This window comes from Streptomyces sp. NPDC002463 (assembly GCF_042889835.1).
Lineage (GTDB): Bacteria > Actinomycetota > Actinomycetes > Streptomycetales > Streptomycetaceae > Streptomyces > Streptomyces nymphaeiformis.
The window spans coordinates 56,882-236,510 of record NZ_JBIARL010000015.1; the positions used below are offsets into that span (position 1 = coordinate 56,882).

Annotated in this window: 171 protein-coding genes, 2 tRNA genes, 2 pseudogenes and 1 riboswitch (1 of these 176 only partly in view); of the genes and pseudogenes, 95 read left to right on the forward strand and 80 right to left on the reverse strand. The window is 72.3% G+C overall.

The window, feature by feature from the left end; translation table 11 throughout:
- The 11 genes from ACFYX3_RS28050 to ACFYX3_RS28100 form a co-directional block, all read right to left on the reverse strand.
- Positions 1-732 carry the 5' portion of an aspartyl/asparaginyl beta-hydroxylase domain-containing protein gene (locus ACFYX3_RS28050; protein ID WP_382659897.1) on the reverse strand. 75 nt of this gene lie to the left of the window's left edge, so only the first 732 of its 807 coding nucleotides appear in the window; its start codon is at positions 730-732; its stop codon lies off the left edge, out of view.
- Positions 733-786: 54 nt separating this feature from the next.
- Complete coding sequence (locus ACFYX3_RS28055; protein ID WP_389018814.1) at positions 787-1,512, reverse strand: 2OG-Fe(II) oxygenase; 726 nt, start codon at positions 1,510-1,512, stop codon at positions 787-789.
- Positions 1,513-1,540: 28 nt separating this feature from the next.
- The gene (locus ACFYX3_RS28060) at positions 1,541-1,858 is read right to left on the reverse strand and encodes an acyl carrier protein (RefSeq protein WP_181924611.1); all 318 of its coding nucleotides are present in this window, start codon (positions 1,856-1,858) and stop codon (positions 1,541-1,543) included.
- Positions 1,855-3,162: an AMP-binding protein gene (locus ACFYX3_RS28065; protein WP_389018818.1), complete on the reverse strand. Its 1,308-nt coding sequence runs from the start codon at positions 3,160-3,162 to the stop codon at positions 1,855-1,857. Before ACFYX3_RS28065 ends, ACFYX3_RS28060 begins: the two co-directional genes overlap by 4 nt.
- Positions 3,155-4,438, reverse strand: a complete 1,284-nt coding sequence (locus ACFYX3_RS28070) for an MFS transporter (protein ID WP_389018821.1) — start codon at positions 4,436-4,438, stop codon at positions 3,155-3,157. The genes ACFYX3_RS28065 and ACFYX3_RS28070 overlap by 8 nt, the downstream gene beginning before the upstream one ends.
- Positions 4,438-5,439, reverse strand: coding sequence for a radical SAM protein (locus ACFYX3_RS28075; protein WP_389018825.1), 1,002 nt, complete (start codon positions 5,437-5,439; stop codon positions 4,438-4,440). The genes ACFYX3_RS28070 and ACFYX3_RS28075 overlap by 1 nt, the downstream gene beginning before the upstream one ends.
- Positions 5,433-6,668, reverse strand: coding sequence for a hypothetical protein (locus ACFYX3_RS28080; protein ID WP_389018828.1), 1,236 nt, complete (start codon positions 6,666-6,668; stop codon positions 5,433-5,435). The genes ACFYX3_RS28075 and ACFYX3_RS28080 overlap by 7 nt, the downstream gene beginning before the upstream one ends.
- Positions 6,665-7,546, reverse strand: coding sequence for a hypothetical protein (locus ACFYX3_RS28085; RefSeq protein ID WP_389018831.1), 882 nt, complete (start codon positions 7,544-7,546; stop codon positions 6,665-6,667). The genes ACFYX3_RS28080 and ACFYX3_RS28085 overlap by 4 nt, the downstream gene beginning before the upstream one ends.
- Positions 7,530-8,915: a B12-binding domain-containing radical SAM protein gene (locus ACFYX3_RS28090; protein ID WP_389018834.1), complete on the reverse strand. Its 1,386-nt coding sequence runs from the start codon at positions 8,913-8,915 to the stop codon at positions 7,530-7,532. The genes ACFYX3_RS28085 and ACFYX3_RS28090 overlap by 17 nt, the downstream gene beginning before the upstream one ends.
- A 138-nt stretch (positions 8,916-9,053) precedes the next feature.
- Complete coding sequence (locus ACFYX3_RS28095) at positions 9,054-9,347, reverse strand: hypothetical protein (RefSeq protein WP_376582291.1); 294 nt, start codon at positions 9,345-9,347, stop codon at positions 9,054-9,056.
- 270 nt (positions 9,348-9,617) lie between these two features.
- Positions 9,618-10,097, reverse strand: coding sequence for a GNAT family N-acetyltransferase (locus ACFYX3_RS28100; RefSeq protein WP_389018838.1), 480 nt, complete (start codon positions 10,095-10,097; stop codon positions 9,618-9,620).
- A 49-nt stretch (positions 10,098-10,146) separates the two neighbouring features.
- On the opposite strand from ACFYX3_RS28100, the gene ACFYX3_RS28105 reads away from it, so the two are divergent.
- Positions 10,147-10,950: an exodeoxyribonuclease III gene (locus ACFYX3_RS28105; RefSeq protein WP_389018841.1), complete on the forward strand. Its 804-nt coding sequence runs from the start codon at positions 10,147-10,149 to the stop codon at positions 10,948-10,950.
- Between the two features lie 111 nt (positions 10,951-11,061).
- Positions 11,062-11,390: pseudogene (locus ACFYX3_RS28110) on the forward strand (response regulator); the annotation flags it as partial.
- Between the two features lie 80 nt (positions 11,391-11,470).
- On the opposite strand, the gene ACFYX3_RS28115 reads toward ACFYX3_RS28110, so the two are convergent.
- Positions 11,471-12,100, reverse strand: coding sequence for a MerR family transcriptional regulator (locus ACFYX3_RS28115; protein WP_352026101.1), 630 nt, complete (start codon positions 12,098-12,100; stop codon positions 11,471-11,473).
- A 205-nt stretch (positions 12,101-12,305) separates the two neighbouring features.
- On the opposite strand from ACFYX3_RS28115, the gene ACFYX3_RS28120 reads away from it, so the two are divergent.
- The 5 genes from ACFYX3_RS28120 to ACFYX3_RS28140 all read left to right on the forward strand — a co-directional run bounded on the left by ACFYX3_RS28120 (position 12,306) and on the right by ACFYX3_RS28140 (position 16,600).
- On the forward strand, positions 12,306-13,817 hold the full coding sequence (locus ACFYX3_RS28120) for a flavin-containing monooxygenase (RefSeq protein ID WP_389018848.1): 1,512 nt from the start codon (positions 12,306-12,308) through the stop codon (positions 13,815-13,817).
- On the forward strand, positions 13,814-14,731 hold the full coding sequence (locus tag ACFYX3_RS28125; protein WP_389018851.1) for an alpha/beta fold hydrolase: 918 nt from the start codon (positions 13,814-13,816) through the stop codon (positions 14,729-14,731). Before ACFYX3_RS28120 ends, ACFYX3_RS28125 begins: the two co-directional genes overlap by 4 nt.
- Positions 14,728-15,618, forward strand: a complete 891-nt coding sequence (locus ACFYX3_RS28130; protein ID WP_389018853.1) for an SDR family oxidoreductase — start codon at positions 14,728-14,730, stop codon at positions 15,616-15,618. Before ACFYX3_RS28125 ends, ACFYX3_RS28130 begins: the two co-directional genes overlap by 4 nt.
- A 152-nt stretch (positions 15,619-15,770) precedes the next feature.
- Positions 15,771-15,962 (forward strand): hypothetical protein, encoded by a 192-nt coding sequence (locus ACFYX3_RS28135; RefSeq protein ID WP_389018856.1) that lies wholly within the window; start codon positions 15,771-15,773, stop codon positions 15,960-15,962.
- A gap of 131 nt (positions 15,963-16,093) precedes the next feature.
- The gene (locus ACFYX3_RS28140) at positions 16,094-16,600 is read left to right on the forward strand and encodes a GNAT family N-acetyltransferase (RefSeq protein WP_389018859.1); all 507 of its coding nucleotides are present in this window, start codon (positions 16,094-16,096) and stop codon (positions 16,598-16,600) included.
- A 75-nt stretch (positions 16,601-16,675) separates the two neighbouring features.
- Here the strand turns inward: ACFYX3_RS28140 and ACFYX3_RS28145 are convergent, their stop codons facing one another.
- Positions 16,676-19,990 carry a S41 family peptidase gene (locus ACFYX3_RS28145; protein WP_389018864.1) on the reverse strand — a complete coding sequence of 1,105 codons (3,315 nt, stop codon included), beginning with the start codon at positions 19,988-19,990 and terminating at the stop codon, positions 16,676-16,678.
- 172 nt (positions 19,991-20,162) lie between these two features.
- On the opposite strand from ACFYX3_RS28145, the gene ACFYX3_RS28150 reads away from it, so the two are divergent.
- Positions 20,163-20,735, forward strand: a complete 573-nt coding sequence (locus tag ACFYX3_RS28150) for a TetR/AcrR family transcriptional regulator (protein ID WP_389018867.1) — start codon at positions 20,163-20,165, stop codon at positions 20,733-20,735.
- Between the two features lie 98 nt (positions 20,736-20,833).
- Entirely contained in the window at positions 20,834-23,002 is a 2,169-nt protein-coding gene (locus ACFYX3_RS28155; protein ID WP_389018870.1) for an MMPL family transporter, read from the forward strand.
- Between the two features lie 26 nt (positions 23,003-23,028).
- Here ACFYX3_RS28155 and ACFYX3_RS28160 read toward each other — a convergent pair whose 3' ends face one another.
- The gene (locus ACFYX3_RS28160; RefSeq protein WP_389018873.1) at positions 23,029-23,391 is read right to left on the reverse strand and encodes an SsgA family sporulation/cell division regulator; all 363 of its coding nucleotides are present in this window, start codon (positions 23,389-23,391) and stop codon (positions 23,029-23,031) included.
- Positions 23,392-23,581: 190 nt separating this feature from the next.
- Here ACFYX3_RS28160 and ACFYX3_RS28165 point away from each other — a divergent pair, with 190 nt between their 5' ends.
- Genes ACFYX3_RS28165 through ACFYX3_RS28180 form a run of 4 tightly spaced genes read left to right on the forward strand, consistent with a single transcriptional unit; the run spans position 23,582 to position 27,344 of the window.
- On the forward strand, positions 23,582-24,601 hold the full coding sequence (locus ACFYX3_RS28165; protein ID WP_389018875.1) for an energy-coupling factor ABC transporter permease: 1,020 nt from the start codon (positions 23,582-23,584) through the stop codon (positions 24,599-24,601).
- A 1-nt stretch (position 24,602) separates the two neighbouring features.
- Positions 24,603-25,364, forward strand: coding sequence for a cobalt ECF transporter T component CbiQ (cbiQ, locus tag ACFYX3_RS28170; RefSeq protein ID WP_389018878.1), 762 nt, complete (start codon positions 24,603-24,605; stop codon positions 25,362-25,364).
- Complete coding sequence (locus ACFYX3_RS28175) at positions 25,352-26,101, forward strand: energy-coupling factor ABC transporter ATP-binding protein (RefSeq protein ID WP_376582268.1); 750 nt, start codon at positions 25,352-25,354, stop codon at positions 26,099-26,101. The genes cbiQ and ACFYX3_RS28175 overlap by 13 nt, the downstream gene beginning before the upstream one ends.
- Positions 26,102-26,138: 37 nt before the next feature.
- On the forward strand, positions 26,139-27,344 hold the full coding sequence (locus ACFYX3_RS28180) for a serine hydrolase domain-containing protein (protein ID WP_389018882.1): 1,206 nt from the start codon (positions 26,139-26,141) through the stop codon (positions 27,342-27,344).
- Between the two features lie 4 nt (positions 27,345-27,348).
- Here the strand turns inward: ACFYX3_RS28180 and ACFYX3_RS28185 are convergent, their stop codons facing one another.
- Positions 27,349-27,969 (reverse strand): LysE family translocator, encoded by a 621-nt coding sequence (locus ACFYX3_RS28185; RefSeq protein WP_389018885.1) that lies wholly within the window; start codon positions 27,967-27,969, stop codon positions 27,349-27,351.
- A gap of 134 nt (positions 27,970-28,103) precedes the next feature.
- Between ACFYX3_RS28185 and ACFYX3_RS28190 the strand changes: the two genes are divergently transcribed.
- A complete protein-coding gene (locus tag ACFYX3_RS28190; RefSeq protein ID WP_389018888.1) occupies positions 28,104-28,886 on the forward strand; it encodes an SDR family NAD(P)-dependent oxidoreductase in 783 nt (260 codons plus the stop codon).
- A gap of 96 nt (positions 28,887-28,982) precedes the next feature.
- Positions 28,983-29,855 carry a GyrI-like domain-containing protein gene (locus tag ACFYX3_RS28195; RefSeq protein WP_389018891.1) on the forward strand — a complete coding sequence of 291 codons (873 nt, stop codon included), beginning with the start codon at positions 28,983-28,985 and terminating at the stop codon, positions 29,853-29,855.
- Positions 29,856-29,862: 7 nt separating this feature from the next.
- Here ACFYX3_RS28195 and ACFYX3_RS28200 read toward each other — a convergent pair whose 3' ends face one another.
- Entirely contained in the window at positions 29,863-30,312 is a 450-nt protein-coding gene (locus tag ACFYX3_RS28200; protein WP_389018894.1) for a MarR family winged helix-turn-helix transcriptional regulator, read from the reverse strand.
- Positions 30,313-30,361: 49 nt separating this feature from the next.
- Here ACFYX3_RS28200 and ACFYX3_RS28205 point away from each other — a divergent pair, with 49 nt between their 5' ends.
- Positions 30,362-30,835, forward strand: a complete 474-nt coding sequence (locus tag ACFYX3_RS28205) for a MarR family winged helix-turn-helix transcriptional regulator (RefSeq protein WP_389018897.1) — start codon at positions 30,362-30,364, stop codon at positions 30,833-30,835.
- Positions 30,836-30,860: 25 nt separating this feature from the next.
- On the opposite strand, the gene ACFYX3_RS28210 is transcribed toward ACFYX3_RS28205, so the two are convergent.
- The 3 genes from ACFYX3_RS28210 to ACFYX3_RS28220 form a co-directional block, all read right to left on the reverse strand.
- Positions 30,861-31,712, reverse strand: coding sequence for an EamA family transporter (locus ACFYX3_RS28210; protein ID WP_389018901.1), 852 nt, complete (start codon positions 31,710-31,712; stop codon positions 30,861-30,863).
- Positions 31,709-32,206: a YbaK/EbsC family protein gene (locus ACFYX3_RS28215; protein ID WP_382659846.1), complete on the reverse strand. Its 498-nt coding sequence runs from the start codon at positions 32,204-32,206 to the stop codon at positions 31,709-31,711. The genes ACFYX3_RS28210 and ACFYX3_RS28215 overlap by 4 nt, the downstream gene beginning before the upstream one ends.
- 168 nt (positions 32,207-32,374) lie before the next feature.
- Positions 32,375-34,012: a penicillin-binding transpeptidase domain-containing protein gene (locus ACFYX3_RS28220; protein WP_389018906.1), complete on the reverse strand. Its 1,638-nt coding sequence runs from the start codon at positions 34,010-34,012 to the stop codon at positions 32,375-32,377.
- A 135-nt stretch (positions 34,013-34,147) separates the two neighbouring features.
- Between ACFYX3_RS28220 and ACFYX3_RS28225 the strand changes: the two genes are divergently transcribed.
- Positions 34,148-34,582: a hypothetical protein gene (locus ACFYX3_RS28225; protein ID WP_389018909.1), complete on the forward strand. Its 435-nt coding sequence runs from the start codon at positions 34,148-34,150 to the stop codon at positions 34,580-34,582.
- 60 nt (positions 34,583-34,642) lie between these two features.
- On the opposite strand, the gene ACFYX3_RS28230 is transcribed toward ACFYX3_RS28225, so the two are convergent.
- Positions 34,643-36,391, reverse strand: coding sequence for a dolichyl-phosphate-mannose--protein mannosyltransferase (locus ACFYX3_RS28230; protein WP_389018912.1), 1,749 nt, complete (start codon positions 36,389-36,391; stop codon positions 34,643-34,645).
- A 52-nt stretch (positions 36,392-36,443) separates the two neighbouring features.
- Between ACFYX3_RS28230 and rsmI the strand changes: the two genes are divergently transcribed.
- From rsmI to ACFYX3_RS28265, 7 genes are all read left to right on the forward strand, one after another.
- Positions 36,444-37,331, forward strand: coding sequence for a 16S rRNA (cytidine(1402)-2'-O)-methyltransferase (gene rsmI / locus ACFYX3_RS28235; protein ID WP_376582246.1), 888 nt, complete (start codon positions 36,444-36,446; stop codon positions 37,329-37,331).
- A 138-nt stretch (positions 37,332-37,469) separates the two neighbouring features.
- Positions 37,470-37,898: a hypothetical protein gene (locus tag ACFYX3_RS28240; protein WP_382659839.1), complete on the forward strand. Its 429-nt coding sequence runs from the start codon at positions 37,470-37,472 to the stop codon at positions 37,896-37,898.
- A 40-nt stretch (positions 37,899-37,938) separates the two neighbouring features.
- Complete coding sequence (locus tag ACFYX3_RS28245; RefSeq protein WP_389018917.1) at positions 37,939-38,808, forward strand: TatD family hydrolase; 870 nt, start codon at positions 37,939-37,941, stop codon at positions 38,806-38,808.
- 73 nt (positions 38,809-38,881) lie between these two features.
- Positions 38,882-40,186 carry a ubiquitin-like domain-containing protein gene (locus tag ACFYX3_RS28250; protein ID WP_389018920.1) on the forward strand — a complete coding sequence of 435 codons (1,305 nt, stop codon included), beginning with the start codon at positions 38,882-38,884 and terminating at the stop codon, positions 40,184-40,186.
- Positions 40,187-40,244: 58 nt separating this feature from the next.
- A complete protein-coding gene (rsmA, locus tag ACFYX3_RS28255; RefSeq protein WP_382659835.1) occupies positions 40,245-41,129 on the forward strand; it encodes a 16S rRNA (adenine(1518)-N(6)/adenine(1519)-N(6))-dimethyltransferase RsmA in 885 nt (294 codons plus the stop codon).
- Positions 41,126-42,028 (forward strand): 4-(cytidine 5'-diphospho)-2-C-methyl-D-erythritol kinase, encoded by a 903-nt coding sequence (locus tag ACFYX3_RS28260; protein WP_389018923.1) that lies wholly within the window; start codon positions 41,126-41,128, stop codon positions 42,026-42,028. Before rsmA ends, ACFYX3_RS28260 begins: the two co-directional genes overlap by 4 nt.
- Before the next feature lie 48 nt (positions 42,029-42,076).
- Positions 42,077-42,307 carry a hypothetical protein gene (locus ACFYX3_RS28265; RefSeq protein WP_389018926.1) on the forward strand — a complete coding sequence of 77 codons (231 nt, stop codon included), beginning with the start codon at positions 42,077-42,079 and terminating at the stop codon, positions 42,305-42,307.
- A gap of 22 nt (positions 42,308-42,329) precedes the next feature.
- Here ACFYX3_RS28265 and ACFYX3_RS28270 read toward each other — a convergent pair whose 3' ends face one another.
- The 3 genes from ACFYX3_RS28270 to ACFYX3_RS28280 form a co-directional block, all read right to left on the reverse strand.
- Positions 42,330-43,304, reverse strand: coding sequence for a hypothetical protein (locus ACFYX3_RS28270; protein WP_389018929.1), 975 nt, complete (start codon positions 43,302-43,304; stop codon positions 42,330-42,332).
- Between the two features lie 152 nt (positions 43,305-43,456).
- Complete coding sequence (locus tag ACFYX3_RS28275; protein ID WP_389018932.1) at positions 43,457-43,849, reverse strand: hypothetical protein; 393 nt, start codon at positions 43,847-43,849, stop codon at positions 43,457-43,459.
- On the reverse strand, positions 43,846-44,133 hold the full coding sequence (locus ACFYX3_RS28280; RefSeq protein WP_123459143.1) for a hypothetical protein: 288 nt from the start codon (positions 44,131-44,133) through the stop codon (positions 43,846-43,848). Before ACFYX3_RS28280 ends, ACFYX3_RS28275 begins: the two co-directional genes overlap by 4 nt.
- Before the next feature lie 93 nt (positions 44,134-44,226).
- Here ACFYX3_RS28280 and ACFYX3_RS28285 point away from each other — a divergent pair, with 93 nt between their 5' ends.
- The 8 genes from ACFYX3_RS28285 (at position 44,227) to ACFYX3_RS28320 (ending at position 54,965) form a co-directional block, all read left to right on the forward strand.
- Complete coding sequence (locus ACFYX3_RS28285) at positions 44,227-46,032, forward strand: ABC-F family ATP-binding cassette domain-containing protein (RefSeq protein WP_389018936.1); 1,806 nt, start codon at positions 44,227-44,229, stop codon at positions 46,030-46,032.
- Positions 46,033-46,168: 136 nt separating this feature from the next.
- Positions 46,169-48,016 carry a hypothetical protein gene (locus tag ACFYX3_RS28290; RefSeq protein WP_389018939.1) on the forward strand — a complete coding sequence of 616 codons (1,848 nt, stop codon included), beginning with the start codon at positions 46,169-46,171 and terminating at the stop codon, positions 48,014-48,016.
- 13 nt (positions 48,017-48,029) lie between these two features.
- Entirely contained in the window at positions 48,030-49,838 is a 1,809-nt protein-coding gene (locus ACFYX3_RS28295) for a PQQ-binding-like beta-propeller repeat protein (protein ID WP_389018942.1), read from the forward strand.
- Between the two features lie 153 nt (positions 49,839-49,991).
- Positions 49,992-50,675 carry a LuxR C-terminal-related transcriptional regulator gene (locus ACFYX3_RS28300; protein WP_116165486.1) on the forward strand — a complete coding sequence of 228 codons (684 nt, stop codon included), beginning with the start codon at positions 49,992-49,994 and terminating at the stop codon, positions 50,673-50,675.
- Between the two features lie 121 nt (positions 50,676-50,796).
- The gene (galT, locus tag ACFYX3_RS28305) at positions 50,797-51,840 is read left to right on the forward strand and encodes a galactose-1-phosphate uridylyltransferase (protein ID WP_389018945.1); all 1,044 of its coding nucleotides are present in this window, start codon (positions 50,797-50,799) and stop codon (positions 51,838-51,840) included.
- Positions 51,837-52,805 (forward strand): UDP-glucose 4-epimerase GalE, encoded by a 969-nt coding sequence (gene galE / locus ACFYX3_RS28310; protein WP_389018948.1) that lies wholly within the window; start codon positions 51,837-51,839, stop codon positions 52,803-52,805. Before galT ends, galE begins: the two co-directional genes overlap by 4 nt.
- A complete protein-coding gene (gene galK, locus ACFYX3_RS28315; RefSeq protein WP_376582216.1) occupies positions 52,802-53,941 on the forward strand; it encodes a galactokinase in 1,140 nt (379 codons plus the stop codon). Before galE ends, galK begins: the two co-directional genes overlap by 4 nt.
- 241 nt (positions 53,942-54,182) lie before the next feature.
- The gene (locus tag ACFYX3_RS28320) at positions 54,183-54,965 is read left to right on the forward strand and encodes a LuxR C-terminal-related transcriptional regulator (protein WP_382659818.1); all 783 of its coding nucleotides are present in this window, start codon (positions 54,183-54,185) and stop codon (positions 54,963-54,965) included.
- On the opposite strand, the gene ACFYX3_RS28325 is transcribed toward ACFYX3_RS28320, so the two are convergent.
- A complete protein-coding gene (locus ACFYX3_RS28325) occupies positions 54,924-55,421 on the reverse strand; it encodes a MarR family winged helix-turn-helix transcriptional regulator (RefSeq protein WP_024754861.1) in 498 nt (165 codons plus the stop codon). The two genes, ACFYX3_RS28320 and ACFYX3_RS28325, sit on opposite strands and share 42 nt — an antisense overlap.
- Before the next feature lie 163 nt (positions 55,422-55,584).
- Between ACFYX3_RS28325 and ACFYX3_RS28330 the strand changes: the two genes are divergently transcribed.
- Positions 55,585-56,418, forward strand: coding sequence for a trans-aconitate 2-methyltransferase (locus ACFYX3_RS28330; RefSeq protein ID WP_389018954.1), 834 nt, complete (start codon positions 55,585-55,587; stop codon positions 56,416-56,418).
- Positions 56,419-56,486: 68 nt separating this feature from the next.
- Here ACFYX3_RS28330 and ACFYX3_RS28335 read toward each other — a convergent pair whose 3' ends face one another.
- From ACFYX3_RS28335 to ACFYX3_RS28355, 5 genes are all read right to left on the reverse strand, one after another.
- Positions 56,487-58,196, reverse strand: a complete 1,710-nt coding sequence (locus ACFYX3_RS28335; RefSeq protein WP_389018957.1) for an FG-GAP repeat domain-containing protein — start codon at positions 58,194-58,196, stop codon at positions 56,487-56,489.
- Positions 58,197-58,440: 244 nt separating this feature from the next.
- Positions 58,441-60,150, reverse strand: a complete 1,710-nt coding sequence (locus ACFYX3_RS28340; protein WP_389018960.1) for an FG-GAP repeat domain-containing protein — start codon at positions 60,148-60,150, stop codon at positions 58,441-58,443.
- Positions 60,151-60,357: 207 nt separating this feature from the next.
- Positions 60,358-62,067 (reverse strand): FG-GAP repeat domain-containing protein, encoded by a 1,710-nt coding sequence (locus ACFYX3_RS28345; RefSeq protein ID WP_389018963.1) that lies wholly within the window; start codon positions 62,065-62,067, stop codon positions 60,358-60,360.
- A gap of 253 nt (positions 62,068-62,320) precedes the next feature.
- Complete coding sequence (locus tag ACFYX3_RS28350; protein WP_116160544.1) at positions 62,321-63,013, reverse strand: TetR/AcrR family transcriptional regulator; 693 nt, start codon at positions 63,011-63,013, stop codon at positions 62,321-62,323.
- Positions 63,010-63,996, reverse strand: a complete 987-nt coding sequence (locus ACFYX3_RS28355) for an acyl-CoA desaturase (protein ID WP_389018968.1) — start codon at positions 63,994-63,996, stop codon at positions 63,010-63,012. Before ACFYX3_RS28355 ends, ACFYX3_RS28350 begins: the two co-directional genes overlap by 4 nt.
- Before the next feature lie 238 nt (positions 63,997-64,234).
- Here ACFYX3_RS28355 and ppc point away from each other — a divergent pair, with 238 nt between their 5' ends.
- On the forward strand, positions 64,235-66,964 hold the full coding sequence (ppc, locus tag ACFYX3_RS28360; RefSeq protein ID WP_389018971.1) for a phosphoenolpyruvate carboxylase: 2,730 nt from the start codon (positions 64,235-64,237) through the stop codon (positions 66,962-66,964).
- Between the two features lie 69 nt (positions 66,965-67,033).
- Here the strand turns inward: ppc and ACFYX3_RS28365 are convergent, their stop codons facing one another.
- The 5 genes from ACFYX3_RS28365 to ACFYX3_RS28385 form a co-directional block, all read right to left on the reverse strand.
- A complete protein-coding gene (locus ACFYX3_RS28365) occupies positions 67,034-67,867 on the reverse strand; it encodes an LPXTG cell wall anchor domain-containing protein (RefSeq protein WP_389018974.1) in 834 nt (277 codons plus the stop codon).
- A gap of 170 nt (positions 67,868-68,037) precedes the next feature.
- Positions 68,038-68,481 (reverse strand): hypothetical protein, encoded by a 444-nt coding sequence (locus ACFYX3_RS28370; protein ID WP_389018976.1) that lies wholly within the window; start codon positions 68,479-68,481, stop codon positions 68,038-68,040.
- Positions 68,482-68,521: 40 nt separating this feature from the next.
- Positions 68,522-69,118 carry an aminoacyl-tRNA hydrolase gene (gene pth, locus ACFYX3_RS28375; RefSeq protein ID WP_116160548.1) on the reverse strand — a complete coding sequence of 199 codons (597 nt, stop codon included), beginning with the start codon at positions 69,116-69,118 and terminating at the stop codon, positions 68,522-68,524.
- A gap of 106 nt (positions 69,119-69,224) precedes the next feature.
- Positions 69,225-69,812, reverse strand: coding sequence for a 50S ribosomal protein L25/general stress protein Ctc (locus ACFYX3_RS28380; RefSeq protein WP_389018978.1), 588 nt, complete (start codon positions 69,810-69,812; stop codon positions 69,225-69,227).
- Positions 69,813-70,233: 421 nt separating this feature from the next.
- Complete coding sequence (locus ACFYX3_RS28385; RefSeq protein WP_389018981.1) at positions 70,234-71,844, reverse strand: penicillin-binding transpeptidase domain-containing protein; 1,611 nt, start codon at positions 71,842-71,844, stop codon at positions 70,234-70,236.
- Positions 71,845-71,931: 87 nt separating this feature from the next.
- On the opposite strand from ACFYX3_RS28385, the gene ACFYX3_RS28390 reads away from it, so the two are divergent.
- Together ACFYX3_RS28390 and ACFYX3_RS28395 are read left to right on the forward strand one after the other, a co-directional pair.
- Entirely contained in the window at positions 71,932-72,879 is a 948-nt protein-coding gene (locus ACFYX3_RS28390; protein ID WP_389018984.1) for a LysR family transcriptional regulator, read from the forward strand.
- Positions 72,876-73,757, forward strand: a complete 882-nt coding sequence (locus ACFYX3_RS28395; RefSeq protein WP_389018987.1) for a serine hydrolase — start codon at positions 72,876-72,878, stop codon at positions 73,755-73,757. The genes ACFYX3_RS28390 and ACFYX3_RS28395 overlap by 4 nt, the downstream gene beginning before the upstream one ends.
- Before the next feature lie 58 nt (positions 73,758-73,815).
- Here the strand turns inward: ACFYX3_RS28395 and ACFYX3_RS28400 are convergent, their stop codons facing one another.
- The 4 genes from ACFYX3_RS28400 to ACFYX3_RS28415 all read right to left on the reverse strand — a co-directional run bounded on the left by ACFYX3_RS28400 (position 73,816) and on the right by ACFYX3_RS28415 (position 77,421).
- A complete protein-coding gene (locus tag ACFYX3_RS28400) occupies positions 73,816-74,790 on the reverse strand; it encodes a ribose-phosphate diphosphokinase (RefSeq protein ID WP_352026009.1) in 975 nt (324 codons plus the stop codon).
- A gap of 121 nt (positions 74,791-74,911) precedes the next feature.
- Complete coding sequence (gene glmU, locus ACFYX3_RS28405) at positions 74,912-76,357, reverse strand: bifunctional UDP-N-acetylglucosamine diphosphorylase/glucosamine-1-phosphate N-acetyltransferase GlmU (RefSeq protein ID WP_389018994.1); 1,446 nt, start codon at positions 76,355-76,357, stop codon at positions 74,912-74,914.
- A 106-nt stretch (positions 76,358-76,463) separates the two neighbouring features.
- A tRNA-Gln gene (locus ACFYX3_RS28410) sits at positions 76,464-76,537 on the reverse strand.
- An 11-nt stretch (positions 76,538-76,548) separates the two neighbouring features.
- On the reverse strand, positions 76,549-77,421 hold the full coding sequence (locus tag ACFYX3_RS28415; protein ID WP_389018997.1) for a hypothetical protein: 873 nt from the start codon (positions 77,419-77,421) through the stop codon (positions 76,549-76,551).
- 115 nt (positions 77,422-77,536) lie between these two features.
- On the opposite strand from ACFYX3_RS28415, the gene ACFYX3_RS28420 reads away from it, so the two are divergent.
- Entirely contained in the window at positions 77,537-78,847 is a 1,311-nt protein-coding gene (locus ACFYX3_RS28420; RefSeq protein WP_382659786.1) for a sensor histidine kinase, read from the forward strand.
- Positions 78,848-78,931: 84 nt separating this feature from the next.
- Here ACFYX3_RS28420 and ACFYX3_RS28425 read toward each other — a convergent pair whose 3' ends face one another.
- Positions 78,932-79,423, reverse strand: a complete 492-nt coding sequence (locus tag ACFYX3_RS28425) for an SUKH-3 domain-containing protein (RefSeq protein ID WP_376582185.1) — start codon at positions 79,421-79,423, stop codon at positions 78,932-78,934.
- A 9-nt stretch (positions 79,424-79,432) separates the two neighbouring features.
- On the reverse strand, positions 79,433-79,945 hold the full coding sequence (locus ACFYX3_RS28430; protein ID WP_389019001.1) for a YwqJ-related putative deaminase: 513 nt from the start codon (positions 79,943-79,945) through the stop codon (positions 79,433-79,435).
- 278 nt (positions 79,946-80,223) lie between these two features.
- Here ACFYX3_RS28430 and ACFYX3_RS28435 point away from each other — a divergent pair, with 278 nt between their 5' ends.
- The 4 genes from ACFYX3_RS28435 to ACFYX3_RS28450 all read left to right on the forward strand — a co-directional run bounded on the left by ACFYX3_RS28435 (position 80,224) and on the right by ACFYX3_RS28450 (position 85,334).
- Complete coding sequence (locus tag ACFYX3_RS28435; protein WP_376582181.1) at positions 80,224-81,222, forward strand: SMI1/KNR4 family protein; 999 nt, start codon at positions 80,224-80,226, stop codon at positions 81,220-81,222.
- 7 nt (positions 81,223-81,229) lie between these two features.
- A complete protein-coding gene (locus tag ACFYX3_RS28440) occupies positions 81,230-83,881 on the forward strand; it encodes an SUKH-4 family immunity protein (RefSeq protein WP_389019004.1) in 2,652 nt (883 codons plus the stop codon).
- Between the two features lie 131 nt (positions 83,882-84,012).
- Positions 84,013-84,948: a cellulose-binding protein gene (locus ACFYX3_RS28445; protein ID WP_389019006.1), complete on the forward strand. Its 936-nt coding sequence runs from the start codon at positions 84,013-84,015 to the stop codon at positions 84,946-84,948.
- 11 nt (positions 84,949-84,959) lie between these two features.
- Positions 84,960-85,334 carry a VOC family protein gene (locus ACFYX3_RS28450; protein ID WP_376582176.1) on the forward strand — a complete coding sequence of 125 codons (375 nt, stop codon included), beginning with the start codon at positions 84,960-84,962 and terminating at the stop codon, positions 85,332-85,334.
- Here ACFYX3_RS28450 and ACFYX3_RS28455 read toward each other — a convergent pair.
- The gene (locus ACFYX3_RS28455) at positions 85,331-86,080 is read right to left on the reverse strand and encodes an ArsR family transcriptional regulator (protein ID WP_389019010.1); all 750 of its coding nucleotides are present in this window, start codon (positions 86,078-86,080) and stop codon (positions 85,331-85,333) included. The genes ACFYX3_RS28450 and ACFYX3_RS28455 overlap by 4 nt on opposite strands.
- Positions 86,081-86,222: 142 nt before the next feature.
- Here ACFYX3_RS28455 and ACFYX3_RS28460 point away from each other — a divergent pair, with 142 nt between their 5' ends.
- A complete protein-coding gene (locus ACFYX3_RS28460; protein WP_389019014.1) occupies positions 86,223-86,603 on the forward strand; it encodes a MarR family transcriptional regulator in 381 nt (126 codons plus the stop codon).
- Here the strand turns inward: ACFYX3_RS28460 and ACFYX3_RS28465 are convergent.
- Both ACFYX3_RS28465 and ACFYX3_RS28470 read right to left on the reverse strand, forming a co-directional pair.
- Positions 86,600-86,938, reverse strand: coding sequence for a hypothetical protein (locus tag ACFYX3_RS28465; protein WP_389019017.1), 339 nt, complete (start codon positions 86,936-86,938; stop codon positions 86,600-86,602). The two genes, ACFYX3_RS28460 and ACFYX3_RS28465, sit on opposite strands and share 4 nt — an antisense overlap.
- Positions 86,939-87,030: 92 nt before the next feature.
- A complete protein-coding gene (locus ACFYX3_RS28470) occupies positions 87,031-88,536 on the reverse strand; it encodes an MFS transporter (RefSeq protein WP_389019020.1) in 1,506 nt (501 codons plus the stop codon).
- A 199-nt stretch (positions 88,537-88,735) separates the two neighbouring features.
- Here ACFYX3_RS28470 and ACFYX3_RS28475 point away from each other — a divergent pair, with 199 nt between their 5' ends.
- On the forward strand, positions 88,736-89,524 hold the full coding sequence (locus ACFYX3_RS28475; RefSeq protein WP_389019023.1) for an ABC transporter ATP-binding protein: 789 nt from the start codon (positions 88,736-88,738) through the stop codon (positions 89,522-89,524).
- Entirely contained in the window at positions 89,521-92,094 is a 2,574-nt protein-coding gene (locus tag ACFYX3_RS28480; protein ID WP_389019028.1) for an ABC transporter permease, read from the forward strand. The genes ACFYX3_RS28475 and ACFYX3_RS28480 overlap by 4 nt, the downstream gene beginning before the upstream one ends.
- Positions 92,095-92,194: 100 nt before the next feature.
- Here the strand turns inward: ACFYX3_RS28480 and ACFYX3_RS28485 are convergent, their stop codons facing one another.
- On the reverse strand, positions 92,195-92,440 hold the full coding sequence (locus ACFYX3_RS28485; RefSeq protein WP_376582165.1) for a type II toxin-antitoxin system Phd/YefM family antitoxin: 246 nt from the start codon (positions 92,438-92,440) through the stop codon (positions 92,195-92,197).
- A 263-nt stretch (positions 92,441-92,703) separates the two neighbouring features.
- Here ACFYX3_RS28485 and mfd point away from each other — a divergent pair, with 263 nt between their 5' ends.
- The gene (mfd, locus tag ACFYX3_RS28490) at positions 92,704-96,234 is read left to right on the forward strand and encodes a transcription-repair coupling factor (protein WP_389019032.1); all 3,531 of its coding nucleotides are present in this window, start codon (positions 92,704-92,706) and stop codon (positions 96,232-96,234) included.
- A 40-nt stretch (positions 96,235-96,274) separates the two neighbouring features.
- Here the strand turns inward: mfd and ACFYX3_RS28495 are convergent, their stop codons facing one another.
- The gene (locus tag ACFYX3_RS28495) at positions 96,275-97,534 is read right to left on the reverse strand and encodes an SGNH/GDSL hydrolase family protein (RefSeq protein WP_382659761.1); all 1,260 of its coding nucleotides are present in this window, start codon (positions 97,532-97,534) and stop codon (positions 96,275-96,277) included.
- A gap of 28 nt (positions 97,535-97,562) precedes the next feature.
- Positions 97,563-98,141 (reverse strand): TetR/AcrR family transcriptional regulator, encoded by a 579-nt coding sequence (locus ACFYX3_RS28500; protein WP_389019036.1) that lies wholly within the window; start codon positions 98,139-98,141, stop codon positions 97,563-97,565.
- Between the two features lie 121 nt (positions 98,142-98,262).
- On the opposite strand from ACFYX3_RS28500, the gene ACFYX3_RS28505 reads away from it, so the two are divergent.
- The 3 genes from ACFYX3_RS28505 to ACFYX3_RS28515 all read left to right on the forward strand — a co-directional run bounded on the left by ACFYX3_RS28505 (position 98,263) and on the right by ACFYX3_RS28515 (position 100,657).
- Positions 98,263-99,102, forward strand: a complete 840-nt coding sequence (locus tag ACFYX3_RS28505) for a hypothetical protein (protein ID WP_389019235.1) — start codon at positions 98,263-98,265, stop codon at positions 99,100-99,102.
- Positions 99,103-99,176: 74 nt separating this feature from the next.
- Positions 99,177-99,854 carry an HNH endonuclease family protein gene (locus tag ACFYX3_RS28510; RefSeq protein ID WP_389019039.1) on the forward strand — a complete coding sequence of 226 codons (678 nt, stop codon included), beginning with the start codon at positions 99,177-99,179 and terminating at the stop codon, positions 99,852-99,854.
- A 56-nt stretch (positions 99,855-99,910) separates the two neighbouring features.
- Positions 99,911-100,657, forward strand: a complete 747-nt coding sequence (locus ACFYX3_RS28515; protein ID WP_376582156.1) for an N-acetyltransferase — start codon at positions 99,911-99,913, stop codon at positions 100,655-100,657.
- A 65-nt stretch (positions 100,658-100,722) separates the two neighbouring features.
- Here ACFYX3_RS28515 and ACFYX3_RS28520 read toward each other — a convergent pair whose 3' ends face one another.
- The gene (locus ACFYX3_RS28520; RefSeq protein WP_389019043.1) at positions 100,723-101,469 is read right to left on the reverse strand and encodes a hypothetical protein; all 747 of its coding nucleotides are present in this window, start codon (positions 101,467-101,469) and stop codon (positions 100,723-100,725) included.
- A 109-nt stretch (positions 101,470-101,578) separates the two neighbouring features.
- Complete coding sequence (locus ACFYX3_RS28525) at positions 101,579-102,382, reverse strand: DUF4190 domain-containing protein (protein WP_382659752.1); 804 nt, start codon at positions 102,380-102,382, stop codon at positions 101,579-101,581.
- Between the two features lie 251 nt (positions 102,383-102,633).
- Between ACFYX3_RS28525 and ACFYX3_RS28530 the strand changes: the two genes are divergently transcribed.
- From ACFYX3_RS28530 to ACFYX3_RS28545, 4 genes are all read left to right on the forward strand, one after another.
- Positions 102,634-104,691 carry an N-6 DNA methylase gene (locus ACFYX3_RS28530; RefSeq protein WP_389019239.1) on the forward strand — a complete coding sequence of 686 codons (2,058 nt, stop codon included), beginning with the start codon at positions 102,634-102,636 and terminating at the stop codon, positions 104,689-104,691.
- A 127-nt stretch (positions 104,692-104,818) separates the two neighbouring features.
- The gene (locus ACFYX3_RS28535) at positions 104,819-105,394 is read left to right on the forward strand and encodes a hypothetical protein (protein ID WP_382659750.1); all 576 of its coding nucleotides are present in this window, start codon (positions 104,819-104,821) and stop codon (positions 105,392-105,394) included.
- Positions 105,391-106,971 (forward strand): protein kinase, encoded by a 1,581-nt coding sequence (locus tag ACFYX3_RS28540; RefSeq protein WP_389019048.1) that lies wholly within the window; start codon positions 105,391-105,393, stop codon positions 106,969-106,971. Before ACFYX3_RS28535 ends, ACFYX3_RS28540 begins: the two co-directional genes overlap by 4 nt.
- 168 nt (positions 106,972-107,139) lie before the next feature.
- Positions 107,140-107,526 (forward strand): hypothetical protein, encoded by a 387-nt coding sequence (locus tag ACFYX3_RS28545; protein WP_389019051.1) that lies wholly within the window; start codon positions 107,140-107,142, stop codon positions 107,524-107,526.
- A gap of 55 nt (positions 107,527-107,581) precedes the next feature.
- Here ACFYX3_RS28545 and ACFYX3_RS28550 read toward each other — a convergent pair whose 3' ends face one another.
- The 3 genes from ACFYX3_RS28550 to ACFYX3_RS28560 form a co-directional block, all read right to left on the reverse strand.
- Positions 107,582-107,926, reverse strand: coding sequence for a hypothetical protein (locus ACFYX3_RS28550; RefSeq protein WP_376582144.1), 345 nt, complete (start codon positions 107,924-107,926; stop codon positions 107,582-107,584).
- Positions 107,923-108,576 carry an RNA polymerase sigma factor gene (locus tag ACFYX3_RS28555; RefSeq protein WP_389019054.1) on the reverse strand — a complete coding sequence of 218 codons (654 nt, stop codon included), beginning with the start codon at positions 108,574-108,576 and terminating at the stop codon, positions 107,923-107,925. The genes ACFYX3_RS28550 and ACFYX3_RS28555 overlap by 4 nt, the downstream gene beginning before the upstream one ends.
- Before the next feature lie 86 nt (positions 108,577-108,662).
- On the reverse strand, positions 108,663-109,040 hold the full coding sequence (locus tag ACFYX3_RS28560; RefSeq protein ID WP_389019057.1) for a hypothetical protein: 378 nt from the start codon (positions 109,038-109,040) through the stop codon (positions 108,663-108,665).
- 303 nt (positions 109,041-109,343) lie between these two features.
- Between ACFYX3_RS28560 and helR the strand changes: the two genes are divergently transcribed.
- The 3 genes from helR to ACFYX3_RS28575 all read left to right on the forward strand — a co-directional run bounded on the left by helR (position 109,344) and on the right by ACFYX3_RS28575 (position 113,269).
- Positions 109,344-111,548 (forward strand): RNA polymerase recycling motor ATPase HelR, encoded by a 2,205-nt coding sequence (gene helR, locus ACFYX3_RS28565; protein ID WP_389019060.1) that lies wholly within the window; start codon positions 109,344-109,346, stop codon positions 111,546-111,548.
- A gap of 43 nt (positions 111,549-111,591) precedes the next feature.
- Positions 111,592-112,026 (forward strand): VOC family protein, encoded by a 435-nt coding sequence (locus ACFYX3_RS28570; RefSeq protein ID WP_389019063.1) that lies wholly within the window; start codon positions 111,592-111,594, stop codon positions 112,024-112,026.
- A 379-nt stretch (positions 112,027-112,405) separates the two neighbouring features.
- Positions 112,406-113,269 (forward strand): helix-turn-helix domain-containing protein, encoded by an 864-nt coding sequence (locus tag ACFYX3_RS28575; protein WP_389019066.1) that lies wholly within the window; start codon positions 112,406-112,408, stop codon positions 113,267-113,269.
- 156 nt (positions 113,270-113,425) lie between these two features.
- Here the strand turns inward: ACFYX3_RS28575 and ACFYX3_RS28580 are convergent, their stop codons facing one another.
- The 4 genes and pseudogenes from ACFYX3_RS28580 to ACFYX3_RS28595 all read right to left on the reverse strand — a co-directional run bounded on the left by ACFYX3_RS28580 (position 113,426) and on the right by ACFYX3_RS28595 (position 115,272).
- Positions 113,426-113,740 carry a multiprotein-bridging factor 1 family protein gene (locus ACFYX3_RS28580; RefSeq protein ID WP_376582132.1) on the reverse strand — a complete coding sequence of 105 codons (315 nt, stop codon included), beginning with the start codon at positions 113,738-113,740 and terminating at the stop codon, positions 113,426-113,428.
- Positions 113,737-114,123 (reverse strand): annotated as a pseudogene (locus ACFYX3_RS28585) (type II toxin-antitoxin system RelE/ParE family toxin). The gene ACFYX3_RS28580 and the pseudogene ACFYX3_RS28585 overlap by 4 nt, the downstream one beginning before the upstream one ends.
- 118 nt (positions 114,124-114,241) lie before the next feature.
- Positions 114,242-114,448, reverse strand: coding sequence for a DUF397 domain-containing protein (locus ACFYX3_RS28590; RefSeq protein ID WP_389019070.1), 207 nt, complete (start codon positions 114,446-114,448; stop codon positions 114,242-114,244).
- Complete coding sequence (locus ACFYX3_RS28595) at positions 114,430-115,272, reverse strand: helix-turn-helix domain-containing protein (protein WP_389019243.1); 843 nt, start codon at positions 115,270-115,272, stop codon at positions 114,430-114,432. The genes ACFYX3_RS28590 and ACFYX3_RS28595 overlap by 19 nt, the downstream gene beginning before the upstream one ends.
- A gap of 154 nt (positions 115,273-115,426) precedes the next feature.
- Here ACFYX3_RS28595 and ACFYX3_RS28600 point away from each other — a divergent pair, with 154 nt between their 5' ends.
- The gene (locus ACFYX3_RS28600; RefSeq protein ID WP_389019073.1) at positions 115,427-115,798 is read left to right on the forward strand and encodes a hypothetical protein; all 372 of its coding nucleotides are present in this window, start codon (positions 115,427-115,429) and stop codon (positions 115,796-115,798) included.
- A 5-nt stretch (positions 115,799-115,803) separates the two neighbouring features.
- Here the strand turns inward: ACFYX3_RS28600 and ACFYX3_RS28605 are convergent, their stop codons facing one another.
- The 3 genes from ACFYX3_RS28605 to ACFYX3_RS28615 all read right to left on the reverse strand — a co-directional run bounded on the left by ACFYX3_RS28605 (position 115,804) and on the right by ACFYX3_RS28615 (position 117,483).
- The gene (locus tag ACFYX3_RS28605; protein ID WP_389019076.1) at positions 115,804-116,412 is read right to left on the reverse strand and encodes a GNAT family N-acetyltransferase; all 609 of its coding nucleotides are present in this window, start codon (positions 116,410-116,412) and stop codon (positions 115,804-115,806) included.
- Between the two features lie 130 nt (positions 116,413-116,542).
- Entirely contained in the window at positions 116,543-117,115 is a 573-nt protein-coding gene (locus ACFYX3_RS28610; protein WP_389019079.1) for an HAAS signaling domain-containing protein, read from the reverse strand.
- Complete coding sequence (locus ACFYX3_RS28615; protein WP_116160597.1) at positions 117,112-117,483, reverse strand: PadR family transcriptional regulator; 372 nt, start codon at positions 117,481-117,483, stop codon at positions 117,112-117,114. The genes ACFYX3_RS28610 and ACFYX3_RS28615 overlap by 4 nt, the downstream gene beginning before the upstream one ends.
- A gap of 63 nt (positions 117,484-117,546) precedes the next feature.
- On the opposite strand from ACFYX3_RS28615, the gene ACFYX3_RS28620 reads away from it, so the two are divergent.
- From ACFYX3_RS28620 to ACFYX3_RS28630, 3 genes are all read left to right on the forward strand, one after another.
- On the forward strand, positions 117,547-118,275 hold the full coding sequence (locus tag ACFYX3_RS28620) for a DUF2625 domain-containing protein (RefSeq protein WP_389019084.1): 729 nt from the start codon (positions 117,547-117,549) through the stop codon (positions 118,273-118,275).
- 100 nt (positions 118,276-118,375) lie between these two features.
- Positions 118,376-119,380: a helix-turn-helix domain-containing protein gene (locus tag ACFYX3_RS28625; RefSeq protein WP_389019087.1), complete on the forward strand. Its 1,005-nt coding sequence runs from the start codon at positions 118,376-118,378 to the stop codon at positions 119,378-119,380.
- A gap of 81 nt (positions 119,381-119,461) precedes the next feature.
- Complete coding sequence (locus tag ACFYX3_RS28630) at positions 119,462-119,959, forward strand: GNAT family N-acetyltransferase (RefSeq protein ID WP_389019091.1); 498 nt, start codon at positions 119,462-119,464, stop codon at positions 119,957-119,959.
- A 9-nt stretch (positions 119,960-119,968) separates the two neighbouring features.
- Here the strand turns inward: ACFYX3_RS28630 and ACFYX3_RS28635 are convergent, their stop codons facing one another.
- Positions 119,969-122,320 (reverse strand): YfhO family protein, encoded by a 2,352-nt coding sequence (locus ACFYX3_RS28635; protein ID WP_389019095.1) that lies wholly within the window; start codon positions 122,318-122,320, stop codon positions 119,969-119,971.
- A gap of 126 nt (positions 122,321-122,446) precedes the next feature.
- On the opposite strand from ACFYX3_RS28635, the gene ACFYX3_RS28640 reads away from it, so the two are divergent.
- From ACFYX3_RS28640 to ACFYX3_RS28655, 4 genes are all read left to right on the forward strand, one after another.
- Entirely contained in the window at positions 122,447-123,430 is a 984-nt protein-coding gene (locus tag ACFYX3_RS28640) for a glycosyltransferase family 2 protein (protein WP_389019100.1), read from the forward strand.
- Between the two features lie 81 nt (positions 123,431-123,511).
- Positions 123,512-124,156, forward strand: a complete 645-nt coding sequence (locus ACFYX3_RS28645; protein WP_116160602.1) for a SurA N-terminal domain-containing protein — start codon at positions 123,512-123,514, stop codon at positions 124,154-124,156.
- A 19-nt stretch (positions 124,157-124,175) separates the two neighbouring features.
- Complete coding sequence (locus tag ACFYX3_RS28650) at positions 124,176-125,138, forward strand: nucleoside triphosphate pyrophosphohydrolase (protein WP_389019105.1); 963 nt, start codon at positions 124,176-124,178, stop codon at positions 125,136-125,138.
- Positions 125,135-125,440 carry a hypothetical protein gene (locus ACFYX3_RS28655; RefSeq protein WP_389019109.1) on the forward strand — a complete coding sequence of 102 codons (306 nt, stop codon included), beginning with the start codon at positions 125,135-125,137 and terminating at the stop codon, positions 125,438-125,440. Before ACFYX3_RS28650 ends, ACFYX3_RS28655 begins: the two co-directional genes overlap by 4 nt.
- A gap of 9 nt (positions 125,441-125,449) precedes the next feature.
- Here the strand turns inward: ACFYX3_RS28655 and ACFYX3_RS28660 are convergent, their stop codons facing one another.
- On the reverse strand, positions 125,450-126,661 hold the full coding sequence (locus ACFYX3_RS28660; RefSeq protein ID WP_389019112.1) for a globin domain-containing protein: 1,212 nt from the start codon (positions 126,659-126,661) through the stop codon (positions 125,450-125,452).
- Between the two features lie 113 nt (positions 126,662-126,774).
- Between ACFYX3_RS28660 and ACFYX3_RS28665 the strand changes: the two genes are divergently transcribed.
- From ACFYX3_RS28665 to ACFYX3_RS28705, 9 genes are all read left to right on the forward strand, one after another.
- Positions 126,775-128,043 (forward strand): cytochrome P450, encoded by a 1,269-nt coding sequence (locus tag ACFYX3_RS28665; RefSeq protein WP_389019246.1) that lies wholly within the window; start codon positions 126,775-126,777, stop codon positions 128,041-128,043.
- 94 nt (positions 128,044-128,137) lie between these two features.
- Positions 128,138-129,163, forward strand: a complete 1,026-nt coding sequence (locus ACFYX3_RS28670; protein WP_389019115.1) for a transglycosylase family protein — start codon at positions 128,138-128,140, stop codon at positions 129,161-129,163.
- 258 nt (positions 129,164-129,421) lie between these two features.
- Positions 129,422-129,595, forward strand: a riboswitch (cyclic di-AMP (ydaO/yuaA leader).
- Positions 129,596-129,598: 3 nt separating this feature from the next.
- Positions 129,599-130,330, forward strand: coding sequence for a transglycosylase family protein (locus ACFYX3_RS28675; protein WP_389019118.1), 732 nt, complete (start codon positions 129,599-129,601; stop codon positions 130,328-130,330).
- A 330-nt stretch (positions 130,331-130,660) separates the two neighbouring features.
- Complete coding sequence (gene eno / locus ACFYX3_RS28680; protein WP_389019121.1) at positions 130,661-131,947, forward strand: phosphopyruvate hydratase; 1,287 nt, start codon at positions 130,661-130,663, stop codon at positions 131,945-131,947.
- Between the two features lie 87 nt (positions 131,948-132,034).
- Entirely contained in the window at positions 132,035-132,505 is a 471-nt protein-coding gene (locus ACFYX3_RS28685) for a septum formation initiator family protein (RefSeq protein ID WP_382659706.1), read from the forward strand.
- A gap of 18 nt (positions 132,506-132,523) precedes the next feature.
- A complete protein-coding gene (locus ACFYX3_RS28690; protein WP_116160610.1) occupies positions 132,524-133,063 on the forward strand; it encodes a DUF501 domain-containing protein in 540 nt (179 codons plus the stop codon).
- Positions 133,060-133,974: an exopolyphosphatase gene (locus ACFYX3_RS28695; RefSeq protein ID WP_389019128.1), complete on the forward strand. Its 915-nt coding sequence runs from the start codon at positions 133,060-133,062 to the stop codon at positions 133,972-133,974. The genes ACFYX3_RS28690 and ACFYX3_RS28695 overlap by 4 nt, the downstream gene beginning before the upstream one ends.
- Positions 133,975-134,344: 370 nt before the next feature.
- Positions 134,345-135,727: an NAD(P)/FAD-dependent oxidoreductase gene (locus tag ACFYX3_RS28700; protein ID WP_376582094.1), complete on the forward strand. Its 1,383-nt coding sequence runs from the start codon at positions 134,345-134,347 to the stop codon at positions 135,725-135,727.
- Between the two features lie 206 nt (positions 135,728-135,933).
- Positions 135,934-137,226 carry a class I SAM-dependent methyltransferase gene (locus ACFYX3_RS28705; RefSeq protein ID WP_389019133.1) on the forward strand — a complete coding sequence of 431 codons (1,293 nt, stop codon included), beginning with the start codon at positions 135,934-135,936 and terminating at the stop codon, positions 137,224-137,226.
- 56 nt (positions 137,227-137,282) lie between these two features.
- On the opposite strand, the gene ACFYX3_RS28710 is transcribed toward ACFYX3_RS28705, so the two are convergent.
- The gene (locus ACFYX3_RS28710; protein WP_389019137.1) at positions 137,283-139,814 is read right to left on the reverse strand and encodes an ABC transporter permease; all 2,532 of its coding nucleotides are present in this window, start codon (positions 139,812-139,814) and stop codon (positions 137,283-137,285) included.
- Positions 139,815-139,867: 53 nt separating this feature from the next.
- On the reverse strand, positions 139,868-140,638 hold the full coding sequence (locus ACFYX3_RS28715) for an ABC transporter ATP-binding protein (RefSeq protein WP_041129567.1): 771 nt from the start codon (positions 140,636-140,638) through the stop codon (positions 139,868-139,870).
- A 379-nt stretch (positions 140,639-141,017) separates the two neighbouring features.
- On the opposite strand from ACFYX3_RS28715, the gene ACFYX3_RS28720 reads away from it, so the two are divergent.
- Positions 141,018-141,101 (forward strand) — tRNA-Leu (locus ACFYX3_RS28720).
- 8 nt (positions 141,102-141,109) lie between these two features.
- Here ACFYX3_RS28720 and ACFYX3_RS28725 read toward each other — a convergent pair.
- Positions 141,110-141,727 (reverse strand): hypothetical protein, encoded by a 618-nt coding sequence (locus tag ACFYX3_RS28725; RefSeq protein ID WP_389019142.1) that lies wholly within the window; start codon positions 141,725-141,727, stop codon positions 141,110-141,112.
- A 184-nt stretch (positions 141,728-141,911) separates the two neighbouring features.
- Here ACFYX3_RS28725 and ACFYX3_RS28730 point away from each other — a divergent pair, with 184 nt between their 5' ends.
- Positions 141,912-142,814 (forward strand): Bax inhibitor-1/YccA family protein, encoded by a 903-nt coding sequence (locus ACFYX3_RS28730; RefSeq protein WP_376594399.1) that lies wholly within the window; start codon positions 141,912-141,914, stop codon positions 142,812-142,814.
- 63 nt (positions 142,815-142,877) lie between these two features.
- Here the strand turns inward: ACFYX3_RS28730 and ACFYX3_RS28735 are convergent, their stop codons facing one another.
- Positions 142,878-143,432 (reverse strand): TetR/AcrR family transcriptional regulator, encoded by a 555-nt coding sequence (locus ACFYX3_RS28735; protein WP_389019147.1) that lies wholly within the window; start codon positions 143,430-143,432, stop codon positions 142,878-142,880.
- A gap of 104 nt (positions 143,433-143,536) precedes the next feature.
- On the opposite strand from ACFYX3_RS28735, the gene ACFYX3_RS28740 reads away from it, so the two are divergent.
- The gene (locus tag ACFYX3_RS28740; protein WP_382659686.1) at positions 143,537-144,409 is read left to right on the forward strand and encodes an alpha/beta fold hydrolase; all 873 of its coding nucleotides are present in this window, start codon (positions 143,537-143,539) and stop codon (positions 144,407-144,409) included.
- Positions 144,410-144,436: 27 nt separating this feature from the next.
- Here the strand turns inward: ACFYX3_RS28740 and ACFYX3_RS28745 are convergent, their stop codons facing one another.
- A complete protein-coding gene (locus ACFYX3_RS28745) occupies positions 144,437-144,667 on the reverse strand; it encodes a DUF4287 domain-containing protein (protein WP_382659684.1) in 231 nt (76 codons plus the stop codon).
- Between the two features lie 112 nt (positions 144,668-144,779).
- On the opposite strand from ACFYX3_RS28745, the gene ACFYX3_RS28750 reads away from it, so the two are divergent.
- Positions 144,780-145,109, forward strand: coding sequence for a hypothetical protein (locus ACFYX3_RS28750; RefSeq protein WP_389019152.1), 330 nt, complete (start codon positions 144,780-144,782; stop codon positions 145,107-145,109).
- A 7-nt stretch (positions 145,110-145,116) separates the two neighbouring features.
- Here ACFYX3_RS28750 and ACFYX3_RS28755 read toward each other — a convergent pair whose 3' ends face one another.
- The 3 genes from ACFYX3_RS28755 to ACFYX3_RS28765 form a co-directional block, all read right to left on the reverse strand.
- On the reverse strand, positions 145,117-145,950 hold the full coding sequence (locus ACFYX3_RS28755; protein ID WP_389019156.1) for a hypothetical protein: 834 nt from the start codon (positions 145,948-145,950) through the stop codon (positions 145,117-145,119).
- 259 nt (positions 145,951-146,209) lie between these two features.
- A complete protein-coding gene (locus ACFYX3_RS28760) occupies positions 146,210-147,430 on the reverse strand; it encodes an acetyl-CoA C-acetyltransferase (RefSeq protein WP_382659680.1) in 1,221 nt (406 codons plus the stop codon).
- A gap of 365 nt (positions 147,431-147,795) precedes the next feature.
- Complete coding sequence (locus tag ACFYX3_RS28765) at positions 147,796-148,800, reverse strand: SGNH/GDSL hydrolase family protein (RefSeq protein WP_389019161.1); 1,005 nt, start codon at positions 148,798-148,800, stop codon at positions 147,796-147,798.
- A 104-nt stretch (positions 148,801-148,904) separates the two neighbouring features.
- Between ACFYX3_RS28765 and ACFYX3_RS28770 the strand changes: the two genes are divergently transcribed.
- Positions 148,905-150,293: a cystathionine beta-synthase gene (locus ACFYX3_RS28770; RefSeq protein ID WP_382659677.1), complete on the forward strand. Its 1,389-nt coding sequence runs from the start codon at positions 148,905-148,907 to the stop codon at positions 150,291-150,293.
- Between the two features lie 320 nt (positions 150,294-150,613).
- Positions 150,614-151,447: a MurR/RpiR family transcriptional regulator gene (locus ACFYX3_RS28775; protein WP_352026072.1), complete on the forward strand. Its 834-nt coding sequence runs from the start codon at positions 150,614-150,616 to the stop codon at positions 151,445-151,447.
- A gap of 13 nt (positions 151,448-151,460) precedes the next feature.
- Here ACFYX3_RS28775 and ACFYX3_RS28780 read toward each other — a convergent pair whose 3' ends face one another.
- From ACFYX3_RS28780 to ACFYX3_RS28805, 6 genes are all read right to left on the reverse strand, one after another.
- The gene (locus ACFYX3_RS28780; protein WP_382659674.1) at positions 151,461-151,832 is read right to left on the reverse strand and encodes a hypothetical protein; all 372 of its coding nucleotides are present in this window, start codon (positions 151,830-151,832) and stop codon (positions 151,461-151,463) included.
- 38 nt (positions 151,833-151,870) lie between these two features.
- Positions 151,871-152,305: a roadblock/LC7 domain-containing protein gene (locus ACFYX3_RS28785; protein ID WP_389019165.1), complete on the reverse strand. Its 435-nt coding sequence runs from the start codon at positions 152,303-152,305 to the stop codon at positions 151,871-151,873.
- Positions 152,305-153,066 carry a transcriptional regulator gene (locus ACFYX3_RS28790; protein ID WP_389019168.1) on the reverse strand — a complete coding sequence of 254 codons (762 nt, stop codon included), beginning with the start codon at positions 153,064-153,066 and terminating at the stop codon, positions 152,305-152,307. The genes ACFYX3_RS28785 and ACFYX3_RS28790 overlap by 1 nt, the downstream gene beginning before the upstream one ends.
- Positions 153,063-153,464, reverse strand: coding sequence for a hypothetical protein (locus ACFYX3_RS28795; RefSeq protein WP_389019171.1), 402 nt, complete (start codon positions 153,462-153,464; stop codon positions 153,063-153,065). Before ACFYX3_RS28795 ends, ACFYX3_RS28790 begins: the two co-directional genes overlap by 4 nt.
- A gap of 142 nt (positions 153,465-153,606) precedes the next feature.
- Positions 153,607-154,086: an SRPBCC family protein gene (locus tag ACFYX3_RS28800; RefSeq protein ID WP_389019174.1), complete on the reverse strand. Its 480-nt coding sequence runs from the start codon at positions 154,084-154,086 to the stop codon at positions 153,607-153,609.
- Between the two features lie 32 nt (positions 154,087-154,118).
- On the reverse strand, positions 154,119-155,444 hold the full coding sequence (locus ACFYX3_RS28805; RefSeq protein WP_389019177.1) for a diaminopimelate decarboxylase: 1,326 nt from the start codon (positions 155,442-155,444) through the stop codon (positions 154,119-154,121).
- 95 nt (positions 155,445-155,539) lie between these two features.
- Between ACFYX3_RS28805 and hutU the strand changes: the two genes are divergently transcribed.
- From hutU to ACFYX3_RS28830, 5 genes are all read left to right on the forward strand, one after another.
- Complete coding sequence (gene hutU, locus ACFYX3_RS28810) at positions 155,540-157,204, forward strand: urocanate hydratase (RefSeq protein ID WP_389019181.1); 1,665 nt, start codon at positions 155,540-155,542, stop codon at positions 157,202-157,204.
- Positions 157,205-157,290: 86 nt separating this feature from the next.
- Positions 157,291-158,487: an allantoate amidohydrolase gene (locus ACFYX3_RS28815; protein WP_116165497.1), complete on the forward strand. Its 1,197-nt coding sequence runs from the start codon at positions 157,291-157,293 to the stop codon at positions 158,485-158,487.
- A complete protein-coding gene (locus ACFYX3_RS28820; protein ID WP_389019184.1) occupies positions 158,478-159,818 on the forward strand; it encodes a formimidoylglutamate deiminase in 1,341 nt (446 codons plus the stop codon). Before ACFYX3_RS28815 ends, ACFYX3_RS28820 begins: the two co-directional genes overlap by 10 nt.
- Positions 159,819-159,876: 58 nt before the next feature.
- Positions 159,877-161,046 carry an imidazolonepropionase gene (gene hutI / locus ACFYX3_RS28825; protein ID WP_389019187.1) on the forward strand — a complete coding sequence of 390 codons (1,170 nt, stop codon included), beginning with the start codon at positions 159,877-159,879 and terminating at the stop codon, positions 161,044-161,046.
- Positions 161,047-161,093: 47 nt separating this feature from the next.
- Positions 161,094-161,687 (forward strand): HD domain-containing protein, encoded by a 594-nt coding sequence (locus tag ACFYX3_RS28830; protein WP_389019190.1) that lies wholly within the window; start codon positions 161,094-161,096, stop codon positions 161,685-161,687.
- A gap of 6 nt (positions 161,688-161,693) precedes the next feature.
- Here the strand turns inward: ACFYX3_RS28830 and ACFYX3_RS28835 are convergent, their stop codons facing one another.
- From ACFYX3_RS28835 to ACFYX3_RS28845, 3 genes are all read right to left on the reverse strand, one after another.
- Entirely contained in the window at positions 161,694-162,050 is a 357-nt protein-coding gene (locus ACFYX3_RS28835; RefSeq protein WP_389019192.1) for a hypothetical protein, read from the reverse strand.
- 83 nt (positions 162,051-162,133) lie between these two features.
- On the reverse strand, positions 162,134-162,775 hold the full coding sequence (locus tag ACFYX3_RS28840) for a phosphotransferase (RefSeq protein ID WP_389019195.1): 642 nt from the start codon (positions 162,773-162,775) through the stop codon (positions 162,134-162,136).
- Between the two features lie 94 nt (positions 162,776-162,869).
- On the reverse strand, positions 162,870-163,757 hold the full coding sequence (locus ACFYX3_RS28845) for an RNA polymerase sigma factor SigF (RefSeq protein ID WP_382659656.1): 888 nt from the start codon (positions 163,755-163,757) through the stop codon (positions 162,870-162,872).
- 222 nt (positions 163,758-163,979) lie between these two features.
- Here ACFYX3_RS28845 and ACFYX3_RS28850 point away from each other — a divergent pair, with 222 nt between their 5' ends.
- The 6 genes from ACFYX3_RS28850 (at position 163,980) to ACFYX3_RS28875 (ending at position 169,067) form a co-directional block, all read left to right on the forward strand.
- Positions 163,980-164,348: an STAS domain-containing protein gene (locus ACFYX3_RS28850; protein ID WP_376594380.1), complete on the forward strand. Its 369-nt coding sequence runs from the start codon at positions 163,980-163,982 to the stop codon at positions 164,346-164,348.
- Positions 164,349-164,442: 94 nt separating this feature from the next.
- Positions 164,443-164,862 carry an ATP-binding protein gene (locus ACFYX3_RS28855; protein ID WP_116160640.1) on the forward strand — a complete coding sequence of 140 codons (420 nt, stop codon included), beginning with the start codon at positions 164,443-164,445 and terminating at the stop codon, positions 164,860-164,862.
- Positions 164,863-164,981: 119 nt separating this feature from the next.
- Positions 164,982-165,668 carry a peptidase gene (locus tag ACFYX3_RS28860; protein WP_389019250.1) on the forward strand — a complete coding sequence of 229 codons (687 nt, stop codon included), beginning with the start codon at positions 164,982-164,984 and terminating at the stop codon, positions 165,666-165,668.
- Positions 165,668-166,510, forward strand: coding sequence for a hypothetical protein (locus ACFYX3_RS28865; protein ID WP_389019201.1), 843 nt, complete (start codon positions 165,668-165,670; stop codon positions 166,508-166,510). Before ACFYX3_RS28860 ends, ACFYX3_RS28865 begins: the two co-directional genes overlap by 1 nt.
- Positions 166,507-167,568: a hypothetical protein gene (locus tag ACFYX3_RS28870; RefSeq protein WP_389019204.1), complete on the forward strand. Its 1,062-nt coding sequence runs from the start codon at positions 166,507-166,509 to the stop codon at positions 167,566-167,568. The genes ACFYX3_RS28865 and ACFYX3_RS28870 overlap by 4 nt, the downstream gene beginning before the upstream one ends.
- Positions 167,569-167,582: 14 nt before the next feature.
- Complete coding sequence (locus tag ACFYX3_RS28875; protein ID WP_389019207.1) at positions 167,583-169,067, forward strand: hypothetical protein; 1,485 nt, start codon at positions 167,583-167,585, stop codon at positions 169,065-169,067.
- Positions 169,068-169,131: 64 nt separating this feature from the next.
- On the opposite strand, the gene ACFYX3_RS28880 is transcribed toward ACFYX3_RS28875, so the two are convergent.
- Positions 169,132-170,649, reverse strand: a complete 1,518-nt coding sequence (locus tag ACFYX3_RS28880; RefSeq protein ID WP_389019210.1) for a peptide MFS transporter — start codon at positions 170,647-170,649, stop codon at positions 169,132-169,134.
- A 426-nt stretch (positions 170,650-171,075) separates the two neighbouring features.
- Here ACFYX3_RS28880 and ACFYX3_RS28885 point away from each other — a divergent pair, with 426 nt between their 5' ends.
- Together ACFYX3_RS28885 and ACFYX3_RS28890 are read left to right on the forward strand one after the other, a co-directional pair.
- The gene (locus ACFYX3_RS28885) at positions 171,076-171,753 is read left to right on the forward strand and encodes a response regulator transcription factor (protein ID WP_041129540.1); all 678 of its coding nucleotides are present in this window, start codon (positions 171,076-171,078) and stop codon (positions 171,751-171,753) included.
- Positions 171,754-172,053: 300 nt separating this feature from the next.
- On the forward strand, positions 172,054-173,325 hold the full coding sequence (locus tag ACFYX3_RS28890; protein ID WP_376594917.1) for an ATP-binding protein: 1,272 nt from the start codon (positions 172,054-172,056) through the stop codon (positions 173,323-173,325).
- Between the two features lie 18 nt (positions 173,326-173,343).
- On the opposite strand, the gene ACFYX3_RS28895 is transcribed toward ACFYX3_RS28890, so the two are convergent.
- Positions 173,344-173,859: a GtrA family protein gene (locus ACFYX3_RS28895; protein ID WP_376594918.1), complete on the reverse strand. Its 516-nt coding sequence runs from the start codon at positions 173,857-173,859 to the stop codon at positions 173,344-173,346.
- Between the two features lie 188 nt (positions 173,860-174,047).
- Here ACFYX3_RS28895 and ACFYX3_RS28900 point away from each other — a divergent pair, with 188 nt between their 5' ends.
- The 4 genes from ACFYX3_RS28900 to ACFYX3_RS28915 all read left to right on the forward strand — a co-directional run bounded on the left by ACFYX3_RS28900 (position 174,048) and on the right by ACFYX3_RS28915 (position 177,979).
- Complete coding sequence (locus tag ACFYX3_RS28900; RefSeq protein ID WP_359507880.1) at positions 174,048-175,187, forward strand: 5-(carboxyamino)imidazole ribonucleotide synthase; 1,140 nt, start codon at positions 174,048-174,050, stop codon at positions 175,185-175,187.
- Between the two features lie 19 nt (positions 175,188-175,206).
- Positions 175,207-175,704 (forward strand): 5-(carboxyamino)imidazole ribonucleotide mutase, encoded by a 498-nt coding sequence (purE, locus tag ACFYX3_RS28905; RefSeq protein WP_086824477.1) that lies wholly within the window; start codon positions 175,207-175,209, stop codon positions 175,702-175,704.
- Positions 175,701-176,897 carry a dipeptidase gene (locus tag ACFYX3_RS28910; protein WP_389019218.1) on the forward strand — a complete coding sequence of 399 codons (1,197 nt, stop codon included), beginning with the start codon at positions 175,701-175,703 and terminating at the stop codon, positions 176,895-176,897. The genes purE and ACFYX3_RS28910 overlap by 4 nt, the downstream gene beginning before the upstream one ends.
- A gap of 173 nt (positions 176,898-177,070) precedes the next feature.
- On the forward strand, positions 177,071-177,979 hold the full coding sequence (locus ACFYX3_RS28915) for a membrane dipeptidase (protein ID WP_382659643.1): 909 nt from the start codon (positions 177,071-177,073) through the stop codon (positions 177,977-177,979).
- A gap of 61 nt (positions 177,980-178,040) precedes the next feature.
- Here ACFYX3_RS28915 and ACFYX3_RS28920 read toward each other — a convergent pair whose 3' ends face one another.
- Positions 178,041-179,366, reverse strand: a complete 1,326-nt coding sequence (locus ACFYX3_RS28920; RefSeq protein WP_389019222.1) for a UDP-glucose dehydrogenase family protein — start codon at positions 179,364-179,366, stop codon at positions 178,041-178,043.
- Positions 179,367-179,629: the final 263 nt, after the last annotated feature.

Genomic DNA, 179,629 nt, shown 5'->3' on the forward strand with positions numbered 1-179,629 from the left:
CCGCCAGACGCCCATCATGTGCGTGAGGGCCTCGATCTCCGGCGGGGTGAGATCCGGGTGCCAGAAGTCGAAGAGCAGCACCGTCCGGCGCTCCTCGCCCTCGTTCCACACCTCGTGGTCGTAGGAGTCGTCGAAGACGAACGCCTTGCCCTGCCGCCAGGCGCGCGCCTCCGAGGCGACCCGGATGCGGGAGCCCTCGGTCGCCACCAGGGAGAGGTGGCAGCGCAGGTGGGCATTGCTGAAGCCGGAGTGCGGGCGGATGTGCGTACCTCCCAAGATGGTCGAGAAGTACGTCATGCCGCTGTCGGTGGCGCCGTGGATGGCCGAGAGCGTCTTCAGCGTGTTCGGGAACGCGGAGACGTTCTTGGCGTACGGCCGGCCGATGCACGACAGGTACAGCGCGCGCCACTTGCCGTCCTCGGCCAGCCCCGTGGGATGCGACACGGCGCCGTCGAGGTTGACGCCCAGGGCCTGCAGCTCCGCGAGGATCGCGGGAGCGGCGGCCTCCAGCTCGTCGAGCCAGGGGAAGTCCTCACGGCTCCACCACGGTCGGGCCGTGAGACCGGGGAAGTAGATCTCCGGTGTCTGCAGACCGCCCACCTCGGCGACCCGCCCCTCGGCGGTGATCTCCAGTCCCTCTCTGATGCGCTCGACCTGCGCGGGGTCGACCTTCCCCTGTGCGAGCCACCGGTCGAACTCCCGGGGGCCTTCGGTGATCCACAGTTCTTCCATGTTCCTCTTTCCAATCCGGCGAGAGAAGCCAGCACGCTTGAGTGCTCGGGGGTCCTAGTCGGAACCGAGCAAGGACGTCAGCCGGTCCACGGACCGCTTTCCGGGCTCGGGAGCGGCGCCGGCGACGAAGCCGGTCATCGTCTGCCGCAGGGTCGTCCCCGCCGTCGGGTCCACCCGGTTGATGCAGTGGATGGTGCCCTCCTGGACGAGGACCAGTCGGTTCGGCTTGGGCACGATGGCCGTCAGGGCGTGGGAGGCCTGGCTCGCCTTCGCTTCGACGGCCTCCATCGCGGACATGCCGGTCGTGTCGACGTCGACGGTGTCGGGATCGGCGTCCAGGATGACCAGTTCGCCGGCCCAGGACGCCTTCCACTCCTCGTGGAGGAAGAAGACGAACTCCCCCAGCCGGCCGGTCGCCACATCGTTGTGCCAGCCCAGTCGGCTTCCCGCGGGGTACCGCCAGAAGCTGAAGCCGACCGCGGACCAGTCCTCCCCGGGCGCGCCGAACATGTCCGGATGCGCGCCGAGTTCCCCGAGGATCGTCCGGAAGGCGGCGGGCTGCGCGTCCTGCTCCCGCGACTCGGCCGTCGGCGTCCCGGTGTCCTGCCGGAGCACGGCCCCACGGGAGCGGAAGGCGCGCCCGTCCGTCTCCGGATAGATGACGCTGGCGACTTCTTCGAACTGTCTGCGCTGCATCACCGAACGGATCTCGGCGAGTTCGTCCGGCGGCAGGAAGTCATCGATGACCCGGTACCGTGCGCCACTGGCGACGATGTTCATGAATACTCGTCCTTTCTCTCTGTCCGACTCAGCGCCCTGCGCGCCGACAGTCCGCGAGTGCACGTGCCAGACCGAGGACCGTGCGCGATTCGGGAGACACGGCCACCGCGTCGGGCAGGAGGACGTCGAAGCGCTCTTCGAGCACCGTGAGCACCTCCAGCCAGGTCAGGGAGTCGAGACCGAGCTCCGCGGGCGATCTCAGCAGCGTGTCCTCGTCCGCCGTGTGCAGGCACCGCAGCCGGGCCAGTACGGCATCGTCGACCCCGGCGTTCCCGGCCGCGGAGACGATCGCGTCCATCACCGCCGTCAACCCGTCACGGGAATCCGACAGCAGCTGTTCAGTCATTTCGCCCTGATCCATTCCGTGAGCGCAGTACGGTCCAGCTTTCCGATGGCGGTCCGCGGGAATTCTGCGAAGATCCTCAACCGTGGTGCGAAACCGGGCGGAACGCTCGCGTACAGCGCGTTCTCCACGGTCTCTCGCGAGGGCGGCCGTCCGGACACCACCGCGTAGACGTCCTCGAACTCCGCGTCGCCGGCCCGGGGGAGGACCAGGAACTCGACCTCCTCCACGCCCTCCACCTCGCCGACGGCGGTCCGGACCGAGGAGACGTCCACGAACTTCCCGTTGGCGCGTACGGCTCCGGGCTCGCGCCCGACGAACCACACCTGACCCGAGGCGTCGCGCTCGACGACGTCCCCGGTCCGCCACAGGAGCGAGTCGCGTACGGGCTCGTGCGCGTAACCCCAGACGGGAGTCGCCGTGCGCACGAGCAGCTCGCCGCGGGATCCCGGATCCGGGCCGACGATCCCGACGGCGGGGATCGGCTGCCCGAGCCCGCGGGACCCGATGAACATCCCTCCGGTCTCGCTCGACCCGTACCCGCGGGTGATCGGGACTCCGAAGCGGGCCACGCAGGCGGCGTCCAGCTCGTCCGAGACGGTGCCGGCACCGACCAGGACCGCCCGCGGCCGGGAGTCACCCGTGCGCCGGGTCTTCGTCAGCAGCCGCAGCAGGGCGGGAGTGATGGCCAGCTTGCCGCTCGCGCCCCCGTCCAGGTCGCGGGCCACGGCCGAGGCCGTCGTGAACGGACGGGCGTCGACCCGGCATCCGGACAGGAGCGCGGAGAGCGCCACCCCGGAACCGAAGGAGTGCGCCACCGGTACCGGGATCCTCACCGTGTCCTCGGCGCCCAGTCCCATGCCTCCGCGGTAGCCGACGTGCTCGGCGCGGAGGCTCTCGACACTGCGCCTCGCGAGTCTGGGCTCGCCGGTGGACCCGGACGTCTCGTGCAGCAGACCGAGACCGGCGGGGACCGGCAGGGTCGCGCCGGCGAGCCGTTCCACCGTGATCTCCTCGGCGGACCCGGGAGTGACGGTGAAGGACGCGCCGTGCGCCGTGAACGTCTCCGGCGCGCGGGGTGTCACCCACGCGGCGGCGCCGGTGCTCCAGCACGCGACCACGGCTGCCAGGAGCGTCTCCGGCGCGAGACCGGAGAACACGAGCAGGTCGCCGTCCGTGACACCTGCCTTCCGGTACTGCTCGGCGCACCGCGTGACGCGGCTCGCGGTGGCCTCGGGGAGCGCCTCGCCGATCCGTCCTCCGGACGAGAGGACGGCTTCGGCCAGTCCGCGCCGGGCCTCAGACACCGGAATCGGGGGCCGGCGTCGAGGAACGGATCAGCCGGTCCATCCCGATGATGGGAAGAGCCGTCAGGAAGGCACCCACCACACCGATCCACAGGCAGGGCACGACGCCGATGCGCGAGCCGAGCCAGCCGGCGAGGATCGACGCCACGGGCATGCTTCCCCACACCACGAAGCGGATCGACGCGGTCATCCGGGCCAGCATGTCCTTGGGGCAGACCCGCTGCCGCACACTCACCTGCGCGATGTTGAAGGTCACCGCACCCCAGGTCATTCCGAACTGGCCGAGGACGAGCAGGACGACCGGGACCACGAAGGCGGACCCGTCCAGGGATCCGGCCACGGGGAACGCCGCCATGGAGACACCCGCGAGGAGGAGGCCGACCGCCATGACCCTGCCCGCCTCGAAGCGGGCACGGACCTTCGGGAGGGTGAACGCGGCCAGCAGACCACCGAGCGTGCCGACGCCGAGGACGACCCCCATGACCGTGGAGCCGAGGCCCAGCGTCCTCAGGACGAGCAGGGGCGTCAGCGTCATGGCGATGGTGGCGAAGAAGTTCGACACCCCCACCGAGACCAGCAGCCGCCGCAGTACCGCGTTGCCCACGACGAACCGGACGCCGGCCAGGATGTCCTGCGTCAGCCGGGACTCCTCTCCCGCCTTCTCGCGGCGGGACGGTTCGGAGTCCTTGACCGTCGCCAGGAGACCGGCGCACACCACGTAGGCCACCGCGTCGACGGCGATCACCACGGGCGCGCTCACGGCCTTGAGGAGGAGTCCCGCCGCGGCCGGCCCGCCGGCCGCGGAGATCTGGGCCGACGACTCCAGCCTGGCGTTCGCCCGTTCGATGTCCTTGTCGGAGACGATGAACGGCACGTACGACTGGTACGCGACGTCGAAGAAGACCGAGGCGACACCGACGATCACCGCGACCGCGTACAGCCACCCGAGCGAGAGCCGGTCGAAGGCCCACAGCGCGGGGATGGCGGCCAGCACGACGGCTCGCACCACGGCCGCCCTGATCATGGTGGTCCGCTTCGGTCGGCGGTCGACCCACGCACCGGCCGGCAGACCGATCAGCAGATAGCACACGGTGAGCGCGGCGGTCAGGTATCCGACCTCCTCCGCCCCGGCGTGGAGGGTCTCGATCGCGACCACGGGCAGGGCCAGCAACCCGAAGCGCTGACCGGCCTGCGACGCGGTCTGCGCGGTCCAGAACCGCAGGAACCGGCCGGTGCTCACGTCCGACACGGCGGCGTCGGACACGGAGACGCTCATCAGGCCGCCACCCCGCTCGTCAGGGGCTGCTCGATGAACCTCGATCCGCCCAGCTCGAGCCCGGAGGACCGGACGAGCCCCCGCACGTGATCGAGAGTGACGACGAAGCGGTCCTTCCCGTAGATCAGGTAGCGCTTCTGGTCGGCGGCGCTGGAGAAGTTGACGGTCATCACGTTGGCGCCGGCGTCCAGGCCGCGTGACTGACCGCCGCTTCCGACCCGCTCCAGGGCGCTGACCGACGGGATCAGCAACTGCGGGTAGCACAGCCGGAGAAGGGCGATGACGTTGAGCGCCAGCTCGTTGTCCCCGATCGGCGCGATGCTCATCGGCGTGTTCGGAGCCGGGATGAAGGGGCTCACGCTGCACATGTCCACACCGAGCTCACCCGCCAGCTCGATGTCGTCGATGATGCTGTCCAGCGACTGGCCCGGCAGGCTGGAGATCAGCCCCGTGCCGACCTTGAAGCCCACCTCCTGGAGGTCCCGCATGCACCGCAGGCGTGACTCCAGGGTCTCGTGCCGAAGGCTGAGGTGGAGTTCGGGGTCGCTCGTCTCGTGCTTGAGGATGTAGCTCGTCGCGCCCACGGCCTTCAGCCGCTCGTACTGGGCCCGCTTGAGGTTGCCGACGTTCAGCAGGATCTCGACCCGGTCGTCGTACAGCGCCCGGATCCGCGGTATCACCTCCTCCAGGAGCGGCATCAGCGCCGGCGTCTCGCCGCCCTGGAGCAGGATGACGTCGATCCCGTTGTCCCGGATCAGTCCGGCCAGCTCGACGATCTTGTCCGCGGCCAGGAAGTAGGTGTCGTTCTCGCGTACGTTGTCACGACGCATCGGGCAGTAGTCGCAGTTCACCCGGCAGACGTTGGTCAGCTCGATGACACCGCGCAGCACGACGGCCGCACCGAAGTGCTCGTTCCGTGCCCGCCGGCTCTCCGCGAACAGCTGCTCCTGCTCAGGGCCGCGTGCCAGCAGCAGACGGCGCATTTCATCACGGCTCAGCAAGACGAACCTTCTTCCTCACGAATCTCGGGCACTGCCATGTCGACGACCATCTGCGCCATGCGGCCGGGGTCGGCATCCGCCTCTCCGTACGTGGAGATCGCATCGACCAGGGACGGGCGGAAATCTATTTCTCGGGACCTGTCGTTGACCGTCACCAGCACCCGGCCGTGATCCACCAGCCGGTCACTGAGGAGGAGACGCAGCCGCGAGCAGCCGGACGCACGGACGACCAGGTGCGTACGGTCCACCGCACGGGCGTCCACGGTCGCCGTGCTCCCGGGGTGGAGATCGTCCATCTCCACCCAGTGGGCCCGGCCGTGCGCCCTCTCACGGGCACGGTGCCGGACCTGTCCGGGCCACGGCGTTCTCCTCGCGGCGCCGAAGCACCGGACGATCTCGTCGAACTGCGGATTCCCCGGCTCGATCCCCATCGTGCTCAGCTTGTGTTCTCCGTCCGGCACTTCGACGAACGAGATGCCCTGATGGCCTCGGCCCCGCAGATGCGTCACGGCATCACGGGCGAGGACGAGGGGGATCTGCTGATCCCGCACTCCGTGCACCACCGCCAGCGGCACGCCCAGGACATTGGGCAGCAGCTCACGCATCGTGTTGTCGGGCCCGAACATCTCCCAGATCGAGGGTGCGCCGTTGACGGACGCGGCCATGGCGAGGCAGTCCCAGCGGCGTGACGCCATGCCCCAGGTCGCGATGCCCCCCATGGAGGCCCCCACCAGAGCGCAGCGGTTCACGTCCACGGCCAGGTGTTCACGGGCCCAGCGCAGTGCCCGCACCGGGAAGTCGCCCGGCTCCGTCGTCCACCGGGCCTCCTTGAACCGGCTTCCGAAGATCCCGGCCACGTCGAAGTTGCTGCTCGCCCCGAACGGTTGAAGCGCGGTCGGGCACAGCAGGACCGCGCCGCAGGCGTCGGCGAGCGGCCGGAGGTGGTCCCGGAGCGCCGCCCCGGAACTCCCGACGCCGTGCAGGCCCACGATCAGGCCCGGGGGGCGCCCGTCCCGACGCGACGGCACGTACAGCTCGGCCTCGGTCGGCCGCCCCCAGGCGTCCAGCAGCTCCACGGTCTCCGACCGGGCGGCCTCACCCGCGTCGGCGGTCGAGAACAGCAGCCGCTCGAGACCTCGCGGGTCGAGTCCTTGCCGCCGGAACAGCTCCGCCGCCGCCTCGGGGCTCTCGTCCAGGCAGGCGCGCCGGGCTTCCTGTGCTCCGATCACGGCGTCCTCGGCTCGGTCGCCGCCGGGCGGACCGGCGTACCCGAGGGTTCCGCGCCCGCGAAGGACACCAGGCCCAGAGCGACCGGGGAACGGCTCAGCCGCCGCGCCCCCAGGCCGGCCATCGCCAGCGCGGCCGGGATGTCCGCCGCCTCGACCACCACCTCGGCGGCGGTCGCGCCGACCGACACCGCGGTGCCCTCGACGGCTGCCAGGAATCCGCCCAGGTCGGCCATGGAGCGGCACGGGTTGCCGCTCAGGACGAGTCGTGAGCGGTCGAGGACCCAGGCGAGCCGGGTGCCGGCGGAGGGACCCCGCGGGACACCGAGCAGTTCCCGGACCATGGGAGCCGCTTCGTCCCCGCCCGGAACGACGAGCGTGCCGGACGCGCGCGGGGGCGTCCCGGTCGGACGCTCCGCGCCGGAGGCGTACGGCAGCCGGACGAGATAGCGGTGCAGGAGCGGGCCGACGGGACGCAGCCGCAGCCTGCCGGCCAGACGCGCCTCGGGCTTGTTCGGCTCCACCCAGGCGGCGACACCCTCGTATCCGGCCTCCCGGGCCCAGTCCCGGATGGCGAACGCCGCGCCGAGCGCGGCCCCCGACCCTCGGAACCCGTCGTCGACGAAGACGCCCTTCAGCAGCAGGTGCCGGTGCCAGCGCATGGCCCGGTGCACCGCCGCCAGGGTTCCGTCCGGGGTGAACAGGCCCATCCAGCAGTAGTCCGCCCCGGCCGCCAGCTCCCGGCGGATGACGTCGGCGTCGACGTCGTCGAACGGGCAGAGCCGCAGAGCCGCGTCGACCTCTCCGTCGTGCAGGCGGCGGGCCGTCAGTCCTCCCGTACGCGGGATCGGGAGGGGCGCGACATCAGTCTCCGCAGCCACTGCCACCGCCTCCTCCCACCGAGGCCAGGGCGAGGTAGGTCCTTCCCGGGGGCGCGACCGCGGGCATCGCCTCTGTTCTCGCCATCTTGCGCGCGGCCGCACGGCCGGCCATCAGGTTCATCATGAGTTGGGGGGTGATGAATCGGGAGTCCAGGTCCTGGATGATCCAGTTGAACACGTCGAGATCGAAGGGATAGAAGACGGGGTAGAGCAATTGGTCGTCGTCCGCTTCGAGTTGCTTCGCGAGGTTGGTCTCGGGCAGGACCCGATAGCCGACGTGCATCACGAGTTCGTCGTCGCGGAGGTTCTCGTTGATGAATCGGGCGCTGTTCCGGACCGACTCCCTGTTCTCGCCGGGGCCGCCGAACACGACGTTCACCTTCACCGGAAGGTCGTTCTTGCGGCTGCGTTCCAGGAATCGGGAAACATGCCGGGTCGAGAAGGACTTGCCCAGGTTGCGCATCATGGTGTCGTCGAGGCTGTCGGGTGACACCACGACGGCTTCCACTCCGCTGTCCTGGAGCATTTCGCCGAATTCGTCGTCGAAGGGCTTCGGCGTGAAGTACGCCGACCAGGTCAGGCCGTCCAGGGCGAGATCCTTGACGAGCTGGACGACTTCCTTGGCGAACCGCAGTTCGCTGTTGAAGATGCCGTCCGTGAAGAAGATGCGCCGGAATCCCGCACGGTGGATTCCGCGGATCTCGTCCGCCAGGACGTCCAGCGGCTTGAGGTCTCCGGCGTTGTCTCCTTCGATGTACGCGTACGGGCAGTACCCGCAGGTCTGGTAACAGGTCTTCCGTCGGGTCTCCACGCCGATCATCGCCTGGTGCGCGTTCGTGTACGCCGCCATGAGCGAGGCCGGGTGGCTCAGGGTGTCGGTGAGGAATCCGCAGTGCCGCCGTCCCTGGAGGACGCCGCCTCTCCCCTTGAAGGACCGCGGGTCCGTCGCGATGTCGAGCATGACCTGCTCACCCGGGCCGATGACGCCCACGTCGAGCCCGAGCCTGTCGACGAGCGTGTCGCCGAACAGGCTGAAGCCCGGCCCGCCCCCGACCAGCACCGGGTCGAGCCCACGCCGGCCGAGCTCGGCCCGCACGCGCTTCGCGAAGGAGACGTACTCGTCGACATGGGTGCTGCAGGTGATGTCGATGGGGTCGATGTTCCGGATGGTGAACCCGATGACGTCCCATGCGTCACCGAGCCACTCGAGGTCGGTCAGACCGGCCGGCTCGGCGACGAAGTCCATGAGTCGCGTCACGTGGCCCGCGCGGTCCAGGGCGTCCTGGACGCACCGGACACCGATGGGGAATATGGGTTGATTCCCGTCCATGGGAAGGCTGGCCAGGTTGACCAGCAGCACGCGTGACATACAAAACCTCTTCACCCAGAGAGAAGACCGGGGGCGCAAGGAGCGGAGACACCGGCTCTTGCGCCCCGGCCGAGGGGGCGAGTAGCGGCTCGGTTCCTACGGAGAATCACGGAGCCGCAGCGCGCCGGGATTTCTGATTCAGCCGCAGGACGGCGTGGACATCGTGATGAGGAAGTCCGAGTCGACCAGGTCGAAGAGAAGCTCACACGCCCGGTCGAAGCGCTCGGCGTCGACGAGCATGAGCGACTCCATGGACTCCTTCTCGATGACGATGCCGGCGTCGGCGAGCGTCTTGCGGGGCTTGTCCTTCAGGGCCGCGGCGAACGACTCGTCGGAACCGAGGCGCGCGACGAGGGCCTCCAGGGTCTGCGCAGCCTTCTCGGCTTCGGCGACCTGCTGGGCGGTGAACGAGGTTACGGCGGTCTGCGTCATTCCATTGCTCCTTATCGACGATTTCTCACAGTCGGATATCAGCCAAGGCGTCCTCGTGTTCGACAACCGTGGCCGTCTCTTCCGATGCCTCGATCCTTGCCGACGGAGAAGCACCGGACCAGAAGTCCGGCCTGGCACATTCCGCCTCTGACCGGTTCATGCAGGGGCCGGAAGCCGGAGGCCGAGAAACGGAAATCCCGCCCGATCCGAAGATCGGGCGGGATTTCCGTCCGGGTGCGGCGCGCGGACCCGCGGGGGTCGGCGGCGGCGTCAGACCAGGAGCTTCGCGAAGCAGCGGCTGGTGGGGTAGTCGCGGTAGTGGCCGAACTTGGCGCAGGGCTCGTAGCCGCTGGAGGCGTAGAGGGCGATGGCCTCCGGCTGGCGGACGCCCGTCTCCAGGACCATGCGGGTGCGGCCGGCGTCGCGGGCGTCGGCTTCGAGGGCCGCGAGGATGCGCCGGGCCAGGCCCAGGCCGCGGGCCTCGGGTATCACGTACATGCGCTTGAGCTCGGCGTCGCCGTCCGAGTAGCCCTCGTCGTTCTCGTCCTGGGTGCGCCAGCCGCCCGTGGCGACCGGCCGGCCCTCGGGGTCGTACGCGAGGAGGTAGAGGCCGCGGGGCGGGATGAACATGCCGGCGTCCAGCGGTGTGGCGTCGCCCTCGTCGCCGTAGCGGACGGCGTACTCCGCCTGGACCGCGTCGTTGAGTTTGACGGCGTCGGGGTGGTCGTAAGGCGTGGGCTGGATGTTCATACGGTGGATCGTACATCTATGCGGAGCTGGGTGTCTGTATTCTCCCGGGATGCTCACTGTCACGACCGCGAATGTCAATGGTCTCCGTGCCGCCGCCAAGAAGGGCTTCGTCGAGTGGCTGGCCGGCACCTCCGCCGACGCCGTCTGCCTCCAGGAGGTCCGCGCCGAGGAGGCGCAGCTGCCCGAGGACGTACGGGCCCCCGAGGGCTGGTTCACCGTCCACGCGCCCGCCGCCGCCAAGGGCCGCGCCGGAGTCTCCCTCTACACGCGCCGCGAGCCCGACGCCGTACGGATCGGCTTCGGGTCCGCCGAGTTCGACTCCAGCGGCCGCTACGTCGAGGCCGAGCTGCCCGGCGTGACCGTCGCCAGCCTCTACCTGCCCTCCGGCGAGGTCGGCACCGAGCGCCAGGACGAGAAGTACCGGTTCATGGGCGAGTTCCTGCCATACCTCAAGGAGCTCAGGACCCGCGCCGCCGCCGACGGCCGCGAGGTCGTGGTCTGCGGCGACTGGAACATCGCCCACCAGGAGGCCGACCTCAAGAACTGGAAGTCCAACAAGAAGAACGCCGGCTTCCTGCCCGAGGAGCGGGAGTGGCTCTCGCGCGTGCTCGACGAGGAGGACGGGGGGTACGTCGACGTCGTGCGCGCGCTCCATCCCGAGCAGGAGGGGCCCTACTCCTGGTGGTCCTACCGCGGGCGCGCCTTCGACAACGACAGCGGCTGGCGCATCGACTACCAGATCGCCACCCCCGGACTCGCCGCCAAGGCCGTCAAGGCCCACGTCGAGCGGGCCGCCAGCCACGGTGAGCGGTGGAGCGATCACGCGCCCGTCACCGCCGTCTACGACGTGTAGGACGTCCCCGTCGGACCGCGCGGTACCGTGCTGTGAAACAGCCGGTCCGGGTGGGGGATTCGGTGGGCGCGCATTCTCGTCGCCGAGGACGACGAAAAGCAGTCACGGCTGATTCGGCTCTGTCCGGAGCGGGAGGGAATGGCGTCCGGGTCGTCGCCGACGGGCGTTCCGTACGGCCCGATCTCGTCGTGCTCGACGTGATGCTGCCCTTCGTCGACGGGCTCGACGTGTGCCGCATTCTGCGGTCTGAAGGCTCCGACGTGCCGATCCTGCTGCTCACCGCCCGGGTCCGCGCCCTGCTGCGGCGGTCCCGGGCGACCGGCGCAGCCGCACGGGACGAGCTGCTGCGGGTCGGTGCGGTCGGACTCGACACCGCACGCTTCGAGGTGCGGGTCGCCGGCCGGCCGGTGGCCCGCACGTCGAAGGAGTCCTCCCTCCTCATCGGTTCTCCCGTCCCTCGGTTGGTGCGGCGACCGTAGGGCGGAGGTCGTGAAGAACCGTCGAAGAACCCGTCAGGCGGTCATGAGGCCGGTTCCCCGGGGCGCAGCCGCCGGTCGAGGGCCAGCGACAGCTCGGCCTCCACCACGCTCTTGGCGAGCGGGCGCAGCCGCTCCAGGTCGCCCTCGGAGGCGTAGGCGCCCAGGAGTTCGGCGAAGAGCCCGGCGAGGGCCTCGGCGTGCTCGCGGACGCGGGCGCCCGCCTTGAGGACCTCGGCGAGCGGGACGCCCTCCCGGACCAGGGCGGCGGAGACGTCGAGCAGCCGGCGGCTGACGTGGACGATCTCCTCGCCGTCGGTGACGAGGTAGCCGAGGTCGAGCGCGGCGGCGAGGTTCTCGGCGGTGACCTCGCCGGCGAAGCGGTCGGCGAGCTCCTCGGGGGTCAGCCGGACCGGCTCCTCCTCGGAGGGTGCGGGGAGGGCGAGGACCTCGCGGACGTTGCGGCCGCTCTCGAAGGCGGTGGTGAGGTCGGCGATGCCGTTGAGGGTGTGGCCGCGCTCCAGGAGGGCGGCGATGGTGCGCAGTCGGGCCAGGTGGTTGTCGTCGTACCAGGCGATCCGGCCCTCGCGGCGGGGCGGCGGGATCAGCCCGCGCTCCCGGTAGAACCGCAGGGTGCGCACGGTGATCCCGGCGGCGGCGGCCAGCTCGTCCATGCGGTACTCGCGGTGCTCGCCGTGCTCGCGCCCGCCGTTGCCCGCGGTGCCGTTCGCCGTCTCTTCTGTCACGCCCGCCAGCCTAAGTTGTACCGCCGGTAACTTTCCCCCGTCGTACCCCTACCGCTCGGTATGGAGCTGCTCTACAGTCCCCACTGTGCCAGTGATTGCTGGCGGAATCTTGGCCGGGCGCACGGGAGGCGGCATGGCGAAGCACGAGCACGTACGGGTGGCGGTGATCGGGTCGGGATTCGGCGGCATCGGGGCCGCCGTCCGGCTGCGCCGCGAGGGGATCACCGACTTCGTCGTCCTGGAGCGGGCCGACTCCGTGGGCGGCGCCTGGCGCGACAACAGTTACCCCGGCTGCGCCTGCGACGTCCCCTCCCACCTCTACTCCTTCTCCTTCGCGCCCAACCCGGACTGGCCCCGCACCTTCTCCGGGCAGCGCCACATCCGGGCCTACCTGGAGCACGTCACCGACACCTTCGGGATCCGCCCGCACCTCCGCCTCGGCCACGAGGTGCTGAAGGCGACGTGGGACGCCGAGGCGCTGCGCTGGGAGATCGAGACCAGCGGCGGCGGCTTCAGCGCCGAGGTCCTCGTCTCCGCCGGCGGGCCGCTCTCCGACCCGAAGATCCCCGACGTCCCGGGCCTCGCCGACTTCCCCGGCAAGGTCTTCCACTCCGCCCGGTGGGACCACGACTACGACCTCCGCGGCAAGCGCGTCGCCATGGTCGGCACCGGCGCCTCCGCCATCCAGATCGTGCCCGAGATCCAGCGCGAGGTCGGGCGGCTCACGCTCTTCCAGCGGACGCCCCCGTGGGTCATGCCCCGCATGGACCGCGCCATCAGCGGTGCCGAGCGCTGGCTGCACCGCGCGCTCCCGGCCACGGCGACCCTGCGCCGGGGCATCCTCTGGGGCATCCGCGAGCTCCAGGTCGGCGCCTTCACCAAGCACCCGAACGAGCTGGGCCTGGTCGAGAAGCTCGCCAAGGCCAACATCGCCCGGTCGATCAAGGACCCCGTGCTGCGGGCCAAGCTGACGCCCTCGTACCGCATCGGCTGCAAGCGCATCCTGCTGTCGAACGCGTACTACCCGGCGCTCGCCCGGCCCAACGTCGACGTCGTCGCCTCCGGCCTCCGCGAGGTCCGCGGCTCGACCGTGGTCGCCGCCGACGGCACCGAGACCGAGGTCGACGCGATCGTGTTCGGCACGGGCTTCCACGTCACCGAGATCCCGATCGCCGAGCGGATCGTCGGAGCCGAGGGGCACACGCTCGCCGAGTCCTGGAAGGACGGCGTCCAGGTGCTGCGCGGGGCCACCTCCGGCGGCTTCCCCAACCTCATGATGATCATCGGGCCGAACACCGGCCTCGGGAACTCCTCCATGATCCTCATGATCGAGTCCCAGCTGAACTACATGGCCGACTACCTCCGCCAGCTCGACGTCCTCGGCGGGCGCGCCGCCCTCGCCGTCCGCCCCTCCGCCGTCAACGCCTGGAACCGCAAGGTCCAGACCCGGATGGAGCGCACCGTGTGGAAGTCCGGCGGCTGCAACAGCTGGTACCTCGACGCCAGCGGCCGCAACACCACCCTGTGGCCGGGCACCACGGCCGAGTTCCGGCGCGAGACCCGGCAGGTCGACCTCTCCGAGTACGAGGTGATCCGCGCCCCCAAGCCCGCCCGTACGTCCCGGAAGAAGGAGACCGCCAAGTGACGCTCCAGAGCCTTCCCGCCCCCCGCGCCCTCACGGCCGTCTCCGCCGACGGCACCCCGATCCACGTCGAGGTGTACGGCCCCGAGGACGCGCCCGCCGTCGTCCTCTCCCACGGCTGGACCTGCTCGATCGCCTTCTGGGCCGAGCAGATACGGTCCCTCGCCGCCGACCACCGGGTCATCGCCTACGACCAGCGCGGCCACGGCCGGTCCCCCGCGCCCGCCGCGACCGGTGGCGCCGGCTACTCCACGACGGCGCTCGCCGACGACCTGGAGGCCGTGCTCGCGGCCACCCTCGGCCCCGGCGAACGGGCCGTCCTGGCCGGCCACTCCATGGGCGGCATGACGATGATGGCGGCCGCCGGCCGGCCCGGCTTCCGGCAGCACGCCGCCGCCGTCCTGCTCTGCTCCACCGGCCCCTCCCGGCTGATCGCCGAGGCCACCGTCGTACCGCTCGGGCCCGGCGGCCTGCGCAGCCGCCTCACCAAGGCCGTCCTCGGCGCGAAGGCGCCGCTCGGCCCGGTCAACGCCGTCTCGAAGAAGGTCCTGAAGTACGCGACGATGGGACCGGGTTCCGCGCCCGAGCGGGTCGAGGCCTGCGCCCGGATCGTGCACGCCTGCCCGCGCGGCGCCCGGTACGGCTGGTCGCAGGTCCTGGCCGGCCTCGACCTCGAACAGGGCCTGCGGGAGCTCCGGCTGCCGGTGGCCGTGCTCGTCGGCACCGCCGACCGGCTCACGCCGTCCGTCCACTCCCGTGCGATGGCGGAGGTGCTGCCGCACTGCACGGGCCTCGTCCAGCTGGCCGGCATGGGCCACATGACACCGGTGGAGGCCCCGGAGGCCGTCACCGCGCAGATCCGCGAGCTGACCCTCACGTACCTGGGCGTGAAGGAGAACGAGGAGGCAGGGGCATGAGCAGGGTGAGCCTGGAAGGACAGGTCGCGGTCGTCACCGGCGGGGCCCGCGGGGTCGGCGAGCTCCTCGCCCGCAAGCTCTCCGCCCGCGGCGCGAAGATCGCGCTCGTCGGCCTGGAGCCGGAGCAGCTCAAGGAGGTCGCCGGGCGGCTGCACACCGAGGCCGACTGGTGGCACGCCGACGTCACCGACCACGAGGCGATGGCCCGGGTCGCGGCCGAGGTGAAGGAGCGCTTCGGGAAGGTCGACATCGTCGTCGCCAACGCCGGCGTCGCGGCGGGCGGTCCGTTCGTCGACTCCGACCCGGCCGCCTGGCGGCGGGTCATCGAGGTCAACCTGATCGGCGGCGCGGTGACCGGCCGGGCGTTCCTGCCGGTCCTCATGGAGTCCCGGGGGTACTTCCTCCAGATCGCCTCGCTCGCGGCCATCACGCCCGCGCCGATGATGACGGCGTACTGCGCGTCGAAGTCGGGCGTCGAGGCCTTCGCGCACAGCCTGCGCGCCGAGGTCGCGTACAAGGGCGTGAAGGTCGGCGTCGGTTACCTGTCGTGGACCGACACGGACATGGTGCGGGGCGCGGACCAGGACGACGTGATGAAGGAGCTGCGGCAGCGGCTGCCGTGGCCGTCGAACCGCACGTACCCCCTCGGCCCGGCCGTCGACCGGATCGTGGCGGGCATCGAGCGGCGCTCGGCCCATGTGTACGCGCAGTGGTGGCTGCGCGGGATGCAGTCGGTCCGCGGCTACCTGCCGAGCCTGATCGCCACGGTCGGACAGCGCGAGATGCGGCGCTTCGAGCCGCGCCTGGGCTCGGTCTCCAAGGGCCTGGTGGGCGCGGGCGGCGCGGCGGACGAGCAGGCGCGGGCGGAGGGCTCGGCGGCGCGGTGACGGCGTCCGGGCCGGTGGCGGGCGGGGATCCCTCCGCTCGGTAGCCGTCCGTAACCGATCGAAATGCGTGGAATGTTCTCCCGTGCAAGGCTGGTCGAGGCCCGAGGGGCGCATCGCCCCCGGCCCCCACACCCGTCTAGGAGTGAACTTCCATGGGCATGCAGGACCAGATGAAGAACAAGGGCAAGCAGGCTTCGGACAAGGCCCGGCAGGCCGCCGGCAAGGCGAAGGACCAGGCCTCCCAGCGCGCCTCCCAGGGCCGCGAGCGGTCCGAGGAGGAGATGCGCCGGACCCAGCAGGAGGCCCAGGACCGCATGGACATGGACATGGACCGCGACGCCTGACGGCGGCCCGTCCTTGACGAAGGCGCACCCGGGATTCCGGGTGCGCCTTCGCGCGCGTGTCAGGCGATGGAGCCGTCGGGGAACCGAAAAGTCTTACGCACCGGGCGGCGGATCTTCGTACCGTGGCGGCCATGGCCGTACTTGAGCGACTCCGACCCGACCACGCGCCCGCGCTGCTCGCCTTCGAGCGGGAGAACCGGGAGTACTTCGCCGCACGCGTGCCCGACCGGGGGGACGCCTATTTCGAGGAGTTCGACGACAGGCACCGGGAGCTGATCGAGGCGCAGGAGGCGGGCGAGATCCACTTCCATGTGCTCGTCGCCGAGGGCGGGGAGATCGTGGGACGGGTCAACCTCGTCGACGTGGACGCCGGAGCGGGCAGCGCCGAGCTCGGCTACCGGCTCGCCGAGAAGGCGACCGGGCGGGGGCTCGCCACCCGAGGGGTGCGGGAGGTGTGCCGGCTGGCCGTCGAGGAGTACGGGCTCAGCCGGCTGATCGCCGTCGTGGCCCTGGGCAACACCGCGTCGAGCGCGGTGCTCGCCCGGGCCGGCTTCGGCGCCGTGGGCGGTGTGACCTTCGACGACGGGGAGCCGGGCACCGCGTACGAGCTGGACCTCGGCGAGCTGATCCCGGCGTAGGGCCGGGGTCACGGGCCGGGCGCCCGGTCCGCGCCGGGATCGGCGCCCGGTCCGCGTGCTGTCCTCCCGGCCCGGCTAGGGCGCTCTCGGCGGGAGTTTCGGGCGGGAGCGGTCCGGGAGGGACTCGTAGCCCGGGGGACTCGCCGCAGGGGTCTCGTCCAGGAGGGCGAGGGCGACGTGGACGGCGTCGTCGAGCTGGGCGTGCCGGCCCTCGGCCCAGTCGAGGGGGGTGCGGAGGACCGCGAGGTCGGGTTCGACGCCGTGGTTCTCCAGGGACCAGCCGTACTCGGGGAACCAGGCCGCGTTCATCGGCACCGTGATCTGGGTGCCGTCGCCGAGCCGGTGGCGGCCGGTCATGCCGACGACCCCGCCCCAGGTGCGCTGCCCGACGACCGGGCCGAGGCCGAGGAGCTTGAACGCGGCGGTGATCATGTCGCCGTCGGACGAGGTGGCCTCGTCGGCGAGGGCGACGACGGGGCCCCGCGGGGCGTTGGACGCGTACGACACCGGCTGGGCGTTCCTCGTGAGGTCCCAGCCCAGGATCCGGCGGGTGAGTTTCTCTATGACGAGCTCGCTGATGTTGCCGCCGGCGTTGCCGCGCACGTCGACGATGAGGGCCGGCCGGGAGACCTCCATGCGCAGGTCGCGGTTGAACTGGGCCCAGCCGGAGCCGCCCATGTCGGGGATGTGGAGGTAGCCGCAGCGGCCGCCGCTGATCTCCCGTACGACCGCACGGCGCTTGGCGACCCAGTCCTGGTAGCGCAGGGGCCGTTCGTCGATGAGGGGGACGACGGCGACGCGGCGGGCGGGGCCCTCGCCCTCGGCGGGGGTGAAGGTGAGCTCGACGGTGGTGCCGCCGGTGCCGGAGAGCAGCGGGTAGGGGCCGGTGACCGGGTCGACGGGCCGGCCGTCGACGTGGGTGAGGACGGCGCCCTCGCGGATGCCGGTGCCGGCGAGCGGGGAGCGGGCCTTGGAGTCGGAGGACTCGCCGGGCAGGATCCGCCGCACGGTCCAGCCGGCCTCGCGGGGCACGAGGTTGGCCCCGAGGAGGCCCATGGGCCGCTGGTAGTGCGGGGGTCCCTCGTTGCGGCGGGCGGGGGTGACGTAGGCGTGCGAGGTGCCGAGTTCGCCCATCACCTCGCGGAGCAGGTCGGCGAACTCGTCGGGGGACGCGACCCGTTCGACGAGGGGCCGGTACTGGTCGAGGACGGCGGTCCAGTCGACGCCGCCCATGCCGGGCTCCCAGAAGTAGGCGCGGACGATCCGGCCGGCCTCGTCGAAGGCCTGCCGCCATTCGGCGCCGGGGTCGATCTCGTGCAGGATGCGCCGCAGGTCCAGGTAGACGGTGGAGTCGCCGTCCCCGGACTCGGTGGCGGGCACGGCCCGCAGTTCGCCCTCGTCGGCGACGACGAGCCGGGTGCCGTCGCCGCTGACCGCGAACCAGTCGAGGTCCTTGGCGAGTTCGCTCTTGCGGGCCTTGGTGATGGAGAAGTGCTCCAGGGTGGGCTTGCCCGAGGTGTCGGCCGGATTGGCGAAGGTCTCGCCGAGCGCGCCGGAGATGGGCCAGCGCAGCCAGACCAGGCCGCCGCCGCTGACCGGGTGCAGGGCCGAGTACTTGGAGGCGGCGACCGGGAAGGGCGTGACCCGCTCGGGGAGCCCCTCGATCTCGACGGTGACCGTGCCGTCGGCGCTCTCGGTGTCGTCGTCGGCGGGGTCGAGGCCGCCGGCCGCCGGGCGCCCGTCGGGGAGCAGCGCGAAGGGGGAGGGCGTGGCGGAGGAGAGCGGGACGAGGTAGGGGCGGCAGCCGAGCGGGAACGAGAGGTCGCCGGTGTGGACGTCGTACACCGGGTCGAAGCCGCGCCAGGAGAGGAAGGCGAGGTAGCGGCCGTCGCGGGTGAAGACCGGGTTCTCGTCCTCGAAGCGGCCGTTGGTGACGTCGACGACGGTGCGGGCGCCGGGGCCCGAGATCCGGGCCATCTTGATGGAGCGCAGGGAGCGGCCGATGCCGGGGTGGGACCAGGTCAGCCAGTCGCCGTCGGGGGAGAAGGCGAGGTCGCGGACGGGCCCGTTGAGGGACCGGATGAGTTCGGTGACCTCGCCGCTGGAGTCCTCGCCGTCGGACTCCTCGGTCGCGTCGAGGAGGAGGAGCCGGCCGTCGTGGGAGGCGATCGCGAGCCGCTCGCCGTCCGGGTCGGCGACCATCTCCTCGACCCGGCCGAGGTCGCCGGAGGCGAGGCGGCGGGGCGGCCGGTCGCCGCTGGCGCGCGGAAGGTAGGCGACCTCGACGGCGTCCTCGCCGTCGGCGTCGGTGACGTACGCGACCTGGCCGCTGCTGCCGAGCATCTCCGGGAGCCGGACGCGGACGCCGGGGGTGTCGATGATGGTGCGGGCGGGGCCGTCACGGTGGGTGAGCCAGTAGAGGCTGCCGCGTACGGAGACGGCGGAGGCGCGGCCGGTCTCGTCGACGGAGACGGAGTCGACGTGGTGGGCGGCCGGCACCTGGTAGGAGCGTCGGCCGACGCGCTGGCCGCCGAGCCGCACCTCCAGCTTGCGGGGGCGGGCGTCGGCGGTGAGGGAGTCGACGATCCACAGGTCGCCGGCGCACTGGTAGACGATCCGGCGTCCGTCGCTGGAGGCGTGCCGGGCGTAGAAGTCGTCGTGGTCGGTGTGGCGGCGCAGGTCGGTGCCGTCGGGCAGGCAGGAGTAGACGTTGCCGATGCCCTCGTGGTCGGAGAGGAAGGCGATCCGGCCGCCGACGGTCATGGGGGCGTCGAGGTGGCCGCCGATGTCGGGAAGGAGCCGTTCGCCGTGGAGCCAGAGGCGGCCGGTGGCGCCGCCGAGGTACCGCTTCCAGGAGGCCGGTTCGTGCGGCGGCTTGCCGGTGAGGAGGAGGGAGCGGCGTTCGCCGCCGGCCCCGCAGATCGCGGGGTCGCCGGTGACGGCGATGTCCGAGACCGGGCCCCAGGGCAGGCGGAGGCCGGGGGAGCCGTCGGTGGGGACGGTGTAGGCCCAGGAGTAGTACGAGAAGGGCTGCCCGTGCGAGGAGACGGCGAGGATGTCGGAGCGGCCGTCCCTGTCGGGGGGCGTCCAGCCGCAGACCCGGGTGTCGGTGGAGCCCCAGTAGGTCAGCCGCCGGGCGGGGCCGCCGTCGATGGGGACGAGATGGATCTCGGGGTCGAGGCTGCGCCAGTTCGTGTACGCGATGTGCATGCCGTCCGGCGAGAAGCGCGGGTGGCCCACCCGCGTCCGGTCGACGGTGAGGCGCCAGGCCCGGCCGGGGCGGTGGCCCTCGGGGACGAGCGGGGCGATCCACAGGTCGTCCTCGGCGGCGAAGCACAGCAGGTCGTCGTGGAGATGCGGAAAACGGAGATACGCGACGTCGTCACTCACCTCCTCATGCTTTCCGCGCGGACGGGGTGAGGCAACTCGTACGTGTATGCGGGCGTCCTGTGGGATGTCGGCGCCCGTGTGGGCCAGGACACGTACGAAACGGTTTCGTTTCGTTGGCGGCGGGGGTATCTTCGTACTGTACGAAACCGTTTCGTTCGGTCCGGAGGTTCGCATGGCTCGCAGCAGGCTCACTCCCGAGCGGGAGTCCGAGCTGTACGGAGCCGTGCTCGACCTCCTGCGCGAGGTCGGCTACGACGCCCTCACCATGGACGCCGTCGCCGCCCGCACCCATTCCAGCAAGGCCACCCTCTACCGCCAGTGGGGGAGCAAGCCGGAGCTGGTCGCCAGGGCGCTGCGCGGGAACAAGCCGGTCGACGTCACCGAGATCGACACCGGCTCGCTGCGGGGTGACATCGAGGAGATGCTCGCCCAGACCGACGACTGCCAGATGGACAAGGACGCCGCGCTGATGCGGGGTCTGGCCCATGCCGTCCACAGCCACCCCGAACTGCACCGGGCGCTGCGCGAGCTGCTCATCGAACCCGAGATGAACAGCCTCGACGAGGTGCTGCGCCGAGCGGTCCGCAGGGGCGAGATCGACGCCGGGAACCCGGCGCTGAAGCTCGTCCCGCACATGCTGATCGGTGCGTTCATCGCCCGCCCGCTGATCGAGGATCAGCCGGTCGACCGCGCCTTCCTCAGTGCCTACTTCGACGCCGTGGTGCTCCCCTCACTCGGCGCCTGACACCCCGCACCACCCTTTCTCCACCTGACGTCGCACCGCTCACGCCGTCGGGCCGGCTCCCCATGCCCTGTCCCACCCCACACCGGGAGTACGCCCCCGTGGCCACGTTCCTCTACAAGCTGGGCCGCACCGCCTTCCGGCGCCGCCGGCTCGTCGCCCTCCTCTGGGTGGCGCTGCTCGCGATCGCCGGCGTCGGTGCCGCCACCGCGCCCACGCCCACCTCCAGTTCCTTCTCGATCCCCGGCACCGAGGCCCAGCGCGCCTTCGACCTGCTCGAAGAGCGCTTCCCGGGTGCCGGAGCCGACGGGGCCACCGCCCGCGTCGTCTTCAAGGCCCCCGCGGGCGAGAAGATGACCGACCCGGCGCACAAGGCCGTCGTCGAGGAGACCGTCGCCGCGCTCAAGTCCGGCTCGGACCAGATCGTCCAGGTCACCGACCCGTACACCGCGCACGCCGTCTCGCAGAACGGCTCCACCGCCTACGTCTCGGTCTCCTACAAGGTCAACGGGATGGAGCTGACCGACGAGACCCGTGACGCACTCAAGGACGCCGGTCACGACGCCCAGGGCAAGGGCCTGACCGTCGAGATCGGCGGCGACGCCCTCCAGACCATGCCCGAGCAGGGCGCGAGCGAGGCCATCGGCATCGTCCTCGCCGGCATCGTGCTCGTCATCACCTTCGGCTCGCTCGTCGCGGCGGGGCTCCCGCTGCTCACCGCCGTCATCGGTGTCGGCATCGGCGTCTCGTCGATCACGGCGCTGGCGAACGTCCTGGACCTCGGCACCACCACCTCCACGCTCGCGTCGATGATCGGCCTCGCCGTCGGCATCGACTACGCCCTCTTCATCGTCTCCCGCTACCGCGCGGAGCTCGCCGACGGCCGGGACCACGAGGACGCCGCGGGCCGCGCGGCCGGCACGGCCGGCTCCGCCGTCGTCTTCGCCGGACTCACCGTCGTCATCGCCCTGGTCGGCCTGGCCGTCGTCAACATCCCGATGCTGACGAAGATGGGCTTCGCCGCCGCCGGCACGGTCGTGATCGCCGTACTGATCGCGCTCACCCTGATCCCCGCGCTGCTCGGCTTCGCCGGGAACAAGGTCGTCGGCCGCAAGCAGCGCAAGGGCGTCGCGAAGGCGGATGCCAAGAGCGACAAGCCCAACGGCGGCACCCGCTGGGCCCGTTTCGTCATCCGCCGCCCGCTGATGGTGCTGATCGTCGGCGTCCTCGGCCTCGGTGCGATCGCCGTGCCCGCCGCATCGCTGGAGATGGGCCTGCCGGACGACGGCGTCAAGCCGACCTCCACCTCCGAGCGCCGGGCGTACGACGCGCTGTCCGAGGGTTTCGGCCCCGGCTTCAACGGCCCGCTGCTCGTCGTCGTGGACGGAGACAAGGCGACCGCCGACCGGACGGTCTCCACGATCAAGGGCCTCGACGGCTGGGCCGCGGTCACCCCGGCCACCCCGAACAAGGCCGGCGACGCCGCCATGATCACGGTGATCCCGAAGGACCGCCCGTCCTCGACCGCCACCGAGGGTCTGGTCCACGACATCCGCGACGCCACCGGCGACGACGTCCTCGTCACCGGCGCCACCGCGATGAACATCGACTTCTCGCAGAAGATGAACGACGCGCTCGTGCCGTACCTGGCGCTCGTCGTCGGCCTCGCCTTCGTGCTCCTGACCCTGGTCTTCCGCTCGGTCCTCGTCCCGCTGAAGGCGGCCCTCGGCTTCCTGTTCTCGGTGGTCGCCGCCCTCGGCGCGGTCGTCGCGGTCTTCCAGTGGGGCTGGCTCGGCAGCCTCTTCGGGGTCGAGCAGACCGGCCCGATCATGTCGATGATGCCGATCTTCATGGTCGGCGTGGTCTTCGGTCTCGCGATGGACTACGAGGTCTTCCTCGTGACCCGGATGCGCGAGGCGTACGTGCACGGCGAGCGGCCCGGCGAGGCGATCGTGACCGGCTTCCGGCACAGCGCCCGGGTCGTCACCGCCGCCGCGGTGATCATGATCGCGGTCTTCTCCGGCTTCATCGGCATGGACGACCAGATGGTCAAGATGATCGGCTTCGGTCTGGCCGCCGCCGTCCTCTTCGACGCCTTCGTGGTCCGCATGGCGATCGTCCCGGCCGTGCTCGCGCTCCTGGGCCACAAGGCCTGGTGGCTGCCGAAGTGGCTCGACCGGATCCTGCCGAACGTGGACGTGGAGGGCGAGAGCCTCGCCGCGCCGACGGGTGAGCCGGGTGCCGCCAGGCCGGACCTCGTGAAGGTCTGACCCGCGGCCGATCCGTACGGACGCCGTCAGTGTGTCGTCATCGACGACGTGCTGGCGGCGTACGTGTGTTTCAGGAAGCGCAGCAGGGCCGTCGTGTCGAACTGCACGACCGTGACGCCGTCGTCCTGGTGGAGCTCGACGACCGTCTGCACCCGGCCGCAGGGCCAGACGCCTATGTCGCCGCGGCGGGTCGGGGTGCGCATGCCCGTCTCCAGGACGGCGCGCGGGAAGGACCACTCGACGGCGTCGGGGAAGACGAAGCGGACGGTGGTGGGGGAGCGGCCGGGGTCGTAGCGGAGGGCCACGGGGACCGGGCGGGAGAGGGGGGCGTCGCTGATGATGCGTCCCTTGGCATGGTCGTCGACTGCGTGATCCTCTACGGCAACCATGGTGACTCCTCACCTTTTGTCCTCTATCTACCAATGTCCCACTCCTTCCCGGCGGCGGCGCGGCGCATGCGTGTGGGGCGGGAGGTGTGGGCGGGCTCACGCGCGCGGGGTCGTGCGCGCTCGTGCGCCGGGGTTCTGTGAGTGATGCGCTCTTGCAAGTCATTCGCAGGAGCGTCTTAGAATTCCGGACGTGCATGTACCTGACGGATTCATCAACGCCCCCGTATCGGCCGCCGCCGGTGTCGTCGCCGCCGGCGCCGTCGCCGCCGGCCTGCGCGGAGCCCGCCGCGAGCTGGACGAGCGCACCGCGCCCCTCGCCGGGCTCGTCGCGGCGTTCATCTTCGCCGTGCAGATGCTGAACTTCCCGGTCGCCGCCGGGACCAGCGGGCACCTCCTCGGCGGTGCGCTCGCCGCGATCCTCGTCGGGCCCTGGACCGGCGTCCTGTGCATCGCCGTCGTCCTGCTCATGCAGGGCATCCTCTTCGCCGACGGCGGCCTCACCGCCCTCGGGGTGAACATCACCGTCATGGGCGTCGTCACCGTCGTCGTCGCCTACGCGCTCTTCCGCGGCCTGATCCTCGTCCTGCCGCGCACCCGCCGCTCGGTGACCGTGGCCTCGTTCGTCGCCGCGCTCGTCTCCGTACCGGCCGCGGCCACCGCGTTCACCCTCATCTACGCGATCGGCGGCACCACCGACGTCCCCGTCTCCAAGGTCCTCACGGCCATGGTCGGCGTCCACGTCCTCATCGGCATCGGCGAGGCCGTCATCACCATGCTGACCGTCGGCGCCGTCGTCGCCGTCCGCCCCGACCTCGTGTACGGCGCCCGCGGCCTGACCGCGCCGCTCAAGCTCCGCGTCGACGGCGAGCTGGTCGACGCGGCTCCGGCCCCCGTCGAGAAGGGCTCCCCCAAGAAGCTGTGGATCGGCGGCGTCGTCACCGCCCTCGTCCTCGCCGGCTTCGTCTCCTTCTACGCCTCCGCCAGCCCCGACGGCCTGGAGAAGGTCGCCGCCGACCAGGGCATCGACAAGAACGTCGAGGAGCACGCCTCCGCGGACTCCCCGCTCGCCGACTACGGCGTCAAGGGCGTCGAGGCCCCCCGGCTCTCCGGCGGCCTCGCCGGGATGATCGGCGTCGGCGCGACCCTCGCCGTCGGCTCGGGCGCCTTCTGGGTGGTCCGCCGCCGCAAGACCGCCTCCCTGGAGGCCTGACATGGGAGCGGGGCACGCCCACAAGCTCTACCGGCAGGGGCACTCGCCGGTCCACGAGCTGCCCCCGCACACCAAGCTCGCCGCCGTCCTCGGCTTCGTCGTGGTCGTGGTCTCGACGCCCCGCGAGGCCGTCTGGGCCTTCGCCCTCTACGCCGTCCTCCTCGGGGCCGTCGCGGCGAAGGCCCGGATCCCGGCCGGCTTCCTGCTGAAGCGGCTGCTCATCGAGATCCCGTTCGTCGCGTTCGCGCTGCTCATGCCCTTCGTGGTCCCCGGCGAGCAGACGACGGTCCTCGGGGTGTCGCTGAGCGTCCCCGGCCTGTGGGGCGCCTGGAACGTCCTCGCCAAGGGCACCCTCGGCGTCGCCGCCTCCGTGCTCCTCGCCTCCACCACCGAACTGCGGGCCCTGGTCCTCGGCCTCCAGCGCCTCAGACTGCCGCCCCTGCTGGTCCAGATCGCCTCGTTCATGATCCGGTACGGCGACGTCATCACCGACGAGATGCGCCGCATGTCCGTCGCCCGCCGCTCGCGCGGCTTCGAGGCGAAGGGCGTCCGCCACTGGGGCGTCCTCGCCAAGTCCGCCGGCGCGCTCTTCATCCGCTCGTACGAGCGCGGCGAACGCGTCCACCTCGCCATGGTCAGCCGCGGCTACACCGGCACCATGCCGGTCATCGACGAGGTGACCGCCACCCGCGCCCAGTGGACGTACGCCGCCGCCCTGCCGCTCACCGCACTCCTGATCTGCCTCCTGGGATGGACCCTGTGACACCTTCTCTCGAGGTCTCCGGCCTCGCCTACGCGTACCCCGACGGCCACCAGGCCCTCTTCGGCGTGGACCTGACCGTCGGCCGCGGCGAACGGGTCGCGCTCCTCGGCCCCAACGGCGCCGGCAAGACCACCCTCGTCCTCCACCTCAACGGCATCCTCACCGGCGGCGCGGGCACCGTCACCGTCGCCGGGCTGCCCGTCGGCAAGAAGCACATGGCCGAGATCCGCCGCAAGGTCGGCATCGTCTTCCAGGACCCCGACGACCAGCTGTTCATGCCGACCGTCCGCGAGGACGTGGCCTTCGGCCCGGCGGCGGCGGGCGTCCGCGGCGCGGAGCTCGACGCGGTCGTCCTGCGCGCCCTGGAGAAGGTCGGGATGGCCGGGTTCGCCGACCGGCCCCCGCACCACCTCTCCTTCGGGCAGCGCCGCCGGGTCGCCGTCGCGACCGTCCTCGCCATGGAGCCGGAGATCCTCGTCCTCGACGAGCCGTCCTCCAACCTGGACCCGGCCTCGCGCCGCGAGCTCGCCGACATCCTCCGGACGCTGGACGTCACCGTCCTCATGGTCACCCACGACCTGCCGTACGCCCTGGAGCTCTGCCCGCGCTCGGTGATCCTCAGCGAGGGCGTCATCGCCGCCGACGGCCCCACCGGCGGGATCCTCGCCGACGAGGAGCTGATGGCCCGGCACCGCCTGGAGCTGCCGTTCGGCTTCGTGCCGCAGTCGGTGGCCTGACACCCCGGAATCGGACCCCGGCCGTCCACGTTGCACCATGGGAAGCCGGAAACACGAGCAGGGAGTGGTGGCACAGGTGGACGTCCAGGGCACGGTGGCGGCGGGCTGGGAGCCCGTCAGGGACGCGTTCCTGCGCAACTTCGAGCAGCGGGGCGAGCGCGGCGCGGCCGTCGCCGTCCACCGCGACGGCGTGAAGGTCGTCGACCTGTGGGCGGGAAGCCGTGACGCCGACGGCACGGACCCGTGGACGGCCGACACCGCGCAGGTCGTCCGCTCGGCCACCAAGGGCGTCGCCGCCGCCGTACCCCTCCTCCTGCACCAGCGCGGACTGCTCGACCTGGACGCCCCCGTCGCCTCGTACTGGCCCGACTTCAAGGCCCACGGCAAGGACCGGGTGACCGTACGGCAGCTCCTCGCGCACCGGGCGGGCGTCCCGGTCCTCGACCGGCCGCTCACCCTCGCCGAGGCGGTCGACCTCCCGACGGCGACGGGCGCGATAGCCGCCCAGGCCCCCGTCTGGGAGCCCGGCACCGCCCACGGCTACCACGCCCACACCTTCAGCTGGCTGCTCTCCGGCCTGGTCCACCACGTCACCGGCCGCACCATCGGCCGCTGGGTCGCCGACGAGATCACCGGCCCCCTCGACCTCGACCTGTGGATCGGGCTGCCCGACACCGAGGCCCACCGCGTCGGCCGGCTCGGCCCCGTCGAGGAGACCGCCCCGCCGGGCAGCGGGGAGCTCAAGCTCCGCCCCAAGCGCTCCGTCACCGAGGCCTACCAGAACCCGGACTCCCTCACCCGGCGCGCCTTCGAGGTCATCGACCCCAGGCCCGACGAGAACGACCCCGTCTACCGGGCCGCCGAACTGCCCGGCTCGGCGGGCGTCGCCACCGCCCGCGCACTCGCCCGCTTCTACGCCGCGACGCTGGGCCCGGTGGACGGCGGGCACCGCCTCTTCGCCCCGGCGACCCTCACCCTGGCCCGTACCGAGGAGTCCGCGGGCACGGACCAGGTGCTGCTCGTCGGCACGCGCTTCGGCCTGGGCCACATGCTGCACGGCCCGGCCTCCCCGCTCCTCGGCCCGTCCTCCTTCGGCCACCCCGGCCGCGGCGGCTCGCTCGGCTTCGCCGACCCGGACGCCGGGATCGCCTTCGGGTACGTCACCAACGGCATGCGCAAGACGGTCACGGCGGACCCGCGCGCCCAGGCGCTGGTGCGCGCGGTGCGGTCGGTGACCGGCTGACCCGTCAGGCCACGGCGGGCGTGAGCGCGAGCACCATCCCGAGCCCGACGAGCACGCTCCCGATGACCTTGTTCAGCACGGCCTGCTTCCGCAACAGCCGGGGCCGCAGGCTGTTGTTGGAGAAGAACACCGCGGCGAGACCGAACCACACCAGGTGCGCGAACGACATGAACAGGCCGTAGCCGACCTGCTGGACGAGGGGCGTGTCGGCGCTGACGACCTGGGTGTAGGTGCTGAGCACGAAGAGCATGGTCTTCGGGTTGAGCGCGTTGGTCAGGAACCCGGTGCGCAAGGCCCCGGCCTTCGACAGGCCGGTCTCGCCCGCCTGGTCCATGTCGACCCGGGTGGCCTTGGCGACGAACGTCTTGTACCCGATGTACACCAGGTACGCGGCGCCGATCAGCTTCATCGCGGTGAACAGCATCGGCGTCCGCGACACCAGCAGGCCCACGCCGAGCATGGTGTACGTGACGTGGACGAGCACGCCCGCCGCGATCCCGACGGCCGCGAGGACGCCGGCGGTCCGCCCGTACAGGTAGCTGTTCCGGACGGTCATCGCGAAGTCCGCGCCGGGGCTGATGACGGCCAGGACGGTGATGACCGCCACGGCGATGAGCTGACCCATGTCCCCGATCCCTCCCGTACCCGCGCATCAGGGCGGGCCCGGTGACGCTAGCCGATCACCCCCGGACGGCGCGAGGGCGAGGTGACGGATTCGGCGCACTGGTGTGCCGAAGGGTTCGGTGCTGAGATCGCCGCATGGAACTCACCCGGCGGTTCGAGGGATACGCGGTACTGATCACCGGCGCGGCGCGCGGCATCGGCGCGGCCACCGCCAGGCGGCTCACGGCGGAGGGCGCGCGGGTCCTCGTCACGGACATCGACGGGGCGGCGGCCGCCCGCACCGCCGGGGAGCTCCCCGGGGCGGAGGCCCTGCGCTGCGACGTCGGCGACCGGGCGTCGGTCGACGCGGCGGTCGCGTACGCGGTCGAGGCGTTCGACCGCCTGGACGTCCTGGTCAACAACGCCCTCGCCCCCGTCGCCGCCGACCGGGACCGCTTCGAGGACGAGCCCGACGCGAACTGGACGGGCCAGCTGGACGTCACGCTCATGGGCGCCGTCCGCTGCTCCCGGGCGGCGATGCCGCACCTCGCGGAGGCCGGCGGGCGCGGGGCGATCGTCACGATCGGCTCGGTCAACGCGGAGGCGGACTTCGGCAACCACGCGTACAGCGCGGCCAAGGCGGGCCTCGCGTCCCTCACCCGCACCCTGGCGGGGGACGCGGCGCCGCGCGGGGTACGGGTCAACCAGATCAACCCGGGCACGATCGCGACGAGGGCGTGGGCGGGCAAGGAGTCGGAACTCGAGGCCCTGGCCACGCGCGTCTACCCCCTGGGCCGCGTGGGCACCCCGGAGGACGTGGCGGCGGCGGTGGCCTTCCTGGCCTCGACGGACGCGTCCTGGATCACCGGCACGACCCTCCGCGTGGACGGCGGCCTGCTGGCGGTGAACACGCACTTCGCGGAGGTACTGGCCGACTAGGGCCTGTCCGGACCCGACCGGAGCGGGCAGGGAATGTCGGGTCCGGAAGGCATGCTCCTCCCTAACGTCGGTGAGCGAAAGGGAAGGAGGCCCGGGTTGCTGGACAGGCTGAACCAGGCCATGGAGCACATCGAGGACCGTCTCGCCCAGCCCCTCGACGTGTCCGAGCTGGCCCGGATCACGCTCACGTCGGAGTACCACTTCCGGCGGCTGTTCTCGTCGCTGGCGGGGATGCCGCTGTCGGAGTACGTCCGGCGCAGGCGGCTCACCGTCGCGGGGGCCGAAGTCCTCGCCGGGGAGCCGACCCTGCTGGAGATCGCGGTCCGCTACGGCTACACCTCGGGCGAGGCCTTCGCCCGGGCGTTCCGCGCCGTGCACGGCGTCGGTCCGGGCGAGGCCAGGCGCACCGGCGCGGCTCTGAACGCGCAGCCCCGGCTCTCCTTCCGCCTCACCGTCGAAGGGAACAGCACCATGCGGTACCGCATCGTGGAGAAGGAAGCATTCCGGGTCGTCGGCAAGAAGGCCCGCGTCCCGCTGATCTACCAGGGGGTCAACCCGCACATCGCCGACCACATCCGCGGCATCCCGCCGGAGACGATGCTGCGGATCGCCGGCCTGTCGGACCAGGACCCGGAGGGCGTGGTGTCGGCGACGGTCCGCCTCTCGGACGGCTTCGAGGAGGGCAGCGAACTCGACTACTACCACGCGGTGGTGACGGGCACCGCCGAGCTCCCCGAGGACCTCGACGCCCTGGACTGCCCGGCCGGCACCTGGGCGGTGTTCGAGAACACGGGCCCGTTCCCGCAGGCCCTGCAGCAGATGTGGGGCGACGTGGCGGCCCAGTGGATCCCGTCCAACCCGTACGAGTACCGCCCGGGCCCGGAGATCCTCCGCACCCGCCCGTCCCGGGAGGACCCGGCCCACTCCGACGCCCAGCTGTGGATCCCGGTGACCCGCACCACGGGCTGAGGGGCGCTCAGACGGCCAGGGCGTCGAGGTGGGTGGCGAGTCGCCGGAGGAGTTCCATCAGGACCGTGTGCTCCTCCGGCGACAGGCACTCCATCAGGCGAAGCCTCAGGGTTCCGACCCGCTCGGAGATCCGCCGGTGCGCGGTCCGGCCCTCGTCGGTCAGGGTCAGCACGTCGTCGCCGTTCCTCCGTGCCCAGCCGTGCTCGACGAAGCGGTCGGCGTGCGGGCGCAGCGTCGGTTCGTCGGCCGACAGGAACGCGGCCATGGTTCCGTCGAGTCCGGCGGTGGTGATCGGGCCGCAGGCGAGGGTGTTCAGCACCTGCCAGGCCCGCCGGTCCAGGCCGTCCGCGGCGAGCAGGCGGCCCAGGCTCTCCTCGATGGCGCCGTCGATGTGCTTCAGCCAGTAACCGAGCGGGCGTTGTTCGCGGACGTCGGGCTGCCGGGTCGGGTCGGTCATGGCGAACCCCCAAAGCATGCGTTGTGACAATTATTGTAATCTAGCATGCATGTCGAAGAGAGAGCCGGGCGACGCGATCGCCGACATCGAACGGGCCATGGTCGCCATCCGCCGCAGCCAGACCCGCCGGTCACTGGGGCGGCTGGCGCCGCCCGACGGCGGCAAGCCGATCGACCCCACGCTGTTCGGCGTCCTCGACGCCGTCGAGGGCCGCGACGCGCCGTGCTCCGTCTCCGACGTCGCCGCCGCGCTCGGTGTCGATCAGCCGAGGGCGAGCCGGCTGGTGCTCCGTACCGTCGAGGAAGGATGGCTGGTCCGCAGGACCGACCCGGCCGACGCCCGGCGCGCACTGCTCGCCCTCACCGACTCCGGGCGGGCGCAGCTCGACCGCACCCATCGCTTCCGGCAGGAGGTCTTCGCGCGGGTGATGGCGGACTGGACGGACGCCGACCGGTCCGAGTTCGCCCGGCTCGTCACCGCGTTCGTGACCTCGTTCGCCGAGGTGGTCCCCGAGGCCGAATGAGCGTCCCGGCGTCCCCGCGCGAGGCTCACCCCGCGTGCAGCATCAGGCCGATCCCCACCACCATCAGGCCCGCCGCCGCGACCCTCGGGGCGCCGAAGCGTTCCTTGAAGAAGACCGCGCCGATGGCCGCGCCCACGATGATCGAGGACTCGCGCAGCGCGGCGATCGGAGCCAGCGGGGCCTTCGTCTGGGCCCACAGGACCAGGGCGTACGCCGCGACCGACAGGGCCGCGCCGAGGAGGCCGCGGGCCGCGTACGGGCGGAGCTGGGGGAGCAGGGCCGAGCGCCGCTTCCACAGGGCGTACGCCGGGATCGCCAGGCCCTCCAGGATCATCAGCCACCCGATGTAGCCCAGCGGCGTGCCCGAGGCGCGGACGCCGACGCCGTCCACGACCGTGTACAGGGCGATCGAAAGCCCCGTCGCGCCCGCCGCGAGCAGCGCCGGCCAGTGCGGGCGGCTCCCGCCGCCCCGGATGCCCCACAGCGCGAGGCCCGTCAGGCCCGCGCAGGCCACCGCCACCCCGAGCAACTGCCAGCCGTCCGGCAGCTCGTGGACGAAGACCGCCGCGAGGACGGTCACGACCAGCGGGGCCGTACCGCGCGCGATCGGGTACACCTGGCCGAAGTCGCCGAGCGAGAACGAGCGCATCAGCAGCACGTAGTAGGCGATGTGGAGGACCGCCGAGGCGATCAGGTACGGCCACGCCCCCGCCGCCGGCAGCGGTGCGAAGCAGGCCACGATCGCGCCGATCAGCGCCCCGCCGCCGGCGATCAGCGTGAAGGAGATCAGCTGGTCCTCGACGCTCTTCGCCATCGCGTTCCAGCCGGCGTGCGTGACCGCCGCGACGAGGACCGCGAGCGTGACCAGCGGCGTCACGCCGAGAGCTCGCGGACGTCCACCAGCGCGCCGCCGGCATGCGCGACCAGCGTCTTCGGGTCCATCGCGAAGACCGTGTGCGGATTGCCCGCCGCCGCCCACACCACCGTGTGGTCGAGGATCCCCCGGTCGGCGAGGACCCGCGTCCTCGTCCGGTGCCCGAACGGCGGCACGCCCCCGATCGCGTACCCCGTCGTCTCCCGGACCACCTTCGCGTCCGCCCGGGTCACCTTCTCCGCGCCCAGCTCCTGCCGCACCCGCTCGACGTCCACCCGCGACGCGCCGTCCATCAGGACGAGGACCGGCACCCCGTCGGCCGCGAAGATCAGCGACTTCACGATCTCGGCGACCTCGCAGCCGATGGCCTCGGCGGCCTGCCGGGCGGTCCGCGTCTCGTCCGGGAAGCGCCGGATCTCGACGTCGAGCCCCAACTCCTGGAGGGCGGCGGCGAACTGGGGGTGGGCGGCGGAGGCGGTGTCCTCGTCGGTCGTCATGGCCCGCACGCTAGCGGTCGGTGTACGGGACACGCGACCGGGTTCCGGGGAGGGGCGACGGGCCGAGGCCGCCCGACGGCCGACCGGCCGGGACCACCGGGCGGTCACCGGGCCTGCGGTCCGGCGGTCACCGGGCCTGCGGTCACCCCGCCTGCGGCCCCGCCGCCCTCATCCCGCCTTCAGGACCTGCGCCACCACCGGGCCCGCCGCGTCGCCCCCGTGGCCGCCAGCCTGGACGACCGCCGCGGCCGCCAGGTCGCCGGAGTAGCCGGTGAACCAGCTGTTGGAGGCGGACTGGCCGTCGAGCTCGGCCGAGCCCGTCTTCGCGCCCTTGGGGGAGGGGACCCCCGCCATCGCCTCGGCCGCGGTGCCGTTCGTCGCCGCCGCGTTCATCATCCGGCGCAGGCCGGAGGCGATCTGGGACGGGAGGCGGTCGGCGGTGGCGAAGGGGCGGTCGTCGAGCTTCTGCGCCACGAGGTACGGCTGGAGGAAGCCGCCGTTCTTCGCGGTCGCGGAGAGCGAGGCGACGTTCAGGGCGCTCATCGTGATCTTGCCCTGACCGATGTACGAGGCGGGGGTCTCGGCCCCGGCGGACTCGGGCACGGAGCCGTCCGCGGCCTGGACGCCGATGTTCCACTCCTGGCCGATGCCGAAGGAGTCGCGGGCGGTCGCGCCGAGGGCGGTGTCCGCGATGTTCTTGTCGCTGAGCTTGGTGATCGCCTTGATGAAGGCGGTGTTGCAGGAGCGGCGGAAGGCGTCGGTGAGGGTGCCGTTCGGGATGCTGAAGTCCTTGAGGTTGTGGAAGGTCCTGCCCCTCGACAGGACGTCCGGAGGACACTCGACCCGGGTGCCGGGCGTCGCCAGACCGTTCTGCATCATCATCGTCGCCGTGACGATCTTCATCGTCGAGCCGGGGGCCTGCTGCCCCATGAGCGCGGTGTTGAACTCGGTGGCGGGATGGTTGGCGACCGCCCGTATCGCCCCCGTCGACGGCTCGATCGCGGCCACCGAGGCCTGACCGAAGCCCTTGACCGCCTTCTCGGCCGCCGCCTGGACGCCCGCGTCGATGGTGGTCTCCAGGGTGCCGGGCTTCCCCTTCGACAGGACGAGGAGGGGAGTGTCGGCGGCGCCCTCGCTGCCCGAGTCGATCCAGGTCTCGACGCCACCGGTGCCGCCCGCCTTCGACCCGTACCGCCTGCGCAGTTCGGTCAGGACCGGCCCGAGCGAGGGGTACTTCTCCGCCGTCAGCTCGACCCCGTTGCGGTCGACGGCCTTGATGGCGGGGGTCTTCGCCTCGCCCGTCCGCAGCGTCCCGGCGGCGGTGAGCTTCGGGTGGATCACGGTCGGCTGCCACTTCACGAGCGCCCGGCCGGTGGTCTGTCCGCGTACCACGGTGAGTTCGGAGGCGTACGACAGGTCCTTCGACACGCCCCCGTACGTGATGGTCGCCTTCACCGTGAACGGCACCGTCGCCCCGACCGCCGTCCCCGGCGTGATGACCGCCTTCGAGACGCTCGCGCCCTCCCGGTAGGCGGCGACCGCAGGCCCCGCCGTGACCGGGTCGTTGGTCAGCTGGGCCGCCTTGTCCGACTCCCCGGCGGCCCAGGCCGCCAGGAAGTCCTTCGCGGTGGCCGTGACCTCGTCGGGGGTGACGGGCCCCGACTTCGGCGCGTCACCGGCGTTGACACCCACGGAGGTCTCGCCGCCCGTGATCCCGTTCCAGAGGTTGTAGCCCCCGTACCCGACGCCGCTCGCCACGACGACGAACACGCCCCCGACGATCGCGACCTTCGCCCCACTGCGCATGACTGCGCCTCCCCTCCCCAGGTGGACCGACGAGTCAAGCAGTCACGGCGTCCGGGTGTCGAGCGACTTCCGCCACATCCGTCAAACCCGTCCCGTCGAACCGGTGTTGCACCGACCGCAGCGGACTACGGTAGTTTGAACGCGTTCAACTCATCGGGATCGGGGGCGGACATGCAGGCGACTGTGCGACGGGACGACATCCACCCATGGCAGTTCGGCCTCGTGCTGCTCGCCGCGATGACCCCCCTGGGCCCCTTGGCCGTATGGGTGGACCGGGGCTACATCAGCTTTCCTCCGGTCCTCGTGACCGCCGCCGTGGCCGCCGTGCCGCTGTTGTTCCATGCCCGCCCGTCGGGCTTCGGCTGGGTCGCCGGCATCGTCTCGGTGCTGTTGCTGTGGTGGTCCTTCGTGGCTGCGATGGCCGGGATGTTCTTCTTCCTCCCTTCGGTGCTGCAGCTCTGGCTGGCCTCCGGAGCGGACCCACGGCGACGGCCGGTGACGGCCAAGGCGATGGTGGGCGCGGGCCTCGTGCTGTCGGCGTTGACGGTGGTGCACCTCCTGGGCGCATGAGCCGCGACGACGAGGAGAGGGCGCGACCGCCGGTCGCGCCCTCTCGCTGCAATTCCCCCGCTAGACCCAGGTGTCGAGCCAGATCCTGTTCCGCCACTGGTCCAGCGGAATGGGAGTCCCGGTGTACAGGGGCCAGAAGTAGATGAAATTCCAGACGATGAGCAGGACGAGACATCCCGCCGCCACCGCGCCGAATGTGCGGCGTCTTTCCGATGAACCGCGGGGGCCGATGAGTGCGCCCAGCATCATGGCCACCGCCAGGCACAGGAAAGGCACGAAGACGACCGCGTAGAAAAGGAAGATGGTGCGTTCCTGATAAAGGAACCAGGGGAGCCAGCCGGCCGCGATGCCGCAGGCGATCGCGCCCGCGCGCCAGTCGCGGCGGAAGGCCCAGCGCCACAGGACGTACAGGATCGCGAAGCAGGCGGCCCACCACAGGAGCGGGGTGCCGAGGGCCAGGACCTCCTGGGCGCACTTCTCGGTCGCGGTGGCCGGGCAGCCGTTCGTGCCGGGGGCGGGGGACTCGTAGAAGTACGAGACGGGGCGGCCGAGGACGATCCAGGACCAGGGGTTCGACTGGTAGGTGTGCGGCGAGGTGAGGCCGACGTGGAAGGTGTACACCTCGGACTCGTAGTGCCAGAGGCTGCGCAGCCAGTCGGGGAGCCAGCCCCAGGTGCCGCCGCCGACCGCCTTGTCGTGGTCCTCGGCCCAGTGCCGGAAGTAGCCCTTGTCGCTGACCAGCCATCCGGTCCAGGTCGCCAGGTACGTCGCGATCGCCACCGGCACGACCGACACGAACGCCGGGACCAGGTCCTTCTTGATCACCGAGAGGTACGGGTGGACCGCGCCGGCCGTACGGCGGGCGCCGACGTCCCACAGGACGGTGAGGAGACCGAAGCCGACCATGATGTACAGGCCGTTCCACTTGGTCGCCGCCGCGAGGCCGAGGGACACGCCGGCCGCGATCCGCCACGGCCGCCAGCCCAGGCGCAGGGTCTCCGCGACGTCCGCGTCGGGGCGAAGGACCCCCTCCTCGTCCTCCGGAAGCGCCGCCGCGAGCCGCGCCCGCGTCCGGTCCCGGTCGAGGAGCAGGCAGCCGAACGCGGCGAGCACGAAGAACATCAGCACCTGGTCGAGCAGCGCGGTGCGGCTCATCACGAAGTGCAGTCCGTCGACGGCCAGCAGCAGACCGGCGAGGCAGCCGAGGAACGTCGAGCGGAAGAGACGGCGGCCGATCCGGCACAGCATCAGCACGGAGAGCGTGCCGAGCAGCGCGACCATGAAGCGCCAGCCGAAGGGCTCGAAGCCGAAGAGCTTCTCGCCGACGCCGATCACCCATTTGCCCATCGGCGGGTGCACGACGTAGCCCGGGTCGGTCGGGATCAGGACCGAGCCGGGGTCGGTGAGGATCGTCTTGTCGATGTCCTTCGGCCAGGCCCCCTCGTACCCCTGGTTGATCAGGGCCCAGGCGTCCTTGGCGTAGTACGTCTCGTCGAATATCACCGCGTGCGGCTTGCCCAGGTTCCAGAACCGCAGCACGCCCGCGACCGCCGTGACCAGGAGCGGACCGCCCCAGGCGAGGAGCCGCCACAGCCGCTCGGCGGGGCCGGGGCCGATGCCGAGGAGCGACCACGTCCGCGCGGAGGGCCGGGTGTACGGGGGGACGAGCCGCTCCCGCAGCCCGATCTGGTCTCCGGCGGGCGGCGCGTAGCCGAAGCGCCGCAGCCTGAGCTGCCACGAAGAGGACTCTGCCACGGGCGCCGCCACGGGGTGCTGGCCCTCCAGGGCCTCGGGTGCGGTACTGGTCACCGCGCCATCGTAGGGACTGCGCCTGTGCGCGTCGCCTGTCCGGGCTGGGAGGATGGTCCGTGTGACAGGAACGCTGGTACTCGCAGGGACCCCCATCGGTGACATCGCGGACGCGCCGCCCCGGCTCGCCACCGAACTGGAGAGCGCGGACATCGTGGCCGCCGAGGACACCCGGAGGCTGCGCGGCCTCACCCGGGCGCTCGGCATCCACACCACGGGCCGGGTCGTCTCGTACTTCGAGGGCAACGAGTCCGCCCGTACGCCCGAACTGGTCGAGGCGCTGGTCGGCGGCGCGCGCGTGCTCCTGGTGACCGACGCGGGCATGCCGTCCGTGTCGGACCCCGGCTACCGGCTCGTCGCCGCCGCCGTCGAGCAGGACATCAAGGTGACGGCCGTCCCCGGCCCGTCCGCCGTGCTCACCGCGCTCGCCCTCTCCGGCCTCCCCGTGGACCGCTTCTGCTTCGAGGGCTTCCTGCCGAGGAAGGCCGGCGAGCGCCTGGGCCGTCTGCGCGAGGTCGCGGACGAGCGACGGACCCTCGTCTACTTCGAGGCCCCGCACCGGCTCGACGACACCCTCGCCGCGATGGCCGAGGTCTTCGGCGCCGAGCGCCGGGCCGCCGTCTGCCGCGAGCTGACCAAGACGTACGAGGAGGTCAAGCGCGGCCCGCTGGCCGAGCTCGCCGCCTGGGCCGCCGAGGGCGTACGGGGCGAGATCACCGTCGTCGTCGAGGGCGCCCCGGAGACAGGCCCCGCGGAACTCGACGCGGAGGAGCTGGTGCGCAGGGTGCGCGTGCGCGAGGAGGCGGGCGAGCGCCGCAAGGAGGCGATCGCCGCCGTCGCGGCGGAGGCGGGACTTCCCAAGCGGGAGGTGTTCGATGCGGTGGTCGCGGCAAAGAATGCGGACGCGTCGGGCCCTGGAAACGGTAAAGGACTAATCTGAAAGGCAAAGCCGAACCCGGCGCCGGGACCGTTCCCAGGGCGCTTGGCAAGGGAACGCCAAAGAGCCTTCCATGGTTCTTCCCCCGCTGATGCGCTCCGGCCCGAAAAGGCGTCCACTGATCAGTGGAGAGGAGCTGGCATGAGCGAGATCACCGGCACCGGCATATCCGTCGCCCATGAGGCGTACGCCTTCGCCTGCATGCGCTGCGGATACGGCTGGGAGCAGGCGTACGACATCGAGCACCACGTCGACGCCGCCGGCCAGGAACACGTCGTCTACAAGGCCGGGGGAGAGCGGGTTCCGTCCCCGCTTTCCAGCCCCACCTGCATGAACTGCGGCGGGCACGTCGTCCGGATCATGCGTGCAGGGCAGATATCGTCGGTGGTCGACATGATCGCCGTGACCGAGGGGCATCATCGGGGGGCGCGGGCGACGAGGCCGATCTCCACGACCGGGCCCATCGGCCAGGAGCTGACCGAGGACGTTCCCGAGGAGCCGCCGGTGCCGCCGGTGCCGCACCACTGGCACCTGTCGGACCTCCTGCACCCGTTCCGGCGTCACCAGTAGTCCACGCGATGGCACTCGTGGTCCTCGTACGATCGGGGCCATGAGTGCCAAGGACGCCCCGCCGCCGCTGCCCGAACCCCTCCTCGTGGAGGTCGCGGACTCGCACACCCATATGGACCTGCAGTCCGGGACCGTCGAGGAGGCCCTCGTCAAGGCCGCCGCCGTCGGCGTGACCACGGTCGTCCAGGTCGGCTGCGACGTGAAGGGCTCGCAGTGGGCCGCCGAGACGGCCGCCGCCCACGAGAACGTGCACGCCGTTGTGGCGCTGCACCCGAACGAGGCTCCGAGGATCGTGCTCGGGGACCCCGACGGCTGGTCCCGGCAAGGGGCCCGCCAGGGGGGTGGGGACTCCGCCCTCGACGACGCCCTCAGCGAGATCGACCGGCTCGCCGCCCTGCCGCACGTGCGCGGCGTCGGCGAGACCGGCCTCGACTTCTTCCGTACGGGCCCCGAGGGCATCGCCGCGCAGGAGCGTTCCTTCCGCGCCCACATCGAGATCGCCAAGCGCCACGGCAAGACGCTCGTCATCCACGACCGCGAGGCCCACGCCGACGTGCTGCGCGTCCTCGACGAGGAGGGAGCCCCCGAGCGGACCGTCTTCCACTGCTACTCCGGCGACGCCGCCATGGCCGAGATCTGCGCCGCCAAGGGCTACTACATGTCCTTCGCCGGCAACGTCACCTTCAAGAACGCCCAGCCGCTGCGCGACGCCCTCGCGATCGCCCCGCTGGAGCTCGTCCTCGTCGAGACCGACGCCCCCTTCCTCACCCCCGCGCCCTTCCGCGGCCGCCCGAACGCCCCGTACCTGATCCCGGTCACCGTCCGGGCGATGGCGGAGGTCCGCGGCATCGGGGAGAACGAGCTGGCCGGGGCGATCGCCGTGAACACGGCCCGCGCCTTCGATTACTGATCCATAACGGTTACGCCATGCAGTCGGGTCGCTCGGGAGCGTGACCGGGGCCGGGGCTTAGGGTCCCGGCCTCGTGAGCACTTCCCAGGGCAGTCACCGAGCCGGACGGCGAGCGGCGGGCGCGACCCTGCCCCTGCACGAGCAGCCGACGATGGCGGCGCCCCTCGTCGTACCCGACACCGCCCCCGGCGCCGCCCCCGGCACCGTCCCCGGCCAGGGCTCCCGTGCCGGGGACCGCCGCGCCGCCCGCCGCCGCAAGGCCTCAGCGGGCCCCGGGGCCGCCGCGGAAGGGCTCCGGAAGCTCGTCCCGCAGGCCCTCGTCGTCGCCTTCCTGGCCGGCGGCACCAGCGCCTTCGTCGCCGACGACAAGGCCGTCGAGCTCACCGTCGACGGCGTCCCGCGCACCCTCCACACCTTCGCCGACGACGTCGGCGAGCTCCTGGCCGACGAGGGCGTCGCCGTCGGCGAGCACGACATCGTCGCCCCCGGCCCCGCCGAGGCCCTCGCCAGCGGCGACGAGATCGTCGTCCGGTACGGGCGGCCGGTCTCCCTCACCGTCGACGGGCAGCGCCACCGGATCTGGACCACCGCCGAGACCGTCGAGGGCGCCCTGCGCCAGCTCGGGGTCCGCGCGGAGGGCGCCTACCTGTCGGTCTCCCGCGGCGCCGCGATCTCCCGTCAGGGCCTCTCCCTCGACGTCCGCACCGAGCGGGCCGTCACCTTCCTCGCCGACGGACGCGAGCGGACGATCCGGACGAACGCCGCCACCGTCCGCGAGGCCCTCGCCGAGGCCGGGATCACCCTCTCCGGGCAGGACACCACCTCCGTCCCGTCCGGCTCCTTCCCCCGCGACGGCCAGACCGTGAACGTCATGCGGATCACCGGCTCCCGGCAGGTGCGGGAGGAGTCCGTCCCGTACGCCGTCGAGCGGGTCCGCGACCCCGCGCTGTTCGCCGGCACCGAGGTCGTCGAACGGCAGGGCGCCCCGGGCGTCCGCCGCGTCACGTACAGCCTGCGCACGGTCAACGGCGTCAGGCAGCGGCCGCGCCGCACCGGCGAGGAGATCGTCCGCGAACCCGTCAGCCGCAAGGTGCGGGTCGGCACCCGGCCGCTGCCCGCCTCCGTCTCCGGCGCCGACGGCCTCGACTGGGGCGCGCTCGCCGCCTGCGAGTCCGGCGGCCGCCCGAACGCGGTCGACCCCTCGGGGACGTACGGCGGGCTCTACCAGTTCGACCCCGGTACGTGGCACGCCCTCGGCGGCAGCGGCACCGCCCAGAACGCGCCCGCCGCCGAGCAGACCTTCCGCGCGAAGAAGCTGTACGTGCAGCGGGGGGCGAGCCCGTGGCCCCACTGCGGGCGCCGGCTCACGCACGGGTAGCCGTCGCGGTACCGGTGAGCCGTAGGTCGGCCCCACCGGCGCCCCGTACGCTGTACCGGTGAGCACCACCACCGGCCCCGAAAGCCCCGACGCCCTCCTCGGCCCCGCCGACATCCGTGAGCTGGCCGCCGCCCTCGGCGTGCGCCCCACGAAGCAGAAGGGCCAGAACTTCGTCATCGACGCCAACACCGTCCGGCGGATCGTCCGCACGGCCGAGGTCCGGCCCGAGGACGTCGTCGTGGAGGTGGGTCCCGGACTCGGCTCCCTCACCCTGGCCCTCCTGGAGGCCGCCGACCGCGTGACGGCCGTCGAGATCGACGACGTGCTCGCCGCCGCGCTGCCGTCGACGATCGCCGCCCGGATGCCCGGGAAGAAGGACCGCTTCGCGCTCGTCCACTCCGACGCGATGCACGTCGAGGAGCTGCCGGGCCCGCCGCCGACCGCGCTCGTCGCGAACCTGCCGTACAACGTGGCCGTGCCCGTCCTGCTGCACATGCTGGAGCGGTTCCCGACCATCGAGCGGACCCTCGTCATGGTCCAGGCCGAGGTCGCCGACCGGCTCGCCGCGAAGCCGGGGAACAAGGTGTACGGGGTCCCCTCGGTCAAGGCCAACTGGTACGCGGAGGTCAAGCGCGCCGGAGCCATCGGCCGCAACGTCTTCTGGCCCGCGCCGAACGTCGACTCCGGCCTCGTCTCCCTCGTCCGCCGCACCGAGCCGCTCCCGACCACCGCGAGCCGGCAGGAGGTCTTCGCGGTCGTCGACGCGGCCTTCGCGCAGCGCCGCAAGACCCTGCGCGCGGCCCTCGCCACGTGGGCGGGCTCGCCCGCGGCGGCCGAGGAGGCCCTGGTGAAGGCCGGGATCTCGCCGCAGGCGCGCGGCGAGTCGCTGACGGTCGAGGAGTTCGCGCGGATCGCGGAGAACAAGCCGGAGGCGAAGGCATGAGCGGCGTGACCGTACGCGTCCCCGCCAAGGTCAACGTGCAGCTCGCGGTCGGCGCCGCCCGGCCCGACGGCTTCCACGACCTGGCGAACGTCTTCCTCGCCGTCTCCCTGTACGACGAGGTGACCGCCACCCCCGCCGCCGAGCTCACGATCACCTGCGAGGGCCCGGACGCCGACAAGGTGCCGCTGGACCGCACCAACCTGGCCGCGCGCGCCGCCGAGCTGCTCGCCGCCCGGCACGGCATCTCGCCCGACGTGCACCTGCACATCGAGAAGGACATCCCGGTCGCGGGCGGCATGGCCGGCGGCAGCGCGGACGGCGCGGGCGCGCTGCTCGCCTGCGACGCGCTCTGGGGCCTGGACTCGCCGCGCGAGATGCTCCTGGAGATCTGCGCGGAACTCGGCTCGGACGTGCCGTTCAGCCTCGTCGGCGGGGCGGCGCTCGGCACCGGGCGCGGCGAGAAGCTGACGGAGCTGCCGGTCGGCGGCACGTTCCACTGGGTGTTCGCCGTCGCGGACGGCGGTCTGTCGACCCCGGCGGTGTACGGCGAGTTCGACCGTCTCGCCGAGGGCGTCGACGTCCCGGAGCCGGCCGCCTCCCCGGCCCTTCTGGAGGCCCTGGCGACCGGCGACACCACCGCCCTCGCCGCCACCCTCGCCAACGACCTCCAGGCCCCGGCGCTCTCCCTGCGCCCGTCGCTCGCCGCGACCCTGGCGGCGGGCACGGAGGCGGGCGCGCTCGCGGCCCTGGTCTCCGGTTCGGGCCCGACGACGGCCTTCCTGGTGAAGGACGCGGAGACGGCCACCACGGTCGCCGCCGCCCTCACCGCCTCGGGCACCTGCCGCACGGCCCGCGTGGCGACGTCCCCGGCCCCGGGCGCGGCGGTCCTTCCGGCCTGACGTGTCATCCTTGGGCCCGTCCGATCGGACGGGCCTGGGGGGCGTCGTATGAAACTGGTCAAGCCGGAGTTCCACCCGCTGTCGAAGCTGCTGGGCAACGCGGCCCTGTTCGTCCTCTTCGCCGCGGGCGGCTACGTGTACGCCCGTGACGAAGGCTCGTTCCACGGGATCTGGCGCTGGATCTCCCTCGCCGCCGCCGTCTTCATGCTGCTCGGCGCCTACCGGGGCATGTCGCTCGCCTGGCGCGAGTGGCGGGGACGACGGTCCGCGCGGGCCTAGGGCCCGTCTTCCGGGTCAGGCCCTAGAGCTTGTTCCTGGAGATGCGGGCGAGCAGCAGGTTCGGGTCCGGGTTCGTGGTGTCGAAGAAGGCCGCGCTGTTCACGTAGACCGTCTTGGCGCGGACCGCCACCGAGGTCGGGTTGTCGAGGCCGTCCGCCGCCGTGAGGACGGTCTTGTGGGTGCCGTCCGCGCGGACGAGTTCCAGTTCGTTCACCGAGTTCAGTGCCGCGAGGACCGTGTCGCCGTGGCCCGTGAAGGCGAAGTCGTCGATGCCGGTCAGCCCGACGGCCCTCGTCTCGATCGGGCCGGCGGTCCGGTCCGGGCCGAACGGGATGCGGAGCAGGGTGCCCTGGGCCGTGTTGGAGACCCAGACGGCGTCGTCGTGGATCTTGAGGCCGTTGGCGCCGAAGGGGAGCTGCGGGGAGGGCGCGAGTGCTGCCCCCGAGGCCCAGACCGTCGGGTCGCCGCCGTTCAGCGGGATGCTCCACACCTCGCCCCGGTTCGAGTCGGCGGCGTAGAGGGTGTCGCAGTGCTCGTCGAGGGCGATGCCGTTGGGGAAGGCGTCGGCCGGCAGCTGGGCGATCTGCTCGGGGGTGCCGCCGCCGGGGGCGATCCGCCAGATGCCGGTCTCGGCGGTGCCGGTGGCGTAGGCGGCGTAGAGGGTGCCGTCGTGGGCGCGGGCGATGCCGAGGGCGATGGCGGCGCCGATGTTCGGGGTCTGCGGGTTCGCGACGTCGGGGAGCGTGGCGATGGTCTTCCAGGCGCCCTGCCTGTTCACGCGGGCGATGGCGTGGGCGAAGGCGAAGGTGATGTCCGCGGAGCCGTCGGGTTCGAGGGCGATGTTCTCCGGGGTCTGGCCCTCGGCGAAGTCGAAGTGGGCGATGACGCGGGGATCGGTCACGGTCGGGTCGACGGCCGACGCGGGGCCCCCGGCGAGCAGGGTGAGGGCGGTGGTGGCCAGGGCGACGGCGGCCAGGCGGGGGTGTCTCGACGACATGGGCTTCTCCTCGTGGGGGGTGTAGAGACCTGAGGAGAGGCTGTCGGGTGGCCGGCCGGGGAGTGCGGCAGCCGTGGCCGGGAGGTCGCCCGCGTGGCCGAGGGCTTGGGGCCGGTTGGCAGCGCGGGGCACCGCCGGCCGGCGGCCGGGGGTCAGTCGTCGAGGCGCTCGTCGTCGATGTCCACGGTCACGGTCCCGGGCGGGTAGAGGTCCGCCCGGTCCGTCAGGATCAGGTCCATGGTGGGGCGATGAGGTGCGGGCAGCGCGGTGTAGAGCGCATGGCAGACGTCGGGTCCGCCGAAACCGCCGCGCACCATCCGCGCGACGGTCACGGACGCGACCGTGTCGAGCGGGACGACGTCGATGCCGGGCAGTGCAAGGGCCGCGTCGCCCGCGCCCTCGCCCTCGGTCTCGGCCTGGAGGAGGCAGAGGGCGGGCACCTGGAGGTGGCGGAACGGCGACGCGGCCGCGTTGTCGGCGACGCGCTGGAGTTTGCGGTGGCCGCGCGCGAGGGCGAGTACGGCGGAGGTGTCGAGGATGATCACGCCGCCGTGTCTCCGAGGGCCTTGCGGGCGTTCGCGGCGGCGATCTCGTAGACCTTGTCCAGCGCGTTCGGGGTCGCGTCGAACTCCTCGTCGGTGAGGGTGGAGTGCATCCGCTCGCGCATGATCCGCCGGCTCTCGGCCACCTTCTCCCGCGCCTGCGCGGCGGTGAGCTGGGTCGCGGCCAGTTCGGTGACGAGCGCTCCTATCGTGGTGCCCCGCTCCCGGGCCAGCGAGGCGAGATGGTCGCGGGTGGTGTCCGGCACCTTGATGGTGGAGTCAGCCATGCGGCGATGGTACACCGCTGGTGTACCGGAGGTGTACCGGCGGTGGCGCGACGTACCCTAGGACGTCGATCGATCCCCCGTACAGGAGTCAACGTGGCCGTCAACCTGGTCAATGTCGAGGCCGTCAGCAAGGTGTACGGCACCCGTGCCCTGCTCGACGGGGTCTCGCTCGGCGTCTCCGAAGGGGACCGGATCGGCGTCGTCGGGCGCAACGGCGACGGCAAGACCACCCTCATCCGGATGCTCGCCAAGCTGGAGGAGGCCGACAGCGGCCGGGTCACCCACAGTGGCGGGCTGCGCCTCGGGGTGCTCACCCAGCACGACTCCCTCGACCCGAAGGCCACCATCCGGCACGAGGTCATCGGCGTCATGGCCGACCACGAGTGGGCGGGCAGCGCCAAGATCCGCGACGTGCTCACCGGCCTCTTCGGCGGTCTCGACCTGCCGGGCTTCGAGAAGGGCCTCGACACGGTCATCGGCCCGCTCTCCGGCGGCGAGCGGCGGCGCATCGCGCTCGCCAAGCTCCTCATCGACGACCAGGACCTGATCGTCCTCGACGAGCCCACCAACCACCTCGACGTCGAGGGCATCGCCTGGCTCGCCGGCCACCTGCAGAACCGCCGCTCGGCACTCGTCTGCGTCACCCACGACCGCTGGTTCCTCGACCAGGTCTGCACCCGCATGTGGGACGTGCAGCGCGGTGCCGTGCACGAGTACGAGGGCGGCTACTCCGACTACGTCTTCGCCCGTGCCGAGCGCGAGCGGATCGCCGCCACGGAGGAGGCCAAGCGGCAGAACCTGATGCGCAAGGAGCTGGCCTGGCTGCGGCGCGGCGCCCCCGCCCGTACCTCCAAGCCGCGCTACCGCATCGAGGCCGCGAACGAGCTGATCGCCGACGTGCCGCCGCCGCGCGACACCAGCGAGCTGATGAAGTTCGCCAACGCCCGCCTCGGCAAGACCGTCTTCGACCTGGAGGACGTGAGCATCACCGCCGGCCCGAAGGAGCTGCTCAAGCACCTCACCTGGCAGCTCGGCCCCGGCGACCGCATCGGCCTCGTCGGCGTCAACGGCGCGGGCAAGACCTCACTCCTGCGGGCGCTCGCCGAAGCGGCCGTCAGCCAGGGCGAGAAGCAGCCCGCCGCCGGCCGGATCGTCGTCGGCAAGACCGTCCGCCTCGCCTACCTCTCGCAGGACGTCACCGAACTCCCGGCCACGCTGCGCGTCCTGGAGGCCGTGCAGCAGATCCGCGACCGGGTCGACCTCGGCAAGGGCCGCGAGATGACGGCCGGCCAGCTCTGCGAGCAGTTCGGCTTCTCCAAGGAGAAGCAGTGGACGCCCGTCGGCGACCTGTCCGGTGGTGAGCGCCGCCGCCTCCAGCTGCTCCGCCTGCTGATGGACGAGCCGAACGTCCTCTTCCTCGACGAGCCCACCAACGACCTCGACATCGAGACCCTGACGCAGCTGGAGGACCTCCTCGACGGCTGGCCGGGCTCCATGGTGGTCATCTCCCACGACCGCTTCTTCATCGAGCGCACCACCGACCGGACGTTCGCGCTGCTCGGCGACCGGACTCTGCGGATGCTGCCGCGCGGCATCGACGAGTACCTGGAGCGCCGCCGGGCGATGATCGAGGCGTCGGTCCCGGCGCCCGCCGCCGCGCCCGCGCAGCAGAAGCCGGGCGTCTCCGCCGCCGACGCCCGCGCCGCCAAGAAGGAGCTGCAGAAGGTCGAGCGGCAGCTCGACAAGCTCTCCGACAAGGAGGCGAAGCTGCACGCCCAGATCGCGGACAACGCCACCGATTTCGAGAAGGTGGCCAAGCTCGACGCGGAGCTCCGGGAACTCGCGGGGGAGCGGGAGGAATTGGAGATGCGCTGGCTGGAACTGGCCGAGGACGCCTAGGCCCGGCCCGCCGGGGCGCATAACGAGGGCATCACAGGCCGGTCCTCCCTTGGGTACAAGGGGCGGACCGGTCGCTTTTGCGCCAGCGCGTGAGTGGTAGAAAGAAAACCCGTTCACGTCAAGGGGGAAACCGCAGATGACCCAGCCGCCCAGCAACCAGCCGCCGGGGGGCTTCGGAGCCCCCCAGGACCCGAACCAGGGTGCCGGCCAGGGCATGCCGCCCGTGCCGCCGGTCCCGCCGCAGGCTCCGCAGACGCCGCCCGCGCCGCAGACCCCGCCGGCGGCCGCGCCGGGGCCGTACGGGCAGGCGCCGCAGCCCGGTTACGGATACCCGCAGCAGGGCCAGCCGGGCCCGTACGGTCAGCCGGGGCAGCAGGGCCAGCCGGGTCCCTACGGCCAGCCGGGTCAGCCCGGTCCGTACGGCCAGCAGCAGCCCTACGGCTACCCGCAGCAGGGCCAGCCCGGCCCGTACGGCCAGCAGCAGAACCCCTACGGCGGCTACCCCGCCCCGACCCCGCCGCCGGCTCCCGGCGGCGGCGGTCCGTTCAAGGGCCGGACCGGAATCGTCGCGGGCGTGGCCGCCGCGGCCGTCCTGGTCGCCGCCGTCACGACCTGGGCCGTCGTCGGCGGGGACGACGACGAGGACCCGGTCGCGAAGCCCACCTCCACCGCGACCGCCACCGGCGCGCCCAAGCCCACCGAGTCGGTGGACCAGGGCGACGGCTCCGGCGACGGCGCCAAGGACGGCGACGAGGACCTCAACGCGGGCCGCCAGGCCGGCGAGGCGAAGGTCGACTGGCTGCTGAAGAACGACGTCGACCTGCCCCGCAACGGCTCCGACGTCTTCGGCCCGTGGATCGTCGGCGACACCGTCGTGAAGGCGATGTACAAGGGCATCGACGGCTTCGGCCTGAGCGACGGCAAGCGCAAGTGGCACGTGGACGTGCCGTTCGAGCTGTGCGCCGTCCCGCCGGAGCCCGCCGCCGACGGCTCCATGGTCTTCGGGTACGCCGAGAGCGCCAAGGACGGCGCCAAGTGCACCAACCTGCAGAAGATCGACCTCAAGACCGGCAAGGCCGGCTGGAAGAAGGCCGTCCCGAAGGCCACGGGCCTGTTCGCCTTCGACGACAACACCCTGGCCATCAGCGGCAACACGGTCACCGCCGCCGGTTCCAGCAGCGCGTACGGCTTCTCGCTCGCCGACGGCCACCAGCTCTTCAAGGGCGCCGACACCGGCTGCAAGCCCTTCGCGTACGCGGGCGGCAGCAAGCTGATCGCCGCCATGAACTGCCCGTCGGGCAGCACGACCAAGAAGATCCAGGCGGTCGGCCAGGTCGACCCCAACACGGGCAAGCCGAAGTTCACCTTCCAGCTGGAGGCGAACTGGGAGGTCGACAAGGTCTACTCGGTCGACCCGCTGGTCGTCTCGGCCACCCAGCGCGAGCAGAAGAAGTGGACGATCTTCTCGCTCGACGCCAACGGCCGGCTCCGCTCCACGATCCAGGGCGGCAACGACAAGTTCGCGCCCTCGTGCGGCGGCAGCTTCGTCATCTTCGGCAAGAACCTCCAGGGCTGCACGGGTGTCGCGGCCGACGCGAACACCTTCTACATGTCGACCGAGACCGACTACGGCAAGACGAACGAGGTCGTCGCCTACGACCTGAAGACCGGCAAGGCCAAGTGGCGCGCCAAGGCGCCCGAGGGGCGGAAGGTGACCCCGCTGCGCATGGAGGGCCCCGACGTCCTGCTGTACATGCAGACCACGTACGACAAGGGCGGTGCCGTCGCGACCCTCGCCCCGACCGGTGGCGCGCCGAAGATCCTGCTCCAGCACCCGGCCTCGACCTCCGAGATCGAGTCGAGCTTCTACAGCCCGGGTTACGCCTACGGCAGCGGCACCTTCGTGGTGGCGGCCGGGCGTGTGTCGGCGTCCAACGACAAGGAAGAGATGCAGGTCAAGACGATGATGGCCTTCAGCAAGTGAGGTACGCGGACCGATGACGCAGCCACCCCCGCCCCCGCCGAACCAGCCCCCGGACCCGAGGGGCGGCTTCGGCGCGCCGACGCCCCCGCCGCCGCAGCAGCCGGGCTACGGCTACCCGCAGCAGCCGCCGGCCGCCCCCCAGCCCGAGCCGGGGTACGGCTACCCGCAGCAGGCGCCGCAGCAGCCGTACGGCTACCCGACCGCGCCCCAGCAGCCGCAGCAGCCCCAGCAGTACGGCTACCCGGCCCAGCCGCAGCAGCCGGGCCAGCCCCCGTACGGCTACCCGGCCCAGCCGCAGCAGCCCTACGGCCACCCGCAGCAGACCGTCGCGGCTCCGGCCGTGTCCGGCGGCAAGAAGCTGTCGGCGCAGATGCAGATCGTCATCGCGGCGGTCGTCGCCGTCGTCCTGATCGTCGGCGTCGGCATCTGGTACGCCAACTCCGGTGACGGGGGCGACGAGGCCAAGGGCTCTGGCGGCACCTCGCAGGGCTCCACCGGCGGCGACACCGGCGGCAAGGGCATCGGCGGCGGTGGCAAGGAGAAGCCGGGGGCCAGCACCAAGGCGAAGGTGTCCTTCCTGGTCGGGGAACCGAAGGTCGCGGACGTCACGGACGTCTCCGGTTCCTTCGTCACCGACAAGGCGTTCGTGAAGCCGGGCGTGAACTCCCTCGTCGCCTACGACCTGGACAAGGGCAACGTCCTGTGGACGCTGCCGCTGACCGGTCAGATCTGCGGCACCTCGCGGCACGTCACCGCGGACAACAAGGCCCCGATCCTCTTCGAGGCCGCCAAGCGCGTCGCGCCGCGCTACTACCAGCAGTGCACCGAGGTCGGCGTCGTCGACCTGAACACCGGCAAGCTGCTCTGGTCGACCTCCGTCACCGGCGGCTCCGCGGGTGACGCGAAGGCCCGGTTCGGCGAGGTCACGCTCAGCGGGACGACCGTCGCGGCCGGCGGCACCGACGGCGGCGCCGCCTTCGACCTCGCCAACGGCAACCCGCGCTGGAAGCCGCAGGCCAACGACCAGAACTGCTACGACATGGGGTACGGCGGCGGCGAGGGCCTCGTCGCGGTCCGCAAGTGCGGTCAGTACGACAACCCGAACGTGCTGATCCAGAACCTCAACCCGACGACGGGCGCCCCGCTCTCGCAGTTCAAGATGCCGCCCGGCGTGAAGTACGCCTCGGTCGTCTCCACGAAGCCGCTGGTCGTCGCGACCGACATCGGCGACAGCTCCGGCGACGGCAGCGGCATCACGGACTTCTTCTCGATCGACGAGAAGACCGGCAAGCTGAAGGCGAAGATCACGGCGGACCCGGAGCAGTACGCGGCCCGCTGCCGCCCGACCGAGGTCGAGTCCTGCCAGCAGGCGCTCGTCGGCAACGGCCGGCTGTACCTGCCGACCGAGGAGCACGAGGGCAGCACCGGCGAGTACGGCGACGAGACGAACGAGATCATCGGCTTCGACCTGACCACCGGGCGCACGGTGCCGGAGAAGGCCGACGCGGGCGACAAGTACACGTTCGTCCCGCTGCGGATGGACGGCGGCAACCTCATCGTCTACAAGGAGCCCCCCTACAACCAGGGCGGCCGGATCGTCTCGGTCGACGGCGGCACGATGAAGGAGACGCTCCTCCTGGAGAACCCGGCGAACAAGTCGCTCAACAACCCCGAGTCGAGCTTCAGCCTGAACGGCGCCGAACTCCTCTACCAGAACGGGCGGTTCTTCATCTCGGAGAACATGGTCAGCAAGCCGCGGGAGAACCCCGGGCCCAACGACATCAAGGAGTACCTGATCGCCTCCTGGTCCGTCGGGCACTGACGACGCGCTGACGACCCGCACGACCCCGTGGGCCCCTCCGGTGATCCGGAGGGGCCCACGCGCATGTCGGCGGCCGGGGCGGGGGAGCGTGTAGCTTGCCGGTTTCAGGCCGCCGGGGCGTCCGGCCGGCCAGGAGGAGGGGGGATGACCGGGATGGGCGTACGCCTCGTGGTGGTGGACGACCACCGCCTGCTCGCGGAGGCGCTCGCCTCGGCGCTGAAGCTGCGCGGGCACCGGGTGCTCGCGGCGGCCGCGCCGGTGGCGGGGGCCGCGGAGCTGGTGGTGAGCCGGGCGCCGGAGGTCTGCCTCCTGGGCACCGCGGCGCCGGACGCGCCGGGGACCTTCGACCCGGTCGTACGGATCAAACGGGAGCGGCCGCAGGTGGCCGTCGTGGTGCTCGGCCCGGTGCCGTCGCCGCGCGGGATCGCGGCCGCGTTCGCGGCCGGGGCCTCGGGGTACGTCCGGCACGACGAGCGCATCGAGGGCGTCGAGCGCGCCCTGGTGAAGGCGCGGGCGGGGGAGCCGGCGGTGGCGCCGCAGCTGCTCCAGGGGGCCTTCGCGGAGCTGCTGCACCCCTCGGCGCAGCCGGACGACGAGGCGCAGCGCCTGCTCCGGCTCCTCACGCAGCGGGAGGTGGAGGTCCTCGTGCGGGTCGCGGAGGGCGAGGACACCCGGCTGATCGCGGCCGGGATGGGGATCGCGCCGAGCACGGCGCGGACGCACGTGCAGCGGGTCCTGATGAAGCTGGGGGTCGGTTCGCGCCTGGAGGCGGCGGCGCTCGCCGCGCGTACGGGGCTGCTCGACCGGGCGCTGCCGGGACCCCGCGGCCCGCACTGAGGATGCTCGTTCCGCCGGCCCCGTCCGTGTGAGGGGGCCGGCTTCGCCATTGACGGTGATGTTCGAATGTGGTTTTTTATGCGTGGTTCTGTTTGGTTGGTCCTGCCCGGAGGGCACCCCCGTGAAGAAGACCGTCACCACGCTCGCCGACGGGCGCGAGCTGATCTACTACGACACGCGCGACGACCTGGTCCGCGCCGCCGTCGACCCGCGCCCCCTCGCCCCCGTCGTCTCCCGCTCCGAGATCCGGTACGACGAGCTCACCGGCGACCGCGTCGCCGTGGCCTCGCACCGGCAGGCCCGCACCTACCACCCGCCGGCCGACGCCTGCCCGCTCTGCCCCGCCCGGGACGGCCGCGAGAGCGAGATCCCCGAGGAGAGCTACGAGGTCGTCGTCTTCGAGAACCGCTTCCCCTCCCTCTCCGGCGGTGTCGGCCGCTGCGAGGTCGTCTGCTTCACCGACGACCACACCGACTCCTTCGCCGACCTCACCGAGGAGCGCGCCGCGCTCGTCCTCGACGCCTGGACCGACCGGACCGCCGCGCTCGCCGCCCTGCCCGGAGTCGAACAGGTCTACTGCTTCGAGAACCGCGGCGCGGAGATCGGCGTCACGCTGCCCCACGCGCACGGCCAGATCTACGCCTTCCCGTACGTCACGCCCCGCACGGCCGCCATGCGCCGCCGCGCCGACGAGCACCGTGCGGCGACCGGCCGGAACCTCTTCGACGACGTCGTCGCCCGCGAACGCGCCGACGGCGAGCGGGTGGTCCTGGAGACCGAGCGCTGGATCGCCTTCGTGCCGTACGCCGCCCACTGGCCGTACGAGGTCCACCTCCACCCGAAGCGGCGGGTGCCCGACCTGCTCGCCCTCGACGCCGCCGCGCGCACAGAGTGCGCACAGGTCTACCTGGAACTCTTGAGGCGCTTCGACCGGATCTTCGGCCCGGACGAGCCGCCGACGCCCTACATCGCCGCCTGGCACCAGGCGCCGTTCACGGACGAGCGGCGCGAGGACTTCGGACTGCATCTGGAGCTTTTCACCGTCCGACGGGCCTCTGGCAAGCTGAAGTTCCTCGCGGGCACCGAGTCCGGCATGGGCGCGTTCATGAACGACATCCGGCCGGAGGACGCGGCCCGACGACTCCGAGAGGTGGCAAGCGCATGACACGGAAGTATCTGGTGACGGGGGGCGCCGGGTACGTGGGCAGCGTCGTCGCCGCCCACCTCCTGGAGCGGGGCCACCGGGTCACCGTCCTCGACGACCTCTCCACCGGCTTCGCCGAAGCCGTCCCCGAGGGCGCCGAGTTCGTCGAGGGCCGCATCCAGGACGCGGCGAACCTGCTCGACGACTCCTACGACGGCGTCCTGCACTTCGCCGCCTTCTCCCAGGTCGGCGAGTCCGTCGCCCGGCCCGAGAAGTACTGGGAGAACAACGTCGGCGGCACCATGGCCCTGCTCGCCGCCATGCGGTCGGCCGGCGTCCGCAAGCTGGTCTTCTCGTCCACCGCCGCCACCTACGGCGAGCCGGAGACCGTGCCGATCACCGAGACCGCGCCGACCGCGCCCACCAGCCCGTACGGGGCGAGCAAGCTGGCCGTCGACCACATGATCGGCGGGGAGTGCGCCGCCCACGGCCTGGCCGCCGTCTCGCTGCGCTACTTCAACGTGGCCGGGGCGTACGGCTCCCTCGGCGAGCGCCACGCGCCCGAGTCCCACCTGATCCCGCTCGTCCTCCAGGTCGCCCTCGGCCGGCGCGAGGCGATCTCCGTGTACGGCGAGGACTACCCGACCCCGGACGGCACCTGCGTCCGCGACTACATCCACGTCGCCGACCTCGCCGAGGCCCACCTCCTCGCGCTCGACGCCATGACGGCCGGCGAGCACCTCATCTGCAACCTCGGCAACGGCAACGGCTTCTCCGTCCGCGAGGTCGTCGAGACCGTCCGCAAGGTCACCGGCCACCCGATCCCGGAGATCACCGCCCCGCGCCGCCCGGGCGACCCCGCCGTCCTGGTCGCCTCCGCCGAGGCCGCCCGCGAGCGGCTCGGCTGGACGCCGTCCCGCCCGGACCTCGCGGACGTCGTCGCCGACGCCTGGGCGTTCGCCCGTCTCCGGGAGGAGGGCGCATGAGCCTCGCCGCCGACTTCGAGGCGCTGTACGGCGCCGCGCCCGACGGCCTCTGGGCCGCCCCCGGGCGGGTCAACCTCATCGGGGAGTACACCGACTTCAACGACGGCTTCGTGCTGCCGCTCGCCCTGCCGCACACCACCGTCGCCGCCGTCTCCCGCCGTGACGACGGCGTCCTGCGCCTGCACTCCGCCGACACCGACGGCGGGATCGTCCAGCTGGACGTCGACGGCCTGGAGCCGCTCTCGGGCGGCGGCTGGGCCGCCTATCCGGCCGGTGTCGTCTGGGCGCTGCGGGAGGCCGGGCACCCGGTCGCCGGGGCCGACGTCCACCTCGCCTCGACCGTGCCCACCGGCGCCGGGCTGTCCTCCTCGGCGGCCCTCGAGGTCGTCATCGCGCTCGCCCTGAACGACCTGTTCGGGCTGGGGCTCTCCCGCCCCGAGCTCGCCCGGCTCGCCCAGCGCGCCGAGAACGCCTTCGTCGGCGTGCCCTGCGGGGTCATGGACCAGATGGCCTCCGCCTGCGCCGAGGAGGGCCACGCCCTCCACCTGGACACCCGGGACCTCTCGTACCGTCAGGTCCCCTTCGACCTCGCGGGGGAGGGGCTGCGGCTGCTCGTCGTCGACACCCGCGTGAAGCACGCGCTCGGGGACGGCGCGTACGCCGAGCGGCGCGCCGGGTGTGAAGCGGGTGCGCGGGCGCTCGGGGTGCGCACCCTGCGCGAAGTCAGCGCCGCGCATCTGCCGGAATCACTCGCACGACTGAGCGACGAGACGATTCTGCGGTACGTGCGGCACGTCGTCTCCGACAACGCGCGCGTGGAGCGGACCATCGCCCTGCTCGACGCCGGCGCCACCCGGGAGGTCGGCCCGGTCCTCACCGAGGGCCACGCCTCCCTCCGGGACGATCTGCGGGTCTCCTGCCCGGAGCTCGACCTCGTCGTCGAGGCGGCGAACGCGGCCGGGGCGCTCGGCGCCCGGATGACCGGCGGCGGCTTCGGCGGCTCCGCCGTCGTCCTGGTCGAGACGGAGCGGGCGGAGGAGGTGTCCGCCGCCGTGGGGAAGGCCTTCGCCGCGGCCGGATACGCGCCCCCGGGGATCTTCCCGGCCGTGCCGTCGGCGGGCGCGCGCCGCCTTTAGAACAGCGTCCCCGACCACCGCTCGCGTTCCCACGACTTCGGACAGTTCCGCGAAACGGCCCCCACCGCGGCGCCCCGCCCCTACTCTGAGGGGCAGCGCCGGTGGGGGCCGGTGCTGTTCAGGGGGCGAGACCCGTCGGGTACGGCGCCAGAAGCGGGGTAGCAGTCAACGCACGGCGGCGGCCGTGCCGTCGACGGACCCGCCTCCGGCGCCGTACCCGCGTCGGTCCGTTCCTCGACACTTGGGAGTGTCCGTGGCACGCATCCGCGTCCTGGTGGTGGACGACCACCGCATCTTCGCCGAATCGCTGGCCGCCGCCCTCGCGGCGGAGCCCGATGTCGACGTCGCCGCCGCCGGCAGCGGCCCGGCGGCCCTGCGCTGCCTGGAGCGCGGCGCGGCGGAGGGCCGCAGGTTCGACGTGCTGCTCGTCGACGCCGAGTTGGGCGCCGGACCCGCCGGGGCGGCCGTGGCGCGCGCGGTGCCCGACGACGCCGAGGGCACGGTCGACGGGATCTCGCTGGTCACGGGCGTACGACGGGTACAGCCCGCGCTCCGTACGGTCGTCCTCGCGGAGAGGGACGACCCGCGCCGCGCCGCCCTCGCGCTCCAGGCGGGGGCCTCCGGCTGGGTCGCGAAGGACTGCTCGCTCCAACGGCTGCTCGCGGTGGTCCGGGGCGTGCTGCGGGACGAGACGCATCTGCCTCCCGCGCTGCTCACGGGCGTCCTGCGGGAGCTGACGGAGGCGCGCAGGCACCGGACGGACAGCGAGCGGCTCGTGGAGTCGCTGACCCCGCGCGAGCGGGAGGTGCTGCGCTGCATGGTGGCGGGTCTGGGCCGCAAGGCGGTCGCCGAGCGCCTCTTCCTCTCCCCGCACACCGTCCGCACGCACATGCAGAACGTGCTGGGGAAGCTGGGCGTGCACTCGACGCTCGCGGCGGTGGCGCTCGCCCGCCGGGCGGGCGTGGGTCCCGCGGAGCCGGTGCTACCCGGGGACGTTGTCGAACGGGGCGGTCAGCCGGCGTAGCAGCGCGGCCAGTTCGCCGCGCTGGGCGCGGGAGAGCTGGGCCAGGATGGCCCGCTCCTGGGCGAGGAGCCCGGCGAGCGCCTCGTCGGCGCGGTCGCGGCCCTCGGGGGTGAGCCGGACCAGGACCCCGCGCCGGTCGCTGGGGTCGGGGAGCCGCTCGACGAGGCCCTTCTTGGTGAGCCGGTCGATGCGGTTGGTCATGGTGCCCGAGGTGACCAGCGTCTGGGTGAGGAGCTGGCCGGGGGAGAGCTGGTAGGGCGCTCCGGCGCGGCGCAGCGAGGTCAGGACGTCGAACTCCCAGGGCTCCAGCTGGTGCTCGGAGAAGGCGAGCCGACGGGCGCGGTCGAGGTGACGGGCGAGCCGCGAGACGCGGCTGAGCACCTCGAGCGGTTCCACGTCGAGGTCGGGGCGCTCGCGGCGCCATGCTGCGACCAGTCGGTCGACCTCGTCCTCCATGACGATCAGTGTAGAGGGTCTGTTGACATAAAGTCTCTTGTGTTCGAGTTTCTCGACATCGAGTATCTTGGAATCAAGATATATTTTCCTGGACTATGGGGAAGGGACCCCGCCGGAACTCCGTTCCGCTTCGGCAACACGTGCCAGCAAGGGGGCTTCGAACATGCATTCCGTGGACACCGCCGCACCGACCTGGGATCCACAGCAGTACCTCCGACACTCCGGACACCGCACCCGCCCGTTCCTCGATCTCCTCGCCCGAATACCGCAGCTGCCCGCCCGGCAGCGTCCCGCCCGCATCGCCGACCTCGGCTGCGGTCCCGGCAATGTGACGGTCCTCCTCGCCGACCGGTGGACCGACGCACACATCACCGGGTTCGACCTGTCGCCGGAGATGCTGGAGCGCGCGGAGAAGGACTGGTCGGGCACCACCCGGGGCGGCGGCTGGCTCGACTTCCGGACCGCCGACGCCGCCCACTGGACCCCCGACGAGCCGTACGACCTGATCGTCTCCAACGCGGCCCTCCAGTGGGTGCCCAACCACCCCGAGTCCTTCGCCGCCTGGATCGAGGGGCTCCGCCCCGGCGGCACCCTGGCCTTCCAGGTCCCCGGCAACTTCACCTCGCCCAGCCACGCCCTGCTCGGCGAGCTCTGCGAGACCCCGGAGTGGCGGGCCCGCCTCGGCGACCAGGGCCGCCGCTACGTCCACATCCTCGACACCGCCGAGTACCTCACCCGCCTCACCGACCTCGGCTGCGAGGCGGACGTCTGGGAGACCACGTACTGCCAGCTGCTCCAGGGGGAGGACCCCGTCCTGGACTGGGTCAAGGGCACCGCGCTGCGGCCCGTCCTCACGACCCTGGGCGACGACCGGGAGGCGGTCGACGCCTTCCTCGACCAGTACCGCCGGCTCCTGCGCGAGGCCTACCCGCCGGGCCCGCACGGTACGGTCTTCCCCTTCCGCCGGATCTTCGCCGTCGCCCGCAAGAAGCCCTGAGGGGCGTGAACGCGCGGACGCCCCGCACCGGAGATCCGGTGCGGGGCGCCCGTGAGGCACTCGGTCCGTTACTGGACGGAGTTGTAGACCCCCCAGCCGCCGCCGAGCTTGACGCGCGCGGTGAACTTGCCCGAGGTCGTGTTCAGGTAGCGGTAGAGGTCGCCGCCGGAGGTGACGCCGAGGAGGTCGCCCTTGCCGTCGGCGTTGAGGTCGCCGGGGGCGACGATCTTGGAGTACGTGTTCCAGCCGGTGCCGATCTTCAGACGGCTCTTGAACGGCGTGGTGGCGTTGCCGGTGCCGGCGTACAGGTACAGGTCGCCGCCGGAGGTGCGGGCCACGATGTCCGTGCGGCCGTCGCCCGTGTAGTCACCCGCGCCGACGATCTTGTTGTAGACGCCCCAGCCGGTGCCGACCTTGACGCGGGCGGCGAGGGCGGTGCCGGCGCCGTTGCCCTTGTAGAGGTAGAGGTCGCCGCCGGACGTGCGGGCCAGCAGGTCGCCCTTGCCGTCGCCGGACAGGTCACCGGGGGCGACCAGGGTGTTGTAGGCGCCCCAGCCGCCGCCGAGGTCGGCGTCGTCGACCCAGAGGTGGCCGTCGACCACCGCGGCGAAGTCGGATACGCCGTCCGCGTTCATCGAGGAGAAGTGGAGCGGGGCCGGGCCGCCCGTCAGACCGCCGGCGGGCAGGATCTCCATGCGCGGGTCCAGCTTGCCGGTGGTGCTGTTGTAGTACCAGTACAGGGCCCCGCCGGGCGTGGTGGCGAAGACGCCCTCCTTGCCCGTGTACGCGTTGTTGCCGGCGCCGGCGAACTGCTGGACGCCCGCCCACGCGCCCGCGTCGCTGCTCTGCTGGCGTGCGGCCAGGGTGCCGTTGCCGTTGGCCGGGTAGTAGAACAGGGTGCCCGCGTTGTCCCGGGCGAGGAGGTCGCCGTCGCCGGCGGGCAGGATCTGGTTGTAGATGTTCCAGCCGCCGCCGACGGACTGGCGGGCGGCGAACGGCTGGGTCGTGCTGCCCGTACCGGCGTAGAAGTACAGGGTGCCGCTGGCGGTGTCGCGGGCGTACAGGTCGCCCTTGCCGTCGCCGTTGGCGTCGCCGAGGCCCACGAGCTGGTCGTAGGCGCCCCAGCCGCCGCCGACGAGGACGCGGGCGCCGAACGGCGCGTCCAGGTTGCCGGTGGCCAGGTACAGGTACAGCTGGCCGTCCTTGGTGCGGGCGACCACGTCGGCGCGGCCGTCGCCGTTCACGTCGCCGGGCGAGGTGACCTTGTTGTAGACCTGCCAGCCGCCGCCGACCACGTGCTCGTACGGCGTGCCGGTCGGGTCGGCGTCCGCGTACAGCTTGAGCGTGCCGTTCTCGGAGAGGACGAGCACCTCGGGCTCGGTGGTGTCACCGCCCTGCTGGCCGATCGGGACGATGTCCTTGGCGACGTCCGTGTAGTCGCGGAAGAGGTCGAAGACGTCACCGGCGCCGGTGGACGTGCTCGTGTAGAGCTCGCCCTCCACGCCCCGGAGGATGAGGTCGTCGATGCCGTCGCCGTCCAGGTCGGACAGCGGCTGCGAGGCGGCCTCGCCGGCGGCGGCGACGCCGGCGCGGGCGGCGCCCTTCTTCGGGAGCGTCAGCTTCGGCGGGGTGAAGGAGGGCGCCTCCTTCTTGACGGACGGAAGCGGCGCCGGGGTGTCGGCGGCGGAGGCCGTGCCGGCGAGGAGCATGCCGGCGGAGAGGGCGAGAGCGGTGCAGGCCGCGACGCGGCGAGCGTGCTTGGAGTGCTGGAACAGCAAGAGATCCCCCCCAGGGACCTAGAGGTTCGACAGAACCAAACAGGGGGGCTCGTACGGCATCGAACGGCGTCAGCGCAGGCCTGTGGGCATGCGGAGACGACCTCGTTCGAAGGTCGGAACACCCCCCCGGATGTTGAACACGAGTCTACTCACGCTCACGCCTTACGCCAGCGATCTACGGATGAACAACAGGCGCCCCGCACCCGGGCCCGGGTGCGGGGCGCCTTCGGGCCCTGGCGGATCGTCAGGACATGCTGTTGTAGATGCCGTAGCCGTTGCCGATCCTGGCGCGCGCGGCGAACTTGCCCGGGGTGGTGTTCAGGTAGCTGTAGAGGTCGCCGCCCGAGGTGATGCCGAGGAGGTCGCCCTTGCCGTCGGCGTTGAGGTCGCCGGGGGCGACGATCTTGGAGTACGTGTTCCAGCCGGTGCCGATGTTCACGCGGGCCTTGAACGGCGTGGTGGCGTTGCCGGTGCCGGCGTAGAGGTACAGGTCGCCGGCGGAGGTGCGGGCGACGATGTCCGTGCGGCCGTCGCCGGTGTAGTCACCCGCGCCGACGATCTTGTTGTACGCGCCCCAGCCGGTGCCCACCTTGATGCGGGCGGCGAGGGAGGTGCCGGCGCCGTTGCCCTTGTACAGGTAGAGGATTCCGGAGGCGTCGCGGGCGAGCAGGTCGCCCTTGCCGTCGCCGGACAGGTCGCCGGGGCCGACGATCGTGTTGTAGACGCCCCAGCCGCCGCCGAGGTCGGTGCCGTCGATGGCGAGGCGGCCCTGGTAGATCTCCGCGATGTCCGACGAGCCGTCCGCGTCCATCGTGGACAGGTGGGTGAAGTTGGCGCCGTTCCAGCCGCCGACGTCACCCGCCTGGATCCGGGCGTTGAGACCGCCGCCGGTCGAGGCGCGGTACCAGAACAGCGTGCCGCGGGTGTCCCGCGCGAGGACGCCCTCCTTCTCGCCGGTGACCGGGTTGTTGCCCGCCCCGGCGAACTGCGGGATGCCGTCCCAGCCGGCCGTGTCGCTGAGCTGCTGACGGGCCGAGAGGGTGCCGTCGCCCTTGCCGGTGTAGTACCAGAGCGTGCCCTTCAGGTCGCGGGCGATCAGCTCGCCGTTGCCGTCGCCGTTGTCGTCGCCGACGGGCAGGACCTGGTTGTAGACGCCCCAGCCGGTGCCGATCTGCCTGCGCGCGGCGAACGGGCTGGCCTTGTCGCCCGTACCGGCGTAGAACCACAGCTTCCCGGCGGTGTCGCGGCCGATCAGGTCCGCCCAGCCGTCGCCGTTGTTGTCGCCGATGCCGAAGAGCTGGTCGTAGGTGTTGTAGCCGGTGCCGATCTTCACGCGCGACGCGAACGGCGCGGTGCGGACGCCGGTGGCGTAGTACAGGTACAGGTTGCCGTCGAGGTCGCGGGCGACCAGGTCGGCACGGCCGTCGTCGTTGACGTCGCCGGGCGCGACGACCTTGTTGTAGATGTTCCAGCCGTTGCCCTGCCAGACGTAGCTCGCGCCGGTGGGCGTCGCGTCGGCGTACAGGCGGAGGGCGCCCTGCGAGGACAGCGTCAGGAGCTCGGGGCCGCTGGCGTTCGCGTCCTGGTTGCCGATCGGGATGATGTCCTTCGTCGGCGTGGTGATGGACGTGAACTCGCCGCCCTGGCCGGAGGTCGTGGACGTGTAGACCTTGCCGTCCCAGCCGCGGTAGATCAGGTCGCCGCCGCCGTCGCCGTCGAGGTCCGACAGCTGGGGCGAGGCGCCGACGCCGGAGGCCGCCGTGACGCCCTGGCGGAGCGCGCCGAGCGTCGGCCGCGTCGGGGACGGCTGGGTGAAGCCGGCCGCCGGCTTCTCGACGGCCGGGTGCGGCCCGGGCTGGCCGGCCGAGGCCGGGGTCGCGAGCAGCATGCCCGCGGAGAGGACGAGCGCGGTGCACGCGCCGAGGCGTGCGCGGGAGAAGGGAACAGAACGCAAGAGATCCCCCCCAGGGATCAGGATGTCTTCGGTCCGGGCACGGGTCCGCGGCGCCTCGCTACGGAGGAAACGCGTACGAAGGGCGAACCCCCCGGGTGTGGGGGGAGCATACCTCCCGGTCATGACAGCTCTCCGACGGCGGGAGGCGGACGCGGGGACGCCCCGCACCGGGGAACCGGTGCGGGGCGTCCTGGGAGTGCGCTGCGACTAGTACAGGCCGTTGTAGATCTGGTAGCCGGTGCCGATGGAGGCGCGCGGCTTGAAGGGGACGCCCTTCACGCCGGTGCCGCTGTAGCGGAACAGTTCGCCGCCCGAGTTCACCGCGAGCAGGTCGGCCTTGCCGTCACCGGTGATGTCACCGGGCGCCACGATCTTCGCGTACGCGTTCCAGCCGCCGCCGATCTTCACGCGGGACTCGAACGCGTAGCCCGCCTGGCCGGTGCCCGGGTACAGGTACAGGTTTCCGTCCTTGGCGCGGGCGATCAGGTCGTTGAGGCCGTCGCCGGTGTAGTCGCCCGAGCCGACGATCCGGTCGTACGCGTTCCAGCCGCCGCCGATCTTGACGCGGGCGTGCAGGGCGTTGCCGTCGTAGTTGCTCCGGTACAGCCACAGGACGCCGTCGCGGTCACGGGCGACGAAGTCGCCGGTGCCGTCGCCGTTCAGGTCGCCCGGGCCGGCGATCTGGTTGATCGCGCCCCAGCCGCCGCCGAAGTCCACGCCGTTGCCGTAGAGGTGGCCCTGGTAGATCTCCAGCGTGTCGGAGATCGCGTCCCGGCCGAGCGAGTTGACCTCGAACAGCGTCGCGCCGTACCAGCCGTTGTCGTCGCTGATCTGGGCGCGGGGCGCGAGCCGGCCGTTGTTCATCGAGTCGTACCAGAAGAGCGTGCCGCCCTTGGTGCGGGCGACCGTGCCCTCCTTGCCGTGCGCCGGGACGTTGCCCGCGCCGGAGAACTGGTCCACGCCGTCCCAGGCACCGACGGAACCGACCTGCTTGCGGGAGGTGTAGTAGCCGCTGCCGGTGCCGAAGTACTCGTACAGCGTGCCGTCGACGCCGCGCGCGAGGACGTCGGGGATCCCGTTGGCGTTGTCGTCGTCGATGCCGATGATCTGGTTGTACTGCTGCCAGCCCCGGCCGACCTCCTTGCGCGGCTTCAGCGTGTACGGGCTGTCGGAGCTCCCGTAGTAGAAGAGCACGCCGGAGGGCGTACGGGCGAGGAAGTCGCCCTTGCCGTCGCCGTCGCTGTCGCCGAGGCCGATCAGCTGGTCGTAGACGTCCCAGCCCTTGCCGACCAGCTTGCGCGCGTGGAACGGGGCGTTCGGGGTGCCGGTGGAGACGTACACGTACAGCTCGCCCGAGGGCGTGCGGGCCAGCACGTCGGCGCGGCCGTCGCCGCTGATGTCGCCGGGCGAGAAGACCTTGTTGTAGATCTGCCAGCCCGGGCCGGACCAGCGGTAGTTGCCGTAGGACGAGGTGGAGTCGCCGTACAGGCTCAGCCAGCCGAACTTCGAGAGCGTCAGGATCTCGGGACCGCTGCCGTTCTTGTCCTGGTCGCCGATCGGGATGACGTCCTTGATGAAGGAGGTGTCACCGTCGTTGCGGTAGAACTCGGCGCCCTCGGAGTTCGTGGTCGCCGTGTGCAGCTCGCCGCCGATGCGCATGATGATGTCGCTCTGGCCGTCGCCGTCCAGGTCCGAGCGCGACGGCGGACGCTCCGCCGTGACGCCGGCGAGCCCGGCACGGGCGCCGTCCGTCTGCGGGACGGTCCGCAGCGACGGGGCGGCCGGAGACTGCGCGGGCTTCTCGGTGGCCGCGTGCGGCGCCGGCGCGTCGGCCGACGCGGGGCTCGCGAGGAGCATGCCCGCCGAGAGGGCGAGAGCGGTGCAGCCCGCGAGACGGCGGGCACGCTGGGAACGCATGAAGAACAAAAAGATCCCCCCCAGGGATCAGAGGTTCGACGGAACCAAACAGGGGGGTTCGACGGGCGTCGAACGGCATCAGCGCATGACGGAAAGCACGCGGAGACGACCTCGTAGGACGGTCGGAACACCCCCCCGGATGTTGAACACGAGTCTACTCACAGCGCCGCCGATTACCAGATGTTTACCTCACCGAATCCGACCGTCCGGTCGTTTCTCGCCTCCCGGCCCCCCGCCGGGCCCGGCGCCGGGGTCAGTTCTTCCGGTGCCCTATCAGCCGCGGCTTCTGCTCCAGACCGTCCAGACCGTGCCACGCCAGGTTCACCAGATGCGCCGCGACCTCAGACTTCTCCGGCTTGCGGACGTCCAGCCACCACTGCCCCGTCAGCGCCACACTGCCCACCAGCGCCTGCGCGTACAGCGGCGCCAGCTTCGGGTCGAAGCCCCGCGCCTTGAATTCCAGGCCCAGGATGTCCTCCACCTGCGTGGCGATGTCGCTGATCAGCGACGCGAACGTGCCCGTCGACTGCGCCACCGGCGAATCCCGTACGAGGATCCGGAACCCGTCCGTGTAGTTCTCGATGTAGTCGAGCAGCGCGAACGCCGCCTGCTCCAGGAGCTCCCGCGGATGCCCCGCCGTCAGCGCCCCCGTCACCCCGTCCAGGAGCTGCCGCATCTCCCGGTCGACGACGACCGCGTACAGCCCCTCCTTGCCGCCGAAGTGCTCGTACACCACCGGCTTGGAGACCCCGGCCTTCGCCGCGATCTCCTCCACCGACGTGCCCTCGAAGCCCTTCTCCGCGAAGAGCGTGCGACCGATGTCGAGCAGCTGCTCCCGGCGCTCCGCGCCCGTCATCCGCACCCGGCGCCCCCGCCGGGGCTTCTGCTCTCCGCCGCTGCTGCCGGTACCGCCGGTCCTGCCCTCGATCGCCACGTCTTCCATCATGCCGCGTCTGCGGACGCGGTCCGGCGGCGGGCTTCGATGCGGGACTCCGCCGGCCAGCGCACATCGCTCGCCCAGCCCAGCTGCTCGAACCAGCGGATCAGCCGCGCGCTGGAGTCGACCTGCCCGCGCAGCACCCCGTGCCGCGCCGACGTCGGGTCCGCGTGGTGCAGGTTGTGCCAGGACTCGCCGCAGGACAGCACCGCCAGCCACCACACGTTCCCCGAACGGTCACGCGACTTGAACGGACGCTTGCCCACCGCGTGACAGATCGAGTTGATCGACCACGTGACGTGGTGCAGCAGCGCCACCCGCACCAGCGAGCCCCAGAAGAACGCCGTGAACGCGCCCCACCACGACATCGTCACCAGACCGCCCACCACCGGCGGGATCGCGAGCGACACGATCGTCCACAGCACGAACTGGCGCGAGATCGCCCGGATCGTCGGATCCTTGATCAGATCGGGCGCGTACTTGTGCTGCGGCGTCTGCTCCTCGTCGAACATCCAGCCGATGTGCGCCCACCACAGGCCCTTCATCAGCGCCGGAACCGTCTCGCCGAACCGCCACGGCGAGTGCGGGTCACCCTCCGCGTCCGAGAACTTGTGGTGCTTGCGGTGATCAGCCACCCACCGCACCAGCGGACCCTCCACCGCAAGCGACCCCATGATCGCCAGCGCGATCCGCAGCGGCCGCTTCGCCTTGAAGGAACCGTGCGTGAAGTACCGGTGGAAACCGATCGTGATCCCGTGGCAGCCGATGTAGTACATCGCCGTCATCAGCCCCAGATCCAGCCAGCTCACCCCCCAGCCCCACGCCAGCGGTACCGCCGCGAGCAGCGCCAGGAACGGCACCGTGATGAACAGCAGCAGGGTGATCTGCTCGATCGAACGCTTGCTGTCCCCGCCCAGCGTGGCGGAGGGCAGCGGCGCCTCGGCGGCGTCCGGCGCCTCGGACGCCGACGTCATCTCGGGGCTCATGGTCATGACTGTCCCTGGGGGGTGAGTGGAGGGAAACGCGTCGAAGGACGAATCCGTGGCTACGCATCCGTAACCTACGGCGTCGTAAGTATGGCAGCGCCGTGGCGCGCGGCAAGAGGGCGCAAAGAAGGGGCCTGCCCGCCGCCCACCATGTGGACACCTATCCTGGGGGCGTCGGACAGCGCGGTCCGCAAGCCTCCAGAACCCCTCCAGACGTGCTCAAACACTGCAAGGAGCCGCACCTGTGAGCAGTGCCGACCAGACCCCCACCGCCAGCACCGAGCTGCGCGCCGACATCCGCCGACTGGGCGACCTCCTCGGCGAGACCCTCGTGCGCCAGGAGGGCCACGAACTCCTCGACCTCGTCGAGAAGGTCCGCCGCCTCACCCGTGAGGACGGCGAAGCCGCCGCCGAGCTCCTCCGAGGCGTCGAACTCGAGACGGCCGCCAAGCTCGTACGCGCCTTCTCCACCTACTTCCACCTCGCGAACGTCACCGAGCAGGTCCACCGCGGCCGCGAGATGCGCGAGAAGCGCGCCGCCGAGGGCGGCCTCCTCGCCCGCACCGTCGACATGCTCAAGGACGGCGACCCCGAGCACGTACGCGAGACGGTCAAGAACCTCAACGTGCGCCCCGTCTTCACCGCGCACCCCACCGAGGCCGCCCGCCGCTCCGTCCTCAACAAGCTGCGCCGCATCGCCGCGCTCCTGGAGGCCCCGGTCAGCCAGGCCGAGCGCCGCCGCACCGACCTGCGGCTCGCCGAGAACATCGACCTGATCTGGCAGACCGACGAACTCCGGGTCGTCCGCCCCGAGCCCGCCGACGAGGCCCGCAACGCCATCTACTACCTCGACGAGCTGCACGCCGAAGCCGTCGGCGACGTCCTGGAGGACCTCGCCGCCGAGCTCGAACGCGTCGGCGTCGAGCTGCCCGCCGGCACCCGTCCGCTCACCTTCGGCACCTGGATCGGCGGCGACCGCGACGGCAACCCCAACGTCACCCCCCAGGTGACCTGGGACGTCCTCATCCTCCAGCACGAGCACGGCATCACCGACGCGCTCGAACTCATCGACTTCCTGCGCGGACTGCTCTCCAACTCCATCCGCTACACCGGAGCCACCCAGGAACTCCTGGACTCCCTCCAGCGCGACCTGGACCTCCTCCCGGAGATCAGCCCCCGCTACAAGCGCCTCAACGCCGAGGAGCCGTACCGCCTCAAGGCCACCTGCGTCCGGCAGAAGCTCGTCAACACCCGCGAGCGCCTCGCGAACGGCACCCCGCACCAGGACGGCCGCGACTACCTCGGCACCGCCGACCTCATCCACGACCTCACCCTGATCCAGACCTCCCTGCGCGAGCACCGCGGCGCCCTCTTCGCCGACGGCCGCATGGACCGGGTCATCCGCACCCTCTCCGCCTTCGGCCTCCAGCTCGCCACCATGGACGTCCGCGAGCACGCCGAGGCCCACCACCACGCCCTCGGCCAGCTCTTCGACCGCCTCGGCGAGGAGTCCTGGCGGTACGCGGACATGCCCCGCGACTACCGGCAGAAGCTGCTCGCCAAGGAGCTCCGCTCCCGCCGCCCGCTCGCCCCGACCCCGGCCCCGCTGGACGCCGCCGGCGAGAAGACCCTCGGCGTCTTCCACACCATCAAGGAGGCCTTCGAGCGCTTCGGCCCCGAGGTCATCGAGTCGTACATCATCTCGATGTGCCAGGGCGCCGACGACGTCTTCGCCGCCGCCGTCCTCGCCCGCGAGGCCGGCCTCGTCGACCTGCACGGCGGCTGGGCCAAGATCGGCATCGTGCCGCTCCTGGAGACCACCGACGAGCTCAAGGCCGCCGACGTCATCCTCGACGACATGCTCGCCGACCCCTCCTACCGGCGCCTCGTCTCGCTGCGCGGCGACGTCCAGGAGGTCATGCTCGGCTACTCCGACTCCTCCAAGTTCGGCGGCATCACCACCAGCCAGTGGGAGATCCACCGCGCCCAGCGGAGGCTGAGGGATGTTGCTCACCGTTACGGGGTTCGGCTGAGGTTGTTCCACGGCCGCGGCGGGACGGTCGGCCGCGGCGGCGGCCCCTCGCACGACGCGATCCTCGCCCAGCCCTGGGGCACCCTGGAGGGCGAGATCAAGGTGACCGAGCAGGGCGAGGTCATCTCCGACAAGTACCTCATCCCGTCCCTGGCCAGGGAGAACCTGGAGCTGACGGTCGCCGCCACGCTCCAGGCCTCCGCCCTGCACACGGCGCCGCGCCAGTCCGACGACGCGCTCGCCCGCTGGGACGCGGCCATGGACACCGTCTCGGACGCCGCCCACACCGCGTACCGCAGGCTCGTCGAGGACCCCGACCTCCCCGCGTACTTCTTCGCCGCCACCCCCGTCGACCAGCTCGCCGACCTGCACCTCGGCTCCCGGCCCTCCCGCCGCCCCGACTCCGGCGCAGGACTCGACGGACTCCGCGCCATCCCGTGGGTGTTCGGCTGGACCCAGTCCCGCCAGATCGTCCCCGGCTGGTACGGCGTCGGCTCCGGCCTCAAGGCCCTGCGCGAGGCCGGCCTCGACGCCGTCCTCGGCGAGATGCACGAGCGCTGGGGCTTCTTCCGCAACTTCCTCTCCAACGTCGAGATGACGCTGGCCAAGACGGACCTGCGGATCGCCCGCCACTACGTCGACACCCTCGTCCCCGACGACCTCAAGCACGTCTTCGACACCATCGAGGCCGAGCACGCGCTGACCGTCGCCGAGGTCCTCAAGGTCACCGGCGGCGAGAAGCTCCTCGACTCCAACCCGGTCCTCCAGCAGACCTTCGCCATCCGCGACGCCTACCTGGACCCGATCTCCTACCTCCAGGTCGCGCTCCTCGCCCGCCAGCGCGCGGACGCCGAGCGCGGCCAGGACCCGGACCCGCTGCTCGCCCGGGCCCTGCTCCTCACGGTGAACGGCGTGGCGGCGGGCCTCCGCAACACCGGCTGACGCCCTGCCCGTCCCCATGACGATGCCCCCGTGGAAGCCTCCACGGGGGCATCGTCATGACGGAGTACGTCAGTTCTGCTGGGCCTTGCGACGGCGGGTCACCAGGACCGCACCGGCGGCCGCGAGGGCCAGGGCGACGGCGGCGATGATGCCGACCGGGGCGCTGGAGCCGGTCTCGGCCAGGTTGCCGTTCTCGTCCTTGACCTCGCCGCCGGTGGCGGAGCCGCCCGTGGCGGAGGTCTCGCCCGTGGCCGAACCACCGGTCGTGGAACCGCCGGTGGCGGAGGTCTCGCCGGAGGTGGAGCCGCCGGTGGCGGTCGTCTCGCCGGTGGTGGAGCCGCCGGTGGTGGTCTCGCCCGTGGTGGTCTCGCCGGTGGTGGAGCCGCCGGTGGTGGTCTCACCCGTGGTGGTCTCGCCGGTGGTGGAGCCGCCGGTGGTGGTCTCACCCGTGGTGGTCTCGCCGGTCGTGGTCTCACCGGTGGTCTGCTCGCCGGTCGTGGAGCCGCCCGTGGTCGTCCCGCCCGTGGTGCCGGTCTCGGCGGCCGGGCAGGTGTGGGACAGGTTGAACCAGCCCTGCTTGATGACACCGTCGACGTCGGCCTCGGCCGACACCAGCTTCGCGCCCGGCGCGGAGGCCACGTACGCGTGCTTGTCGGACGGCGGACCGAAGGAGGTGATGACCTGCTCGCCGCCCGGCTCGAACGTCACCGTCAGCTTGACGAAGTCGACGTCGCTGCCGGGGATGACGAAGTGCCAGCCGTCCTTGTCGGCCGGGATCGTCGAGCAGTCCCCGCCCTTGCCGTAGCCGGCGGCCGTGATCGGCGTCGGCTGGTGGAGGTTGTAGTGGTGGGTGCCGTCCGACGCGAAAGCGGCGGGGGCCAGAGCCAGGGAAGAGCCCGCCATGGCCGCGACAAGAGCGGCTGCGGGTATGAAGGAGCGTCGCATGTGCAGTCGTCCATCTGTGGGATGAGGATGCCGTGGGAGGTGGCTGGGGCAGCCTATCCATCGGCTTGAGTCGTGCTTAAGCCAGCAGTCCATGACGATCGGCCCGGGAACCGGGCTCGACCGGGGCATCAGAGGGCGAAGAACGCCGCCACCAGCACCGCACCGCCGACCCCCGCCAACGACCAAGCCGTCCGCCGCAGTTGCAGCCCCCCGCCCACCAGCGGCGCCGCCAGAAGCAGCGCCCCGCCCAGCGGAAGCCACGCGTGCAACCCGCCGCCCCAGCCCGTCCGCACGCCCTCGTCCGTGCCCGGCTTCACCACCACCGGGATCGTCACGCCCTTCTCCGCCGCCACCGAACGCGCGATCGTCAGCGTCCGGCGCGTCGACGACGGATCCTCCGGGGTGTAACGCCCTCTGCACGTCTCGTCGTTGCAGTCGGTCACCGCCAGCGTCCCGTGCTCACGGCCCTTCGCGAGCAGGACGTGCTGGGCGGAGTTCCACGAGGACCACGCGCCCGCGACGAGGAGGAGCAGGGCGACCAGGGCCATGGCGGCGTTACGGGCGTGCGTCATGACCCGCGATCGTACAGTCGTACGTTCCCGGCGCCAGGCCCTACGAGTTGTACGCCGACTGGGCCCGCTCCAGGCCCTCCGCCACCAGGCACTCCACCGAGTCCGCCGCCCGGTCCACGAACCAGTCCAGGTCCTTGCGCTCCGTCGACGAGAAGTCCTTCAGGACGAAGTCCGCGACCTGCATCCGGCCCGGCGGACGCCCGATCCCGCACCGCACCCGGTGGTAGTCCGCGCCCATCGCCTTCGTCATCGACTTCAGACCGTTGTGCCCGTTGTCGCCGCCGCCCAGCTTCAGCCGCAGCACCCCGTAGTCGATGTCCAGCTCGTCGTGGACCGCCACGACGTGCGCCGTCGGCACCTTGTAGAAGTCGCGCAGCGCCGTCACCGGACCGCCCGAGAGGTTCATGTACGACATCGGCTTCGCGAGGATCACCCGCCGGTTCTCAGGTCCCGGAGGCCCCATCCGGCCCTCGACGACCTGCGCCTGCGCCTTCTGCGCCCGCTTGAACGAGCCGCGGATCCGGTCCGCGAGCAGGTCCACGACCATGAAACCGATGTTGTGCCGGTTGGCCGCGTACTCGGGCCCGGGGTTGCCGAGGCCGACGATCAGCCAGGGCGCGTTCGCGTCGTCCGTCATGTGCGTCAGGTCTCCTCGTATCCGTGCACAGCGCGTCCGTACAAGAGAAACGGGGTGACGGGCCCGTACGGCCCGTCACCCCGTCACGTCAGGCAGAGCCTACGGCTCAGGCCTCGGCGCCCTCGGCGGCCTCGGCCTCGGCGGCCGGCTCCTCGGCCTGGGCGGCCAGGACCTGCAGGACGACGGCGTCGGCGTCGGTCACCAGGGTCGCGCCCTTCGGGAGGGTGATGTCCTTCGCGAGGACGGAGGCACCGGCCTCCAGGCCCTCCACGGAGACCGTGACGGCCTCGGGGAGGTGGGTGGCCTCGGCCTCGACGGAGAGCGTGCCGAGCACGTGCTCCAGCAGGTTGCCGCCCGCGGCGAGCTCACCCTCGGCCTGGACCGGGATCTCGACCGTGACCTTCTCGCCGCGCTTCACGAGGAGCAGGTCGACGTGGATCAGGAAGCCCTTGATGGCGTCACGCTGGACGGCCTTCGGGATCGCCAGCTCGTTCTTGCCCTCGATGTCCAGGGAGAGCAGGACGTTCGGCGTACGCAGGGCGAGGCCGAGGTCGTGGGCCGGGAGGGTGATGTGGGCCGGCTCCGAGCCGTGGCCGTAGACGACGGCGGGAACCTGGGCGGCACGGCGGATCGCGCGGGCGGCGCCCTTGCCGAACTCGGTGCGGACGGAAGCGGCGAGCTTGACCTCGGACATGGTGCACTCCTCGTAGAAGGTGACGAAAAAGGTGGTCACCCGGCCACGACTGGCGATGGCCTGCTACGAAGAGCGCGTCGATAACGGACCGCCGTGACCCTTACGGGCACGGCCTCCCTCGCCGAGCAACTACGGCAGTCTACCCGCCGCTCCGGACCCGCCCAAATGGATCAGCGCGCGGCCCCGCGCGGGGCGGACGGACCGATCCGCCCACAGCCCGGCCCGCGGGGCCCTGAGCCACCCCGGCCCAGACCGCCCAGGGCCCCGCCCCGCGGTCACGCCCGCCCGGCCCCAGGGCCCCGCCCCGCGGTCACGCCCGCCCGGCCCCAGGGCCCCGCCCCGCGGTCACGCCCGCCCGGCCCCAGGGCCCGCCCCGCGCTCACGCCCGCCCGGCCCCAGGGCCCCGGCCCCGCCCCGCAGGTCACCCCGCCAGTTCGTTCAGCAGGTCCCTCAGCACCGGGCCCGCCGAGCCCGAGCCGCTCTCCGCCTCCTCCACCACGCACGCCACCGCGATCTCCCCGTCGTACGCCACCAGCCAGCCGTTGTTGTTCCCGTCCTCCGTCACCTCGGCCGTACCCGTCTTCGCCCCCACCTCACCCGGCACCCCCGCCAGCACCTTCGCCGAACCGTCCGTCACCGTGTCCCGCATCAGCGACCGCAACCCCGCCACCACCCCCGCGGGCAGCGGCTTCGTCGCCACCTCCGGCTGCTCCGTCCCCTTCACCAGCAGCGGCTGGTGGAACGTCCCCGACACCGCCGTCGCCGTCACCGACGCCATCGCCAGCGGATTCGTCCGCAGCCGCCCCTGCCCGAACAGCGACGCCGCCTTCTCCGGCTCGTCCGCCGGCACCGGCACCTTCGCGTCCACCGAACTCACGCCCGTCTTCCACTCCGGACCCAGCCCGAAGTACTCCTTCGCGAACACCGTCATCTCGTCGTTCGCGAGACGCCCCCGCAGCGCCACGAACGCCGTGTTGCACGAATGGATGAAGTCCTGCCGGAACGTGGCGTCCGGGATCTCCGACGTCTCCACGTTGTGGAACTGCTTCCCCACCGTCAGGTACTTCGGACAGTCCACCCGCGACCGAGGCGTCACCGCCCCCTTCGCCAGCAGCGCCGCACTCGTCACCACCTTCCACGTCGACCCCGGCGCGTACGTCCCCTGGAACGCCCGGTTGAAGCCGCCCGACGGACCGTTCACCACCGCGACCACCTCGCCGGTGTCGATCCGCAGCGCCACCAGACCCGCGCTCCGCCCCCGGGCGTGCCGCGCGAGCGCCTCCTCCGCCGCCCGCTGCGTCCGCGCGTCGATCGTCGTCCGCAGCGGACCCCCGCCCTTCCCCGGATCCGGCCCGAACCGCACCGCCGTCCCCTTCGTCTCCCCGGTGATCCGGTCCACCACCTGCACCTCGCCCCGCGGAGTCCCCCCGCCGAGACCCAGCACCGACACCAGCGAGGGATGCTCCGCCGCCGAGATCGGCTTCCCGTCCCGGTCGACCGCCGCCAGCTCCTTCGACTCCTCCTGCACCAGCTTGAACCGCTGCTCGTCGTTCAGCTGCGGATGGATCAGCGGCAGCTCCCACCGCACCCTCCACCCCGCATCCGTACGCGCCAACGCCAGCTCCGAGCCGTACGACCACGTGCCGAGCCCCGCCACCGGCATCCTCGCCGCGAACGCGAGCCGCGCCCCCGCCTCACCCTCCGCCCGGGCCGCACCCGCCGTCAGCACCGGCTTCGCGATCTCCAGACCCGCCGTGAAGTTCCGCAGCGTCTGCTCCGCCTTCTCAGGCGCATCCGTCAACTGCCCCGCCGCCGCCAGATCACCCGCGGCCCACCTGCCCAGAAACGCCTTCGCCGTCCGTACGGCCTCCGGATCCGCCACCACCGGCCCCTCCGCACCCGGCTTCAGCGGCCCGTACGCCACCGCCCACCCGGCGGCCCCCGCCACCAGCACTCCCGCCACCACCACCGCCGGCCACCTGCGCCGACGGCCCCGGCCCCGTCCCCGTACCTGTCCCCGATGCGTCGTCATACCAGGCAGCGAAACAGACACCCGTACGACCAGTCCAAGACGCATATCAGGATCGAAACCATAGGCAAACACCTATCCTTGCTGCTCATGGACCTGCTCCTGCACCTGCGGTACTTCCGGACCGTCGCCGAGGAACAGCACTTCGGCCGCGCCGCCGCCCGCCTGCGCATGGCCCAGCCCTCCCTCTCCCAGCGCATCCAGCGCCTCGAACGCGAACTCGGCGTCCGCCTCCTCGACCGCGGCCCCCGCGGCGCCACCCTCACCCCCGCCGGCCGCCTGGTCCTCGCCGACACCGAACACCTCCTCACCGCCGCCGACCGCCTCACCGCCACCGTCGCCCGCGTCCACAGCGGCGCCCTCGGCACCCTCCGCGCCGCCGTACCCCCCGGCCTCGGCGCCCCCGCCGTCGGTGCCCTCCTCACCGCCTTCCGCACCCGCTCACCCGGCGCCGACCTCGAACTCCGCGAACTCCCCACCACCGAACAGACCGCCGAACTCACCGCCGGCACCCTCGACGTCGGCATCGTCCGCCACCCCTGCCCCGCCCCCGGCCTCGCCTTCGGCCCCACCCTCCACCAGCCCCTCGGCGCCCTCCTCGCCGCCGACGACCCCCTCGCCGCACCCCCCGAACTCCCCGCCGCCGCCCTCACCGGCCGCGACCTCGTCCTCTTCCCCCGCGCCGAAGCCCCCGCCCTCCACGACGAGACCCTCACCGCCTGCGCCCGCCACGGCTGCACCCCCGCCACCGTCCACGAAGCCGCAGGACCCGACTTCACCCGCGGCCTCGTCCTCTCCGGCCACGCCATCGCCCTCGTCCCCCGCACCCCCGACGGCGCCGGCACCGTCTGGCGCCCCCTCCGCGGCAACCCCGTCACCTGGCGCACCTCCACCGCCTGGCCCGACGGCAAGGACGGACCCGCCGTACGCCTCTTCGCCGACACCGCCCACGAGATCCTCCGCGAGCACGCCGACATGCGCCCCGCACCGTCCGCCAGGATGGTCTTCCCCCGCCCCGCATCGGAGTTCCCCCTGTGACCCCCCACCCCGCCACCCGCCGCATCACCGCGGCCTTCACCGACGCGGGCGTCACCGGCCGGCTCCACGCCACCGACATCGACACCGGCGCCGCCCTCGGCGTCGGCTCCGACACCCCCGTACCGACCGCCAGCGTCCACAAGCTCTGTCTCGTCGCCACCCTCTACCGCCAGGCCCACCTCGGCCTCGTCGACCCCACCCGGCCCGTCGACATCCCCGCCGAAGGCCGCGCCCCCGGTTCCACCGGCCTCTCCGTCATGCGCGACGCCGCCCGCCTCTCCCTCCGCGACCTCGCGAGCCTCGCCGTCGCCGTCAGCGACAACACCGCCGCCGACCTCCTCTGGGACGCCCTCGGCCTCGACACCGTCAACACGACCATGGCCGAACTCGGACTCACCCACACCCGAGCCGTCCACACCATGCGCGAGCTGTACGAGACGATGCGCGAGGACGCCGCCGGCGACCCCGCCGCCTACACCGACCCCGCCGCCGTCACCCGCCTCCGCGCCCTCGACCCCACCCGCACCAACCGCTCCACCCCCCGCGAGATCACCGCCCTCCTCGCCGCCGTCTGGCGCGACGAGGTCTGCCCCGGCGAGTACGGCGAAGAACTGCGGGCCCTCCTCGGCCTCCAGGCCTGGACCCACCGCCTCGCCGCGGGCTTCCCCTTCGACGACGTCCGCGTCAGCGGCAAGACCGGCTCCCTGCCCACCCTCCGCCACGAGGCCGGCGTCGTCGAATACCCCGACGGAGGCCGGTACGCCGTCGCCGTCTTCACCCGGGCGGCCTCCACGGACGTCACCCTGCCGGCGGCGGACGCGGCGATCGGGAGGGCGGCGAGGATCGCGGTCGACGCACTGAGAACGCTCGGCACATGAGAAAGGGCCGCTTCCCCCAACCGGGGGAAACGGCCCTTCTCAACTATTCGGCGAGGGCTCAGTGCTCCTCGAAGAGGCTCGTCACCGAACCGTCCTCGAAGACCTCGCGCACCGCGCGGGCGATCGTCGGCGCGATCGACAGCACCGTGATCTTGTCCAGCTCCAGGGCGCCCGGAACCGGCAGCGTGTCCGTGAAGACGAACTCGCTGACCTTGGAGTTCTTCAGGCGGTCCGCGGCCGGACCCGACAGGATGCCGTGCGTGGCCGTCACGATGACGTCCTCGGCACCGTGCGCGAACAGCGCGTCGGCGGCGGCGCAGATCGTGCCACCCGTGTCGACCATGTCGTCGACGAGGACACAGACGCGGCCCTTCACGTCACCGACGACCTCGTGCACGGTGACCTGGTTGGCGACGTCCTTGTCACGACGCTTGTGCACGATCGCCAGCGGGGCGTCCAGACGGTCGCACCAGCGGTCGGCGACGCGCACGCGGCCGGCGTCCGGGGAGACGATCGTCAGCTTGTCGCGGTCGACCTTCGCACCCACGTAGTCCGCGAGGACCGGGAGGGCCGACAGGTGGTCCACCGGACCGTCGAAGAAGCCCTGGATCTGGTCCGTGTGCAGGTCCACGGTCAGGATGCGGTCCGCACCGGCCGTCTTCAGCAGGTCCGCCACCAGACGCGCCGAGATCGGCTCACGGCCGCGGTGCTTCTTGTCCTGACGGGCGTAGCCGTACGACGGGATGATCACGGTGATGCTCCGGGCGGAGGCCCGCTTCAGAGCATCGATCATGATCAGCTGCTCCATGATCCACTTGTTGATCGGAGCCGTGTGGCTCTGGATCAGGAAGCAGTCGGCGCCGCGCGCCGACTCCTGGAAGCGGACGTAGATCTCACCGTTGGCGAAGTCGAACGCCTTGGTCGGAACGAGACCGACGCCCAGCTGGTGCGCGACCTCCTCGGCCAGCTCGGGGTGGGCGCGGCCGGAGAAGAGCATCAGCTTCTTCTCGCCGGTCGTCTTGATCCCGGTCACAGCACTGTCTCCTCAGACGTGTTCTCTGGCCGCGACCCCGCGCCTGTCGAGCGCATGTGCGTGCCAGCCGAATTTGTGTGCACGTATCACGGTACGCCGTGTTCGGCGTACCCGTTTCCGGTCAGCTTTCGCCGGCGGACTCCTCGGCGGCTGCCTGAGCGGCCTGCGCGGCAGCGCTGCCGGGCCGCTTCCGGGCCACCCAACCCTCGATATTCCGCTGCTGGCCCCGGGCCACGGCGAGCGAACCGGCCGGCACGTCCTTCGTGATCACGGACCCCGCGGCGGTGTAGGCCCCGTCCCCGATGGTGATGGGAGCCACAAACATGTTGTCCGAACCCGTACGGCAGTGAGAGCCGATCGTGGTGTGGTGCTTCGCCTCGCCGTCGTAGTTCACGAAGACGCTCGCGGCACCGATGTTCGAGTACTCGCCGATGGTCGCGTCGCCCACGTACGACAGGTGCGGGACCTTCGTGCCCTCGCCGATCGTCGCGTTCTTCATCTCGACGTACGTGCCGGCCTTGGACTTCTTGCCGAGGTTCGTCCCCGGACGGAGGTACGCGAACGGGCCCACGGAGGCGCCCTCGCCGACGACGGCGGAGAAGGCGACGGTGTTGTCCACGCGGGCGCCCTTGCCGACGGTGACGTCCGTCAGGCGCGTGTTCGGGCCGACCACGGCGTCCTCGGCGATGTGCGTCGCACCGAGCAGCTGCGTACCCGGCAGGATCACGGCGTCGGCCTCGAACGTCACGGTGACGTCCACGAAGACGGAGGCGGGGTCCTGGACGGTGACGCCGGCCATCATGGCCCGCTCGAGCAGCCGCTGGTTCAGCAGGGCACGGGCCTCGGCGAGCTGGACGCGGTTGTTGATCCCGAGGATCTCGCGGTGGTCGCCGGCGAGCGACGCACCGACCCGGTGACCGGCCTCACGGAGGATGGACAGCACGTCGGTGAGGTACTCCTCGCCCTGGCTGTTGTCCGTCCGGACCTGGCCGAGGGCCTCGGCGAGCAGCTTCCCGTCGAACGCGAACACGCCGGAGTTGATCTCCCGGATCGCGAGCTGCTCGGCGGAGGCGTCCTTGTGCTCGACGATCTCGGTCACGGCGCCATCGGCGTCCCGCACGATCCGCCCGTACCCGGTGGAGTCCGGAACCTCGGCGGTCAGCACGGTCACGGCGTTGCCGTCGGCGGCGTGCGTACCGGCGAGGGCCTTGAGCGTCTCCCCGGACAGCAGCGGGGTGTCACCGCAGACGACCACGATGGTCCCCTCGGGCGCCTCGACGAGCTCCTCCAGCGCCATCCGCACCGCATGCCCGGTGCCGTTCTGCTGCTCCTGGACGGCGGTCCGGGTCCCGGCGTAGTACGCGTCGAGGTGCTCCTTCACGAGCTCCCGGGCGTGCCCGACGACCACGACGAGGTGCTCGGGCTCCAGCTCCCGGGCGGCGGACACGACATGCCCGACGAGCGAACGCCCGGCGATCTCGTGCAGGACCTTGGGGGTCTTCGACTTCATGCGGGTGCCCTCACCCGCTGCGAGGACGACGACGGCTGCCGGGCGGTTGGCGCTCACAGGAATGCCCTTCGGCTTTGGGTGGTGGACCCACGAAGGATACCGGGGAGCAAGAAGGCGGACATGAGTGCGGGTCCTGACCTGGACGGTCAGGACCCGCTTCGCGTGGCTCCCGGAGAAGGATTCGAACCCTCATTCAATGGACCAAAACCATTTGTCCTGCCCTTAGACGATCCGGGATGGTTCGCCATTTATGTCCGATTCCCCGGTAGGGAGATCGGGACGGCCCCTACTATGCCGCACCAGGCCCCTTCGATGCGACGGTACAGATCGGCGCTGCCGAGGATTCGGATCGCGAGGCAGCCGTGATAGTCGGCGTTGACGTTCTTGCGGTTGGTTCGCGGATTGTGCCGCTTGATGGTCGTCTTGCCGAAGGCCGAGGGGTCGGCGCCGACGAGGTCGCCCCAGTACCGCTCGGCGTCGCCCGCGTCCGCGGTCTCGTGGATCATCACGCAGTACTTCCGTCGCTCCGGCTCGACGCCAAGGAGATCGAGCCATGCGGTGAAGACCCGGATCATCCCGGGGTCGCTGTTCACGAACGTCATGCGTTCCCGGCGGGCGTGTGGCTTGTCCTTCGTGCCCTCCGCCCAGTACAGGCCCACGCCCAGCAGGAAGAGTTCGCGCTCCGACATCGCTCCGATCTCCTCGGCCGCCGCGCGTTTGACCGACTGGCGGTTCTCCTCGCGGCGGCGCATCGTCGGTTCCCAGCCCCGCCGCGCGATCTCCGACGCCTCCTCCCGGGTCCGCTTCCGGTCCGGCTTCGGGAGGTCCCGGACCCACAGGGAGATCGAGCTCTTCGAGCAGCCCAGCTCGACCTGGATCTGGTCGTAGGTCATGCCCTGGAGGCGCAGCTCGCGGGCGCGGTCGCGGAGGTCGTCCTTCGCGTTCGGCCGCTTTGTCCACTCCGGCGGGGGCTCGCCTTCGAGGAGGCGGTTGAGGATGTCGTTGTTGTCGACGTGGAGGCGGTCTCGGATCTGGCGTCGGCTGAGGCCCTCGCGGCGGAGGGTGACGGCCTGCTCGCGCAGGTTCTCGAAGTCCGCGTACTTGCTGGTGGCGGCTGTCATGCGAACACCATCGTCCGGAATCCGGACGTCCGGATCGAAAATCTGGGCGATTCAACAGTTCGAGGGACTGGTGTGTCCGGGGTTGACGCGGGGTCCCACCCGTAGGGTGGTGGGTATGACCACAACGGGGGCGGACCGGGACGCCGAGCGCGTCGGGACTTGGTGGTGGTGGGGGAGACGGCGCAGCGCCGTGCTCGACGTGGGGCTCGCGCTGGTGTCCGCGCTGGAGTGTGCCGTCGAGGGCGTCGGGTTCGCCGACAAGGCCTCGCTGCCCGTGCCCGTGGGCGTGGTCTTCGGGCTGCTCGTCGGTTCCGTGCTGGTCTTCCGGCGCCGCTGGCCCATCGCCGTCGTGCTCGTGTCGATCGCCGTCGCGCCCGCCGAGATGGCCTTCCTCATGGGGATCGTCGGGCTGTACTCGCTCGCCGCCTCCGACGTGCCCCGGCGGATCACCGCCGTCCTCGCCGGGATGTCGACCCTCGCGCTCTTCGTCGTGACCGTCGTACGGATGAAGCAGGACCTCGCCCAGGCGGACGTCGGCCCGCCGGACATCGATCCCAGCGGCTGGTACGTGCCGAGCGTCTCCCTCTTCATGACGCTCGGGCTCAACGCCCCGCCCGTTCTCTTCGGCCTCTACATAGGGGCGCGGCGCCGGCTCATGGAGAGCCTGCGGGAGAGGGCGGACTCGCTGGAGCAGGAGCTGTCGCTGCTGGCCGACCGGGCCGAGCAGCGGGCGCAGTGGGCCCGGCAGGAGGAGCGGACGCGGATCGCGCGGGAGATGCACGACGTGGTCGCGCACCGGGTGTCGTTGATGGTGGTGCACGCGGCCGCGCTGCAGGCGGTGGCGTTGAAGGATCCGCAGAAGGCCGTGAAGAACGCGGCGCTGGTCGGGGACATGGGCCGGCAGGCCCTGACGGAGCTGCGGGAGATGCTGGGCGTGCTGCGGGAGGAGGCGGTTCCGGCCGAGCCCGCCGCGGTGCCGCTGGCGGCCGTGGGCCGGGCGGCGGCGGCCGCCGCCGAGGCGGCCGCGGACGACGGGCCGTGCCTGGACGCCCTGGAGGCCTTGTGCGAGCAGTCGCGGCTCGCGGGGGCGGCGGTGGAGTTCCTGGTGATCGGGGAGGTGCGTCCGTACGCCCCCGAGGTGGAGCGGACGGCGTACCGGGTGGTGCAGGAGGCGCTGACGAACGTCCACAAGCACGCGGCGGGCGCGAAGGTCGTGGTGCGTCTGGCGCACCGGGACGCGGAGGTCGCGATGCAGGTGGAGAACGGGCCTTCGGACGCGGCGGTGGCCGATGTGGGGCTGCCGAGCGGCGGGAACGGTCTGGTCGGCATGCGCGAGCGGGTGCTGCGGCTCGGCGGCGTGTTCGTGTCGGGCCCGACGGACGCGGGCGGCTTCAAGGTCTCGGCGGTCCTGCCGACGGAGGCTTAGCCGGGTCGGCGGGGCCTCGCCGGGGCGGCCGTCCTGTGGGCAGGTGCCTCGCCGTGGCCGGTCCGTGGCCCCGGCTCCGCCCGTCTAGCCCGCCGTCAGGCGGACCGGCTGGGCTCCTGTGATCAGGGTCGACAGGGCCGCGTCGATGTCCTTGCCCAGGTACCAGTCGCCCGCGTGGTCGAGGCTGTAGACCCGGCCCTCGACGTCCATGGCCAGGACGGCCTGGTGGTCGCCCTCCTCGCCGAGGGGGGCGAGTTCGGTGTCGAGGGCGCGGCCGAGGTCCGCGAGGGTGCGGGAGAGGTGGAGGCCCGCGAGCGGGTCGAAGCGGACGGCGGCGGGCGCTATCTGCCGGCCGTGGCCGGGTGCGGTGATCCGTAGGCCGCCGAACTCGGCCCAGGCCTCGACCGCGGCGGGGAAGACGCTGTGCCGGTGTCCGGCGGGCGAGATGTGGGCCCGGAGCGTGTCGGCCCATTCTTCGGCGAGCTTGATGTCCCAGCGGCCGGGCTGCCAGCCGGCCTCGCGGAGGGCGGCGTCGACGTTGACCGGGAACCGGGTGGTGCTGAGGTGGTCGGGCATGGGGTGCGGTCAGCCGTTCTCGACAGGCGTGGTGGGGTCGACGGCGCGGACTCCGAAGTGGGCGAGCATCGCCGTACAGGAGCGGCAGGGTGCCGCGTAACTGCCGTGGAGCGGGTCGCCGTCCTCGCGGATGCGCCGGGCGGTGAGTTTGGCCTGCTTCAGGGAGCGCCGGGCCTCGCTGTGGGTGAGCGGCTTGCGCTGGGCGCGCTTGGAGCGGCCGTTCTCGGTGGCGGAGAGGTGCCGGGAGAGCAGGATCGCCTCGGGGCAGCGGCCGGTGAAGCGTTCCCGCTGGCTGCTGGTGAGGGTGTCCAGGAAGTCCTGGACGAGGGCGTGCAGGACGGGTGGCCGGTCGCCGCGGCCCGCGGTGCACGTGAGGGTCTCGCCGCGGACGGAGAGGGCGGCTCCCACGGTGGGGAGGATTCCGTCGCGGCGGTGGAGCAGCAAGGGCGCGCGGGTGGCCTCGGCGCTGCTGCTCCAGTTGAGGCGTGGGTCACCCTGCGTGGGTGTTGTCGCTACGTGCATGGTGCTGGTCTTCCCCTCCTGCAATCCCCCGAGTTGCGTGGACAGCCTGCCAAATAGGGAGCCATATGGGGAAGCTGGGGCGGCGAAACGCGCCTTCGGTGTGTCGGAATCATGGTGCACCTGTCATGACGTCGTGACAGTTGGTCACTCTCGGTCGCGGACGGATCGGGTCCGGTTCGGCCTCTTGTGGCAGCGCATAGGCTGTGCGGCATCAGTCGGCCGCAGCCGTCGGCTGTCGGTAGCAAGCAGTCAGCGACGCCATGCAGGGGGCAACCGCCATGACGACAGGTCGGCTCGGGCAGGACACCGCGCCACCGAACGCGGCCTACGCCGGGCAGGTCGTGCATTTCCCGGATCCGGTACGTGCGTCCCGGCACCCCAGAGGGGTGCGGGTGGACGAGCACGGCTACCCGGACTTCTCGCCGTACGCGCGCGCGGCGGCGGAGATCGCCGATCCGCCGGAGGGTTTCGGTGTCGACGAGCTGCGTCTGACGGACTACGTGTCGGCGAACGCGGCGCTCGCGGCGACGGGTCATGAGCTGTGGGACACGATCCCGTCGGTGGCGACCCCGCACGGCTGGACGTGGCACCACGTGGCGCGTTCGCGGCGGATGGAGCTGGTCCCGGTCGAGGTGAAGGCGCTGCTTCGTCACCATGGCGGGGTGGCGACGGCCGCCGTCGACCAGTCGAAGCGGGGTACGCGTCCGCTGCAGGAGACCCGGCCGGCGCACTTCGGGCTGCCGAAGGGCCTGGTGTCGGTGTCGGAGCAGCAGCTCCAGGGCGTCGAGGAGGATCTCGGCTACCGGCTGCCGGGGGCGTACCGCTCCTTCCTGAAGGCGGCGGGCGGCTGCGCTCCGGTGGGCGCGGCGCTCGACGCGGAGCTGGGGCTCCTGGTCGACCAGCCGTTCTTCACGGTGCGCGAGGAGGCGGGGGTCAACGACCTCGTCTACGTCAACAAGTGTCTGCGTGACCATCTGACGAAGGACTATCTGGGCGTCGCGTTCGTCCAGGGCGGTCTGATCGCGCTGAAGGTACGGGGTGCGGCGGTCGGTTCGGTGTGGTTCTGCGCGTACGACGACGCGCGGGACTCCGGCGCGGCGGCGGCCGGCTGGACGGTGAACGAGCGGGTGGAGCGGCTGCTGCTGCCCTGCGGCGCGGACTTCGACGCGTTCCTCGGGCGTCTGGCGGGCAATCCGCCGGAGCTGGAGACGGTGGCGAACCTGATGGTGGACGGCGGCTTCGCGCGCGCCGTGCCCGTGGTCCCGGTGGGGGAGTGAGCTGGCTGTGGTGACGTTCGCGCAGGCGCAGGAGCGCGCCGAGGAATGGATCAACGGCGACCTGCCGGGGTACCAGCACCGCGAGGTGCGGGTGCGGGAGTTCGAGCTGGGGTTCGTGGTGTGGGCGGAGGACCGCGAGGGCGGTCCGACGTCGGACGGCGGGCGTCAGCGGCTCGTGATCGCGCGCAGTGGTGAGGCGACGCTGTGGCCGGGGCTGCCGGTGGGCGAGGTGATCCGGCGGTACGAGGAGGAGTACGGGGCGACGGAGGAGGTTCCGGCGCAGGCGGCGGTGCCGGCGGCGCGGATCGACCTCAACCAGACGTCGTTCCTGCTGAGTCCGCCGGAGTGGCTCCAGGACGCGGCGGACAAGATCGGTCTGCCGCGGGAGGAGTCGCACGCCTCGCAGGAGAGCGCGAGCGCGTCGCCGCCGGTGGACGACGCGTCGGACGGGGTGGGCGCGGGGGTGTCGGGGCCTTCGGCTTCGGTGGCTTCGTCGGCCTCGGACGCCGTCTCGGATGGGTCTTCTTCTTCGGCTTCTTCGGGTGCGGCTTCGCCGGCGTCTTCGGGTGCGGTGGCTCCTTCGGCGTCTTCTTCCGCCGCTTCGGTGTCGCCCTCCGCTTCGGTGGAGTCGTCGGCTTCCGCGCCGTCCTCCGCCTCCGAGGCCCCGACCGCTCCCGTCGCTGCCGCCGAGCCCGTCGCGGCTGCGGCTGCGGAGGCCGACGCGTACGAGCCGACGGCGATGGACGGCGTTCCGGCTGCCCCGGCTCCGCCCGTACCCACGCCCGCTCCCGTCCCTCCGCCCGCGCCGTCCAGCCCGTGGGTGGACGCGAACGCGAGTTCCGGGGGTGCCGACGGGGCGGTGCCGCTGCCCGCGACCGTCTTCGCGCCGCCGCTGTCGGGCACGGACGACGAGGACGCGCCGCCGCCGTCGGTGGGCGCGGACGCGCCGACCGCGTTGATGAAGGGCGGCAGCGCGCTGCCGCCGACCGCGATCGCCCCCCGTCTCGACCCGGCCGCCCCGGCCCCGGGCGCGGTCCCGCCGGCTCCGCCGACGCCGCCCGCCCCGCGGTCTTCGCCGCAGCCCGCGCCGCAGGCCGGTGCGGGTGCGCCGCCGTCTCCGCCGCCCGCGCCCTCGGCGCCGGGTGCCGGGGACATCGCGGACGCCGCGACCAGCAAGGCCTCCCTGCCGCCGAAGGCCGGGCGCGGTCCGACGCCGCCCCCGCCGCCGGGAGTTCCGGGTGTGCCGGGCGCCTCGTCGGGCGGCAACGCGTACATCCCCACGCAGCTGGTGTCGCAGCTCGGGCCGGAGGGGCTCCAGCCGCCGGCGCAGCCGGGTCCGCCCGGGCCGCCGCCCGCGCCGGGTCCCGTGACGCCGCCGCAGCCGGTGCACCACGCGGCGACGATGCTGGCGCATCCGAACCAGGGCGGTCCGGGGGCGCCTCCGCCGCCCCCGCCGCCGCCGGGTGTGCCCGGTGGCACGCCCGCGGGCGGGATCGCGCACGCCGCGACGATGCTGGCGCAGCCCGGTCCGGGTGGTCTGGGCGGTCCGGGGGCCCCGCCGCCTCCGCCCGCTCCGGCGCCGCCGGTCGGCGGTCACACGCCGCCGCCCGCTCCCGGTCCCGTACCTCCGGGTCCCGTGCCCGGGGCGCCCGTGCCTCCGGCGTACGGCTATCCGCAGCCGACGGGGCAGCCGACGGTCGGTCCCGGCTACCAGGCGGTGCTGCGCTACCGGGCGCCCGACGGTTCCGAGGCGCAGATCATCCGGCGTTCGGCGCCGGGCACTCCGCACCCGGAGTGGCAGATCCTGCACGAGCTGCGCGCGATGAACGTGCCGCCGCAGCAGGTGCTCGAACTCCACACGGAGCTGGAGTCCTGCGAGCTGCCGGGCGGCTACTGCGCGCGGATGATCCGGGAGACGTGGCCGCAGGCGCGGATCACCAGCATCGCCCCGTACGGCCGTGATCACGCGGGCCGTCAGCAGGGCATGCGGCAACTCCTGACCCATCAGGGCGAGTTGCACCAGGTCGCGGACGGTCCGGCGCGGCCGGCTCCGGTGCGGGCGCCGCTGCCGCAGGTGCAGCCGGCGCCGCCGATCCCCCCGGAGGGGATCGCGCAGGAGCTGGCGGGGGCGTTCGGTCCGGGGATCCTCCGGTTCGACCAGCGGGCGGTGTCCCGTCAGGGGGTGCCGGAGCTGGTCGCGCGCACGCTGGTGTGGGCGGGGCTCCCGGCGGACTTCGGTCCGTTCTTCTGGGCGCAGCCGGCGGTCCCGGTGGTGCCGACGCTGGCGGAGCTGGCGGCGCAGCGGCAGGTTCCGGCGGCGCCGGACGCGAGCTCGTACCTGGTGCTCGGTTCTGACTTCGGTCGGGCGATCTGTGTCCAGTACGGGACCGCGCACATCGTGGCGGTGCCGGTGGAGGCCGGTCCGGGCGGGCAGTCGGTGCCGCCGCAGTTCGTGAACACGGGGCTGCCGGAGTTCGCGCGGTCGATGGCGCTGCTGGGCCGGATGTGGCGGCTGCGGTTCGGTCTGAACCCGGAGCAGGCGGGCCGCTGGACGGTCGACTTCCAGGCGCAGCTGGCGATGCTGGACCCGGCGGCGCTGTCGTCGCCGGAGAACTGGTGGTCGGTGCTGTTGGAGCAGATGTGGGACGGCCTTCTGTAGGCGGTTCTGCAGGCGATGTGACGAAGGGCGCTCGACGTGTAGCCACATTGGGCGCCTTTTGTCCGTTCTGATGCCTCATTCTTTACGGGTCGGGCTTTATGGGTCGGGGTCACGGAGAAGGGGCGTCAGGGATGAGTTTCACCGTCGGGCGGGGGCGCGGTTACCGCCCCGAGCAGGTCGACCGCTACCTCGCCGGGCTCTCCGGGGAGCGCGACGCCGCCTGGGAGCGGGCGGCGCGGCTCACGGTCCTCGCGAAGGAGATGGAGACCGAGGCCGCCGGGCTCCGCCTCGCCGTCAAGCAGCTCGTTCCGCACCGGTACGAGGTGCTGGGCGAGAGTGCGCAGAAGATCCTGGAGCTGGCGGAGCGGGAGGACGAGAAGCTCGTCCGGGCCGCGGAGGCGGAGGCGCAGGCCCTCGCGGAGGCGGCCGAGGCGGCGGCCCGGGAGGCGGCGGAGGCGGCCGCGGCGTACGCGGAGGGCGTCCGTGCGGCGGCGGACGCGGCGGCGCGGGCGACCCTGGAGGAGGCCCGCGCGCGGTCCGAGGAGATGGGCACGATCGCCCGCCGGGACGCCGAGGGGGCCAGGGAGGCCGCGCGGGAGACCTTCGAGGAGACCGGGCACCGGGCGCAGGCGCTGCTCGCGGCGCAGCGGGAGGAGCATCGGACCGTACGGGACGAGACGGAGCGCGCGGCCGAGGCGGAGGCGGCGGCTCTGGACGCCCGCCACGAGGAGCTGGTCGCGGCGGCGGAGGCTGCCCTCGCGGAGACGCAGCGGGCCCTCGCCGAGACGGAGGAGCAGGCCCGGCACGGCCAGGAGGACGCCGAGGCCCGCGCGGAGGAACTGCTCGCCGAGGCGAGGATGAAGGCGGAGCGGGTCGAGCGCGAGACGGAGCGGGTGCTGCGGGAGCACGAGGAGGCGCGGGAGGAGATCCACTCCACCATGGAGCACATCCGCAACTCGCTCGCGGCCCTGACGGGCGGTCGCCCGAAGGCGCCGGAACCGAAGCCGGAACCCGACCAGAAGCAGGGGGACTTGGAGAACGGGGAAGGCTCCGGGGAAGCCGACTAGGCTCCCGCCCCATGCTCATGAAACTGACGGCGGTCACGCTCGACTGCGCCGACCCCATGGCCCTCGCAGCTTTCTACCAGCGGGCCACGGGGCTCCCGCTCGCCGACCGGTCCGACGACGAGTTCGCGGGACTGCGCGGGGCGGACGGCCTGTTCCTCGGCTTCCAGCGCGTCGACGGCTACCGTCCCCCGTCCTGGCCGGACCAGGAGATCCCGCAGCAGCTGCACCTCGACTTCGACGTCGACGACCTCGACGAGGCCGCGGCCCGCCTGGTGGAGTGGGGCGCGACCGTCCCGGACGTCCAGCCCCGCCCGGACCGGTGGCGGGTGGTCCTCGACCCGGCGGGACACCCGTTCTGCCTGACGGTCCCGCGCGCGTCGGCCTAGGCGGCCGTCCGTCCCAGCAGTGCCCGGCCGAGTTCGCTCGCCCGGTAGTACACCTCGCGCCGGTACCGGTGCGAGGTCACCAGGCCCGCGTCCCGCAGCACCGCGAGGTGCTGCGAGACCGCGCCCACGCTGAGCCCGGTCTGCAGGGCGAGCCCGGTCGTGGTGGTCGGGGTGCTCGTACGCCCCAGGAGTCCCGCCCGGCTGCGCCCGAGGAGCCGCACGAGCCCGTCCTCCGGCTCGGTGCGCCGCTCCCACAGGGTGCCGACGGCCCGCGCGGGATAGACGAGGCAGGGCGGGGGCCCGGAGGGGCGCCCCGGCAGCAGGACGCAGCGGGTCGTGAAGACGCTCGGGGCGAGCGTGATCCCGCCGCCGTCCAGGGCGAGGCCCCGGGCCGGGAGGCCGGGCCCGGTGAGCCGGTCCTCAGCCCAGCGCAGGCTGGGGTGGAGGTGCGCGAAGACCTCCTGGATGCCGTCCTCGGTGAGCTGCCGCGTGCGGTACGCGAGGTCGGCCTCCAGGACGGCCCTGATCCGGGGCCAGTACGGCCGCACCCCGGCGGCCCACCAGTCGAGCAGGGCCTCCGCGAGGTCCGGAGGGGCCGCGAACAGGGCGATCTCGCCCGGGCCGCGCTGCTCGCGAGCCTCCCGATCGCCGCGTGGTTCGGTGTGATGACGCTGCCTCAGCTGTACGGGGTGGCCTTCGGGTCGTCGGTCTGCACGGCCTTCTTCGACATCGCGTACCAGAGCCACCTGCCCGAACTCGTCGACGACGGCCGGCTCGTGGAGGCGAACGTGGCCCTGGAGGCATCCCGTACGGTCACGGCCGCCGGCGGTCCCGGCGCTGGCAGCGCGACATCGCCGCCGCGCTGGCCCCCCCCTCGGCCTCACCCACGTGCAGTTCGTCCTGCTCGCCTGCGCCTGGTGGCTCAACACCCAGGGCGAGCAACCCAACCAGCTGGCCCTGGCCCGCCAGGCGGGCACCGACGTCAAGATGACCTCCCAGGTCCTGCGCACCCTGGAGACCAAGGGCCTCGTCGAACGCGAGGTCGACCCGGCCGACACCCGCGCGAAGCGCCTCCGCGTCACCGAGACCGGCGCCGCGCGCGATCGCGGCGGTGGAGGAGGTCGACGCGCGCTTCTTCGAGCCGGTGCCGGTGGGCGACGCGGTCACCCTGCTGGGCCGGCTCGCCCACCCGGAAGGCAGGGGCGGCGGCGAGGCGTGATCCGGGGGACGGCCGGCCTCCTCGTCCCCGGGGCAGGGCTCTCCGGCTAGACGGCCCGGACCACGAGGCCGACCGCGATCGCGCAGGTCGCGAGACCCGTGACGAGCGCGCGGGCCGGGACGGACAGGCGGCGGACGGCGGGCGTGCACAGCAGGGCGATCGGTACGGCCGCGACGGCGAGGCAGATCGGTGCCCAGCGGAGCGGGATCCCGTCGGTCGGCCCCCTGTCCGCCTCCGCCCACAGGGCCAGGAACCCCAGACCCCAGAGCAGCAGGAGGGCGACCGTCCACAGCGCAGCCGCCGCCAGGGCGAGGCCGGCCCCGCGGCGGGGCGGCGCCGGGCGGGCGGCGGGGCCGTAGGGCGTCGCGTACGTGTCGGGGTTCAAGGACGGCTCCTTCGGACGAGGTGACCCCATCGTCGGGTCCGGGGCGCCGCCCGGGCATGGGCGCGCGTGCTCATCCCCGGACGGGCACGTACTCAGTCCTCTTCCTTGAGGACCGGGAAGCGGCGGGGCGCCAGGGTCAGGAGGGCCAGGAGGGCGAGGGCCGCCGCTCCCGCCGCGCCCAGGTAGACCCAGTCCACCGCCGCGTCGACCGCGCGGCGGGTCTCGTCGGTGGCGGCCAGGGAGCGGGCCAGCTGGTCGAGGTCCGTGCCGGCGCCGAGGCGGGCGGCGAGGACGCCGTTGGCGATGGCGCCGAAGAGGGCCGCGCCGATGCTCTGGCCGACCTGGCGGCAGAAGAGGACGGAGGCGGTGGTGGTGCCGCGTTCCTCGTACGGGACGGTCGACTGCACGCCGACGATGAGAGGCAGCTGGAAGAGGCCCAGGGATCCGCCCAGGAGCAGCATCAGGAGCGCCGGCTGCCAGGGTTCCCCGGGGAACGGCAGGAACGGGAACGCCAGGAGCAGCAGGAGTGCCCCGGAGATGCCGAGGACCGCCGTGAGGCGGAATCCGATGCGGGTGTAGACCCGGTTCGACAGGGCGGCCGTGATCGGCCAGCTCAGGGTCCAGGAGGAGAGGACGAAGCCGGCGGCTATCGGGCCGAGGCCCAGGACGGACTGGGCGTACGTCGGCAGGAAGACCGTCGGGGCGACCATCAGCAGGCCGAGGGCCCCGAGGGCGAGGTTGACGGCGGCTATCGTGCGGCGGCGCCAGACCCAGCCGGGGATGATCGGTTCGGCCGCGCGCCGCTCGATGACGACGGTCAGCGCGGCGAGGACGGCGGCTCCGCCGAGGAGGCCCAGGGACGGGGCGGACAGCCAGGGCCAGGCGACGCCGCCCTGGACGAGCGCGGTGACGAGTACGGCTCCGGTGGCGAAGATCGCCAGGGCGCCCGCCCAGTCGATCCGTATGCCCGCGCGGGGCGCCGTACGGGCCGGTTCCACCAGGTGGCGGGTGACCAGCCAGAGGGCGACCAGGCCGACCGGCAGGTTGATCAGGAAGATCCAGCGCCAGTCGGCGTAGCCCGCGAGGAGGCCGCCGATGGCCGGTCCGGCTATGGAGGAGGCGGCCCAGACCGAGGACAGCCTCGCCTGGATCTTCGGGCGTTCCTTCAGCGGGTACAGGTCGGCGGCGATGGTCTGCACGGTGCCCTGGAGCGCGCCGCCGCCGAGGCCCTGGACGACGCGGAAGGCGATCAGGGAGGCCATGTTCCAGGCGGCGGCGCAGAGCACGGAGCCGATGAGGAAGAGGACGGTTCCGGCGATGAGGACGGGCTTGCGGCCGAAGGTGTCGCTGAGCTTGCCGTACACGGGCAGGGTGACGGTGACGGCGAGCAGGTAGCCGGAGAACAGCCAGGAGAAGACGGAGAGTCCGCCGAGATCGCCGACGATCTGCGGGACGGCGGTGGACACGATCGTGCCGTCGAGGGCGGCGAGCCCCATGGCCAGCATCAGGGCCGCGACGACGGGTCCGCGGCGGGCGGCGGAGGGTCTCGGCGCGGGCGTCGGGTCGGCATCCGCCCGGGTCGTCGACGGTTCCGTCACCGCGCACCCTTCCTTTTCTTCGTACACCTAAATGTGCGCGGACAGGGTCTCACTAGAACTCTGGGGGGAGAAGCCCCTAGGGGCTTCTCCCCCATGCGGCCCAGGGGTCGTTCGTACCGGCGGAGGACGAGAAGCAGGGGTGGCCGGTCCTTAACTGGGACCTACACACCCACCCGCACTGCACTCCGAGGAGAGAACCGTGACTTCGGCTCTGACCATCCCCAGGCACGGGGGTACTGGAGAGGGGACGGCCGTCGCCGCGCGGGCGCGTCAGGTCGTCAAGGCGTACGGCTCGGGGGAGACCCGGGTCGTCGCGCTGGACTCCGTCGACGTGGACATCGCCCGCGGACGGTTCACCGCGATCATGGGGCCCTCGGGCTCCGGCAAGTCGACCCTGATGCACTGCCTCGCCGGGCTCGACACCGTCACCAGCGGGCAGATCTTCCTCGACGAGACCGAGATCACCGGCCTCAAGGACAAGAAGCTCACCCAGCTGCGCCGGGACCGGATCGGCTTCATCTTCCAGGCGTTCAACCTGCTGCCCACCCTGAACGCGATCGAGAACATCACGCTGCCGATGGACATCGCCGGGCGGAAGCCGGACGCCGACTGGCTGCGGCGGGTCGTCGACACCGTCGGGCTCTCCGAGCGGCTCAAGCACCGGCCCAACCAGCTGTCCGGCGGCCAGCAGCAGCGGGTCGCGGTGGCCCGCGCGCTCGCCGCCCGGCCCGAGATCATCTTCGGCGACGAGCCGACCGGAAACCTCGACTCGCGGGCCGGCGCCGAGGTCCTCGGCTTCCTCCGCGCGTCCGTGGACGAGCTGGGCCAGACGATCGTCATGGTCACCCACGACCCCGTCGCCGCCTCGTACGCGGACCGGGTGCTGTACCTCGCCGACGGGCGGATCGTCGACGAGATGGAGCGGCCCACCGCCGACGCCGTGCTCGACCGCATGAAGGACTTCGACGCGCGCGGGCGGACGTCATGACCGTCCTCAAGACCTCGCTGCGCAACTTCTTCGCGCACAAGGGCCGGATGGCGCTCTCCGTCGTCGCCGTCCTGCTCTCCGTCGCCTTCGTCAGTGGGACGCTCGTCTTCACCGACACCATGAACACGACGTTCGACAAGCTCTTCGCGACGACCGCGTCCGACGTCACCGTCAGCCCGAAGACCGCGGGCGGCAACGACGAGACCCCGCAGAGCGGCCGCCCCGAATCCCTGCCCGCCTCGCTCGTCGCGCAGGTCGGGAAGGTCGAGGGCGTCCAGCGCGCTCAGGGCACGGTCATGTCGACGAGCGTCACCGTCGTCGACATGAGGAACAAGAACGTCGGCCCGACCGGCGGCGCCCCGACGATCGCCTTCAACTGGACGCCCGACGTGCTGCGTTCGGTGGAGATCGCGTCCGGCCACGAGCCGCGCGGCCCCACCGAGGTCGTCGTCGACGGCGCCACCGCCGAGAAGCACGGCCTGAAGCTCGGCGACGAGCTGCGGACCATCGCCGTCACCGGCGACCTCACCGCGAAGATCGTCGGCACCGTCGACTTCAAGGTCACCAACCCGGGCTCCACCCTCGTCTACTTCGACACGGCCACCGCGCAGCGCGAACTCCTCGGCAAGGAGGGCCTGTTCACGCAGATCTCCGTCGACGCGAAGCCCGGTGTCACCGACGACGCGCTCAAGGCGGACGTCGCCGCCGCGCTCGGCGGCGGCTACAAGCTGCAGACCGCCGCCGAGGTCGCCGACGCGGGCCGCGCGAGCATGGCCGGCTTCCTCGACGTCATGAAGTACGCGATGCTCGGCTTCGCCGGGATCGCCTTCCTCGTCGGCATCTTCCTCATCGTCAACACCTTCTCCATGCTGGTCGCCCAGCGCACCCGCGAGATCGGCCTCATGCGGGCCATCGGCGCCGGCCGCAAGCAGGTGAACCGTTCCGTCCTCGTCGAGGCGCTCCTCCTCGGCCTCGTCGGCTCCGTCGCCGGTGTCGCCGCGGGCGTCGGCCTCGCGGTCGGGCTCATGAAGCTGATGTCCGCGGTGGGCATGGAGCTCTCCACCCGCGACCTCACCGTCGCCTGGACGACCCCGGTCGTCGGCCTCGCCCTCGGCATCGTCGTCACCGTCCTCGCCGCGTACATCCCGGCCCGCCGTGCCGGGAAGGTCTCCCCGATGGCGGCCCTCCGCGACGCGGGCACCCCCGCCGACGGCAAGGCCGGCAAGGTGCGGGGCGCGCTCGGGACCGTCCTCACGGCGGCCGGAGCGGCCGCCCTGGTCGCGGCGTCCCGCGCCGCGGAGGCCGGACCCGGGTCCCTCTGGCTCGGCCTCGGCGTCGTCCTCTCCCTCCTCGGCTTCGTCGTCGTCGGCCCGCTCCTCGCGGGTGGCGTCGTCCGCGCCCTCGGCGCCGTCGTCCTGCGGATCTTCGGCCCGGTCGGCCGGATGGCCGAGCGCAACGCGCTCCGCAACCCGCGCCGCACCGGCGCCACCGCCGCCGCCCTGATGATCGGCCTCGCGCTCGTCGCCGGCCTCTCCGTCGTCGGCTCCTCGATGGTCGCCTCGGCCACCGAGGAACTCGACCGCTCCGTCGGCGCCGACTTCATCGTCCAGTCCGGTACGGGGCAGCCGATCGTCCCGCAGGCACAGGCCGCCGTGGCGAAGGCCGCCGGCCTGGACCACGTCACGGCGTACAAGTGGGTCGACGCGAAGATCACCGACCCGCGCGGCAAGGTCTCCACGGCCGACCTGGCCGCCACCGACCCGACGTACGTGAAGGACCTGCGGCGGGAGGTCACCGCCGGCACGCTCACCGACGCGTACGGCAAGGACGCGATGTCCGTCGGCAGCGACTACGCCACCGAGCACGGCGTCAAGGTCGGCGACGTCCTGACCGTCGCCTTCAAGGGTGGCGGGACGGCGAGGCTGAAGGTCGCGGCGATCACCGCGGACACCGGCCAGGTCGACAACGGGGCGATGTACACCGCCATTCCCACCGTCACCCGCTACCTGCCGGCCGACCGGGTGCCGAACAGCCTGCTCCTCCTGGCCAGCGCCCAGGACGGCCAGGAGACCCCGGCCTACCAGGCCCTCAAGGACGCGCTCGCGCCGTACCCGCAGTACAAGGTGAGCAACCAGGCCGACTACAAGGAGGAACTGCAGAAGCAGGTCGGGCAGCTGCTCAACATCGTGTACGGGCTCCTCGCCCTGGCGATCGTCGTCGCGATCCTGGGCGTCGTGAACACCCTCGCCCTCTCCGTGGTCGAACGGACCCGCGAGATCGGCCTCATGCGGGCCATCGGCCTCTCCCGCCGGCAGCTGCGCCGCATGATCCGCCTGGAGTCGGTCGTCATCGCCCTCTTCGGCGCGCTGCTCGGCCTGGGCCTGGGCATGGGCTGGGGCACCGCCGCCCAGAAGCTCCTGGCGCTCGAGGGCCTCGGGGTCCTGGAGATCCCCTGGCCGACGATCGTGACGGTCTTCATCGGCTCGGCCTTCGTGGGCCTGTTCGCGGCGCTGGTCCCGGCGTTCCGGGCGGGGCGGATGAACGTACTGGGGGCGATCGCGAGCGAGTAGCCGTCCTGAACGCGATCGCGAGCGAGCAGCCGCGGCGCGGGAGGGAACGGGGGAGTGCGGCCCCGGTGGACCCTGCCGGGTCCACCGGGGCCGCACGGGTTCACTCGTCGACTCCGAAGGCCCCGTCGAAGGCCTCGGGGGGATCGTCGAAGTCGTCGGAGACGGTGACGAGCCCCTTGAGGGAGCCGTGGCCGCTCCGGTGGACCTTGCCGGCCGGCGGGACCACCTTCGCGACCGGTTCGCCGGACTTGCTGATGATCACCTCCTCGCCGGTGGCGACCGTTTCCAGGATCTTGGAGAAGTGGGTCTTCGCCTCGTGGACGTCGTACTGCCGGGCTGCTTCCATGGCGGCCTCTCACCGTGGGGAGGGCTCACAGCTGGGTGTGTGCGGGGTGGACCGGGAGTATGGACTAAAGCGTAGTGCCGCGAGCCGACCGTGGCCTGCTCCGTCACGATTCCCGCCGGCCCCTTCCTTCGGGCGGGTGACAGTGGCACGTCGTAGGCTGGGGGCGACCGGGCCGTACGTGCCCGGGACCGCCCGGCCCGTTCGACGTGTCGGGCTGTTCGCGTTGCCCGCCCCCGTCGTCCGAACCCGGGATGGAAAGCTCCATGAGCCTGCACGGTCTGCTCGATGTCGTCGTCAAGGACGCCGCCCTCGCCGAGGCGGTGAAGGCCGCCGCCGACGGGAACCGGCCGCACGTGGACCTGGTCGGGCCGGCGGCCGCGCGGCCGTTCGCCGTGGCCGCGCTCGCCCGGGACTCGGGGCGGCCGGTGCTCGCGGTGACCGCGACCGGCAGGGAGGCCGAGGACCTCGCCGCCGCGCTGCGGTCCCTGCTCGACCCGGACACGGTCGTCGAGTACCCCTCCTGGGAGACCCTGCCGCACGAGCGGCTCTCGCCCCGTTCCGACACCGTCGGGCGCCGCCTCGCCGTACTGCGCCGGCTCGCCCACCCCCGTGACGACGACCCCGCCGCCGGTCCCGTCTCCGTCGTCGTCGCGCCCATCCGCTCCGTACTCCAGCCGCAGGTCAAGGGCCTCGGGGACCTGGAGCCCGTCGCGCTGCGGTCCGGCCGGACCGCCGATCTGAACGAGGTCGTCGAGGGGCTCGCCGCCGCCGCGTACTCCCGGGTCGAGCTGGTCGAGAAGCGCGGCGAGTTCGCCGTGCGCGGCGGCATCCTGGACGTCTTCCCGCCGACCGAGGAGCACCCGCTCCGCATCGAGTTCTGGGGCGACGACGTCGAGGAGATCCGCTACTTCAAGGTCGCCGACCAGCGGTCCCTCGAGGTCGCCGAGCACGGCCTGTGGGCGCCGCCCTGCCGGGAGCTGCTCCTGACCGACGAGGTGCGCGAGCGGGCCGCCGCGCTCGCCGAAGCGCACCCCGAGCTGGGCGAGCTGCTGAACAAGATCGCCGAGGGGATCGCCGTCGAGGGCATGGAGTCCCTCGCGCCGGTCCTCGTCGACGACATGGAGCTGCTGCTCGACGTCCTCCCCAAGGGCGCCATGGCCGTCGTCTGCGACCCCGAGCGCGTGCGGACCCGGGCCGCCGACCTCGTCGCCACCAGCCAGGAGTTCCTGCAGGCCTCCTGGGCCGCCACCGCCGGCGGTGGCGAGGCCCCGATCGACGTCGGCGCGGCCTCGCTGTGGGGGATCGCGGACGTACGGGACCGGGCGAGCGAGCTCGGCATGGCCTGGTGGTCGGTGTCGCCGTTCGCCGCGGACGTCGACCACGAGGCCGACACGCTGACGCTCGGCATGCACGCCCCCGAGTCGTACCGCGGCGACACCGCCCGCGCGCTCGCCGACACCAAGGGCTGGCTGGCCGACGGCTGGCGCACGGTGTACGTGACGGAGGCCCACGGCCCCGCGTCCCGTACGGTCGAGGTCCTCGGCGGCGAGGGCATCGCCGCCCGCCTCGACGCGGACCTCGCCGAGATCTCCCCGTCCGTCGTGCACGTGTCGACCGGCTCCATCGACTACGGCTTCGTCGACCCGGCGCTCAAGCTGGCGGTGCTGACGGAGACGGACCTGTCGGGGCAGAAGGCGGCCGGCAAGGACGGGCAGCGGATGCCCGCCAAGCGCCGCAAGACGATCGACCCGCTGACCCTGGAGGTCGGCGACTACATCGTGCACGAGCAGCACGGCGTCGGCCGGTACATCGAGATGGTCCAGCGGACCGTGCAGGGCGCGACCCGCGAGTACCTCCTCGTCGAGTACGCGCCCGCGAAGCGCGGCCAGCCCGGCGACCGGCTGTACATCCCGACCGACCAGCTGGAGCAGGTCACCAAGTACGTGGGCGGCGAGGCGCCGACCCTGCACCGGCTCGGCGGCGCGGACTGGACGAAGACGAAGCAGCGCGCGAAGAAGGCCGTGAAGGAGATCGCGGCCGATCTGATCAAGCTGTACAGCGCCCGCATGGCGGCGCCCGGCCACGCCTTCGGTGCGGACACCCCGTGGCAGCGGGAGCTGGAGGACGCCTTCCCGTACGCGGAGACGCCCGACCAGCTGTCGACGATCGCCGAGGTGAAGGAGGACATGGAGAAGACCGTCCCCATGGACCGTCTGATCTGCGGCGACGTGGGCTACGGCAAGACGGAGATCGCGGTGCGGGCGGCCTTCAAGGCGGTCCAGGACGGCAAGCAGGTCGCGGTCCTCGTCCCGACGACGCTGCTCGTGCAGCAGCACTTCGGCACGTTCAGCGAGCGGTACTCGCAGTTCCCGGTGAAGGTGCGGGCGCTGTCCCGCTTCCAGACGGAGACCGAGTCGAAGGCGACGATGGAGGGGCTCCGGGAGGGCTCGGTCGACGTCGTCATCGGCACCCACCGCCTCTTCTCCTCCGAGACGAAGTTCAAGGACCTGGGCCTGGTCATCGTCGACGAGGAGCAGCGCTTCGGCGTCGAGCACAAGGAGCAGCTGAAGAAGCTCCGGGCGAATGTCGACGTCCTGACGATGTCGGCCACCCCGATCCCGCGCACGCTTGAGATGGCGGTCACCGGCATCCGCGAGATGTCGACGATCACCACCCCGCCGGAGGAGCGGCACCCGGTCCTCACCTTCGTGGGGCCGTACGAGGAGAAGCAGATCGGTGCCGCGATCCGGCGCGAACTCCTGCGCGAGGGCCAGGTCTTCTACATCCACAACCGGGTCGACTCGATCGACCGCGCCGCCGCCCGGCTCCGCGAGATCGTCCCCGAGGCGCGGATCGCCACGGCGCACGGCCAGATGTCCGAGCAGGCCCTGGAGCAGGTCGTCGTCGACTTCTGGGAGAAGAAGTTCGACGTGCTCGTCTCGACGACGATCGTCGAGTCCGGCATCGACATCTCCAACGCCAACACCCTCATCGTCGAGCGCGGCGACAACTTCGGCCTGTCGCAGCTCCACCAGCTGCGCGGCCGCGTCGGCCGTGGCCGCGAGCGAGGCTACGCGTACTTCCTGTACCCGCCGGAGAAGCCGCTCACGGAGACCGCGCACGAGCGGCTCGCGACGATCGCCCAGCACACCGAGATGGGCGCCGGCATGTACGTCGCCATGAAGGACCTGGAGATCCGCGGCGCGGGCAACCTGCTCGGCGGCGAGCAGTCCGGTCACATCGCGGGCGTCGGCTTCGACCTGTACGTACGGATGGTCGGCGAGGCCGTCGCCGACTACCGGGCGCAGATGGAGGGCGGGGTCGAGGAGGAGGCCCCCCTGGAGGTCAAGATCGAGCTCCCGGTCGACGCCCACATGCCGCACGACTACGCGCCGGGCGAGCGGCTGCGGCTCCAGGCCTACCGCTCGATCGCCTCCGCGAACTCGGAGGAGGACATCAGGGCCGTGCGCGAGGAGCTCACCGACCGGTACGGCAAGCTGCCCGAGCCGGTGGAGAACCTGCTCCTGGTCGCGGGCCTGCGGATGCTCGCGCGCGCGTGCGGCGTCGGCGAGATCGTCCTCCAGGGCTCCAACATCCGCTTCGCGCCGGTGGAGTTGCGCGAGTCGCAGGAGCTGAGGCTGAAGCGCCTGCACCCGAAGTCCGTCATCAAGCCGGCCGTCCACCAGATCCTGGTGCCGCGCCCGACGACCGGCAAGATCGGCGGAAAGCCGGTGGTGGGCCGTGAACTCCTGGCGTGGACGGGCGAGTTCCTGACGACGATCCTCGGAGGGTGAGGGCGTGGGGCGGCACCCCGAGGGTGCCGCCCCACGGCGGTTACAGCGCGTCGAGGTCCAGGGCCTCGGCCATGGCCTTGTAGCCCGCGTCGCCCGGGTGGAGGTGGTCGCCCGCGTCGTACGCGGGGAGGATGCGGTCCGGGTCGGACGGGTCGGCGACGGCGCGGTCGAAGTCGACGACGGCGTCGTAGGCGCCCGAGGTGCGGACCCAGGTGTTGAAGGCCTCCCGCTTGGCCTCGTTCTCCGGGGTGTCGTAGAAGGAGCCGCCGATCGGGGTGAGGGTGGCGCCGACGACCTTCAGGCCCTTGGCGTGGGCCTGCCGTATGAGGGTGCGGTGGCCCTCGATCAGCCGGTCCACCGACACCTCGGGCGTCGGGCCGCCGGGGAAGGCCGGGCCGCTGCCGCCGATGTCGTTGATGCCCTCCAGGAGGATCACCGTGCCCACGCCCTTCTCGGTGAGCACGTCCTTCTCGAACCGGGCGACGGCCTTCTCGCCCGCCCAGGTGGTGTCGTTGACGACCTGGTTGCCGCCGATGCCGTGGTTGAGGACGGCGCGGGACCGGCCGGAGGCGGCGAGGCGCTCGGCGAGCTCGTCCGGGTAGCGGTTGTCGGCGTCGGTCGTGGAGCCGACGCCGTCGGTGATGGAGTCCCCGAAGGTGACGATGCCGTCGCGGCGGGCGGTGTCGCGGCCGCCGGTGACCTCGACGCCGGAGAGGAAGTACCAGGAGGCGCTGGTCTCCCCGAACGCGTCGCCGGAGAGGTCGGCGCGGTGGTCGCCCTCGGCGCGGTAGCTGGTGGCCGAGGAGAAGGAGTGGAAGGTCGCCGGGCCGGTCGCGTCCGCGAGGTAGAGGGTGACGGTCAGGTTCTCGAAGGCCTTGACGGGGAGGGGCGCGGCGTCGCTGAGGAGGGTCTCGCCGGCCGGGATCGTCACGGACGGGCGGCCGCCGAACCGCAGGGTGCGTACCGAACCCGGCTGTACGGCACTGCCCTTGGCCGTGCGGGCGACGGTCGCGCCGGTGATCCGCAGCGGGCCGGTGCCGTAGCGGTTCGTCAGCTCGATGCGGGTCCGGGTGCCGGAGGCGGTGACGCGGACGACCTGGCGGACCGTCTGGTGGTCGAAGCCCTGCTGCGACCAGTTGGGGCCGAGCGGCGCGGCCGCCGACTGCGGGGACGCGGCCCAGGCGCCGCGCCAGGCCGGGCCGTGGTTGCCGGTGTCGGCGAGGGCGGTGGGGGCTAAGGCGAGGGTGCCGGTGGTGAGGAGGGCGAGGGCGGCGCGGCGGAGGGTGTTCGAGGTTCGCATGCCTTCGTCAATTACGGGCTGACGCGGGCTATTCCCCGTCCCGGGGCGGGAGTTGGTTCTTGAAGACCAGTCCGGTCAGCGAGCGGAAGTACTCCTCGGGGTCCCGGTCGCCGATCGCCGCCGTCACGTTCTGCGTCAGGAGCAGCGTCGCGAAGCCGTGGGCGAGCGACCAGGCGGCGATGCCGGCCGTACGGGCGTCGGGGGCGTCCGGCAGGCCGGCGACGCCCGCGCGGAGTTCGGCGGAGGCGTGCTCCTTGGCGGCGAGGAGGTCCGGGTCGTCGGCGCGCAGCAGCTCCGGCTGGAACATGACCTGGAAGTGCGCGGGGTGGGTGACGGCGAAGCGTACGTAGCGCACTCCGCGTTCGCTCAGTTCGGGGGCGTCGGCCAGGGCCTCCGCGAGGAGTTCGTACCCCTGGGCGGCGATCGCCGTGAGCAGGCCCGTGCGGTCCTTGAAGTGGTGGGCGGGGGCCGCGTGCGAGACGCCCGCGCGGCGGGCGAGGTCGCGCAGGCTCAGTGCCCCCGGGCCCTCGGCGGCGATCACGTCGAGTGCGGCGGCGAGGACGGCCTGCCGCAGGTCGCCGTGGTGGTAGGTGCTCCGGCTCGTCATGGCAGCAGCCTAGCCACAATCTAGTCATTGACAAGTTCGACGGGGCGGGCGCAATCTTGTCAGTGTCAAGTTCAAGGGTCGATGGAAGGAAGACACCGTGGAGACCGCTCGCGTACGCCAGATGTGGCATCTGCTCGAACCCCTGCACTCCGTGCTCTACTACGCCCCCGAGGCCTTCGACGAGGCCGGCGCCCTCGGCTACGGGACCGCCGACCGCTGGCCCTCCTACTTCGCCTGGCGCGCCGCCGCCCTCGGCCCCGTCGGGCCGGTCCGGGTCGCCTCCGCCTTCTACGGCTTCAGCCCCGAGAAGGTCGCCCGGCACGTCCCCGCCGCCTGGGAGGTCGCCACCCCCGCCGACGTCCTCGCCGCCCGGCTCCGCGCCGCCGATCGGAGCTACCGGACCCTCCTCGGCGCCGAGACGCTCGAAGGCCCCGCGCTCGCCGAGGCGGCCGGCCTCGCCCGCCGCGCCGCCGAGTCGGCCGGCCTCGAAGGCCGCCCGCTCGCCGCCGCCCACGCCGAACTGCCCTGGCCCGAGGCCCCGCACCTCGTCCTCTGGCAGGCGGCGACGATCCTGCGCGAGCACCGCGGCGACGGCCACATCGCCGCCCTGATCTCCGCCGGCCTCGACCCGGCCGAGTCGCTCGTCTCCTTCGCGGCCGTCGGCGCCGCGGCCGCGCACGTCTTCGAGACCCGCGGCTGGAGCGCGGACGCCTGGGACGCCGCCCGGGAGCGCCTGAGGGCCCGAGGGCTCGTGGACGCGACCGGCCTCGCCACGGACGCGGGCCGCGCCCTGCGCGCGGAGGTGGAACGGCGTACGGACGAACTGGCCGCCGGACCGTGGGAGGCACTCGGCGCCGAGGACACCGCCCGGCTCGCCGACCTCCTCGGCGGCCCCTGGCTCACGATCGTCGGCTCCGGCCTGCTGCCCTCCGAGAACACCCTCGGCATCGGAAAGAGCTGACGACGCCACGCGCCCCGTCCGTTTCGGGACCATCGGTACGAAGACGACGTAACCGTCCGGCCTAGGATTCGAGGGTGCTGACGTACCGAAGGACCCTCGCCGCCTCGACGCTCGCCGTCTCCGTACTCCTCACCGCGGCGTGCTCGCCCGGAACCGACACCCCGGGAGACGTCGGCGGCAGGCCCGCCGCGCGCGGCACCGCGCTCGCCGCCGTGGACACCCTCACCGTCAAGGGCCGCGCCCCGAAGACCGGTTACGAGCGGGAGAAGTTCGGCCGCGCCTGGGCGGACGTCGACGGCAACGGCTGCGGCACCCGCGACGACATACTCAAGCGGGACCTGACCGGCGTCCGCTTCACGGACGGCCACTGCAAGGTCGCCTCCGGGACCCTCACCGACGACCCGTACACGGGCACCACGGTCCGCTACGTCCGGGGCCGCTCCAAGGTCGACATCGACCATGTCGTCGCGCTCTCCGACGCCTGGCAGAAGGGGGCGGGGAAGTGGGACGGCGAGACCCGGCGCCGCTTCGCCAACGACCCGCTCAACCTGCTCGCCGTCGACGCCGCGACCAACCGCGGCAAGTCCGACGGCGACGCCGCCACCTGGCTGCCGCCGAACCGGGCCTACCGCTGCACGTACGTGGCCCGGCAGATCGCGGTGAAGAAGAAGTACGGGGTGTGGGTGACGGCGGGGGAGCGGGACGCGATGAAGCGGGTCCTCGGCACCTGCCCGCAGCAGAAGCTGCCGTAGCACCCGGGGCGAAAAAACGTTTGGGCGACCAGGTGGACGATCTTTAACCTGGTCGCATGGACCTGAACGTCACGACCCTCGCCGAACGACCCGAACTCGAAGGGGCGATGTGGTCCATGAAGGACCTGTGGCCCGAGTTCATGATGTACGACCCGGTCGGCTGGGCCAACATGGGCCGGATCGTCCGGGAGTTCCCGGAGTACGTCCTCGTCGCCACCGACGCCACGGGCGCGGTCGTCGCCCGCGGCTTCAGCGTGCCCTTCCGGCTCGACGCGGAAGGCCGCCGCGAGCTGCCGGCCCGGGGCTGGGACGAGGTCCTCAACTGGGCCTTCTCCGACCTGCGGCACGGCCGGGAGGCCGACACCGTCAGCGCGATCGAGATCACCGTGGACCTCGGGCACCTCGGCAAGGGCCTCTCGCACCGGATGCTCGCCGCCATGCGGGCGAACGTCGGCCGGCTCGGCTTCGCCGAACTCGTCGCCCCGGTCCGCCCCAACGGCAAGCACCTGGAGGCGCAGGCCTCCATCCACGAGTACGCCTTCCGCACGCGCGAGGCCGACGGCCTGCCGCACGACCCGTGGCTCCGCGTCCACGTCCGCGCGGGCGGCGTGATCGAGGCGGTGGCCCCGGCCTCGATGACGGTCTCCGGCTCTCTGGAGCAGTGGCGGACGTGGACCGGCCTCCCCTTCGACACGGACGGTCCGGTCGAGGTCGAGGGCGCCCTGGTCCCGGTCCACTGCGAGGCCGCGCGCGGCTACGCGGTGTACGTCGAGCCGAACGTGTGGGTCCGGCACCGGATCTGACGCGTCCGACGCACAGGTGAGAGGGCCGTTCCCCCCCCGGGTGACGGCCCTCTCACGTCTGTGGGTCAGCCGGTGACGACGACGTCCTTCGCCTCCGGGGCCTTCGCGTCGACCGGCTTGCCGTACTTCGAGAAGGTGATCGTCCCCGGCTCGTCGCCGCCCTTCGTGACGATCCGCAGGATGTACGGGGCGCCTTGCGTGGCCACGTAGACCGTGTTGGTCTCGCCGCCGTCGCCCGGCTCCGTCAGGGCCAGCGCCTTCTGCCCGTCGACGGTGGTCTCCGCGCCCTTGGCGATGCCGCTCGCGCCCTGCTCGAACCCGCCGAGGAGTTCCTGCAGGTCGCAGACCGCCGCCATCTCCTTGTTCTCGGGATCGGAGACGGGCGCCTTCACCCACTTGCCCTTCAGCTCCTTGAGCATGGCCTCCTGCACCTCGGCGCTCTCGCCCTTGGTCTGTTCGCGCAGGAAGGTCTCGTCGAAGCGCAGGTAGACGTCCTTCTCGTCGACCTTGATCACTTCGGTCGTGCTGGCCGTGCCCGTGGACACGGTGCCGGCGCACTTCCCCCGGGTGTCGACCGAGAGGTAGCCCTTCGTCGGTTCCTCGGACTTCAGGTCGACGTCCACGGTCACGGACTTCGCCGCCCTCGTCGCCGCGAAGGCCTTGTCGACGATCTGCGAACCGGTCATTCCCCCGAAGGGCCCGGCCGGCTTCGCGTCGTCCGAGAACGGGCCGCAGGCGGCGGTGCCGAGGGCGAAGGCGGCGCACAGGACGGCCGAGACGGCGGTGCGACGGGTGCGGGTCTTGGCGTGCATGGGAGCGTCTCCGAGGGGGTGGTACGGGGTGGGGGCCCCGAAGGGCCCCGGTCCTTGTGGTGCGTGTCCGGCGTGGTGTGTGTCCGGCGTGGTGTGTGTCGGGCGTGGGTCAGCCGATCTTCAGCTCCCACTGCGAGGCGTCGTACGTGAAGCCGGGGTTGACCTCGACGGTCAGGTTCTTGGCGTCCTCGGGGGCGTCGAAGGCGACGGTGATGGTGGCCTTCTTGCCGGGCATGATGGTGCCCTCGAAGCCCTTGCCGACCTTGTTGTCGTAGATCTCCTCGGCCGCGACGCCGTTCTTGCCGGCGGTGGCGCTGAGGCTGACGAGGGCGGTGTCGAACTTCTCCTTGCCCTTGTTCTCGATGACGACGGTGACCTGGTAGGCCTTGTTGCCCTTGGTGTGGCCCACCGCGTACTCGTCGGGGGAGTACGGCTTCGGGTCCGCGACCGTGACCGTGAGGTCGTCGTCGTAGACGGAGCTGTCGCCGTCCTCCAGGCCCTGGCCCTTCTTGTCGGCCTTGCCGGCGTCGCCCGCCGGGGCCTTGCTCGTCGGGGCGGCGCTCGACGGGTCCTTCGGGGCGGTGTCCTTGATGGACTTGTCGATCTCGTCGACCGCGTCGCTGACGGCCGTGACCGTGATGACCAGGCCGACGACCGAGAGGATCAGGGACACGAGGCCCAGGATCGCGCCGGTGAGCGCCACTCCCTTGTTGCTCGCCTCGCCGCGCTTCACACGGCCCTTGCCGACGAGCCCCAGGATCAGCGCGATCAGGCCGAGGATGCCGGCCAGCCAGAAGAAGAGCGGGATGAGCCCGGAGATCGTGCCGATGATGCCGAGGATCAGGGCCGCGGTGCCGAGGCCGTTGCGCATGACCTGCGGGGCGGCGGGCGGGACCTGGGTGTCGTACGACATGGGTGTGTCCTCCCGGACGGTGACGATGTCTGGTGCGATGGGTCAATCACAGCAGAGCCTGTGAACCGAGTCAACACGGTTCACGAAAAATGGATCGACTCACACTGTGAAGAGATGTGGAGCGCGTTCCTCGCTAGGATTGGTGTCACAGCCAAAGGGGCGAGCCAGGGGAGTTGGGTCACGTGCCGGAGAACGCAGCAGAGGCGGGTGCGGAGCGGACGGGTGGCGCGGCGGAGACGCCCGCCGCCGAGGTGACCGCCGCCGGGATCGCGCGGCTCGCCGGGGTCGGCCGGGCCGCCGTCAGCAACTGGCGCCGCCGCCACGCCGATTTCCCGAAGCCCGTCGGCGGTACGGAGACCAGCCCGTCCTTCGCCCTCGCGGACGTCGAGGAATGGCTCCGCGCCCAGGGCAAGCTGGCCGAGGTCCCGCTCAGGGAGCGCGTCTGGCAGCAGATCGCGGGCCACCCGGCCGGCGCCGTCACCGCCCTCGTCCACGCGGGGTGCGCCCTCCTCCTCGTACGGGACAGGTCCGCGGCCTGGCCCGCGCTCGCCGAGCTCCCCGACGCGCGGCTCGCGGAGGTGCTGCCCGTCGCCCTGGAGGAGACGCTCACCGAGCGGTTCGGCCCCGAGCGGGCCGTCCTCACCCCGACCGCCCCCGCGCTCGCCGCCTCCGTCCCGCTCCTGCGCGGGGCCGCCGAGCTCGCGGCCGAGACCGGGGTCCGAGGGGCCTTCGAGTTCCTGCTCGGCCGTCACCTGGACGCCAACCCACGGCAGTACACGCTCACCCCGCCCGGCCCCGCCGCCCTCATGGCGGCGCTCGCGGCGACCCCGAGGCGCGGCCACGAGGCCGCCCCGCTCACCGTCCTCGACCCCGCCTCCGGGACCGGCGGCCTGCTGAGCGCGGTCGAGCGTCCCGGCGCCGTCTGCGGCCAGGACTCCGACCACGACCTCGCCGCGCTCACCGCCCTGCGCCTGGCGCTCGCCACCGACGCCGACATCCGCGTCCGGTCCGGCGACAGCCTGCGCGCCGACGCGTTCCCGACGCTGGCGGCGGACGCCGTCCTGTGCCACCCGCCGTTCAACGAGCGGAACTGGGGCCACGACGAGCTGGCCTACGACCCGCGCTGGGAGTACGGCTTCCCGGCCCGCACGGAGTCCGAACTCGCCTGGGTCCAGCACGCCCTGGCCCGCCTCCGCCCCGGCGGCACCGCCGTCCTGCTCATGCCTCCCGCCGCCGCCTCCCGCCGCTCGGGCCGCCGCATCCGGGCCGATCTGCTCCGCCGGGGCGCCCTGCGCGCGGTCGTCGCCCTCCCGGCCGGCGCCGCGCCGCCGTACGGCATCCCGCTCCACCTCTGGGTGCTGCGCAGGCCCGTCCAGGGCGAGCGCCCCCCGGCCGAACTCCTCCTCGTCGACGCCGCCTCCGAGCAGGCGGGACTGGGCCGGGAGGGCCGCGACCGGCTCGACTGGCCGGCCGTCCACTCCGCCGTCCTGGACGCCTGGACGCCCTTCGACCGGGACGGGACCCTCGCCGGGACCCCGGGCGCGAGCCGTTCCGTGCCGGTCATCGAGCTCCTCGACGACGACGTCGACCTCGCCCCCGCCCGCCATCTCCCGCCGCCGGCCGCCGCCGAGGGCGTGGCCCAGCTGGCCGCGGTGCGCGAGCGGCTGACCGAGACGCTGCACCGGACCCGTGAACTGACCCCACCGTCACTGACCGACCCGGCGTCCGGCGGCGCCGGGGCCGGCCGGCCCACGACCACCGTCGGCGAACTGGCCCGCGCCGGCGCCCTGGCCCTGCGCGCGGGCGGCGTGGGCACGACCCCCGCCGCCACACCGGTCGCCGTCCTCACCGACCACGACGTCCTCGCCTCCCAGCCGCCCTCCGGGACACTGCCCGACGGGCCGCCCGAGGAGCCGGTCCTCCTCGCGGCCGGGGACGTCGTCGTCCCGGTCCTCGGCGGCGGCACCGCCGTCCGGGTCGTCGACGCCTCCGCCGAGGGAGCCGCGCTCGGCCGCAACCTCCAGCTGCTCCGCCCCGATCCGGCGGCTCTCGACCCCTGGTTCCTGGCCGGTTTCCTCCGGGCCACCGCCAACACCCGGCAGGCCAGCAGCTACGCGTCCACCGCGACCCGGCTCGACGTGCGCCGCCTCCAGCTGCCGCGCCTGCCCCTGGCCGAACAGCGCCGGTTCGGCGAGCGGTTCCGGGCGCTCGCCGAGTTCGAGGAGTCGCTGCGGCTGGCCGCGCGCCTCGGCGACCAGCTGGTCCAGGGCCTGTACGACGGCCTGGCGGACGGCACGGTCGCCCCCTGAGGCCGCGCCGCTTCTGATCGCTTCGACAACGGTTCCGGGTATCCCGGAACCGTTGTCCGTATGGGTGTATACGCTCGTCTCCGCACCCCGATCCGTCCCGAGGATCCGTCCGAGCAGGAGCAGCAGGATGTACGGCCCTCCGCAGGCCCCGCAGGTTCCGCAGCCGTCGAAGAGCCCCGCCTCCGGTGGCCGGATCGCGCTGCTCGTCCTCTTCTCCGTCCTCGCGCTGCTGAGCTGCGGATTCCTGGCCTGGGCGCCGATGCTGCGGCTCGCGATCGTCACCCGCAGGGCGCTGGACTGGGTGCTGTTCGGTCTGACGTTCCTGCTGGCGGCGGGTCTCTTCACGTACGCGGGCGTCACCGGCGACGAGGAGCCCACGACCACGGAGTCCTTCGTCGCCGTCGGCATCATGGTCGCCCTGGTGGCGGGCTCGATCACGTACTACCTGGTGACCGAGATCCGTCGCCTGGACCGGCCCGGCGCCGCGGCTCCCGCGTTCCTCCCGCCGGGATACGACCCCGCCGCCGCCGTCACGGTCCCGAGTCCGGGGAGCCCCAACCCGTACGCCCGCCCGGTCGTCCCGCCCCCGGCCGTCCAGCCGCCCGCCGTTCCCGGGCACCGCATCGACCAGGTCCGCGCCGAGCTGGACGAGCTGAGCGACCTGCTCCGCAAGAACGCTCCGGAAGGCGAAGACCGCCGGTGAACGGGCGGGTCATCGGGGGGCGTTACGAGCTCTCCACCGTCATCGGGCAGGGCGGGATGGGGCAGGTCTGGACGGCGTACGACGGGCGGCTCGACCGTCGGGTCGCGGTGAAGCTGCTGCGGCCGGCCACCATGACCGGCCCCGCCACCGCCGCCGACGAGCTGCGGCGCCGCTTCGTGCGCGAGTGCCGGGTGACCGCGCAGGTCGACCACCCCGGCCTCGTGACCGTGCACGACGCGGGCAGCGACGGCGACGACCTCTACCTCGTCATGCAGTACGTGCAGGGCGCGGACCTCGCCGACCACCTCGCCGAGCACGACCCGTACCCCTGGGAGTGGGCGGTCAGCGTCGCCGCGCAGCTGTGCGCGGTGCTCGCCGCCGTGCACGCGGTGCCGATCGTGCACCGCGACCTCAAGCCGCGGAACGTGATGATCCGCCCGGACGGCACCGTCACCGTCCTCGACCTGGGCGTCGCCTCCGTCCTGGACACCGACACCACCCGGCTCACGCACACCGGTTCGCCCATCGGCAGCCCGGCGTACATGGCGCCGGAGCAGGCCATGGGCGGCGCCGTCGGCCCGTCCACCGACCTGTACGCGCTCGGCGTGCTGCTCCACGAACTCCTCAGCGGGAACGTGCCGTTCGCCGGATCCACCGCGCTCGGCGTGCTGCACCGCCATCTGTACGAGCCCCCCGCCCCGCTCCGGCAGCTGCGCCCCGAGGTCCCCGAGGCGCTCGAGGCGCTGGTCCTGCGGCTGCTCGCCAAGGACCCGCAGGCGCGGCCGTCCGGGGCCCACGAGGTGTACGAGCAGCTGCTGCCGCTGCTTCCCGCGCGCGGCGCCCCGGCGGGGCCGATGGACCCGACCCGGCCGTTCCTGCGCCCGCACGCGCCCTGGCCGGACCGGCCTTCGGCGAGGACCGCGCCGGTCCCGGTCCCGGTCCCGCCGGTCCCGGTCGCGCCTCCGCGTGCGCAGCCCGACCCCCGCACCGACCCCCGGGTGTACGGAAGCGCGGCGCCCGCGCGTCCGGACGTGGCCGCTGCCGTCGAGGAGGTGAAGCGGCTGCTCGCCGAGGGCTCGCTCACTCAGGCCGTGGACATGCTCGGCGGCATCCTGCCCGCGGCGGCGGCCGAGCACGGCGAAGGGTCACCGGTCGTCCGGATCCTGCGCAAGCAGTACGCGTCGACGCTGATGGACGACGGCCAGTACCGGCGCGCGCTGCCGGAGCTGCGCCGGCTCGCGGAGGAGCGCGGCGCGGAGGCGGGCCCGGCGGACCCGCAGTTCCTGCAGTTCCGTTACGACGCGGCGCTGTGCCTGGAGCAGCTGGGGGAGACGGCCGCCGCGCTCGCGGAGTTCCGCGCCGTCCTGCCGTACTACGAGCGGGATCAGGCCCGGGCCTTCGACATCCGGCAGAGGGTCGGGCTGCTGCTCCTGGCGGCGGGCGAGCACACGGCCGGTCAGGAGGAGCTCCAGCGGCTGCTGTTCGACGCGGAGCGTGCGTACGGCCCGTATCACCCGCTTCCGGTGGACCTGCGACGGGCGCTCGACCATCAGCGTCAGCTGGGGCCGCGACCCTGAACGGGCTCCTGAAAGGGGTCCTGACGGCGAATCGGGCGTGACCCCGACGTGGCTGCAGGGTCACGACTCGACAACTGATCGGGAAGTGGATCTTCATGATCCTTTTTGCCTGTTTTGGCGCATGTAACGTTCGCGTCTGATCATGTCCGCGTCCCCCAAGGAATTCACATGACGACGCCTCCCGCTCCCTTCGCCCCCGAGCAGCAGCCCGCTGCCCCCGCCAAGAAGGGCTCCGCGATCCTCAAGAAGGTCGGCGGTGTCATCGTCGCGATCGTCGTCGCCGTCGCGGTGAAGTTCGGCCTCCCGCACCTCACGGGTGACGCCCCCGTGCACGCCGAGGCCGGCGAGTGCGTGACCGTCACCGGTCCCGACAACGACCCCAAGGTCGACACCGTCGACTGCTCCTCCGGCAAGGCCGACCTGTTCAAGGTCTTCAAGGTCGTCGACAACACCTTCGACCTGAACGCCTGCGGCGAGGAGCACTCGGCGCTCGCGCAGCAGCTGGGCTCGGACAAGTTCGTCCTCTGCCTGGACGAGGTCAACCCGAAGAAGTAGTCGCGCGCTCTGCCGAGAAGGGCCGGAACCCGACGGGTTCCGGCCCTTCTCCGCGTCACGGCGACTCCACCGGCCGGGGCTCCGTGACGGCCGGTCCGCTCGGGGCCGGGGTGGGCAGCGGCGGCACGGGGGTGCGCACCGGCGGTACCGGCGTGATCGCCGGGCTGCGGGCGGGCAGCACCGGGTCCGGGGCCGCGGGACCGTCCGGGAGCAGTACGAGCAGGCATGCGGCGGCCACGGCGGCGACCGCCCCGAGCGCCGCGAACGCGACCGCGCGGATCCGGTGCGTCCCCCAGCCGCGCCCCTGCGGAGGCGCGTCGCCGCGCAGGTCACGGTAGGTCACGAGGGCGGCGCGCGCGGCGAGGGCGGCGCGCAGCCGCTCCTCCACGGGGCGTGTCATCGGCCTGCCTCCGGGGCCTCGTCCAGGCGCTTCTCCAATTGCTTCTCCAGGGCGTCGAGGGCGCGGCTCGCGGTGGACTTCACCGTGCCGCGCGAGAGGCCCAGCGTCTGCGCGATCTGCGCCTCCGTCAGCTCCGACCAGTAGCGCAGCACCAGCACCTCGCGCTGCCGGCGCGTCAGCTCCGCCAGCGCGTCGAGCACCTGCCGGTGTTCCTCGGCGAGCAGCAGCCCCTCGTCGACGGGCGCGCAGGAACCCGGGTGGGGCGGGGTGTACGCGCGCGCGGTACGGCGTCGGCGCAGCATGGAGCGGGCCGCGTTGACGACAGCGGTGTGCAGGTACGCCCCCGGGTCCTGGAGTCCGTCGAGCGAGGTGCCGTACACGCGGCACAGGGCGGCGAACGCGTCCTGCACGACGTCCTCGGCGGTCGGCAGGTCGTCCACCAGGAAGAGCGCGAGCCGCACCATGTCGAGCCGCCGCGCCCGGTAGAGCTCGGTGAGCGTGGGGGCCGGCTCGTCGTCGTACGGAGCGCCGACGGCCCGCAGATGGCGTTCCCGCACCGGCACGCGCGCGTCCCGGGCCGCACGGGACACCCGCGCGAGCAGCCGGGACCACCAGGGCGGCGCCATGGTCAGGGCGAGGGCGTACGGCATGGGCCTCGATCCGTCGGGGTCGGGGAGGGGAGAGGGCGGGTGAGTGGGTGGACCCGGGGGCGGGTCCACCCACTCGCCCGGTGCGGCTACTTGCCGGGCGCGATCACGCGGGGCGCGTCACCGGCGGGCGCGGGAACCGGCGCGGGCGCGGGCCTGGGCGCGCTGACCTTCGGCGCGGCGGACGCGGGCGCGGGGGCCGGCTTCGGCGCGACCGGCTGGGCCACCGGCTTCGGCGCGGTCACGACCTTCGGCGCGGCGGGCGCGGGAACCGGCGCCGGCGTGGCGGGCGCCGCAACCGGCTTGGGGGCGGCGGGCGCGGCATCCGGGGCGACAGGGGCCGGCTTCGGGCCCGAGTCGGCGACGGCCTGCGCGACGAACCCGCCGCCGAGGATCAGCACGGCACCGGCGACGACGCCCAGGAGTCGGGGACGGGGGCGGTAGTCGCGCTTGGCGTGGGTGGTCATGGGGTTCTCCCGAGGAAGTGTCGGAAACACGGTCTGGAACATCAGCTGGAGGGCGCCTTCAACCCACCAGACGTGCGGCACCGCCCGAGGTTGCGACGAGCGTCCGAGAAATTTCCGACCCGGGACCCGGACCGACATGTCAGGGACCGACATGTCCGAGGGAGGGGGAGAGGGGAGAGGGAGTACGCACCTCTCGCACTCTCAACGTATAGCGCACAGGGGGGCTTGCGACAAGGCCCCCTTCGTGACGCAGAATCGCTCCTCGAAGAAAGCCAGAAGCTGCGAAAACGGGGTATTCACCACATGACGTCCCTTATTGCCGGTGTGTTCGACCTCTCCGGCAACCTCTCTCCCAAGGCGGATCCGGCGCTCATCGCCGCGGACGAGGAGCACTTCGCCGCCATCGCCCGCTGCCTCGACGAGACGATCGCCGAACTGTCGGCGCGCCTCGACGCCGAGCGGAAGGCGCCGGGCGGGGTCGGCCGGGAGGCGATGGACCGGGACGCGGAGATCCACCGGCTCTCCGGCCGCCTGCGGACCCTGCGCCGCTTCGGCCTCGACCTGTGCCTGGGCCGTGTGGTCGGCACGGAAGGCGCGGAGGGCACGGAGGGCACGGAGGGCGAGGCGGACGGTTCCGGGCCCGTGTACATCGGGCGGCTCGGCCTCACCGACAGCACCGGCCGCCGGCTGCTCGTCGACTGGCGCTCCCCGGCGGCCGAACCGTTCTTCGCGGCGACGCACGCGAACCCCATGGGCCTGGCGAGCCGCCGCCGCTACCGCTGGTCCGGCGGCCGGATCACGGACTACTGGGACGAGGTCTTCACCGCCGACGGACTCGAAGGGCATGCCGCGCTCGACGACCAGTCCGCGTTCATCGCCAGCCTCGGCGGCAACCGGTCGCCCCGGATGCGGGACGTGCTCGCCACGATCCAGTCCGACCAGGACGCCATCATCCGCGCCGGCTCGCGCGGCGCCCTCGTCGTCGACGGCGGCCCCGGTACGGGAAAGACGGTCGTCGCCCTGCACCGCACCGCGCACCTCCTCTACTCCGACCCGCGCCTCGGGCACCGCCGCGGCGGCGTGCTGTTCGTCGGCCCGCACCAGCCCTACCTGAACTACGTCGCCGACGTCCTGCCCAGCCTCGGCGAGGAGGGCGTACGGACCTGCACCGTGCGCGACCTGGTCGCCGAGGGCGCGAAGGCGAGGCCGGAGACCGACCCGGAGGTCGCCCGCCTGAAGTCCTCGCGGGACATGGTCATGGCGATCGAGAAGGCCGTCGCGTTCTACGAGGAGCCGCCCACCGAGGGCATGACCGTCTCCACCCACTGGTCGGACATCCGGCTGACCGCCGCCGACTGGGCGGAGGCCTTCGACGCGGCCGAGCCGGGGACCCCGCACAACGAGGCGCGCGAGCAGATCTGGGAGCACCTGGTCTCGATCCTGTTCGACAAGTACGACGGCGAGGAGGTCCCGGAGGCCCGGTTCCGCAAGTCGCTGCGCCAGGACCGGGAGCTGACCGGGGCCCTCAACAGCGCCTGGCCGATGCTGGAGGCGGCCGACCTCGTCGGCGACCTGTGGACGGTCCCCGCGTACCTGCGGATGTGCGCGCCCTGGCTGACCCCCGACGAGGTGAAGCGACTGCGGCGCGCCGACGCCCAGGCGTGGACGGTCTCGGACCTGCCGCTCCTGGACGCGGCCCGGCAGCGGCTGGGCGACCCGGCTACGGCCCGGTTCAACCTCCGGCGCAAGGCCACCGTCGCCGCCGAACGCGAGCGCATGTCCGGCGTCATCGACAGCATCGTCGCGGCGGACCCCGACGGCGAGGGCGCGGTCACGATGCTGCACGGCAAGGATCTCCAGGAGAGCCTGGTCGACGAGAGCGCCCTGCCGACGGCCGAACTGGAGCCGCTGGACGGCCCGTTCGCGCACGTCGTGGTGGACGAGGCGCAGGAGCTGACCGACGCCGAGTGGCAGATGCTGCTGCTCCGCTGCCCGTCGAAGAGCTTCACGATCGTCGGCGACCGCGCCCAGGCCCGGCACGGCTTCACCGAGTCGTGGCGGGAGCGCCTGGAGCGAGCAGGCATCGACCGCATCGAGATGACGTCCCTGAGCGTCAACTACCGCACGCCGGAGGAGGTCATGGCGGAGGCCGAGCCGGTCATCCGGGCCGCACTCCCGGACGCCAACGTGCCGACGTCCGTCCGCAGCAACGGCATCCCCGTCGCCCACGCCCCGGTCGCCGACCTGGACGCGGTCCTCGACACCTGGCTCGCCGAGAACGCCGAGGGCGTCGCCTGCGTCATCGGCGCCCCGACGTTCGCGGAGCGCCCCCGGGTCCGCTCGCTCACCCCGACGCTCTCCAAGGGCCTGGAGTTCGACCTGGTCGTCCTCGTCGACCCGGAGTCCTTCGGCGAGGGCATCGAGGGGGCGGTCGACCGCTACGTGGCGATGACCCGCGCGACCCAGCGCCTGGTGATCCTGGAGAGCACCTCAGCGAGCCGCCCCTGAAAAGGAAATGAGCGAGCGGCGAGCCCCTTGCTACGGTGACCGGATGGCATCGATCAAGGAAATCCAGGTCACCATCGACTGTGCGGAGCCCGCACGCCTCGCCGAGTTCTGGTGCGAGGTGCTGGGGTACGTCGTCCCGCCGGTCCCCGAGGGGTTCGCCACCTGGTCGGAGTACCACCGGTCGCTGCCGCGCGAGGAGCAGCCGGTCTACTTCGCGTGCTCCGACCCCACGGGCGCGGGCCCGCGCGTGCTCTTCCAGCGCGTCCCCGAGGGCAAGGCCGTCAAGAACCGGGTCCACCTCGACGTGCGCGCCGGCAAGGGCCTCGTGGGCGAGGAGCGCCTGACCACCCTGGAGGCCGAGTGCGAGCGCCTGGTGAAGCTCGGCGCGACACACCTGAAGACGCTGTACGCCGACGGGGAGAACGAGTCCTGCATCAACATGCAGGACCCGGAGGGCAACGAGTTCTGCCTCGACTGAGCTCCTGAGGACGTACGAAGCGGCCTCCGCCGACGCCGGGCGGGGGCCGCTTCGGCGTACCGGGTCCCGGGTTGCCCGGATCTCACGGTGCGGCCTGGTCGCTCGTCGCGAGCCGAGTCGGGCGGCCCCGCGACACGGCCGGCTTGGACGTCCTCTTAAGTACCGGGGGAAAGAACCAACCACCCCCCCACCTGCTCTGAGTGGTCACAGCTGAGGAGGCGTGTCACTCACACGAGGGAACTGTGCCAACTGGGGTGGATTTCGGGGTGGTTGCCTGGCATATGCTCCGGGCTACCTGAACTGAAAAAATGCTCGGCCCCCGAGGGAGTTGCGTTCCCAGCGGGGGCCTGGCCATCAAGGAAGAACCAGAGGCTTCCCCATGGATACCCAGAACTTTAGCGCGCCCGTTTCCGGCGCGGGCGTCATTCACGCCAACGTGACCCACACGGCGAACTTCACCGTCGTCGGCAACCACCTCGCGCAGCACGAGCATCTCTCGCTCACCGCGATCGGCCTCGCCCTTCACATCCAGTCGCTGCCCGCCGGTTCCCGCATCGGCGTCAAGTGCCTCGCCGCGCGCTTCCCCGAGGGCGAGATCCGCGTCGCCGCCGCCCTGCGCGAGCTGGAGGCCCACGGCTACCTGTCCCGGACGCGCGAGCGCCTCCTCGGCGGCCGGATCGCGACCCGTACGGTCTCGTACAACAACCCGGGCGCGACGGAGCCCCCGGAGCCGGACGGCGACCCGGACCCCGACAAGGCACCGGTCCCGGGCCAGGCGCCGGACGCGGTCCCGAATCCCCGCCAGGGGTCCGGGCCGGTACGGGGCGAGACCCCCGCCCTCCCGCAGGGCCCGTCCGCCGAGCTGCTGCTCGGCCTCCGCCGCCACGACGCCCGGTTCCTGCTCTCCGAGCGGGACATCCGGCACCTGGCCCCGGCCGTCGACGCCTGGTTCGCCCGGGGCGCGACCCCCGACGCCGTCCGCCGCACGCTGCTGGCCGACCTCCCGAACACCGTCGAGCACCCGGCGGGCCTCCTCTCCCATCGCCTGAGGGCGCTCCTCCCGCCGCCGCTCCCCACGGTGATCCCGGTGCAGGGCCCACCCCCGATCCAGACCTGCGTCACCTGCGAGGAGGTCGCCTTCCGCGCCTGGGAACCGGGGCGGTGCCCCGACTGCGAGGCGGACGCGGACGCGGGCGCGGCACGGGCGGCAGCGGAAGCCTGGCTCGCCGCGCAAGCGGCGTAGCGGCCATCGAGGTCCACCGGCCCGGTGACGTCCCCGTCCGCCGCAGGTTCCACTCCACGGGGTCGGGTGCCAGCGGGCGCGGTGACATCGCGGAGGAGGAGGCGCGCGACGAGCGGCCCGAGCTGAACTGAGCTCAAGGGCCCATCCGGAGGCCGTTCAGGCCGCTTGGGTGTGCGGGGTCAGCTCGATGGTCAGCTCGGCGTCGAGAGCGCGGGCCAGGCGTCGCAGGAGCGGGATCGTGGGTACGGTGCCGCCTCCTTCGATCCGGGAGATCTGTGGCTGCTTCATCCCGCAACGCTCGGCCAGTTCGGTCTGGGACAGCCCGAGGGCCGTGCGCCGGTCGTACACCAGCTGGCCGAGGTCGTGGGCGAGCTCGGCCTCCTCGTAAAGGCGGTCGTACTCGGGGTTCTCCTCGACCTCCTCGCCCAGGAGCTTGCGGTGGCGGCGGGTCTTCCACTCGGCGTGGTTCACGACAGTTCCTCCTTGATCGGGCGGCTGTAGACGTCGTGCCCGGCGGCCGGCTCATGGCGAGACTCGCATGCGGCCTGGACGGCGTGGGCCCGGTCCACTTCTGCGGTCTCGCGCATGCGCGTCTTGCGGAAGACGGTCAGCAGCACGATACGGCGGTCGGGGGCGAGCCAGTAGGTGATGCGCTGCGCGCTCCCGCCGAGGTCGAATCGCAGCTCGCGGAGCTTGCCGCTGAGGTGGCGGGTGTAGGGCTCGCCGAGGGTGGTGGGGTTCTCGGCGAGGCGGTCGACCTTCTACTCGACTATCACGTAGTGGTGGGCGGGGAGGTCCTCCAGCCAGAGGCGGACCTCGGGCTCGATCTCGATGGTGTACCGCTCACCGGTCATAGCAGTGATGCTATATGGCACAGATGTTATGGGCCAGTGCGGCGAGAGACCCGCACATACGTGGCGGCCGCCCTCGCCGTGCTGGGCGCGGTGGGCGGCCGGTTGTCGGTCCGGAGGCTCAGACGGCGAGCCGGCCGCCCTTGACTCCGGTCACGAAAGAGGCCCAGGCGTCGGCTTCGAAGACGAGGGTGGGCCCGGTGGGGTTCTTGGAGTCGCGGACGGGGACGAGGGGGAGGTGGTCGGCGACTTCGAGGCAGTTGCCGCCGTCGTTGTTGCTGTAGGAGCTCTTGCGCCACGTGACGGTGCTCAGATCGACGACTCGCACGGTGCTTCCTCCAACATCTTCATGATGAACTTCCGTGAATCCGCCGGGGAAAGGGCCTGATCACGGACCCGATCGTAGCGGAGCTGTAGCCGCTCAACGGCTGCCGCTTCCTCCACGAGATCGCCCGAATGATCGGTCTCAACCCAGGCCACCGGGCGTCCGTCCGTCAGGCGTAGGAACATCACGTCAGTGGTCGTCAGTGCGTGCGGTCCGGCCGCGTGCGGCATGACTTGGACGGTGATGTTCCGCCGCTCGGACATCGTCAGCAGGTGCTCCAACTGCTCACGCCATGCAGTGGGATCTGGCAGGGCCGTGCGGAGCACCGTCTCTGACAGGATGGCCCGGAACGGCGGTGCGTCGTGTCCTGACAGCAGCTCGCGGCGGCCTATCCGCGCCTCCACCTGAGCGGTCAGCTCCTCGCCGTCCATGCCGCTGGTCGCCAGGAAGGTCCGCGCGTAGTCGGGTGTCTGGAGGAGGCCCGGCACCGCACCGACTGCGTAGTACCAGAGGCTGATCGCCTCCGCCTCCAGCGTCATGTACCGCCGGTACCGCTCCTTGAACTGGGTCGGGTCCGCCACCGCCAGTTCCCACAGCGTCAGCAGTAACTTCGGCGTCCCGTAGTACTGGTCCAACGCCTGGATCACCTCCGGGCCGCCCAGCGTCTCGCCCTTCTCCATCTTGGAGAACAGCGACCAGTCCCAGCCAAGGACTTCGCCCAGCTTCCGCAGGCTCAGGCCCCGCTCGGCCCGTAGCGACTTCAGCTCCTCCGCGAACCGCTTCCTCGGCTCCTGGCTGCGGCCCGTCACCGTCCGTCTCGCCGGCATCGCGCGCACTCCCTTGTGGAAGATGTGGAACTACCCGCGCGACCTGGGGAGGTACAGCCCGCCGCCGCTCCGGAGCCCCTGTTTCCCGGTCCATCCTCGTAGCGCCGGGATCACAGAGGGTAGTCCAGGTAGTTCACGGGAAGGAGCGGAATCCATGGAACGCGGAGCCTGGGTCTACGACCAAGTGGCGGGTGTGGTCGGCGAGTTCAAGGGGAACGCCGGGCCCTATGTGATGCTCCGCCCCGTCGGCGGCGGCCGTGAGTGGCAGGCGGATCCCGCCGACCTGCGCCCGGCGACCCCCGCCGAGCGGTTGAGCGCGGGGGTGCGGGCGGCCAACGAGCGGGCCCGGGGGCCGCAGGCGCAGCCCGTGCCCGATCTGAGCCGCCCGCCGGAGCCCGTACCGCACTGTGTCACGTGTGCGCTGCTCGTACGGGAACGGCTGGCGGCCCAGGCCGAGTTCGACCACAGCGCCGTGACGGACGCGAACGTCCTGCTCAGGCGCCACTTGTGGCAGGACCACCCGTGAAGAGGTCAGGCGCCCCGAGCGTCCCGCTTCATGGCCCACAGGACCGGGCCGCCGCCCGGCAGCGGGAACTCGTCGACGACCTTGAAGCCGAAGTGCTCGTAGACCGGCAGGTTGTCGGGCTTGGAGGACTCCAGGTAGACCGGCAGGCCCGCCGCGTCGGCCTTCGCGAGGCCCGAGCGGAGGAGGGCCGAGCCGTGGCCCTGCCCCCGGGCGGCGGGGTCGGCGCCGATGAGGGCGAGGTACCAGTGGGGTTCGGCCGGCCCGTGCTCGGCGGCCGCCATGACGGCCTCCTGGAAGACCGGGGCGCGGTCGCCGAGGATCTCCACGAGCTGCTGGATCGTGTCCGCGTCGGGGACGGCCTTGTCCGCGCCCTCGGGCGACACCCAGAAGGCGGCCGCGGACTCGGTCCGCTCGCAGACGCCGTGCAGGCCGTACTGCCGGGTGAAGAGGGTCGTGAAGTAGCGGCCGAGGCCCGTCTCGCGCGTCGCCTCGTCGGGGAAGAACCAGCGCATCATCGGGTCGTCGCCGAAGGCGGAGGCCAGGGTGCGGCCGACCGTGTGCGCGTCGTCGATCGTTGCCGGTTTCGGTGTGTTCGCCAGGGTCATACGGTTCATTCTGACCCTTGATGATCTTGGTCGGGCAAGGGGGGTCCCTCGTGAGGGGCCCGGGCGAGGGGGCTCGGACGAGAGGGGCCCGGGCGAGGAGGCTCGGACGAGAGGGGCCCGGGCGAGGGGCCCCTTCTCCTCAGGCCGTCCTGGGCTGCGTACGGAACAGGCGCACCGCCGCCGTCGCCGGCAGGGTGATGCCCACGGCGAGGACGACGAGCAGCTCCGTCGGGCTGAAGCGGGCGGCCAGGAGGAATCCGCCGAGGGCGACCACGATCGGCGTCGCGAGGGTGAGGGCGGTCGCCAGGGTCTTGGTGCTCCGGTCCCAGGCGTCGGAGGTCCACAGCAGGGCGAGGCCCACGATCAGGGCGGCCACGGCGGGCAGGGAGCCGGCGATGCCGGCGAACCCGCTGAGGCCGATCAGGACCGCGGTGACGGTGTTCCGCGTCCGGGGCTTGACCTTCGGGGGAGTCGCGACGGCTGCCGTCTCCGGCTCCTCCGCGCGGGCCGCCGCCGCGATGGCTGCGGGGCTGCCGAGCCGTTCGAGGGCCGCGCGGACGGCCTGCGGGTCCTGCTCGTCCCCGACGGCGACCGCGAGGTGTTCGCGCAGGTCGGCGAGGAGTTCTTCACGGCGCCCCGCGGGCAGGAAGGACGCCTCCCGCTCGACCGTGGTCAGGTAGTCGGTCACGAGGGGGTGTTCGGTGTCGGTCATGCGGAGCCTCCGTGGGGTGCGGTCAGGAAGTGGTCGACGCCGTCGCGGAAGCGCGGCCAGCTCTCGGCGAACTCTGCGAGCGCGGTCCTGCCGGGCGTGGTGAGCGTGTAGTAGCGGCGGGCGGGGCCCGTGGCCGACTCGCGCAGCTCGGTGTCGACGAGCCCGTCGCGGCGGAGCCGGGACAGCAGGGGGTAGATCGTGCCCTGGCTGGTGGTCATGACGCTCACCGCGGCCAGCTCGTCGAGGATCTCGACGCCGTAGCGCGGGCCGTCGCGCAGCAGGGCCAGGACGCAGTACTCCAGTACGCCCTTGCGCAGCTGACTGGCGACCTTTCCGGTCGCCTCTGATCTTGCTTCGCCAGGAACCATGTAATGCAAGATACCTCCGGGAGGGCCGCCGATCAACGAAGAACGGCGTGCGACGATGGGCGTGTGCGTGAACTGAGCGAGCTGACCGAGGTCGACGAGCCGGCGTGGCCGCTGCTCGAAGCGGAGCTGCGGGCGGCGAAGGTGCCCGTCGAGGTCCTCGACGCCGACCCCGGGCAGGCGGCGGCCACGCTCCACCGGACGCAGGTCACCGTCCGCTCGTACCTGGGCGCGTTCCTCTTCCGCACCGGCGGCGCGCTCGTCGACGACGGCTGGCTGCGGGTGTACGGCAGCCCGGCCGCCCACAACGACCGGCGCCTGCCCGGCCTCGCCCGGGTCAACGGCTATCCCGACGCGCCCGACCCCGCCTGGCGGCCCGCAGGCGGGCTCGTCGTCGCGCACGACGTGCTCGGCGGGGTCTTCGCGATCCAGGGCGGCACCGCGGAGGAGACCGGACTGCCGGGCAGCCCCGGCGAGATGGTCTACTTCGCGCCCGACTCGCTGCGCTGGGACGCGATCGGCGCCGGCTACGGGGCCTGGCTGTCGTGGGTGCTCGCCGGGGGCGTCGAGGAGTTCTACGAGGGGCTGCGCTGGCCCGGCTGGCGGGACGAGGTGCCGAGCCTCACCGGCGGCGAGGGGCTCAGCCTCTACCCGCCCCTGTGGTCCGCCGAGGCGCACCAGGACCTGGCCGGAACCAGCCGCGCGGTGGTGCCCCTGGGGGAGCTGCTCGGCTTCGCGAAGGAGACGAGCCTGCAACTGGACGGTGTCGACCCGGGGTTCCTCGGCGACGCGTAGAGCCCCCGCGGCGCCACGCCGGGCGGGAAACCCTGCGACAAACGCCTTCGCGCCACTGCATTCTGGCCGCCGAAAGCTGGATCGACCGGGGGGTTGTGCGATGTGGTCAGTGGTCTCGGCAGGGGAGTTGCCCGCGCGGGAACGGTTCGACTGGTTCGCCGACCTGGTCTCGCGGGAGGTGATGCCCACCGCGCTCAGCGTCGAGCGGCCCGCCGACTTCCAGGCCGAGGCGGCCGTCCTGGACCTCAAGACCGTGCGCGTCGCGCGGTTCTCCTTCTCGCCCCTGCGGTCCCGCCGTACGCCCGCGCTGATCCGGCGCGGCGACCCGGAGCAGTACCAGCTGGGACTGATGCGGCGCGGCGCGACCGTCCTCTCCCAGCACCGGAACGACTGCAGCGTCGGCGCGGGCGACCTGGTCTTCTGGGACACCTCGCGGCCCTCCGACGCGGCCATGCCGACCGACGCGGGGCCCGTGCAGCTGACCATGCTGCAACTCCCGCGTGACGTGCTGCCGTTGCGCACCCGGCGGATCGACCGGCTGCTCGCCAGCCGGATCCCCGGCGGGCACGGACTCGGGGCGGTCCTCGCCGCCTTCCTCGCCTCCCTGGAGGGCCACGCCGGCCAGTGCGCGCCCGAGGACCTGCCGCGGCTCGGCTCGGTCGTCGTCGACCTCGCCGCGGCCTGCCTCGCCCAGAACCTCGACGCCGAGGAACAGCTGCCCGTGGAGGCCCGGGCGCGGGCGCTCCTCCAGCGGATCCACGGCTTCGTCGACGCCCACCTCGGCGACCCCGACCTCACGCCGGCCGCCGTCGCCGCCGCCCACCACATCTCCGTACGGACCCTCCACCAGCTGTTCCAGGCGCACGGCGACGGGGAGACCGTCCGGGCCCGCGTCCGGCGCCGCCGCCTGGAACGGTGCCGCGACGACCTCGCCCGCCCCGGCCTTCCGGTGCAGGCCGTCGCCGCGCGCTGGGGGTTCAGCGGACCGGCCGTCTTCAGCCGGGCCTTCCGGGAGGCGTACGGGCTCAGCCCCAGCGAGTACCGCGCGCTGAGCGTCAAGGAGGCCCGCGCGGGGCGCACAGCGGACCGGGCGACGGCTTCCTAGTCTCGGACCCGTTCGGCCGACGACGGGAGGAGGGACGACAATGACCGGGAACAACGGCCAAGGGATCTGGGACTTCGACGCGTGAAGACCACCACCGTGAGGACACGGCGGCTCGACCTCGTACCGCTCGCCGTCGCGCACGCCGACGAGATGGCCGGGGTCCTCGCCGACCCCGCCCTCCACGCCTTCATCGGCGGCACCCCGCTCACCGCGCCCGAACTCCGCGCGCGGTACGAGCGGCTGGTCGCCGGCTCGCCCGACCCGGCGGTCGTCTGGTGCAACTGGGTGCTGCGGCACCGCACCGAGGCCCGGCTCACCGGGACCGTACAGGCGACGGTCACCGACGACGGTCGCACCGCCGAGATCGCCTGGGTCGTCGGAACACCCTGGCAGGGCCAGGGCCTGGCCCGCGAGGCAGCCGAAGCACTCGTCGCCCTTCTCGTGGACCGAGGCACCCGTACGATCGTGGCCCACGTCCACCCCGACCACGCGGCCTCGGCCGCCGTCGCCCGGGCGTCCGGCCTCACACCGACGACCGAGCGACAGGACGGCGAGACCCGCTGGGAGCTGCGACGGTGAGCGCGGCCTTCAGTGAGGCGCGCGCCGGTTCCTGACCCGCACCACGACCACGCCCAGGAGTCCCAGTGCCGCCAGTGCGCCCGCGGCCAGGCCTGTGCGGAGGCCAGGGGGGCGGAACGTGCACGAGAGTTCGCCGTTCCGGGTCGGGGCGGCGAGGAGGCCGCCGTACGAGAGGGGCTTCGTGTCGTTGCACCGCCAGCCCGCGAGGCGCGGCGTCGCCACGACCGCCGTGCCCGGGGGGAGGGTGGCGCGGACGCCGTCCGAGGTGACCTGGATCGACGTGGCCGCCCGGGTGCGGAGGGCCGTCACCGCGGCGCGGAGGCGGTCGTGGTCCAGGCAGCCGAGTTCGCCGGGGCCCGGGAGGGTCGGCTTCAGGTTCGGGACGCGCTGGACGCCCAGGGACGTCAGGGCCGCGCGCCGCTTCGGCCGGCCGCCCAGGAGGTGGGTCTCGCGGTCGCCCAGGCGGGCCGTGCCCGTGGCGTCGGGGGCCCAGAGGAAGACCTCCGTGCCGACGCGGCACGCGCCCGCGTGCGGGGGCTCGTAGACCTCGGCGCCGAGGAGGAGTTCCTGGTTGCGGAAGGGGGACCGGCCGTAGACCGGGGGCGGGCCCGGAGCGCGTACCGTCACCAGCGGCAGGTACCCGTCCGTACGGACCACCTTGCCGTCCCGCCACCGCGCGCCCACCCCGAACAGCGCGTCCGTCACCGGGTTGTCCAGGCTCAGCAGGTTCCGGCCGCGCGAGGTCCAGCCGCCGCCCAGCGCGGCCAGGGTCTCCGTCAGGACCGCCGGGGTGTGGCTGCTGTAGTACGCGGCGCCCTGGCCGCCCAGGAGCAGCGGATCGTTGCCCGCGACCCGGGGCAGCCCGGAGTCCGTGCGGTACGCGGGCCAGCCGTCGGCCGCCGCGAGCGCCGCCGCCCGCCGTCCGTGCTCCGCGCCCCACGGCGGGTAGTCGTCGAGCCGGACCAGCCGCTCCCGGTCCGCGTACGCCGTCGTCGCCGCCGCCTGGCCGAGGAGGGTGCCTGACACGAGGAGCGCGGCGAGCAGTCCGTACCGGCCCCGGCGCGGGAGGAGCAGCGCGCCCGCCACCGCCGCCAGGCCCGCGCCCGCGAGGAGCAGCGACCAGGAGGTGACGAGCGCGCTCGGCAGCGCCCCGGCCGCGAGGGCCAGGACGACCGCCGTCCCGCCGAGCAGCGACCGCCGGTCCGGGAGGCCGTGCGCGAGGCCCGTCCAGGCGGCGAGCACGAGGACGCCGGACAGGACGAACGTCTGCCGGTACGGGCTGCCGTTCGGGGTGGCGAAGACGTGCCAGACGAGGTGCGTCGGGGCCCACTGCATCGACAGCGCCACCGCCGCGCACAGACCGCCCCACAGCCACCGCTCCCGGCCCGGCGCGTCCCGGCGGAACAGCAGCGCCCCCGCGAGCAGCGGCACCGCCGTGCCGACGAAGGCCGCCGGGGTCGCGAAGCTGTACGTCACGGGCAGCAGCCGGGCGAGGAAGTCCGTGCCGGCCGCCGGCACGAAGTCCCGGACCACGCCCGGGTAGGCGTGCCGGGAGCCGAGGAAGACGGGGACGAGGACGGGGGCCGCGAGGCCGGTCCCGAGCACGGTCGTCACCACGGCCCTGAGCAGGGTCCGCCACCGGAACGAGTCCGTGAGCGCCAGGCGGACCAGGAGCACGAGCGCGGCGCCCAGCGTCGCCATGTACGCCGTGTAGAAGTTCGCGAGCCAGCAGACCGCCACGACCAGGGGCCCCAGGAGCGGCCGCCGGCCCTCCCGTACCCACTCGCCCACCAGGCAGAGCAGCGGGAAGGCGATCAGGCCGTCCAGCCACATCGGGTTGTAGGTGCCCTCCGCGAGCGACCAGCCGCACAGCGCGTACGAGGCGCCGAGCACGGACGCCCACCACCACACGCCCGCCGGGCCGGTCCGCCGCAGCAGGAACGTCATCGCCGCCGCCGCGACCGCCGTCTTCAGGACCGTGATCCCGTACACCGCGTACTCGATGTCGCCGCGCGGGAAGAGCGCGACCAGCGGCGCGAAGGGGCTCGACAGATAGGTGCCGTAGTCGGGCAGGAAGCTCGTGCCCCAGCCGGCCTGCCAGTCGAGCAGCAGCCCGCCGTCCGCCCGGCCCCGCAGCAGGTCCCACAGGTGCGCGTGGAACGGCACGAACTGGTTGGCGAGGTCGTTCACGGCCCGGTGGCGCGGCCCGAAGGGGAACACCCGGGCGACGGCGTCCCCGCCGCAGACGGCGAGGACGGAGAGCAGCCCGGCGAGGGCGGGAGCGAGAACCGGTGACCGGGTGCCGGCGGGGAGGACGGCGGGGAGGGCGGTACGCGGCTGGGAGCGTGTGGCGTTCGGCATGACGGATCGAATATGACAGCGGACGGACTGGAATGGACGGGTCCGCCGGGCCAGTTCACGCGATGGTCTTCTGAAGGTCATCCACCCGGACCGGCCGGGACACCGGGCTCCGTTGTCGTGGGCCGCGTGCTGCTCTCGATCGTCGTCCCGTGCTTCAACGAGGAGGACGTCCTCGCCCGCTTCCACGACCACGTGACCGCCGAACTCGCCCGTCTCGACGGGGATTTCGAGCTCGTGTACGTGGACGACGGAAGCCGGGACGGGACCCTCCCGCTCCTCCAGGAGCTCGCCGGGCGTGACCCTGACCGGGTCCGCTACCTCTCCTTCAGCCGGAACTTCGGCAAGGAGGCCGCGATGCTCGCCGGACTCCGGCACGCCGCCGGCGACGCCGTCGTGATCATGGATGCCGACCTCCAGCACCCGCCGGAGCTCGTGCACCGCATGGTCGCCCTGCACGCCGAGGGGTACGACCAGGTCGTCGCCCGCCGCACCCGCGAGGGCGACCGGGTCACCCGTACCCTCACCGCCCGGATCTACTACTGGGCGATCAACCGGCTCGTCGACGTCGAGCTCGTCGACGGCGTCGGCGACTTCCGGCTGCTCTCCCGCCGCACCGTCGACGCGGTCCTCGACCTCGGCGAGTACAACCGCTTCTCCAAGGGCCTCTTCTCCTGGGTCGGCTTCCGCACCACGACGTTCTCCTACGAGAACGCCGTCCGCGAGCAGGGCCGCTCCAAGTGGACCTTCGGCAAGCTCCTCAACTACGGCCTCGACGGACTCCTCTCCTTCAACAACAAGCCCCTGCGGGCCGCCGTCCACCTCGGCCTCCTCCTCACCGTCGTCGCCCTCGGCTACGCGGCCTGGATCGTCGGCGACGCCCTGGTCAACGGCGTCACCACCCCCGGCTACGTCACCCTCCTCGTCGCCGTCACCGCCCTCGCCGGGGTGCAGATGGTGATGGCCGGGCTGATCGGCGAGTACGTCGGACGCATCTACTACGAGGTGAAGCGACGGCCGCACTATCTGCTGAAGGAGACGGGCGGAGGTGTGAATCCGGCCGACACCCGGGTGACGGGTGAGTCGTTGTGGGAAACAGTCGCTCCGAAGTAGTGGCTCCGGCCCCGGCGACTCCCTACCATCGATCACCGCAAGGTCGTTCAACTTGACGCACGACCAGCCCGGGAGGCTCCTTTGCACCGCCGCACTGCGCTCACCGTCTCCGCCGCCCTCCTCGCCGCGGGCCCGCTGCTCACCGCCTGCGGCAACGACGCCCACCCAGGAGCGGCGGCCGTCGTCGGCGGCGAACGGATCGAGGTGTCCAGCCTCCAGGCACAGGTCGAGGACGTACGGGACGCGCAGGCGGCCTCGCCGCAGTCCGCGCAGCTCGTCGCGGCGACCGGCGACCTCAGCCGCCGCAAGCTCAACGTCATGATCTTCGACCGGGTCGTCGACAAGGTCGCCCGGGACCACGGCGTCACCGCCACCCGCGCCGAGCTCCAGCAGACCCGGGACTCCTTCGTCCGCCAGGGCGGCGGTGAGGACCAGCTCAAGGCCGTCCTCCTCCAGGAGCAGGGCGTGGCGCCCGACCAGATCGACGACTTCGTCCGCCGCAACGTCCTCATGAACAAGATCGCCCAGAAGCTGGGCGTCACCGAGAACGCCGAAGGCCAGAAGAAGCTGACGGACGTCTTCTCCGCCGCCTCCAAGGACCTCGGCATCGACGTGAACCCGCGGTACGGCCGCTGGGACGACGCCCAGGTCCGGCTCTCCGACACCACGGCCCCCTGGCTCCGCCAGATCACCCAGGACCCGGCGGCCGTCCCGGCAGGGGCGTGAGCCGGGGTAGGTTCGAGGGGTGACTTCTGAGAGCCCCGGCCGCATCGTCCTGCTCACCGCCAGCCACCGCGTGGCGCCCGGACTGCTGTCCTGGCCCGCCTGGCAGGCGCTGCACGGAGCCGACCGGGTGCTCTGCCCCGACGAGGACCACCCCCAGCTGCCGTACCTGCGGGAGGCGGGCGTCGCCGTCGAGCACCTCCGGCCCACCGCGGAGGAGCTCGTCGAGGCCTGCGCCGGAGGCCGTACGGTCCTGCTGCTGCCCTCCGGCGAGGGCGACCGGACGCTGACCGACGGCCTCGCCCGGCTCGCCGGCTCCGGCCGCGTGTCCATGCCCGACCTGGAGCTGCTGCCCGGCTCGTACGACCTGCCCGGCGCCCGCCTCCTCGACCTCGTGCAGATCATGGACCGCATCCGCCGCGAGTGCCCCTGGACCTCGCGCCAGACCCACCAGGGGCTCGCCAAGTACGCCATCGAGGAGGCGTACGAACTCGTCGAGGCGATCGAGGAGGGCGACCGGCGGGAGCTGCGCGAGGAGCTCGGGGACGTCCTGCTCCAGGTCGTCTTCCACGCCCGGATCGCCGAGGAGGACGCGGAGGAGCCGTTCTCCGTGGACGACGTCGCCGGGACGCTCGTCGAGAAACTGGTCCACCGGCACCCGCACGTCTTCGGCGACGCGACCGCCGAGACCCCCGAGGACGTCCACGCGCACTGGCTGCGCACCAAGGCGATCGAGAAGCAGCGGGAGTCCGTCACGGACGGGGTGCCGCTCGGGCAGCCGGGGCTCGCGCTCGCCGCGAAGCTCGCGGGGCGGGTCCGGACGGCGGGCCTCGACGTGAAGCTCCCGGCGGCCGAGGGCATCGGCTACGAACTGCTCGCCCTCGCGGCCCGCGCCGACGCGGCCGGAGTGGACCCGGAGGCGGCGCTGCGGGCCGCCGCCCGCACGTACCGGGACGCGATCCGCGCGGCGGAGGGCCTGACGTGACGGGCACGCCGACGACGACCGCGCCGGCGACGAGCGAGCCGGGCTCGACCGCGTTGGGCTCGGCCGCGCCGGACCCGGCCGAGGAAGGCACGAGCGCGGCGAGTGCCCCGAAGAAGACGGTGCGGAAGTCGTCCTCCGACGACGCGCCCGGCCTCACGGCCATGATGGTCGCGTTGTTCGGCTGGGAGGCAGTGAGCGACGGCCACGCGGTCTGGATTCGGATCGTCGCCGCGCTGTTCACCCTGCTGGGCGTCGTGGATCTGGCAGGGGTCGCCGTGCGGCGGTGGCGCGCGCGGCGCTGACGCCCGGGCTCACGTCTCGCGCGGCGCCCGGGCCTCCGGGTTGTGCCAGAGGGGGGCCGGGGGGCCCAGGAGGCGTTCGGCGGCGGTGTTCGGGCGGGTGCCGAAGCGGCCGACGTACGGCAGGGTGTCGCGGTGGATCCGCGCCGGGTCGGTGCCCAGCTCCTCCAGGACCTCGGCGACCTCCGCCACGAACGCCGGCGGACCGGCGAGGTACACATCGTGCGCCGCCCAGTGGACGCACGCCCGCAGCGCCTGGAGCAGTCGCTCCGTCGCCTGGTCCCTGCGCTGGCGGGGCGCGGCCGTGATGTAGGTGACGCTGAGGCCGGGGAGGCGTTCCTTCAGGAGTTCGGCGTCCTCGCGCCCGTACAGGTACTCCTTCGCGCGGGCCACCACGAACAGCCGGCCCTCCAGCTCCGGCTCGGCCCCGGCGGCCTCCACGAGGAGGGCCCGCACCGGGGCCCAGCCCGTACCCCCGCATATATAGGTGCGCAGTCCGCCCGGCGGGGTCCGCGCGGTGAGCCCGCCGCCGGGGGCGCTGAGCCGCAGCACCTCGCCCGGGCCCGTCTCCTCGACCAGCGCCGTGCTCATCGCGCCGCCCGCGATCCGGCTCACGTGAAGCTCCAGCGTGCCGTCCGGGCGGGGCGCGTCGGCGAGGGAGTACGTGCGCCAGACGCGCGGGACCCGCAGCGAGCTGACGCCGACGTACTGGCCGGGGCGGAACGGCATCGGCTGCCGGGGGCGGAGGGTCAGGACGGCGAGGTCGTCGCCGTACCGCTCGTGCCGGACGACGTCCGCGTCCCACCACGCGGGCTCCCCGGCCGTCGCCGCCGTGTCGGCGCCCGCCAGCATCAGATCGGCGACGTGCCCGTACGCCTCGGTCCAGGCCTTCTCCGCCTCGATCGTCCAGACGGCACCGGCGGCGTGCGCGAACGCGGCGAGCAGGCTCTGCCCGACGGCCGCGTACAGCGCGGGGGAGGCGAGGAACTTGCGGTGGTCGCGGCCCAGCTGCCCGAGGTAGCCGGCGAGCCCGGGGTCCTCCAGGTGCGTCACCACGTGCGTGAGCGCCGCGAAGAGCCGGTCCCGCTGGGGAAGCATGTCCTCGGGGAAGAGCTCGCGCACCCCGGGGTTGTTCCAGAAGAGGTGCGAGTAGAAGAACGTGACGGCGTGCTCGGCCCGCCTCTCGACGACCGCGAACGTGCTTCTGAGCAGCTGGGGATCCACTGACAAGAATCTAGGGCACAACCCACACCGTTTGATCACATCTTCTCCGCGAATGGGCCGCAGGGGGCGCCCTGTACGGTCGTGCCGTGAGTACGACCCCCGGCCCCGCCCCCATGCCCGAGCTCTTCACCTGGGAGTTCGCGAGCGATCCGTACCCCGCCTACGCCTGGCTGCGGGAGCACGCGCCCGTCCACCGGACGACGCTGCCCAGCGGCGTCGAGGCCTGGCTCGTGACGCGGTACGCGGACGCCCGGCAGGCCCTCGCCGACCAGCGGCTCTCCAAGAACCCCGCGCACCACGACGAGTCCCCGCACGCGAAGGGGAAGACGGGCATCCCGGGCGAGCGCAAGGCCGAGCTGATGACGCACCTGCTCAACATCGACCCGCCGGACCACACCCGGCTGCGGCGGCTCGTCTCGAAGGCCTTCACCCCGCGCCGGGTCGCCGAGTTCACCCCGCGCGTGCAGGAGCTGACCGACCGGCTCATCGACTCCTTCGTGGAGCGGGGGAGTGCCGACCTCATCCACGAGTTCGCCTTCCCGCTGCCCATCTACGCGATCTGCGACCTCCTCGGCGTGCCGGCGGAGGACCAGGACGACTTCCGGGACTGGGCCGGGATGATGATCCGGCACGGCGGCGGGCCGCGCGGCGGGGTCGCCCGGTCGGTGAAGAAGATGCGCGGCTATCTCGCCGAGCTCATCCACCGAAAGCGCGAAGGCCTGCGGCAAGAAGGGGCGGACGACCTCATCTCGGGGCTCATCAAGGCCTCCGACCACGGCGAGCACCTCACCGAGAACGAGGCCGCCGCCATGGCCTTCATCCTCCTGTTCGCCGGCTTCGAGACGACCGTCAACCTCATCGGCAACGGCGTCTACCAGCTGCTGCGCCACCCCGGACAGCGCGAGCGGCTCCAGGCCTCGCTCGCCGCCGGGGAGACCGGGCTCCTGGAGACCGGCGTCGAGGAGCTGCTGCGGTACGACGGGCCCGTGGAGATGGCGACCTGGCGGTACGCGACGCGGGCGCTGACCATCGGCGGGCAGGAGATCCCGGCGGGCGATCCTGTGCTCGTGGTCCTCGCCGCCGCCGACCGGGACCCGGAGCGCTTCGACGGTCCCGACACCCTCGACCTCGCCCGGCGCGACAACCAGCACCTCGGCTACGGGCACGGCATCCACTACTGCCTGGGCGCGCCGCTCGCCCGCCTCGAAGGGCAGACGGCGATCGCGACGCTGCTGACTCGCCTGCCGGACCTGCGACTTGCCGCCGATCCGGCCGAACTGCGGTGGCGCGGCGGGCTCATCATGCGTGGTTTGCGGACGCTTCCGGTGGAGTTCTCCCCTTCCGTACCGGTCCTGGGTACTGAGGATCCGTCAGAAATGTGATCTTCGCGTGATCGTGGCGCCATCGACTTGTGACGGACGTTCGAATGCGGCTACGTTTCCCGGCAGTCTCAGCCGTCACGCGAAAGGCGTTCCTATGCGCTCCGGGAACGGACGACACCGTCGCCCCCGTCAGGCCCCCGCCCTCGTCGTCGCCGCGGGCGTGACCGGATCCGCCATGGCGCTGCCGCTGCTCGCCACCGGATCCGCCTCCGCCGCCGACGCCCCCACCTGGGACCGGGTCGCCGAGTGCGAGTCCGGCGGCCAGTGGAGCGCCAACTTCGGCAACGGCATGTACGGCGGCCTCCAGTTCACCCAGGACAGCTGGGAGCGGCACGGCGGCCTCGCGTACGCGCCCAGCCCCGACCTGGCCAGCCGCGCCCAGCAGATCGCGGTGGCCGAGAAGGCGCTCGCCCAGGGCAGCACCGAGTGGGCCACCTGCGCGCCGATCGCCGGCCTGAAGAACGACGGCAAGGCCACGGGCGTGAACCCCGGTCCGGCCGCCGTCCCGACGACGCCCGCCGGACCGCTGCCCGAGTCCAACCGCACCGCGGGTGACGCGTCGACGGCCTCCTCCCCGCGGGAGGCGGTGTCCGCGACCCCGGCCGCGCCGACCGCTCCCGCGACCTCCGTCACACCGGGCGCGTCGACGACGGCTCCGGCCACGCCCGCCACGCCGGCGACCCCGGGTACCCCCGACGCGTCCGTTACGCCCGGTACGCCGGATTCATCCGACACGCCGAAGGGTGACGTGCCGTCGGCCACGCCCGGTACCGGCAAGCATCGCGGCGAGGCCGCGCCGGAGGAATCCGGCAAGCCGGACAGTTCAACTGAAACGGGCAAGCATGCGGCGGGTGTGGACAAGTCGGCCGACAAGGTCGACGCCACGCCCGTGACTGACGAGGCGAATGATTCGGGCGCAACGGACAGTCAGGACACTTCGGGCGAGTACACCGTGCAGCCGGGTGACAGCCTGTCCGGCATTGCGCAGGAGAACGAACTCCCCGGGGGCTGGACCGCGCTCTACGACGCCAACCGGAAGACGGTGGGCGTCGATCCGGACCTCATCCTGCCTGGTCAGAGCCTCGACCTGACGGCGGGTTCGGTACAGGCGGAAGGTTAGTTCGCGGTCTTATGTCCGGTTCTGGGCAAGTGAGACATGGGTCTCTTCGTCCCAACTGGCGTGTCACGTCCGCAAACTTTGCTCCCGTCACCTCTCACCTGCGCAAACACCGCCCACCGGAGGGCAAGCAGGGGCGATTTTTCCGCAATGCGCCTCTTTGAACTTCCGGTGGGTCTGTGTCTACGGTCGTCACCGCTCGCCACCGCGGGCCCCGTCGACCGAAACGCCGAATCCTGCCGTCGGCCGATGGGAACAGTCGTCGCGCAAGCGCCGAAGGCAGGAGTGGGGGACCCAAGGTAAGTGCCGGTCCCGGCCGTTGAGACAGACGGCCGACGATCGGCTTGGGGTGAAGCCGCGTGCAAGGACACGCGGCCGGGCAACTTTCCGGCCCGAACCCGACAGCTCACCTCACAGGCGTCGGTGAGGAGAATTCCCATGCTGTTTTCCGCCAAGGGCAAACACCGCCGTCCCTCCAAGGCCACCCAGGTCGTCACCCTCGTCGGCGTCACCGGCATCGCCGTCGCCGCCCCGCTGATGACCGCCGGCACCGCCTCGGCCGCCACCGCCTCCGAGTGGGACGCCGTCGCCCAGTGCGAGTCCGGCGGCAACTGGGCCATCAACACCGGCAACGGTTTCTACGGCGGCCTCCAGTTCACCAACTCCACCTGGGCCGCGTTCGGTGGCACCGCCTACGCCCCGCGCGCCGACCTCGCGTCGAAGTCCCAGCAGATCGCCATCGCCGAGAAGGTCCTCGCGGGCCAGGGCAAGGGCGCGTGGCCGAGCTGCGGCGTCGGCCTCTCCGGTGCCTCCTACGACGGCGGCGCCGCCGAGGCCCCGCAGCAGTCCGCCCCGCAGCAGAGCGAGCCCCAGCAGGCCGCCCCCAAGCAGCAGGCCGCCCCGAAGCAGGAGCGTCGCGCCGAGCAGCCGACCACCCGCAGCGAGCACCGCGCGGCCCCGAAGGCCGCCAAGAAGACCGTCACCACCCCGACCGGCAAGAAGGTCGAGAAGGGTGACGGCGAGTACAAGGTCGTCACCGGTGACACCCTCAGCAAGATCGCCGAGGCACACCACGTCGAGGGCGGCTGGGCCAAGATCTTCGAGCTGAACAAGGGCGTCGTCGAGAACGCCGACCTCATCTACCCGGGTCAGCAGCTCCACCTGAAGTGACCCCGGCGGTTCGCGTGAGTCCGGCGGCTCACGCGGCCCCGACGACCCTCCCGCGGTGACCACCCCGGTCCGGCGCGCCTTTCCCCCGTGCGCGCCGGACCGGGGTTCCCTCTTATAGGGGAGCACTCCCCGCTCGGGGCGGACTTCGTGGTTACTGTCCAGTAGATAAGGGTGTCTTCGTCCCCCAATGCATGCCCTTGGGTCCTTTTTCGTCCCAGGGGGCGGGCGCCCGGCGGGCGGGAGCGCCCGCGCCGGTTAGGCTCTTGTCGCAAGGCCAAGCGACCCTGCACCGACCTTGCGTCACATCCAGCGTCACATCCCAAAAAGGAGATGCTCGTGCCGTCCATCGACGTCGTCGTAGCCCGGGAAATCCTGGACTCCCGAGGCAACCCCACGGTCGAGGTCGAGGTCGGCCTCGACGACGGCAGCACCGGCCGTGCTGCTGTTCCGTCCGGCGCCTCCACCGGTGCCTTCGAGGCCATCGAGCTCCGCGACGGTGACCCCAACCGCTACCTGGGCAAGGGTGTCGAGAAGGCCGTCCTCGCCGTCATCGAGCAGATCGGCCCGGAGCTCGTCGGCTACGACGCCACCGAGCAGCGCCTGATCGACCAGGCCATGTTCGATCTGGACGCGACCGAGAACAAGGGCTCGCTCGGCGCCAACGCCATCCTCGGCGTCTCCCTCGCCGTCGCGCACGCCGCCTCCGAGGCCAGCGACCTCCCGCTCTTCCGCTACCTCGGCGGCCCGAACGCGCACCTGCTGCCCGTTCCGATGATGAACATCCTCAACGGTGGGTCGCACGCCGACTCCAACGTGGACATCCAGGAGTTCATGATCGCCCCGATCGGCGCGGAGTCCTTCTCCGAGGCCCTCCGCTGGGGTGCGGAGATCTACCACACCCTCAAGGCCGTCCTGAAGCGCAAGGGCCTCTCCACCGGCCTCGGCGACGAGGGCGGCTTCGCCCCGAACCTGGAGTCGAACCGCGCCGCCCTCGACCTCATCGTCGAGGCCATCAAGGAGGCCGGCTACACCCCGGGCTCCGACGTCGCGCTCGCGCTCGACGTCGCCGCGTCCGAGTTCTACAAGGACGGCAAGTACGAGTTCGAGGGCAAGTCCCGCTCGGCCGCCGAGATGACCGAGTACTACGAGGAGCTCGTCTCCGCGTACCCGATGGTCTCCATCGAGGACCCGCTGTTCGAGGACGACTGGGCCGGCTGGAAGGTCCTCACCGACAAGCTGGGCTCCAAGATCCAGATCGTCGGCGACGACCTCTTCGTCACCAACCCGGAGCGCCTGGCCCGCGGCATCGAGGAGGGCACCGCCAACGCCCTCCTGGTCAAGGTCAACCAGATCGGCTCGCTGACCGAGACCCTCGACGCCGTCGAGCTCGCCCAGCGCAACGGCTTCAAGTGCATGATGTCCCACCGCTCCGGTGAGACCGAGGACGTCACCATCGCCGACCTCGCCGTCGCCGTGAACTGCGGTCAGATCAAGACCGGCGCCCCGGCCCGCTCGGACCGCGTCGCCAAGTACAACCAGCTGCTGCGCATCGAGGAGATCCTCGACGACGCCGCCGTCTACGCCGGCCGCAGCGCCTTCCCGCGCTTCAAGGGCTGAACCCCGTAGAGCCGCTTCCGTCCGTCCCCGTACTCGGTCCCGTACCGTGTGCGGGGACGTACGCGTGAACAGGGGAGGCGACACGACATGGCCGCGAAGAACCGGGACCGGTTCTCGACCGCGACCCGGATCAGGCTGCTCGGCGAGCAGACCGCCGCCCGTGTCTACCGCTCCCAGACCCGCCGCCAGGCCCGCCGCTCCCGGCTCACCGGCCGCGCGGCCTTCCTCGCCCTCGTGGTCTGCTCCCTCGTCGTGGCGCTCGCCTACCCGATGCGGAGCTACGTCTCCCAACAGGGCGAGATCGCCGAGCAGGAGCGCCGGGCCGCCGAGGCCGCCCGGCGGGTCGAGGAACTGAAGGACGAGAAGGCCCGCCTCCAGGACCCGGCCTACGTCCGCCGCCTCGCCCGCGAGCACCTGCACTACGTGCTCCCCGGCGAGACCGGCTTCACCGTGAACGACCCCGACGCGGAGCAACGGCCCCGCGCCGACCAGGGCGCGGCGGACCGCCCCTGGTACGACAACCTGTGGGACGGCGTGGACAACGCCGACCGCCACTGAACAACTCCAGGATCCGAGATGGAAACGCCCCCTCCGCAGACCGAACGCACCGAGCCCACCGACACGGACATCGCCGCCTTCGAGCTCCAGCTCGGCCGCCCGCCCCGCGGTCTGCGCGCCATCGCGCACCGCTGCCCGTGCGGCAACCCGGACGTCGTCGAGACCGCGCCCCGGCTCCCCGACGGCACGCCGTTCCCGACCACGTACTACCTGACCTGCCCCCGGGCGGCCTCGGCCATCGGCACCCTGGAGGCCAACGGGGTCATGAAGGAGATGCAGGCCCGGCTCGCCACCGACCCGGAGCTCGCCGCCGCCTACCGGGCCGCGCACGAGGACTACATCGCCCGCCGCGACGCCATCGAGGTCCTGGAGGGCTTCCCGAGCGCCGGCGGCATGCCGGACCGGGTCAAGTGCCTGCACGTCCTCGTCGGCCACTCGCTGGTCGCCGGACCGGGCGTGAACCCGTTCGGCGACGAGGCGCTCGCGATGCTGCCGGAGTGGTGGGCGAAGGGCCCGTGCGTGAACCCGTGCGCGGAGAAGGAGGGCGAGGAGAAGTGACCCGGGTCGCCGGAATCGACTGCGGTACGAACTCCATCCGCCTCCTCGTCGCCGACGTCCACCCGGACACGGGAGAGCTGATCGAGCTGGACCGTCGGATGACGATCGTCCGGCTGGGGCAGGGCGTCGACAAGACCGGGCGGCTCGCCCCCGAGGCCCTGGAGCGGACCTTCGCCGCCTGCCGCGCGTACGCCGAGGTCATCAAGGAGCTGGGCGCCGAGCGGCTCCGCTTCGTCGCCACCTCCGCCTCCCGCGACGCCGAGAACCGCCAGGACTTCGTGAACGGGGTCGTGGAGATCCTGGGCGTCGAGCCCGAGGTCATCACCGGTGACCAGGAGGCCGAGTTCTCCTTCACCGGCGCCACCGGCGAGCTGCACGGGGGCGACCGGCGCCTTGTCGTCGACATCGGCGGCGGCTCCACCGAGTTCGTGGTCGGCAACAAGCACGTCGAGGCCGCCCGCTCCGTCGACATCGGCTGCGTCCGGCTCACCGAGCGGCACGTCCGCCACGACCCGCCGACCGCCGAGGAGGTCGCCGCGATCCGCGCCGACATCCGTACCGCGCTCGACCTGGCCGCCGAGACCGTCCCGATCGACTCGGCCGAGACCCTCGTCGGGCTCGCCGGCTCCGTCACCACGGTCGCCGCGATCGCCCTCGGGCTCCCGGAGTACGACTCCGAGAAGGTCCACCACTCCCGGATCTCCGCCGCCCAGGTCGCCGAGGTGACCGACCGGCTGCTCGCCTCCACCCACGACGAGCGGGCCGCGATCCCCGTCATCCACCCCGGGCGGGTCGACGTGATCATCGCCGGGGCGCTGGTCGTCCGGGAGATCGTGGAGCGCGTCGGGGCCCGCGAGGTCGTCGTCAGCGAGCACGACATCCTCGATGGGATCGCCCTATCCGTGGCATAGCGGGCGGCTATCGAGCCCTCCCGGGACAGCCTTTCGACAGAAGTTCGTGAAGTTCTTCACAAGGAAAAGGGCCCTGATGGCGCCCGAGGAAGGTCATTAGGCCCTCCGAGGGGGGTCTCGGGGCCCTTTCGCAGGTGCGGAGGCCGATTCGCTCGATGTTTCCATCGTGTGAAGCGGGGCTCCGCTTCGGCGTTAACAGGGGCTCTCCAGGCCAGTTCAGTAGGGGTGAACAACGTTCACCAGTGCACCCCGGTTCCTTTGCAGCACCATGACGTGGATCACGTGGGCGGCGGAGTGTAGCAGAGGTGTCCCCGAACCTTGTGAAGGGGCGCACGAGCACCCCCCACATGAGGGGTGGATACTCGATGCCATGAGCACCACGGAGCGTCCCAGGATCCTCGTAGTAGGCGGCGGGTACGTAGGCCTGTACGCAGCTCGGCGCATCCTCAAGAAGATGCGCTACGCGGAAGCGACCGTCACGGTCGTCGACCCGCGGTCGTACATGACCTACCAGCCCTTCCTCCCCGAAGCCGCCGCCGGCAGCATCTCGCCGCGTCACGTCGTCGTCCCGCTGCGACGCGTCGTCCGCGGAGCCGAGGTGCTCACCGGCCGGGTCACCACCATCGACCAGGACCGCAAGGTCGCCACGATCGCGCCGCTCGTCGGCGAGGCGTACGAGCTGCCGTTCGACTACCTGGTCATCTCGATGGGCGCGGTCTCGCGCACCTTCCCGATCCCCGGCCTCGCCGAGCAGGGCATCGGCATGAAGGGCATCGAGGAGGCCATCGGCCTGCGCAACCACGTCCTCGAGCAGCTCGACAAGGCCGACTCGACCACCGACGAGGAGGTCCGCCGCAAGGCGCTGACCTTCGTCTTCGTCGGCGGTGGCTTCGCCGGCGCCGAGACGATCGGCGAGGTCGAGGACATGGCCCGCGACGCCGCGAAGTACTACCAGAACGTGTCGCGCGAGGACATGCGCTTCATCCTGGTCGACGCCGCGGACAAGATCCTTCCCGAGGTCGGCCCGAAGCTCGGCCAGTACGGCAAGGAGCACCTGGAGTCCCGCGGGATCGAGATCTACCTCGAGACCTCCATGGACTCCTGCGTCGACGGTCACGTCGTGCTGAAGAACGGCCTCGAGGTCGACTCCAACACGATCGTGTGGACCGCCGGTGTGAAGCCGAACCCGGCGCTCGCCCGCTTCGGTCTGCCGCTCGGCCCCCGCGGCCACGTGGACTGCAACGAGAAGCTCCAGGTCAACGGCATGGACTACGTCTGGGCCGCGGGCGACAACGCCCAGGTCCCGGACATGGCCGCGATCAAGGCCGGCGTCCCGCGCGAGCGCGCCTGGTGCCCGCCGAACGCCCAGCACGCACTGCGCCAGGCCAAGGTCCTCGGCGACAACGTGGTGGCCGGCATGCGCGGCTTCCCGCAGAAGGAGTACAGCCACGCCAACAAGGGCGCGGTGGCTGGTCTCGGCCTGCACAAGGGCGTCGCCATGATCGTCATGGGCAAGTTCAAGATCAAGCTCAAGGGCCGTCTCGCCTGGTACATGCACCGTGGCTACCACGGCATGGCGATGCCGACCTTCAACCGCAAGATCCGCGTCTTCGCCGACTGGACCCTCGGCATGTTCCTCAAGCGCGAGGTCGTGTCGCTCGGCGCCATGGAGACGCCGCGCGAGGAGTTCTACGAGGCGGCCAAGCCCGCCCCGGCGCCGGCCGCCCCGGCGCAGGAGAAGGCCAAGGCCTGACCCGTAGCACCCCTGTAGTACCCGCAATACCCGCAGTACCAGCAGTACACGCAAGGCCGTAAAAGGGCCGTCCGCCATCCGTGGTGCGGACGGCCCTTCGCGTGTTTTGCCGACTTGTTGCGCGGGCCGGGACTGCAAACGCCTACTGACGGTGTTCCCTTGGTGACGAACATTTCTGGGGCAAGAAGATCACGGAGGTGTGCACCATGGCCGACGCCGCGTCGCGGCTGACGACCCTCGCCGAGGAACTCCTCGGAGGACCGCTCCCGGTCCGTCTGCGAGCCTGGGACGGCAGCGAAGCCGGCCCCGCCGACGGCCCCGTCCTGATCGTCCGCGACCGCCGGGCCCTGCGGAGACTGATCTGGAAGCCCGGCGAACTGGGCCTGGCCCGCGCCTGGGTGGCCGGTGAGATCGACGTCGAGGGAGACCTCTACGAGCTCCTGGACCGCCTCTCGGGCCTCCTGTGGGAGCGCGGCGGGGAGACCAGGGGCCTCCTCGACTCCGTACGCGACCCCAAGCTCCGCGCCGCCGTCCGCGCCCTGCTGCGGCTCGCCGGGCCGCTGCCGCCGCCGCAGCCGCCGGCCGAGGAGATGCGCGGCCGCCGGGGCAGCCGGCACACCAAGCACCGCGACCGGCAGGCGATCAGCCACCACTACGACGTGGGCAACGACTTCTACGAGCTCGTCCTCGGCCCCTCGATGGTCTACTCGTGCGCGTACTGGACGGAGGACGGCACCCTCGAGGACGCCCAGCGCGACAAGCTGGACCTCATCGCCCGCAAGCTGAACCTCGGGGAGGGCGACCGGCTCCTCGACGTGGGCTGCGGCTGGGGCTCCATGGCCATCCACGCGGCCCGCGAGTACGGCGCCCGGGTCGTCGGCGTCACCCTCTCCCGCGAACAGGCCGCCTACGCCCGCAAGCGGATCGCCGACGAGGGCCTCACCGACCTGATCGAGATCCGCGTCCAGGACTACCGGGACGTCTCGGACGGCCCGTACGACGCGATCTCCTCCATCGGCATGGCCGAGCACGTCGGCGCCGCGAAGTACCGGGAGTACGCCGACGACCTGTACGCCCTCCTCAAGCCCGGCGGGCGGCTCCTGAACCACCAGATCTCCCGCCGTCCCGAGCCCGACGAGGAGGCCTACGAGGTCGACGCCTTCATCGACGCGTACGTCTTCCCCGACGGCGAACTCTCCCCCATGGGCCGCACCCTGACGACCCTGGAGGACGCCGGCTTCGAGGTCCGGGACGTGGAGGCGATCCGCGAGCACTACGCGCTCACGCTGCGCCGCTGGGTGGCCAACCTGGAGGCGGACTGGGACCGGGCGGTCCGGCTCACCTCGCCCGGCCGGGCCCGGATCTGGCGGCTCTACATGGCGGCCTCGGCGGTCTCCTTCGAGCGCAACCGGATCGGCGTGAACCAGTTCCTCGCCGTGAAGACCCCGGTGTCGGGGAAGAGCGGCACGGCGCTGCGGCCGCGCGTCTGGCAGGAGTGAACGGGTGAGGGCCGGCCCCCACGTGGGGGCCGGCCCTCTTCTCCGTACGGGTCGGTCTACTCGGCCTTGATGGCGCTGAGCATGTTCAGCTTGGCGGCGCTGCGGGCCGGCCACAGGGAGGCGAGGACGCCGACCAGGGCGGCCAGGACCACGAAGAGTCCGATCCGGTCCCAGGGCAGGACCAGGACGTAGCCCGGCAGGCTGCTCTTGAAGGTCTCGCCGAGCGCCCAGCCGAGGAAGGAGCCGAGGCCGATGCCGACGACCGCGCCGAACACCGAGATGACCACGGCCTCCAGACGGACCATCCGCTTCACCCGGCGCCGGTCGAGGCCGATCGCCCGCAGCATGCCGATCTCCTGCTGACGCTCGAAGACGGACATCGCGAGGGTGTTGACGACACCGAGGACGGCGATGATCAGCGCCATGCCGAGCAGGCCGTAGACGATGTTCAGGAGGACGTTGATCGGGCCGCCGAAGGTGTCACGGATCTCCTTGTGGTCCATGACCTCGATCGCCGGGTTGTCGCCCATGGCCTTCGACAGGGCCTGTCGGTGGGCGTCGCTCGCGCCGCCGTCCGTCGAGACGAAGATCTGGCGGATCTCCGCCTGCTCCTCGTGCGCGCTGATCAGCGCGGTGTCGGCCAGGACCGGCGAGACGAAGGTGTTGGCCTCGTAGAGCGCGCCGACGGTCAGCTTCCCCTTCTGCTTGTCGAGGAACTCGACCGGGACGGTGTCGCCGACCTTCAGGTGGCGCTTCGCGGCGGTCTTGTCGTCGACGGCGATCGTGTTGCCGCCGAGGGAGGACAGCGAACCGTTCACGACGTTCAGCTTGAGGACCTTCTCGATCGCGCCGGGCGTGACGCCGGAGACCGAGGCGAAGGAGCCCTTCAGGTCGAAGGCGCCCGCCTGCTGCGGGGAGACCGCGGTGACGCCGGGGGCCTTCTCCAGGGCGGTCAGCGCCTCCTGGCTCAGGCCGGTGCCGCTGGCCATGCTGACCATGTAGTCGGCCTTGATCTGGTCGGTCGTCGCCTTGTCGATGGCCGAGCCGACCGTGGCGCCGAGCACCGAGAGGCCGGTGACGAGGGTCAGGCCGATGGCGAGCGCGGAGGCGGTGGCGCCGGTGCGGCGCGGGTTGCGGACCGCGTTCAGGGAGGCGAGCTTGCCGGAGACCCCGAAGCCGCCGACCATCAGCGGGCGGATCAGGGCGATCACGGGCCGGGACAGCATCGGGATCAGCACGATGACGCCGATGAGGGTGAGGAACGCGCCGCCCGCGATGTACATGCGGCCGTCGTCGCCGCCCGTGCCGGCGCCGAGCACGATCAGGACGACACCGAGCGCGGTGAGCACGGCGCCGATCGAGTTCCGCACGACGAGCGACTTGGTGCTCTGGGTGGCGTGGACGCTACTCATGGCGGCGACCGGCGGGATCTTCGCGGCGCGGCGGCCGGGCAGCCAGGCGGCGAGCATGGTGATCAGGACGCCGACGCCGAAGGCGGCGACGGCCGGGGTGGCTTCGAGGACCAGGTCGCCGGCCGGGACCTTCAGGTCGAAGGCGCTCATGGCCGAGCGGAGGCCGACGGCCAGGCCGATGCCGAGGACGTAGCCGACGGCGGAGGCGACCAGGCCGACGAGACCGGCCTCGGCGAGGACGGAGCGGGTGATCTGCTTGCGCGAGGCGCCGACCGCGCGCATCAGGGCGAGTTCCTTGGTGCGCTGGGCGACCAGCATGGTGAAGGTGTTGGAGATCAGGAAGATGCCGACGAAGAGCGCGATGCCGGCGAAGCCCAGGAGGACCTGGTTGAGGGCGCCGAGGCCGGCCTCGATGTCCTTGGCCTGCTGGTCGGCGAGGGCCTGCCCGGTCTGGGCGGTGGCCGCCTTCGGGACGACCTTCAGGACCTCGTCGAGGAGCTTGGCGTCGTCCGCGCCGGGGGCGGCGGTGACGGTCATGCTCTGGAAGTAGCCGGGCTTCAGGTAGAGCTTCTGGGCGACGGCGGTGTCGAAGACGACGAGGCTGCCGCCGGCGTTGACGGCGCCGTCCTCGGTGGTGAAGACACCGGAGAGGGTGTACTCCTTCACCGGGCCGTTGGTGGCGACGCGGACGGTGTCGCCGACCTTGTAGCCGCCCTTGTCGGCGGTGTCCTTGTCGAGCGCGATCTGGCCGGCCTCGGCCGGGCCCGTACCTGCGGTGAAGGCGTACGCGCGGTCCTTGCCGTCCTTGCCGGGGGCGAAGTTGGTGCCCTTGTTCGACCAGCCGCTGCCGATCAGCTTGCCGTTCTTGTCGGGCACGCCGGCGAAGCCGTCGACGCGGGCGGCGACGGAGGCGACCCCGTCGAGCTTCGCGACCTTGTCGACGTCCTGCCGGGAGAGGCCGGGGGCCTTCCGGGCCTCCTCGGGATTCGGGTACATGTCGACGGCGACGGCCACGTCGTCGTAGCTCTTGGCCGACTGGCTGCGGAAGGCGTTGGAGAGGGTGTCGGTGAAGACGAGGGTGCCGGAGACGAAGGCCACGCCGAGCATCACGGCGAGGACGGTCATCAGCAGTCTCGCCTTGTGCGCGAGGACGTTGCGCAGGGCGGTACGGAACATGGGTGGGTCCTGAAGTTCGAGGAGGCGGCGGACGGGAGCGGCGCGGAGCCGCGTCAGCTCGTACGGCCCTTGGCGTCGAAGGCCTTCATGCGGTCGAGGACGCCGTCCGCCGTCGGGCGCAGCATCTCGTCGACGATCCGGCCGTCCGCGAGGAAGATCACGCGGTCCGCGTAGGAGGCGGCGACCGCGTCGTGGGTGACCATGACGACGGTCTGGCCCAGCTCCCGTACCGAGTTGCGCAGGAAGCCGAGGACCTCGGCGCCCGAGCGGGAGTCCAGGTTTCCGGTCGGCTCGTCGCCGAAGATGATCTCGGGGCGGGAGGCGAGGGCGCGGGCCACGGCCACGCGCTGCTGCTGGCCGCCGGAGAGCTCGGAGGGGCGGTGGCTGAGCCGGCCGGAGAGGCCGAGCATGTCGATGACCTGCTGGACCCACTGCTTGTCTGCCTTGCGGCCGGCGATGTCCATCGGGAGCGTGATGTTCTCCAGGGCGGTCAGCGTCGGCAGCAGGTTGAAGGCCTGGAAGATGAAGCCGATCTTGTCCCGGCGCAGCTGGGTGAGCTGCTTGTCCTTCAGGGTGGAGAGTTCGGTCTCGCCGATCCGGACCGAGCCGGAGGAGAAGGAGTCCAGGCCGGCGACGCAGTGCATGAGCGTCGACTTGCCGGAGCCGGAGGGGCCCATGATCGCGGTGAACTCGCCCTGGCGGAAGTCGACGGTGACGTGGTCGAGGGCGACCACCTGGGTCTCGCCCTGTCCGTAGACCTTCGAGAGGTCCGTGGCGCGGGCGGCCACCGCGGTGGCGCGGGACACGGTGGGGGTGGTGGTCACGGGAGGACTCCTGTCACTGCGACGGTGATGCGGGAACCCCTCCATCGTCTCGGGCGTTATGGCCCCGGTCGTCCGCCCACATGCCCGTTCCCGGGGCCGTCTCGAGTCTGACCGGGAGGTCGCCGACTCCTCCTGAGGTATGACGGCGCCCCTGAGAGGCGCCGTCGCGCCGACGTGACAGAAGTGCGATGACTTTTCGTCATTCCAGGAGGTGCGGCTTTGCGCCTGCGACCCCCGCCACAGTTTGACGAAAGGGCTCCCACCTGCACTGACGCACCCTCAGTCGTCAATAAAATAAGACAACATCGGGCTGACGTTCCGCTGATCGAGGGAAAACGTCCCGATAGGCTCATGTGCCAACGCGGAGCTTCGCGGAGACGCCCGGATGGTGGAACGCAGACACGGCGAGCTTAAACCTCGCTGGCCTTTGGCCGTACCGGTTCGAGTCCGGTTCCGGGCACCACGTCGTCCTCACCGCGGCAGGCGGTCCAGCAGTCGGGAGCCGTACGCCTCGGAGAGGAGCGGGCCGGACGCGCCCGCCGCGAGGGTGAGCGTCTCGTCGGCGGTCGCCTCGTCGAGGCCGTCGGTGACCCCTTCGTCGACGAACCGCAGGAAGCGGGCCCGCTGCGGCCGCCCGCCCATGCGGCTCAGCTCGGCCTCGTCCTCCAGCTCCGGCTCGGCGCCGTTGTGGGAGAAGTGCACCCCCGTCCGGTGGTCGATCCGCTGGTACTCCATGCCCGCGAGGGCGTAGCGGGCGGCGAGGGCGCCCTGCCCCGTGCCCCCGACGGTCAGCGGGGCGGAGCCGTACTGCTCCGCGAGCGCGCGGGTGACGGTGTTCTGCACGGCCCCGCCGGCGCCGGTCATGGAGCTGTCCTCGGGAAGTCCGAGCAGGATCAGGTCGTACCCGCGCGCGTGGAGCGCGGGGAGGAGCGGGTACGCCTCGTGGGCGAGGCTGCCGGCGAGCGCCGGGAGCTCGGTGCCGGCGTCGCCGACGAGGATCACAGGCCTGGCGAGGTGCTCGCCCGCGGTGTAGACCCAGGCGCTCCCGTGGCGCGGGATCTCCCAGACGGCGTTCGGCTCGGCGGTCATGCGGCTCTCCTGTGGAGGGGACGGTTCCGTACGGCACGAGCCTGGCCGGGCGGGGCGCTCCACCGCCGACGAAGATCGGAAACTTACGGGAAAAGATCCTCCCCGAGCACTAGGGAGTTTCTTTTGCCTACGCATTACTCTTGACGCAAGACCGCGCCGTGCGGTCTTGCCATGGAGGAGTGAGATGAGGAGCAGCAACCCGGTCTTCTCGCGACGGGGGTTCAGCCGCGACGCCGGCTACGCGGGCTTCAACGCGCAGCAGCCGCAGGCCGGGGGCCCCGCCGTCGGAACCGACCCGTACGCCCAGGGCAACCCGTACGCCCAGGGTGCGACGAACCCGTACGCCACCAACCCGTACGCCCCGCAGGACGTCCAGCTCGGCGCCCCGCAGCAGGCCCGCGGCAACGTGATGACGATCGACGACGTCGTGAGCCGTACGGCCATGACGCTCGGCACGGTCGTGCTCACCGCCGTCCTGTCCTGGCTGCTGCTGCCGGTCGACCCGGCGAACCTCGGCAAGTCCTACGGCATCGCCATCGGCGCCGGCCTGGTCGCGATGGTCCTGTCGCTGATCCAGTCCTTCAAGCGCAAGCCGTCGCCCGCGCTGATCCTGGCCTACGCGGCCTTCGAGGGCGTCTTCCTCGGCGTCATCTCGGCCGCCGTCTCGACGTACATCGCGGACGGCGTGGTCATCCAGGCGGTCCTGGGCACGATGTCGGTCTTCGCCGCCGTCCTCATCGCCTACAAGCTGGGCTGGATCCGCGTCACGCGCCGTTTCTACGGCTTCGTGATGGCGGCCGCGATGGGCTTCGTGCTGCTCATGGCCGTCAACCTGCTGTTCTCGGTCTTCGCGGGCGGTGACGGCCTCGGCTTCCGCAGCGGTGGCCTCGGCATCGTCTTCGGCATCGTCGGCGTCGTCCTCGGCGCCCTGTTCCTCGCCCTCGACTTCAAGCAGGTCGAGGACGGCATCACCTACGGCGCGCCGCGCGAGGAGGCCTGGCTGGCCGCCTTCGGTCTCACCATGACCCTGGTGTGGATCTACCTGGAGATGCTGCGCCTGCTGTCGATCCTTCAGGGCGACGACTGACGCATCCCGTGACTCGGGGGAAGGGCCCGTCCGGCTTCGTGCCGGGCGGGCCCTTCCGCGTGTCTAGCGGGCGTCCAGGAGGACGCGGGCGGCCGCCTTCGCCTGGGCGGCCGGTTCGGGGGAGCCGGTGATGCCGGCGACGGCCATGGCGCCGTTGGCGAGCAGGGCCAGCTGGTCGGCGAGGACGGGCGGGGCGCCGAGGGCGTCCGTCTGCTCGGCGAAGTACGCCCGCAGGGCCGCCTTGTGGTCGCGGGCGATCGCGGCGACCGACGGGGTGACCCCGCCGAGCTCCCCGAAGGTGTTGATGAACGCGCAGCCGCGGAACCCGGGCTCCGCGAACCAGCCGGCCAGCCAGTCGAAGACCGCGAGCGCCCGCTCGTACGGCCCGTCGGCGACCCGCTCGCCATGGCCGGTGAGCGCTGCCCGCACGGCCTCGTCGCGGCGCCGCAGGACGGCCTCGACGAGCAGCTCCTTGGACGGGAAGACCTGGTAGAGCCGCTTCAGGGAGACCCCCGACGCGGTGCGGATGGCGTCCATGCCGACGGCCTGCACCCCCCGCTCGTCGAAGAGCCGCTCCGCGGTGTCGAGCAGTTTCAGCTCGGCGGTTTCCGCGTCCATCGTCCGATCACCCCTTGCGTGGAGAACCATCGTTCTCCTACTCTACAGGGCATCGGGAGAACGATCGTTCTCTCGACCGGAGAACCGGAAGCGGGGAGTCAGTCATGTCCGCATTCGCCCTGCGCGCCCGCACCGTCACCGTCGACGGGCTCGACGTCTTCTACCGGGAGGCCGGCGACCCGGCGAACCCCACCCTCGTCCTGCTGCACGGCTTCCCGTCCAGCTCGCACATGTACCGGGGGCTCATCGCCGAGCTCGCCGACGCGTACCACCTGATCGCACCGGACCACATCGGCTTCGGCGCCTCCGCCGCACCGGCCGTCGAGGACTTCGCGTACGGCTTCGAGAAGCTCACCGAGATCACCCTCGGCCTCCTCGACCGGCTGGGCGTCGAGAGGTTCGCGCTCTACATCCAGGACTACGGCGCGCCGATCGGCCTGCGGATCGCCTCCCGGCACCCCGAGCGCGTCACCGCGATCGTCAGCCAGAGCGGCAACGCCTACCTGGAGGGCTTCACACCCTTCTGGGACGTGCTCTTCGCCCACGCTCGGGACCGGGCGGCGAACGAGCCGGCCGTACGGGAGCTGCTGACCGCCGAGGCCACCCGCTGGCAGTACACCCACGGCGTGCCCGCCGACCGGCTCGACCGGATCGGCCCCGAGGCGTGGACCCTGGACCAGGCCGGCCTCGACCGGCCCGGCAACAAGGAGATCCAGCTCCAGCTCTTCTGGGACTACCAGTTCAACCTGGACGGCTACCCGGCCTTCCAGGAGTACTTCCGCACCCACCGGCCGCCGCTGCTCGCGGCCTGGGGGCGCGGTGACGAGATCTTCGGGCCGGCCGGTGCGGAGGCCTTCGCCCGGGACCTGCCCGACGCCGAGATCCACCTCCTGGACGCCGGACACTTCGCCCTGGAGACGCACGGCGAGGAGATCGCCGCGCTCGTCCGCGACTTCCTCGGCCGCCATGTGAAGTGACGGCGAGGGCGGGCGCGGGGGCGGTGCTCAGAGCAGTCTGCGCGCCGCCCGCCGCAGGTCGTACTCGTGGATGATCGCCTTGGCGTGGCCGTACGTCAGCTCGTGCGCCCCGCGGAGCCAGCTGACGCGCTCCTCGAAGCGGAGGAGGGAGGGGCCCTCCTCGACGGTGCGCATCCAGTCGGCGATCTCGCGACCGGTGCGGCGCGGGATCCGGGCCAGCAGATTGCGGTGGGTCTCTTCGGAGAAGGTGTGGGACATCGGCGCCTCCGGACGCTTCGTACCGTGTGTTGCTCCTCGTACTCCTTCCCGTCACCGTGCCGAAGCCTTCGCCTGTTGGCAAGGGGGCCGGGCGGGCGCGTAGGGTCGCGGAGTGCGCGATACGAGTGAACTGACCGCCGCCGTCGAGCGGTTCGCCGACCGGCTGCGGGCCGCCCCGCAGAGCCGCCTCCGGCAGGGCGCGGCGGCCGAAGGGCTGGCCCTCGCCCGGGAGTTGGCGGTGCGCGCCCAGCACGCCGAGGACCCGGACCGGGAGCCGAGGACCATGCCGGAGGCGGGCCTGTTCACGGTGGGCGACCAGCTCATCGTCGCCGGGAACGATCTGGCCGAGATCCTGCGAACGGCCCCGGCCGGCTCCCGCGAGGAGGAGCTGGACGAGGCCGTGAGGCTGGTACGGGAGGCGGCGGAGCGCTCGGGGATCTGACCCGCTCCTACAGGGAGGCGATCACGCGGTCCGCGAGGATGTAGACGTTCTCCTCGTCCGTGTCGCCGTACGAGAAGGTCAGGGCGAAGGCGCCCGAGACGCCCGAGCCGCCGAGCAGCACCGGGGTGCGGCCCGCGCGCAGGGCCTCGGCGAGGCGCTCGGCGGTCTCGCGGTGGCCGGGGGTCATGCAGAGCGTGGTGCCGTCCGCGAAGACGTACACGTCGAGGGTGCCGAGCGGGCCCGGGCGCACGTCCGTGAGGGCGGTACGGGTGTCCGCGAGCTCCTCCAGGCGGGCCACCGTCCGCTCGTGGTCGGTGACCACGGGCGTCTGCACCGGCACGAAGTCCGGGTGCGAGGGGTGCCGGCGTCGGGCCGCGGCCAGCTCCGCCGAGTCCTCCGGGTACTCGTCGAAGGCGTCGAGGGTGTCCGGGCCGTCGAGCGCCGCGGCCTCCGCCTCCATGGCCTCCAGGGCCATCGCCTCCAGGCCCACGAAGTCGGCCTGGCGCGGCACGAAGAAGGTGCCCTCGTCCGCCGGGCCGCCCAGACCGCCGAGCAGCGACGGGGCGTCGGCCGCGTCACGGGCCTCCTGCGCGGCCCAGAAGGCACGCGCCTCGGCGAGCTCGCGCTCCCGCTCCTCGGCCAGCGCCTCGGCGACCGCGGCCCGTATCTCCGCGGCGGGCGAGGTGCGGGCCGCCGGAACCGTCCCGCCGTGACCGGCGGCCAGCTCGCCCCGCAGGGCGGTGACCTCCTTGCGGAGACCGTGGACGGCGTGCAGGGCAGCAGCGCCCACGGCCGTGGCGGCGGCCGTGGTCAGCAGCAGGGCAAGAGACATGGCGCTCACTGACGTACTCCCGATTCCGAGTCGATCCCCCGACTTCCTACATCAGCTTGTCCCGGGGTGGTGCCCGCTGTCAGTGCATTACGTCACGAATTGGACAGGTATTTCTGCCAGGCGTTTAGTCCCGGAACGGCTCTGACCTGGGAAAACGAACTCCCCCGGGATGTAGGTCACATCCTGGGGGAGATTCGGTCACGGCTCGGACGCGGTGCGGTTGACGCGCTCGGCCCGTGGAGAGCGGGGCGTCAGCTCAGGCGGGAGATCAGCTCAGTCGCTCGATGACCATCGCCATGCCCTGGCCGCCGCCGACGCACATGGTCTCCAGGCCGAACTGCTTGTCGTGGAACTGGAGGCTGTTGATCAGCGTGCCGGTGATGCGGGCGCCGGTCATGCCGAAGGGGTGGCCGACGGCGATGGCGCCACCGTTGACGTTCACCTTGTCCAGGTCCAGGCCCAGGTCCTGGTAGGACGGGATGACCTGGGCGGCGAAGGCCTCGTTGATCTCGGCGAGGTCGATGTCGCCGATGGTCAGGCCGGCGCGCTTGAGGGCCTGCTTCGAGGCCTCGACCGGGCCGAGGCCCATGATCTCGGGGGAGAGGCCGGAGACGCCGGTGGAGACGATCCGGGCCAGCGGGGTCAGGCCGAGCTCGCGGGCCTTGGTGTCGGACATGATCACGAGCGCGGCGGCGCCGTCGTTCAGCGGGCAGCAGTTGCCGGCGGTGACGAGGCCGTCGGGGCGGAAGACCGGCTTGAGGCCGGAGACGCCCTCCAGGGTGACGCCGGCGCGCGGGCCGTCGTCCGTGGAGACGACGGTGCCGTCGGGGAGCGTCACCGGGGTGATCTCGCGCTCCCAGAAGCCGTTCTTGATGGCCTGCTCGGCGAGGTTCTGCGAGCGCACGCCGAACTCGTCCATCTCCTGGCGGCTGATGCCCTTCCAGCGGGCCAGGTTCTCCGCGGTCTGGCCCATCGCGATGTACGCGTCGGGGACGAGGCCGTCCTCGCGCGGGTCGTGCCAGGTGGAGCCCTCGGAGGCGGCGACGGCGGCGGTACGGGCCTCGGCGTCGGCGAAGAGCGGGTTGTGCGTGTCCGGGAGGGAGTCCGAGTTGCCCTTCACGAAGCGGGACACCATCTCGACACCGGCCGAGATGAAGACGTCGCCCTCGCCCGCCTTGATCGCGTGCATGGCCATGCGGGAGGTCTGCAGCGAGGAGGAGCAGTAGCGGGTGATCGTGCAGCCCGGCAGGTGGTCCATGCCCATCTGCACGGCGACGATCCGGCCCAGGTTGTTGCCCTGCTCGCCGCCGGGGAGGCCGCAGCCGAGCATCAGGTCGTCGATGTCCCGCGGGTCCAGCTCCGGGACCTTGGCGAGCGCGGCCTGGATGATCGTGGCGGTGAGGTCGTCCGGCCGCAGGTCCTTCAGGGAGCCCTTGAAGGCCCGGCCGATGGGCGAACGGGCGGTCGAGACGATCACGGCTTCGGGCATCACGGCTCCATGAGGGTGCGGAGTGGGCGGACAGAAAGGGAAGTTACCCGTACGTACCGCCAGGGTCACCGGGGACGGTATGTGATGCGGGCCTCTTTTCTAAGCGGGCGCTCAGTGGCGGGACCCCGTGTGGGCAATCGTCCCGCTGGGGCGAGGGGGTCCCCCTGCTCGAGCGAAGCCGAGAGCTCGGGGGAGGACGGGCACACCGGACGGCGCCCTCGGTGACGCCTCCGCGTTCCGCGCCTGGCTGGGCCCGCACCACAAGAGTGCCGCGCCCGAGGGGTGCGGGTCCAGGCTCGGGAGCCTCCGGCGCCGGCAAGGGCGCCGTCCGTCGTGTTCCGGCGGCACGCATGCCCACAACGGGGTCACGCCTGGGCCGCGTCCTCCGGAGCCGGGGTCGGAGTCTCCGCGGCCGGGAGCCGGCGGCGGCGCCGGTGCTTCAGGAGGGCCCACGGGGCACGGGCGGCCGTGACCTCCGTGCCCGCCTCGCTGGCCGCCTCCGCCGCCGCCTTCGCCACCGGCAGCATGTTCTCGTGCCGCGCCGGCTCCAGGCGGTCCGTTTCCGGCCAGACGCCCAGCGCGGCGCACAGCGTCGGCAGGATCGCCATCGCCGCCGTCGCGTACCCCTCCGCCGAGGGGTGGAAGCTGTCGATCCCGAACATCTCGCGCGGGTTCGCCGCGAACTCGGGCCCGAGGAGGTCGCCCAGGGACACCGTCCGGCCCCCCTGCTCCACCACCACGATCGTCTGCGCCGCAGCCAGCTGCCGCGAGGCCCGCCGGGCCAGCCAGCGCAGCGGCTGGTAGACCGGCTCGATCGTGCCCAGGTCCGGGCAGGTCCCGACCACCACCTCCGCGCCCGCCGTCCGCAGCCGCCGTACGGCCGAGGCGAGCAGCCGCACGGACTCCGTCGGCGCGAGCCGGTGCGTCACGTCGTTCGCGCCGATCATGATCACGCAGACGTCCGGCGGCCCGAGCGGCTGCGCGAGCAGCAGCGAGACCTGGCGCTCCAGGTCGTCCGAGCGCGCCCCCGAGAGCGCCACGTTCCGCAGGACCACCGGACGCTCGGCGACCGCCGCGAGCCCGGAGGCGAGCAGCGCGCCCGGTGTCTGACCCGTGCGGCGGACCCCCTGGCCCGCCGCCGTGGAATCACCCAGAAGGGCCAGCCGCAGCGGGTCCTCCGTGCCGAAGGCGCGGCCGTAGAGGCCGTCCGCCACCGGCGGCAGCGGTGCCGGCGCCCCGTAGACCGTGCGCTTGGCCAGCTGCGCCTCGGCCAGGAGGACCCCCACCGCCGCCACACCGATGAGCCCGATGCTCCCGCCGCCGTACGCCGCACCCGCCGCGATCCGCCGCGCCACCCTCGCCCTCGACATGGGGGCCGTCACCTCCTTCAAGCCGTTCAGGGTCTAACTGCCCCGTAAGCCGTCCCGACTACGCATACGCTGGCCACACCATTACGGAGACCCCGGAGATTACGGTGCAATTCCACGACTCGATGATCAGCCTCGTCGGCAACACCCCGCTGGTGAAGCTCAACAACGTCACAGCGGGCATTCAGGCGACCGTTCTGGCCAAGGTCGAGTACTTCAACCCCGGCGGCTCGGTCAAGGACCGGATCGCCGTGCGCATGATCGAGGCGGCCGAGGCGAGCGGCGAGCTCAAGCCCGGCGGCACCATTGTCGAGCCCACGTCCGGCAACACCGGCGTCGGCCTGGCGATCGTGGCCCAGCAGAAGGGCTACAAGTGCATCTTCGTCTGCCCGGACAAGGTGTCGCTCGACAAGATCAACGTGCTGCGGGCCTACGGCGCCGAGGTCGTGGTCTGCCCCACGGCCGTCGACCCCGAGCACCCCGACTCGTACTACAACGTCTCGGACCGCCTCGTCCGCGAGACGCCGGGCGCCTGGAAGCCCGACCAGTACTCGAACCCGAACAACCCGCGCTCGCACTACGAGACGACCGGCCCCGAGCTCTGGGAGCAGACGGACGGGAAGATCACCCACTTCGTCGCGGGCGTCGGCACCGGCGGCACCATCTCCGGCACCGGCAACTACCTCAAGGAGGTCAGCGGCGGGAAGGTGAAGGTCATCGGCGCGGACCCGGAGGGCTCGGTCTACTCGGGCGGTTCCGGCCGTCCGTACCTGGTCGAGGGCGTCGGCGAGGACTTCTGGCCCACCGCCTACGACCGGAACGTCACCGACCGGATCGTCGCCGTGTCCGACAAGGACTCCTTCCAGATGACCCGCCGCCTCGCCAAGGAGGAGGGCCTCCTCGTCGGCGGCTCCTGCGGCATGGCGGTCGTCGCGGCCCTGGAGGTCGCCAAGGACCTCGGCCCCGACGACGTCGTCGTGGTGCTGCTGCCGGACTCCGGCCGCGGCTACATGTCGAAGATCTTCAGCGACGAGTGGATGGCCGGCCACGGCTTCCTCGAGGACACCACCACCGCCACCGTCGCCGACGTCCTGCGCCACAAGGAGGGCGGCATGCCCTCGCTCGTCCACATGCACCCGGACGAGACCGTCGGCCAGGCCATCGAGGTGCTCCGCGAGTACGGCGTCTCCCAGATGCCCATCGTGAAGCCCGGCGCCGGCCACCCCGACGTCATGGCCGCCGAGGTCGTCGGCTCGGTCGTCGAGCGCGAGCTCCTCGACCACCTCTTCACCAAGAAGGCCTCCCTGGAGGACCCGCTGGAGCAGCACATGAGCGCGCCGCTGCCGCAGGTCGGCTCGGGCGAGCCGGTCGCCGACCTGATGTCCGTCCTCGGCGAGTCCTCCGACGCGGCGATCGTCCTGGTCGAGGGCAAGCCGACCGGTGTCGTGAGCCGTCAGGACCTGCTGGCCTTCCTGGCCAACGGCGGCACGAAGTAGCCGGAGAGCAGTTCGCGCAAACGGTACGAGGGCGACACGTACCCGCAGCACCTGCTTAACACGCGTCCGGCACATTGGTGCCCGTCGACGTCACGGACTTCCGGAGCGGCTCCCGGGCTCCTGAGACGTCGCGGACGCGGAGACCGGCCCTGACCCGGGCCCGTGTCCCTCGCGGGGACCGCCGTCGTCCCGCCCCCCGGTGACGGGGGTGCGGCGGTCCCCGCGTCCATCTCACCCTCCGGCCGGCCCCTGCCGCGCGCGACTCCGTGTGCATATCCTTATGCAAGAGCTTCGCGTGTGAATAAGTGGAAGGGGGCGGCATGAGCGACAGCCCGGCCGGTCGGCTGCAGGCGCTGTTCGAGGGGCACCGGCTCACGCCGACGCAGCGGCGGATCGCGCACTGCATGGTGCGGCGCGCCGGCGACGTGCCGTTCCTGTCCAGCGTCGAGCTCGCCGAGCTCGCCGGGGTCAGCCAGCCGTCCGTCACCCGCTTCGCCGTCGCCCTCGGCTTCGACGGCTACCCGGCGCTCCGCAAGCACCTCCGGGAGAGCATGCCCGCGGCCGCCGAGGAGAACTCGGGCCTCAACGAGTACCAGCAGGCCGTCCTCGCCGAGATCGAGAACCTCCGGCACCTCGCCGGAGCCCTCGCCGACCCCGCACCCGTCGAGCGGGCGGGACGGCTCCTCGCCGGGTCCCGGCCGCTGCCCGTCCTCGGGCTGCGGGCCGCCTCCTCGCAGGCGAGGGGCTTCGCCTACTTCGCCGGCAAGGTGCACCCGGACGTCCGGCTCCTCGACGAGGGCGGCTCGATGCTCACGGACCGCATCGACGCCGCCGTACGGGCCGGGGCCACGGCCCTGCTCTGCTTCGCGCTGCCCCGGCACCCCCGGGAGGTCGTCGAGGCCCTGGAGTACGCGCGGAAGGCCGGGCTCACGGTCGTGACCGTCGCCGAGTCGGTGTTCGCGCCCGTCGCCGCCCACAGCGACCTGCTGATCCCGGCCGCCGTCGGCACCGGCCTCGCCTTCGACACCGCCTGCGCGCCGATGCTCCTCGGCCGGGTCCTCCTGGAGGCCATGGCCGACGAACTCCCCGACGCGCAGGCGCGCCTGGAGGAGTTCGACACGAGGGCGGCGTCCCGGGGCCTGTTCGTGGAGTGACCCCAAGGGCCGGTCAGACCTCCAGATCCGCCTCGATCTTCTTCAGCTGGTGGCGGGCCATCGCCAGGTTCGCGCGGCTCTTGTCGAGCGCCAGGTAGAGGAAGAGGCCGGCGTTGCCGCGCCCCTTGAGCAGCCGGAGCAGGTGGTACTGGCTGCCGAGGGTGATCAGGATGTCCTCGATCTCCTCGTTGAGCCCGAGGAGCTCCATCGCGCGGACCTTGGCCCGGACGACGTCCGTGTTGGCTGCCGCGGCCACGTTCAGGTCGAGCCCGTTGCCGCCGCCGATCGTGCCGAGCGCCATGCCGCTGGTGTAGTCGACGAGGGCCGCGCCGATCGCGCCTTCGATGGTGGCCGCTTCCTTGAGGGAGGTCTCGGTGTTCGCCATGGTGTCGTACTTCCTTCTCGGGTGTTCGGGACTCTGTGTCAGTTCAGGTCTTTGCGTTCCAGCGCGCCGTCGACCAGCTCCCCTATCCGGGCGCTGGACCTGCGGGCCTCCAGATGGAGCCGCCCCACGTTGATCCGGGGCTCGGCGAGCAGCGTCAGGACGGCCGAACCGCCCGCCGCGTACGTCGCCACGTAGCCCGTCTCGCCGCGGACGAGCAGCTCGCGGAAGCGGCCCTGCCCGGTGCTGTCGGTCAGCCGCTGACCGACGCCGAGCGCCGCCGCGGTCAGCGCGGCCACGGTCTCCGCCTCGCCGTCCACGGTGTCGTGGGCGAGCACGAGTCCGTCGGCGCTGGCCGCCAGCGCTCCGGTGAGCTGGGGCAGCCGCGCCCGCAGCCGTCTGAGCTCGCCGAGGACCTCGGCTTCTGCCGTCACGAGCTGTCTCCTCTCGGCGCGCATACGCAGCGCACGCCTCATCACAGGGCCTCCAGGGCGTCACGGAGCCGGCGCAGCAGGGCGATGTCGGGATCGACCACCGGCAGGGCCGCTAACGGCGTCGACGGCGGCGGTACGGGGACGGGGTCGAGCGGAGTCTCGACGAGCCCGGCGGCGGCGAGCCGCCGTACGTCGAGCAGCGTGTGGAAGGCGGGCCGGCCGAGCAGCCGGGCCAGCTCCGCCGGGGTCCGCTCCCCGTCGGCGGCGGCGAGCAGCGAGCGCTGCCGCGCCCCCACGGTCTGGCCGGGGGAGGGCGGGCGCGGTACGACCGGGGCGGTGTCGACGGAGGCGTACGGCCAGACGGCGTCGAGGAGTTCGCGGCGGCGGACGGTCTCGCGCTCGACGGCCTCGGCGGAGACCGGCCGCACCGTCCCGAACCAGTGCCCCACCCCGTACCGGAACCGGGTCGGCCCGCTGGTGGGGGAGAGGGCGAAGAAGGCCGCGTCGAAGACGGCGCCGAGGTGGCATATCTCCAGCTCGCCGCCGTGCAGGCGGCCGCTGTCGACGAGGAAGCGGCCGACCGAGCGGTGCGCCCCGGCCCGGTCGACGGCCTCGTCCCAGCCCTCGCGGGGCAGCCGGCCGCCGGTGGTGAGGAGGACGTCGACGCCGGGGGCGGCGGGGGACTCGGCGTGCACGACCCGGCCGTCGACGAGGTAGAGCGTGCCGTGGTCGCGCAGGAGGGCACCGGTGGCCTTCTCGGCGGCGAGCCGGACGAGCATCGGGGAGACGGCCGTCCTGCTCATCCGAGGACCAGTCTCTCGGCGAGGTCGCGGAGCCGGATCCGGGCGAGGGCGAGGTTGCCGGAGTCGCGGTCGAGCCAGAGGTGGAGGAAGACGCTGCTGTCGAAGGAGGTCTCGACGAAGCGGAGGACGTGGTAGCCGGCGCGGGTGGTGACGATCAGGTCCTCGACGGGCGGGCCGGGCTGATCCCCTCCCGCAGGCCCTCCTTCCGTCGTGAAGGAGTCGAACTCCGCTGCGGAGCGGGCGAGTTCGGCGGTCTCGGCGGCCGTCGTCTCGTGGTCCCCGACCGGTGAGTCGCCCGCCGTGCCGAGGGCGAGGCCACTGGTCCAGTCGACCAGGGAGGCCCCCAGGGCCCCGGGCAGGGCCATGGCCTCCAGCAGGCACTCGTCGATTCCGGGCACGCGGATTCCCCTCCCGATGCGTCGTGCGAACGTGCGGCAGTGACGGTGACGCTACTGAACGTTCCGGCCTCGGGGAGGCGTTCTGGCATTTTCCATCGGAACATGCCGCTGTCTGACGTGAATTGATCCGATGAGGTTCGGATCAGCCGCGCGACTCCACCGTGCGCGCGATGTCGGACAGGTCCTTCGCGAGCGCCTTCGCGACCGCCTTCGCCCCGAAGCGGGCGAGCAGCCGGGCGAGGAGTCCCGGGGTGCGGCCGTCGGCGGGCCGCGCGGAGAAGGACATCCGGAGGGTGGTGGCGCCCGCGCCGTCGGGCGTGAGGGTGAGCTCGGAGGCGTAGTGCATGCCGTGCGAGTCGGCGACCGTGACGTACCGGTCGGGCGGCTCGCACTCGGTCACGGTCATCTCCTCCGTGGCCTCCTTGCCCAGCATCCGCCGGGTCTCGCGCCAGCGCGTGCCCACGTCGAAGCCGCCCTCGGTGAGCACTTCCACCCGGTCGACGCCGGAGAGGACCCTGGGCATGTCCTTCAGGTCGGTGATGGCCTCCCAGACCCGCCCGGGGGAGGCGGCGACCCGGCGCTCGACCACGACGGAGGTGGTGTCCGTACCCGTTCCAGTCATGGCCCCATCGAAGCCGGGTCACCGCCGAAGCGCTACCGGACCAGCGCGTCCGCCCGTTCCCCGCCCGCCTCGGCGACGATCTCGTCGAGGGTCTGGGCCCGGCGGACGGTCGTGAACGTGACCGCGCCGTCGCCGTCGACGGCGAAGCCGTGGATCCCGGGCCGGGGCAGGCTGTTGTACGCGTAGTGGTGGGCGAAGCAGTACGCGCCGGTGTCCGGGACCGCGACGACGTCACCCGGGTGCAGCAGCGGCAGCGCGCGGCCGGCGGCGAGCAGGTCCCCGGCGAAGCAGGCGGGGCCGGCGACGTCCTGGACGGTGACGTCCCCGGTGCCGGGGCGGCCCTGGGAGTCGTACGCGAGGACGCGCAGCGGCCAGGACTCGGGGGCGTAGACCGTCCGGGTGGCCAGCTGCACGCCCGCGTGGGTGACGGCGATCGGGCGGCCGCCGGAGGTCTTCGTGTACTCCACGCGGGCGAGGACCGTGCCGTGCTTGGCGAGCAGGGAGCGCCCGAACTCGGTGACGAGCCGGTAGCGGCCGTCGAAGAGTCCGGGGACGGTGTCGGCGAGCAGCCGCGCGTACTCGGCGTAGGTCGGCGTCTCCTCGTCGGAGGTGAAGTTCACGGGCAGGCCGCCGCCGATGTCGAGGGTGTCGATCTGCTGCCGCCCTGCCGCCCGGTTGATCTCCTCGGCCAGCGCGTACGCCTCGCCGACGCCCTGGGCCATGAGGGCCAGCGGGATGCCCTGGGAGCCGGTGTGGGTGTGCAGCCGGGTCAGCCACGGCCGCTCCAGGTAGGCCTGGACGACGGTCTTGCGGGCGCCCTCGTCGCGGAGCGCCACGCCGAACTTGGAGGTGGCGGTCGCGGTCGAGAGTGCGCCGATGGAACCGGCTCCGACCTGCGGGTTCACCCGGAGGCCGAGTGGTGAGGCGGTGGGCGCGGAGGCGACGAGGGCGTCGATCCTGCCGAGCTCCTGGAGGTTGTCGGCGTTGACGGCGATCCCGAGCGCGAGGGCCTGGCGGAGCTCGGCCGGGGTCTTGGCGGGGGAGTCGAGCACGGTCCGCGCGGGCGGGACGCCGGCCGCGCGGGCGAGGGCGAGCTCGCCGGGGCTCGCGACCTCGACGCCGAGCCCGGCCTCGTGGAGCAGGCGGAGGACGGGGACGAGCGGGGCGGCCTTCACGGCGAAGGCGTGCAGGACGGGTGCGTCGGTGACGGCGGCGAAGGCACTGGTCAGGGCGGTGGCGGAGGCGCGGATGCCGGCGGTGTCGAGGAGGGCGACGACCGGTGCGGCGGGGGAGAGGAGTCCTTGATCGACGGAGGCTCGGACGGCGAGATCGCGACGTGAGGAGGCCATGCGGCCCATCCTCGTCCATCGACCGTCCGGGGCGCCCTGTTGACTACAACTATTCAGCGAGCCAAGATGTGAATATCTGAACGACATTCCGAGGAGGCACCCCCATGTCAGGACCCCGCCCCGTGCGAGCCGCCCGCGGTACGGAACTGAGCGCCCTGGGATGGCAGCAGGAAGCCGCCCTCCGGATGCTCCAGAACAACCTCGACCCCGAGGTCGCCGAGCACCCCGACAAGCTCGTCGTCTACGGCGGCACCGGCAAGGCCGCCCGCGACTGGCGCTCCTTCGACGCCATGGTCCGCACCCTGCGCACCCTCAAGCAGGACGAGACGATGCTCGTCCAGTCCGGCCGCCCCGTCGGCGTCATGCAGACCCACGAGTGGGCCCCCCGCGTCCTCCTCGCCAACTCCAACCTCGTCGGCGACTGGGCCAACTGGGAGGAGTTCCGCCGCCTGGAGCACCTCGGCCTCACCATGTACGGCCAGATGACCGCCGGCTCCTGGATCTACATCGGCACCCAGGGCATCCTCCAGGGCACCTACGAGACCTTCGCCGCCGTCGCCGCGAAGAAGTTCAACGGCACCCTCGCCGGGACGATCACCCTCACCGCCGGCCTCGGCGGCATGGGCGGCGCCCAGCCCCTCGCCGTCACGATGAACGACGGCGTCGCCATCTGCATCGACGTCGACCCGCGCGCCATCGAGCGCCGCATCGAGCACCGCTACCTGGACGTCAAGGCCGACAACCTCGCCCACGCGCTCCAGCTCGCCGTCGAGGCCCGCGACGCCCGCCGCCCGCTCTCCATCGGCCTCCTCGGCAACGCCGCCGAGCTGCTCCCGCAGATGCTCGCCGAGGGCGCCCCGATCGACATCGTGACCGACCAGACCTCGGCCCACGACCCGCTGTCGTACCTCCCGATCGGCGTCGCCTTCGAGGACATGGCCGACGCGGCCGCCAAGGACCCGGCCGGCTTCACCCAGCGCTCCCGCGAGTCGATGGCCAAGCACGTCGAGGCCATGGTCGGCTTCATGGACGCCGGCGCCGAGGTCTTCGACTACGGCAACTCGATCCGCGGCGAGGCCCAGCTCGCCGGCTACGACCGCGCGTTCGCCTTCCCCGGCTTCGTCCCGGCGTACATCCGCCCGCTGTTCTGCGAGGGCAAGGGCCCGTTCCGCTGGGCCGCCCTCTCCGGCGAGGCCTCGGACATCGCCAAGACGGACAAGGCGATCCTCGACCTCTTCCCGGAGAACGAGTCCCTCCACCGCTGGATCAAGATGGCCGGCGAGCGCGTCCACTTCCAGGGCCTCCCCGCCCGCATCTGCTGGCTCGGCCAGGGCGAGCGCGACAAGGCGGGCTCCATGTTCAACGACATGGTCGCCGACGGCACCCTCGCGGCCCCGCTCGCGATCGGCCGCGACCACCTCGACTGCGGCTCCGTCGCCTCCCCGTACCGCGAGACCGAGGCCATGCTCGACGGCTCCGACGCCATCGCCGACTGGCCGCTGCTCAACGCCATGGTCAACGTCGCCTCCGGCGCCTCCTGGGTCTCCATCCACCACGGCGGCGGCGTCGGCATGGGCCGCTCCATCCACGCCGGCCAGGTCTCGGTCGCCGACGGCACCAAGCTCGCCGGCGAGAAGATCCAGCGCGTCCTGACGAACGACCCGGGCATGGGCGTCATCCGTCACGTCGACGCCGGCTACGACATCGCCGAGCGCGTCGCCGACGAGAAGGGCGTCCGCGTCCCGATGCGCGAGGGTGACTCCGCGTGACCTCGCCCCACGACGCCGCCGAGGCGCCCCGCGGCTCCGCCCGGGCCGCCTCGGCGGGGCGGGGGGACTCCCCCTCGTTCCACGCCATGTGGACCAGCCTCCACGGAATCGGCCGCAACGCGGCCTCCGGCGGCTACCGCCGCTACGCCTGGACCCAGGCCGACGCCGACTGCCGCCTCTGGTTCCGCATGCAGGCCGAGGCCCGCCGTCTCGACGTCGAGACCGACCGCAACGGCAACCAGTGGGCCTGGCTCGGCGACCCCACGGCCGGCGACGCCGTCGTCACCGGCTCCCACCTGGACTCCGTCCCCGACGGCGGCGCCTTCGACGGCCCCCTCGGCGTCGTGTCCTCCTTCGCCGCCCTCGACGAACTCCGCGCCCGCGGCGTCTCGTTCAAGCGGCCCCTCGCCATCGTCAACTTCGGCGACGAGGAAGGAGCCCGCTTCGGCCTCGCCTGCGTCGGCTCCCGCCTCACCGCGGGACGGCTGACGAAGGAGCAGGCGTACGAGCTCCGCGACGCCGACGGCATCAGCCTCCCGCAGGCCATGGAGGCCGCCGGGCACGACCCGTCGACGATCGGCGCGGACCCCGAGCGGCTCGCCCGCATCGGCGCCTTCGTCGAGCTCCACGTCGAGCAGGGCCGGGCCCTCGACCTGTCCGGGGACCCCGTCGGCATCGCCTCCTCCATCTGGCCGCACGGCCGCTGGCGGTACGACTTCGCCGGCGAGGCCAACCACGCGGGCACCACCCGCCTGGTCGACCGCCGCGACCCGATGCTGACGTACGCCGAGACCGTCCTCGCCGCCCGCCGCGAGGCCGAACTCGCGGGTGCCGTCGCCACCTTCGGCAAGATCGCGGTCGAGCCGAACGGCGTCAACGCCATCCCGTCGATGGTCCGCGGCTGGCTCGACGCCCGCGCCGCCGACCAGAGCTCCCTCGACAAGGTCGTCGCGGGCGTCGAGGCGGAGGCCCGCGCCTACGCCGAGCGCCACGGCATCGACCTCACCGTCGTCCGGGAGTCCTTCACCCCGATCGTGGACTTCTCGCACGCCCTGCGCGACGAGCTCTCCAGGATCCTCGGCACCACCGGCAAGGTGCCGGTCCTCGGCACCGGAGCGGGACACGACGCGGGCATCCTGTCCGAAGCGATCCCGACCGCCATGCTGTTCGTACGGAACCCCACCGGCGTCTCGCACTCCCCGGCCGAGTTCGCCGCCGAGGACGACTGCGTCGCCGGAGTCCTCGCACTCGCCGACGTACTGGAGGAGCTGGCGTGCCGCTGACGACGTACTGGCTGGAACACGCCTGGCTCGACGTGAACGTCGAGCCGGGCGTGGCCCTGGAGGTCACCGAGGACGGCCGCATCGGAGCCGTACGCACGGGGGTGGAGGTCCCGCCCCCGGGCGCCGTCGTCCTCCGCGGCCTCACGATCCCCGGCCTGGCCAACGCCCACAGCCATGCGTTCCACCGCGCCCTGCGCGGCACGGTCCAGGTCGGCTCCGGCACCTTCTGGACCTGGCGCGAGGTCATGTACACCGTCGCCCAGCGCCTCACCCCCGACAGTTACTTCGCGCTCGCCCGCGCGGTGTACGCGGAGATGGCGCTCGCCGGCATCACCTCCGTCGGCGAGTTCCACTACCTGCACCACGCGCCCGGCGGCAGCCCGTACGCCGACCCCAACGCGATGGGCGAGGCGCTCATCGCGGCGGCGGGGGAGGCGGGCATCCGCATCACCCTCCTCGACACCGCGTACCTCTCCTCCGGCTTCGGCGCCGCCCCCGAGCAGCACCAGCTCCGCTTCACGGACGGCACGGCCGAGAAGTGGGCGGAGCGGGTGAGCGCGCTGAAGGAGCGCGAAGGCGCACGCATCGGAGCGGCGATCCACTCCGTACGAGCGGTCCCGGCCGACCAGCTGGCGACCGTGGCCCGGTGGGCGGCCGACCGCAGCGCACCCCTCCACGTCCACCTCTCGGAGCAGACGGCCGAGAACGACGCCTGCCTCGCGGCCCACGGCATGACGCCGACCCAGCTCCTCGCGGAACACGGCGTCCTGGGCGCGCGGACGACGGGCGTCCACAACACCCACCTGACGGACGAGGACATCACGCTCCTCGGCACGTCGACCACCGGCACCTGCATGTGCCCGACGACCGAACGCGACCTCGCCGACGGCATCGGCCCGGCCGTCGCCCTCCAGCGCGCCGGCTCGCCGCTCTCCCTCGGCAGCGACAGCCACGCCGTCATCGACCTCCTCGAAGAGGCGCGGGCGATGGAGCTGAACGAGCGCCTGCGCACCCGGACCCGCGGCCACTGGACGGCGGCCGCGCTGCTCCGCGCGGCGACGACGGACGGCCACGCGGCCCTCGGATGGCGGGACGCGGGCGTCCTGGAGACCGGCGCCCTGGCCGACTTCACCACGATCACCCTGGACACGGTCCGCACGGCCGGCCCGGTCCCGCGCCTCGCGGCGGAGACGGCGGTCTTCGCGGCGACGGCGGCGGACGTCCACCACGTGGTGGTGGGCGGCCGGACGATCGTCCGAGACGGCGCCCACGTCTCCGTACCGGACGTGGGCGAGGCGCTGGCGACCGCGATCGCCGCGCTCAGGAACTAGGCGGGCCGACCGGCCCACCGGCCCGCACCCGAACCATCCGCCCCCCACGGAGAGCAAGATGACGACGACGCTCATCACGAACATCGGCAGCCTGGTCACGAACGACCCGACCCTCGGCCAAGGCCCCCTCGGCCTGATCGAGGACGCGGCCCTCGTCCTGGAGGGCGAGACGGTCGTCTGGGCGGGCCCGGCAGCCCAGGCCCCGGCCGCGGACGAGGCCGTCGACGCCCACGGCCGCGCCGTCATCCCCGGCTTCGTCGACTCCCACTCGCACCTCGTCTTCGCGGGCGACCGCACGGCCGAGTTCAACGCGCGGATGTCGGGCCAGCCGTACAAGGCGGGCGGCATCCGCACGACCGTCGCGGCGACGCGCGCGGCGAGCGACGCCGAGCTCTCGGCGAACGTGGCCAAGTACATGTGGGAGGCCCTCCGCCAGGGCACCACGACCTTCGAGACGAAGTCCGGCTACGGCCTGACCGTCGAGGACGAGGCCCGCGCCCTGCGCATCGCGGCCGAGCACACCGACGAGGTGACGTACCTCGGCGCGCACATCGTGTCCCCGGACTACGCCGACGACCCGGCCGCGTACGTGAAGCTGGTGACCGGCGAGATGCTGGACGCCTGCGCGCCGTACGCCCGCTGGGTGGACGTGTTCTGCGAGAAGGGCGCGTTCGACGGCGACCAGGCCCGCGCGATCCTCAAGGCCGGCCAGGCGAAGGGCCTCCAGGCCCGCGTCCACGCCAACCAGCTGACGTACGGCCCCGGCGTGCAGCTCGCGGTCGAGCTGGACGCGGCGAGCGCCGACCACTGCACCCACCTGACGGACGCCGACATCGACGCCCTCGCCCAGGGCGACACGGTCGCGACGCTGCTGCCGGGTGCGGAGTTCTCGACCCGCGCCGAATGGCCGGACGCCCGCCGCCTGATCGACGTCGGCGTGACGGTCGCCCTCTCCACGGACTGCAACCCGGGCTCGTCCTTCACGTCCTCGATGCCGTTCTGCATCGCGCTCGCGGTACGGGACATGCTGATGACCCCGGACGAGGCGATCTGGTCCGCCACCGCGGGCGGCGCGGCGGCCCTGCGCCGCACCGACGTCGGCAGGCTGAGCGTCGGCGCCCGCGCGGACCTCGTCGTCCTCGACGCCCCGTCCCACGTCCACCTGGCCTACCGCCCGGGCGTGCCCCTGGTGGCGGAGGTCTGGCGGAAGGGCGTGCGGACGGTCTGATCACCGGAAGCCCGCCGCCCGGGCGGGAACGCCCGTAGCCTGACCCGATGCCGCTGCGAGACGACGCACTGTCCCGAGCACTGGACGATCCCGCGGACCCGCCGCTCCACCCGCTCCCGCGGGCGGCGGCGGACCTCCTCCGCACCCTCGACGCGCCACCGCGCCTGGCCGCCCACCTGCGCGCGGTGCACGACGTCGCCCGGCAGCTGGTCGGCTGGGTGGAGGAGCGCTGTCCGGACCTGGCCGTCGACCGTGGGGCCGTCCTGTTCGGGGCGGCGACCCACGACATCGGCAAGGTGGTGCACCCCGAGGAGCTCTCCGGCCCCGGCTCCCTGCACGAGGAGGCGGGCAGGGAACTCCTCGCGGCGCACGGCTTCGCCCCGGAATCGGCCCGCTTCGCGGCCACCCACGCGACGTGGACGGACCCCGGGGTGACCGTGGAGGACCTCCTGGTCAGCACGGCCGACAAGATCTGGAAGAACAAGCGGGTGCCCGCCCTCGAAGACCTCGTCGTGGCCCGGCTGGCCGAGGCGACCGGCAGAGCTCGCTGGGAGGAGTTCCTCGCCCTCGACGAACTGCTCGAACGCCTCGGCGCCGACGCGGACCGCCGCCTCGCCCACCAGGCGACGTTCCCGGCCTGAGCGCTGTCAGCGGAACTCGTGGACGACCTCGATCCCGCCCACGATGTGCGCGTTGAACTCGTCCAACTCCTCAGCCGGTACCCACAGTTCGAGGATCGTGCGGCCGCCCGCCTGCTGGACCGGGTAGCGGCGGAGGAACTCCGTGTCGACCTCGAAGCGGGTCACGAAGCCGGCACCGTCGTGCTTCACGTTCCAGTCGCGCGCGATCCTCACCGCGTACTCCTCGTTGAGGACCGGGTAGAAGATCGGCTGCTCGGGCAGCCGCGGCGGCCACGCGCGCCAACCGGACTCCCGTACGAGCTCCAGCTCGACCGGGCCGGTGGGACGCCACAGGGTCGTCGTCGGGCGGGTGCCGGTGCTCATGGCGGTTCGCTTTCCTGGGTGAGGTCGGGGGCCCGACGGTAGCGGCGGGCCCGGGTGGGGGCCACCGGATATGCGCCTCCGGCTCAGGCCCTCCCCGCCGCCAGGGACTCCACCAGGGCCGCCGCCGCGCCCAGTGCCGCGACCTCCGCCGCCGTCAGGTTCGGGTCCGCCGCGCGGCGGGTGCGGGCCGTGGGGAGGTGGGGGAGGGGCGGGGCGCCCACGTGCGCGAGGAGGGCTGCCAGGCCCGCGCGGGCGCCCTCGGCGTACGGGGCCGGGGAGACGGCCACCTCCGCGAGGATCAGCGCCGACAGGGCGCAGTCGAGGCCCGGCGGGACGCCCTCCTCCGCCGTCTGCCAGTCGATGACGACGGGGCCCCGGTCCGCCGTGAGGATCACGTTCCCGGGGTGCAGGTCCAGGTGGACCACGCCCTCGCCCGGCAGCGCGTGCAGCCGGGCCGGGAGGTCCGCGACCAGCTCGCCCGCCGGTTCCGGCTCGTACGCCCCTGCCGGCAGCGCGTCCAGGAGCGACGGCCCGGCCGGGCGCTCCATGACGAGGTCCGGTCCCTCCGCGTGGAGGACGGCCGGCACCGGGTGGCCCCGGTCCGCGAGCCGGGTCATCACCCGCGCCTCCCGGGTCGCGTCCCCGCCGTCCCGGTACCGCCGCAGCACCCGCGCCTCGTCGAGCGCGTGCACGTCCGCCGTTCTGCCCTGCCCTATGAGCTCCAACCGGGCCTCTTCTTCCGCTCCTTGGGCGTGCGGAAGGGCCCGTCCGGGGTCGTCGGACCGTGAACGGGCCCTGTCCGCAGCCGTCTTGGCGAGGTCACTCCTCCAGTGTCAGCCCCCGCCGCAGCCGCCCGAGCGTGCGGGCGAGCAGCCGGGACACGTGCATCTGCGAGATGCCGAGCTCCGCGCCGATCTCCGACTGGGTGAGGCCGGAGACGAAGCGCAGGGAGAGGATCTGTCGCTCGCGCGCGGGCAGCGAGGCGATCATCGGTTTGAGGGAGGCGATGTACTCGATGCCGGTCAGACCGTGGTCCTCGTAGCCGAGCCGGTCGGCGAGCGCGGCCTCGCCGCCGGCGCCGTCCTCCTCGTCGGGCTGCGCGTCGAGCGAGGTCGCGGTGTAGGCGTTGCTCGCGGCCATGCCCTCGACGACCTCCTCCGGCGGGATGCGGAGCTCCTCGGCGAGTTCGGCGACGGTCGGGGCGCGGTCGAGGCGCTGGGAGAGCGCGTCGCCGGCCCTGGCGAGGTCGAGCCGGAGCTCCTGGAGTCTGCGGGGCACGTGCACGGACCACGACGTGTCGCGGAAGAAGCGCTTGATCTCGCCGATGATCGTCGGCATCGCGAAGGTCGGGAACTCGACGCCGCGGGTCAGTTCGAAGCGGTCGATCGCCTTGATGAGGCCGATGGTGCCGACCTGGACGATGTCCTCCATGGGTTCGCTGCGCGTGCCGAACCGGGCGGCGGCGAACCGGACCAGGGCCAGGTTGAGTTCGACCAGGGTGTTGCGGACGTACGCGTGGTCGTGGGTGCCCTCCTCCAGCTCGGAGAGCCGGGCGAAGAGCTGCTTCGACAGGGCACGGGCGTCGACCGGTCCGATCCGGTCGAGCGGTATGTCGTGCAGCCGGTCGGGCAGTTCGACGAGAGGGGGATGGGGGAGCGCTGCCGACGGCGCGTCGGGGGTACGCGGGGCGTCGAGCCGGGGTGACATGGGTCTCCTTCTGGTGCTTCTCGCTGCGGTTTGCGGCGCCTCCAAAGCCGGCCGGGTCGGACGTTCCCTTCTAGCCCTACCCGTTCGACCCGGACAGTTGCAAGTGGCAATAATCCGTTTCGTATCGATATGGGAAGTACCTCGTGTGCATCGGAGGGTGTGCCGCGAGTAGGGTTCGGGACACGTCAGTCGGCATCCGCGAGAGCGAGAAGAGGCACGGCCATGGACCGCGAACACATCGGCAGCGCGCCGCCCGCGCGGCTGCGGGTCGAGGTCCGCGACGTGGCCGGGAGCACGCTCCTCACGCCCGTCGGTGAGCTCGATCACCACACCGCCGACCTGCTGCGCACCCCGCTGGACGGCGCCCTCGACGGGGGCCGCGCGCGGCTCGTCGTCGACTGCTCGGGCCTGGAGTTCTGCGACTCGACCGGACTCAACGTGCTGCTGGGCGCCCGGCTGAGGGCGGACGCCGCCGGCGGCGGCGTCCATCTGGTGGCGATGCGGCCCCCGGTGGCCCGGGTGTTCCACATCACGGGCGCGGAGGCCGTCTTCACCGTCCACGAGACGCTCGCCACAGCACTCCCCGGCTGAGACCCGCGTCATACGCCTCCTCGCGGTGCCGCCGGCGCGGCCCGCCCGCACGTCCTGTCCCCTCTGTCCCGCCGATCGGTGAGGTGAAGCGTTGATGGACCAAGCTTCCGACGTCCGTACGCTCGCCCTCGGCGAGACCAGCGGCACCGTGCCCCTCGCGCGCGACTTCACACGGACGGCGCTCCACGAGTGGGGCTGGCTGCCGGCCGCCACCGCCGACCGCAGGGCCGCCGCGGAGGACGTCCTGCTCGTCGTCTCCGAGCTCGTCACCAACGCCTGCCTGCATGCCGAGGGCCCCGAGCGACTGCGTGTCCTGCGGACGCCCCGGACGCTGCGCCTCGAAGTCACCGACCGCGGCGCCGGCCAGCCCGCCCCCCGCACCCCGCACCGCTCCGGCCGCCCGGGCGGCCACGGCATGTTCATCGTCCAGCGCCTCTGCCTCGACTGGGGCATCGACCGCACCCCGGGAGCCCCCGGCAAGACGGTCTGGGCCGAACTGGCCGCACCCGCCTAGGACTTTCACAAGTTCACCGGTTCCCCTGCCTTCCCTCCTCAGGGCCCCGGGCGTACCTTGGCGGCCGATCTGAAAGACCGTCAGTTTCGTTGCGGTGAGGGGTGCTCGGGGTGTCCAAGGTGCCGAACCGGAGGAGAACGGCCGCCGCGCTCACCGCGGCGGCCGCGGTGGCGGGCGGGGTCGTGCTGGCCGGCGCGCCGGTCGCGCAGGCGACCGTCGTCGACGTCAACTACGCCTGCGAGACGAAGATCGGGCCCAAGAGCGCCGTCTCGCCCGTCGACATCAAGGCCGTCAAGAGCGGCAGCGGCTACACGATCACCATGTCGTTCGAGAAGGGCGTCTCCGACAGCCCGGTCGAGCTCCCCAAGGGTGTGATGACCCCGCGCGCGGTGCTCGTCCTCGGCGGCGACGCGAGCGGCACGGTGAAGGTCACCGGGACGCCGAACTCGGCCGCGATCCCGCCCGACACCCCCATCAGCATCGGTACGCTGACCGGCACGTTCACCCCGAAGAAGAACGGCAAGGTCACCTTCACGGCGGGCACCCTCACCGTGCACGCCCTCGGGATGGACGCGGCCGTCTGCACCCCGAAGAACAACCCCAAGCCGTCACTGGAGCTCGAGGTCACGGGCGTCTCCGGCGGCGGCTCGGGGGGCTCCGACGCCCCGCCGCCCGCCACCGACGGCGACCAGCTGCCCAAGACCGGCCCGCTCGACTCCGCCATGGCGCTCGGCACCCTCGGCGGCACCGTCCTGCTGACCGGCGCCGCCGGAGTCCTCTGGCTCACGCGGCGCACGGCGCGCTGATGCGGACGGCGCCACGCCTCGGACGGCGCACGGCCGCCCGCTCCGGGCTCGTGGCCGCCGCGACCGCCCTCCTCGGCGCGGTCGCGGCGGCGCCCCCCGGCGCCCGGGACTGGACGGCGGCGCCCGCCGCCGGACGGCCGTACGCCTACCTGGAGGGCCCGGCGGGCAGCGTCCTCCAGGACACCCTGTCGGTCACCAACCCCGGCACCGCGCCGCTCACCGTGCGCCTGACCGGCCAGGGCGGCGCCCCGGTGTCGTTCGTCGCGCGGACCGTGCGCGTGCCCGCCAGGACCCGCGCCGACGTGCCCTTCGCCGTCACCGTCACCGCCGACACCCCACCCGGCGAACACCGCGGCACCGTCCGCGCCACGGCCGCCGGCCGGGAGGTCCGGGTCGACCTGCGGCTACGGGTCAGCGGACCGCACCTCGCCGCGCTCACCGTCGAGGACGTCCACGTCGACGCGGGCACCGTCCGCTACACCCTGGTCAACCGCGGCACCACGGTCCTCGCCCCGAGCCTCGCGGTCCGCGCCGAGGGCCTCCTCGGCACCGTCCTCGACCGGCCCGGCCGCGCCCTGCCGCTCACCCTCCGCCCCGGCGAGCGGGCCACCCGGACCGAACCCTGGCCCGACCCGCCCGCCCTCGACTCCGTCACCGTCCGGCTGACGGCCACCGCACCGGGCGCCGCCCCCGCCACCGCCCGCGCCGAGGCCGCCTTCGCCTCGGGCCCCGCTCTCACCGGCACGGCCGGGCTGCTCCTGGCAGCGGTGGGCGGCGCCGGGTACGCGGCACGGCGGCGGCGCGCCAGGGCCCGTACCCAGCGAGCGGGAGCGACACCATGAGGACGATCCGTACGGCCGCCGCCCTCCTCGCCGCCCTCGCCCTCCTCCTGCTGCCCACCGCCCCCGCGGCGGTCGCGGCCCCGGGCCCCGTCGTCGAGCTCTCGACGACGGAGGGCGGCAAGGGCGGCGAGATCACCGTCAGCGGCAGCGGCTGGAAACCCGGCGCGCTGCTCATGCTCCTGATCTGCGGCCAGGGCGCCCCCGGAAAGGGCGTCATCGGCGGCACCAACTCCTGCGCCAACACCGAGGGCCGGGCGGCCACCGTCGACAAGCGGGGCGCCTTCAGCACGAAGCTCCCCGTCGCCGAGCCTCCCAAGCCCTGCCCCTGCGTCGTGCACATCGCCGGGGTCACCGGGCAACAGGACGCCGTCGACAAGGAGTTCACGGTCGCCGGGCACCCCACGGCCCCGCTCCCCGAGCCCTCCGGCGACGGCCGCCTCGCCGTCCTCGCCGCCGTCCGCCTCGACGGCTCCAGCGGCGTCCTCGTCTGGTTCGGGGCGCCCCCGCGCCGCGAGGTCGTCTTCACCGTCGGCAACCTCGGCCCGGCCCCCGTCAAGGATCCGGTCTTCCAGGTCGGCACCAGCCACGGCGTCTTCGCCCCGCAGTACGAGGAACGCCAGTGGCGCGGCACGATCGAACCCGGCAAGAAGGCCCTGATCCGCCTCCCGGCCGAACTCTCGGCCGGCGCGCACGGCGACTACCAGGTCTCCGTGAAGTACGCGGGCAAGGTCCTCGTCGAGCAGCCGTGGGGCGTCGGCCGCCCCTGGGGCGTGACCCTCTTCTGGGCGCTCCTCGCCCTCGTGGTGCCGGCCGCTCTGTTCCGGATCGGCATGGCCGTGGTCGACCGCGCGCGGCCCGCTTCCGGGGCCGGCCGGGCCCGGGCCGGCGGGACCCGGACGCCGGCGCGCGGACGCCGCCGCGCCCCGGCCCGTACACCCGCTTCCGCCCCCGCTCCGGGGGACGGCGAGACGACCGCGGCCCTGCCGTGGTTCAGCCCTGACTCCGCACCGTCAGCGCCAGAGAGCAGCAGCCCGACGACGACGAAGGGACAAGCGTGAGTACGCAACGGAGGATGAGCGCGGCCGGGGTCGCGCTGATGCTCGGCGGCGCGGGGATCCTGTATGCCGCCGGCCCCGCCCAGGCCGCCGAGGTGTCGTACGCGACGGAGTGCATTCCGCCGCCGATCTCGGGCCTCCCGCCCGTGCAGGGCACCACGAAGGTGCTGATCACCGCACCCGCGGAGGCCAAGGTCGGCGACGAGGTCGAGATCGTCTGGAAGACGGTCCAGGCCGCGTCGAAGAACCCCGACGTGCTCGACCTCGACAAGGACACGGTGAAGCCGACCGGCGTCCTCACCGTCGGCGGCGCGGGCAGCGGGACCGTCGCGATGGAGGGACCCCGGCAGAACCCGCCGATCCCCAAGAACAGCCCGATGGTGCTGCCCGACATGAAGGGGAAGCTGAAGCTGGACAAGGCGGGCGAGTTCACGCTGACGCCTGGCAAGTACACGATCAACGTGTCCAAGCCCCTGTCGACGGACACCAAGTGCTCCCCGAAGGAGACGGTGCCGGCCGGCGCGACGATCAAGGTGACGGAGGGGGGAGGGGGCAGCGCGTCCGGGGGGTCGACGACCACGTCCGGTGGTTCTTCGACGACGTCCGGTGGTTCGACGACCACTTCCGGTGGCGCTTCGACCTCGGGTGATTCCTCGGCCTCGGGCGGGACCACCACGTCCGGGGGGACGACGACCACGTCGGGCGGTACGACGACGGCCGGCGGGACCACCGCGTCCGGAGGGTCCTCGGCCTCGGGCGACACGAGTGCCTCCGGCGGCACCACCACCTCCGGCGGCACCACCACCTCCGGCGGCTCCGGGAGCTCCGGCGGTTCCGGTGGGCAGACCGACTTCCCCGGCAAGGAGGTCTCCGTCGCGTTCGCCTGTCAGAGCCCCGGTCCGCCCGACATCTCCTCCAAGGTGACGATCAACGCCAAGAAGAACGGCGAGGTCTACGACCTGACGGTCAAGACGGCCAAGGGCGTCATGGACAGCCCCGCCGATCTGCCCAAGGGTGCCCTGAAGCCGTCCATGGCGGTGAAGCTCGGCGGGGCCGACAACGGCACGGTGAAGGTCACCGGCGCGGCGAATCCCACCCCCCTCACCAGGGGCGCCCCGGTCAGCCTGGAGGACATGAAGGGCACGTACCGGCCGGGCGCGACGGGCAAGTCGACGCTCAGCCCCGGCACGCTCACCATCACGGTCACCCTCGGCACCGTGAACATGGAGATCCCCTGCCAGGTCAAGGGCTCCGTCCAGGCCTCCCTGGAGCTGGACACGAGCAAGCAGGCCGGCGGCGCCTCCGGCGGCTCCGACGGCGGCACGACCACGGGCACGACCACCGGCTCCGGCGGCTCCGACGCCTCCGGCGGCGGGAACCTCGCCCACACCGGCGCCGACGACGACGGCGCCCTGCGCGCCCTGGCCCTCGTCGCGGGCACGATCATCCTGGTCGGCGGCGCGGTCTTCACCTTCACCCCGTGGGCGCGGCTCAGGCGGTGACGAACGACGGAGGGCCCGTCGCACCGGTGCGGTGCGACGGGCCCTCCGTGCGGGGCGGGTGACGTCAGTGGACGTCGCCCATGAGCGCCTTGACCTTCTTGCGGTACATGAAGACCGCGGCGGCGGCGACCGTGACGGCCACGGCCTGCAGCGCGATGATCCCGGTGCCGTTCAGGTCCACGCCCGCGAGGGAGAGCAGACCCGTGGTGCAGTCACCGGCGGTGACGGCGAGGAACCAGACACCCAGCATCTGCGAGGCGTACTTCTGCGGCGCCATCTTCGTGGTGACGGAGAGGCCGACCGGGGAGAGGCACAGCTCGGCGACGGTCTGGATGAAGTAGATCCCGACCAGCCACATCGGGCTGACCTTGCCGTCTCCGGCCATGCCGATCGGGGCCAGGAAGACGAAGAACGAGATGCCGATGCCCACCAGGCCCAGCGAGAACTTCACGATGGTGCTCGGCTCCTGGTTGCGGCGGGAGAGCCACAGCCACAGCCAGGCGAAGACCGGGGCCAGCGCCATGACGAAGAGCGGGTTGAGCGACTGGAACCAGGTGGCCGGGAAGCTCAGCGGACCGATGTGGTCGGTGGTCTTGCTGTCCGCGAAGAGGGACAGGGTCGAGCCGCCCTGGTCGTAGATCATCCAGAAGACGGCCGCGGCCACGAAGAACCAGATGTAGCCGGTGACCTTCGACTGCTCGGCCTTGTCGAGGTCCTTGTCGCGCTTGATGCGGACGATCACGGCGATCGGGATGAGCAGACCGGCGAGGGTGATCGGGACGAGCGCCCAGTTCAGGGTGTACATGCCGGCGGCGACGACGATGCCGTAGAAGACGGCGACGACGGCGATCGTGGCGCAGACCTTGACGAGGACGGACTTGCGCTCGGCGTCGGACAGCGGGTTCGGGACCACGCTGCTCTTCTCGCTCAGGTGGCGGGTGCCGAACAGGAACTGGCCCAGACCGACGGCCATGCCGATGGCCGCGAGCAGGAAGCCCAGGTGCCAGTTGTGGCTCTCGCCGACGGTGCCGATGACCAGCGGGGCGAGGAAGGCGCCGACGTTGATGCCGATGTAGAAGAGGGTGAAGCCACCGTCACGGCGCGGGTCGTCCGGGCCGTCGTAGAGGTGGCCGACCATCGTGGAGATGTTGGCCTTCAGCAGACCGGAGCCGGCGGCGACCAGCGCCAGGCCGACGAAGAACATCGCCTGGCCGGGGATGGCCAGCGAGGCGTGACCGAGCATGATCACGAAGCCGGCGATGGTGACGGTCTTGCGGGCGCCCCAGACGCGGTCACCGAACCAGCCGCCGGGCATGGCCATCAGGTAGACCATCGAGACGTAGACGGAGTAGATCGCCGTCGCGGTCGCCGCGGTCATGGCGAGGCCGCCACCCTGGCTGCCGGTCGCCGCGTCGGCGCCGCCGGAGACCAGGTACAGAACGAGAAGGGCCCTCATGCCGTAGTAGGAGAAACGCTCCCACATCTCGGTCATGAAGAGGGTGGCCAGGCCACGGGGGTGGCCGAAGAACGTCTTCTCGGAACCAGAGGTTCCGGTCGAAGTCGTCGTCAGGCTGGACGCCATGTCGATCCTTGCTCTGTCGGGACGCACGCCTTGTGAGCGTGGTGCGCCCGGTGGGGGAGGCCGGCACCGGCGGGGTCGAGTGACTCCACCGGGATCCACGCCCCGGCAGACGCGTTGTCGCGTCCCGGGACCCGGCCCACAGGTCATTCACCGTCTCCAGGTTCGGCGGAGCCGGACCTAAGCAGAAAGAGGACCTTGGCGTGTGAAGTCGGCCAAAGGTCCCCGATTACCGCTACTGACGTATCGCCACCATACGACACGACAGTGCCGGATATGGAAGGACTTGAGAGATGGATCACAGGCGACGAAGGAACCGTACGCGATCATTCGAAGGTCATCTGCTGGATGCCCACAAGATCCCCAGGGGTCATCCGGGCCCTGCGGATCCCGCCCCGGCCCGGGCGCCGTGCGGACTACCATCACCCCATGACCCGTGTACTGCTCGCCGAGGACGACGCATCCATCTCGGAACCGCTGGCCCGCGCCCTGCGGAGAGAGGGGTACGAGGTCGAGGTCCGCGAGGACGGCCCGACCGCCCTCGACGCCGGCCTCCAGGGCGGGGTCGACCTGGTCGTGCTCGACCTGGGCCTGCCCGGCATGGACGGCCTGGAGGTCGCCCGCCGGCTGCGCGCCGAGGGCCACACGGTGCCGATCCTGGTCCTGACCGCGCGTGCGGACGAGGTCGACACCGTCGTCGGGCTCGACGCCGGCGCCGACGACTACGTCACCAAGCCCTTCCGGCTCGCCGAGCTCCTCGCCCGGGTCCGGGCCCTGCTCCGGCGCGGTTCCACCGAGCCCGCCGCCGCGCCCGCGACCCACGGCGTCCGCATCGACGTCGAGTCGCACCGCGCCTGGATGGGCGACGAGGAGCTCCAGCTCACCGCGAAGGAGTTCGACCTGCTGCGTGTCCTGGTACGGGACGCGGGCCGGGTCGTCACCCGCGACCAGCTGATGCGCGAGGTCTGGGACACCACGTGGTGGTCCTCCACGAAGACCCTCGACATGCACATCTCCTGGCTGCGCAAGAAGCTCGGCGACGACGCGGCGAACCCGCGCTACATCGCGACGGTCCGGGGAGTCGGGTTCCGCTTCGAGAAGAGCTAGGCGCCGGGGCCCGGCCGGCCCGGCGCGGTATCGCCGCAGGGGTGCGCTTCGTGTCGCGGCCGTCCGCCGTCGTGGGCCGGTCGCGCAGTTCCCCGCGCTCCTTCAGGTCCTTGCCGCACCGGTCGTCGTCAAGGGCGCCCTCCGGGGGCGCTCCCCGCGCTCAGGGCTGCCGCACCGGCCGTCTTCGGGGCGCCCCCCTCCGGAGGAGCCCCCCCGCGCTCAGGGCTGCCGCACCGGCCGTCGTCATGGCGCCCTCAGGAGGAGCCCCGTGCCCCGTCAGGGCCTTGGCACACTGGGTCCATGCGCCGCCGCCTGATCAACTCCACGCTCGCCGTCGTCCTCGTCGTCATCGCCGTCTTCGGCGGCTCGCTCGTCCTCGTGGAGAGCCGCACGATCTCCAACAGCGCCCAGGAGAGCGTGGACTCGGAGGCCCTCCGGCTCGTCTCCATCGTCGACAGCCGGCTCATCGGCGGCGAGCCGGTCAACCCCGGCATCCTCGCCCAGCAGGGCGGCGCCAAGCGGTACGCCCAGATCCGCATCCCCGGCCGCGACACCATCGAGATCGGCGACCGCCCCGAGGGCCAGGTCATCCGGGGCCTCGCCGAGGGCGAGCGGGGCGAGACCGTGGTCGTCGAGGAGTCCCGCTCCGAGGTGACCGCCGAGGTCGGCCGCACCCTGCTGATCATCGGCGCCGTGGCCCTGCTCGCGGTCGTCGCCGCCGTCCTCCTCGCCGTACGGCAGGCGAACAGGCTGACGTCGCCGCTCACCGACCTCGCGGAGACCGCCGAGCGGCTCGGCTCCGGCGACCCGCGGCCCCGGCACAAGCGGTACGGGGTGCCCGAGCTCGACCGGGTCGCGGACGTCCTCGACGCCTCCGCCGAGCGCATCGCCCGGATGCTCACCGCCGAGCGCCGGCTCGCCGCCGACGCCTCCCACCAGCTCCGTACGCCCCTCACCGCGCTCTCCATGCGCCTGGAGGAGGTCGCCATGTCCGACGACCTCGACACGGTCCGGGAGGAGGCGACGATCGCGCTCACCCAGGTCGAGCGGCTCACCGACGTCGTCGAGCGGCTCCTCACCAACGCGCGGGACCCCCGCACCGGCTCCGCCGTCGCCTTCGACCTCGACGAGGTCGTCAAGCAGCAGATCGAGGAGTGGCGCCCGGCCTACCGCAGCGCGGGGCGGGCCATCGTGCACTCCGGCAAGCAGGGGATGCGGGCCGTCGGCACCCCGGGCGCGGTCGCCCAGGTCCTCGCCGCCCTGATCGAGAACTCGCTCATGCACGGCGGCGGCACGGTCGCCCTGCGCACCCGCGTCACCGGCAACCAGTCGGTCATCGAGGTCACCGACGAGGGCCCGGGCGTCCCCGCCGACCTCGGCGCGCGGATCTTCGAGCGGGCGGTGAGCGGGCGCAGCTCGACGGGGATCGGCCTCGCGGTGGCCCGGGACCTGGCGGAGGCGGACGGCGGCCGTCTGGAGCTGCTCCAGCAGCAGCCCCCGGTCTTCGCGCTGTTCCTGAGCCGCGAGGTCAGGAGCGTCGCCAAGGAGCCGCAGGAGCGCCCCGTACGGTAAAAGCCGGCGGGGGAGGGGTCAGACGCGGTCGGGCTGGCGGCGGTCCGCCTGCCGCGGGGCCTGCTCCAGGAACGATTCGGCGGTCTGCACGGCCTCCTTCGCCGGCAGCGCGCGGAACACCCACGTGCGGTACGACCAGAAGCGGAACAGCGTCGCGACGCCGATGCCGAAGAACTTGAAGAAGTTGCTCTGCAGCGGGGTGTCCCAGCCGAACCCGTACGTCGCCGCGTACAGCAGACCGTTCTGGATCACCAGGCCGACCAGGCTGAAGACGAGGAAGAGCGTCAGCTCCTTGGCGCGGCTGCTCTTGTCCCGGTCCCGGTAGGTGAAGTACCGGAAACCGAGGTAGTTGAAGACGATCGCGACCACGGTGGCGATGACGCTCGCCCGCACGACCGGCAGGTCCGAGAAGTGGCGGACGAGGTTGAACACCCCGAGGTCGACCAGGACCCCGACGGCACCGACGGCGCCGAACTTGGCGACCTCCCGGAAGAGCCCCTGGAGTCGCATGCGCAGCGCGCCGGGTTCACTCATGGTGATCGCTCTGTCCCGTCCGTCCGGTCGACGTCCGGGCGACGTCAACCCAACCACTCTAACCAGGGCCCCTGTCACCCGCCTGTGTACCGCGCAAACCTGTGGAGAACCCGTCCCCCGTCCGCTCCGTCCTTGTGGCAATCCACAGCCGGACGAGTGTTCCCCGATGGTGCGGATACCCTAAGAGGGTGACGTTCCCCGTGGTAGGCATGGTCGGAGGCGGGCAGCTCGCCCGCATGACCCACGAGGCGGGTATCCCCCTCGGCATCAAGTTCAAGCTCCTCAGCGACACCCCGCAGGACTCCGCGGCCCAGGTGGTGAGCGAGGTCGTCCTCGGCGACTACCGCGACCTGGACACGCTGCGTGACTTCGCGCGCGGCTGCGACGTGATCACCTTCGATCACGAGCACGTGCCCGCGGAGCACCTGGCGGCCCTGGAGGCGGACGGCATCGTCATCCGCCCCGGCCGCGAGGCCCTCGCGCACGCGCAGGACAAGGGGGTGATGCGCGCGCGGCTCGACGAGCTCGGCGCGCCCAGCCCCCGGCACCGCATCGTGGCGGACCCGGCGGACGCCGAGGCCTTCGCGGCCGAGGTCGGCGGCTTCCCGATCATCCTGAAGACCGTCCGCGGCGGCTACGACGGCAAGGGCGTCTGGTTCGTCCGCACGCCCGAGGACGCCCGCGACGCCTTCCTCGCCGGCGTCCAGGTCCTCGCCGAGGAGAAGGTCGACTTCGTCCGCGAGCTCGCGGCGAACATCGTCCGCTCCCCGCACGGCCAGGCCGTCGCCTACCCGGTCGTCGAGTCCCGCCAGGTCGACGGCGTCTGCGACACGGTCATCGCGCCCGCTCCCGATCTCGACGAGGAGCTGGCGGGGCAGGCCCAGGAGCTGGCCCTGCGGATCGCCAAGGAGCTGGGCGTCGTCGGCCACCTCGCCGTCGAGCTGTTCCAGACCACGGACGGCCGCATCCTCGTCAACGAGCTCGCGATGCGCCCGCACAACTCCGGCCACTGGACCCAGGACGGGGCGATCACCTCGCAGTTCGCCAACCACGTCCGGGCGGTTCTCGACCTGCCCCTCGGCGATCCGCGCCCCCGCGCGCGGTGGACCGTGATGTGCAATGTCCTGGGCGGCGACTTCCCGGACATGTACTCCGCGTACCTGCACTGCATGGCCAGGGACCCGCAGCTCAAGATCCACATGTACGGCAAGGACGTGAAGCCCGGTCGCAAGGTGGGCCACGTCAACACCTACGGCGACGACCTCGACGACGTGCTGGAGCGCGCCCGTCACGCCGCCGGCTATCTGCGAGGAACGATCGTTGAGTAATCCGCTCATTGGCATCGTCATGGGATCCGACTCCGACTGGCCCGTGATGGAGGCCGCGGCGCAGGCCCTGGACGAGTTCGAGATCCCGTACGAGGTCGACGTCGTCTCCGCCCACCGGATGCCGCGCGAGATGATCGCGTACGGCGAGGAGGCCGCGGGCCGCGGGCTCAAGGCGATCATCGCGGGCGCCGGCGGCGCCGCCCACCTGCCGGGCATGCTCGCCTCCGTCACCCCGCTGCCCGTCATCGGCGTGCCGGTGCCGCTGAAGTACCTCGACGGCATGGACTCGCTGCTCTCGATCGTGCAGATGCCGGCCGGCGTCCCGGTCGCCACGGTCTCCGTCGCCGGCGCGCGGAACGCGGGTCTGCTCGCGGCCCGGATGCTCGCCGCGCACGACGCCGACCTCCTCGCCCGGATGACCGAGTTCCAGCAGGAGCTCAACGACCAGGCCACCGAGAAGGGCAAGCGCCTGCGCGCCAAGGTCGAGGGCGCCGAGTCCTTCGGCTTCGCCAGGTGAGCGCGGCCGACCGTCTGGAGGAGGCCCGCGAGCTGCTCGCGGGCCACCCCGTCGTCGACGGCCACAACGACCTCCCCTGGGCGCTGCGCGAGCACGTGCGCTACGACCTGGACCGGATGGACATCGGCGCGGACCAGACCGGCGCGCTCCACACCGACCTCGCCCGGCTGCGGGCCGGGGCGGTCGGCGCCCAGTTCTGGTCGGTGTACGTGCCCTGCGAGCTGACCGGCGACCACGCCGTCAGCGCCACCCTGGAGCAGATCGACATCGTCGACCAGCTCCTCGACCGGTACGCGGGCGAGCTCGCGCCCGCCCTGACCGCCGACGACATGGAGGCGGCCCGCAAGCAGGGCCGTATCGCCTCGCTCAAGGGCGCCGAGGGCGGCCACTCGATCAACAACTCCCTCGCCACGCTGCGCGCGCTGCACGCCCTCGGCGTGCGCTACATGACGCTCACGCACAACGACAACAACGACTGGGCGGACTCGGCGACCGACGCGCCGCGCGTCGGCGGTCTGACCGCGTTCGGCCGCGAGGTCGTCCGCGAGATGAACCGCAGCGGCATGCTCGTCGACCTGTCGCACGTCGCCGCGAGCACCATGCGGGCCGCGCTCGACACCTCGGCCGCGCCGGTGATCTTCTCGCACTCCTCGGCCCGCGCGATCTGCGACCACCCGCGCAACGTCCCGGACGACGTCCTGGAGCGGCTGCCCGCCAACGGCGGTGTCGCGATGGCCACGTTCGTGCCCAAGTTCATCCTCCCCGCGGCCGTCGAGTGGACGAACCGCGCGGACGAGAACATGCGGGCGCACGGACTGCACCACCTCGACACCACCCCGCGCGGCATGGAGGTCCACCGCGCCTTCGAGGCGCTCCACCCGCGCCCGATCGCCACCGTCTCCACGGTCGCCGACCACCTCGACCACATGCGCGAGGCCGCCGGCATCGACCACATCGGCATCGGCGGCGACTACGACGGCACGGCCTTCACCCCGGCCGGCCTCGACGACGTCGCCGGCTACCCGAACCTGATCGCGGAGCTCCTGCACCGCGGCTGGTCGCACCAGGACCTGGCCAAGCTGACCTGGTCCAACGCGGTCCGCGTCCTGCGCGACGCGGAGGCCGTCTCCCGCGACCTGCGCGGCCGCACAGCCCCGTCGAACGCGACGATCGACGTGCTGGACGCGCCGTAGGGCCCGTGTGACGGGTCCCGTGCGACGGCGCCTGTGACGGCGCCCGTGTGACGGGTCCTCACCCGGACGGCCCACTCCGCCGAGCCCCGCTCAGGGGCCGGTGGCACGGTGGACGGTACTGCCCCGCCGCTCTCGGCGGGGCGGTACTGCATCGCCGAGTCCGGAGTAACACCATGGCGGAACTGCTAGACGACCTTCCCACCACCCTCCCGACCGTGCCCGCCGCCCCGGAGCCACCTCCGCCGCTCGACGAGACGGCACGCGCCAAGGCCCTCCTCGCCGCCCAGCCCGTCACCGAGGGCCACGCCGAACTCCCCGGCTCCCTCGACCCCGAGGACCTGCCGCCCGCCCGCGCCCCGGAGACCGGGGCCCAGCTCTGGTGCCTGGACGTCGGTCCCGACGAGGGCGTCATCGGGACCCTGCGGCGGATCGACTCCGTCCGCGCCCTCGTCGCCGCCTGTCCCGAGGACCTGCGCCTCGCGTACACGACCTCCGAGCTGGCCCACGCCCGCAACTGCGGCCGCGTCGCCGCCCTGCTCGGCCCGGTGAACTGGACGGCGCTCGGCGGCTCGGCCGCCACCCTGCGGGCCTACCACGCCCTCGGTGTGCGGGCCGTGAACCTCACCCGCTTCGACCGCTTCGCCCGCGACGCGGTACGGGAGATGAACCGCATCGGCCTGGCCGTGGACCTCTCCGGCGCCGACCCGGACACGGTCCGCCTGGCCCTCGCGGTCACCCGCGCCCCCGCCCTGCTGACCAGGGCGGCTCCGGAGGCCCTGCCGGACGACGTCCTGCGCCTCCTCGGCGAGAACGGCGCCGTCCTCATGGTCGCCGTCACCGAGGACCCGGAGGCCGCCGCCGACGCCCTCGACCGGGTACGGGCGGAGGCGGGCCCGCACTGCGCGGGCGTCTCCCACACCACCGCCCCGGCCGCGGGCTACGTACCGCTCTTCGCGGAGCTGCTCCGCCGGGGCTGGACCGCCCGGGAACTCGTCGGCCTCGCCCACGCCAACGCCACCCGGGCGCTGCGGGAGACGGAGTTCCTGGCCCGGACGAACCGGATCCGGCCGGCCGCGGCCTGACGGCGGGTACGCGAGAGGGGCGCACCGCCGCGCGGCGCGCCCCTCTCGGGTTCGCCGTACGTCAGGCGGTCGGGCGGCCCATCGCCCGGTACGCCCAGCCGGCCGCCCGCCAGCGCTCGCCGTCGAGGGCGTTGCGGCCGTCGAGGATGACCCGCGTCGAGGTGACCCCGGCCAGCTCGGCCGGGTCGAGCTCGCGGAACTCGCGCCACTCGGTCAGGTGCAGCACGACGTCCGCGCCGCGCACCGCTTCCAGGGCCGAGGAGGCGTAGCCGAGGGTCGGGAAGACCTTGCGGGCGTTGTCCATGCCCTTCGGGTCGTAGACGGTCACCTGGCCGCCCTGGAGGTGTATCTGGCCGGCGACGTTCAGCGCGGGGGAGTCGCGGACGTCGTCCGAGTCCGGCTTGAAGGTGGCGCCGAGCACGGCGACCCGGCGGCCCAGGAAGGTGGAGCCGCCGAGGGCCTCGCGGGCCATCTCCACCATCTGGCCGCGCCGCCGCATGTTGATCGAGTCGATCTCGCGGAGGAAGGTGAGGGCCTGGTCGGCGCCCAGCTCGCCCGCGCGGGCCATGAAGGCCCGGATGTCCTTGGGCAGGCAGCCGCCGCCGAAGCCGATGCCGGCGCGCAGGAACTTGGCGCCGATCCGGTCGTCGTGGCCGATGGCCTCCGCGAGCTTCGCGACGTCGCCGCCCGCGGCCTCGCAGACCTCCGCCATGGCGTTGATGAAGGAGATCTTCGTCGCGAGGAAGGAGTTCGCGGCCGTCTTCACCAGCTCGGCCGTCGGGAAGTCGGTCACGACGAACGGCGAGCCCTCGCCGACGGGGACCGCGTACACCTCGCGGAGCGTCTTCTCGGCCCGCTCGCCGCGCACGCCGACGACGATCCGGTCCGGGTGCAGGGTGTCGTCGACGGCGAAGCCCTCGCGCAGGAACTCCGGGTTCCAGGCGAGCTCGACGCCCTCGGGGAGGAGCTCCGCGAGCCGCTCGGCCGAGCCGACCGGGACGGTCGACTTGCCGACGACCAGGGCCCCGTCGCGGACGACTCCGGCGAGGGAGGCGAAGGCGGCGTCCACGTAGCTCATGTCACAGGCGTACTCGCCGTGCTTCTGAGGGGTGTTCACGCAGACGAAGTGCACGTCGCCGAAGGCGCCGACCTCCTCCCAGGAGGTGGTGAAGCGCAGCCGGCCGCTCGATCCCTCGATGCCGGCCACGTGCTTCGCGAGCAGCTCCTCGAGCCCCGGTTCGTACATGGGGACGCGCCCGGCGGAGAGCATCTCGATCTTCTCGGGGACGACGTCCAGGCCGAGGACCTCGAAGCCCAGCTCCGCCATGGCCGCGGCGTGGGTGGCGCCGAGGTAGCCGGTGCCGATCACGGTGATCTTGAGGGCCATGCGGGACTCCAGGGAACGTCGGGCGGAATGCCTGCCCGAGCATAGTCGGGCCGGTCACGGTGCCTGTCGTGGTGCCCTGGTCCGGGGACGGGTCACGCCCTACCATTTGGGTTACTTAACGGTAGTTAGCAAGCGTGGGAGTGAGTGAACGTGGCGGGTTCGTCTGATTTCGACCTGTATCGGCCCTCGGAGGAGCACGACATGCTCCGGGAGTCGGTGCGTGCCCTCGCCGAGGCGAAGATCGCTCCGTTCGCCGCGGCGGT

What these genes read in the sequence shown, in the direction of transcription:
- ACFYX3_RS28055 (WP_389018814.1), bottom strand. Translation starts at nt 1,512, where the DNA reads ATGAACATCGTCGCCAGTGGCGCACGGTACCGGGTCATCGATGACTTC.
- ACFYX3_RS28060 (WP_181924611.1), bottom strand. Translation starts at nt 1,858, where the DNA reads ATGACTGAACAGCTGCTGTCGGATTCCCGTGACGGGTTGACGGCGGTG.
- ACFYX3_RS28070 (WP_389018821.1), bottom strand. Translation starts at nt 4,438, where the DNA reads ATGAGCGTCTCCGTGTCCGACGCCGCCGTGTCGGACGTGAGCACCGGC.
- ACFYX3_RS28090 (WP_389018834.1), bottom strand. Translation starts at nt 8,915, where the DNA reads ATGTCACGCGTGCTGCTGGTCAACCTGGCCAGCCTTCCCATGGACGGG.
- ACFYX3_RS28095 (WP_376582291.1), bottom strand. Translation starts at nt 9,347, where the DNA reads ATGACGCAGACCGCCGTAACCTCGTTCACCGCCCAGCAGGTCGCCGAA.
- ACFYX3_RS28100 (WP_389018838.1), bottom strand. Translation starts at nt 10,097, where the DNA reads ATGAACATCCAGCCCACGCCTTACGACCACCCCGACGCCGTCAAACTC.
- ACFYX3_RS28105 (WP_389018841.1), top strand. Translation starts at nt 10,147, where the DNA reads ATGCTCACTGTCACGACCGCGAATGTCAATGGTCTCCGTGCCGCCGCC.
- ACFYX3_RS28115 (WP_352026101.1), bottom strand. Translation starts at nt 12,100, where the DNA reads ATGGACGAGCTGGCCGCCGCCGCCGGGATCACCGTGCGCACCCTGCGG.
- ACFYX3_RS28120 (WP_389018848.1), top strand. Translation starts at nt 12,306, where the DNA reads ATGGCGAAGCACGAGCACGTACGGGTGGCGGTGATCGGGTCGGGATTC.
- ACFYX3_RS28130 (WP_389018853.1), top strand. Translation starts at nt 14,728, where the DNA reads ATGAGCAGGGTGAGCCTGGAAGGACAGGTCGCGGTCGTCACCGGCGGG.
- ACFYX3_RS28135 (WP_389018856.1), top strand. Translation starts at nt 15,771, where the DNA reads ATGGGCATGCAGGACCAGATGAAGAACAAGGGCAAGCAGGCTTCGGAC.
- ACFYX3_RS28140 (WP_389018859.1), top strand. Translation starts at nt 16,094, where the DNA reads ATGGCCGTACTTGAGCGACTCCGACCCGACCACGCGCCCGCGCTGCTC.
- ACFYX3_RS28150 (WP_389018867.1), top strand. Translation starts at nt 20,163, where the DNA reads ATGGCTCGCAGCAGGCTCACTCCCGAGCGGGAGTCCGAGCTGTACGGA.
- ACFYX3_RS28160 (WP_389018873.1), bottom strand. Translation starts at nt 23,391, where the DNA reads ATGGTTGCCGTAGAGGATCACGCAGTCGACGACCATGCCAAGGGACGC.
- cbiQ (WP_389018878.1), top strand. Translation starts at nt 24,603, where the DNA reads ATGGGAGCGGGGCACGCCCACAAGCTCTACCGGCAGGGGCACTCGCCG.
- ACFYX3_RS28175 (WP_376582268.1), top strand. Translation starts at nt 25,352, where the DNA reads ATGGACCCTGTGACACCTTCTCTCGAGGTCTCCGGCCTCGCCTACGCG.
- ACFYX3_RS28180 (WP_389018882.1), top strand. Translation starts at nt 26,139, where the DNA reads ATGGGAAGCCGGAAACACGAGCAGGGAGTGGTGGCACAGGTGGACGTC.
- ACFYX3_RS28185 (WP_389018885.1), bottom strand. Translation starts at nt 27,969, where the DNA reads ATGGGTCAGCTCATCGCCGTGGCGGTCATCACCGTCCTGGCCGTCATC.
- ACFYX3_RS28190 (WP_389018888.1), top strand. Translation starts at nt 28,104, where the DNA reads ATGGAACTCACCCGGCGGTTCGAGGGATACGCGGTACTGATCACCGGC.
- ACFYX3_RS28200 (WP_389018894.1), bottom strand. Translation starts at nt 30,312, where the DNA reads ATGACCGACCCGACCCGGCAGCCCGACGTCCGCGAACAACGCCCGCTC.
- ACFYX3_RS28205 (WP_389018897.1), top strand. Translation starts at nt 30,362, where the DNA reads ATGTCGAAGAGAGAGCCGGGCGACGCGATCGCCGACATCGAACGGGCC.
- ACFYX3_RS28215 (WP_382659846.1), bottom strand. Translation starts at nt 32,206, where the DNA reads ATGACGACCGACGAGGACACCGCCTCCGCCGCCCACCCCCAGTTCGCC.
- ACFYX3_RS28220 (WP_389018906.1), bottom strand. Translation starts at nt 34,012, where the DNA reads ATGCGCAGTGGGGCGAAGGTCGCGATCGTCGGGGGCGTGTTCGTCGTC.
- rsmI (WP_376582246.1), top strand. Translation starts at nt 36,444, where the DNA reads ATGGTCCGTGTGACAGGAACGCTGGTACTCGCAGGGACCCCCATCGGT.
- ACFYX3_RS28240 (WP_382659839.1), top strand. Translation starts at nt 37,470, where the DNA reads ATGAGCGAGATCACCGGCACCGGCATATCCGTCGCCCATGAGGCGTAC.
- ACFYX3_RS28245 (WP_389018917.1), top strand. Translation starts at nt 37,939, where the DNA reads ATGAGTGCCAAGGACGCCCCGCCGCCGCTGCCCGAACCCCTCCTCGTG.
- ACFYX3_RS28260 (WP_389018923.1), top strand. Translation starts at nt 41,126, where the DNA reads ATGAGCGGCGTGACCGTACGCGTCCCCGCCAAGGTCAACGTGCAGCTC.
- ACFYX3_RS28265 (WP_389018926.1), top strand. Translation starts at nt 42,077, where the DNA reads ATGAAACTGGTCAAGCCGGAGTTCCACCCGCTGTCGAAGCTGCTGGGC.
- ACFYX3_RS28270 (WP_389018929.1), bottom strand. Translation starts at nt 43,304, where the DNA reads ATGTCGTCGAGACACCCCCGCCTGGCCGCCGTCGCCCTGGCCACCACC.
- ACFYX3_RS28280 (WP_123459143.1), bottom strand. Translation starts at nt 44,133, where the DNA reads ATGGCTGACTCCACCATCAAGGTGCCGGACACCACCCGCGACCATCTC.
- ACFYX3_RS28290 (WP_389018939.1), top strand. Translation starts at nt 46,169, where the DNA reads ATGACCCAGCCGCCCAGCAACCAGCCGCCGGGGGGCTTCGGAGCCCCC.
- ACFYX3_RS28295 (WP_389018942.1), top strand. Translation starts at nt 48,030, where the DNA reads ATGACGCAGCCACCCCCGCCCCCGCCGAACCAGCCCCCGGACCCGAGG.
- ACFYX3_RS28300 (WP_116165486.1), top strand. Translation starts at nt 49,992, where the DNA reads ATGGGCGTACGCCTCGTGGTGGTGGACGACCACCGCCTGCTCGCGGAG.
- galE (WP_389018948.1), top strand. Translation starts at nt 51,837, where the DNA reads ATGACACGGAAGTATCTGGTGACGGGGGGCGCCGGGTACGTGGGCAGC.
- galK (WP_376582216.1), top strand. Translation starts at nt 52,802, where the DNA reads ATGAGCCTCGCCGCCGACTTCGAGGCGCTGTACGGCGCCGCGCCCGAC.
- ACFYX3_RS28325 (WP_024754861.1), bottom strand. Translation starts at nt 55,421, where the DNA reads ATGGAGGACGAGGTCGACCGACTGGTCGCAGCATGGCGCCGCGAGCGC.
- ACFYX3_RS28330 (WP_389018954.1), top strand. Translation starts at nt 55,585, where the DNA reads ATGCATTCCGTGGACACCGCCGCACCGACCTGGGATCCACAGCAGTAC.
- ACFYX3_RS28345 (WP_389018963.1), bottom strand. Translation starts at nt 62,067, where the DNA reads ATGCGTTCCCAGCGTGCCCGCCGTCTCGCGGGCTGCACCGCTCTCGCC.
- ACFYX3_RS28350 (WP_116160544.1), bottom strand. Translation starts at nt 63,013, where the DNA reads ATGATGGAAGACGTGGCGATCGAGGGCAGGACCGGCGGTACCGGCAGC.
- ACFYX3_RS28355 (WP_389018968.1), bottom strand. Translation starts at nt 63,996, where the DNA reads ATGACCATGAGCCCCGAGATGACGTCGGCGTCCGAGGCGCCGGACGCC.
- ACFYX3_RS28365 (WP_389018974.1), bottom strand. Translation starts at nt 67,867, where the DNA reads ATGGCGGGCTCTTCCCTGGCTCTGGCCCCCGCCGCTTTCGCGTCGGAC.
- ACFYX3_RS28370 (WP_389018976.1), bottom strand. Translation starts at nt 68,481, where the DNA reads ATGACGCACGCCCGTAACGCCGCCATGGCCCTGGTCGCCCTGCTCCTC.
- pth (WP_116160548.1), bottom strand. Translation starts at nt 69,118, where the DNA reads ATGACGGACGACGCGAACGCGCCCTGGCTGATCGTCGGCCTCGGCAAC.
- ACFYX3_RS28380 (WP_389018978.1), bottom strand. Translation starts at nt 69,812, where the DNA reads ATGTCCGAGGTCAAGCTCGCCGCTTCCGTCCGCACCGAGTTCGGCAAG.
- ACFYX3_RS28385 (WP_389018981.1), bottom strand. Translation starts at nt 71,844, where the DNA reads ATGACGACGCATCGGGGACAGGTACGGGGACGGGGCCGGGGCCGTCGG.
- ACFYX3_RS28390 (WP_389018984.1), top strand. Translation starts at nt 71,932, where the DNA reads ATGGACCTGCTCCTGCACCTGCGGTACTTCCGGACCGTCGCCGAGGAA.
- ACFYX3_RS28415 (WP_389018997.1), bottom strand. Translation starts at nt 77,421, where the DNA reads ATGACAGCCGCCACCAGCAAGTACGCGGACTTCGAGAACCTGCGCGAG.
- ACFYX3_RS28420 (WP_382659786.1), top strand. Translation starts at nt 77,537, where the DNA reads ATGACCACAACGGGGGCGGACCGGGACGCCGAGCGCGTCGGGACTTGG.
- ACFYX3_RS28425 (WP_376582185.1), bottom strand. Translation starts at nt 79,423, where the DNA reads ATGCCCGACCACCTCAGCACCACCCGGTTCCCGGTCAACGTCGACGCC.
- ACFYX3_RS28430 (WP_389019001.1), bottom strand. Translation starts at nt 79,945, where the DNA reads ATGCACGTAGCGACAACACCCACGCAGGGTGACCCACGCCTCAACTGG.
- ACFYX3_RS28435 (WP_376582181.1), top strand. Translation starts at nt 80,224, where the DNA reads ATGACGACAGGTCGGCTCGGGCAGGACACCGCGCCACCGAACGCGGCC.
- ACFYX3_RS28445 (WP_389019006.1), top strand. Translation starts at nt 84,013, where the DNA reads ATGAGTTTCACCGTCGGGCGGGGGCGCGGTTACCGCCCCGAGCAGGTC.
- ACFYX3_RS28450 (WP_376582176.1), top strand. Translation starts at nt 84,960, where the DNA reads ATGCTCATGAAACTGACGGCGGTCACGCTCGACTGCGCCGACCCCATG.
- ACFYX3_RS28480 (WP_389019028.1), top strand. Translation starts at nt 89,521, where the DNA reads ATGACCGTCCTCAAGACCTCGCTGCGCAACTTCTTCGCGCACAAGGGC.
- ACFYX3_RS28485 (WP_376582165.1), bottom strand. Translation starts at nt 92,440, where the DNA reads ATGGAAGCAGCCCGGCAGTACGACGTCCACGAGGCGAAGACCCACTTC.
- mfd (WP_389019032.1), top strand. Translation starts at nt 92,704, where the DNA reads ATGAGCCTGCACGGTCTGCTCGATGTCGTCGTCAAGGACGCCGCCCTC.
- ACFYX3_RS28495 (WP_382659761.1), bottom strand. Translation starts at nt 97,534, where the DNA reads ATGCGAACCTCGAACACCCTCCGCCGCGCCGCCCTCGCCCTCCTCACC.
- ACFYX3_RS28500 (WP_389019036.1), bottom strand. Translation starts at nt 98,141, where the DNA reads ATGACGAGCCGGAGCACCTACCACCACGGCGACCTGCGGCAGGCCGTC.
- ACFYX3_RS28505 (WP_389019235.1), top strand. Translation starts at nt 98,263, where the DNA reads ATGTGGCATCTGCTCGAACCCCTGCACTCCGTGCTCTACTACGCCCCC.
- ACFYX3_RS28515 (WP_376582156.1), top strand. Translation starts at nt 99,911, where the DNA reads ATGGACCTGAACGTCACGACCCTCGCCGAACGACCCGAACTCGAAGGG.
- ACFYX3_RS28520 (WP_389019043.1), bottom strand. Translation starts at nt 101,469, where the DNA reads ATGCACGCCAAGACCCGCACCCGTCGCACCGCCGTCTCGGCCGTCCTG.
- ACFYX3_RS28525 (WP_382659752.1), bottom strand. Translation starts at nt 102,382, where the DNA reads ATGTCGTACGACACCCAGGTCCCGCCCGCCGCCCCGCAGGTCATGCGC.
- ACFYX3_RS28535 (WP_382659750.1), top strand. Translation starts at nt 104,819, where the DNA reads ATGTACGGCCCTCCGCAGGCCCCGCAGGTTCCGCAGCCGTCGAAGAGC.
- ACFYX3_RS28545 (WP_389019051.1), top strand. Translation starts at nt 107,140, where the DNA reads ATGACGACGCCTCCCGCTCCCTTCGCCCCCGAGCAGCAGCCCGCTGCC.
- ACFYX3_RS28550 (WP_376582144.1), bottom strand. Translation starts at nt 107,926, where the DNA reads ATGACACGCCCCGTGGAGGAGCGGCTGCGCGCCGCCCTCGCCGCGCGC.
- ACFYX3_RS28555 (WP_389019054.1), bottom strand. Translation starts at nt 108,576, where the DNA reads ATGCCGTACGCCCTCGCCCTGACCATGGCGCCGCCCTGGTGGTCCCGG.
- ACFYX3_RS28560 (WP_389019057.1), bottom strand. Translation starts at nt 109,040, where the DNA reads ATGACCACCCACGCCAAGCGCGACTACCGCCCCCGTCCCCGACTCCTG.
- helR (WP_389019060.1), top strand. Translation starts at nt 109,344, where the DNA reads ATGACGTCCCTTATTGCCGGTGTGTTCGACCTCTCCGGCAACCTCTCT.
- ACFYX3_RS28570 (WP_389019063.1), top strand. Translation starts at nt 111,592, where the DNA reads ATGGCATCGATCAAGGAAATCCAGGTCACCATCGACTGTGCGGAGCCC.
- ACFYX3_RS28575 (WP_389019066.1), top strand. Translation starts at nt 112,406, where the DNA reads ATGGATACCCAGAACTTTAGCGCGCCCGTTTCCGGCGCGGGCGTCATT.
- ACFYX3_RS28595 (WP_389019243.1), bottom strand. Translation starts at nt 115,272, where the DNA reads ATGCCGGCGAGACGGACGGTGACGGGCCGCAGCCAGGAGCCGAGGAAG.
- ACFYX3_RS28600 (WP_389019073.1), top strand. Translation starts at nt 115,427, where the DNA reads ATGGAACGCGGAGCCTGGGTCTACGACCAAGTGGCGGGTGTGGTCGGC.
- ACFYX3_RS28605 (WP_389019076.1), bottom strand. Translation starts at nt 116,412, where the DNA reads ATGAACCGTATGACCCTGGCGAACACACCGAAACCGGCAACGATCGAC.
- ACFYX3_RS28610 (WP_389019079.1), bottom strand. Translation starts at nt 117,115, where the DNA reads ATGACCGACACCGAACACCCCCTCGTGACCGACTACCTGACCACGGTC.
- ACFYX3_RS28615 (WP_116160597.1), bottom strand. Translation starts at nt 117,483, where the DNA reads ATGGTTCCTGGCGAAGCAAGATCAGAGGCGACCGGAAAGGTCGCCAGT.
- ACFYX3_RS28625 (WP_389019087.1), top strand. Translation starts at nt 118,376, where the DNA reads ATGTGGTCAGTGGTCTCGGCAGGGGAGTTGCCCGCGCGGGAACGGTTC.
- ACFYX3_RS28635 (WP_389019095.1), bottom strand. Translation starts at nt 122,320, where the DNA reads ATGCCGAACGCCACACGCTCCCAGCCGCGTACCGCCCTCCCCGCCGTC.
- ACFYX3_RS28665 (WP_389019246.1), top strand. Translation starts at nt 126,775, where the DNA reads ATGCCCGAGCTCTTCACCTGGGAGTTCGCGAGCGATCCGTACCCCGCC.
- ACFYX3_RS28670 (WP_389019115.1), top strand. Translation starts at nt 128,138, where the DNA reads ATGCGCTCCGGGAACGGACGACACCGTCGCCCCCGTCAGGCCCCCGCC.
- ACFYX3_RS28675 (WP_389019118.1), top strand. Translation starts at nt 129,599, where the DNA reads ATGCTGTTTTCCGCCAAGGGCAAACACCGCCGTCCCTCCAAGGCCACC.
- eno (WP_389019121.1), top strand. Translation starts at nt 130,661, where the DNA reads ATGCTCGTGCCGTCCATCGACGTCGTCGTAGCCCGGGAAATCCTGGAC.
- ACFYX3_RS28685 (WP_382659706.1), top strand. Translation starts at nt 132,035, where the DNA reads ATGGCCGCGAAGAACCGGGACCGGTTCTCGACCGCGACCCGGATCAGG.
- ACFYX3_RS28690 (WP_116160610.1), top strand. Translation starts at nt 132,524, where the DNA reads ATGGAAACGCCCCCTCCGCAGACCGAACGCACCGAGCCCACCGACACG.
- ACFYX3_RS28700 (WP_376582094.1), top strand. Translation starts at nt 134,345, where the DNA reads ATGAGCACCACGGAGCGTCCCAGGATCCTCGTAGTAGGCGGCGGGTAC.
- ACFYX3_RS28705 (WP_389019133.1), top strand. Translation starts at nt 135,934, where the DNA reads ATGGCCGACGCCGCGTCGCGGCTGACGACCCTCGCCGAGGAACTCCTC.
- ACFYX3_RS28710 (WP_389019137.1), bottom strand. Translation starts at nt 139,814, where the DNA reads ATGTTCCGTACCGCCCTGCGCAACGTCCTCGCGCACAAGGCGAGACTG.
- ACFYX3_RS28725 (WP_389019142.1), bottom strand. Translation starts at nt 141,727, where the DNA reads ATGACCGCCGAGCCGAACGCCGTCTGGGAGATCCCGCGCCACGGGAGC.
- ACFYX3_RS28730 (WP_376594399.1), top strand. Translation starts at nt 141,912, where the DNA reads ATGAGGAGCAGCAACCCGGTCTTCTCGCGACGGGGGTTCAGCCGCGAC.
- ACFYX3_RS28735 (WP_389019147.1), bottom strand. Translation starts at nt 143,432, where the DNA reads ATGGACGCGGAAACCGCCGAGCTGAAACTGCTCGACACCGCGGAGCGG.
- ACFYX3_RS28740 (WP_382659686.1), top strand. Translation starts at nt 143,537, where the DNA reads ATGTCCGCATTCGCCCTGCGCGCCCGCACCGTCACCGTCGACGGGCTC.
- ACFYX3_RS28745 (WP_382659684.1), bottom strand. Translation starts at nt 144,667, where the DNA reads ATGTCCCACACCTTCTCCGAAGAGACCCACCGCAATCTGCTGGCCCGG.
- ACFYX3_RS28760 (WP_382659680.1), bottom strand. Translation starts at nt 147,430, where the DNA reads ATGCCCGAAGCCGTGATCGTCTCGACCGCCCGTTCGCCCATCGGCCGG.
- ACFYX3_RS28765 (WP_389019161.1), bottom strand. Translation starts at nt 148,800, where the DNA reads ATGTCGAGGGCGAGGGTGGCGCGGCGGATCGCGGCGGGTGCGGCGTAC.
- ACFYX3_RS28775 (WP_352026072.1), top strand. Translation starts at nt 150,614, where the DNA reads ATGAGCGACAGCCCGGCCGGTCGGCTGCAGGCGCTGTTCGAGGGGCAC.
- ACFYX3_RS28780 (WP_382659674.1), bottom strand. Translation starts at nt 151,832, where the DNA reads ATGGCGAACACCGAGACCTCCCTCAAGGAAGCGGCCACCATCGAAGGC.
- ACFYX3_RS28785 (WP_389019165.1), bottom strand. Translation starts at nt 152,305, where the DNA reads ATGAGGCGTGCGCTGCGTATGCGCGCCGAGAGGAGACAGCTCGTGACG.
- ACFYX3_RS28790 (WP_389019168.1), bottom strand. Translation starts at nt 153,066, where the DNA reads ATGAGCAGGACGGCCGTCTCCCCGATGCTCGTCCGGCTCGCCGCCGAG.
- ACFYX3_RS28800 (WP_389019174.1), bottom strand. Translation starts at nt 154,086, where the DNA reads ATGACTGGAACGGGTACGGACACCACCTCCGTCGTGGTCGAGCGCCGG.
- ACFYX3_RS28805 (WP_389019177.1), bottom strand. Translation starts at nt 155,444, where the DNA reads ATGGGCCGCATGGCCTCCTCACGTCGCGATCTCGCCGTCCGAGCCTCC.
- hutU (WP_389019181.1), top strand. Translation starts at nt 155,540, where the DNA reads ATGTCAGGACCCCGCCCCGTGCGAGCCGCCCGCGGTACGGAACTGAGC.
- ACFYX3_RS28815 (WP_116165497.1), top strand. Translation starts at nt 157,291, where the DNA reads ATGTGGACCAGCCTCCACGGAATCGGCCGCAACGCGGCCTCCGGCGGC.
- hutI (WP_389019187.1), top strand. Translation starts at nt 159,877, where the DNA reads ATGACGACGACGCTCATCACGAACATCGGCAGCCTGGTCACGAACGAC.
- ACFYX3_RS28830 (WP_389019190.1), top strand. Translation starts at nt 161,094, where the DNA reads ATGCCGCTGCGAGACGACGCACTGTCCCGAGCACTGGACGATCCCGCG.
- ACFYX3_RS28835 (WP_389019192.1), bottom strand. Translation starts at nt 162,050, where the DNA reads ATGAGCACCGGCACCCGCCCGACGACGACCCTGTGGCGTCCCACCGGC.
- ACFYX3_RS28845 (WP_382659656.1), bottom strand. Translation starts at nt 163,757, where the DNA reads ATGTCACCCCGGCTCGACGCCCCGCGTACCCCCGACGCGCCGTCGGCA.
- ACFYX3_RS28850 (WP_376594380.1), top strand. Translation starts at nt 163,980, where the DNA reads ATGGACCGCGAACACATCGGCAGCGCGCCGCCCGCGCGGCTGCGGGTC.
- ACFYX3_RS28855 (WP_116160640.1), top strand. Translation starts at nt 164,443, where the DNA reads ATGGACCAAGCTTCCGACGTCCGTACGCTCGCCCTCGGCGAGACCAGC.
- ACFYX3_RS28865 (WP_389019201.1), top strand. Translation starts at nt 165,668, where the DNA reads ATGCGGACGGCGCCACGCCTCGGACGGCGCACGGCCGCCCGCTCCGGG.
- ACFYX3_RS28870 (WP_389019204.1), top strand. Translation starts at nt 166,507, where the DNA reads ATGAGGACGATCCGTACGGCCGCCGCCCTCCTCGCCGCCCTCGCCCTC.
- ACFYX3_RS28875 (WP_389019207.1), top strand. Translation starts at nt 167,583, where the DNA reads ATGAGCGCGGCCGGGGTCGCGCTGATGCTCGGCGGCGCGGGGATCCTG.
- ACFYX3_RS28880 (WP_389019210.1), bottom strand. Translation starts at nt 170,649, where the DNA reads ATGGCGTCCAGCCTGACGACGACTTCGACCGGAACCTCTGGTTCCGAG.
- ACFYX3_RS28885 (WP_041129540.1), top strand. Translation starts at nt 171,076, where the DNA reads ATGACCCGTGTACTGCTCGCCGAGGACGACGCATCCATCTCGGAACCG.
- ACFYX3_RS28890 (WP_376594917.1), top strand. Translation starts at nt 172,054, where the DNA reads ATGCGCCGCCGCCTGATCAACTCCACGCTCGCCGTCGTCCTCGTCGTC.
- ACFYX3_RS28895 (WP_376594918.1), bottom strand. Translation starts at nt 173,859, where the DNA reads ATGAGTGAACCCGGCGCGCTGCGCATGCGACTCCAGGGGCTCTTCCGG.
- purE (WP_086824477.1), top strand. Translation starts at nt 175,207, where the DNA reads ATGGGATCCGACTCCGACTGGCCCGTGATGGAGGCCGCGGCGCAGGCC.
- ACFYX3_RS28915 (WP_382659643.1), top strand. Translation starts at nt 177,071, where the DNA reads ATGGCGGAACTGCTAGACGACCTTCCCACCACCCTCCCGACCGTGCCC.
- ACFYX3_RS28920 (WP_389019222.1), bottom strand. Translation starts at nt 179,366, where the DNA reads ATGGCCCTCAAGATCACCGTGATCGGCACCGGCTACCTCGGCGCCACC.